The following is a 230,686-nucleotide window of genomic DNA, read 5'->3' as shown; positions in this document are numbered from 1 at the left end:
CTACCTCGTCCGCGCGGAAGAGCTCGGCTTCGAGGGCGCGTGGACGTCGGAGCAGACGGTGGGCGGCGCGGCGATGCTCGCACCGCTGGAGCTGCTGTCCTGGCCCGCCGCGTGCACGAGCCGGCTGCGCCTCGGGGTGGCGGTCATCGTCTCCTCGCTGCACGATCCGCTGCAGCTGGCGGCCGCGGCCACCGCGGTCGACCGGCTCAGCCACGGTCGCCTCGACCTCGGCGTGGGATCGGGCGGCGACTTCCGGCCGTTCGCCGCGTTCGGCGTCGCTCGCGAGACCTTCATCGCCTCGTACACCGAGGGCATCGAGCTCATGAAGGCCGCGTGGGCCGACGACCCGATCGTGACGTTCCACGGGCGGTTCCGCGACGCCGACGGGGTGTCGATCCCGCTGAAGCCCGTGCAGCGGCCGCACCCGCCGCTGTGGTTCGGTGGAGGCGCCCCGAAGGCGCTCGCCCGCGCCGTGCGCCTCGGCGACGGGTTCATGGGCGCGGGGTCGTCGACCACCGCGCACTTCCGGGGCGCGGTCGCCGCAGTCCGCGAGGAACTGGCGGGGCAGGGCCGGGACGACGCCGGGTTCCGGATCGGCAAGCGCGTGTACCTGGTCGTCGACGACGACGCCGACCGCGCGCGCCGCGCGGCGGACGAGGGACTGTTCCGGATCTACGGCGCGATGGCGGCCCGGTTCGGCGACGTCGCGGTGACGGGGACACCGGAACAGGTCGCCGACGGCCTGCGCGAGGTCGTCGACGCGGGCGCGCAGACCATCCTGCTCAACCCGATGGGATTCGACGTCGCCGCCGACCGCGAGCAGCTGGAACGGCTGCACGCCGAGGTCCTCCCCCTGCTCGGCTGAGGGCCCGCCCGATCAAGGACCGGTCGGTCGGGCCCGGCGGGTCACCCGAGCACCCGGCGGCTCGGCGCCGCGGCGTTGTCCGCTGCGGCACGGGTCCGCGAAGCCGGGGTCACGCACACCACGTCGCCGGAGTACGCCTCCCGCCACACGAAGCCCTGCCGGCAGGTGTTGGGCCCGTACGCCCCGCCGCCCGGCTGCCGGCGGGACGACGCGAGCCGGTTCTCCTCGACCGTCGCGGTCCGGGTCGACGGCGTCACGCAGACATGATCGGAGGAGCGGGCCTCACGCCAGACGAAGCCCTGCTTACAGGTGTCCGGGCCGTACGGCAGGCTCGAGCGGACCGTGATCGACGCCTCCTCCCAGGGCGAGCACGTCGAGCTGCTCAGGACGTGGGTCTCGCAGCCCTGGACCTTCACCGAGTAGGTGACGCCCGGGTGCACGTCGTTGATCCGGAAGCTCCCCGCCCGGCCCCCGGCCACGGCGTGCTGCGTCTCCGCCCGCCCCGGGCGACTCCACCGGACGTTGTACCCGTCCCACTCCTGATCGCCGCGCCACTCGACGACGATCGTGGTCCCCGTCTGATACAGGTTGTCGATGCACGGCTGCCCCACGGCGCACAGCACCTGACCGCCGGACGGCACCGCCGATGCGGGCGCCGCGACGGCGAGCACGCCGCACGCGACGGCGCCCCCGGCGACCACCGCCCGGCTGAACCGCGCGCCGCAGGAGCGACTGGTCCTGACTGTCCTCGTGCTCATGATGTCTCCTTCGGGGCCGCTGCTGATCCCGTGAGTCAACCGCCACCGCGACCGCGCCGGTAGCGTGCCGGACTACTCGACGTCGAGGACCCTCTACTCGATTCCCGCCGGCGGCCCCTCGGGGCGACGACCGCACGCCGAGTAGTGCAGGCCGGCGCGGAGCAGGTGACATCGCCGTAACAATCCGGCCCGACCCCGGAAACACCGCGCGGGCACCGTGGGCGGCATGGATGTGCAGACGGTGTGCGGGTACTGCGGGGTGGGCTGCGGCCTCACCCTGCAGGTGCGCGACGGTGCCGTCACGGGCTCCGTCGGCACGAAGAGTCACCCGGCCAACCGGGGCAGGCTGTGCACCAAGGGCACCACCACGGTCGACCTGCTCGCCGCGGACGGGCGGCAGGCCCGCGCCGAGCTTCGCACGGTCCGGGGCGCGCCGCGCGGCCCCGTCGACCTCGCTGACGCGATCGCGGAGACCGGTCGGCGGCTACGGGAGATCCGCGACGAGCACGGGCCGGACGCCATCGCCCTCTACGTGAGCGGGCAGATGACGCTGGAGGCGCAGTACCTCGCCACCAAGCTGGCGAAGGGCTTCGTCCGTACCAAGTGGATCGAATCCAACTCGCGGCTGTGCATGGCCAGCGCCGGCACCGGGTACAAGCAGTCCCTCGGCTCCGACGGCCCGCCCGGCAGCTACGACGACCTCGACCACGCCGACGTCTTCCTCGTCCTGGGCGCCAACATGGCCGACTGCCATCCCATCCTGTTCCTGCGGATGATGGACCGGGTCAAGGCCGGCGCGAAGCTCATCGTGGTCGACCCGCGGCGTACCGCCACCGCCGCGAAGGCGGACCTGCACCTCGCCGTCCGCCCCGGCACCGACCTCGCGCTGCTCAACGGCCTCCTCCGCCTGCTGACCGACCGGAACGACCTGGACGCGGATTTCATCGCCGCCCACACCGAGGGGTGGGAGGCCATGCCCGCCTTCCTCGAGGACTACCCGGTCGATCGCGTCGCCGAGATCACCGGGCTCGACGCCGCCGACATCGAGCGCATCGCCGAGCTCATCGGGGGCGCCGCGAACTGGACGAGCCTGTGGACCATGGGCCTGAACCAGTCGACGCACGGCACCTGGAACACGATCGCCCTCTGCAACCTGCACCTCGCCACCGGCGCGATCTGCCGGACCGGATCGGGTCCGTTCAGCCTCACCGGCCAGCCGAACGCGATGGGCGGCCGCGAGATGGGCTACATGGGGCCCGGCCTGCCCGGCCAGCGGTCCGTCCTCGACGACGACGACCGCGCCCGCGCCGAGGCCCTCTGGGGCCTGCCGGAGGGCACGATCCGCGCCGAGGCCGGCCAGGGCACCGTCGAGATGTATCGGGAGCTCGCCGCCGGAACCGTCAAGGCGGCATGGATCATCTGCAGCAACCCGGTGGCGTCGATGGCGAACCGCTCCACCGTGATCGACGCCCTGCGCTCCGCGGAGCTGGTGGTCGTACAGGACGCGTACACCGGCACCGAGACCGCGGAGTACGCGGACGTCGTGCTACCCGCCGCACTCTGGGCCGAGACCGACGGGGTGATGGTCAACTCGGAGCGCTCCCTCACCCGCACCGCGGCCGCCACCCCGCCGCCCGGCGACGCGCTGCCCGACTGGAAGCTGATCTGCCTCATCGCCGCCGAGCTCGGGCACGGCGCCGATTTCGACTACCCCGACGCGGCCGCGGTCTTCGAGGAGCTCAAGGCCTTCCACAATCCGCGGACCGGCTGGGACGTGCGCGGCGTCGACCATGCCCGCCTCGCGCAGGGCCCGGTGCAGTGGCCCGCGGCGCCCGGCGGGCCCGACCGGAACCCGATCCGCTACCTGGACCCCGACAACCCCGACCGGGGCCCGGTCTTCGCCACGCCGTCGGGCCGTGCCCGCTTCCTCCCCCGGCCCTACCTACCGCCCGCCGAACTGCCCGACGACGAGTACCCACTGATCCTCACCACCGGCCGCCTCGCGCACCAGTGGCACACCATGACCAAGACGGGCCGCGTCGCCAAGCTCAACCGCCTCAACCCCGCGCCCTTCCTCCAGCTCAATCCCGAGGACGCCGGCCGCCTCGGCGTCGCCGACGGCGCGCAGGTGCGGGTCTCCAGCAGACGCGGCGGCGCGACGTTGCCGGTCGCGGTGGACGACGCCGTCCGCCCCGGAGTCTGCTTCGCCCCCATGCACTTCGCCGACGCCTTCGGAGAGGATGTGGCCGTGAACGCGGTGACCAACGACGCCGTCGACCCCGAGTCCCTGCAGCCCGAGTTCAAGGTGAGCGCGGTCGCGCTGACCCCGGTGCCGGCGGAACCGCCCGCCCCGGCGGAGGCCCCGGCGTCCCCGCTCGCGGCGGCGCTCGCGCCGTACGCCTCCGGCCCGGGCGAGCTGACCGCCGAGGCATCGGGCTTCCTCGGCGGCCTGCTCACGGGCCTGAGCGTGGCGCCGCCGTCGGGCGTGCCGACGGTGCCCGGGGACGCCCCGCTCGCCCCGATCGCCCGGGCCTGGCTCGAGGGCGTCCTGGCGGGCGTCTTCGGCGGCGCGCCGCAGGAACCTGCGGCGACGGTGACCGTCGTCTGGGCGTCCCAGACGGGTACCGCGGAGACCTACGCGGCGGACTGTGCGGCGGCGCTGCGCGGCGCGGGCATGACGGCGACGGTCCTCGGCGCCGAACAGGTCTCGCCCGCCCAGCTGACGGGCACCGTGCTGTTCCTGGTCGCCACGACCGGCGACGGCGAGGCGCCCGACAACGGCGTCGCGCTGTGGGATGCCCTGGCCGCGGCGGAGCCGGGCGACCTGAGCGGTCTGCGGTTCTCCGTCCTGGGCTTCGGCGACCCCTCGTACGCCGACTTCTGCGGCTTCGCCCGCAAGCTGGACGCCCGCCTCGAACACCTCGGGGCCGCCCGGGTCGCGCCGCGCGCGTCCTGCGAGCCCGACTACGCCGAGACCGCCGCCACCTGGCTGGGCTCCGTGATGACCGCGCTGGATCCGGATGCCGCGCCGCCGCAGCCCGCCGCGACGGAGCCGACGGGTCACTCCCGGACCAACCCGCTGCGCACCCGGCTGCTCGAGTCCGAGTTGCTCTCCGGCGAGGGGTCGGCGAAGGACGTGCGCCGCTTCACCTTCGCCCTCCCGTCCGACGCGCTCGCCTACCGCGCCGGCGACGCGTTGGGGATCTGGCCGGTGAACTCGGGGGCCGTCATCGAGGAGTTCTGCGCCCGCACCGGCGTGCAGCGCGACGCCGCCGACCTGGACCGCAAGGACCTCACGCGCATCACCCCCGAACTGCTGCGGTTCGTCGCGGACCGCTGCGAGGTGAGCGACGAACTGCGCGCGATCCTCGACGAGCCCACGACGTTCGCCTCCTGGACCTGGGGCAGGCAGCTGCTCGACCTGCTCGCCGCGCACCCGGTCGAGGCCGAACCGGCGGAGTGGGAGGAGCTTCTGCGGCCGCTCACCCCGCGGCTGTACTCGATCTCGTCGAGCCCGCGCGAGGACCCCGACCGCGTCTCGATCACCGTCTCCGTCGTGGGCTTCGAGCACGACGGGCGGCGCCGCGGCGGCACCTGCTCGACGCACCTCGCGGGCCTCGACGCGGGCGGCGAGGTGGACGTCTTCGTGCAGCCGACCCGCGGTTTCCTCCCGCCGGAGGACGCCGACGCACCGGCGATCATGATCGGCCCGGGCACGGGCATCGCTCCCTTCCGCGGCTTCCTGCACGACCGGGCACGCAGCGGCGCGACGGGGCCGAACTGGCTGTTCTTCGGCGAGCAGCACGAGGCCACGGACTTCTACTACCGCGCGGAGCTGGACGCCCTCGCGGCCGACGGGGTGCTCACCCGGGTCGACACCGCCTTCTCCCGGGACACGCCCCGGAAGGTGTACGTGCAGGACCGGATGCGCGAGCACGCCGCCGAGTTGTGGGAGTGGATCCGGCGCGGCGCGCACGTCTACGTGTGCGGCGACGCGGCCCGCATGGCCCGCGACGTGGACGAGGCCCTGCGCGGTATCGTCGCCGAACACGGCCACATGGCCCCGCGGAGCGCGGACGCCTACCTGGCGGCGCTGTCCGCCGAACGGAGATACGTGCGTGACGTCTACTGACCCCGACCCGGCCGCGTCCTGCGACGCGGCCGTCGTCGTGGCCGGTGGCGGCGCCCGCCGCCTCGGGCGGGACAAGCCCGAGGTCGTGATCGGCGGACGGCGGCTCCTCGACGCCGCGGTCGCCGCGGCCGGCGGGGCCCCGACCGTCGTCGTGGGTCCGCCGCGGGCGGTGCCGGCGGGCGTCGCGGTGGTCCGGGAGGATCCGCCGGGCGGCGGGCCGCTCGCCGCGATCGCGGCCGGACTCGCCGCCGTTCCTCCGGGCGCGCGGACGATCGCGGTGCTGGCCGCGGACCTGCCCGACGTGGAAGCGTCGGACCTCGCCCGTCTCGCCGCGCTCCGCGCCGCGACCGATGCGCCGGTCGCCCTGGCCGAGGACCGGCACGGGCGCGCCCAGTACCTGCTCGCGGTGTGGGACGCCGCCGCGCTCCGCGCCGCCGTCGCCGGGATCGACAGCGCCGCGGGCGGCCCCGTCCGCGCGATCGTGCCGCCCGACGCACCGCGACTGCGCCTGCCGCTCGCGGACGTCGACACCCCGGGGGACCTGGCCCGGGCCGAGGCATCGCCCCTCGCGGTCCGCCGCCTCCTCCGGGCCACCCTTCCCGCGCTGCCGGCGGCGGGCGGGCCGCCGGTGCTCGGTTCGGTCCTCGCGGAGCCACTCGCAGCCGCCGCACCCTTCCCGCCGTTCGACCAGTCCGCGATGGACGGCTGGGCGGCGGCGGGCCCGCCGCCGTGGCGGGCGGTCGACGGCGCCACGCTCGCCGGCCACGCCGCGCCGCCGCTGGCGGTCGGCGCCGCGGTGCGCATCGCGACGGGCGCGCGCCTGCCCGCTGGGGCCGATCGCGTGATCCGGGACGAGGAGATCTCGCGGGACGGCCCCCTCCTGACCTGTATCGATCCGGGCCGCAACGACGTCCGCCCGGCGGGCTCGGCGTGGCCGGCCGGAGCGGTGCTCGCCCCCGCGGGCACCGCGGTCGACCCGGTGCTGATCTCCCTGGCGACCGCGGCCGGTGTCGACGCGGTCGCCGCCCGCGGGCCCGTGCGGATCCGCCTGCACTCCTCCGGCGACGAGGTCGGCGCGACGGGCGGCGCCGGCCTCCCGGAGACAGCGTGGGGCCCCGTCGCCGCGACGTTCGGCGCCGTCGGCTGCGAGGTCCTGCGCGGCCCGCACCTGCCGGACGCGCCCGCCTCCTTCCGCGCCGCGCTCCTGCCCGACGGGGCCGACGTCGTCGCGATCATCGGCGCCACCGGCCGCGGGGCCGCGGACCGGCTGCGCGGCGCGCTCTCCGAGACCGGCGCGACGCTGCTCGTCGACGGGGTGGACGTGCGCCCCGGCGGCTCCCTCCTCGTGGCGACGGTGCCGGACGGCCCGATCGTGCTGGGCCTGGGCGGCAACCCGATGGCGGCGATGCTGGGGGCCGCACTCCTGGCGCGGCCCGTGCGCGCCGCACTCCTTTGCGAGGCGCCGCGCGCGGCCGAACTGCTCCCCCTCGCCGACGCCAACCTCGACGACCGCTGGCGCATGCTGCCCGTGGAGCCCGACGGCGCGGGCCGCTGGCGCGTTCCGGCGACCGTCGCGACACCGCACCTGCGCGACGCCGTGGCCCGCCGCGCCGTCGCCCTCGTTCCCCCGCTCGCGCGCCCCGGGGACCTCGCCGAACGCCTGGCCTGACTCCTCACGCCCGCGCACGACTCCCCGTGAGGAAGGCGTGATCGACGGGCAACACGGCGGCACAGCCCCGCAACACCGCCTCCTTAGATTCGGTGCCAACGGTTTCCGACGAGAGGAGAGGTCCATGGTCACCCAGCGCACCGTCGTCGTGGTGGGTCACGGCATGGTCGGGCACAGGTTCGTGGAGGCGCTGCGCGCCCGCGACGAGGCGGGGGCCTGGCGGATCGTCGTCCTGGGCGAGGAGGCCGACGGAGCCTACGACCGGGTGGGGCTCTCGTCCTACATCGGCGCGTGGGACCGCTCCGAGCTGGCGCTCGCCGGCAACGACTACGCGGGCGATCCGCTGGTGGAGCTGCGGCTCGGCGCGAAGGTGACCGGCATCGACCGGACCGCGCGGACGGTGACCACGGCCGACGGCGCCGTCGCCTACGACGCCCTCGTGCTCGCCACCGGCTCGTACGCCTTCGTTCCGCCCGTCCCGGGCCACGACCTGCCGGGATGTCACGTCTACCGCACCCTCGACGACCTGGACGCGCTCCGTGCCGACGCGGACGACGCGCTGGCCCGCTCGGCCGAGCCCGTCGGCATGGTGGTCGGCGGCGGCCTGCTCGGCCTGGAGGCTGCCAACGCGCTCCGCACGCTGGGCCTCCGGCCGCACGTCGTGGAGGTCAACCCGCGGCTGATGCCGCAGCAGGTCGACACCGGCGGCGGCGAACACCTGGCCCGCATGATCGGCGACCTCGGCATCGACATCACCCTCTCGTCCGGCACCGTCGACATCGCCCCCGGCGAACACGGGCTCGCTGTGACGCTCAAGGACGAGAGCGTCGTGGACGCGGCCGTCGTCGTCTTCGCCGCGGGTGTCCGACCGCGCGACGAGCTCGCCCGCGAGGCCGGGCTGACCGTCGGCGAGCGCGGCGGCGTCATCACCGACCTCTCCTGCGCCACCTCGGATCCCGCGGTCTACGCCATCGGCGAGGTCGCGGCGATCGAGGGCCGCTGCTACGGCCTCGTCGGCCCCGGCTACGCGACGGCCGAGGTGGTCGCGGACCGCCTGCTCGGCGGCGACGCGCTGTTCCCGGGCGCGGACCTGTCGACCAAGCTCAAGCTGCTCGGCGTGGACGTGGCCTCCTTCGGCGACGCCCTGGGCACCACGCCCGGCGCCCTCGACGTGGTGGTCAGCGACCCGATCGGCGGCACCTACGCCAAGCTGGTGCTCTCCGACGACGCCTCGACGCTGCTCGGCGGCGTGCTCGTGGGCGACGCCTCGCAGTACGGCGTGCTGCGCCCGCTCGTCGGGTCGTCGCTGCCGGGCGACCCGGTCTCGCTGATCGCCCCCGCGGGCGACGGCTCCCCCGGGATCGGCGTCGGGGCACTCCCCGACGCGGCGCAGGTCTGCTCGTGCAACGACGTCTCGAAGGGCACGCTGTGTGCGGCGATCGCCGACGGCGCGTGCACGGTCGCCGAGCTCAAGGGCTGCACCAACGCGGGCACGTCCTGCGGCTCCTGCGTGCCGCTGCTCTCGCAGCTGCTCGAGGCCGAGGGCGTCACCGTCTCGAAGTCGCTGTGCGAGCACTTCACCCAGTCCCGGGCCGAGCTCTTCGAGCTCGTCCAGGCGAGCGGTATCCGCACCTTCTCCGGCCTCATCGACCGCTTCGGCTCGGGCACGGGCTGCGACCTCTGCAAGCCGACCGTGGCGTCGATCCTCGCGTCCACCAGCTCGGACCACATCCTGTCCGGCGAGCAGGCGTCGCTGCAGGACAGCAACGACCACTTCCTCGCGAACATCCAGCGCAACGGCACCTACTCGGTGGTGCCGCGGATGCCGGGCGGCGACGTCACGGCGGAGCAGCTCATCGTGATCGGCGAGATCGCCCGCGATTTCGGGCTGTACACCAAGATCACGGGCGGCCAGCGCATCGACATGTTCGGCGCGACCGTCGACCAGCTGCCGCTGATCTGGCGGCGCCTGGTGGACGCCGGCATGGAATCCGGCCAGGCCTACGGCAAGTCGCTGCGCACCGTGAAGAGCTGCGTGGGCAGCGACTGGTGCCGCTACGGCCAGCAGGACTCGGTGCAGATGGCCATCGACCTCGAGCTCCGCTACCGCGGCCTGCGGTCGCCGCACAAGATCAAGATGGGCGTCTCCGGCTGCGCCCGCGAGTGTGCGGAGGCCCGAGGCAAGGACGTCGGGGTGATCGCCACGGAGTCCGGCTGGAACCTGTACGTGGGCGGCAACGGCGGGATGACGCCGAAACACGCGCAGCTCCTCGCGGGTGACCTCGACCGGGAGACGCTGATCAAGTACGTCGACCGATTCCTCATGTACTACATCCGCACGGCCGACCGGCTGCAGCGGACGGCGCCGTGGGTCGAGGCCCTGGACGGCGGCATCGACCGGCTGCGGGAGGTCGTCATCGACGACGCGCTCGGCCTCAACGCCGACTTCGAGGCCACCGTCGAGCGGCACGTCGACGGCTACGGCTGCGAATGGAAGGGCGTCCTCGACGACCCGGACAAGCTCGCCCGGTTCGTCTCCTTCGTCAACGCCCCCGGCGCCCCCGATCCGACCGTCGACTTCGGCGAGAAGAACGGCCGCAAGGTGCCCATCCTGCTGGGCACCCCGACCCCGTCCATGCCCCCGAGGGAGGACCGCGCATGACCACCGCACCCTTCGACCTGCACCGCTGGACCCGCGACTGGACCGCCGCCTGCCCGGCGACCCGCCTCGAACCGCTCCGGGGCGTCGCGGTCCTACTCCCCGACGGCGCCCAGGTGGCGCTGTTCCGCCTGGCCGACGACAGCATCCGGGCGATCGGCAACATCGACCCCATCGGCAGAGCCGCGGTGATGTCGCGCGGCATCGTCGGCGACCGGGGCGGCTTCCCGGTGGTGCAGTCGCCGCTGAAGAAGCAGGCGTTCAGCCTGCTCGACGGCCGCTGCCTCGACGCGCCGGGCGTTTCGATCCCGGTGTACGACACCCGGATCTCGCTCGACGGGACCGTCTTCGTCGCGAACTCCCCCGACGTGCGCTTCGGCTTCCGTCCCCGCCCGCGCACGGTGTGATCGCAGCACCGCTACTCTGCTCCTGACAGCTGAAGGAGTGGACGATGGCCGGTCAGGGCGATTCTTCCGTGGGGCTGCAGGATCGGGGGCCGCTCGCGGCGGCCGACGTGCGGTTCCTGATGGGCGCGATCGCGCCCGGCGTCGACGCCCGCGTCGACGCCGGGACCCCGCACGGGCGGATCAGTCCCGCGGTGCTGCAGGTGGAGGCCGGCGGCGCCCACCTCGCCGACCCGGCCCCGTCCGACGACGCGGACGACGGCGAGGCGGAGACCTACGCGGCGCCCGAGGTCCGCGCGCGTGCGGCCCCGACCGCCCGGTCCGAGGTCTTCTCCCTGGCCAGCACCACGTACACCCTGCTCACCGGGCACCCTCCGAACCCGTACGGTTTCGCGACGGTGCGCCGGGACCGGCCCGACCTCGGTCCCGAGGTCGACGGTGTCCTGCTCCAGGCGACGGCCCGGACGCCGGAGCTCCGGTTCGCGACCGCGGTGGATTTCGCGGCAGCGCTCGCCGAGGCGCTCGACCAGCCCGTCCCCCCGTCGTCGATCCCGGTCCGCGCCCCCGCGCCCGTGACGACGATGCAGCTCGCGACGCCGCCCGCGGCGACACCGCCGCCGGCCGGTGCGGAGGGCCGGGGTCCCCGGTTCGAGATCCCCGAGGCCGCGCTGCCGATCGTCTTCCTGCTGCTGGTCGTCCTCGCCGCGGCCGGCTTCATGGCGCTGTTCCTCAGCGGCTCCTGACCGGAGGATCCGATGACCGACGGCGACGATCTCGCGACCCGCGTCCGCACCAGCGGGCGGCTCCCCGCGGACGAGGTCGCGCACGTCGTCTCGGCAGCGGCCGACGAGGTCGACCAGCGCGTCGCCGATGGCCGCCCGCACGGCCGGCTCAGTCCCGCCGCGATCCTTCAACTGCCGGACGGCCGCATCGCCCTCGCCGATCCAGCCACGCTGAGCCACGTCCCGGACACGGGCGCGCACGCCGCCCCGGAGATCTTCGCCGGGGCTCCGCCCGACGCGCGTTCCGAGGTCTTCTCCCTGGCCAGCACCGCGTACACGCTCCTCACCGGGGAGGCGCCGAACTCCTTCGGGATCGCCAACGCCCGGCGGGCGCGGCCCGATCTCGGCCCGGGGCTCGAGGCAGCGCTCACACGGGCGACCTCGCGCGACCCCGCCTTCCGGTTCCAGTCCGCGGCCGGCTTCGCCGCTGCTCTCGCCGAGGCACTCGCCCCTACCCCGGAAGCTCCGGCGGCCGCGCCACAGTCGCTCCCCACCCGACCGCCGCGGAGGATCCCGGCGCTGGCGCTGCTCGCCCTGGTCGCGGGGGTACTGGCCGTGCTGAGGGTCCTGCTGTGGGGCGGAATCTTCCTCGTGCAGAACCTTTCCTGATCCCTGCGGGCCGCCCCGGGACTCAGTGTCCGGCGACCGCTTCGACGCCGGCCGGGGCGACGATCCCGGCGTGCCTGCGGCGCAGGCACGCGAGGCGCACCACGGACGGGTGCAGGCCCAGCGGTGCGGCGACCACGTCGGCGCCGGCGTCGCGCAGGCGCTGCTGGAACAGGCCCTCGGCCAGGAGGTAGGACGCGACCGCGACGGACTGCGCACCGTCGGACCGGACGCGGGCGACGACCTCCGGCACCGACGGGTAGCCCTCGCTCTGCTGGCTGGGCGCGGCGAAGGCGATGGACACCCGGCTGCCCACCAGGGCGGAGAGCGCCGCGGCGGTCCGCCGCAGTTCGCCCTGGGCGTGCACGTCGCGGGTTCCGGCAGCCGCCATGACCACGGCGTCGCCGCGCTGCCACCCCGATTCCTGCAGGCGCCCGAGCATGGCGCGGGCGAGCTCCGGCGACGGACCGAGCGCGGGCGTCACCGTGGCGGCGCGGTGACCGGATTCGGCGACCTCGCGAGGCAGGTCGTGGCGCACGTGGAAGCCGCTGGACAGGAACGCGGGCACGACCACCGTGGGCTCGTGATCGAGCTCGGCGAGGACCTCGGCCGGCGTCGGGCCGAGGACGTCCACGAAGGCCACGCGGACGGTCTCGGACAGGCGCGCGGACATCGCGGCGGCGAGGTCGCCGACCATCGCGACGCCGTGCTCGCTGCGGGTGCCGTGCGCCACCAGGAGGGTTCCCATATCAGTGCTCCTCATCGATCGCGAGGCGGTAGCCCCGCTTGACCACGGTGGCGACGATCTCCTTGTGCCCCAGGCCCGAGCGCAGCCGCGCGACGGCGGCCTCGACGGCGTGCGGGTCGTCGCCACCGAGCGCGGCGAGGAGGTCCTCGCGGGAAACCACCGCGCCCGGTTCGCGGGAGAGCAGGCGCAGCAGGACGATCGACGTGGGCGTGAGCTCGCGTTCCTCACCGTCGACGACCGCGCCCCGCGCGCGGAGGCCCAGCCGGTGGCCGGCGACCGGAAGGTCGGGACGGCGGTCGGGCAGGTCCTGTTCCACGAGCCGCGCCAGGGCACCGAGGCGCATGCGCTCAGGGGTGACGGAGGCGACGCCGAGCCGGTCGAGCGGGGTCGCGGTGACCGGACCCACGCAGTACGGCACGACGGGCCCGCCCAGGGCGCCGCGGACGGCACCGTCCAGCCCGAGCTCGGCGGCGCGCTCGAGGACCGAGGCGGCGGCGGGCGCGGAGGTGAAGGTGACGGCATCGACGGACGAGGTGGCGATGGCCTCGACGATCCGGTCGAGGCCGGTGAGGTCGGCCGGCCGCTCCCAGCGGTAGACGGGGACCTCCACGATCTCCGCGCCGAGCGCGCGCAGCCCGTCGAGGAGACCGGGGTTCGGGTCCCACTTGTCGGTTGCCCCGTGCAGTTGGACCGCGACGCGGAGCCCGGTGAGGTCGGTGCCCGAGAGGTGGCTGAGCACCTCGGCCGAGGACTCGGACTCCGGCGACCACTCCTCGCGCAGGCCCGCGGCGCGGAGGGCGCCCGTGGCCTTGGGCCCACGGGAGATGACGCGGCCGGCACCGAGCGCCGCGAGCAGCGGCTCGGCGAGCCCCCAGCCCTCGGCCGCCTCGAGCCAGCCGCGGAAGCCGATGCCGGTGGTCGCGACCAACAGGTCGGGCGGGGTGGCGAGGAGTTCCTCGGTCGCGGCACGCAGCCGCTCGTCGTCGGAGAGCGGGACCATTGCGATCGCGGGCGCCGCGAGCACGGCGGCGCCGCGCCGTTCGAGCAGGGTGGCCAGCTCGTCGGCGCGGCGCGCGGCCGTGATGGCCACGGTGAATCCGAGGAGGGGGCGGGCGGGCGCCTCGGTCATCGGATCGGGCTCCTTCGGTGGGGCGGTCATCGAGTGTCGGCGACGGTGAGCGCATCGTCGCGCGACGTGTGCTCCAGCGTCCCATGCCCGTGCGGCGCCGGCGTACGCACGTACACCTTCCAGGTGACGAAAGCAGCGAGGACGTAGAAGGCGCCGAACACCCAGAACGCGATCGTCGCGGTACCGGAGGACTGGTACGAGGCCCTCAGCACGAGGTTGATCCCGACGCCGCCCAGGCCGCCGATCGCACCCGCGATACCGATCACGGCGCCGGACATCGCGCGGGAGTAATGCGTGCGCGTGGCCTCGTCGGCGTCGAGCGAGCGCGCCTTGGCCTCGAAGATCGACGGGATCATCTTGTACACCGACCCGTTGCCCAGGCCGCTGAGCAGGAACAGGGCGATGAAGCCGAGGACGTAGGCGCCGAGCACCGCGCCGGACGGGGCCCCGGAGCCCGCGGTGGTGGCCGCCGCGATGAGGACGCCGCCGGCGGCGATCATCCCGGCGAAGACGTACAGGGTCACCCGGCCGCCGCCGAGCCGGTCGGCGAGCTTGCCGCCGTACACCCGCGAGATCGAGCCCAGCAGCGGGCCGAGGAAGGCGATCTGCGCGGCGTGCAGCGAGGCCTGCGCGGCCGTCTCGCCGCCGGCCCGGAACGTCGCCTGCAGGACCTGGCCGAAGGCGAAGGAGAAGCCGATGAAGGAGCCGAAGGTGCCGATGTAGAGCAGGGAGACGATCCAGGTGTCGCGGTCCTTGGTCGCGGCGCGCATCGCGGCGGTATCGACCGTGGGGACCTGCAGGTTGTCCATGAACAGCGCGGCACCGATTCCGGCCACGGCCAGCAGCACGAGGTAGACGGCGCACACCCAGTAGGGCTCGCGGTTGCCGAAGGTCGCGATGACGAGGAGGCCGACGAGCTGGACCGCGGGGACGCCGATGTTGCCGCCGCCCGCATTGAGCCCCAGGGCCCAGCCCTTGAGCCGCTGCGGGAAGAAGGCGTTGATGTTGGTCATCGACGAGGCGAAGTTGCCTCCACCGAAGCCGGTGAGCGCGGCACAGGCGAGGTAGATCCACAGCGGCTGCCCCGGATTGGCGAGGATCACCATCGTGGCGATCACCGGGACCGCGAGGACGAAGGCACTGAAGATCGTCCAGTTGCGTCCGCCGAAACGGGCCGTGGCCAGCGTGTACGGGATCCGCAGGCAGGAACCGACCAGGGTGGCGGTGGCACCGATGAGGAACTTGTCGGCCGTGCTCAGGCCGTAGACGTCCTGCGGCATGAACAGGACCATGACGGACCACAGGGACCAGACGGAGAAGCCCACGTGCTCGGCGACGACGGACCAGAGCAGGTTCCGCTTGGCGATCTTCTCCCCGCCCGATTCCCACTGCTGCCGGTTCTCCGGATCCCAGTCCGTGATCGTGTGTGATCGGCTCATGTCCAGACCTCCCGATGGTCGACGATCTCTTTCGCGTCGAAGGTAGGCAGCCGATGTTGCGCCGCCGGTTCCCGCGGTGTCCGCCCCGTGAACTCGAACTCACGCCACCGCACCACGCGGTGTGAGGAACCGCGTACGGAATAATCGCGACGTGATTCCGGCGACCCTCATCGCAGCGGCGACCTTCCTGACCTGGTGCCTGCTGTCGGGGCGGATGGACCGGTGGGGCGTGTCCGCGCCGCTGGTCATGGTCCTGGCCGGCGGTGCTGTGGGGGTCGGCGCGCACGGCGCGATCGCGGAGGCGCTGAACACCGGCGCGGCGCAGCGCGCCGCCGAGATCATCCTCGCGGTGCTGCTGTTCGTGGACGCCACGCACGTGCGCGGATCGCTCCTCGGCCGACACCCGCGGCTCGTGCTCCGGTCGCTGCTCATCGGCCTCCCGGTGAGCCTGGCCCTGTCGCTGGTCGTGGGTTGGCTCCTGCTCCCCCATCTGGGGTGGGCGGTACTGCTGCTGGTCGCGTGCGTGATCACCCCGATCGACTTCGCGTCGGCGCCCTCGCTCCTCCGCGATCGCCACGTGCCGGCGCGGGTCCGCGACGTGCTCACCGTCGAATCCGGGTACACCGACGGCCTCGTGACCCCGGTGTTCCTGTTCGCGCTGTACTGGGCCGGCCCGGGCCACGGCGACGACGATCCCGCGCCCGCGCTCCTCGCCGCCGCCCCGCAGGCCGCCATCGCGCTGGCGGTGGGCGCAACGTTGGGCGCCGCGATCGCGGGCGGCGTGCGGTACACCGCAACGGCGGGCCTCGCCTCGGAGAGCGGCCGCCGGCTGGCGATCGCCGCCACCCCGCTCCTGACGTACGCCGCGGCGGTGGGGCTCGGCGGCAACGGCTTCGTCGCCGCGTTCGTCTGCGGCATCGTCTACCGCCTGCGGCGGGGCACCGACACCTCCGACGACGTGGGCCTGACCGACGACCTGGGCTTCCTCCTCACCGCCGCCATGTGGTTCGTCTTCGGATCCGTCGCGGTGGTCGGTCTGTTCGACGGGGTCGACTGGCGCACCGTCGCGTTCGTCGCCGCCGCGCTGACCGTGATCCGTGTGCTCCCGATCGGCGTCGCGATGGCCGGGAGCGGCCTGCCGCGGCGGGAGGTGCTCCAACTGGGGTGGCTCCGCCCGCGCGGCACGTCCACGATCGTCTTCGCGCTGATCGCCTTCAACACGCTGCCCGACGGCCCGGTCGCCGACCTGACGCTCACCCTCGCCGTTCTCGTCGTCCTGGGCAGCGTCGTGCTGCACACGGTCGGCGTACCGGTGGCGATCGCCGGCCACGATCGTCGCGCCCGCAACCGGGCCTGACTGCAGCACCTCGCAACCAGGGCGGGACGCGCAGATCGCGCCGCCGGCCTAGTAGTCCGGCGCGCCGCCCACCGCTGCCGGCTCGCGGCCGGCAGCGTCGCCGCCCTCCGCGAAACCCTGGACGACGACCAGCCCGTCGCGCCCGGGTTCGCCCTCGCCGTGAACGCCGCCGTCCCCGGTGGCGGGGGCGGTGTCCGGCCCGGCCGAGACCGTCTCGAGCGGCGGCGGAGTGACCTCGCGGTACCGCTCCCCCGTGCCGACGTACTGGCTCGCGCACATCCGCAGGTTGAGGCCGATCGCGTCGGCCTTGAGGTCGAGCGAGCTGTGGCGCTGCCCGTCGGCACCGTCGAAGGTCTCGTGCTTGAGCTCGCCGTGCACGATGACCGGCCGCCCCTTGGCGATCACGGCGCGCGCGTTGCGGGCCAGCGCGCCGAAGGCCTTGACGTTGAGCCAGACCGTGCTGGTCTGCTTCCACTCGCCGTTGTCGTCCAGGTAGCCGTTGTTGGCCGCCATCGTGAAGCTCAGGAAGTCGTGCCGCTGATCGCGGGCCGACTCCCGGTAGGTCAGATCATTCGTGACGTTCCCCGCTGCGAAAACAAGCACCCCGGGCATGGTCGCCTCCTCGTCGATTCGCGACGGTCGGCGGTTCCCGGCCGTCGTCGCCGAGTCTCGCGTGCAGGGCCCGCCCGGAACGGCGTCCCGGGCGGGCCCTGTGGAGAAAAGAAGTTACATACGCTTAGTTGTGGATGACTGGCCGTTCCGCGGCGCGCGTGTCACACCGCGGACGGCGGATTACGCGAGCCACCCCGTCGCCGCGAATCCGTCGAGGTACCGCTCGATCAGCGCGCGATCGAGGTGCGGGACGTCCCCCGGGCCCACGTTCTCCTCGCGCACCGCCTCCCGGAACCGGTCGGCGGTGAGCGCCGCGCCCGCACCGGTCTCGGCGGGCCGGGCGAAGGAGTGCAGCAGCGGGAGCACGGAGCGGTGGCGGTCCTCCGCGGGCAGTGCCCGCAGCGCCGCCTCGAATCGCGCGAGCCATTCGGCGTAGTCCGCGATGCGCTCGATCGGGCGGTCCTCGGCGATCCAGTCGACGAAGTCGTCGAGCCCCGCGCCGCCCTCGGCGACGTTGAGCACGTGGAACGTGCGGAAGCCCACGCGGCCCGCGGCGCCGAGTCGGGTGATCGCCTCCGCGGAGAAGTCGACCGGTAGGCCGTCGTAGTGCGCACGCGGCCCGGTCGGGTCGGCGGAGAACGAGGCGGGCGCGAGGCCCGTCTCGGCGATGCTCAGGAGCAGCCGGGTGAACTGGTCCACCGGGTTGTACTGCCCACGGAATCGACTGTGGGCCAGGATCATGTTCGACCGGAAGACCCGCACCGGGAGGTCCGCGAGATCGGCCGCCTCGCGGAGCAGGACCTCGCCCGCCCATTTGCTCACGGCGTAACCGTTGGCGTAGGCGTCGGCACCGATCCGCCGCTCGGCACCCGCGACGCGGACGTCGTCGTCCTCCGCCAGCAGGCGGCCGTCGTCCTGCGGCACCACCGCCACCGTCGACACGTAGTCGATCGACTTCCGCCGGACGGTGAGTGCGAGCCGCGCGATCTCGGCGGTCCCGACGACGTTGGGGCCGAACAGCTGGTCGTAGGGCAGCACGTGGTTGACCATCGCGCCGCAGTGCACGACGTGGTCCACGCGCTCCGCGAGCGCCTCCCAGGTCGCGGTGTCGAGCCCCAGCGACGGTGCGCCGAAGTCGCCGACGACGACCTCGAGATGACGCTCGGCGAGGGCGGTGAACTCCTCCGTCAGCGCGGGATCGGCGGTACCGATCGCGGCGAACACGCGGCGGCGCGCGTCGTCGGCGTCGGCGCCACGCACCAGCGCGACGACGGTGCCGCCGTGTGCGGCGACGCGCCGCATCCACTCGAGCAGGAGGAACCGACCGAGGTAGCCGGTGCCGCCCGTGAGCAGGACCGTCGACGGCTCGCCGTGCGGGGCGGGGAGCGACGGTGCCGCCGCCAGCAGCGCCGGGGCGATGAAGCGGTCGAGCCGCAGGTCGGAGGCGCGGGCCACCTCGGCGTCGGGGCCGTGGATCGACGCCGCGGTGGGTGCCTGCACGCCGCCCGCCCGGGCCTCCTCGATGTGCGCGATCACGCCGCGCAGCGTCGCGGTGGGGCCGACGATCGCCTGCACCGGGACGGGCAGGTCGTAGATCCCTTCGAGCGTGGTCGCGAGCGACAGGGCGGACAGCGAGTCGCCGCCGAGGTCGAGGAACCGGGTGTCCTCGTCGAGCTCCTCGGGCAGCACGCCGAGGGTCAGGGCGGCGGCGCGCACGACGGTCTCCGTCACGGAACCGTCGGCATCGAGGGCGCGCAGGCCGTCGCGGCGGCGCTCCTCGGCGGCGACGTACAGCGCCTCCAGCTCGGCGCCGTACCGGGCGGTCAGCGCCGGCCGGACGAGCTTGCCGATGCCCGAGCGCAGGCCGTTCTCCTGGGAGAAGGGTTCGCGCTCGATGATCACGTCGCGCGGCACCTCGTAGGAGGCGAGGTCGTTCTCGCGGGCGATCGCCGAAAGGCCGTCGAGCACGCGGACGCGGGCGGCGGCGTCGCTCTCCCCGTCGGGGCCGGGCGCGGGCACCACGACGCCGAGCAGGTAGGAGCGCTCGCTCGTGCCGTAGAGGAAGATCTGATGCACGTCGGGCCCCGCGGCGTAGGTCGCCTCCAGTTGCGCGATCGGGACGAACTCGCCCTGTGCCAGCTTGATCACGTTGCTGCGGCGGTCGACGTACTCGAGGCGGTCGGGCGCGAGCTCGGCCATGACGTCGCCGGTGTGGTAGAAGCCCTCCTCGTCGCGAATCCGCTTGTCGGAGTTGTAGTACCCGGGGATCAGCTGGGTCGACTTCACCAGGAGCTCGCCGCGCGGGTGCGGTGAGTCGGTCACGAAGTAGCCCAGTTCGGGGACGTCGACGAGCTTGTACTCGGTCACCGGCGGGCGGACGATCGCGCCGTCGCGGAGGACGCCGCCGGCCTCGGTCGAGCCGTAGCCGATCTGGATCTCGACGCCCAGCAGCCATTCCATGAAGGTCTGCAGCTCGGCGGACAGGGCGGCGCTGCCGCACATCGCGGCCTGGAGGCGGCCGCCGAGGACCCGGTCGCGCAGCTCGGCGCGCGCGGTCTCCGTGTCGGTCTCGGCCTCGGCGGCGAGGAACCGCTGGTGGATCAGCTCGCACACGCGGGGCACCAGCCCGAGCGCGGTGGGGCGCGCGGCGGCGAGATCGTCGAACAGCGTCGACATGTCGGACGCACCGGCGAAGTAGCCGGTGCCGCCCGAGGCGAGGCCGGCGATGAGCCAGTTCCGGCCGTACATGTGGCTCATGGGCAGGAAGTGCAGGAGCGACTCGGACGGCAGGTCGATGTCGACGATGCTGTCCACCTTGAGCCAGGCGTCGGAGACCAGCTGTTCGGTGTACATCGCGCCCTTCGGGGTGCCCGTGCTGCCCGAGGTGTAGATGAGCGTCACGAGCGGATCGTTCCCCGGCTCGGGTGCGTAGAACTCCGGCGCGGGCAGGACCCCGCCCGCGAGGACGTCGGCCTCGATGCCCTCGTAGCCCGCGTGTTCACCGTCGAAGACGACGACGCGGGGCGTCGCGGCGGATTCTGCGAGTGCCTGCTCGGCGAGTCCGACCTGGTCGGCGCTGACGGCGAAGACCTTGGGCCGGGTCTCATCGAGGATCGCGGCGATCCGCGCCGCGGGGGCTCCCGCCTGGAGCGGCACGTTCGGCGCGCCGAGCAGCGTGGTCGCGAGGTCGACGGTGACGAAGTCGGCGCTGGTGAATCCCAGGATCGCGACGAAGTCGCCCGGCTCGAGTTCGCTGCGCCACGCGGCCACCAGTGCGGTGACCCGGCGCCAGACCTCGCCGTAGGTCACGGTGGCGTACGGCGCGCGGGGTCCGCCGTCGCGGGTCGCGAAGGCCGGGCGGTCCGCGTAGCGGGCGAAGATCCGGGCGATCACCTGGGGAAGCCGCTCGGCCCGTCCATCGGCCGTACCGGCCGCGGCAGCGCCGGTGATCGCGGGGTCGTCGCCCCACACCGTTTCGATCGACATCTGACACCTCATTTCACTACGGAACTCTAACTAACTCTTTCTCTAGCTTAGCTACTGACCGGTAGGTCCGCACGTTCGACGCAGCGCGAGTCGAAACCTGGCCTCCGGGACCGCGCGGTGGTGAACTGGCGCTTCGTATCCACCGCTCCCCCAACGGAAGGCCGACGTGAGCTCGCGCACACCTCTCCACCTGCACTGGTTCCTGCCCACGTACGGCGATTCGCGGAACCTCATGGCGGGCGGGCACGGCAGTTCGATGAGCGGTGATCGCCCCGCGAACCTGCACTACCTCAAGCAGCTGGCCCTGGCCGCCGAGGCGAACGAGTTCGAGGCCGTCCTCATCCCGACCGGGCTGTGGTGCGAGGACGCCTGGCTCACCGCCGCACTGCTCACGGAGGCCACCGAGAAGCTGAAGTTCCTGGTCGCGCTGCGCCCGGGGCTGGTCAGCCCGCTGCTCTCGGCCCAGATGGCGAGCACGCTGCAGTGGCAGTCCGGCGGGCGCGTCCTGCTCAACGTGGTGACCGGCGGCGAGTCCTCCGAGCAGCGCGCCTTCGGCGACACCCTGACCAAGGACGAGCGGTACGCGCGTTGCGGCGAGTTCCTCGACATCACACGGCAGCTGTTCACCTCGACCCAGCCGGTGAACGTCACGGGCGAGTACGTCTCCGCCGAGAACGCCCTGCTCGCCCGTCGCCCCGACCCCGCGCCCCCGATCTTCTTCGGCGGCAGCTCCCCCGCCGCGGGCGACGTCGCCGCGAAGCACGCCGACACCTACCTCACCTGGGGCGAGCCGCCCGCGCAGGTGAAGAAGAAGCTGGACTGGATCCGGGGGCTGGCCGCGGCGCAGGGCCGCGAGCTCACCTACGGCATCCGACTGCACGTGATCTCCCGCGACACCAGCGAGGAGGCCTGGGCCGAGGCGAACCGACTGCTGGGCAACCTGGATCCCGCGGCGGTGCGCGCGGCGCAGGCCAACCTGGCCCGGAGCGAGTCCGAGGGGCAGCGACTCATGCGCGAACTGCACGGCGGCGGCGCCGCGTTCGACGAGGCGGCGGATGCCCGCTCGCTCCAGGTGTACCCGGGACTGTGGACCGGCGTCGGCCTCGTCCGGGGCGGCGCGGGCACGGCGCTCGTCGGCTCGCACGACGAGGTCGCCGACCTCATCGCCGAGTACGCCGAGCTGGGACTCGACCACTTCATCCTCTCGGGCTACCCGCACCTGGAGGAGGCCTACCACTTCGGCGAGGGCGTCCGCCCCCGCCTCGCGGCCCGCGGCCTCCTCAACGCGGCAGGCGCATCGTCGGAGCCCGTCCGCGGTGCCTTCCTGCCCGACCTCTCCCCCACCTCCTAGCCGCACAGAAGGACTGCACGGATGACGACCGAGAAGATCGCCGACCAGATCACGTTCGCCTACTGGGTGCCCAACGTCTCGGGCGGCCTGGTGACCAGCGACATCGAGCAGCGCACCAGCTGGGACTTCGAGTACAACAAGAAGCTGGCGCAGACGGCCGAGCGCGTGGGCTTCGAGTACGCGCTCTCGCAGGTGCGGTACATGGCCAGCTACGGTGCCGAGTACCAGCACGAGTCCACCTCGTTCAGCCTCGCGCTGCTCGGCGCGACGGAGAAGCTGAAGGTGATCGCGGCCGTGCACCCCGGCCTGTGGCACCCGGCGGTGCTCGCGAAGTTCGGCGCCACCGCCGACCACCTCTCGAACGGCCGGTTCGCGATCAACGTGGTCTCCGGCTGGTTCGCCGGCGAGTTCAAGGCGCTCGGCGAGCCGTGGCTCGAGCACGACGAGCGCTACCGCCGCAGCGCCGAGTTCCTCGAGGTGATCCGCAAGATCTGGACCGAGGACAACGTCGACTTCGGCGGGGACTTCTACCGCATCCGCGACTTCACGCTCAAGCCGAAGCCCCTCAACACCCCCGAGCGCCCCAACCCCGAGCTGTTCCAGGGCGGCAATTCCTCCGCCGCGCGCGTCAACGGCGGCAAGTACGCCGACTGGTACTTCTCCAACGGCAAGGATTTCGACGGCGTCACCGACCAGCTGGACGACCTGCGCCGAGTGGCCCGGGAGGCGCAGCGCGAGGTCAAGTTCGGCCTCAACGGCTTCATCATCGCCCGCGACACCGAGAAGGAGGCGCGCGACACCCTCCGCGAGATCGTCGAGAAGGCGAACAAGCCCGCGGTCGAGGGCTTCCGGGACGCGGTCCAGCAGGCCGGCAAGTCCACCTCGGACGGCCGCGGCATGTGGGCGGACTCGTCGTTCGAGGACCTCGTTCAGTACAACGACGGCTTCCGCACGCAGCTGATCGGCACGCCGGAACAGGTGGCCGAGCGGATCGTCGCGTACAAGGAGCTCGGCGTCGACCTGATCCTGGGCGGCTTCCTGCACTTCCAGGAGGAGATCGAGTACTTCGGCGAGAAGGTGCTGCCGTTGGTCCGCGAGATCGAGGCGAGCCGCTCCGGGGCACTGGTGTGACCCTCGCGTCCGCGATCGACTCCGCCGAGGCCGCCGTCGACGCGGCGCGGGAACTCGCGGCGCGGTTCGCCGACGGTGCCGCGGAGCGGGACCGGGAGCGGCGACTGCCGCACGCCGAGGTCGAATACCTCTCCGACGCCGGGCTGTTCGCGCTGACGGTGCCTGCCCGCTTCGGCGGGCCGGACCTGCCGCCGTCCGTCGTCGCCGAGGTCTTCCGCACCCTCGCGACCGCCGACGGCTCGCTCGCGCAGATCCCGCACAGCCACTACGTGTACCTCACCGCCCTGCGCCTGGCTGGGCCGGAAGGGCTGCAGCGCAGGGTCTTCGAGCAGGTTCTCGACGGGGCGCGGATCGCGAACGCGCAGTCCGAGAAGGGCGGCAGGACGGTCGCCGATGTGGCGACCACGCTGACGCGCACCCCCGAAGGCGCGCGCCTCGACGGCGAGAAGTTCTACTGCACGGGTTCGCCCTACGCACACCTCCTCGCCGTGCTCGCCCGCGACGCGGACTCCGACGAGCAGGTCGTCGCCTTCGTCCCCGCGGACACCCCCGGCATCGCCATCGCCGACGATTGGAACGGCCTGGGCCAACGCACGACCGGCAGCGGCACCGTCCGCTTCGACGACGTCGCAGTCCCGCGCGACGCGATCCTGCCCCGCACCCCCGCGGTCTCCGAGCCCACCGGTTACGGAGCCTTCGCGCAGCTGCTGCACGTCGCCATCGACGCCGGCGTGGCCCGCGGCGCGCTCGAGGCCGCGGCCGACTTCGTCCGCACCAGGTCCCGGCCCTGGTTCGAGGCCGGCGTCGACCGCGCGCAGGACGATCCGCTCGTGATCCAGCGCTTCGGCGAGCTGACGGTGACGGTGCGGGCCGCGGAGGCGGCACTGACCGTCGCGGCGCGAGCGGTGGACGCCGTGTTCGCGACGCCGGGACCGGACGCCGCGGCGGAGGCCTCCCTCGCCGTCGCCACCGCGAAAGTGCTCGCGGACCGCGCCGCCGTCGAGGTGCCGTCGGCGCTGTTCGAGGTGAGTGGCACGCGGAGCGCCGCGGGCGATGCGGGCCTGGATCGGTACTGGCGCGATGCGCGCACTCACACGCTGCACGATCCGGTGCGATACAAGCTCCACCACCTGGGCCGATTCACGCTCAACGAGGAGCGGCCGCCGCTGCACGGCGTCGTCTGAGCCACCGGAATAGATTCGGACCCTAGTCCGTTTATACCGGTACTATGACTGACATGAAGCTTCCCGAGTTCGGCGTGGACACGTTCGGCGGCGTCACCAAGGACGCACAGGGCGAGCCGCTGCCGCATCCCCAGGTGATCCGCGACCTCGTCGAGGAGGCCGTCGTGGCCGACCGCGCGGGCCTCGACTTCTTCGGTGTCGGCGAGCATCATCGCGCCGACTTCGCCGTATCGAGTCCGGAAATGGTGCTCGCCGCGATCGCGGCGCGCACCGACACCATCCGGCTCGGCTCGACCGTGACCGTGCTGAGTTCCGACGATCCCGTGCGCGTGTACGAGCGGTTCGCGACACTCGATGCCGTGTCGAACGGTCGCGCCGAGATCGTTGCGGGGCGTGGCTCGTTCACCGAGTCCTTCCCCCTGTTCGGCTACGACCTGCAGGACTACGAGGTGCTGTTCGAGGAGAAGCTCGAGCTGCTCGCCGCGCTGCTCACCGAGCAGCCGGTCACCTGGTCGGGGACCACCCGCGCGCCGCTGACCGACCAGCGGGTGTACCCGACCACGGCCGACGGCATTCGCGCGTGGGTGGGCGTGGGCGGCAGCCCCGAATCGGTCGTCCGCACCGCCCGGTACGGTTTCGGCCTCTTCCTCGCGATCATCGGCGGCCCGGCGGACCGGTTCGCGGCCTACACGGACTTGTTCGCCCGCGCGCTCGACGAGTTCGGACTGCCCCGCAAACCGATCGCGGTGCACTCCCCCGGGCTCGTCGCGGAGACCGACGAGCGGGCCCGCGAACTGGTCCACAACGGCTGGCTGCGGATGCGCCGCCGTATGGGGGCCGAGCGGGGCTGGCCGCCTCCCGCTCCGGGCGACTTCGAGCGTGAGGTCGAGACCGGTTCGCTCTACCTGGGCTCACCGGAGACGGTCGCGCGCCGGATCGCGGCGACGGTCCGCACGCTCGGCGTCGACCGGTTCGACCTCAAGTACGACCAGCCGGTGACCCACGCCGACCTGATGGAGTCGATCACCCTCTACGGCGAGAAGGTCGTCCCGATGGTCAAGGACATGCTCAGCGACGACTGACGCCGCGGGTCACCCGGTGACGCCGAGCCGCGCCACGGCCAGGGGCACGCCGGCACCGTCGAGCCCGGACAGACCGGCGGGCCTGCCGGACAGCACCAGCAGCAGGTCGGCGATCGGACCGCGCACGACGGGCCCGTCACCGGCGGACCAGTCGACGTCGGTGGCGGCGAACCGCATTCCCGCGAACCTCTTCCGCGCGCCGAACAGGTGGCCGACCCGCCAGATCCGCTCGGCGCCCTGCGCCGCAGCTGCGGTGTCCATCGGCAGCTCCAGCCGGAGCGGGCGGGCGATGTCTTGGGCGTGGATCTGCGTGTCGAACAGGATGTTCCGCCAGTTCGTCAGCCGTGGCAGCGCGGTGTTACCGGCTTCGTCGCGCAGCATCGCGGCGGACCGCGTGCCGTACTCGGCCGCGGCCTCGCGGGAGAGCAGGTCGATCATGCCGTGCAGCCGGCCGCGGGCTCGGAGGGCCGCCGAGACCATCGCCCCCGCGGGCGCCGGGCGGAGCACCGCCGCGAGATGGCCGGCGACGTCGGTCACCGTCCAGCCCGCGCACAGCGATGGCGCGGCCCACTGCTCCGCGGTCAGCCCGTCGAGGAGGTCCGCGATGGCGACCCGCTGCGCCGCGATCACCCGCCAGGCCTGCTGCTCGTCCATGACGACCTCCATCGGTCAGATTCTCTGACCAATATTAGTCAGCCTCTTGTACCATTGCAAGGGTGGAGATCGGAACCGGAGTGATGTTGTTCGTCGCGTACCGGGCCATGGAGACGCGCGCCATGACCGCGGCCAAAGACGCGGGCTACACGGACATCACGCTCGCGCAGGCGCGCATCGGGCAACGCATCGGACCCGCGGGCACCCGCCTCACCGACCTCGCCGAACAGGCGCAGGTCACCAAGCAGACCGCGGGCTTCCTGGTCGATCAGCTCGAGCGCGCGGGATACGTGGAGCGCGTCCCCGATCCCGCCGACGGCCGCGCCCGGCTCATCCGCCTGTCCGCTCGTGGCGCCGGGGTCGCCGCCGTCGCGAACGCCGAGGTGGCCCTCGTGGAGCGGGAATGGGAGGACCACCTCGGCGCCGCCGCCTATCGGGACCTGCGCACCGCGCTGCTGAAGCTGCGCGAGGTCACCGACCCGTATCGCTGAGGACGATCGTCGCGCCGGGCGGCGCCGCCTCGATCATCCGGATCCGGGCCAGCGCCGGCGAGCCGTCGAGCATGCGGCCGGCGTTGGCGAGGGCCCGCAGCGCCGCCGTCTCGGCGCGCGCCTCCTCCAGCCGGGCGGCGCCCCGCGCCTTGGCGGTGAGCAGGCCCACTGCGGCGCTCCGGATCTCGGCCGGCAGCACCACGTCCTTGACCACGACGGTGAGCACCTCGACGCCCACGGCCTCGGCGGTCGGGTCGACGCGCGAACGGATCGACTCTGCGTCGACGGCCGCCGTGCGGCGCGCCAGGTCATCGATGCCGATGCCGCCCAACGCCTCCCGCAGCGCGACCTGCGCGGCCAGGTAGACCACGGCGTCCGGATCTGCGGCGCGCTCGAGGTACGCGACCGGGTCGGTGACACGGACCCGCAGCGCCATCGACACCCGGACCGGGACGGACTCCGCGGTGACGACCTCCTGCGGCGCGACGGCGAGCAGCCGTTCGGCGACGACGACCGGGACGACGGTGTGCGCCCGGCGGACCCGATGAGGGCCGGGCCCGAGGACGCGGGCGACGGCGCCGTCCCGGTACTCGACGGCGCGGCGGCCCACCGGCACGACGATGCGTCGGCCGCGGACTGCGGTCATGATCGACACGGTGGATCTCCTCTCGTGGCGGCCCGGAGGCCTCGGTGGCGGCGGCACCGCCCCGCCGGGCGGGCAGCGACGGCGGGATGTCCCGGGTAATGGCCGGGGCATCGCAGGGCCGCCGCCGCCCGCGCTTCCGGCGGAACGGCGTTCAAGGGACTCGAACCCTCTGGGCCCCGTGGGGCCGTGCCACTGGTCGGTTCTGCCGGTTCGAACCCGCGGAACCGGTCGCGGTACCCCGCTCCGGCCGCTCCCCGTGCAGTGCCGGATCCCACTCTGACAGCCGCCGATGACCTATCGCAAAGCCTTTTTCGCCGTGAGCGGAATCCAGGCAGCGGCGAGCACCGACGAGCGCACATATCCTGGTCGAGTGCCCCCACCTCGCGCTCTGCGCGGCGCCGCAGCGCGCCCGCTCGTCACCGGTGCCGCGCTGGTCGCCGTCGCGATCCTCCTCGCCGCGTTCGCGGCCTGCGGCCTGGGCGGGAGGAGCGCCCCGTCGTTCCAGCGCACAGACCAGACGATCGGCGGGGCCGGGGTCGAACTGGACACCTCCTTCTTCCGGCCCGACGGTGCCGGCCCCGCCCCCGCGGTGCTCCTCGCGCACGGCTTCGGCGGCTCCAAGGAGGACGTGCGCGACGAAGCCGAACAGTTGGCCGGGCGGGGCTACGCGGTGCTCACGTACACGGCCCGCGGCTTCGGGAAGTCGACGGGCCTCGTCGGCCTCGATTCCCCCGACGCCGAGGTCGCGGACGCACGCAAGCTCCTCGACTGGCTCGCCGCGCGCCCCGACGTGCAGCAGGACCGGCCCGGCGATCCGCGCGTCGGTGTCGCCGGCGGCAGCTACGGCGGCGCGCTCGCTCTCCTCCTGGCGGGGCACGACAAGCGCGTCGACGCGATCGCCCCGCGGATCACCTACTGGGACCTCGAGCAGGCGCTCTTCCCCGGCGGCGTCTACAAGAAGCAGTGGGCGGGCATCCTGTTCACGATGGGCGGCGGCTGCGCGAGGTTCGAACCCGCCGTCTGCGAGATGTACACGCGGATCGCGCAGGGCGGCGCCCTCACCGACGCGGACCGCGCACTCCTGGCCGCCCGTAGCCCGGCGACGGTGGGCGCGGACATCCGCGTCCCCACCTACCTCGCGCAGGGCGAGCTCGACTCGCTGTTCCCGCTGGAGCACGCCGATGCGGCGGCACGGCGCATCGCCGCGAACGGCGCGCCCGTCGCGGTGGACTGGATCGCCGGCGGCCACGACGCCGGCAGCGCCGAGGACGCCCGCGTGAACGCCCGCACGGCGGAGTGGTTCGACCGTTACCTCAAGGGCGGCGATGCCCCCGCAGTGCCCGCGTTCCAGGTCTCCCGGTCCGGTGGTGTCGATCGCGAGACCGGCGAGCGCACCATCCGTGCGTCGAGCACCGACGCCTACCCCGGCCTCGCCGGGACCATCACGCGGACCGTCGACCTGCCGCGCACCCCGCAGCGGGCGGAGAACCCGGCGGGCGGTGCGCCACCGTCGATCTCGGGCGTCCCCGGCCTCGGCGGCCTGGCCTCCTCCGCAGCCGCCCTCGGTTCCTTCGGGCTCTCGCGCGACCTCCCGGCACAGGCCGCGGTGGTCGACTCCGAGCCGCTGAGCGAGCCCGTCACCGTCACCGGTGCCCCGACGGTGACGATCAGGCTCGACTCCGCCGCACCCGAGGCGGTGCTGTTCGCCAAGCTCTACGACGTTGGCCCCGAGGGCAGCCAGATCCTGCCGCAGCAGCTCGCCGCGCCGATCCGCATACCCGTGACGGGCGGTTCGGCGACCGCGACGATCCGGCTGCCCGTCATCGACCACGAGTTCGCGGCCGGGCACCGGATGCGGCTGGCGCTCGCGACCACCGACCTCGCCTACCTCTCGCCGAGCGCGCCTGCGACGCACACGGTCACGGTGACGAGCCCACTGACGGTTCCCGAGGTTCCGGCGTTGAAGACCGCCCCGGCGCCCCTGCCGACCTGGGTGTGGGTGCTGCCGCTCGTCGCCCTGGCCATCGCCGCGGCACTGCTGCTGGTGCGCCGACCACGGTCCGCCGAACCCGCCGACCCGGCACTCGCCGACGTCGCGCTGCAGGTGACCGGGCTGTCCAAGAAATACGCGGGCGGCGACGGATACAGCGTGCGCGACGTGACCTTCCGGGTGGACCGGGGCCAGGTCCTGGGCCTCCTGGGGCCCAACGGCGCCGGCAAGACGACGACGCTACGCATGCTGATGGGCCTCATCACGCCCGACGAGGGCGGGATCCGGGTCTTCGGGCACGCGATCCGTCCCGGCGCCCCGGTGCTCTCGCGCGTCGGCGCGTTCGTCGAGGGCGCGGGCTTCCTGCCGCACCTGTCGGGACGCGCGAACCTGGACCTGTACTGGCGCGCGACCGGCCGCCCCGCGGAGGACGCGTATCTGGAGGCGGCACTCGAGATCGCCGACCTCGGCTCCGCCCTGGAGCGCCCCGTGCGCACGTACTCGCAGGGCATGCGGCAGCGCCTCGCGATCGCGCAGGCCATGCTCGGCCTGCCCGACGTGCTGGTCCTCGACGAGCCGACGAACGGCCTCGATCCGTCGCAGATCCGCGAGATGCGGGACGCGATCGTGCGCTACGGGGCCACCGGCCGCACCGTGATCGTCTCCAGCCACCTGTTGGCCGAGGTCGAGCAGACCTGCACGCACGTCGTGGTGCTGCGCCGCGGCGAGCTGATCGCCGCCGGCACCGTCGACGAGATCGTGCAGGCGGGCGAGGGCGGCTCCCGCACCCTCGAAGACGCGTTCCTCCAGCTGACGGGAGACGGGGCATGACCACCACGAAGGACTCCGCGGCCGCGCGCGACGCGACGCACGGCGCGGCCCCGGGCTACGCGCCAGGGCACACGCTGACGGTGCGCGTGGAACTCGCCCGCCAACTGAAGCGCCGCCGCACCCTGGTGATGGCGGCCCTGCTCGCGGCGCTGCCGATCGTGCTCATCATCGCGCTCGCCGTGGGCACCGACGACGGGAGCGGCGGCAACGGACGGCCGTCGATGTTCGACGTCGCGACCGCGTCCGGGCTCAATCTGACCGCCACCGTGCTCATCGCGGGAACCGGCTTCCTGCTGGTGATCCCGGTGGCCCTGTACTTCGGCGACGCGGTGGCCTCGGAAGCCGACTGGTCGTCGCTGCGGTACCTGCTGGCCGCGCCCGTCCCGCGGACGCGGCTGCTGGTGACGAAGGCCATCGTCGCGCTGATCCTGTCGGTCGCCTCGGTGGCCCTGCTCACGGCGGTCGCGCTGATCGCGGGCACCCTCGCCTACGGCTGGGGGCCGCTGCAGACGCCCGCGAACACCGCGATTCCGGCGGCCGACGGCCTGTGGCGGCTGCTGCTCGCGGCGGGCTTCATCATCGTCTCCGAGCTGGCCACCGCCGGGCTCGCCCTGTGGCTCTCCACCCGCACCGACGCGCCGCTCGCGGCGGTCGGCGGGGCTGTGGGCCTCACGGTGATCGGCAGCGTCCTCGACCAGGTCACCGCGCTCGGGGGCCTGCGCGCAGCGCTACCCGCGCACTGGCAGTACGCCTGGACCGACCTGCTGCAGCCGAGCATCGAGTGGGCGGCGATGGCTCAGGGGGCGTCGCTGTCGGTGAGCATCGCCATCGTCCTCTTCGCCCTCGCCGTGCGCGGCTTCCGGACGAAGGACGTCGTCAGCTGACACCGGGACGGCACCGCATCATCCTTATTGTCAAAACCAGGGGAAAATTCCATTTAAGTAACAGCCACTCCGTGGCATACTCGACAAACAGTCCAGGCTTGCCACTTATCGGAGGGTGCATCGTGGCGTACCGCACGCTCAGATCGATATTTCACCAACGCGACACTTCCGGAGCGGATGCCGAGGAGGCATCGCGGAGGTCCTCACCCGCTGCGCTCTCGTGGGAGTTCCGCATCGGTGAACACGCGCTGTTCTGCTTGACGACGCCACGAATCACGGCTCTGGCCGAGCGGATCATGATGCTCGATGCGCGTGTGGCGGAGACCTGGACCGAACTCCTGCCGGTCGCCCGGAGCCACTACTTCTCCTCGATGATCATCGAGGAGATCCAGGCGACCAACGAGATCGAGAACGTCCACTCGACGCGCCGCGAGATCGCCGACGCCCTGGAGTCGCTGACGGATGAGCCGGCGGGCGATCGCCGGTTCCGGGAAATGGTCCGGCTCTACGCCGCGCTGGGCGACCGAAGCGTGTCGCCTCCCGATACCCTCGATGACGTCCGTCGCCTGTACGACGCGGTGACGCACGGCGAGATCGACCCGCGAGATGCGCCCGACGGTGCCCGGTTCCGAGCAGACATAGTCAGGATCACCTCGGGGCAGAAGGTGGTCCACACGGGTGTGGTGCCCGAGGCCGCGATCGACGCAGGTCTGACGGTCATGCTCGCCCAACGCCGCGACGACGAGGTCCCGCATCTCATCCGCGCGGCGATTGCGCACCTGATCTTCGAGGTCGTTCACCCCTTTTACGACGGCAACGGCAGAACCGGTCGATTCCTTCTGGCACTCGACCTCGCCGAGCGGCTCTCGCCGATCTCGTGGTTCGCGCTGTCCTCGACAATTTTCGATAACCGCGACCGGTACTACCAGGCGTTCGCCGATGTCGAACATCCGCTCAACCGCGCCGACGCGACGCCGTTCGTCGAGACCCTGTTGGAGATCGTCTCGGAGTCGCTGCACCGCGTCACGACCGACCTCGCCGACCGGAGGGCAGCGCTCGACGCACTGACCGACGCCGTGGGCGAGGCCGCGCCGGCCCACACGCCCGTCGACGACGACCACCGGGGAATCCTCTATGCGCTTGGGCAAGTGGCCTTGTTCGGGTACACCGGCGCCGTCACACTCGACGAGCTCACGGACGCCGGACCTCGTTCCAAACGCACCGTCAGGACGAAGACTCAGACCCTCGTTGATGCGGGGCTGGTCGAGATCGTCTCCCTGAGACCGCTGCGCTTCCGGCTCAGCACTGCAGGACGAAAGCTGTGCGCGATCGACGGCGAAACCGTGTAGTGCCGTGCTCGTAGGCCCGCCGTGGCCAGCGTGTTTCCGGCAGACCGGGCGCGAGCATTCAGGCCGATGGGGCGAACGAGCCCGCAGCGCCCTTGATCGCGACGGGCTGGGCGCATTCGAGCAGGCCCGCGCGCGCGAACTCGACGCCGTAACCCGACTGCTTGGCGCCGCCGAAGGGCACCCGCGGGTCGATGGCGCCGTGCTCGTTGATCCACACGGTGCCCGCGTCGAGCCGCAGGGCCACGTCGCGGGCGCGCGCAGGCGACGGGGTCCACACCGAGGCACCGAGACCGACGTTGAGGCCGTTCGCCCAGGCGATCGCCTCGTCGAGGCTCGAGTACCGGACGATCGGCAGTGCGGGCCCGAACTGCTCCTGAGCGACGAGCGGATTGTCGTTCGGCAGGTCCGCGACCAGCGTCGCCGGGTAGAAGTTGCCGGGCCCGTCGGCCGGGTCGCCGCCGATCAGTACCCGGCCGCCGCCCGCGCGCGCCTCGTCGACCAGACCCGCGACGATGTCGTACTGCTGGCGGTTCTGCAAGGGCCCCAGTACGTTCTGCTCGTCCAGCCCGACGCCCATCGGCATCTCGGCGGCGACCTTCGTCAGCTCGTCGCACACGGCGTCGTACAGCGAATCCGGCACGTACAGGCGCTTGAGCGCGGCGCACGTCTGGCCGGTGTTGATGAAGGCACCCCAGAACAGCCCCTCGGCGATCGCGGCGGGATCGGCGTCGTCGAGGACGATGCCGGCGTCGTTGCCGCCGAGCTCCACGGTGACCCGCTTCACGGAATCCGCCGAGGCGCGGATGATCGCCTTTCCCGTGACGGTGGAGCCGGTGAACATGAGCTTGTCGATACCTGGATGCGAGGACAGGGCCTCACCGACGCCGCGGCCGCCGGGGACCGCGACGAGCACGTCGGCGGGGAGCACGGTGTTCAGCACGTGCGCCAAGGCGAGCACGGAGAGCGGGGTGTACTCGCTGGGCTTGATCACGACGGTGTTCCCCATGCGCAGAGCGGGGGCGAGCTGCCAGATCGAGATCATCATCGGCCAGTTCCACGGGCCGATCGCACCGACGACGCCGAGCGGGCGGTGGTGGATCTCCGCGTAGGTCTCGCCGTCGTCGACCGCCACCTCGGGGTCGAGCGGCACGGCGAGCGTCGCACGGAGCCAGGTGGCGCAGGCCTCCAGCTCGAACCGGGCGTTGGGCCCGTTCAGCGGCTTCCCCTGTTCGCGCGACAACAGCACGGCGAGTTCCTCCGCGTGCGCCTCGACGGCGTCCGCGGCCGCGCTCAGCAGCGCCGCGCGCCCGGCGTCGCCCCGCGCGGCCCATCCCGGTTGGGCGGCACGGGCCGCAGCGACGGCGGCGTCGAGGTCGGCGACGCCGGGTTCCGCGACCCGGCCGACGGCCTCGCCGGTCGCCGGGTCGGTGATCGTACGTCCGCCGGTCGCGGGCTGGATGGCTTCGAGAATGGTCATGAGGGGCTCCGTTCGAGATGGTCGTCGGTGGGGTGTCACAGGCCGAGCAGGAGGTCGGTGGCCTTCTCGCCGACCATGATCGCGGGCGCGTTGGTGTTGCCGCGGGGCACGACGGGCATGATCGAGGCGTCGGCGATGCGGAGGCCGGCGACGCCGCGCACCCGCAGGGCGGGGTCGACGACGGAGTCGTCGGTGACGCCCATCGCGCAGGTACCGACCTGGTGGTGATAGGTGCCGGCGAGCCGCCGAACGAGCGCGCGCAGCGCGTCCCGGTCGGCCGGTTCGGACGACGGGACGTACTCGGTGGGCCGGAAGGCCGCGAAGGCGTCCTGTGCGCCGATCTCGCGGCACAGGATCACCGCATCGACGAGCGCCTCGACGTCGTAGTCGTCGGCGAGGATGTTGGGATCCACGAGCGGCGCGGCGGCGGGATCGGCGGATGCGATGCGCAGGGTGCCGCGCGATCGGGGCGCCACCAGACCCGGCGCGATCGTGTAGCCGTCGGCCGGGGCGTCGCCGCCGTCGGTCGGATACGGCAGGTGCAGGAAGAGCGGCTGCAGGTCGGGTGCCGCATCATCGGTCTGCTGCGAGTGCGCGAAGAGCTGGGCCTCGAGCAGGTTGTTCTGCCCGGGCACGAGCGCGTCCGCCGTCGCGTAGAGGTTCCCGACGAGGAGGTGATCGTGCAGGTTCTTGCCCACGCCGGGCAGGTCGACGAGCGTCTCGACACCGACCGCCGACAGGTCGGCGCGGTCGCCGATGCCCGAGAGCTGCAGGATCTTCGGCGATCCGATGGCGCCCGCGGAGAGGACGATCTCCGCGCTCGCCCGTGCGGTGCGCAGCTCACCGTCGGCGAGGTACTCGACCGCCACGGCGCGGCCGCCGTCGAGCACGATCCGGGTGACCAGAGCGCCGGTCGTGACCGTGAGCCGCGGGGAGTCGAGCACCGGCACTGCGAAGGCCTGCCACGCGCTGTGACGGCGACCGTCCTTGATCGTCGCGTGATTGAAGCCGACGCCCTCCATGAGTTCGCCGTTGAAGTCCTCCGTCGGCTTGTGGCCCACGGCGACCGCGGCGTCCACGAAGGCCTGCGCCGCGGGGTGCCGATCGCGGAGCACCGAGACGTGCAACGGGCCGCCCGCACCGTGCCAGGTGGACGCGCCGTCCTCGTGGTCCTCGCTGCGCTTGAACAACTCGAGGACGCTGCCCCAGCCCCAGCCCTCGTTCCCCGCGGCCTCCCAGGCGTCGTAGTCGTCGCGATGACCGCGGATGTAGATCATGCCGTTGAGCGAGCTCGACCCGCCCAGCACCTTGCCGCGCGGCCAGAACAGCGACCGCCCGGCGGCGTGCTCCTGCTCGGTGGTCATCACCGCCCAGTCGTTCGGGCCCTGCAGCAGCGCCGGCCACCCCTGCGGGCTGTGGATGTTCGGATCGGCGTCGACGGCCCCGGCCTCGATGACGTGCACCGAGTGCCCGGCGTCGACGAGACGCCGGGCCACGACGCTGCCGGCCGACCCGGCACCGATGACGATGTAATCGCTCTCCCCTGTGGGCATGTCCGCTCCTCGCTGTTGCATCCGGCCGACTCGGCCGACGGGTTCCAGCCTCGCGGCGCAGCGGGCGCCCGGCATTGGCGTGACCCGCACGCCGCTGTGCCCCACACGCGGAAACGTGATGCGCGTCACGCCCGAGGCCCGATCTGTGGTGACATGGAGGGACACGAAGGAGAAGGACGATGAGTTCAGGCGCGGTCGAGGTCTTCGACGCCGCCACCCTCGCGGCGCCGGACCGGTTCGACGCCTGGCAGGAAGCGGTGAACACGGCCTTCGTGCCGCTGCGCGCCGCGCCGCACCCCGACGGGACGTCCTCCCCCGTCCTCCCGTCGCCGCGCCGCGCCGCGCTCGACGGTGCCGGGTCCGCGTCCTCCTTCCGCGGGCTGGTGCGCAGCCAGGACCTCGGAGCGGCGGCGGCCACCGAGGTCGCGCGCGGCCCGGTGACGGTGTGGCGCGATCGCGGGACCATCGCCGATGCGGACCCGGGTGTGTACAAGCTGGGCGTGCAGTTGCAGGGGTACAGCGTGCTCACGCAGGACGGGCGCGAGGCGGCGCTGACGCCCGGCGATCTCGCGATCTACGACACCACCCGGGCCTACTCGCTCGACTTCGCCGACGATTTCAGCATGTTCGTGCTGCTCATCCCACGGGACCGGCTGGGGCTGACGCCGCGCCAGGTCGCCGGGCTGACGGCGCAGCGCATCTCCGGCCGGCACGGGCTGGGCGCGCTCGCCTCGTCGCTGCTCACCGGGCTCGGGCGGCAGCTGCGGACGGGCGGGGTGGATCCCGACCCGCGGGCGGTGCACGCGGTCCTGGAACTGGTGGACGCGACGCTGATGCGCCGCCTCGAGCCGGCGGAGGCGGTGCCGACGGCCGATGTGGTGTTCGCCGGCGCGACGGCGTACATCGACGCGCACCTGGGACTCCCCGGCCTCAGCGTGGAGGCCGTGGCCGCCGCGCAGCACGTCTCGGTGCGGTACCTGCAGCAACTGTTCGCGGAGCGCGGGTCGACGCCGAGTGCGTGGATCCGGCGCCGCCGGATGGACGCGGTGAGCGCGGCGCTGGCCGATCCCGCCCAAGCGGTGCGGCCCGTCGCGGCGATCGGCGCGCAGTGGGGCTTCCCCGACGCCTCGGGCTTCGCGCGGGCCTTCAAAGCGGCGACGGGGACGAGCCCGGGCGAGTACCGCGCCCGGCACCTCGGCCCCGCCGTCGGCTGATCGCCGTCAGGCGCCGGCCGGGATGGTGCGGCTGTCGCCGCGGAACTCGGCGATCACCTCGTCGCCGCGGCGCACGGTCACGTCGTACAGGCCGTTGCGCCCGAACCGCTCCCGCTCCACCGCGGTAGCGGTGAGCACGTCGCCGAGCCGGGTGGCGCGGAGGAACCGGACGTCCGCCCGCGCGGCGACGGCGGCGTCGCCCCGGGAGTTGCAGGCGAGGGCGAAGGTGGTGTCGGCGAGCAGAAAGACGTAGCCGCCGTGGGTGATCCCGTGGCCGTTGACCATCGTCTCGCCCACCGTCACCGTCGTGGTCGCGGTGCCGGGACGCAGGTCGACGATCTCGATGCCGAGAGCCCGGGAGGCGCTGTCGGCGGCGAACATCGACCGCGCCGGCTCACACTCCTCGATGCGCACCGACGCCGTCATCGCTCCTCGCCCCCGTCCCGCGTCTTGGCGACGAGGGTCAGTACGTCGTACGTGGCGACCGGCGCGCCGTCCTGGTTCGTGACCACGGCGTCCCAGCGCACCTCGCCGTAGTCGGCGCCGCTGCGCGGGGTGATCTGCTTGGCCGTGAGCGTCACGGTGAGGGCGTCGTCCGCGCGGACCGGGGTGAGGAAGCGGAGCGAGTCGACGCCGAAGTTCGCCAGGACCGGGCCCGGCGCGGGGTCGACGAACAGGCCGGCCGCCAGGGAGACCACGAGGTAGCCGTGCGCGACGATGCCGCCGAAGAGGGGGTTCGCCGCCGCCGCCTCGGGATCGGTGTGGGCGTAGAAGGTGTCGCCGGTGAAGTCCGCGAAGTGGCCGATGTCCGCGAGGGTGACGGTGCGCGGCCCGCCGACGATGGTATCGCCGAGCCGGAGTTCGGCCAGGGACTTGCGGAACGGGTGCTCGTCGCCCTCGGCGCGCGGTGCGCCGGCGACCCACTGGCCGGTCGCGGCCGCGAGCACCTCAGGAGTGCTCTGGATCGCGGTGCGCTGCATGTGATGCAGGACGCCGCGGATGCCGCCCAGCTCCTCGCCGCCGCCCGCGCGGCCGGGGCCGCCGTGCACCAGCACGGGCAGCGGGGAGCCGTGGCCGGTGGATTCGCGGGCGTCCTCGGCGTTGAGCACGAGCAGTCGGCCGTGGTACGGCGCGATCCCGAGCAGCACCTCCCGCGCGAGCCGCGGATCGGCCGTCACGAGGGAGGCGACGAGACTTCCCCCGCCGCGGGCGATCAGTTCGACGGCGTGGGCTGTGTCGCGGTAGCCGATGACGGTCGCCACCGGCCCGAAGGCCTCGATCCCGTGCACCTCGGGCGCCTCGGGGTCGGTGCTGCGCAGCAGCATCGGCGGTAGGTACGCGCCGGTCGCCGGGTCTCCGCCCACGACCGCGAGATCGTCGGGGTCGCCGACGACGAGTTCGGCTGCGCCGCGGAGCTTGTCGACGGCCGCGAGTACGTCGGTGCGCTGCGCCAGGGAGACAACGGGGCCCATGGTGACGCCCTCGGAGCCCGGAGCGCCGACGACCACGCGGTCCAGTCGCGCCCGCGCGGCCTCGATGACCGCCTCGACCATCGCCTCCGGCACGAGCGCGCGGCGGATGGCGGTGCATTTCTGCCCTGCCTTGACGGTCATCTCGGTCGTGAGCTGCTTGACGTAGAGCTCGAACTCGGGGGCGTCGGTCGTGACGTCCGCACCGAGGACGGAGGCGTTGAGCGAATCGGCCTCCGCGGTGAAGTGCACGCTGTTCGCCACGAGCGCGGGGTGTGCACGCAGCGTCGCCGCGGTGTGCGCGGAGCCGGTGAAGGCGACCGAGTCCTGTCCGCCCAGGGCGTCGAGGAGCGGCGCCGGATCGCCGCACAGCAGTTGCACGGATCCCTCGGGGAGCAGACCGGATTCGATGATCCGGCGGAAGACGAGCTCGGTGAGGTAGGCGGTCTGGGTCGCGGGCTTGACGATGGTCGGCACGCCGGCGATGAAGGCCGGGGCGAGCTTCTCGAGGAAGCCCCAGACGGGGAAGTTGTACGCGTTGATCTGCACGGCGACGCCGCGGCGCGACGTGTGGACGTGGCGCGCCAGGAAGGTGCCCTTCTTGCCGAGCTGCTCGACCGGCCCGTCGAGGTGGATCACGTCGTTGGGGAGCTCGCGCTTGGCCTTGCTCGCGTAGCTGAGCAGGGTCCCGAATCCGCCGTCGACGTCGACGCCCGAGTCGCGCTCGGTGGCGCCGGTGCGGGCCGACTCGGCGTAGAACTCCGCCTTACCCGCCATCAGGGTCAGGCCGAGTGCCTTGAGCGCTGCGGCCCGCTCGTGGAAGGTCAGCGCGGCGAGCGCGGGGCCGCCGGTCTCCCGGGCGTAGGCCGCCATCGCGGCGACGTCCAGCCCCGTCGACGAGACCCGCGCTACCTCGGCCCCGTCGACGGGGCTGATCACCGCCCGCCCCTCGTCGGTCGCCCGGTGCCACCGGCCGCACGCGTAGCTCTCCAGCATCCTGCTGTCCATGAAGCTGCTCCTTATTACCGTACATTCGGTCGGTAATAAGGTTCGCTCGGGACTGCCGCCCCTGTCAAGGGCGGTGGCCGATCGGGGTCAGTTCCGGCGCAGGCCGTCGAAGGCGATCGCCACGAGCGCGTCGGCGACCTCGCCGACGGGATGATCGGGCCGCGGGCGGTACCACTCGACCAGGGAGTTGACCATGCCGAACAGCAGCCTGCTCGTCACGGCCGGGTCGGCGTCCGCCCGGACGTCACCCTCCTCGACCGCGCCCGCCACCAGGTCCGCGATCACGGCGTCGAACTCACGACGCCGTGCCAGCGCCCGCCGCTCGACGTCCGAATTGCCGCGCACCCGCAGGAGAAGAGTCACGTACGGCAGCTCCGCGACCAGCACCTCGACGCTGCGGCGCAGCACGTACTCGAGGCGGTCCACCGACCTACCCGTGGTCGCGCCGGCCTCCGTCGTCACGGCGAACAATCCGCTCAGCGCACGGTTCAGCGCGAGGTCGAGCAGCTCCTCCTTGCCCGCGACGTGATGGTAGATCGAGGACTTCGTCAGCCCGAGGTTCTTCGCCAACACGTCCATGCTGGTCGCGTCGTATCCGCGCTCGTTGAACACGCGGACCGCGACCGCGAGCAGGGAGTCGAGGTCGTAACCGGGACGGCCGGGGGCACCGGTGCGCCGGCGGACGGGGGTGGCAGCCATTCCTGGATTGTCCCACCGTACGGGCGGGATCCCGCAACCCCTTGTTACCGACCGAACGATCGGTTAATATTTCGGCACCGACCGAAGAGGAATCGCCATGACCGACGCCCCTGCGGAATCCGCCCGCCACCTTCGTACCGTCAGCGTCCGCCGCGATGCGGACCGCTACGTGGTGACGCTCGATCGCCCCGCGGCGCGCAACGCCATCGACGCCGCGATGATCGCCGAGCTGCATACCGTCTGCGGCCTGATCGAGTCCGACCCCGCGCCCGTCCTGCTCACCGGCAAGGGCGAGCACTTCGCCGGCGGCGCCGACATCGGCGAGCTGCGGGATCGGCGCCGTGCCGAGGCGCTCGCCGGGATCAACCGGAACCTGTTCGACCGCATCGCCGCCCTCCCGCTGCCCACCGTGGCCGCGGTCAGCGGCTACGCCCTCGGGGGCGGCGCCGAACTGACCTACGCCTGCGACATCCGGATCGCGACCGAGACCGCCGTCTTCGGTAACCCCGAGCCCGGCCTCGGCATCCTCGCCGCCGCCGGTGCCACCTACCGCTTGCCCGCCCTGGTCGGGCAGTCGGTCGCCAAGCAAGTCCTCCTCGCCGGCCGCACGCTCGACGCCGCGACCGCGCTCCGGTGCGGCCTCGTCATGGACGTCGTCCCCGCCGGCGAGCACATCGACGCCGCGCACCGGGCCATCGACCGGATCACCGCCTCGTCCGCGCTCGCGCTGCGCCTGACCAAGTCGATCGTCGACGGCACCGGGCGCGTCGAGGACATCGCCCAGGCGGTGCTCTTCGAGACCGCCGACAAGCACGACCGCATGACCGCCTTCCTGGAGAAGAGGAGCCGCCGATGAGCACAGCACCGTCGACCGTGGGAGTCGTCGGCGGAGGCCGGATGGGCGCGGGCATCGCGCAGGTCTTCGCGACGCTCGGCGCCACCGTCGTCCTGGCCGAGAGCGGCGACCGGGAGGCCGCACGCGAGCGCGTGATCAACGGCCTGCAGCGCGCCGCCGAGCGCGACAAGCTCGGCGGACGCACGCCCGACGAGGTCGCCGCTCGGCTCACCGTGGTCGCCGACATCGAGGACCTGCCCGCCGCCGCGGACGTGGTGATCGAGGCCGTGCCCGAGGTCGTCGACCTCAAGCTCGACGTGCTGCACCGCGTCGAGGGCGCCGTCGGCCCGCAGTGCGTGATCGCGAGCAACACCAGCTCGCTGTCCATCGCCGTCCTCGCGGCCGCTCTGGACGCGCCGCGCCGCCTCGTGGGCATGCACTTCTTCAACCCCGTGCCGGCCTCGACGCTCGTCGAGATCATCCGCACCCCGGACACCGACGACGCCGTGGTGGACCGCGTGCGCGGTTGGGTGGAGCTGTTGGGCAAGCAGGAGGTGCTGGTCAACGACTCCCCCGGGTTCGCCACCAGCCGCCTCGGCGTGTGCCTCGGTCTCGAGGCGATCCGCATGCTCGAGGAGGGCGTGGCCGACGCCGAATCGATCGACCGCGCGATGGAGCTCGGCTACCGCCACCCCATGGGTCCGCTCCGGTCCACCGACCTCGTCGGCCTCGACGTCCGGCTCGCGATCGCCGAGCACCTCGCCTCGACGCTGGGTGAGCGGTTCGCGCCGCCGCAACTGTTGCGCGACAAGGTCGCGAACGGCGAGCTCGGCCGCAAGACCGGCCGCGGCTTCCACACCTGGTCCTGACCCGCCGACATCGATCCGAGGAGAACCCCATGGATTCCGCCACCCTCACCGTCGCCGACGGCCTCGCCGTCCTCACGCTGAACCGCCCCGAGGCCGCCAACGCACTCGACCTCGCGCTGAAGACCGCGCTGCTCGACGGCCTGCGCGCGATCGCCGCGGACGACACGGTCCGCGCCGTGCTGATCCGCGCCGAGGGCCGCAACTTCTGCGTGGGCCAGGATCTCGGTGAGCACGCGCACGCGCTGACCCGCTCGCCCGAGCGCGCCATGGACACCGTCGCCGAGCACTACAACCCCCTGATCTCCGGCATCGCCGCGCTCGAGGTCCCCGTGGTCGCCGCGGTCCAGGGCGCCTGTGTCGGTGCCGGACTCGGCCTCGCGCTCGCTGCCGACGTGGTCGTGGCCGCCGAGAGCGCGAGCTTCGCGACGGCCTTCACCGCCATCGGACTGGCCTCCGACTCCGGCCTCACCCGCACGCTCGTCGACGCCATCGGCGCGGTCCGCACGCGGGCGTTCCTCCTGCTCGGCACCAAGATCTCCGCCGCGCAGGCCCTCGACTGGGGCCTCATCGCGCAGGTCGCCGCCGACGACGAGGCCGCCGCCTCCGCCGAGGCCGTCGCGCGCAGGCTCGCCGCCGGACCCACCGCGGCGTTCGCAGCCGTGAAGTCACTCGTCGCCGCCTCGCTCCCGCCGCTCGACGAGGCGCTCGAGCGCGAGCGCGCCGGAGCGGTTCCCCTCGCCGCCACCGCCGATCACACGGGCGCGGTCGAAGCATTCCTCGCCAAGCGCCGGCCCGCGTTCACCGGTCGCTGACCACCAGCCGTACGGAAGGCACAGCCCATGACAGAGACCACCGCCGACCTCGAGACCGAGTTCGACCGCATCGTCCAGTCCGACCAACGCATCGAGCCGCGCGACTGGATGCCGGACGGGTACCGCAAGACCCTGATCCGGCAGATCGCCCAACACGCGCACTCCGAGATCATCGGCATGCAGCCGGAGGGCAACTGGCTCACCCGCGCGCCGTCGCTGCGCCGCAAGGCCATCCTCATGGCGAAGGTGCAGGACGAGGCCGGCCACGGGCTCTACCTGTACTCCGCGACGGAGACGCTCGGCGTCGACCGCGCGGAGCTCACGGAGAACCTCATCGAGGGCCGCCAGAAGTACTCGTCGATCTTCAACTACCCCACTCTCTCCTACGCGGACGTCGGCGTGATCGGGTGGCTGGTCGACGGTGCCGCCATCTGCAACCAGGTGCCGCTGTGCCGCAGCTCCTACGGCCCGTACGGGCGCGCGATGATCCGGGTGTGCAAGGAGGAGTCCTTCCACCAGCGCCAGGGTTTCGAGATGCTGATGACGATGATGTCCGGCACGCAGGCGCAGCGGGACATGGTGCAGGAGTCCGTGAACCGCTGGTGGTGGCCCGCGCTCATGATGTTCGGGCCGCCGGACGATCGCTCGCCGAACTCGGCGCAGTCGATGGCATGGCGGATCAAGCGGCACACCAACGACGAGCTGCGCCAGCGCTTCGTCGACATGTCGGTGCCGCAGGCGGAGGTCCTGGGGGTGACCTTCCCGGACCCCGACCTGGCGTGGAACGCCGATCGCGGCGCGTACGACTTCGGCGAGCCCGACTGGGACGAGTTCATGCAGGTGGTCAAGGGCAACGGCGCGACCAGCGTCGAGCGGATCGCGAACCGTCGCGCCGCGCACGAGAACGGCGCCTGGGTGCGGGCCGCCGCCGGCGCCTTCGCCGCCCGCACCGCAGCATCGGAGAAGGAGTGGACATGACCGAACAGACCCGCATCGAATGGCCCCTGTACGAGGTCTTCCTGCGCGGCAAGCGCGGACTCAACCACGTGCACGTCGGATCCCTGCACGCCGCGGACGCCGAGATGGCACTGCGCAACGCCCGCGACGTGTACACCCGCCGCAACGAGGGCGTGAGCATCTGGGTGGTGCGGTCGACGGACGTCGTCGCCTCCAGCCCGTCCGAGAAGGACCCGTTCTTCGCGCCGAGCGGCGACAAGGTCTACCGCCACCCGACCTTCTACGACATCCCCGAGTCCGTCCCGCACATGTGACCACCCCTCGCTCAGCCCGCGAACAGGAATGACAGCCATGATCGATCACGACAACGCCTACGAGGGCCTCGTCGACTCGGACTCCCACGGCCAGTGGGCCTTCGGCACCAGCTTCGACGAGCCCCTCGCCGGGGTGGACACGACGATGCCGGACGGCGCGGACCCGCACGCCCTCGCCGTCTACTGCCTGATGCTCGGCGACGACGCGCTGATCGCCGCCCAGCGCCTCGCGGAATGGAGCACCCGCGCACCCGAACTCGAGGAGGAGGTCGCGCTCGCCAACGTCGGCCTCGACCTCATCGGGCAGGCCCGGCTGCTGCTCGCCCGCGCGGCGGCCGCCGACCCCACCGTGGTGCCGCACGTCTCGGACACCTCGCCCGTGCCCGCCGAGGACGCCCTGGCCTTCTTCCGCGACGATGCGGCGTTCCGCAACGTCCGGCTCGTCGAGCTCGACAACGGCGACTTCGCCGTCTCGATGGTGCGGCTGCTGGTGTTCGCGACCGCCCGCCTGGCGCTGTTCGACCGCCTGCGGGAGTCCCGCGACCCGGTGCTCGCCGCGGTGGCGGCCAAGGGCGTCAAGGAGATCACCTACCACCGCGACTACGCCGCGCGCTGGGTGGTCACCCTCGCCCAGGGCACCGACGAGTCGCGGCGACGGACCGAGGCGGCGATCGCCCGCGTGTGGCCGTACGTCCCCGAGCTGTTCGAGCCGTCGACCGAGGAACTCGCGCTCGCCGCATCCGGCATCGGCGTGGACCCGAGCGGGCTGCGCCCGGAGTTCGACGCGGTCATGGACCTCACCTTCGGCGCCGCGGGCCTCCCGATCCCCGACGCGCCGGGCGTGGCCCGCGTCGGCGGGCGGGCCGGGCGCCAGGGGCTGCACACCGAGGAGCTCAGCCGCATCCTCGCCGAGATGCAGTCCGTCGCCCGCGCCCACCCCGAAGGGACGTGGTGACGTGCACGCCACCGCGACCCGCACCGCGCTCGCCGTCGTCGGCGCCGTCCTCGACCCCGAGATGCCGCAGGTCACCCTCGCGGACCTCGGCATCGTCCGCGACGTCTCCGAGGCCGCCGACGGCGCAGTGACCGTGACGATCACCCCCACCTACTCGGGCTGCCCGGCGATGGGCACGATCCGCGCCGACATCGAGAGCGCGCTCCGTGCAGCCGGTTTCGGCGAGATCACCATCGAGACCGCGCTGTCCCCCGCGTGGACCACCGACTGGATCACCGACGCGGGCCGCGCGAAGCTGCGCGCCGCCGGGTACTCGACGCCGGGTCCCGCGCCGCGGCGCGCCGACGGCCCGGTCCCGCTGACCCTGCAGCCCGCGCCCCGCCGGATCGCGTGCCCCGCGTGCCGCTCCACCGCTACCCGGCTCGACTCCGAGTTCAGCGCGACGCCGTGCAAGGCGCTCTACCGCTGCCTCGACTGCCGCGAGCCCTTCGACCACGTCAAGGAGATCTGATGACCGCCACCGCCACTCGCGGCCGCGCCTTTCACACGCTCACCGTCGCCGACGTCGAGTCGCTGTGCGACGACGCGGTCGCCGTCACCTTCGACGTCCCGCCCGCTCTCGCCGACGAGTTCGCCTTCGCCGCCGGGCAGTCGCTCACGCTGCGCCGCACCGTCGACGGCGTCGAGCACCGCCGCTCCTACTCGATCTGCGCACCGGTCGGAGAGCGTCCGCGGGTCGGCGTCCGCGAGGTCACCGACGGCCTGTTCTCCTCCTGGCTGGTCCACCGGGTCCGCCCGGGCGACACCATCGAGGTCCAGGGCCCCACGGGGACCTTCGCGGCCGACCCCGACGCGGGCGGCGTGCACGTGCTCATCGCGGCCGGTTCCGGCATCACCCCGATGCTGTCCATCGCCGGCACCGTGCTCGCCAATCCCGCTGCCCGCGTGATCCTCATCTACGGAAACCGGCGCACCCGCTCGGTGATGTTCGCCGACGAGATCGCCGACCTCAAGGACCGGTACCACGACCGGCTCGACGTGATCCACGTCCTCTCCCGCGAGCCGCGCGACGTCGAGCTGTTCACCGGCCGCGTCGATGCCGAACGCCTGCGGGAACTGCTGCGCACCGTCGTTCCCACCGCCGACGTCGACCACTTCTGGCTCTGCGGCCCGCACGGCATGGTGACCGATTCGGAGACGGTCCTCGCCGAACTCGGGGTCGCCCGCAGCGCGATCCACCGCGAGCTCTTCTACGTCGACGACGGCACCCCGCCGCCGCAGGAGCGGCACCGCGAGCCCGGCGTCACGGGGCCGAGCAGCGCGGTCACCGTCGTCCTCGACGGACGGAGCGCGACCGGCACCATCGCGCAGGACGACACCCTGCTCGACGGTGCCGAGAACTTCCGGCCCGACCTGCCCTTCGCGTGCAAGGGCGGCGTGTGCGGCACGTGCCGCGCGAAGGTGCTGTGCGGCACCGTCGACATGCGCCGCAACTACGCGCTCGAGGACGACGAGGTGGCCGCCGGCTTCGTCCTCACCTGCCAGACCTACCCGACCAGCGATGACGTCACCGTCGACTTCGACGCCTGACCCCGCCGCGACCAGCCGACCCAGCCCGAGGAAGCCAGCCATGACATCGACCGTCCCCACCGACGACATCGAGTTCGCGACCCGCGACCGGATCTCCGCCCTGCAGCTCGAGCGCATGCAGTGGTCGGTCGCCCATGCCTACGAGAACGTGCCGCACTACCGCCGCGCGTTCGATGACGCCGGCGTGCACCCGTCCGACCTCAAGGAGCTCGCCGACCTCGCCACGTTCCCCTTCACGACGAAGGCGGACCTACGCGAGAACTACCCGTTCGGGATGTTCGCCGTGCCGCGCGAACGCGTCTCCCGGATCCACGCCTCGTCCGGCACCACCGGCCGACCGACCGTGGTGGGCTACACCGCCGACGACATCAGCATGTGGGCCGACGTGGTCGCCCGGTCGCTGCGCGCCGCGGGGGTCCGCGCGGGCGACCGCGTGCACGTCTCGTACGGCTACGGACTGTTCACCGGCGGACTCGGCGCGCACTACGGCGCGGAGCGACTCGGCGCCACCGTGATCCCCATGTCCGGAGGGCAGACGGAGAAGCAGATCCAGCTGATCCAGGACTTCGAGCCCGACGCCATCATGGTGACCCCGTCCTACATGCTCACGATCCTCGACACGATGACCTCGATGGGCATCGACCCGAGGTCCACCTCCCTGCGGGTCGGCGTCTTCGGCGCCGAGCCGTGGACCGAGAAGATGCGCGCCGAGCTCGAACAGGACGCCGGCATCGACGCGGTGGACATCTACGGGCTCTCGGAGGTCATCGGCCCCGGCGTGGCGATGGAGTGCGCGGAGACCAAGGACGGCCTGCACATCTGGGAGGACCACTTCTACCCCGAGATCATCGATCCGATGACCGGAGAGGTGCTTCCGGACGGCGAGCACGGCGAGCTGGTGTTCACCTCCCTCACCAAGCAGGCCACGCCGATCATCCGATACCGCACCCGCGACCTCACCCGGCTGCTGCCCGGCACGGCCCGCACCATGCGCCGGATGGAGAAGATCACCGGCCGCACCGACGACATGATCATCCTGCGCGGCGTGAACCTCTTCCCCACCCAGATCGAGGAGCTGATCCTGGGGATCGACGAGCTGGCGCCGCAGTTCCAGTGCGTCCTGGACCGCCCGGACCGGATGGATCAGCTCACCGTCCGCGTCGAGCACCGCCCCGACGGGCGCGTGGACCCCGCAGCGGGCGAACAACTGCGCAAGCAGATCAAGGACACGATCGGCGTCAGCGTGACCGTGGACGTCGTCGAGCCCGGCGGGCTGGAGCGCTCGGTGGGGAAGGCCCGCCGCCTCATCGACAACCGGCCGAAGGACTGAGCGCCGGGCCCTCGGTCATGCCTGTTCCGTGCGCCCGCCGATGTGCTGGGCGAGGAACCGCTCGGTGGCCCGGAACATGTCGATCGTGTTCTCCGGGTTGACGAATCCGTGCCCCTCGTCGGCCTTGATCATGTACTCGACATCGACGCCGCGGGCGCGCAGCGCCTCCACCAGGTTGTCCGACTCTGCCTGCACCACCCGAGGGTCGTTCGCGCCCTGCACGACGAACAGCGGGGTACGGATCTCGTCGACCTTCGTGATCGGTGAGCGGGCCAGCATGTCCGCCAACTGCTCCGGGTCCGACGGGTCGCCGACGTAGCGGATCCAGTTGTTGGCCAGGTACGGCCGCGCGATCTCGGGCAGGGTCGCCATGAAGTTCGGCAGGCTCGAGATCCCGACGTAGTCGATGGCCGCGGCGAAGACGTCCGGGGTGAACGTGACGCCGACCAGCGCTGCGTAGCCGCCGTAGGAGCCGCCGAAGATCGCGAGCCGCGCCCTATCCGCGATGCCCTCCGCGACGGCCCATTCCACGGCGTCGATGAGATCGTCGTGCATCGCGCCGGCCAGCTCGCCGATGCCCGCCTGCATGTGGGCCTTGCCGTAGCCGGTGGAGCCGCGGAAGTTCACCTGGAGCACCGCGTACCCGCGGTTCGCCAGGAGCTGCACGTCGCCGTGGTAGCCCCAGGTGTCGCGGAACCACGGGCCGCCGTGCACGAGGAGCACGAGAGGCAGGTCGACGGGGGCCACTCCCTGCGGCAGGGTCAGGAACGAGGGCAGCGCGCGCCCGTCGCGGGCGGTGATGGTGACCGGTTCCATCGGCGCGAGCTGCGTCGGATCGAGGTGCGGAAGGGGCAGGAACAGCAGTCGCGATTCGCCGGTGCGGTGGTCGTAGAGGTACGTCGCGCCGGGGACGCGGTCGTGCACGAAGGACGCGATCCATCGGTTCCCGTCGAGGTCGGAGTTCAGGGCGCCGAGGTCACCGTCGGACAGGCCGCGCAGGGCGTCGAGTACCTCCTCGAACCGCGGGTCCAGTGCCCGGATGTCCTGGCGCTCGCCGAGATAGCGCACGCCAAGAAGGGCGCCGGTGCGCGGGTCGACGATGAGCGGCTGCGGCATCGTCGGGGCGACCAGCCCGGTCGTGTCGAGGTCGAGGGACGGGTGCGCGTCGATCTCGGTCTCCTCCCCCGTCGCGCCGTCGATGTGCACGACGCGCGTGCGATCGGTGCCGCGGTTGGAGCCGAGCCAGAGCCCGCCGTCGGGCGACGGCACGATCGGGAACACGCCCAGCGGATAGTCGAGCCCGTCGAACTCCGCGATCGGGCGCAGTTCGCGCGCCGCGGTGTCCCACCGGCAGATCGCGATCGCGCCGTCGGGATCCTGGGTGGAGGCGAACAGGGTGCCGTCGGCGCCGTACACCCACCCGGCGACGTTGCCGGGGTTGCGCTCGATCTCCGTGAGCGCGCCGGACGTGATGTCGAGCTCGAAGACGTCGAACTCGTCGACCTTCCGGGCGTTGGTGGAGATGATCGCGATACCCGGGCGGGCGATCGGCAGATCCATGAGGAAGGTCGTCGACCCGTCGAAGGGGGTGAGGTCCACGGCCGGAGCGTCCTGATCGTCCAGGTCGGCGCGCATCAGGTGCCAACGCTCATCGCCGCCGTTGTCCTGCAGGTAGATCAGCCAGCGCGGGTCGGTCGTCCAGTGGAACATCTGGACGCTCCGCGTCGCGTCGGCGGTGACGGGCCGGGCGGGCGCGTCGCCGTCGAGGTCCTCGACCCAGACGTTGAGCCGGTCGTTCGACGGTGCCAGGAAGGCGATCCGGCTGCCGTCGGGTGAGATCCTCGCGGCGGCGCGGACGGGCGAGGCGAAGAACTCCTCGACGGTGATCAGGTTCGGCAGTGGCATGGTGGTCACTCCTTTCGGCGGGGTGACTCCAGGAGAAACCATGCCGTCGCGGCATGGTCAAGCGTGCCGCGTCCGGAGACGACGGATCAGGCGAGGACGCGCGCGAGGAAGGGCGTCGAGTCCTTCATGGATTCGAGGACGGCGCCGCTGTGGTCGGCGTTCGGGTACTGGTGCAGTTCGACCGCGGTACCGCTCTTCTTCAGCGCCGCGGCGAGCGCGATGGACGACTGCACCGGGACGTCGGTGTCCTTGAGGCCGACGCCCAGGAACACCGGCCGGTCGTAGCCCGAGGTCGGCGTTCCCATGTACCGGTCGAGCGCCGCGCTCGCACCGGGAACCGTGCTGACCTTGGCGTTGACGAAGTCGGTCGGCTTCTGGCCGGCGAGGGTCGTGCTGAGCTGCGCGTAGCACTGGACCTCGGCCTGCGCGGCGGCCGCCTTGCCGCGCGGGGTGAGTACCTTCTCGAAGTCCACGTCCGGGTTCGCCTCGCGGACACCGGCCAGGATGTAGGCGGTGTACGACGTGGCGGCGGAGCTGAGGCCGCCGGGCAGGTCGGTCTCGGGCCCGACGTTCTTGACGACCTCCTCGATCTTGAACGGCGTCCCCGTGGCGACCACGCCGCGGTAGTCCAGGCCGCTCCCGGCGCTGAACTGCGTCGCCCACCGCGCACTGTTGACGGCCGCTCCGCCACCCTGCGACTGGCCGACTATCGCCCACTTCGTCGACAGGTTCAGCGATCGGTCCCGATGCGCGGCGACGACGGAGTCGACCACGTTGTGCGCGGTGGAGACGCTGTTCAGGTAGCTCATGAGGCCCGGCGTGCCGAGTCCCGCGTAGTCGGAGGCGACGATCGCGTAGCCCTGCGACAGCCAGTGCCCGAGGTACTCGCGATCGCGGGCGGAGCGGGGATTGGCCGAGGGGGCGCAGGTATCGCCGAGGCCGACGGTGCCGTGGGCCCACGCGATGACCGGCCAGCCACCGGCGGGCGCGGTCCCCTTCGGGAGGAAGATCGCCCCGGTGCTGGTGGCGGGCTTGCCGTGCTGGTCCGTCGTCGAATACAACACCCGCTTCGCCGTGCCCGCTCCCGGGAGCGACAGCGCCGGGTCGAGCGGCACGGACCGGATCTGCTCGCCGCCCTTCGCGGGAATCGGACCGGCGTAGTTCGCGGCGTCCAGGCCGGACCAGACGGGGGCCGCTCCGACGGGCGTGGCGACGAGGCCCGCCCCCAGCAGTGCGGTGATGCCGGCGAGCGCGAACCGAGTGATTCTCATGACTTCGGACTCTAGCGCCACTGGGGCGGCGGTACCCGGCGAGTCGGGCGATCCGCCGCCCTCCGTGGTGCGCGCCGAAGTGCGCTCAGCTCAGCGTGTACCGCTGCCGCGGCCTCCCGGTCGCGCCGTACTGCAACGCCATCGTCAGCGTGCCGTCGCGCACCAGTTCGGCGAGGTAACGCCGGGCGGTCGCCGGCGAGACCCCGACCTCCCCGGCGATGTCGTCCGCGAGCATCGGTCCGTCGGCGGTGCGCAACGCCTCGACGATCCTCCGCTCGGTGACCGAGCCTCCCTCGTCGCGCCGCGGGGCGGGACGCTCGCTGCGCAGGACCGAGGCGGCGGCGTCGACCTGGTCCTGGGTGACCTCCCCGGTCCCGAGGATCCGGCGGTAGGCCGTGTAGGCGCCGAGCCGGCGGGCGAGCTCCGTCGTCGCGAAGGGCTTGATGAGGTACTGCAGCGCCCCCGCGGCGAGACCCGCACGGACACTGGCGGCATCGTCGGCGGCGCCGAGGATGAAGGCGTCGCAGCGCATCTCGCGGACGAGGTCGATGCCGGAGCCGTCGGGGAGGTAGACGTCGACGAGCGCCAGGTCGACCCGGTCGCGCTCCAGGATCGCCCGGGCCTCGGAAAGGGTGCGCGCCGAGCCGGCCGTCGTGAGGCCGACCATGGCGTCGACGATCTTCGCGTGCATGGCGGCGACCCGGAAGTCGTCGTCGACCACGAGGATCCGCAGGTCGTCAGGCATCGTCGCGCACCCCCTCGGGCAGCGTGGCCATCACGGTGGTGGGCTCGCCGTCGCCGCCCCGCGCCACGACGACGACCTCTCCCCCGTGCCCGCGGGCGACCTGGCGGGCGATGACGAGGCCGAGCCCGCGGCCGCCGGGCACCGTCGGATCGGTTCGGGTGCTGACGCCCTCGACGAAGGGGTCGTCGACGGCGAAGCCGGGGCCGCTGTCGACGACGATGATCGCGAGGTCGTCGCCGTCACGGAGCACGTCGAGTTCCACCTCCCGCGGTTCGGGGCCGTCGCCGGCGGCGTCGATGGCGTTGTCGAGCAGGTTGCCGACGAGGGTGGTGGTGTCGACGGGGTGGGTCAGCACGCCGACGAGGGCCGTGTCGGCGCCGACCCGCAGGACGACGCCCCTCTCACGCGCCCGCGCCGCCTTGGCGGAGACGAAGGCGCGCAGGTGCGGCTCGTCGAGGCGGTCGAGGCCGGAGACCGGGAGGACGCCTGCGCGGCCGGCGATCTCGTCGAGGTAGGCGAGGGCCTCGTCGGTGCGGTCGTCGCGGAGCAGCCCGGCGACGACGTGGACTCGGTTGGCGGCCTCGTGGCGCTGTGCGCGCAGGGCGGCGCTCATCGCCTGGACCGAGTCGAGTTCGCGCGTGAGCGCCTCGACGTCGGTGCGGTCGACGGCCGTGAGGACGGTGCCGAGGTCCGTCTCGCCGCGGTGCACGCGGCGCGAGGCGACGAGCACGACCCGCTCGTTCACCGCCGCGGCGACCGGCACCTCCGTGGGGGTCGCGACGACGGCCGCGACCCGGTCCGTGAGGCCGAGATCCGTGAGCGGTGTGCCGGTCGCGGCGGTGACACCGAGCAGTTCCCTGGCGCGATCGTTGATGACCCGCACGACGCCCTTCGCGTCGATCGCGATGACGCCCTCGGAGCCGGAGTACAGGACGGCGTTCTGCTCGCGGATGAGCTCGGCCATCTCCTCGGGTTCCAGGCCCAGGGTGAGGCGCCGCCACCGTCGGGCGAGGAGCCCCGAGCCGAGGATCCCGACCGCGAGCGCGAGTGCGGCCAGGCCCGCCAGGAGTAGCAGGGCGCGGCGCGCGGCCTCGGCGACGGTCTCGGTGGAGATGCCCACGCTCACCAGGCCGACGACGGCGCCGTCGTTCCCGAGGACCGGGGCCTTCGCACGGACCGAATCCCCGAGGGTGCCGCGCTGCTGCGTTACCTCGACGTCGCCGGCGAGCGCGGCGGACGGGTCGGTACTCAGCGGCGCGCCGAGCTGGGACGGATCCGGATGGGCGATGCGGTAGCCCGCGTCGTCGGCGATCACCACGAACAGCACGCCCGTGCGCTCGGTGATGGCGACCGCCTGCCGCTGCAAGGGCGCAGCGGCGAGCTCCTGTTGCGTGGCCGGGTGTCCCGCGCGCCGCGCGGCCGACTGCGCGGCGGCGCCGGCGCGGACGTCGGTGTCGGAGGCGACCGTCTCCGCGATCGCCTCCGCCCGGTGGCCGTACTCGGAGCGGGTGTCGGTGTCCACGCGGTGCAGGACGATGCCGAAGCCGGCGGCGAGGCTGACGATGATGATCACCACCTGGAGCAGGAGGATCTGCGTGCGCAGCCGGATCCTGGGCATCGGCTCAGCCTAGCCATCCGATCCGCGCTCAGAAGGGGATCTGGCCAAGGAGGACACCGACCACGAGCATGACGATCGAGACGACGAACGCGCGCCAGAGCACCTTCTTGTGGTGATCGGCCAGTCCGACGCCCGCGAGGGCGACGAGCAGCAGGATGGCGGGCACCAGCGGGCTCTGCATGTGGAAGGGCTGCCCGGTGATCGACGCGCGGGCCATCTCCGCGGCAGTGATCCCGTAGTGGCTCGCCGTCTCGGAAAGCACGGGCAGGATGCCGAAGTAGAAGGCGTCGTTGGACATCAGGAAGGTGAAGGGGATGGACAGGATGCCGGTGATGACGGCCAGGTGCGGGCCCATCGACGACGGGATGATGCCGGTGACCCACGCGGCGACGGAATCCACCATGCCGGTGCCCTTGAAGACGCCCGTGAGAACCGCTGCGGCGAAGACCATTCCGACGACCGAGACGATCGACTTCGAGTGCCGGGTAATGGCCTCCTGCTGGTCGGCGACCTGCGGGAAGTTGACGGCCAGCGCGATCGCGGCGGCGATCATGAAGAGCACCGGGATCGGCAGCAGGTCGAGCGTGAGCACCGACAGCAGGGCGACGGTGAGACCGGCGTTGAACCACATCAGCTTCGGGTTGCCGTGCGCGCCGGTGACGGCCGTGAGGGCGCTGTCGCCGGTGCCGCCGGAGGGCGGAACGGGCGCGTCGGTGCCGCCACCGCCCCCGACCGTGCCGCCGGTGGCGCCGGCGCCCGCCCCGGCGAGGACGCGCTCGCGGATCACGATGCTGCCGAGGCGCTTGCGCTCCATGAGCCCGAGGTGCCAGGCGAAGGCGAGGACGACGACCATGCCCGCGATCAGCGACGGAATCATCGGGACGAAGACCTCGGACGGCGAGATCTTCAGCGCCGCCGCGGCCCGGGCCGTGGGGCCGCCCCACGGGAGGATGTTCATGGTCCCGTTGGCGAGGCCCGCGACCACGGTGAGCACGACGGGGCTGACGCCGAGCTTGAGATAGAGCGGTAGGAGCGCGGAGGTGGTGACGATGAACGTGGTGGAGCCGTCACCGTCGAGCGAGACCACTCCCGCCAGGACGGCGGTGCCGAGCACGAGCTTGGCGGGGTCCTCGCCGACGACGTGGACCACGGCCCGCACGACCGGGTCGAAGAGACCGACGTCGATCATCACGCCGAAGAAGATGATGGCGAAGAAGAGCATCGCGGCGGTGGGCGCGAGGTCCTCGATGCCGCCGGTGATCATTTTGCCGATGCCCGTGCCGGCGCCAGCCAGCAGGCCGAAGATCACCGGGACGGCGATCAGCGCGACGATGGGCGTCGCGCGGCGGGCCATGATGACGACCATGAACGCCGCGACCATGGTCAGTCCCAGGACTGTCAGCATGGGGTTTCTCCTCGTGGATGAGTGATCGGGGTAACACGAGGAGCATGCGGGTGATGTCGTTCACAGCGCGCTCTTGTGCGTGTTAGTCGCCCTTTTGCGCGTTTCGCGCGAGGCGGTCCTACGCCGGTGCGCCCCCAGAGGTTCCTCGTCGAGGTCGCCATCGACTCGGGCGCGCTCGGCACCGTCGAGGTCGGCGGCACCACGGATTTCGCAGAATGGGTTCCGCTCGAGCGGGCGCGGGAGCTGCAGCCCCGCGAGGAGATCGTCGACGTCGCCCTCGGGGTACTCAGGCGCGGGCGAGCCTCAGGCGCTCAGCCGAAGGTGAAGGAGTAGGCGGTCAGGCCGGGACTGAGGGCGATGGTGACGGTGCCCGGCCCGGAGGCCGGGCGGTCGACGACGGTGCGGATGTCGGGCGGACCGTCGACGGGGATGGTGCGGGTGGCGCCGCCCTCGGTGACGGTGAGCGTGCCGGTGCCGCCGACGTCGAGGTAGACCCGCTGCGCCGTGTAGGCGAGCGTGAGAACGGCCCGCTCCCCCGCGCGGATGTCCTCGGCGCCGACCGTCCAGGCCCCGTCGAGGGCGAAGGTGTTGGGCTGCACGGTCGCCGGGAGGGTGAACGCGCGGGTGCCGACCTCGTAGCCGCCGGGGCCGCCGAAGCCCTGCTGCTTCTCGGCGCCGAGGTAGAGCTCGGGGGTCCGGTCCTTGTTCAGTGGCGTGGCATCGGGGACGTCGGTTGCGGGCGGGAGGATCGCGCCGGGGTGCGCGGCGAGCAGGAGCGAGCGGATCGCGGTCTCGACCTTGTCGTAGTGGCCCTCGCCGAGGCTGACGAACCGAATGGTCCCGGTGGCGTCCACGAGGTAGCCCGCGGGCCAGGCCACATTGCGGTAGGCGCTCCACGTGGCGGTGCGGTTGTCGACGGCGAGCGGGAACGTCAGGCCCAGCTTGCGCGCGCCCGCGGTGACGTTGCCGACGTCGTGCTCGAAGGCGTACTCGGGCGTGTGGACGCCGATCACCTCGAAGCCGAGGTCGCGGTAGTTCTTCCACCAGGCCTCGGCGTGCGGGAGTTCGCGCTGGCAGTTGATGCATGAGTAGGCCCAGAAGTCGATGAGGACGACCTTGCCGCGCAGGCCCGCCATCGTGCGTGGGGCGCCGCCGAGCCATGGGTCGATGCCGGCGAACTCGGGCGCCCGCCCGCAGTCGGCGAGCTGCGCCGTCCCCGTGAACGCGGCCTGCTGGCACTGCTGCAGAGAGCCCGTGCCCGCGACCTGCGGTGCGATCGCCGCCGCGCCCAGCCGGTCGCCGACGGCCTGCGTGTAGTCGGGCACCCGGCGCTGGATGAGGTCGGTGATCCCCAGCGCGAGGGCGACCGCCAGGGCGATGACGAGGACGCCTCCTACCGCGCGGATCGCCCGCTGGCGCCGCTGCAGTGCGCGTACCCGGTCGGCCAGGCGGTGGCCCGTGAGGGCGATGGCGAGCAGCGGGATCGCGGTGCCGACCGCGAACGCCGCGGTGAGGATTAGCGTGCGCGGGCCGATCGTGTCGGTGGCGCCGGCCAGCGCGATCGCCGCGAGCACCGGTCCGGCGCACGGCACGTAGACCGCGCCGAGGGCGACGCCGAGCACGAAGCCGCCCGCGGCACCGTCGCCCTTGAGGCCCGGGACGCGCTGCGGCAGGCGCGCGAAGGGCCGTTCGAGCAGGCGCTCCAGCGGCGGGACCAGCATCGCCACGCCGAGCAGGAGCAGGGCACCGATCCCCACCCACCGGATCAGGCCCGCGGGCAGGTGCAGCAGCGAGAGGACGACGGTGCCGAACAGCGTGAACAGCGAGAAGCTCAGCACCAGGCCGGCGACGATCGCGGCCGGACGGGCGCGCGAGGTGGGGGCACCGTCGGCCCCGGTCCCGGCGCTGCCGAGCAGGACGACCGGCAGGACCGGGAGCACGCACGGGGAGACTCCCGCGAGGACGCCGCCGACGAGGCCGACGAGCGGGAGCGCGAGCTCGCTCACGTCACCAGGTGGTCCCGTTCATGCCGGGGATCACGCAGTGCCCCCACTTGTCGACGCGGCCGATGATCATCATGTCGTAGCCCGTGCACGAGGAGTTGATCTTCGCGCAGGTGCGGATCGTGGTGATCACCTTGTTCTCGCCGGGTTTGCCGCACGTCGACCCGACCGGGGGCGGCGCCGGCGTGGGATCGGCGGAGGCCGCGCCCGCCCCGCCTCCGCCGAACAGGGCGACCGCGCAGGCCGCCACCGCGAATGTTCGTACTGTCCGCTTCATCCGAGCACCTCCTGTGAGGCCCCCACGTCAGTCCCGATCGTAACGCCGCGCACCCGCGCGTGGACACCCCATTTCGCCCGGTATTGCAGGTCAGATCATGTACGCGTACGCGAGGTCCCACGCGGTTCTGTGCGCCCCCGGCAGGAATCGAACCTGCGACATTCGGATTAGAAGGCCGATGCTCTATCCAACTGAGCTACGGAGGCAGTGGTGCGGTGGTCATCTTATCGGCACCGCCGCTTTCCTCGGACTTGTGCATACAAGCGCAGTGCAACTTGTTGCATACTTGAGATCCTCGCGGTAGCGTCGCGGGCGTGGCCCTCGAACACGCACTGCTCGTCTCCCTGAGCGAGCGCTCGGGCACCGGGTACCAGCTCACCCGGCGCTTCGACCGCTCGATCGGGCACTGGTGGCGCGCCTCGCACCAGCAGATCTACAAGACGCTGGCGCGGATGACCGAGCACGGCCTCGTGACCTACGTCGAACAGGCGCAGGACGGCAAGCCGGACAAGAAGGTCTACTCGATCACCGACACCGGCCGGAAGACGCTCTCGGAGTGGATCCGCACGCCCGGCAAGGACGCCACGGACCGGCGCGAGCTGGCCACCAAGATCCGCGGGGCGGCACCGGCGGACCTGCCGGACCTGATGGTCGAGGTCCGGCGCGTGCGCGACCTGCACGCCGAGCGGGCGGACCTGTTCCGCACCCTCGAGGCCCGCGACTACCCCGCGCCCGCGGCACTCACCGGTACGGACCTGCAGCAGCATCTCGTGCTGCGCGGAGGCGTGTACTCCGAGCAGGGCACCGTCGACTGGCTCGACGAAGTGCTCGCCGCCCTCACCCCCTGAACCAGCCCTCATCAGCCCCCAGTCCCTGCAGCAGCGGAGAAGGATCAGCCCATGTCAGCCAAGTACCCCCACCTCTTCGAGCCCCTCGACCTCGGTCACACCACGCTCAAGAACCGCGTCGTGATGGGCTCCATGCACACCGGCCTCGAGGACCTGCCGTGGGACCTCGGCAAGCTCGCCGCGTACTTCGCGGCGCGCGCCAAGGGCGGCGTCGGCCTCATCATCACCGGCGGCTACTCCCCCAACATCACCGGCTGGCTGTTGCCCGCCGGCGCGAAGATGTCCAGCCCGCTCGACGCGATCCTGCACAAGAAGGTGACCGACGCGGTGCACAAGGAGGGCGGCAAGATCGCGATGCAGTTGCTGCACGCCGGCCGCTACTCGTACAACCCGCTCAGCGCCTCGGCCAGCGCGATCAAGGCGCCGATCAACCCGTTCAAGCCCCGCGCCATGTCGGACTTCGAGGTGCGCAAGACCATCCGCGACTTCGGCAACGCGGCGCGCACCGCGCAGAAGGCCGGCTATGACGGCGTCGAGGTGATGGGCGGCGAGGGCTACCTCATCAACCAGTTCCTCGCGGCACGCACCAACAAGCGCACCGACAAGTGGGGCGGCTCCGCCGAGAACCGGCAGCGGTTCCCCGTCGAGATCGTGCGGGAGATCCGCAAGCGCTGCGGCAAGAACTTCATCGTCGTGTTCCGCCTCTCGATGGCGGACTTCGTCGAGGAGGGCCAGACCCGCGACGAGATCCTGTCGCTGGCGCACAAGCTCGAGGCCGCCGGCGTCGACATCCTCAACACCGACATCGGCTGGCACGAGGCCCGCGTGCCCACGATCGTGACCTCGGTGCCGCGCGCCGCGTTCGCCGCGTTCACCGCCGACGTGACCCGCGCCGTGAACATTCCCGTCTGCGCCGCGAACCGCATCAACATGCCCGCCACGGCCGAGGAGCTCCTCGAGCGCGGCGACGCGCAACTCGTGCAGGTCGCACGCCCGCTCCTCGCCGACCCGGAGTGGGCCAACAAGGCGCGCGACGAGCGCGCCGAGGAGATCAACACCTGCATCGGCTGCAACCAGGCCTGCCTCGACCACGCCTTCGTGCACAAGAAGGTGTCCTGCCTCGTGAACCCGCGGGCGGGCCGCGAGACCGAGCTGGTGCTGGCGCCGACCCGTTCGGCCAAGCGGGTCGCCGTCGTCGGCGCCGGCCCGGCCGGGCTCTCCGCGGCCGTGAGCGCCGCCGAGTGCGGCCACAAGGTGGAGCTCTTCGAGGCGAGCGATCATATCGGCGGCCAGTTCGGCTACGCCGCGAAGATCCCCGGCAAGGAGGAGTTCAACGAGACCATCCGGTACTTCAGCACGATGCTCGACCGGAACCAGGTGACGGTGCACCTCAACACCGAGGCCACCGTCGACGACCTGGCCGGCAAGTTCGACGAGGTCATCATCGCGACCGGCGTCGTGCCGCGCGTCCCGTCCTTTCCGGGCGTCGATCACCCGAAGGTCATCACCTACGCCGAGGCGATCAGCGGCACCAAGGAGATCGGCGACACCGTGGCCATCATGGGCGCCGGCGGCATCGGCTTCGACGTGGCCGAGTTCGTCACCACCGACAAGTCCCCCACCCTGCACCTCGACGAGTGGAATGCCGAGTGGGGCGTCACCCGCCAGGGCGACGTGCCCGGCTTCATCACCAAGCCGGCCCCGGCACCGTCGACCCGGTCGAAGGTCTATATGCTGCAGCGCAAGAGCACGCCGCAGGGCATCGGCCTCGGCAAGACGACCGGCTGGGTGCACCGCGCGACGGTGAAGATGAAGGGCGTCGAGCAGCTGCGCGGTGTGAACTACGAGAAGGTCGACGATGCGGGCCTGCACATCACCTTCGGCGAGGAGCGCAAGGACGCCCGAGTGCTCGACGTGGAGACGGTGATCCTGTGCACCGGCCAGGAGTCGGTGCGGGACCTCGACGAGGCGCTCGCCGACCGCGGCGTGAAGGCGCACGTGATCGGCGGTGCCGCACTGGCCGCCGAGCTCGATGCGAAGAGGGCGATCCGCCAGGGCACCGAGCTCGCGGCCTCGCTCTAGCCCTGGAGCGCGTTGCCACTGAACCGGGTGGGGCGGATCGCGATCTTGACGCGATCCGCCGCATCCGGCGGCACGACCGAGCCCTGGCCGTAGCGCTCGGCCAAACGGGTGTAGAGGGAGCCGGTGGGGTCGGGCTCGATGCGGTCGAGCTCGCCCCGGATCTCCAGGTAGCCGTAGGGATTCCCCTCCGGCAGGATCGAGATCGCCACCCGCGGCTCATGCTGGAGGTTTCGGAACTTCTGCCGGAAGTCGGTGTGCGTGAACCAGATCAGCCCGTCCTCGAAGAGGAACCACATCGGGTTGACCTGCGGGCCGCCGTCCGGGCGGACCGTCGCCAGGTCGACGACGAGAGCCTGATCGAGGAGTGCACGGGCGGCTTCGGGGATGTCTGCGGTCATACCGCCGACTCTGCCGCATCCTTCTCGTCCGCGCGATCAGACGGGGCCTTTCCCTCAGCTTGATCCCCGGCCCGCAGGCGGCCGATCACGGCGTCGACGCTGACCGGCCCGGCGCCGGTGAACGCGAAGAGCAAGAGCACCCAGCAATAGAGGACCGAGAGCTCGCCGTCGTTCGCCAGCGGGGAGAGCCCATCGCCGGCGTGGAAGGCGAAATAGGCGTACGCCATCGAGCCCGACGCGATGACTGCCGCGGGCCGGGTCAGGGCGCCGGCGGCGATGAGGAGGCCGCCCACGAGCTGGATCGCGGCGCCCCACCAACTCGGCCAGGCGAAGACGTCGGGGCTCGACCGGCGACCGTCGAGGAAGCCCCAGAAGGTCGCGGCGCCGTGGAGCGCGAACAGCACGCCTGTCACGATCCGGAGTGCGGACAGGTAGTACGGGGCCCAGCGGTTCATGTCTTCCACCTTCAGCTCGTGACAATGGCGAGGCTAACCTAATAGCAGTGCGCCGTGGGCGCCACTCGAAACGCATCACCGCAGGTCCAGGGTGCGCGAAATCGGCCGAGGGCACTCCGCGATCGGGGCGGTCACAGTGCGATCTTCGCGATGTCGACCCGTGCGTGCCCTCCCGTACGATCTGACCCATGCCAGTACCCGCACCCCATCAGTCCGCCCGCGCCGTCGTCACCGGCGGCTCCTCCGGCATCGGTGTCGCCCTCGCCACGGAGCTCGCCCGCCGCGGCCACTCGGTCATCCTCGTCGCCCGCAGCACCGGCCCCATGGAGGAGCTGGCCGCGAAGCTGCGCGCCGAGTTCGGCGTCGAGGCCGAGGTCCGCGGCGTCGACCTCTCCGACCACGCCGCGCGCGCCGTGCTCTGCGAGGAGCTCGCCTCCCGAGAGATCTCCATCCTCTGCAACAACGCCGGCACCGCGACCTTCGGCCGCGTGATCGACCTGGACTTCGACTACGAGCGCGCGCAGCTGGAGCTCAACGCGAACGCCGTCCACGACCTCACCCTGGCGGTCCTGCCGCAGATGGTGAAGCGCGGCAACGGCGGCATCATGATCACCGGCTCGGCGGCGGGCAACATGCCGATCCCGAACAACGCCACGTACGCGGCCTCGAAGGCCTTCGCCAACACCTTCTCCGAGTCACTGCGCGGCGAGCTGAAGAAGACCGGCGTGCACGTCACCCTGCTCGCGCCCGGCCCGGTGCGCACCGAGCTCCCCGACCCCGAGGATCGCTCCACCGTCGAGAAGGTCGTGCCCGAGTTCCTCTGGGTCAACACCGAGTACACCGCCCGCGTGACCCTGGACGCGCTGGAGAAGAACAAGATGCGCGTCGTGCCGGGCCTGCTTTCCAAGGGCATGTCCATGGCGGGCCACTACACCCCGCGCGCCATCATGGCGCCCATCGTCGGCGAGATGTACAAGAAGCTCGCGGGCAACTGATCGCCCGGGCCGCATCGGCCCGAACACGGCTCGAACGACGAAGTCCGGTCATCGGATCCCACGATCGTGGGGACCGATGACCGGACTTTCGTCCGTCGTGCTCGCTCAGCGGCGACGCTTGGTGCCGAAGATGCTGCGCGACAGCTCACGACCGGCGCTGGAGGCCGCGGACCGGAGGAACGACTTCACGGCCGGGTTGCTCATCACGTCGGAGACCCAGCCGGACTCTTCCTCCTCCTTCTTGGGCGCGGGCGGGGGCGGCGGCGCCTGCTCGGCGGGCGCGTTCTCCTGCTGCGCCTGCTGCGCGTTCTGCGACAGCTTCTCGAAGGCCGAGAGGTTGTCGACGGTCTGCGCGTACTTGCCCCACAGCGGCGAGGCCTGCGCGGCCGAGCGGACGGCATCGTCGCCGATCGCGGACATCAGCGAGCGCGGGGCCCGCAGGCGCGTCCACGCGACGGGCGTCGGGGCGCCCTTGTCGGAGAGGACGGTGACGATCGCCTCGCCGATGCCGAGGCTGGTGAGGGCCTCGTCGAGCTTGTAGGCCGGCGAGGTCGGGTAGGTCTTGACCGTCTTGCTCAGCGCGGCCTGATCCTCCGGCGTGAAGGCGCGCAGCGCGTGCTGGATGCGCGCACCGAGCTGGCTGAGCACGGGATTCGGGATGTCGGTGGGCAGCTGCGAGCAGAAGAAGACGCCCACGCCCTTCGAGCGGATCAGCTTGACCGTCTGCTCGACCTGGTCCTTGAACGCCTTGCTGGCATCCGCGAACAGCAGGTGCGCCTCGTCGAAGATGAAGACGAGCTTCGGCTTGTCGAGGTCGCCCGCCTCGGGCAGGTACTGGAACAGGTCGGCGAGGACCCACATGAGGAAAGTGGAGAAGAGCGTGGGTCGCGCGGCCTGGTCGCCGAGCTCGAACAGGGTGACCACGCCCTGGCCGCCCGCGGTGCGCAGCAGGTCGCCCATGTCGATCTCGGGCTCGCCGAAGAAGGTGTCGCCGCCTTCGGCCTCGAGGTTGACGAGGGCGCGCAGGATCACGCCGGCGGTCTGCTTGCTGACACCGCCGATGCCCTCGAGATCGGCCTTGCCCTCGGCGGAGGTGAGGTACTGGATCACCGAGCGCAGGTCCTTGAGGTCCAGCAGCTCGAGCTGGTTCTGATCGGCCCAGTGGAAGATCAGCCCGAGCGTCGACTCCTGCGTCGCGTTGAGGCCGAGCACCTTGGACAGCAGGATCGGGCCGAACGAGGAGATGGTGGCGCGGATCGGGATCCCGACGCCTTCGGTGCCGAGGGAGACGAACTCCGTGGGCACGTTGGCGGGCTTCCAGTCGTCGCCGGTGTCGGTGGCGCGCGACGCGGTCTTGTCGTTCGCCTCGCCGGGCTTGGACAGACCGGCGAGGTCGCCCTTGATGTCGGCGAGCACGACGGGCACGCCGTTGGCCGACAGCTGCTCGACGATGAGCTGCAGGGTCTTCGTCTTGCCGGTGCCGGTGGCGCCGGCGACGAGGCCGTGGCGGTTCATCATGGCCAGCGGGATGCGCACCTTGGCCGACGGGTCGACGGTGCCGTCCACGAGGACGGTCCCGAGCTCCAGGGCGGGCCCCGAGAATTCGTAGCCGGCGGCGATCGTCTGCGCCGGGGAGTTCGCGTTGTCAGTCACGGTGCAAACCCTAGCGTGAGACCTGGGTCAATAGAGGTTCTGGCGGTAGTCGAGGTCGATACCGGCCCGCATGACGCGTTCGTTCGCGACGGCGCGCAGGACGCGCGCGCCGACGCCGCCCGTCGTGTTGCGCTTGACGTGGTCGGTCCACACCGCGGACGGGCGCGGGAGCGCCGCCGGTTGCACGTGCCTGCCGGTGTCCCACAGGGCGGCGGCGGCGATCCCCTCGCTCCGGGCGAGACGCGCACGCGAGACCTCGACGACGATGACGGCCTTCGGCGCCTTCCCCCGTTCGGCGAGTTGCTCCCGCAGCTCCGGATCGGTGCTGATCGTGGCGGTCCCGGTCAGTTCCAGGGTCCGACCGTCGCCGGGGACGAGGGCGAGCAGCGCGATGTCGGGGTGGCTCACGATGTTGTGCAGGGTGTCGGTGCGCTTGTTGCCCGGGCGGTCGGCGATCGCGACGGTGGTGGGCCCGAGCACGCGCAGGTCGCCGGCGGGGTCGCCACGGGGGCTGCTGTCGGCCCGTCCGTCCTCGTCGCGGGAGCTGATCACCGCGAACGGGGCGGCGGCGAGGAACGCAGCCGCGTCCGGTCCGACGGTGGCGGTGTCGGCCTCCGCGGCGGCCGCGCCGGGCGGTGCCGGCTGCCACAGCCCGGAGCGGATCACCGCCTTCCCGCAGTGCAGGTAGGCCTCGAGCACCCGGAAACCGGCATCGCCGACGGTGCCGTTGACGCGCAACGTCTCGCGCCAACCGGGGACGAGGACGAGGAGCGAGGCCCCGCCCGGCGCGGCGTCCTCCGGGACGTCCACGTCGAGTCCCGTCGGCGAGATCACCGACGCGAAGCCGGGCGCGCCGCCGAGGAGCGTGGTGCGCTGCACTCCGCCGCGGTCGACGTAGCCGAGCACGGCGGCCGTGGAGAGCGCGAGGATCGTCCGGCAGTGCTCGTCGAGGTGGTCGATCGTCTTGAGCATCATCGCCGAGACGGGCTTCCCGACAGCATTCTCGAGCTCCGGCACCGATCCGACTGGATTCATGAGGCCAGGCTACCCTCGCTCTTCACTCCGGTCCGGCACCTGACGCCGTTGGCTACGCTGATCGGCGTGGACGACAAACTCGTGTGGGTCGATTGTGAGATGACCGGCCTCGACCTGACCTCCGACCGACTCATCGAGATCGCCGCCCTGGTGACAGACGGCGACCTGAACATCCTCGGCGAAGGCGTGGACCTGGTGATCCACGCGGACGACGCCGCGCTCGCCGCCATGCCACCCGTCGTGCAGGAGATGCACGCCAGGTCGGGCCTGACGGAGGAGGTACGGGCGTCGACGGTGACCGTGCGCGAGGCCGAGGAGGCCGTGCTCGCCTACCTGCGCGAGCACATCGAGGCCGGCGCGGTGCCGTTGGCGGGCAACTCGATCGCCACCGATCGCCGGTTCATCGCCAAGGAGATGCCGGAGCTCGACGGCTTCCTGCACTACCGGATGGTGGACGTCAGCTCGATCAAGGAACTGTGCCGCCGCTGGTACCCGCGGATCTACTTCGGCCAGCCCGACAAGGGCCTCGCACATCGCGCACTCGCGGACATCCGCGAGTCGATCCGCGAGCTCAAGTACTACCGCAGCACCGCGTTCGTGCCGGCCCCCGGGCCGTCGACCGAGCAGATCACCGCGGCGGTCGAGGAGCTCGGTCCGGCCTGAATACGCAGGTCACCGCGCTCGACGGGGTGGAGACCATACCGATTGGATTCCGCCGGAACCGTCGGGTAAAGTTCTTCGAGCCTGGCGATCCCAGGCACCTGGTGGGTGTAGTTCAGTTGGTAGAGCACCAGATTGTGATTCTGGCTGTCGCGGGTTCGAGTCCCGTCATCCACCCCAACGGTGAAGGCCGGTTGATCAGCAGAAATGCCGATCGACCGGCCTTCGTCGTTCGTCAGGCCGGCCGAGAGAGCAGCCCGCCGACCCACCAGTCCTGAGGCTCGCCGTGGAGCATCGCCCGCTGCCGCAACGTCCCCTCGACGACGAAGCCGATCGACTCCGCCACCGACCGTGACCCGTCGTTGCCCACCACCGCCCACCAGTCGATGCGGTGAATGCCGAGCGTGTCGAAACCCCACTGGCACCGCCGATGTGACGCTTCCACGGTGTAGCCGCGGCGACGCTGCCCGGGCGCCGCCCAGAACCCCAGCTCGACGAGCCCGGTCCCCTTGCGGGTGAGCTGCGCCATGCCCGCGAGGGCGCCGCCCGCATGCACTGCGAAGGCGTACGACTCGTCCGACTCCCACTCCCGCGCCGCCGTCGCCACGAACTCGCGCGCATCAGCCTCCGTGTACGGCGACGGGACGGGCACGTACCGCTGGATCCACGGATCCGTGCACGCCGCCGCGATCGCCGGCACATCGGCGACCACGGGGCGACGGAGCGTGAGGCGATCGGTGAGCAGCTCGACGGGGTCCATCCCCGCAGTCTGCGGCGCGCGCCGTCCCGGGGCAATCGAGATTCCGGAGTGACCGACCCCACATAGCGGATCCATAAGGTTAGCCTTACCATTCTCACTTCAGGTACCGCGCCCCGAGTGAGAGTGATCCGTTGAACGAACCACGCACCGGTCTGTACGACCCCACCCGGGAGTCGAGCGCCTGCGGCGTCGGCTTCATCACCCGCAAGGACGGCACCCAGCATCACGACGTGATCGCCTACGGCGAGCACGCGCTGTGCGCCATCCCCCACCGCGGCGGCATGTCCGCGGAGGGCGTGGGCGACGGGGCCGGCGTCAACGTCGACCTGTCCGTGGAGTTCTTCCGCGCGATCACGGGTCGCGAGCTACAGCGCGGCCGGTTCGGTGTCGCCAACCTCTTCCTGCCCTCCGCCCCGGAGCAGGGGCCGACCGCGCGAGCCCTCGTCCGCGCGACCCTCGCCGACCACGGCTTCGAGGTGATCACCGAGCGCGACGTCCCCGTCGATCCCACCGCTGTCCGCCCCGCCGCGCTCCCCCACCAGCTCCCCATCACGCAGTGGGTGTTCACCGCGCCGCCGGGCATGCCGCGGATCGACGTGGACCGCGCCGCGAACGCGGCCCTCCTCGCGATCGAGCAGATCGCCTACGGCACCCCGGATCTCGCCGGTCTGTACCCGCTGTCGCTGAGCATCCGCACGCAGACGCTCAAAGGGCGACTCAACGCCGACGAGGTGATCCGCTACTTCACCGACCTCGCGGACCCACGACATTCCGTGTGCACCTTGTACTTCCACACGCGGTTCTCCACCAACACCGAGCCGCATCCCTCGATGGCTCAGCCGTTCCGACTGATGGCGCACAACGGCGAGCTCAACACGGACCGCAAGAACCGCCTGGCCGACGATGCCGTCGCCCGGGCCAAAGCGCGCACCATCGTCCGTCCGCCCGGCCAGTCGGACTCGAGCCGGCTCGACCAGTCGTTGCAGAGCAGGGTCGTCGACGACGGCCTGGGCCTGGTCGAGGCGGTCGTCTCGCTCATGCCGCCGGCGTGGGAGAACGACGGCGCAGTGCCGCAACCGGTCCGGGACATGCTCGAGTACTTCTCACTGAGCGAGGAGAAGAACGACGGGCCCGCCGCGCTCATCTTCTCCGACGGCGACGTGGTCGGCGCGCGCCTGGATCGGCTCGGCCTCCGCCCGCTGCGCACCGTCGAAACGGCGGAGTACGTCGTCGTCGCCTCGGAAGCGGGGCAGGTTCCCTTCCCCGCGGACACGGTGATCCACCGCGGCCGCATCGAGGCCGGCGGCATGCTCTACGTGGACCACCGGGCCGGCGACGGCCGGGTACGGCGTACCCGCGAGGCACTCGATCTGCTGGCCGCGCGCCGCGACTACGCCGAACTCCTCGGCGCCGCCCGGGTGAACCTCGCCGACATCGCGCCACCGCCCATCCGGCGCGACACCGGAACCCTGGGCTACCCCGGCGATCTCAGCCTGCACGGCCGCTACGTCGCCTACTCGCTCAACCAGGAGAGCTTCCGGTTCCTCCTCGACCCGATGCTCGCCGACGGCGCGGAGCGGATCTCCGCCATGGGCTACGGCAACGCGATCAACGCGCTCTCGGACCACGAGGGCGGCATGGCCAAGTACTTCTCGCAGCGCTTCGCGCAGGTGACGAATCCGCCGCTGGACTCCATCCGGGAGGCCGAAGCGATGACGATGCGGGTGGCGCTGGGCAATGCCGAGCACGGCCACGCCGATCCACAGATCGTCATCGACTCGCCGATCCTGAGTCACCTCGACATGGTGAAGCTGCGCGACCAGCAGGCGACACCGGTCCGGCACTTCGACCTGCTGTACCGCCCCGACACCGACGTTGCGGCGGCCAACGCCGACGCCGTCCTCGCGGCGGTCGAGCAGCTGTGCGACGAGGTCGAAGCCTTCGCCCGCGACGGCGGCGGCATCGCCGTGCTCACCGACCGCGGCGTCTCGACGACGTCCGCGCCGCTCCCCCTCCTGCTCGCCCTCGCCGCCGTGGACGTCCGGCTCACCGAGACCGGCCTGCGCCTGCGCCTCTCCCTCGTCGCCGAGAGCGGCCAGCTGCCGTCGTCGCACCACATCGCGTCGGCTCTCGGCTTCGGGGCGTCCGCGGTCTACTCGCTCTCCGCGCGCCTCCGGGCGGAGGAACGGTTCCCCGCGGACGCCGCCCCCGCCGGCGAACTCACCGATACCGACCGCGCCTTCGACCGCTTCCGCAAGGCCGCGGAGAAGTCGCTCGCCAAGACGATGGGCCGCGTGGGCCTGTGCACGGCGGAGTCGTACATCGGCGGCCAGTTCTTCGAGCCCAACTACCTCGACACCCGGGATCCGGTGCTCGCCCGCTACTTCCCGCACCTGGACGCGCCCGTCGGCGGCGTCGGCTTCGCGCGGATCGCAGAGGCGAACTCCGACTGGCACGAGCGGGCGGCCTCCGTGGTGGACGAGCGCGACGTGCCGCTGCTGGGCCTGTTCAAGGAGCGCTCCGACGGTGCCGGGCACTCGTACGGCATCAACGCCGTCCGCGGCTTCACCCGGATGGCCGAGGAGCCCCTGGCCCTGACCGGGCCCGACGGCATCGGCTCCACCTCGCTGCGCCTGCTCACGCTCTCCCGCCTCGACGACGCCTTCGGGCTCGACGACGCCGCGTACCGCAACAGCGGCTTCAAGGCGCTGCTGCCGCGCCAGATCGACGGATTCGAGATCACCGACGGCTACCGCGAATTCCTCGCCGCCACCCTGGTCGAGCGGGAGCGCCGCCCGTCCGCGCTGCGCGACGTGCTCGCGCTGCCCGCGGACGTCACGATGCTCACGACGGCGCAGGAGTTCCATCGCGAGCTGGCGCGATTCTCGTTGGAGGGCAACGCGAGCCTGCCCACCCGCGGCCTGACCGTCGACACCGCGCCGGACGGCCGGTTCATCGTCCGCCTGACCGACACCCCGGAGCACCAGGCGGACACCGCCTACGCCGGGTTCGCGCAGTTCCTCCGCGAGCTGTTCGCCGACGAGGTGGAGGTCGAGGCGGGTCCCACGACCGGCGCCCTGATCGCCGCCACCGGACGGGCGCACACCTACCTGACGCTGCTGTGCGCGGCGCCGCGCTCCCTGCCCGTCGACGATGTGCAGCCCGCACACGAGATCACCCGCACACTGGCCTCCGGCGCGATGAGCCACGGCGCCCTCGTCGCCACCGCGCACGAGGCCGTGGCCCACGGCACCAACATGGTCGGGGGCATGTCGAACTGCGGCGAGGGCGGCGAGCACCGCACGCGGTACGGCACGATCCGCGGCTCGCGGATCAAGCAGTTCGCGTCGGGCCGGTTCGGCATCTGGTCCGGGTACCTCGCGGATCCGATGCTCGAGGAGCTCGAGATCAAGATCGGCCAGGGCGCCAAGCCCGGCGAGGGCGGGCAGTTGCCGGGGCCGAAGGTCACCGTCGACATCGCGGCGGCCCGCGGCGGCACCCCCGGCATCGAACTGATCTCTCCCCCACCGCATCACGACACCTACTCGATCGAGGACCTGGCGCAGCTCATCCACGACTGCAAGGCGGCGCGCGTGCGGGTGATCGTCAAACTCGTCTCCTCCGAGGGGATCGGGACGATCGCGGTCGGCGTCGCGAAGGCCGGCGCCGACGTGATCAACGTGGCCGGCAACACCGGCGGGACCGGCGCGGCGGCGGTGACCAGCCTCAAGTACGCGGGACGCTCCGCGGAGATCGGCGTGGCGGAGGTGCATCAGGCGCTGGTCGCGAACGGCCTGCGCGACAAGGTGACCCTGCGGTGCTCCGGCGCACATCAGACTGGCGGCGACGTAGTGGTGTCCGCACTGCTCGGGGGCGACTCGTTCGAGTTCGGCACCACCGCGCTCATGATGCTCAAGTGCGTCATGGCCAAGAACTGCAACCTCAAGTGCCCGGCCGGACTCACCACGAACCCGGAGGTCTTCGACGGGGACCCGCGCGCACTCGCGCAGTACCTGCTGAACATCGCGCACGACGTCCGCACGCTCCTCGCGCGTCTCGGCCTCCGCTCGCTGCGCGAAGCGCGCGGGCGCACCGATCTCCTGCAGCTGCTGGAGCACCCCGCGGCGGTCGGGCACCTCGACGTGCGCGCGATGCTGCACGCGCCCGCGCCGCGGACCGTCGATGATCCCGTGTACCTCGAGAAGGACTACGCGGTGGACGACCGCCTCCTGACCGAGGTCCGCGACCGCCTGTTCGGCGGGAATGCCGAGTCGATCGTGATCGACGGCGTGGCGCTGGCGAATCCGAACAAGTCGGTGGGCGGCCAGCTCTCCATCGACCTGGAACGCCTTCTCAACCACCCCGCGGCGGACCAGCGCGGGGCCTTCACCGGCGTGCCGGTGCCCGAGGGGCACCCCGCGGTGCTCACCGACGAGCGCGGCCGCCGCTTCCTCGCCGACGGGGCCGTCGTCGTCCGGTCGCACGGTAGCGCCGGGCAGTCCTTCGGCGTCTTCTGCACCGACGGGATGGACTTGCAGCACACCGGAACCGCCAACGACGGCGTCGCGAAGAGCCAGTGCGGCGGCCGCGTCGTGGTCCGCTCCCCCGGTGGCGGCGGAGCCGATGCCGGAGCCAATGTCCTGATCGGCAACTTCGCACTCTTCGGCGCGACGGGCGGCCGCACCTTCGTGCAGGGCGAGGCGGGCGACCGCTTCGCCGTGCGGAACTCGGGCGCCACTGCCGTCGTCGAGGGGGTCGGCGAGTACTGCTGCGAGTACATGACCGGCGGCGCCGTACTCAACCTGGGCGGCTTCGGCAAGGGCCTGGGCAACGGCATGAGTGGCGGTTTCGTCTACCAGTACGACCCCGAGGGCCGGGCCGCCGACGCCGCGAGTTCCTCGCTGCACGTCGCACCGCTCGTGGGCCCGCACACCCCGCCCTTCCACGAGGTCGCGGTGCGCACGATGCTCGCGTGGCACGCGGACGCGACCGGATCCGCACTCGCAGCCCGCCTGCTCGCGGAGTGGGCGACCACCCGCGAACACATCGCGGTCGGCACTCCCCTCGCCCTCATGCACTACCAGGACGCCGATCACATCTGGGCCGCCCACGGTCGCAAGGAATTGCTCGACGAGCTCGCCGGATCGGTCGCGGCGGACCGTCTGCGGGAATTCAAGCGCTCGCTGCGGACGGGCACACCCGTCGGCGGCGGCACAGCGCCGAGGTTCGGCGACACCCGCTCCCCGCAGGCCTTCTCGCTGCTCTCGTCGTTCACGGTCCTGTCGCTGGCGCAGGAGGTGGCCGCCGAACGCGTTCCGGGCGCGACCGGGCACGACGACCCGCGCGTGTCCGCGCGCGCCCGGAACTTGGTGCTCACCGAGGACTTCGCGGTCCGCCAGCGACTCACCAAGTACCTGCGCGCCCGCCTCGACACCTTCGGGGACGCGGAACTCGCGGCACTGATCGCCACCAAGCGCCTCGGCGACTACACCACGTCGCTCGAGGAGCGGAACGTGCTGAGCATGGACGCCCCCGGCACGTACGGCTGGATCCTGCACCACCGTGCGCGCAACGCCGCCGCGCTCGACGGGGCCGCGGTCAACGCCATGCTGGTCGAGGGAGCGATGCCCGACCTGGTGCGATTCGCGAAGGAGACCCTGGCATGAGCGCCCCCACCTACGTCCTCCCGGAGGCGGATTCATCCGCTCTCATCGACGTCTTCACCGGCGACCAGCGTGCGTGGCTGTCGGGATTCCTCGCCGGCCTGGCCGCGTCGCAGGCGCAAGGGTCGGACGCTCCGGGCGTCGCCACACTGCACGCGACGGTCCTCTACGGGACGCAGACCGGCAACTGCGAGGAGCTCGCGGAGCGGTTGGTCGGGCTCCTGCGGGAGAGCGGGTTGGGCGCGGACCTCGCCGCGCTCGACGACGCCGCCCCGGACCGGCTGGCGGCCGCCTCGCACCTACTGGTGATCACGTCGACCTACGGCGAGGGCGAGATGCCCGACAACGCGGAACTGTTCTGGGAGGCGCTCTCCGCCGACACCGCCGCCCGACTGGAGCACCTCCAGTTCTCCGTTCTCGCGCTCGGCGACAGCGGTTACGAGGACTTCTGCCGCGCCGGCCAGGTCCTCGACACCCGGCTCGAGCAGCTCGGCGCCACGCGCCTCGCCCCGCGGGTGGACTGCGACGTGGACTTCGAGGAGCCCGCGTCGGCGTGGCTCGCCGAGGTGGTCGCCCGGCTGCGGGCGGTCGCCGATCACCTGGATCCCGCCGACGCCGCTGCGGTCCCCGCCGCAGCCGCACCGGCGGCACCGTCGAAGCCGAAGTCGCGATGGAACAAGAAGAACCCCTTCCCTTCCCGCCTCGTGGCGAACCGTCTGCTCTCCGGACCGGGGAGCGCCAAGGAGATCCGGCACGTCGAGTTCGACCTCGCCGACAGTGGGATCGAGTACGCGGCCGGCGACGCTCTGAACGTGATGCCCCGCAACGCGCCCGCCCTCGTCGACGCCGTACTCGGGGCACTCGGCGCCACCCCGGACACCGACGTCGACGGCGCGCCGCTCGCGGCGCGGATGACGACCGACTGGGAGATCTCCACGCCGTCGAAGGACCTGCTCAAGACGCTCGCCGAGCGCGCCCCCGAGTCCGAGCTGGCCGCGGTCCTGGCGCGCGGAGAGCGGGAGACGCTGGACGCGTGGCTCTGGGGGCGGGACGTGCTCGACCTGCTGCACGGGTGCGACGGTGCCCGCATCGATCCCGCGGAGCTCCCAGACCTGCTGCGCCCCCTACAACCTCGGGCGTATTCGATCTCGTCGAGCCCGCTGGCCAGCCCCGACCGCATCCACCTGACCGTGGCGGCGGTGCGGCACGGCGCGGAGACGGGACGCGAACACCAGGGCGTGTGCTCGACCTTCCTCGCCGACCGGTGCCTCGAGAAGGACTCCGCCGGGATCTCGCTGCAGCCCAACGCGGCCTTCCGCGTCCCGTCGGATCCCGACCGGCCGATGATCATGGTGGGGCCCGGCACGGGCATCGCGCCGTTCCGGGCGTTCCTGCACGAACGCGCGGCGTCCGCGGCGACCGGCACGAACTGGTTGCTGTTCGGCGACCAGCACCGGGCGAGCGACTACATCTACGCCGATGAGCTCGCCGAATTCACCGAACAGGGTGTGCTGCACCGCCTCGACCTGGCCTTCTCCCGGGACCAGGCGGAGAAGATCTACGTGCAGACCCGGATGCTCGAGGCGGCGCGGGAGCTGTACGCCTGGCTCGAGGACGGCGGCCACTTCTACGTGTGCGGCGACGCCTCGCGCATGGCCAAGGACGTGGACCGGGCGCTGCGCGAGGTGATCGCCTCGCAGCGCGGGCGCGGTTCCGAGGACGCCGACGAGTACGTCGCGACGCTCAAGCGGGAGAAGCGCTACGTGCGGGACGTCTACTGATGCGGCCCCGGCCCTGCCCCGGGTGCGGACGCGACCGGGGCCGATGCCCCCTGCAGCGCTCGCGCGGCTGCGTCACGGTCGACGGTGCCTCGGCGACGGAGATCGCAGGTGCCTTCCCGATGCTCGACTCGGCCGTGGCAGTGACGGAATCGATGGTGGCCGTGCTCGCGCACGAAGGCAGCTACACCCGACCGACCTGCTACGGCGAGGACTTCACCGTGACGGCGGGAAGGATCGTGCTCCGGATCGCGCCGGAGCGGGTGGTGGGCGCCGTCACCGACGACGACAGCCCCGGCGGGCCCGCGGACGCCAGCATGGTCGGACTCACCGACCGGCGGGGCGCAGCCCTGCACCGGGCCTTCGTGACCGCCGATCCGGACCGGATGATCGTGCGGGCGCTCGGTCACCTGGCACCGTCCGACCCGCATCGCGAGATGCTGTTCGGCGCAGTGACGGACACCGCAGGACCGAGCGGGGTCGGCACCGCGGCTCTGATCGACCCGATCCTCACCGGCGGCCGCGAGCGACTGCGGACGCTCTGTGCCGCGGGCCCGGATCGGTACCGCCAGATCGCCCCCGACTGGATCCCCCGCATCTTCGAGTACCTCTGCGACAGCGGCTTGCCGACCGACTTCGCCGTCGTCTCCGAGGGTGTCGCGCAGGCTTGCCGCGGCGAGATCCACGCGGCCCTGCGAGAAGGGCCGCGCCTCCTCACCGGATTCGCGGACGCGGCGGTGGACATCGACCTGGCCCGGGTGGACGGTTGCGCCGTGGTGCGCTCCACCGGCCCCGCGGGCGCCGTATCCGCCATCGAGCTGTACGACGCCGGCGGGGCGTGCTCAGCGATGCTCACCCAATTCGGGCACGTGGACAACGACGTCCGATTCGCGTGGGAGGCGATGGCGCAGTCCCTGTGCGAGACCGCCGCGTGAGCTACGCGGGCTGCTTCTCCGCGAGGCGAGCGGCCTCGTCGAACTCGGCGTCGACGGCACCGTCGGGCTTGTAGGTCGCGAGGCTGACACCGACCGCGACCACGAGGTTCGCGAGGAAGCCGGGGACGATCTCGTACAGCTCGAACGGCGGCCACTGGCCCCAGACGAAGGCTACGACCGCGCCCACGATGAGGCCCGCCAGGGCGCCCGGGGCGGTGAGCTTGCGCCAGAACAGCGCGAGGATGACGACGGGGCCGAAGGACGAGCCGAAGCCGGCCCAGGCGAAGCCGACGAGCTCGAGGATGCTGTCGGACGGATCGATCGCGAGCAGCACGGCGATCACCGCAACGATGAGCACGCCGAGCCGGCCGAGGCGCACGTACGTCTTGTCGCTGATCTCCGTGTCGCGGCCCGACTTCTCGGCGAAGATCTTGAACAGGTCCTCGACCAGCGCCGACGAGCACACGACGAGCTGCGAGGACACCGTCGACATGATCGCGGCGAGCACGGCCGCCAGGACGAGGCCCGCGACGAACGGGTGGAACAGGATCTGCGCGAGCACGAGGAAGACGGTCTCGGGGTCCTTCGGCGCCTTCTCGGGATGCAGCGCGAAGTACGCGATGCCGATGAACGCGGTGGAGATGGCGCCCAGCGCGGTCGCGACCATCCAGCTGATGCCGAAGCGGCGGGCGGTGGAGGCCTCCTGCGGCGAGCGCAGCGCCATGAACCGCACGATGATGTGGGGCTGGCCGAAGTAGCCGAGGCCCCACGCGGCTGCCGAGATGATGCCGAGGGCGGTGCCGCCCGCGAACAGGCTGAAGAAGGTCGGGTTCACGGAGTTCACGGTGTCGATGGTGACCGCCGGCCCGCCCACCTCGATGAGCGCGACGATGGGGACGGCGATCAGGGCGGCGAGCATGAGCAGGCCCTGAGCGACATCGGTGAGGGTGGCGCCGAGGAAGCCGCCGAACAGCGTGTAGACCATCGTCACCACGGCGACGATGAGCATGCCGTGGATGTACTGCACCCCGAAGGTGCTGTCGAAGAACTTGCCGGCGGCGACCATGCCGCTCGAGACGTAGAACGTGAAGAAGACCAGGATGATGAGGCCGCACACGATGCGCAGCGACCGCGAGCTGTCTCGCAGGCGGTGTTCGAGGAAGCTCGGGATCGTGATCGAGTTGCCCGCGACCTCGGTGTACGAGCGCAGGCGCGGCGCGACGAACTTCCAGTTCAGCCAGGCGCCGATCGTCAGGCCGATCGCGATCCACGACTCGACGAGCCCCTTGGCGTAGACGGCACCGGGCAGGCCCATCAGGAGCCACCCCGACATGTCCGACGCGCCCGCGCTGAGCGCGGCGACCCACGGTTTGAGGCCGCGTCCCGCCAGCATGTAGTCATCGAGGTTGTCACGCGTCTTCCGGTACGCACTCCAACCGATGTACAACATTGCGGCGAAGTACAGGGTTACCGCGATCGTCTGATAGGTCTGGTCAGACACTAGGGGGTCTCCTCAGGTGCAGGAACCGAAATTCGCTGTTCGTGCATGATCTATGTCGTCGGCGAAATCCTATTTCGGCAAACTGATCTCACTCGAGCCAGTCAAGCGGAATGGTAGGCTCGGCGACGATTTTCTGCGGCGCTTTCCGAGCGCTCCTCGATCACCACGACCCACACCCTAGGAGGGTTCGACCTTGACCGACGGGACGCGCATCGGTGCGGCACTGCGACGCGGAACGATCGGGGTGGTCACCTTGCTGGTGTCGGGAGCACTCCTGACCCCCGCGCTCGCGACGGGCGCGCCGACGACCCCGTCGCCGTCGCCGAAGCCCGGCGCTCCGAACACTCCGGCCAAGCCGACCGCGACGCCGAAGCCGGGCGCACCGTCAACCCCCGCGAAGCCGAGCGCGCCCACCCCGGCGCCCACGCAGACCCCCGCTCCGAAGTCGGTGGCACCGGGCGAGCGCATCGACATCCTGCAGCGTTCCCTGGGCGGCGGCCGGTTCGAGTCGCTGCAGTGCACCATGGGCTTCGCGGTGACCGCCCCGGACGGAGAGCGCCTCGGCGTGACCGCGGGGCACTGCGGCGCGCCGCAGCAGCCCGTGGGCGTCAAGAAGTGGATCGTCGGTGAGGTCGTGCAGTCGAAGGCCCCCGAGGTCAAGGAGGACCCGAACCGTCCGGGGCACTACTCCCCCGTCGACCCGTTCGGCCCCGACTGGGCGACGTTCCGGCTGACCGACCCGCAGGTGAAGCTCCTCGCATCGGCACCGGGGATGGCACCGCGATCCGTGGGCACCGCACGCGTGGGCGATCCCGTGTGCCAGCTGGGCTCCGTGAACGGGCGCCGCTGCGGCAAGGTGACGAAGGTTCTGGGCGACTGGGTCGTCGCCGACATCGTGACCACGCAGGGCGACAGCGGCGGGCCGCTGATCCGCACCACGGACAACGCCGCGATCGGCATCATCACCGACGCGGTCACCCTGACCGACCGCGACTCCGGCAAGGTCACGCAGCAGCTCACCCAGTACTACTCGCTGAACGCGGCGCTCCGTGCCGCGGGCGGCGTGCGGCTCGCGACCAACTGATCGGGGCCCGGCGGCGGGCGTCATTGCATACACTGCCGCCATGACCGTCGTCGACGACCTCAAGTCACGCTTCCTGCAGCTCGGGCGGCACCGTGCGGTGTCGCGGATGGTGCGGGCCACGGTGCCGCTCGACAAGGCCGTGACCCGGATCAGCCGCGGCTCCGTCCACCTCATCCCCGAGGCGCTGCTCCCCCAGCTCACGCTGACCACGGTCGGGCGGCGCAGCGGCGTCGCCCGCGCCGTCCCGCTGCTCTACGTGCGGGACGGCGAGGACTTCGTGGTGATCGCCTCCAACTTCGGCCAGAAGCACCACCCCGCGTGGTCGTACAACCTCGAGGCGACGCCGGACGCCGAGGTGCTCCTGGGCACCCGACGCATCCCGGTGCGAGCGCGCCGGGTCTCCGAATCGGACCGGAAACGCCTGTGGCCCAGCATCGTCGCCGTCTGGCCCGCCTACGACGACTACATCGAGTGGGCGGGCGGCCGCACGATCAAGCTGTTCCGGCTCACGCCTCGCTGACGAGGAAGCCCGTCACGATCTCGGGGTGGACGGTGCGCGCGACGTCCGCCGCGCGTTCGGGCGTGACATCGACGGCGCCGAAGGCCCCCGCGGCCGTCGCGACGGTGAGGGTCGCGACGCCGGCGCGACGCTGGAAGAAGGTCTCGCGAGTGCCGAAACCCGTCACCCCGTCGAACTCGAGGGCGGTGCGGGTGCGCGCGACGGTGCCCGCCCCGAGCACCACGGCGTCGCCGGTGATGACGGTGCCGAGGTTCGCGTAGCGCAGCCGGGCGAGGGCTGCGGACAGCGCCGCCACCAGGACCGCGCCCACAAGGGGCAGCACCTTCCACGCGCCGGGCGCGACGACGCCGAGCGCCACCAGGACGACCACCGGCACGAACGCGCCCAGCACCGCGCGGGTGTAGCGCCGGCGCAGGGCCACTGGGCCGTGGGCCGTCAGAGGCGTCTCAACCACCCCGGGACGTCCCAGGATCTCGTCGGCCACCTGGACCGCCTCGGCGCGCGGCGCGGGCGGCAGCAGGGTGGGATTGCGATCCGTGCCCGTCGCGATCGCGCGGAGCTTCGCGCCGCCGGGCAGGCGCATCAGGACGGGCTCGTGCAGCTGCACTCCCCGCACCCGCTTGCGCTCGATCGTCGCCGCCACCGTCGAGATGAGGCCCCGGCTGGTGTGCAGCGCACCGTCGGAGCGGCGGACCAGGCGGAAGCCCCAGAACGCGAGCACGTAGGCGAGCACCGAGACCAGGATCGAGACCACGATCACCAGCACCACGGCGGCCGGGATCACCACGGCCGCACCGAGGTCGAGGATCTTCACGAACCACGACTCGGCGATCTCGGAGCCGCGCTCGCGCAGGCCCGCCTCGTCGACGACGCGGAAACCGATGCCCGCGCCGGCGGCGACGACCGCGAACCCGGTCAGGGAGAACGGGGCGAACCGGATCCACTCCGGCCGCAGGCGGGCGAGCTCCTCCTCGGGCGCAGCGAGCGTGGGCACCGCCTCGGTACCGTCCTCACCGGGCGTCTCCGTGGCCGACGGTGCGGCGGTGCGGCGCAGGAGGTCCCGGCCGAGCTGCTCGGCGACGTCAGCGGGGATCGGGTCGAGCTCGAGCGCGGACTCCTTGCCGCCGACGCCGGTACCGACCACCACCTTGCGCAGCTTGAGCGCGCGCTCGATCGGCCCGGCCGTGACGTCGACGCTGCGGATCCGGTCACGCCGGGCGGTCGCGGAGACCTTGCGCACCAGTCCGTGCCGCAGCTCCAGCTGGTCTTCGGTGACGCGCCAGCGGGTGGTGAGCCACGGCAGCAGGCCCACCAGCACGCTGATCGCGACGCCGGCGATCACGAAGAACACCGGACCCGCGGCGCGGCCGAGGAAGAAGACGCCGATGAGGGCGGGAATGAGCGACGGGACGGCCTTGATGACGCGGGTGCCGATGCCCCACGGCGAGAGCCGGTTCCAGCCGTCGTCGGCGACCGGAGCCGCCTCCTGGTCAGGTCGCGTCATCGGTGTCCTCCGCGGCGCTGACGGTGAGGCCGGCGGCGATCGCCTGCGCGGTCTCCGTGGGCAGGCCCGAGATGCGCACCGTGCCGGCCGACGAGGCCGTGGTGACGGTGACCGTCGACAGCCCGAAGGAGCGCTCCAGTGGCCCGGCGACGGTGTCGATCACCTGCACGCGCGAGATCGGGATCAGGACGCGGGTGCGGGTCAGCCACCCCGCCTGCGAGTACACCGCGACCTGGTTGATCTCCCAGCGGTGGAAGGCGTAGCGGAAGCGCGGCATCACGATCAGGTGCGCCGCAGCTGCCGCGGCCAGGACGAAGAAGGCCGCGACGGCGGCGTACCAGGGCACGTCCGGGATCACCGCGAGCACCACCGTGACCAGCGGGATCACGATCGCCCAGCGGATCGCGGCACGCACGGTCCACCACGTCTTCGCGCGGGGCGAGACCTGATGAGCCGGCTGCCTCAGCACTTCTGCGGCGCCCGCGGGCGCGGGGGTTCCGGGAAGGGTCATGCGCCCAGCTAAGCACGACATTCCGCCCCGCTGCCACCACGCCCGGCTAGGGTGGCGCCGAGGAGGCACCATGACCACACATCCCGATGAGCTGGCGGGCCTGAGCGGCCTGTTCACCGACCAGGAACGCGCGATCGCCGATTCCGTTCGTGCGCTGACCGCCCGTGAGGTGGAGCCGTACGTCGCCGACTGGTTCGAGCGCGGCGAACTCGACGACCCCCGAGGATTGATGCGGAAGCTGGGCGCGCTCGGCCTGCTCGGCATGCACCTCGACGGATACGGTTGCGCCGGAACGACCGCCACCGAGTACGGGGTGGCCTGCCTCGAGCTGGAGGCCTGCGACTCGGGCCTGCGCTCCATGGTTTCGGTGCAGGGTTCGCTCGCGATGTACGCGATCTGGAAGTGGGCGAGCGAGGAGGAGAAGCAGCGCTGGCTGCCCGGCATGGCCGCCGGCGAGCTGATCGGCTGCTTCGGCCTGACCGAACCCGACCACGGCTCCGACCCCGCCAACATGCGCACCCGGGCGCGTCGCGACGGCGCGGACTGGATCCTCGACGGCCGGAAGATGTGGATCACCAACGGCTCCCTGGCCGACGTCGCCGTGATCTGGGCGCAGACCGACGAGGGCGTCCGCGGCTTCGCCGTCCCCACCGACACCGTGGGGTTCGCCGCGAACACCATCGAACACAAGATGTCGCTGCGGGCCTCCGTCACCGCCGAACTGGTGCTCGACGGTGTGCGCGTCCCCGACTCGTCTGCCTTCCCGGAGGTCCGCGGGCTGCGCGGCCCGCTGTCGTGCCTGAGCGAGGCGCGGTACGGCATCGTGTGGGGCGCCATGGGTGCCGCGCGGACGGCGCTCGAGTGCGCACAGCGCTACGCGGTGGAGCGCGAGCAGTTCGGCCGCCCGATCGGCGGCTTCCAGTTGACCCAGCAGAAGCTCGCCGACATGACCCTGGAGTACACCAAGGGCGTGCTGCTGGCGGTACACCTGGGCCGCCTCAAGGACGCCGGGGCACTGCGGCCCGAGCAGGTGTCCCTGGGCAAGCTGAACAACGTGCGCGAGGCGATCGACATCTGTCGCACCGCCCGCACGATCCTGGGCGCGAACGGCATCTCGCTGGAGTACCCCGTGATCCGGCACGCGAACAACCTGGAGAGCGTGCTGACGTACGAGGGCACCGTCGAGATGCACACCCTGATCCTGGGGCAGAAGCTCACCGGGCAGAGCGCCTTCCAGTGACGGCTCGTTAGCTCAGAAACCGACCCTGACCAGCCGATTTCACGTTTCGCTCCACGTCTTGCTAATGTATTCCAGCACGCAGCGAGCGAGCACGCGCCATTAGCTCAATTGGCAGAGCAGCTGACTCTTAATCAGCGGGTTCGGGGTTCGAGTCCCTGATGGCGCACAATACGAAAGCCCCCTCCACTTCGGAGGGGGCTTTCGTGGTTCCTGTCGACGGTCCGCTTGACGTCCTAGTTCCTATGTCCGTTCGACGGTCAGCGGAGGTGTGCCGCGCCCACAGGCCCCCACCATGCGCGCGAAGACCGGCGCGGACTTCCCTCTGGGCGCGTTGTCACGGCGCACCGACAACGTCGAACGGCACGGGACGACGTCGCCGAGTCGCGTCACGCCCGTGAAGTCGATCCAGTAGTCGATCCCCTCACCCTGGTACGGAACGTCGAGGACGGATCCAGCCGCGTTCTCGGACGGTCCAACGACGATCGCGGTCGCGCGTGCCACCGAGTATGGATGCACGGAGAGCACCTGGGCCACAACGTCGTCGACGTCTGCCTTCGCGTAGGTATCGCCGATGATCACGCCCGCGCCGCCGGCGACCACCGGGATGGCGATGCACAAGAATCCGACGAAGAAGAGCACCGACTTCGACCACCGCCACGCGACGCGCCACCGCTCCTTCCACACCATGATCGGCACGCTGAGCAGCAGCATGGCAGCGACGATGACCACCCATTTCCACGCGCTGATGTCGGGCCTGCTGACGCCGGCGAGTTCGGTCCACGGGCTGTCGAGAATCACGGCACCCTCGCCTTCGCCCCCGACCTCCGAAACTTCACATCAGCAAACACTACATTGATGGTCGGTCGAATCAGACACGGCGACGAGTGATCACGGTCGCAGAATTGAATCTTCTAAATTTACCTACGCTAAGTTAAGCTTCGATCGAGCCTGGGGAGCAACCACCTCACCTGCCGCCCGCAGCGTTCTCCCCAGGCTCTCACCCAGGTCGGGACGGCGGCGCCGGCGTCAGTCGGCGTCGTCATCCTTCCCGGCCCCGTAGCCGAAGGCCATGGCGAAGGCGATGCCCAGGGCCAGGCCGATCCCGATGCCCACGGCGGGATTCCCCAGCGCCGTCCCGATGCTCGCGCCGATGACCACGCCGATCGCGATACCCAGAGCCAGCTTGTTGTACCCCTTGTCACCCCACGGACCGACGGGGCGGTCACCGTCGTCCTGCAGTCCGGGATCGGGCCGGTCACCGTCGTCGCTCACACCCCGCACCGTACCGGTCGGGGCCCGCCCCGCGCCCGGTAGAATCGGGATCAATCGGTCCCGTGGACCGAATCCGACTGAGCCTTTCTGGAGCTGAGCCATGCGCAACCGTCCCGCCGTGTATCGACGTATCCCGACGGCGGTGACGGCACTGCTCGTCTCCGCCGCCCTGGTCGCCGGGTGCACGTCGTCGACGGGTGACGCGGCGCTGCCCGACGAGAGCCAGAAGATCACCGACTCGACGCCCTTCTTCGACCTGCTCCGCCCGCAGATCACCTCGAGCGTCCGCAACGGCGCGCTCGACGTGCAGCCCGGCGTCCCGGTGAAGGTCAGCGCGAGCGGCGGGACCCTGACCAGGGTCGTGATGACCAACGCGGACGGCAAGGAGGTCTCCGGCAAGCTCGCGGACGACGGCCGCTCGTGGAGCAACTCCGAGCCGCTCGGCTACAACAAGACCTACAAGCTGCGCGCGGAGGCCAACGGCATCGGCGGCGTGAACGTCGCCACCGAGACCTTCAGCACCCAGTCGCCGAACAACCTGGCGCAGGCGTACTTCACCACGGCCGACAACTCGACGGTGGGCGTCGGGCAGACCGTCGGCGTGAAGTTCGACGAGCGCATCGCCGACCGGATGGCCGCGCAGCGCGCGATCAAGATCGTCACCGATCCGCCGGTCGAGGGCGCCTTCTACTGGATCAGCCCGTCCGAGGTGCGCTGGCGGCCGGAGAGCTACTTCAAGCCGGGCACCAAGGTCAGCGTGGACGTGAAGATCTACGGCGTGGACCTGGGCGGCGGCACCTTCGGCCAGAAGGACGCCTCCACCCGGTTCACCGTGGGCGACGAGGTGATCACCACCGTCTCCGACAAGGACAAGATCGTCCGCGTCACCAAGAACGGCAAGCTCATCAAGACGATGCCCACGTCGATGGGCGGCCCGGGCAACGAGACCCCGAACGGCGTCTACCTCATCGGCGATCACCGCGAGAACATGATCATGGACTCGTCGACCTACGGCGTTCCGGTGAACTCCCCCAACGGATACCGCACGCTGGTCGACTACGCCGTGCAGATGTCCTACAGCGGCATCTACCTGCACAGCGCCCCGTGGTCGGTGAACCAGCAGGGTTCCACCAACGTGAGCCACGGCTGCCTCAACGTGAGCACCGAGAACGCGCTCTGGTTCCTGCAGAACACCAAGCGCGGCGACATCGTCAAGGTCACCGACACCTCGGGGCCCGTGCTGGAGGGCACCGACGGGCTAGGCGACTGGAACCTGCCGTGGTCCGTCTGGCGTGCCGGCAACGCCAAGTCCGCCGGGTAGCTCCTCCCCCGCCTCCGGGGCTCCGACGGTGACCGTCTGCGCACCGTCGGGCGGCGCGGCGGTGGCGAACCCGGGTCGGGCGCTGCCGACGAAGGCGCGCAACCAGTCCCGGAGCACGGCGACGCGGTTGCCCATGCCCGCCAGGTAGTACAGGTGCACGGCCAGCCAGCCTGCCCAGGCGACGATGCCGGTGAGGCCGGGCAGGCCGAGCGGCGGCTGGATCACGGCGTGCGGGGTGTCGATCATCGCCATGCTGCCCTTGTCCAGGTAGCGGAAGTGCGTGCCCGGGCCCTTCGTGCCGCGGATGACGTCGGCGGCGTGACGGCCCTGCTGCATCGCGACCGGGCTCTGCCCGGGCAGGCCGTTCAGGCTGGTCATGTCGCCGAGGGCGAAGACGTCGGCGCGGCCGCCGACCGTGAGGTCGCGGTTGATGAGGAGGCGGCCGTTGCGGTCGGTCTCGCACCCCGTCGCCTCGGCGATCACGCCGGCGAGCGGGGTGGCCTTGACGCCGGCCGACCAGACGACGGTGCCCGCGGCGATCTCACGCTCGGCGCCGGCCTTGTCCTTGACGGTGACCACGCCGTCCTCGATCGCGGTGACGAACGTGCCGGTGTGCACCGTGACGCCCGCCTTCTCCAGCGCGGCGAGGGTGTAGCCCGAGAGGGTGCCGCCGTAGAAGGGCAGCACGTCGTCGGCACCCTCGACCAGGTGGATGCGGATCTCGGCGTCGTCGTGGAAGCGGCGCGCGAGCTCGGCGACCTGGCCGGCCACCTCGACGCCGGTGGCGCCGGCGCCGACCACCACGACGGTGCGCGCGGGGCTCTCGGCGGGCGCGTCGAACGCGGCGCGCATCCGCGTCCGGAGATTCTCGGCGTCCTCGAGAGTCTTGAGGGCGAACGTGCGGTCGGCCCATTCGTCGTGGCCGAAGTACGCCTGCGCGGCGCCCGCGGCGACGATGAGGTAGGTGTAGGCGATCTGCTCGATGCCGTCGGCGGTGGCGTAGGTGACGACCTTGCGCTCCGCGTCGACCTCGGTGACGTAGCCGGTGACCACATCGACGGTGCGGCGGCGCCGCAGGACGTCGGCGATCGGGGGCGCGATGCGCTCGCCGGCGGTGACGCCGGTGGCCACCTGGTAGAGCAGGGGCTGGAAGAGGTGGGTGCCGTTCGCCGAGATGAGGGTGGTCTCGATGTTCGACTTGGCCAGCTGCTTCGCGGCGGCGAGGCCGCCGAATCCCGAGCCGATCACCACGACGTGGGTGCTGCGCATGATCTTCTCCCCCTTCAAGACGTCGTTGTCTACTACCAGATTGGTGCATGGATGAGTGCGCTTCAACCTGGTAGATCGCCATCCTGATGATGCGAACCATCGCTTCTGTTCATACAATGGTGGTATGGAATTCCGGCAACTCGAGTACCTCGTCGCGGTGGCCGATCACGGCGGCTTCTCCCGCGCGGCGAAGCAGTGCTTCGTCTCGCAGTCGGCGGTGAGCCACCAGATCGCGACGCTGGAGAAGGAGCTGGGCGCCGAGCTCTTCGAACGGGCCGGGCGACGGGTGCGCCTCACCGATGCCGGCGAATCCCTCCTCCCCCGGGCCCGCGAGCTGCTCCGGCAGCGCGACGAGGCGATCGACGCGGTGCGCCCGCGGCCCGACCGGATCCGCCTCGCGGCGAACATGTCGTTCGCCCGGTCCGCGCTGGCCGCGGCCTCCGACGTGCGCGAGCGGCACCCGGGCGCGGAGATCGACTTCCTCATCAAGCCCTTCGCGCAGCGCATCGCGGCGGTGAAGTCGGGCGAGGCGGATCTCGCGCTCATCCGCGGCCGCCTCGACGAGCCGGGCCTCTACCTGGAGCCGCTCTGGGTCGACAACCCGCTCATCGCCTTCTCCACGCGACACCCCCTGGCCGCGCTCGGCCGGGCACCGTCGACCACGGAACTGGCGCAGTACCCCCTGCTCCTACCGCCCCCGCACCAGCAGGTGCTGCTGCACCGGCTCGTCGACAAGGTCTTCACCGCCGACGGGCTGGAGGTGCGGTTCGGCCCCGAGATCCGCGACGACCACCCCGTCGCCTTCGAGCTGATCAACCACCCCGAGGGCTGGACGCTCCTCTACGAGGACCCGCGCCAGCCCGGCATCGCCAGCCGGCCGGCGCCCGGCTTCACACTGCCCGTCTCCGGGGTGCTGCGCACGGACGCGACGCCCAACCCGCTGGTCGCGGAGCTGCTGGTCGGGCTGTCGAACGGCTACCGCCGGGGCTGATCCGACGGTGCGCCGTCAGCTCGCGGTCAGGGCTTTCCGCGGAAGCGCCTGGTCACTTCGGTCGGCACCGCGAGCACCCGTTCGGCGACGGTGACCGCCGCCCCCGGCACGGAGAGCAGGGCATTGACCTTCTCCAGCGCCGCGTCGGTCTTCTCGAGGGTGGCGGAGAACCGGGCCGTGAGCTTCTCGAACTCGTCGAGGTTCCGGTTCACCCGAGCGACCGTCTCGTCGAACGTCGACATGGTGGTGCTCATGTTCTCCATGGTCACCGCCATGCCCTCGAGCATGGTCGTGGCCTGGTCGATCGTCATGTCCGCGTTGAGCGCCGCGCTCGCCAGGTTGCGGATGCGCGCCCGCCCGCGGCCACCCGCGCCGCCGGAGTACCCCGAGCCCTCGTCCTGTGCTGCCATGCCAGATACGGTAACCGGCATGACTACTTCTACGCGGCTGGAGCCGGGAGTTAATGCACCTTCTTTCACTTTGCCGGATCAGGACGGCAACCCCGTCTCGCTCTCCGACTACCGTGGCCAGCGAGTCGTCCTGTACTTCTACCCCGCCGCGATGACGCCGGGCTGCACCAAGCAGGCCTGCGACTTCCGCGACAATCTGGCCGATTTCGCGGACGCCGGGCTCGCCGTGCTGGGAATCTCCCCCGATAAGCCGGAGAAGCTCAAGAAGTTCCAGGAGCGCGACTCCATCACATTTCCGCTCCTCTCGGACCCGGATAAGCAGGTGCTTACCGAATACGGGGCCTTCGGTGAGAAGATGATGTACGGCAAGACCGTGACGGGCGTCATCAGGTCGACGTTCGTCATCGACGCGGACGGAAACATCGAGGTGGCGCAGTACAACGTGCGCGCGACCGGGCATGTCGCCAAGTTGCGCCGCGACCTGAAGCTCTAGAGAGGAACCCACCGACGTGGAACGCACCATCTACTCCGAGGACCACCAGCAGTTCGGCTCGGCGGTCCGGGACTACCTGCAAAAGCAGGTACTGCCGCACGCCGAGCAGTACATCGACGACAAGTTGATCTCCCGCGACGTCTGGCGCGGACTCGGCGAACAGGGCGTCCTCGGTCTGGAGATCCCGGAGTCCTACGGTGGCGGCGAGGCGGAGGACTACCGCTTCAACGCCATCGCGCAGGAGGAGCTGGCCGCGGTCTCGATGGCCTTCGCGAGCTCGGTGGGCATCGACTTCGACATCACCACGCCGTACATCGTGCGCCTGGGCACCGAGGAGGCGAAGCAGCAGTGGCTGCCCGCCATCGCCGCCGGCGAGGCCGTGGCCGCGATCGGCATGACCGAGCCGTCCGCGGGTTCCGACCTGGCCGGCATCAAGTCGACCGCGGTGCGCAGCGGCGACGACTGGATCCTCAACGGCTCCAAGACCTTCATCACCAACGGTTACACCTGCGACGTCGCCGTGATCGCCGCGAAGACGAACCCCGACGCCAAGGCCCGCGGCATCTCGCTGTTCGCCGTGGACTGCTCGCTGCCCGGCTTCGAGCGGGGCCGCAAGCTCGACAAGGTGGGCCAGCCCGAGGCCGACACCGCTGAGCTCTTCTACTCCGACCTGCGCGTGCCCGCCAGCGCGCTGATCGGCGAGGTCGACCGCGGTTTCTACCACATGATGGAGAAGCTCCCCCAGGAGCGCATCGGCTCCGCCGTGGGCAACGTGGCGCACGCCAAGCAGATCCTGGCCGAGACCATCGAATACGCCCGCGAGCGCAAGGCCTTCGGCGCGTCCATCGGCTCGTTCCAGCACAACAAGTTCCTGCTGGCCGACCTGATCACCAAGATCGAGATGGTGCAGGCCTACGTTGACCAGGCCGTGGTCGCGCACGCCGAGGGCACGCTGACCGCCGTCGACGCCGCGAAGGTCAAGTACATCTCCGCCGAGATCCAGAACCAGGTCCTGGACTCCTGCGTGCAGCTGCACGGCGGTTACGGCTACATGCGCGAGTACCGCGCCGCCCGCGCGTGGATGGACGCCCGCGTCACCCGCATCTGGGCCGGCTCGTCCGAGATCATGAAGGAGATCATCGGGCGCGACCTGGCGCTGTAAGTTCTTCGACGCGAACGGCCGGGTGCGCAGGGGCGCCCCGGCCGTTCGTCGTTTCTCCGGGGGTTCGACGGCTGGCATAGGGTTCCGGCCGCACGACTCTCGGATTCTGTCCGGGTCGGACACGACTCGCATAGCCGAGGCACCTCGGGTTCCCGCGGGGAGTCTTCACCGATCATCGGGTTGCAACCCACTGTCGAGGACGAAGTCCCCGCGGGAAGCCGCACGTCCGCTGGAACGACGAAGGGCACCGTCGGGACGTCCCGACGGTGCCCTTCGCGCGTGAGTCCTACTGCGCGGCCTCGATCACCGAGATGATCTTCGGGCGCAGGTCGGCGGCGGCGATGATCTCATCGACCGAGCCGACCTCGACGGCGCGACGGATGCTGTGCACCCCGTCGAACTCGGCGGCGACCTCGCCCAGCTTCTCGGCGCGGACGGAGCCCCGCACCTCGTCGAGCTCGGCGAGCAGCGCGGCGCGCTCGGTGCCGGTGGCCTCGGCCACCTGCGCCTCGAGGTCCTTGACCCGCGCGTCACCGGCGGTGCGCGCGTTGACCTCGCCCGAGAACACGACCGCGGCCGCGGGAGCACCGCCGAGCACCGAGGCGAACGAGCCCTCGATGGCCAGCACCGTCATGTTCGGGTTCAGCTGCTTGCTGAACACCACGAACGCGCCGCCGTGGTATCGCGAGATCACGCAGAACACGATGGGGCCCGAGAAGTTGACGATCGCGCGGCCGATCTCGGCGCCGTACTCCAGCTGGAGCTTGCGCAGCGACTCCGGCGAACCGTCGAAGCCCGAGAGGTTGGCGAGCACGACCAGCGGCCGGTTGTCGCTCGCCGCGTTGATCGCACGGGCGGCCTTCTTCGACGACTGCGGGAACAGCGTGCCGGCGGTGTACGTGTCGGGGCCGTCGGTCGCCGGGAAGCCCAGGCGCGGCACCGACTTCGACTCGATGCCGAGCAGGCAGACCGGGATGCCGCCGATGTGCACGTCCTGAACCACCGCGGTCTCGGCGTCGGCCATCCCGGCCCAGCGCTCGAGGACCTCGTGATCCTGGTCGGACAGCGCGCGCATCACGGTGCGGATGTCGAAGGGCTTCTTGCGGTCCGGGTTCTTCTCCGCGGAGAAGATGTCGCCGACCGTGGTGAAGTCGCTGTCGGCCAGGACGTGCGGGAAGGCCGTGATGTCGCGGTCGGACGGGTCCGTGGTCGCGGCGCGGCGCGGGGCCTGCTCGCCGGGGGCGATGTAGGTGTGCGCGTAGTGCCCCATCAGGATCTGGTGCGCGCCCATGAGATCCGCGGCCCAGTACTGCGCCTGGCCGTTCGGGCCCATGATGCGGTCGTAACCGCCGATGCCGAAGTTGTCCTCCGCCGAGACGCCACCGGAGAAGTCCAGCGACTGCTTGCCGGTGAGCACCATCGCCGACTCCGGCGTCATGATCAGCACGCCCTTGGTGTGCATGAGCATCGTGGCCTCGGCGTTCCAGTACGGCTGCGCGCCCACGTTGATGCCGGCGGAGACGATGTTGATCTCGCCGCCCTGCTGGGTGAACTCGACGATCTTCTTCAGCGCCGCCGCGACCCAGTCCATGTTCTCGGTGCCCGAGTCCATGGAGATGCGGGCACCCGCGGAGAGCGCGTACCACTCGACGGGCAGCTCCATGCGGTGCGCGAGGTCGATCGCCGCGCTGATCCGGCGGCACTCGGCCTCGGCGAGCGCGCCCAGCGACTTCGTCGGATCGCCCAGCAGCAGAACGCGCTTGACGCCCTCCGGGTACAGCTCCGTCGCCGTGGAGATGACACCGACCACGATGCCCGCGGTGTTGCGGCCCTTCGGCCGGTCGGTGGGCACCAGCACGTCGGCGATGTCACCCTCGGCCAGCTCGTACTCGACGAAGTCGCCCAGCGCCGAGGTCAGCTCGTACGGGTAGACGGTGTTGCGGCTCGCCGCGCGCAGCACCTTCTGCCGGTAGCCGTCGATCGGCTCGACGGTGTCCTCGATCGGCTCACCGATGTGCAGGTCGGCGCGACCGGTGGGGCTGAACGACACCCGCACCTCGGTCTTCACCAGCTCACCCGTCGCGGCGTCGCGACGACGGCCGATGAGCAGCACCTCCTCGAGGCCCGCGCCGACCGTGGTCGACCCGATGTGGCCCGCGAGCGCCTCGAGCTCCGCGTCGCTGAGGTCCACCGGCGGCCAGATGTACATGACGATCCGGTTGGTGGGCAGCCGCTTCGCGCTGGGGCGGGCGGCCTGCGCCCGGCGGATCGAGTCCACGCACGTGGCGAGGGCGATCTCGGCGGTCGGCAGGGCCAGCAGGCGGCCGTCGCCGTCGCGCACGGCGGCCAGGTCGCGGACCTGGGCGAAGGCGACCAGGCGGTCGTCAGCCGGGTTCTCCTTGGCGACGGCGCGGTACAGGTACACCTCCTCGTCGTCCGACGAGGTGAGGCGCGTCAGGTCGAACCGGCGCAGCCGCTCCAGCTGCATGCGCTGCGCGATGTACGGATGCAGGCCGCGGATCAGGCGGTCCTCGACCACGCCGTTGGTGGCGGCGCGGAAGGTGAAGTGGTGGTGCATGACCGCGCCGCCGCTGCCGGCGACGGTGATCGTCACGCGGCGGACCTGCGCGGGCAGCGGATGCGCCGACAGCACGCTGTCGAACGCCGCCACCATCTCGTCCTGGTCCTCCGGCTGCTGCTCCCAGCTGAGGTAGATGTCGGCGTCCACCGACGCCGCGCCGTCGGCGACCTGCGCCAGGCCGGCGACCGCGTCGCTGAGGCCGTCGTAGGCCACGGCGGCGGAGGCCAGCAGCGCACCGTCGCGCTCGGCGACGACCCACTCCGTGCCGGCGACGTCCTGCGTGCGGACCTCGGTGAGGCCCTTGTTGCCGTAGTAGCGGCGGGTGAGTACCTCGAGCATGACGGCGTTGTCGGTCGGGTGGTCCCCGGCCAGGCGCTCACCGAGGAGCAGGACCAGCGGCTCGGTGCTGCGCACCATCTCCGCGACCCGCTCGGAACGGTCGGCGGCCGTGGGGTTCTCGTCGAGGTGCGTCAGGTGCGCTCGGACCGCCGAGTACACGCCCTCGCGGTTGCCGCGCAGGAGCGGCTGGCCGAACCAGGCGAAGACCACGCCGCGGGCGAGGTCGGCGATCACCGGGTAGCGCGACTGGGTCGCGTCCATCAGGCGCTCGAGCACGGCGCGCGCGTCGCCGCCCTCCTCGGCCGAGGGTGCCGGCTCGCGCAGCCACTTGCGCAGCAGCGCCGTGATGACGCGGACGCCGACCTTGGGCCGCTGCTGCGCCAGGAAGACGCGGAAGACGGCCGACTCGAGGTCGGTCGTGCGGTCCAGTTCGGCGACGCCGTAGTGGCCGAGCGCCGCGGCGAGCTTGGCGCGGTAGGAGTCCGGCAGGCCGGCGCGGTCGGCGTCGAGGCTGCGGAGGTAGGTGTGGAAGTGCTCGCGGGGGCTGTGCACCTCGTCGTCACTCCCCACCGAGCGGCGCAGGCCCAGCTCGGCGAGGTCGGCGAAGACGCTCGCCAGCGCCAGCTCGGCGGCCGCGGGCGCGGCGCCCTCGAGCTCGGCGGCGACGCGGTCCACGAGGTACTCGTCGAGCAGGCGGCTCTCGTCGGCCGGGTCGACGTCGTAGCCCAGCAGCTGGCTGCGGAGGGCGTCGCGGCCGGCGGCCGCGCGCTGCACGGCGCCCACCTGCGCGGGTTCCGCGGGCAGGTCGATCGGGCCCGCGGCGGTGCCGGCGGCCTCGTCGTCGCCGTCGCCGAGGGGCTCGAGGCGCAGCAGCGGCGCACCGGCCTCGACCTGGCTGCCGACGGTGACCGCGCACTCCTTCAGGCGCGCGGAGAAGGGCGAGCGGAGCACCGTCTCCATCTTCATCGACTCGAGCACGAGGATCGGCGCGCCGGCCTCGACCTCGTCGCCGACGGCGAGCGGCACGGCGACCACGAGCGCCGGCGCGGGCGAGCGGACCACGCCGCCCTCGTCGCGGCTGACGCGGTGGGTGACACCGTCGACGTCGACCACGTGGACGGGGCCGTGCGTACCGGTGGTGAGCCGGTACCGGACGCCGTTGACCACGGCCTGGCCGGTGTGGTTGTCGAAGCGCTCCAGGTCGACGTCGGCGGTGCGGGTCTCCGCGCCGGTGTCGATGACGAGCCGGAAGCTGTGCGCGCCGGTGCGGGCGACGCGGACGCGGTAGCTCGCGCCGCGCAGCTTGAAGTCCAGCGGGGTGCCGCTCTCGTGCTGTACCTGCGGGCGGCCGCCCGACGCGGTGGTCAGCAGGCGGGTGAGCTCGGTGCGCTCCTCGTCCTCGTAGGCGTCGATGGCGGCGGAGGCCAGGGCGACCGAGGTGTGCCGGTCGGCGACCAGGCGGCCCTCGCCGCGGACCCGGTCGATCCACCCGGTGTCGGCGCTGCCGTCGATGACCTCGGGCTGGTTCAGCAGATCCAGCACGAAGCTCTTGTTGGTGGCGCCACCCTCGATGATGACGCGGGTCTCGTTCATGGCGCGGCGCAGGCGGCCGAGGGCCTCGTCGCGGTCGCGGCCGTACGCGATGACCTTGGCGATCATCGAGTCGAAGTCGGCGGGGATGGTGTCGCCCTGCGAGACGCCGGTGTCGATGCGGATGCCGGGGCCGGCGGGCAGGTCGAGCAGCGCGATGCGGCCGGGGGCCGGCGCGAAGTCGCGGTCCGGGTCCTCGGCGTTGAGGCGGGCCTCGATGGCGTGGCCGCGCTCGACCGGACGCTCGCCGTCGAGCTTGCCGCCGGAGGCGACGTGCAGCTGGGCGCGGACCAGGTCGAAGCTGTTGGTGACCTCGGTGATCGGGTGCTCCACCTGGAGGCGGGTGTTCACCTCGAGGAAGGCGAGCAGGTCGTCGCCCGGGTGGTAGAGGAACTCGACGGTCGCGGCGCCCTGGTAGCCGACCTTGATGGCGAGGCGCTCCGCGGACTCCTTGAGCCGCTGCACCTGCTCGGGGCCGAGCACCGGCGAGGCGGACTCCTCAATGACCTTCTGGTTGCGGCGCTGCACGGAGCAGTCGCGGACGCCGAGGGCCCAGGCGGTCTCGCCGTCGGAGATGACCTGCACCTCGACGTGGCGGGCACCGGTGACCAGGCGCTCGAGGAAGACGACGCCGCTGCCGAAGGCGCGCTCGGCCTCGTCGCGGGTGCGCAGGTAGGCGTCCTCGAGGTCGGCGTCGGAGGCGACCATGCGAATGCCGCGACCGCCGCCGCCGGCGGTGGCCTTGAGCATGAGGGGGTAGCCGATGTCCTTGGCCTTGGCCTTCGCGTCCTCAAGGGTCTCGACGGGGCCGCGGCTCCACGGCGCGACGGGGACGCCGACCTCCTCGGCGATGAGCTTCGCGCCGATCTTGTCGCCGAGCTGGCGCATGGCGTCGGGGCTCGGGCCGACGAAGACGACGCCGACCTCGGCGCACTTCTCGGCGAAGACCGGATCCTCGGCGACGAAGCCCCAGCCGACCCACGCCGCGTCGGCGCCGGTCTCCTGCAGGGCGGTGCCGAGCAGCTCGTAGTTGAGGTACGGGCGCGCAGCGGCGGGCCCCAGGTCGTACGCGATGTCGGCCTCGCGGACGAAGGTCGCAGTGCGGTCGACGTCGGTGTAGAGGGCGACGGTCTCGATCTGCTGCCCGGTCTCGGCGGCCAGGTCGCGGACCGCGTGGATGAGGCGCATCGCGGCCTCACCTCGGTTCACGATGGCGATTCGGCTGAACACTCGCTTGTTCCCTTTCGGCTCTATCCGGTGCGCTCTTGCAGTCCGTTCGGACCGTCGCGCTCTTCAGTTCTCTCGATCACCGCGAACGCCGCCGCGGTATCACCGTCGTGGGTGAGTGACACATGGATCGTCGCACCCGGCCCCAGGTCGGCCGCGATGCGGCCGTACACCCGCACCGCCGGCCGCCCCCAGGCGTCGGAGACGACCTCCACCTCCCGCGCGCCGACCTCCTTCTCGGCCGGCCGCTGGGCGTAGAACCCCGACGAGAACGCCTTGAAGACGGCCTCTTTGGCCGCCCAGCGGGCGGCCAGAGAGCGCACGTCGCCCGCGGCGTCCCGTCGTTCGGCGGGACTGAACGACGAGAGCATCGTGGTCCCGGGCTGCGCGAGTTGCTCCGCGAACCCGGGCACGTGCACCACGTCGATCCCGACTCCCACCACGGCCATGGCGGAAGCCTATCGGGCTACCGGCATCCGTCGGCGCAGTACGTGCCGTCGGGTCCGAGCCGCTGGGCCTCGTCGAGCAGCAGGGCCGCTTCGGTGCGGTCCGTCGCCTCCGACGTGGCGTCGGCGCCGAAGCGCCGGCCCGCCGGCGGCTTGCGGTAGAGACCCGACCGGCCGCACATGGCGGAGAGCACCGCGCGCGCGCCCGCGACCTCGCGCTCCCGCGCCGTCGCCAGGTACTCGGCGCGGGCCGCCGGCTCCAGCGAGGCGAGGAAGGCGTCGCGGTGCACGACCGCGATGAGGCCCGAGACGTGGCCGAAGCCGAGCGAAGTGAGCAGACCCGCCTTGGGGCGGAAGCTCTGGTCGAAGCGGTGGGTCTCGCGCAGCCACACCAGGTGCGGGTACTTGCGCATCTCGTCGTCCACGCAGTCGAGGCTGCGGTTCGGCGGGACCACCTGCGCGTTGAGCATCTGGCACATGCCGATCAGCTGGAAGGCGGCGGCGCCGCCCTTGGCGTGACCGGTCAGCGACTTCTGCGAGACCACGAACATCGGGGCGCCCTCGGAGCGACCGATCGACGCGGCGATCCGCTCGTGCAGGTTCGCCTCGTTCGGGTCGTTCGCGTTGGTCGACGTGTCGTGCTTGCTGATGATCGAGACGTCGTCCGCCGCGACACCGAGCTGCCGCAGGCTGCGGGCCATCGGGGCCTCCGGGCCGCCGGCGGCCACGGACAGCGCGCCCATGCCCGGCGCCGGGATGGAGGTGTGCACGCCGTCGCCGAAGCTCTGCGCCCAGGCGACCACGCCGAGCACCGGCAGGCCCATCTTCGCCGCGACGTCGCCGCGGGCCAGCAGCACGGTGCCGCCGCCGTTCGACTCGACGAAGCCGCCGCGACGGCGGTCGTTGGCGCGGGAGAAGCGGCGCGGGCTGATGCCCTTGGCCAGCATCTTCTCGCTGTCCGCGGTGGCCTGCATCATGCCGAAGCCGGTGATGCCCTCGATCGACAGGTCGTCGAAGCCGCCGGTCACCGCGAACAGGGCCTTGCCGACCTTGATCTTGTCGACGCCCTCCTCGACCGAGACCGCCGCCGTGGCGCAGGCCGCGACCGGGTGGATCATCGCGCCGTAGCTGCCCACGTAGCTCTGCACGACGTGCGCCGCGACGACGTTCGGCAGGGCCTCCTGCAGGATGTCGTTCTGGTTCGGCTCGCCCAGCAGGGTGTTGATGAACAGGTCGCGCATCGAGCTCATGCCGCCCATGCCGGTGCCCTGCGTGTTGGCGACGTGCGAGGGGTGCACGTACTCCATCAGCTCGGCCGGCTCGAAGCCCGCGGAGATGAAGGCGTCGACGGTGGCGACCAGGTTCCACAGCGCCAGGCGGTCGACGGACTCGATCATCTCGGGCGTGATGCCCCAGTGCGTGGGGTCGAAGCCGTCCGGGATCTGCCCGCCGACGCTGCGCAGCAGCTTGGTGCGGCGCGGCACGCGGATCTCGGTGCCCGCCTTGCGGGTGATCCGCCACTCGCCCGACTCCATCGGCACCGCGACGGTGTTCTCCGGATCGGCTTCGACGAAGGCGCGGGCCTCCGCCTCGTTCGCCACCACGAAGGACATGTCCTCGGGGAGGAAGACGGACACCAGCAGCGGTGCGGACTGGTCGACGATGTCGCCGTCGTCGCTGAACTCGCGGATGCCGCAGCGCTCCACGACCGCATCGTGGTACTTGTCCGCCAGCTCGGCCTCGGGCACCAGGTCGCCCGACTCGGCGTCGTACCAGCCCGGTTCCGGGTCGTTCTCCCAGGTGATCATGCCGGTCACCCAGGCGAGTTCGGCGACGCCCGCGGCGGAGAGCCGCTCGTCGACCTCCATCTCGAAGCGGGTGCGCGAGCTGCCGTACGGGCCGACCTCACCGGCGCCGACGATGACGACCATGTCCTCGGGGCGGGCCTCGACGGAGCCCCAGTCCGGCTCGCGCAAGCTGGCGACCGGAGCGCCGGGCAGCGCGTCGATGGTGCCCTCGTCCTCGGCCTCGGCGGCCTCCGCCAGGCGGGCCTCCATGGCCTGCTCGGCGAGTGCCTTCATGTCGAGGTTGACGCCGCCCAGGCCGCCGGTGAGGTCGTCGAACAGCGGCGCCGTCGCGGCGCGCTCCCGGGCCTCGGCGCTGGCGTTGGCGAGCAGCTTGTCGGCCATCTCGAAGGTCGACCAGGTGCGCACACCGGCCGCCTCGACGGCCTCGACCAGCGGGTCGTTGCCGCCCATGAGGCCCGTACCGCGGACCCAGCCGATGATGGCGTGGGCCAGGGTGACGCGCTCGGACCAGGACTTCTCGGCGTTCCAGCGGGTGACGAGGGCGTCCAGGGAGGCCTTCGACTCGCCGTAGGCGCCGTCGCCGCCGAACATGCCGCGGTTCGGCGAGCCCGGGAGCACGACGTGCAGCCGCGAGGCCAGGTCGGTGTCCTTGCCGATGGCGGCGAGGCCGGCGATGAGCCGCTCGACCGACCACAGCAGGATCTTCATCTCCAGCTCGGCGCGCGGACCGGCGTCCGACATGTCGCCCGAGACGCGGGGCGCCGCGAACGGGAACAGCATCGTCGGGACCAGGGCCTCCTTGTGGACCGTGGTGTACGGGCCCACGGTCTCGGCCTGCCGCTCGCCGATCCACTCGACGAGCCCGTCGACGTCGGCGTAGCTCGCCATGTTGGCGGGCACGACCCAGAGGGCGGCGTCGGTCCGGGCGCTGGTGCGGTACAGCTCCTTGAAGAAGTCGAGCCGCTTGTCGTCGAGCCGGCTGGTCGTCGCGATCACCGTCGCGCCGCCGGCGAGCAGGCGCGCGGCCACGGCTGCGGCGATCGACCCGGCGGACGCGCCGGTGACGACGGCGACCTCGCCGGCGTACACGCCCGGCTCCGGGCTGCTCTTGGCCAGGCCCGAGAGGAAGGCGTACGCCCGGGCGTGCTCGGTGCGGCCGGCCTCGGTGGCCTTCTTCTCCCACCACTGCGCCTGGTCCTGCAGCGCCTTACCGGCGCCCTTGGCGGTCTCCAGGATGTGCTTGCTGTAGGTCGGGAACGTCGACGGATCCATGTTCCACACGCGGAGCAGGTCCTCGCGGGCGCTGGCCCAGCGGTCGTCGATGAGGACGGCCTTGTTGGCGTCGAAGGCCGGCGCGACCGCGTTCGCCCAGTCGTCGCCCAGCTCGGTGGCGATCAGGGCGGCGAGCCGCTCCGACTCGTCGTCGAGCTCGGGCAGGCCGCTCTCGGCGCTCTCCAGGCCCAGCTTCTGCAGCAGCACGCGGGCCGACGACGCGAGCGCGCCGTCCTCCCCCGTGATGGCCGAGGTGAACTCGGCGAGCGCTGCGGCGTCGACCGTGGCACCGCCGCCACCGCCGCCGGCCGACGGCTTGCCGACGGGCACGCCCTGCGCGGCTCCGACCTCGGCGACCGCGCGGTCGATCAGCGCGTCGAGCGCGGCCGCGTTGGAGACCGGGCCGTCGAGCAGCGTCGCGAGGTCGCCGCCGCGGACCGAGGCGCCCTCGCGGGTGCCGGTGGCCAGCGCGAGCACGGCGTGCTGCGCCCACCCCGGGCCCAGCTCCCACGTGCCGGTGACGTACTCGGTGATGTAGTTCGGGCGCTTGCCGGTGGAGCCCAGCAGCTTGCGCAGCTGGTTGCCGACGGTCTCCGAGAGCACGGGGCCGAGCGGCTTGTAGGTGCGCGCCAGCTTGGTGACGGTGCCGGCCAGCGTGGGCAGGTCGGCCTCCGCGGCACCGTCGATGGCGCCGAGGTTGAGCTCGCTGCCCAGGTCGAGGAGCAGCTGGTTGCGGCGCGAGCTCACGCCGTCGCACAGCGTCTCGATGGTGTCGGTCTTCTCCAGCTGGTCCGGACGCATCTTGGTCCAGATCGCGATCATGGCACGGGTCGCATCCGCGGCGTCGAAGCCGAGGTCGGCCGGGCGGGGGCCGCCCGACGGTGCGCTCGCCACCGGCGCGGCGGCCGGGGCAGCGGCAGCGGGGGCCGCGGCGGCGGGAGCCGCCGCCTCGTCGGTCGCCTCGGCGGCGTCGTCCTCGGGCACGTCCTCGTCGGTGGCGAAGACCTTCGCGGCGTCGCGCTCGGCGTTGAGCACGGTCGCGGCGGCCCGCTGGTACGAGGCGAGGGCCAGCGTGCGGCTGGCCAGGTTCGCGAGCGTCGGGGCGGACGCGAGGCCCACCTCGATGAACCGCTCGACGCCCAGGCCGCCGTGATCGGTGTCGATGAGCAGCTGATCCTGCGTCTCGATCCACCGGACGGGGCTGGCGAACTGCCACGCGAGGAGCTCGATCAGCAGCGTGCGGGCCGTGGCCATCGGGTTCGCGGCGGCCGCGTCCCAGTCGGCGACGAGCGCGCGGACCGGCTCGCTGGGCACCACGTCGAGGATGGAGACCGCGAAGTCGGCGGTCAGCTCGAACGGGCGGGCCACCAGGTTCGGCAGGTACTTGCCGACGAGCTTGGTGTAGTCGAACTCGGCCGGGACCAGCTCCTGGAGGCGGGCCGCGAACTCCGGCACGCCGTCGCGCAGCACCGAGGAGTGGAACGGGATGTCGATGCCGGGCACCAGCTGGAAGGCCTTCGGGCTGCCGGTGCGCTCGGCGATCGCCTTCTCCAGCGCGTCGAGCCCGGCCTGGTTGCCGACGACGACGTACTGCGCGCCCCGCAGGTTCAGGTTGACGATCTCGGCGAACTCGTCGGCGCCCTCGAGGTTCCCCTCGACCCAGTCGGCGATGTCGGCGTCGTCGACGTCGAAGAGCTCGGGGCGGAGCGCGGCCATCGCGTAGGGGCTGCGGCCCTGCTCGTCGCGGGGCACCAGCTGCTGCATGATGCGGCCGCGGTGGAAGACCGTCTCGAGGATCGTGCCGAGCGGCAGCACACCGGCGGAGGCCAGCGCGTTGTACTCGCCCACGGAGTGGCCGGCGATGATCGGATCGTCGACGCGAGCGCCGATCTCGGTGAGCTCGGCGAGCTGGGCGCAGGCCACGGTCGCCATGGCGACCTGGGTGAACTCGGTCAGGTACAGCACACCGTCGGGGTGGGTGTAGAGGGTGCCGTTGGCACGGATCGACAGCGGGTTGTCGCGGACCACGGCGAGGATGGAGAAGCCCAGGTTCTCGCGCGTGTGCTCGTCGGCGGCGTCCCAGACCTCGCGCGCGGCCTTGCTGCGCGAGCGCTGGTTCAGGCCCATGCCCTTGCCCTGGATGCCCTGGCCGGGGAAGACGTACGCGGTGACGGCCGGGAAGGCCACGGCCGAGGCGGCCATCACGAGATCGTCGCCGACCCGCGCGGTGACCTCGAGCAGCTCGCCGCCGCGGTCGATGCCGACGCGCTCGACGGTGAACTGCACCTCGTCGCCCGGGAGGACCATGCCCAGGAATCGGGTGGTCCAGCCGCGGATCTTGCGGTGCATGACGTCGCCGTTGGACGCGGACGCCACCTGCTGCGCGGCGGCCGAGAGCCACATGCCGTGCACGATCGGGCCGGGCAGGCCGGCCAGGCTGGCCGCGACCTGCGAGGTGTGGATCGGGTTGTGGTCGCCGGAGACGGCGGCGAAGCCGCTCATGTCCTGCGGGGCGTTGACGACGGCCTGGCGGACCCGCTTGCGCGGGGTCTCGGTGGCGGTCTCACCGCGCGCGCCGCCCGCGGGCTGCGGGTCGGCCAGCTCGGCCTCGCCGGTGCGGCCGCGGATCGCGAAGCGCTCGGTCATGACCACGGCGGGGGCGTCGGCGCCGGGGGCGCGGACGTCGATGCCGACGGTGACGACGGTGCCGATGTCGGTGGCGGTCACGTCCTCCAGGCGCGCGGTGGCGCGGTACGCGCCCGGCGTCGGGTTGGCGGCCAGCTCGATCGCGTGATCGAGGTGCACCAGGTCGAGCATGCCCTCGACGACGGGGCGGCCCTCGGCGGTGGTGGCGGCGCCGACCACGGCGAAGGACGCGGGCCAGCACAGGCCGACGAAGGCGTCCGGCACGGCCAGCTGCTCGTCGCCGTACAGGGCCGACAGGCCCACGGGGAGGCTGTCCGCCGTGATCGCCGCGTGGTCGGCGGCGTCCTCGGCGCGGAACTCGAAATCGATGGTGGCGGCACCGTCGGAGACGGTGGGCAGGTCGCCCGCGGCGGCCAGTGCCACCAGCTTCGACATGGCCTCGCTGGCCGCGCCGAGCTCGATGACGGGCACGCCGCCGTCGGCGCAGCTGTCCGGGACCTCGATCGGGATGACGAGGTCGGTGCCCGAGACCGGGATCTCGAGGACGACCGCGTTCGCGCCCGTCACCCGCAGGCGGGCGCCGGTGGCGGGCTGGAGGGCGGAGTCGCCGTCGGCCTCGACGGTCCAGGTGCTGCCCGAGCCGAGGCGGGCGATGGGGCTGTGCACGAGGCGGCCGGCCCACAGCACGTTGGTGGCCGCGAGGGCCCGCGCGAGCGGCACGGACTCGACGCCCGGCACCACGCGGCGGCCGGCGACGGCCTCCGCGACGACGCCCTCGCCGAGGCGGCGGCGGACCAGCTCGGCCTCGAAGCGGTTGAGCAGGTCGCCGACGGGCTCGTCGACGCGGGTGATGCCGGCGACGGCCTCCGGGCCGGGGATGATGCACACCTCGTCGGCGGAGTAGCGCGGCGAGTGCGCCTGCCACAGCGAGTCGGAGCGCCACCAGCGGCGGACGTCCTTGTCGACGACGGGCACGAAGTTGACCGGCTTGCCGGGGGTGCGGCACAGCGAGACGAAGAAGGGCACGTCGGCGGGGTGCAGGCGGGTGTCCGCGGCCTCCGGGTAGCGCTGCAGCAGCTGCTCGAGCGCAGCGTAGGCGTCGTCGGTCGCGGTGACGTCGGCGAAGGCGGTCGCGATGGGGCCGCGGTCCTCGGTCGCGAGGCGGGCCTCGGCGCGGTGCAGCATCGACAGGAAGCGGTCCTGGTGCGTGATGTCGAGCCAGCCGTAGTCGCCGAAGCGGCTCGCGTTGGCGGCGGCGACCTGCTCGCGGGTACCGACCGAGAGCTCGAGGTAGCGCTCCAGCCACTGCGCGTAGGTCATCGCATCGGCGTCGCCGAAGTAGGGCTTCGCGGTGCCGGCCATCGCGGCGACGATCTCGTCACGACGCTCGGCGACGGCGTCGCCGTCACCCGCGACCTCGTCGAGCAGGCGGCCGCACGCGGAGGCGGTGTTGTCGATCTCGTGGATGTCGGCGCCCAGCTGGCTGCGGCCCGAGGCCATGCCGCCCCCGGCGTGGCCGGCGCCGATCCAGTCGGGGGTGCCGGGGATGTCGGCCAGGAGGCGCTTGACGTCGTCCGAGGTGGTGGCCTCAAGCGTGGCCATCGCGGCGGTGCCGACGAGGATGCCGTCCACGGGCATCGCGGGGGCGCCGTACTTGCGCGACCACTCGCCGGAGAGGTACTCGGCCGCCAGCTCGGGGGTGCCGATGCCGCCGCCGACCGCGAGCACGACGTTGTTGCGGTCACGCAGCTCGGCGTAGGTGACGAGCAGCAGCTCGTCGAGGTCCTCCCAGGAGTGGTGGCCGCCGGCCTTGCCGCCCTCGACGTGCACGATGACGGGGTACTGCGGGACCTCGGCGGCGATGCGCGCCACCTGGCGGATCTGCTCGACGGTGCCCGGCTTGAAGGCGACGTGCCGCATGCCGGCCTCGGTGAGCTCCTCGACGAGGGCCGTGGCCTCCTCCAGCTCGGGGATGCCGGCGGTGATGATGACGCCGTCGAGCGGGGCGCCCGCGGCGCGGGCCTTCTGCACGATGCGCTTGCCGCCGAGCTGCAGCTTCCACAGGTACGGGTCGAGGAAGAGCGAGTTGAACTGCGCGGCGCGACCCGGCTCCAGGAGCGCGGTCAGCTTCGCGACGTTGTCGGCGAAGATCGGCTCGGTGACCTGGCCGCCGCCGGCCAGCTCGGCCCAGTGGCCGGCGTTGGCGGCCGCGGCGACGATGCCGGGATCGACGGTGGTCGGCGTCATGCCGGCGAGCAGGATCGGGCTGCGGCCGGTGAGCTCGGTGAACCGGGTGGACAGCACGGTGCGGCCGTCGGGCAGCGTGACCAGGCGCGGCGCGAACTCCGACCAGGCCAGCGGGAGCTCCGGCACGCCACCAGGCGAGAAGAGGTTTCGGGCGCCGCGCAGCGTGGTCGCGGGCACGAGGCCCACGCCGCGGCCGCGGGCGGGGGCGGCGGAGAGCTTGGTGGCGATGTCCTCGGGGCCGAGGTCGATCAGCCAGCGCGCGCCCTTGCCGATGGCGCCCTCGACCTCGGCGACCCAGTCCACGGGCTCGACGAGGACCGCGGCGGCGAGCCGGGCGGCGGTGTCGGTGTCGAGGCCGCAGCGCTCGGCCCATTCGGTGACCAGGCCGACCCCGTCGGCGAGCGCGGGGTGGTGGAAGCCGATGTCGACCGCGACGTCCTCGAACTTGGGCGCGAAGGCGGCGCCGCCGGTGAGCTTCTCCTTGCGCTGCTCCTCCTCCGTCTCGGCCACGGACTCGCAGAACTCGCGGAAGCCGGCGAGCAGCTTCGGGGTGCCGGTGAGCACGAAGGAGTTGCGGTTGTTGCGCACGGCGAGGACGGGGCCGCAGGCGTCGAAGGCGACGGTGGCGGTGAAGTCGGCGAGCAGCTTCTCGAGCTTGTCCTGGCGGACGCCGGTGACGGCCATCATCGGGGTGGCGCCGCCGAGGGCGACGAGGCCCTTGCGGCGGGCGACGACGCGGCCCGCGGCGCCGATCAGGCGCGCGATGGCGAGCAGGTCACCCTCGTTGCCGCGCGAGGCGAACGCGGAGACGGCGAGCTGGCCCTGCGAGTGGCCGATGGCGGCGACCGGCGGCACGTCCCACGGGTCGAGGCCCTGCGCCTCGAGGCCGTAGAGCGCGACGAGCTGGCTGAACAGGACGCCGGGGACGGAGAAGACGGCACCGTCGACCTGGGGTGCGAGGAGGCGGCGCGACGAGCCGGTCGCGGCCTGCGCGGCGTCCTCGTCCTCGTCGTCGGTGGTCTCGGCCTCGGAGGCGGCGATGGAGGCGTCGCGCCAGCGCATCGGGTCGAAGGTCAGGGCCTGTGCGCGGAGCAGCTCGGCGCGGACGGGCTCGAGCACGCTGTCGGCGCGCGCCACGAAGCCGTCGAAGAGGTCGCGGTACTCGGGGTCGTCGGCGAGGCCGGTCTGCTCCAGGAGCGAGACGAGGCCGGGCAGCCAGGGGCCGCCCTGACCGCCGAAGGTGAGCGCGTACTGCTCCCCCGCTGCCAACCTGTCCACCAGTGCGTCGTTGCTCCGCGGTCCCTTCGCGGTGCGTGCGTTGGCGGTGACGAAGTCGTCGACAGTCATGAATCTCCTCGGATCAGCTCGCTGCGCGCCGCTATGACGGCACGTCCGCGGCAGGCCCGCGGAAAACCCGTATTCCATGAGACCACAGGATTCGCACTACCTCTGACGTGCAGATATGTAACCAGTGGGTATACCGGCGAGTAGCTTGGAGATATCGATTCACGGGTGTATCCGAATGCCGATACACGGGTGAATCCACGCAGGTCCACCACCGCGTGACGGCGATCACCGATGTTTCCCGCGAGTAGCAGTTGTTATCGAATCGTTACCTACCCCATGGCCCGGTCGACGGTGGGTAGTCTGAGCCGATGCAGCCCGGAATGCACCCTTCCGACCGCCCCGCCGCAGTCCCCGTTCCGGCCGCCGTCGCGGAGCTGGTGCGGTCCGCTGAGTCGATCGCGGTGCTCACGGGTGCCGGCATGAGCCGCGAGTCGGGCATCGCCACGTTCCGCGAGGCGCAGGTCGGACTGTGGGAGCAGTACGACCCGGAGGAGATCGCCTCCGTCGACGGCTGGAACCGGGACAACGCCCTGGTCTGGGGCTGGTACCAGTGGCGGGCGCACGTCGCGCGGCAGGCCGACCCCAACGACGGCCACATCGCCCTTGCGGAGCTGGCCTCGCACCGCACGGTCTCGATCGTCACGCAGAACGTCGACGATCTGCACGAGCGCGCGGGCTCACGCGTGATCTCGCACCTGCACGGCAGCCTCTTCTCCCCGCGCTGCGAGCACTGCGGCACGCCCTACCTGGGAACGGACGCCTTCCTCCCCGACGACGCCGACGTCTCGCCGCAGCTGCGGGCGACGCCGCCCACCTGCATGCACTGCCTGTCGCTGGTGCGGCCCGGCATCGTCTGGTTCGGTGAGGCGCTGCCGATGGACGCCTGGAGCCGGGCCGAGGCGGCGGTCGTCATGGCCGACGTGGTGCTGGTGATCGGCACGTCGGGCATCGTCTACCCGGCGGCGCGCCTGCCGGAGACGGCGCTCGCCGCGGGGATCCCGGTGATCGAGATCAACCCGGAGGCCACGCCACTGAGCGCGGCCGCGTCGTACCACTGGCAGGGCACCGCGGCGACGACGCTGCCCGCTCTCGTCGCGGCGATCAACGCGGGCGCGGCTCGCCCGTAGCCGGCGGCGCGGGCGGGCGCGGGGCGTCCGGCGGACCGTCGGACTTCCACTGGCCGATCACGCCCGGCCCGACGAGCGGCATGCCGCCCACCAGCTCCTCACCGTTCTTGCGGTCGATGAGGTACGCGGGCACGCGGTGCCGGCCGTCGCCCTGGCCGCGCTGCGCGCCCGCGCCGGCCGCCGGCATGCCGTACGGACCCGTCGAGGGCCGCGCGCCGGTGGTGGTCATGCCCGCGCCGACCTGCGGGGCCGCGGACCGCGCCACCGCGGTGTCCTGGCGCAGACCGAGCGGCGAGGCGGTGCGCGCGACATCGCCCCGGCCGCCGAGCCCGGAGAGGCCGGCGCCGGTCCGGGCCGCCGAGGTCAGCGGGACGGAAGCGGACGGCGTGAGGAGGGAGGACGGGGTCTCGGTGTCGTTGAGCGGGTCGACGGTCCCGTCGTCGAGCGCGGTGTCGGTGCCGGTCCCGAGTCCGGTGCCCGCGCCCTGGTCGCCCGATCCCGTCCCGGTACCGGTGCCCGCGCCGGTCCCGGTCCCGGTCCCGGTTCCGGTGTCGGTGCCGGTCGCGGCGGCGTCGGAGGCCCCGTCCGTCGCGGTGTCCGTTCCGGTCGTCGTGGTGTCGGCGGGATCCGTCCCCGTGTCCGTCGCGCCGGAGCCGGACCCCGTGCCCGTGTCCGTCGTCCCGGTTCCGGTACCGGAGCCGGACGTCGGCGCCACCGTGTCCGGCGCCGCCGGCGCGGCGGCGGCGCTGTCGTTCTTCCGCGCCGCCGGCCCGACGTGCCGGAAGTCGGTCCGCCCGCTCGACTCCCCCAGCGGCAGGGTAGACGCGGACGACTGGACCGGCGCCGTGTAGGTGTTCGACACCTGCTCCGCCACGGCGAGCCGCTCCATCGTGGCGCCGGAACCGAACTCGCCGTTCACCGGATCGGGGAGGTCGCTGAACCGCTCGTTCGTCGTGGTCGCCGTGTCGGACAGCTGCTCGACGTTCTCCACGAGGCGGCGCAGCGCGACGGCGTTCGTGTACGCGCGGGTGGTGTAGACCTCGATCTCGACGTACGACTGGTCCTTGGCCTCCCCGCGCCACCGGGGGCTCAGGGCGGCGGCGTCTCGCTGGAGTTCCGCGAGGCTGTCGGCGTGCGAGTTCCCCGCGCTGCCGATCGCGCGCGCGTCGGCCGCGACGCCCGACCCGGAGAGCCCGCGCGCGAAGTGGCGTATCTCGGACGCCGACCGCTGTTCCCACGGAGTGCGCCCGATGCTCTGGTAATCCGTCACATCAATTGGACGCACCAGGTGCGCCCGCGGTTCCCGATCCACCGGATTAGGGTGAGCGGGGTGAACGATTCGATCGCGATGCCCGACCGCGACACGGTGCTGTGCATGTCGCTGTCCGGCCGCCCCAGCAGCATCGGCACCCGGTTCCACAACTACCTCTACCGCGAGCTGGGCCTGAACTACCTGTACAAGGCCTTCACCACCACGGACCTGCCCGCGGCCATCGGCGGGGTGCGGGCGCTCGGCATCCGGGGCTGCGCGATCTCGATGCCGTTCAAGGAGGCGGTGATCGACCTGATCGACGTGATGGAGCCGTCGGCGAGCGCGATCGACTCGGTGAACACGATCGTCAACGAGGACGGCGTGCTCCACGCCTACAACACCGACTACGCGGCCGTCGCCTCCCTGCTGGGCTCGCACGGCGTCGATCCGGCACTGCCCGTCGCGGTCCGCGGCTCGGGCGGGATGGCGAAGGCCGTGGTCGCGGCCCTGCGCGATCACGGCTGCACGGACGTGACGGTGGTAGCCCGCAACGCCGCGGCCGGTTCCGCGCTCGCGGGCCTCTACGGCTTCCGGCACGCGACCGCGGCGCCCGACGGTGCGCGCGTCCTCGTCAACGCGACGCCCGTCGGCATGGCGGGCGGCCCCGCGGCCGAGGACCTCTCCTTCCCGGCGGGCCTCGTCGCCGCGGCGGACACGGTCTTCGACGTGGTGGCGATGCCGCCCGAGACGCCGCTGGTGCGGGCCGGTCGGGCGGCGGGCGCGACGGTGATCACCGGCGCCGAGGTCATCGCGCTGCAGGCGGCGGAGCAGTTCGTGCTGTACACCGGCGTCCGCCCCGACCCCGAGCTGGTCCGGGTGGCGTCGGAGTACTCGCGCTCCTAGCCGCGCGGGTCGCCGGCGGCTACTCCGTGTCGATGTCGAGCCCGACGGGCTCCCACAACTCCACGGAACCGTCGTCGGCGCGCTCGCCGACGGTGAGGGCGCGCTGCAGCGTCAGCGGGTGCACGCCGCGCCGGTCCAGCGCCTGCACCACGACGGCCATCGCGGCGTCGGCGTCGGTCGCGAAGACGGACTCGCGGACCCGGACGAACTCCCAGCCGCACCGTCGGAGCTCGCGCTCGCGCTCGATGTCGGACCGGGCTTGCTCGGGCGTCGACGCGAAATCGGCGCTGTCGCATTCGACCGCGAGGCGGCCCTGCTCGCCCGTCACCACGAGGTCGATGGAGCGGTTGTTCACCACGACCTTCGGGTTGACGTGGTAACCCATGTCGCGCAGTCGCACGAAGACCTGCTGCTCGAAGAGGTTGTCGAAGGGCTCGACGCGACGGTCCGTCGGGACGTCGGGCGGCATCGGCTGCGCCACCTCGACGTCCGCGCGGGTCACGTACCGCAGCAGGGAGGCGCGCAGGTCGTTGGCCTTGAGGTCCTGCTCGTCGACGGAGGTGAAGAGCCACAGCTGGTCGCGGGCTCGCGAGGCGGCCACGTTGAACCGGCGCTGGAAGTCGCGGCCCGTGAGCGCGCGGAAGCGGTAGTCGGGTGCGACGACCATCGACAGCAGCATCACGTCGCGCTCGTCGCCCTGGAAGTCGGGCGGCGTGCCCACGCGCAGGCGGCGGGCGTCCCACTCGTCGGGGTCGATGCTCTCGCGCAGCCGCCGGTACAGCTCGTCGACCTGCCCCTGGCCCTGCAGCGCGATGACGCCGAAGGTGCGCCCGGCGTACAGCGGGTCGGCGAAGCATCGGACCAGCTGGTCGACGACGGCCTGCGCCTCCGTCGGGTTACTGATCCGCGCGCCCTCGCCCACGACCTTCGCCTTCGGCACGTGCGTCACGCGCAGCGGGACGGGGCGGTCGGCGCCGTAGTGCCGCACCGGGATCAGCGGCGCATCGCTGTAGAACTGGCGTGAGGAGAAGTCGATGATCTCCGGCATGCACCGGAAGTGCTCGCGCAGCCGCACCGTGTGCCCGAAGCGCGTGCGCAGCAGCGTGAACAGGCTGGACCTCGGGGTCAGCGAGTCGCGCAGGTAGGGCGGGATGTCGGGGAGCCGAGCATCGAGCCGGGCGAAGACGTCGTCGAGGCTGACACCGGTGAACGACGAGGGCGCGCACTGGTTCTCGTCGCCGACGACGATGACGCGCGGCGCGAGCCAGAGCAGGAACGAACTGGTGATGTCGGCCTGGCTGGCCTCGTCGACGATGACGACGTCGAAGGCGTTGCGCTCCGGGGAGATCGAGGCGACGACCTGCGAGATCGGCATGATCCATGCGGGCACGGCGGACTGCGCCTGGCGCATCGCCTCGCGGGCCGCGACGCGGAAGCGCTCGGCGTGCCTGCCGGAGCCGCGCCCGATCGACGAGACGTGGTCGCGATACGCGTGCAGCGCCTGGATCTCGTCGAAGGTCATGCGACGCAAGCACTGCCGCCACGCGCTCGCGGTCGCGATGCGGGTGGTGTAGTGCGCGACGTCCTGTTCGGCGGCCTGCAGGTCGGCCTCGAGCTGCGCGTCGTCGCCGGGGTGCACGCGCCCGGCGGCCCAGGTGACGGCGCGGCGCCACGACCAGGCCGCGGCGAGCTCCGGCACGCGGACGTCCCAGACGGGGTCGTCGGCGGTGCGGGCGACGAGGTCGAACAGCGCGGGCGCCTTGGTCCGCAGGCGCAGCGCGAGCAGGTCCAGCGCCCCGCGGTCGTCGCGCTCGGCGCGGGCGGCGTCCCACGCGCGGCGGGCGTCGCGGATCGCGGCGTACTTGTACCCGCGCAGGGCGGCGACCATCGCGTCGCCCTCGGGCGACGGCCCGCGCTCCACCATCTCCTGCACCTGCACCCGGACGGCGTCGAGCCGGCTGTGCGCGTCGCGGGCTCCGGCGGCCGCGGAGATCGCGATCACCTGGCGCGCCGTGCGGTCCGTCTCGGCGAGGTCCTTGGGCCGCGGGGCGTGCTCGGAGAGCGCCTGCATGGCGTCCACGAGCCGGTCGCGCTCGGCGACGAGCCGGACGACGGTCCGCGCGCGCAGGAGCTGGTCGGCGGCCTGGCTGAGTCGCTCGCTGCGGCCGCGGGTGGCGGTGCGGCCCGACGGATCGGTCGCCGGGGCCTCGAGCCCCAGCGCGCGGAGCACATCGCCCACGCGGCCGATGACGTCCTCGACCTTGAGGTGCTGCGCGGCGGCCCGCAGGTGCGCCTTGTCCGCCCCGTCGACGCCGTCGACGATGATGCCGAGGCCGGTCTCCTCGAACTGCTTCTGCTCGGGCTTGCGGAACCTCTTGCGCGGCTCGTTGCCCAGCGCGAGGTGCCGCGCGTAGTCGTCGATCGCGGCGCGGTCGTTGGCGTCCGGGGTGTCGCTGAGCTCGACGACGACGCCCTCGAGCTCGCCGTCGGCGTTGCGCGCGGTGGCGATCTGCTCCTCCAGGCCGTTGAGCCGGGCGGCGAGGTGCGCGCGGTCGCCGATGAGCATGTCCTCGGCCAACAGCTGCGCCGACGGCGGGTAGCGGCGCACCCGGTCCACGAGCTCGTGGATCAGGTCGGCGCGCGCGCGGATCACGGCGAGCTTCTCGGCGTCCACGCCGCCGAGCACGTGCGTCAGGGCACCGCTGTCCGCGCCCGCGAGCGGGGAGTCGGCCAGGGTCGCGCACAGCGCCTCGAGCTCGTCGGCGTCGGGCACCTCGGAGAGGTCCGGCAGGTTGTGCGCGAGGCGCCGCGAGAAGACCTCGTCGTTGCGGCGCAGCAGGGCCACAAGACGGTCGAAGTCGCGGGTGTCGAGCGGGGGCACGGCGCCGTCGACGGGGCCCGGCAGCCAGGAGTACTTCTCGGCGTCCCGGCGGACCTGCGCGACGATCTCGGCCGGCTTGCCGGTGTACGCCGAGGCCAGCCAGTCGGAGTCCTCGCTCTCGGCGGTGCGCAGCGCCCACACCTCGCGGACCAGCTCCTCGCGCCGCTCGATCGCCCGGTCCCGCTTGGCGCGCAGGTCGCGGATCTCGGCGTCGGCGAGGGCCTCGGAGTAGGTGGACTTGCGCGTCGCGATCTCGGTGACCGACGCGGCGAGCGAGGCCGAGCCGTCCTTGGTGACGTCGGTGACGGAGACGACGAGCTGGCGCACCTCCGGCGGCAGCTTCTCCTCGAGGACGGCGAGCGCCTGCGCCTTCTCGGAGACGACCAGCACCCGCTGCCCCTTGGCCAGCAGCGCGGCCAGCAGGTTCGCGATGGTGTGGGTCTTGCCGGTGCCGGGCGGCCCCTCGACCACGACGCCGGAGTCGGCGCCCATGTGCGCCAGGATGTCGCGCTGCTCGACGTTGGACGGCAGCACGTAGTACGCCTCGTCCAACAGCTCGAGCGGGCTCATGGCCCCGTCGGCGGCGAGCTGCCGGATCCGCTCCTCCGAGCTGACGCCCTCCACGAGCTGCGCGAGTCCGATCGGCACGTCCCGCTCGGGGTCGGCGACGTCGGCCTTCATCGCGTCGTAGAAGCCCAGCAGCGGCGCGGAGCCGCGGGTGCGGAGCACGAGGGCGGGCGCGAACTCGACGTGCGCTCCCCCGTCCTTCGCCGCAGCACCGAGCCACCTGTCGGTGAACTCCTGGCACGCGGGGTCGAGCACGGTGCGGGCGTTCTCCCGCAGCTCGGTCTGCAGCTCGGCGGAGCCGGAGAGGTCGAACGACGGGAGCCCCGCGAGGAGCAGCGAGTCCTCGACGCGCGGCACGGAGTCGCGCGGGAGCACCACCGTCAGCCGCTTGCCGCGCCGGTCGCGCTCGAGCAGCACGGGCTGCGTGAGTAGATGCGCGCGAATGGCGGTGTCGCCGTCGCGGGCGGTGAGCAGGCCGGAGGCCAGCACCAGCTCGACGGACTCGGGGTGATCGGTCAGTTCGTCGAAGACGCGCAGCAGCCGCGAGTGCGGCGAATCCGGGGCGTCGTCGCGCGGCACCGTGAAGATCGTGGCGCCGGGCTTCGCGTCGGCGTCCCAGCTGTCGGTCAGCGCGCCGTCACCGGTGAGCGGCAGCACCGCCAGGTGATCGTCGAGGTCCCGCGTCACCACGGACCGCGAGCGGATCAGCTCGTCCAGGTACTGCAGCAGGCGGACGACGCGATCCCGACGGCCACCGGGGCCGTCGCCCTGGTCACCGGCGGCGGTCATGCGCTCCTCGAGTCTCTCGGGTCGGCGGCAGCCGACAGTCGGCGCGCCCGGTTCGAGCTACACCTTGACTAAAGGTTAATACATCTGTGAGCAAACGCCGACCGGGTCGTCAGCGCTTGCGGCCCGCCCGGAACCGCTGCTTGCCCGCGGCGGGCCGGCCCGACGGTGCGCCGGGGTCCCGCTCGAGGTTGATCAGCTGTCCCGAGATGCGGGTGCGCTCCAGCGCGTCGAAGACGTCGCGATCCAGATCGTCCGGGAGCTCGACGATGCTGTGGTCCGGCCGGATGCTGATGTGCCCGAAGTCGCTCCGGCGCAGCCCGCCCTCGTTGGCGATGGCGCCCACGATCTGCGACGGGGTGGCGTGCTGCCGCTTCCCCACCGCGATCCGGTACGGCACCATCGGGCGGCCCGTCTTGCGATGCGTCGACGGTTCGCGGTCGCGATCCCGGTCGCGCCCCCGCGCGGGGCGGCCGTCGCGGTCGCCGAAGTCGCGGTCCTTCCGGTCGCGGGCGTTGCGCTCGCGCTCGGGCGGATCGGGCTTGAGCAGGAACGAGGCACCGTCGCGCGACTGCAGCGCGAGCGCCGCGGCCACGTCGACCAGGGGCACGTCGTTGGCGCCCACGTAGTCCTCGATCAAGCGGCGGAACATCTGCAGGTGATCGTTGGTGAGGTTCTCGGTGATCGACTCGCCGAACTTCTCGACGCGGTGCGCGTTGACGTCCTCGACCGACGGCAGCCCGATCTCGGTGAGCGGCTGACGGGTGGCCTTCTCGATGGCGCGCAGCAGGTGCCGCTCGCGCGGGGTGACGAAGAGCAGCGCGTCGCCCTTGCGGCCGGCGCGGCCGGTGCGGCCGATGCGGTGCACGTAGGACTCGGTGTCGTGCGGGATGTCGTAGTTCACGACGTGGCTGATCCGCTCGACGTCGAGGCCGCGGGCGGCGACGTCCGTCGCGACGAGGATGTCGATCTTGCCCTCTTTGAGCTGGCCGATCGTGCGCTCGCGCTGGGCCTGCACGATGTCGCCGTTGATCGCGGCGGCGGCGTGGCCGCGGGCCCGCAGCTTCTCCGCGAGCTCCTCGGTGGCCGACTTGGTGCGGACGAAGATGATCATCCCGTCGAACTCCTCCACCTCGAGGAGGCGGGTGAGCGCGTCGAGCTTGCGCTGGTGCGCGACCTGCAGGTAGCGCTGCGTGATGTTCGACGCCGTCGCGGTCTTGGCCTTGACGGTGACCTCGACCGGGTCGTGCAGGTACTTCTTGGAGATCTTGCGGATCGCCGGCGGCATCGTCGCCGAGAACAGCGCGACCTGCTTGAACTCCGGGGTGTCGGCGAGGATCCGCTCGACGTCCTCCTGGAAGCCCATGGTCAGCATCTCGTCGGCCTCGTCGAGCACCAGGAACTCGAGGTTCGACAGGTCGAGCGTGCCCTTGGAGAGGTGGTCGATCACGCGGCCCGGGGTGCCGACGATGATCTGCGCGCCGCGGCGCAGGCCCGAGAGCTGCACGCCGTAGCTCTGGCCGCCGTAGATGGGCAGCACGGTGATGGTGGGCATGTGCACGGCGTACTTGCCGAAGGCCTCGGACACCTGCAGCGCGAGCTCGCGGGTCGGGGCCAGCACGAGCGCCTGGGGCTTGCGGCTCTCGCCGTCGATCTTCGACAGCACGGGCACGGCGAACGCGGCGGTCTTACCGGTGCCGGTCTGCGCGAGGCCCACGACGTCGCTGCCGGAGAGCAGCGGCGGGATGGTGGCGGCCTGGATCGGCGACGGATTCTCGTAGCCGACCTCGGCGAGGGCGCGCAGCACGCGCTCATCGATTCCGAGGTCGAGGAAGGTCACCGGTTCGGCTTCGTTCTCCGGAGCCTGCACGTCATCGACGACGGCGGCGGGGGCGGTGCGCTCAGCACCGAATTCATCAGACATTGTTTCCCCAGCATATGCGGTATCCGCCGCGCACGCGAAACACTATCGGAATCGGACATCCTCCGATAGGTTGTGCTCATTCCACTATCTGTATGAGGAGATGAAGTTGCGCATCGAGTCCACGGAACCGACCCGGACCCACGCACCATCGGACAATCTGACCACCCGGGTCCGCGATCTCGCCGCGTCCGCACCGTCGACGGAACTGTTCCTGCGCCCCTCGGGCGCCGGCTGGTCGCCGGTCACCGCTGCGCAGTTCAACGAGCAGATCACCGCGGTCGGCAAGGGCCTCATGGCCCGCGGCGTGGAGGCCGGAACGCGGATCGCGATCATGAGCCCGACGCGCTACGAGTGGGCGCTCCTCGACTACGCGAACTGGTCCGTCGGCGGCTCGACGGTGGCGGTGTACGAGTCCAACTCGGCCGCGCAGGTCGAGCACATCCTCACGGACTCCGCGTCGATCGCGCTCATCACCGACACCCGCGGCACCGCCGACCGGATCGCCGAGGGCGTGCCCGCGGCCGCGCAGGTGTGGGTCATCGACGAGGGCCTCGTCGACGCCCTGGTGGCCGACGGTGCCGGAATCTCGGACGAGGACTACCTCGCCCGCGCGACCGCCGTCGAGGCCGCCGCCGAGGCGACGCTGGTCTACACCTCCGGCACCACCGGCAAGCCGAAGGGCGTCGTGCTCACGCACGACAACCTGCTCAGCGAGTACGACGCGATCCACGAGGGCCTCGACAAGATGGCCGGGAAGAACGCCAGCACGGTGATGTTCCTGCCGCTGGCCCACATCTTCGCCCGCGCGATCTCGGTGGCCGCCGTGCAGCACTCGATCCGGGTGGCGCACACCGCCGACCTGTCGAACCTCACCGGCCTGTTCGGCGAGCTCAAGCCGACCTACATCCTCAGCGTGCCCCGGGTGTTCGAGAAGGTCTACAACACGATGAGCGCCAAGGCCGAGGAGGGCGGCAAGGGCAAGATCTTCAACGCCGCCGTCGAGACGGCGATCGAGTTCAGCAAGGCGCGGGACACCGGCGGCGCGGGGCTCGTGCTCAAGCTCAAGCACGCGCTGTTCGACAAGCTCGTCTACTCGAAGCTGCGCGAGGCGCTCGGCGGCGAGTGCGACTGCGCCGTCTCCGGCGGCGCGCCGCTGGGCGCGCGCCTGGGCCACTTCTTCCGCGGCGCCGGCGTCACCGTCTACGAGGGCTACGGCCTCTCCGAGACCAGCGCGGCCATCACCTGCAACACCCCGACCGAGCAGCGGGTCGGCACCGTCGGCCGCCCGGTCCCCGGCAACGAGGTCGCGATCGCCGAGGACGGCGAGATCCTGCTGCGCGGCCCGGTCGTCTTCGGCGGCTACTGGGGCCTGCCCGAGGCGAACGCCGAGGCGCTGCAGGACGGCTGGTTCCACACGGGCGACCTCGGCTCCCTCGACGCCGACGGCTACCTGTCGATCACCGGCCGCAAGAAGGAGATCCTGGTCACCGCGGCGGGCAAGAACGTCGCGCCCGCGCAGACCGAGGACGCGCTGCGCCAGCATCCGCTCGTCTCGCAGGCGATGCTCGTCGGCGACAAGCAGCCCTTCGTCGGCGCGCTCATCACCCTCGACCAGGAGGCGCTGCCGGGCTGGCTCTCGGCGCACGGCCTGCCCGCGGAGATGACGCTCGAGGAGGCCGCCGCGAACGAGACCCTGCTCGCCGAGATCGCCTCCGCCGTGGCGACCGCGAACGCGCTGGTCTCCAAGGCCGAGCAGGTGAAGAAGTGGAGCGTGCTCACCACCGACTTCACCATCGAGGGCGGCGAGCTCACCCCGACGCTCAAGGTCAAGCGCAACGTCGTGATGGACAAGTACGGCGACGAGGTCGACGCGATCTACGCCTGATCCCGTACGACGAACGCCGCCCGCTTCCCTTCCGGGGATCGGGCGGCGTTCGTCGTTGCGGCGGTCAGAGATCGAACTGCGCGCGGATCTCGTCCGAGTTCTTCTTCTCGAAGTAGAAGCCGAGCAGCGGGATGGTACCGGCGAGCAGCGTCAGCAGGAAGCGGGGCGCGGGCCAGCGCACCTTGACGCCCAGGTCCACCGTGAGGATGAGGTAGACGAAGTAGCCCCAGCCGTGGATGACCGCGATGACGCCGAGCCAGCCCGGGATCGGCCAATCGAAGGCCGGCGCCAGCAGGTACTTGTAGATCATCTCGGCGCAGAGGATGAGCAGGAAGTAGCCGGTGAAGTTCGCCATGAAGCGGTAGCGCTTGAGCGCGCCGCCCACCTGGTCGCGGCGCTTGGCCGCCAGCTTCTCCGCCGTCGGCGCGGGTGCGTCGGTCACTTCTTCTCCTCGGTCTGCTCGCTCCCCGCCAGTTCGGCGAGGAGCCTGTTGTACTCGTCGTGCGCCGGGTCGTCCGGCGCGGCGTCCGGGGCCGACGGTGCCGTGGCCCGGCTGGGCAGGAAGCCCTCGGGGATCGCGGTCAGGGCGGCGGCGGACGCGGCCGCGGGACGCGGCGCGGCGACGGTCCGCGCGACGGACGCCGGCGCCTCGGGCTCCGTGTCGGTCTCTCCCCCGGCGGCGAGCCTGTCCTGCAGCTCCGCCTCGTCCTCGAGTTGGACGAACCGGCGGTAGCCCCAGACGGCCGCGACGGCGAAGAGCGGCCACTGCAGGGCGTAGCCGAGGTTGCGCGCGGAGCCCGCGGTGGACTCGAAGCGCCCCCACTGCCACCAGCCGAGCGCCAGGAACGCCGCGGCGGCGACCACCACGAACGCGATCAGCGCGGGGCGATGGCGACGACGATTCACGACCTCGACGGTACCCGTCAACCCGCCGGTGTCCGAATGCCGGTATCGTGACCTGCACCGCAGCGGGATCCTCCGCTGCCGCATGCGCCCGTGGCGGAATTGGCAGACGCGCTGGATTTAGGTTCCAGTACCTCCGGGTGTGGGAGTTCAAGTCTCCCCGGGCGCACCCGTGCAATCAGTTCCCGGGCGACGGCGCACCGTCCGCGGGCGGCGCGGGCCGGCCCTGCGCCGGAGGCGCCGGAGCCTCCGCGGCCCGAGAAGCGTTCAGTAGCGCCGAGTCGCCGCCCGAGTCGGTCACCTGCCAGCCCTTGTCCTTGTCCAAGGTCACCGTCCACAGGTTCAACGACACGTACCCGCCGTCGGGGTGCTGAATGTTGGACACGTCCGTCTTGACGTAGGCATTCACCTTGTAGATCGGACCGGATTGCGAGGTCACGACGGTGTCCGAGACCGTCGCCGTCGACGCCCACTGGAGCGGCACGAGCAACTGCGTCATCGCACCGCCCGCGGCGTCCATCTTGGCCTTCAACTCCGGCGACACGCCTTTCACCAGGGATGCGCGCCAGGGGCCGAGGTCGCGGAAGTCCATGGCCGCGGCACCTGCGGCGTACTCCCCCGCGACCTTCTCCGCTTGCGACCGATCGGCCTGCGCGTTCGTCACCGACGACAATTCGTTGCGCGTGTCGAGGAACAGATAGCCGACGATCCCGATCGCGGCCACCACCGCGATCACGGCGACGGTCGCGACCACGGTGGTGACGGTCGAGCCCGCCGGCGACGCGAGACCGCGACGCCCGCTCGTGTCGGACCTCTCCCCCTCGATGTCATCGTCCTCGACGGCGGGCTTCGCGGCGGGCTCCTTCGCAGGCGGAGCCGCTTCTGCCTCCGTCGGTGCATCCTCGGGCCCTGCGTGCTCGACGACCGCATCCTCCGCTGCCGCATCGTCGGTCGTCGTGGCCTTCTCGTCCGGCGCGTGATCTGTCACGAGTGTCGTACACCAATCGGTCGTTCCTTCAGCCGCTGACGGCTGCGCTGACAGATCCCGACCATACAAGGTTGCTAGTTACCTCACCTACATTTCGGACACTTCGCTTCGCTTCGGCAAAGAATGAGCCAGGCGCTCGACCACCTCGACTTCTTCGCGCACGCGTCAGATCGCCACATAGGTAAGGTTTACCTATGTTTCTTACCCACGTCGCGGCCGTCGCGCTCCCCCTGCTGCTCGTCCCGACCATCGCGTTGTTCGCGTGCGCCGCGTTCGGTCAGGCCGCACTCGCGGACGACTACCCCGACGACGTACGTGCCCTCATGCCCGAGTTCACGCCTGCCGAGCGGCGACGGGGAACGGTGCTCGCCACCGTCTTCCTCGTCTCGCTCCTCGCGGCGACGTTCGTCGCCACCTTGACCTGGATCGCCGGCACACACGCCTCGGGCTTCGCCCAGGCCTACGGAATGGCCTTCGCCACGCTGGTCGCGTTCTGCCTGATCGACCTGGTGATCGTCGACTGGATCGTCCTGTGCTGGTGGCGGCCGTCCTGGATCGTCGTCCGCGGGACCGAGGAGGCCGGGGGTGGGGGCGACTACCTGTTCCACGTCCGCGAGCAACTGAGTCGGAAGGGGCTGGCCGCGATGTTCGGGCTCCCCCTCGTCATCGCCGGGGCCGCAACGGCCACCCACGCCCTGCTCTAGCTGCGCAAGGAGCGCAGTCGGTCAGCTCATGCTCCACATCAGCAGCACGGCGAGCAGCCCTCCGGCGATCCACGGCCATCTGCGTCTGCGTTTCGGCGCAGTTCCGTGCTCGTCCGTCATCTCCCCTGTCTACCAGGCATCGGCGCTCACCGCCGCGCCGCCGAGACGGGCCCACGCCTCACCGCCCGGCGCGGCACCTATCTCCGCCCGCGGATATCACACCTCCCGCCAATCACCGGCGGAGAAAGGACGACGGGGGATGCCGTTCCGAGCGATCCCCTCGCCGATTCTCATGAAGGAAACTCCAGGCGGCACCGGGTTTTCCCGCGGCGGGGGCTCCGTCGTCTGTGAATGCCTGTGAAATCTCTTCGCCGGAGCTCAGATTCGCGACGCTACGTTCGACGGAGTGGCTCGGACCGCCCACCGGCGGCCACCGAGCGACGACGAAGGGAGAACACCATGCTCACCAAGTGGAAGATCGCCGCGACCGCCGGCGCCGCCGGCGCCCTCGCCCTGGCACCCGCCGCCATGGCCCAAGCGGCACCGTCCGACCCCGTCCCCGGGACGAACTGCACCGTGGCCCAGGTCGAACGCGCGCTGGTCGCCGTCGCGCCCGAGGCGGCGACGATGGTGAACCAGGTCCCCGGCGGCCGCGCCGAGGCCGAACGGATCCTGACCCTGCCGCCCGCCGAGCGCACCGCCCGGATCCACGAGCTCGGCCGACAGAACCCGCAGCTCGCGGCCTACTACACCCAGAATCAGGGGAAGATCAACCAGACGATCGGCGTCGTGGCGTCGACCTGTTCGCAGTACTGATCGCCCCTCGCAGCACCGAAGGCGCCGACTCCCCCGGGTCGGCGCCTTCGCCGCGAGTGCGGGCATCAGGAGATCGGGATCTCCTTGATCTTCGAATCCGGCTTGCCGGCCGTCTTGCAGTAGACGACCGCCTGCTGCTGCAGGCCCGTGATCACCAGCGCGGAGGGCTCGTCGCCGTGCTTGTCCTTGTACAGCTTCGTGACCTGCTCGCGCTGGTCCGCGTCGGACATCTTCTGGTAGTTCTCGCAGGTGGTGTCGCCGCCCTGCTTCGTGCAGCCCGTCAGCGTGAGCGCGGCGACGGCGAGCACGGCCGCACCGAGGCGGATTCCGTTCGTGGGCTTCGACATGGGGCACCTTCCGGCTGGATGACGGGACTGGACGAACCCTACCCATGCGCCGGCCGGGTCAATCGACGCAGGGGATCTCGCCGCCGCGCAGCGTGGTACCGGCGTCCGGAACGGGCCCCGCGGCGGCGGTCGTCGGCACCGTCGTCGTGCCCGGCGCGCGGGGCGCGGTGAAGCCCACGGGTTTCGGCGCCGGCGTCGCGCCGGAGCCGTCCGCGCCGTCCGAGGACTCGTCGGCGTCGTCCGGTTCGGGAACGGACTGCCCGAACGCTTTCTGGACCTGCGCGCGAACGGCCTTCGGGTCCACCAGGTTCACGGCCTGCTGGTCGATCATGTCGTACCCGAGCACGGGCAGCGTGGTGAAGGTCAGATTGGTACCCGCGATCTGCCCGGCCTGCTGCGCGAACTCCTGCAGGTCCCAGCCGTCGGAGACGACGACGTCCTTCTGCGCCACCGCGATCAGCGACTGCAGCTTGCGGACGTCGCCGAAGACGCCCTGCTTCTGCAGCTGCACCATCACGCCGGCGATGAAGGCCTGCTGCCGGTGCGTGCGGTCGAGGTCGCCGTCGGCGAGACCGTGCCGCTGCCGGACGAAGGCCAGGGACTGCGCGGCGTTCAGCTTCTGCCGCCCGGCGGGGAACGCGGCGCCGGAGTAGCTGTCGCGCACGGGGTTGTTGAGGCACACCTCGACGCCGCCCAGGGTCTGCGCGAGGTCGTAGAAGCCGACGAGGCTGACCTCCGCGAAGTGGTCGATGGGGACGCCCACGAGCCGCCCGACGGTGGCGATGGTGGCCGCGCGCGCCGACTCGCGCGCCTTGCTCTCGAGTTCCTTCCGGTCGGAGACGCCCGTCGCGGCCAGCTGGTCCTCGACCTCGGCCTTCCGGGTGCCGTAGGCCTCCTTGATCTTCCCCTTCTTCTTCGACTCCACGCCGACGAAGGTCACGTAGTCGTCGCGCGGGATCGAGAAGGCGGTCACCTTCTTCCCGTCCGCGGGCACGTGCAGGAGGATCAGGGTGTTGGTGTTGTAGCCACCGTTGTCACTGGTACCGGCGTGCAGCTGCTCCAGCACGTCCGCCGGCAGCGGGTCGCCGTTCTGGTCCCGACGGGTGTCCAGGCCCATCAGCAGGATGTTCTTCGCGCCGCCCGTGGACTTCGCGACCTTCGCCTCGGCGAGCGCGCGGGAGACGTTGAAGCCCCCGATCACCAGATTGGTGCTCCACCAGACGGTTCCGGTGACGGCGAGCACGACGGCGGACAACAGCGCGATGGCCACGCGGCCACCCCGCGCTCCCGACGGTCTGCGCTTCACGCGGCGACATTACCGCGCGGACCGCCCCTATTCGGGGACGCGCGCCGCGAGCGCCCGCAACGGTTCCACCAGCTGGGCGAGCGCCCGCGCGCGGTGGCTGATCGCGTTCTTCTCCTCCGCCGTGAGCTCGGCGGCGGTGCGGTCCGAGCCCTCCGGCAGGAAGACGGGGTCGTAACCGAATCCGCCCTCCCCGCGGGCCTCCCGCAGGACGGTGCCCGGCCAGGTGCCGCGCACCGTCAGCTCGCCGCTGCCGTCCACGAGCGCGCAGGCCGAGACGAACTCCGCGCCGCGCCGCTCGTCCGGGGTGTCGGAGATCTGCGCGAGCAGGAGCGCGGTGTTCGCCGGATCGTCGCCGTGGCGGCCGGACCACCGCGCCGACAGCACTCCGGGCATGCCGTTCAGCGCGTCGACGCAGATCCCGGAATCGTCCGCGAGACACGGCAGTCCGGTCCGCTCGAAGCCCTGCCGCGCCTTGATCAGCGCGTTGCCCTCGAACGACGGTGCGTCCTCCGGCAACTCCTCGAAGTCCGCGACCTCGTCGAGCCCGACGACCTCCAGGCCGACGATGCCCGCGTCCGCGACGACCTGCCGCAGTTCGCGGAGCTTCTTCGCGTTCCGGGAGGCGAGGAGGAGCCGCACGGTCACTGCCCGAACTTCTTCTTCTGTTCGCCCTCGAACTCCGGCAGCACGCCGGGGTACGGCGCCGCGAGCGCCTCCTTCTGCACGGCGAAGAGCTTCTCGGTGCCGGCGATCGCGGAGTCGAGCATCCAGTCGAGCGTCGTCCGGGCGAAGGTGGCGCCCTCGCCGGTGCCCTGCACCTCGACGAGCGTGCCGGTGTCGGTGGCGACGACGTTCATGTCGACCTCGGCGCGGGAATCCTCCTCGTACGGCAGGTCGAGCCGGACCCGGCCGTCGACCACGCCCACCGAGACGGCGGCGATGGCGCACGAGATGGGCTGCGGGTCGGTCAGTTTGCCCGCGGCGCCGAGGTAGGTGACGGCGTCGCACAGCGCGACGTAGGCGCCGGTGATCGACGCCGTGCGGGTGCCGCCGTCGGCCTGCAGCACGTCGCAGTCGAGGGCGATGGTGTTCTCGCCCAGGGCCGCGAGGTCGATGCACGCGCGCAGCGACCGGCCGATGAGGCGGGAGATCTCGTGGGTGCGGCCGCCGACCTTGCCCTTGGTGGACTCGCGGCGGCTGCGCTCGTGCGTGGCGCCGGGCAGCATCGAGTACTCGGCGGTCAGCCAGCCCTGGCCGGAGCCGCGGCGCCACCCGGGCACCCCAAGCTCGACGCTCGCGGTGCACAGCACCTTGGTGTTGCCGAACTCCACCAGCACCGAGCCCGCGGGGTTCTGCGTGAATCCCCGGGTGATGGTCACGGGGCGGAGTTCGTCGTCGGCCCTGCCGTCTGCGCGTCTGCTCACGCGCCCAGCCTATCGCCTCCCGGTTGCGGCGGCGCTACAGCTCGAAGACGTCGCCGCCCGTGACCGCGTGGACCGGACCGTCGTAGACGGAGCGGGCCTCGGCGAGCACCGCCTCGCGGGAGGTCCACGGCGGGATGTGAGTGAGCAGCAGCCGCCCGACCCCCGCATCGGCGGCGGCCTGGCCGGCCTCGACGCCCGAGAGGTGTACGCCGAGCGGGCGGTTCGCGGGGTCGTGCGTCCAGCTGGCCTCGGCGAGCATCACGTCGGCGCCGCGGGCGAGCTCGACGAGGTTGTCGCACACGCCGGTGTCGCCGGTGTAGGCGAGCACCTTTCCGCTGGGTGCGGTGATCCGCAGGCCGTGCGACTCCGGCGGGTGGAACATGCGGAAGGGACGCACGGTGAACCCACCGACGGCGTGGTCCTCGCCCTCCTCCCACGCGGAGAAGTCGAACGTGTCGGAGATGTCGTCGAGCATCGCCGCCGTCTCGGCCGAGGCGCGCCCCAACCGCTCCGGAGTGTCCGCGGGCCCCATCAGGCGGGCCCGGCCGACCGCGGGCTCGGGGTGGTAGCGGCGCCAGACGAGCAGCGACGGCACGTCGAGGCAGTGGTCGGCGTGCAGGTGCGAGAGCATCACCGTGACGGTGTTGGGGTCCACTCGCTGTTGCAACTCCCCGAGCACCCCGGGACCGAAATCCATGACGACCGGATCGTGCCCGTCCACCTCCAAGAGGTATCCCGAGCAGGCCGCCCGAGGACCGCCGACGCTGCCGGAACACCCGAGGATGGTGAGACGCATGAAGCACATGCTGCCAGATCCGCGATCCTCACGAGGCAATCGCGCCGACCTCACGCGAATTGCCAGGTCCGGACTCGGTGCGGGCGCGGCGCCCCAGCAGCACCGCCGCGAGCACCCCGCCCACGGCGCCCCACAGGTGCGCCTGCCACGAGACGCCGGGCTGACCGGGCAGAACGCCCCACAGCATGCCGCCGTACAGCACCATCAGCGTCACGCCGACGATGATGTCGAGCGGCTTGCGGGTGAACAACCCGCGTAGTGCCAGGTATGTCATCCAGCCGAACAGAACTCCGGACAGCCCGATCACCACCGTGTTCGTGCCGCCGGTGAGCCAGACGCCGACGCCGGAGACCAGCCAGATGATCGCGGTCGCGAGCAGGAACCGCCCGGCGCCGGCGATCAGGCCGAGGAAGCCGAGGATCAGCGCGGGAACGCTGTTGGCCGCCAGGTGCTCCCAACCGCCGTGCAGCAGCGGGGCGGCGGCGATCCCGCGCACCGCGTCAGAACCCACGCGCGGGTGGATGCCCCACTGGTCCAGGGAGTTGCCGGCGACGGCGTCGACGACCTCGATCCCCCACAGCGCGGCGATGAAGACGGCGACGACGATCGCGGACCGTCCGGCCGTGCTCCCGGCGACCCGCCGCAGGGCCGAGCGCTCGTCCTTGATGGGAACCGTCATGGCGACCTCCTCGCGCGAGCGGAGGCGGTGCCGAACTCACGCCCAGAGCTGGCCGTCGAGGGCCTCCTCCGCATCTTCCAACGTACCGTCGTACGCGCCGGTCGACAGATACTTCCATCCCGCATCGGCGACGACGAAGGCCACGTCCGCCCGCTCCCCCGCGGCCAGTGCCTTGTTCGCGACCCCGAGCGCGGCGTGCAGCACCCCGCCGGTGGAGACGCCGGCGAAGATCCCCTCGTCGTCGATGAGCTGGCGCATCCGTCGCACCGCGTCGTACGAGCCCACCGAGAACCGGCGGGTGAGGACGGCCTCGTCGTAGAGCTCGGGGACGAAGCCCTCGTCGAGGTTGCGGAGTCCGTAGACCAGCTCGCCGTACCGCGGCTCCGCGGCGACGATCTGCACGCCCGGGACGTGTTCGCGCAGGTAGCGGCCGGTCCCCATGAGCGTGCCCGTGGTGCCCAGACCGGCGACGAAGTGCGTGATCTCGGGCAGGTCGGCCAGCAGCTCCGGGCCGGTGCCGGTGTAGTGCGCACGGGCGTTCGCCGGGTTGCCGTACTGGTAGAGCATCACCCAGTCGGGGTGCTCGGCGGCGAGCTTCTTCGCCTCGGCGACGGCGCGGTTGGAGCCGCCCGCGGCGGGGCTGGAGATGATCTCGGCGCCGTACATCGTGAGCAGCTGGCGCCGCTCGGCGGAGGTGTTCTCGGGCATGACGCACACCAGCCGGTAGCCCTTGAGCTTCGCGGCCATGGCGAGGCTGATGCCGGTGTTGCCGGACGTGGGCTCGAGGATGGTGTCCCCCGGCCGTAGCCGGCCGTCGGCCTCGGCCTCCGTGATCATCCGCAGGGCCGGGCGGTCCTTGATCGACCCCGTCGGGTTGCGGTCCTCGAGCTTGGCCCACAGGCGCACGGGCGGCGCACCGTCGGCCCCCTCCCAGCGGGGCGACAGGCGCGGCAACCCGACCAGCGGCGTCCCGCCGAGCGAGTCGAGCAGCGAGTCGAACCTGGCCACTGTGCGCCTATCCGCCGGCCACCGCCGGCAACACCGTCACGGTGCCGCCGTCGGCGACGGGGGTCTCGAGGCCACCCGTGAACCGCACGTCCTCGTCGTCGACGTAGACGTTGACGAACCGGTGCAGCGCCCCGTCGGCGATGAGCCGGTCCCGGATCCCCGCGTGGCGGGTCTCGAGGTCGTCGATGACGGCGCCGAGCGTCGCGCCCTCGGCGGGGACGCGCTTCTGATCGCCGGTCAGCGGGCGCAGGATCGTCGGGATGGAGACGGTGACGGACATCAATCCTCCAGGATGTGGACGGGCTCTTCGGTGATCACGCCATCGACGATGGCGAAGCTGCGGACCTCGGCGTCGGGGCCGAGCTCGTCGCGGGTGGAGATCAGGACGTAGTGCGCGTTCGGCTCGGAGGCGAACTTCACGTCGGTGCGCGACGGGTAGGCCTCGGTGGCCGTGTGCGAGTGGTAGATCACCACCGGCTCCTCGTCGGCGTCGTCCATGCCGCGCCAGACGCGGAGCTGCTCGGCGGAGTCGAAGCGGTAGAACGTGGGCGAGCGCTCGGCGTTGAGCATCTCGATGAAGCGCTCGGGACGATCCGAGCCCTCGGGCCCGGCGATGACGCCGCACGCCTCGTCGGGGTGGTCGCGGCGCGCGTGCGCGATCATCTGCTCGACCAGGTCACGCCTGATCGTCAACCCTCCCTCGGGGCCCGGCTCGGTCATGTGCCGTGCAACCGCGCCCGGGCGCGGCCTATTCCGGCTCGCGGTCGAGCATCACCGAGACCAGCACGTCCAGCATCGCCGACAGCCAGTGGTAGACGTCGACGTGCCCGGCCCTCGCCGGATCCTCCGACGACGGCCCGTCGGGCAGGTCGGCGGTGATGCCGAGCAGCGTGCCGAGCGCGAGCCGCAGGTCGTTGATGCAGGTCAGCCAGTCCTGAGCCTCGGACTCGGTGAGGGTGACGGTGCCGGCCCGCTCGGGCAGCGTGGCGAGCACGGTCTGCGCCGCATCGCGCTTGGCGTCGATCACCTCGGGTTCGTTGAGGGACCGGAGCGCGCCGTTGAGGTCGCGCGCGAGCTCGCCCGACGGTGCCTCGGTCGCGCCCGGGGCGTTCGCGTCGGGGCGGTAGAAGTCGGGCAACAGGCGCTGCAGCACGGTCTCCGGCGGCGGCTCGGCGTGGCCGGTGCGCAGGCCCGTGAGCTCGGCGAGGTCGTCGTGCGGGGCGGAGTCCTCCCGCTCGTCGAAGAGTTCGACCAGGGAGCCGACGAGGGACCGGACGAGGCCGACCTCCTCCGGATCCATCTTCGAGACGAAGCGGACATCGCCGCGCACGCCTCGTTTGACCTGCCAGTTACGCACTCAGTCGTCTCGCTGCATCGTCGCCCACAGGCCGGCCGCATGCAGCTTGCGGACATCGGCCTCCACCTTGTCGCGGTCGCCCGTGGAGACCACGGCCTTCCCCTCGGTGTGCACCTGCATCATCAGTTCCTTGGCTTTGGCCGTGCTGAAGCCGAACAGCTTCCGCAGCACGAAGGTCACGTACGACATGAGGTTCACCGGATCGTCCCAGACGACGGTGACCCAGGGCTTGTCGATCGCATCGTCGGTCTTGCGCTCGAGGACCGCGGACGTACCGGGCTGGGCAGCAGTGGAACCTCCGCCCGGACCCCCGGCACTTCCCGGGGCCGCTGCGCTGCTGTCGGTCATGGTTCTAGGGTACCCAGTGTGACGGTAGATGAAAACGGGGCCGACGCCTCCTGGCGCAGCTCCGCCCTGCTCACGGATCAGTACGAGCTGACCATGCTGGCCGCGGCGCTGAAGGACGGCACGGCGCACCGTCCGTGCGTCTTCGAGGTCTTCGCGCGACGCCTGCCCGCCGGCCGCCGGTACGGCGTGGTGGCGGGCACCTCGCGGGTGCTCGACGAGCTCCGCCGCTTCCGCTTCGGGCCCGCCGAACTCGCCGTCGTCGAGCGCTTCCTGGACCCCGAGACCGTGGCCTGGCTCAGGGACTACCGGTTCACGGGCGAGATCGACGGCTACCGCGAGGGCGAGCTGTACTTCCCGGGTTCCCCGCTGCTGACGGTGCGCGCGACCTTCGCCGAGGGCGTGATCCTGGAGACCCTGATCCTCTCGATCCTCAACCACGACAGCGCGATCGCCTCCGCCGCCGCGCGCATGGTCTCCGCCGCCGCGGGGCGCCCGCTCATCGAGATGGGGTCGCGGCGCACGCACGAGCGCGCCGCCGTCGCGTCGGCCCGCGCCGCCTACCTCGCCGGCTTCGCGACCACGTCGAACATGGAGGCCGCCCGGACGTACGGCGTCCCGTCGGGCGGCACCGCGGCGCACGCCTTCACCCTCCTGCACACCGGCCCGGACGGTCCCGACGAGGAGGCGGCCTTCGCGGCGCAGGTCGCGGCGCAGGGCCCCGGCACGACGTTGCTGGTGGACACCTACGACATCACCGAGGGCGTGAACCGCGCCGTCCGCGCCGCCGGCCCGGAGCTCGGCGGCGTGCGGATCGACTCGGGCGACCTCGGCATCATCACCCGCCAGGTCCGCACGCAGCTCGACGACCTGGGCGCGACGAGGACGAAGATCGTGGTCTCGGGCGACCTCGACGAGTACGCCATCGGCGCGCTGCGCGCGGAGCCGATCGACGTCTACGGCGTGGGCACCTCACTCGTCACCGGTTCGGGGGCGCCCACCGCCGGGATGGTCTACAAGCTCGTCGAGGTCGACGGGCTGCCGGTCGCGAAGCGCAGCTCGCACAAGGAGACCCAGGGCGGCGAGAAGCGCGCCGTGCGGCTCGCACGGAGCACCGGCACCATCGTCGAGGAGCTTCTGCACCGGCCCGGGGCGACCCCGACGGTGCCCGCGCACCTCACCGCGACGCCGTTGCAGATCCCGCTGGTGCGGGGCGGCGAGCAGGTCGAGGGCCTGCCGGGGCTCGAGGACGCGCGGGCGCACCTGCGCGACGCGCTGGTGACGCTGCCGTGGGAGGGTCTGGGCCTGTCGAACGGCGAGCCGGCGATCCCGACCCGGTTGGAGGAGAAGCGATGACCGCACTGATCGTCGTCGACGTGCAGAACGACTTCTGCGAGGGCGGATCGCTGGCGGTCACCGGCGGCGCCCAGGTGGCGCGCCGCATCCACGACGACCTGCTGGAGTCCTACCCCGTGATCGTCGCGACCCGCGACTGGCACATCGACCCCGGCGCGCATTTCTCGGCCACGCCCGACTTCGTCGACTCCTGGCCTGTGCACTGCCGGGCGCGCACCGGCGGCGCCGAGTTCCACCCGAACCTGCGGCTGCCGCTGCGGGTGCCGGTGTTCAGCAAGGGCGCCTACTCGGCGGCGTACTCGGGCTTCGAGGCGCACGACGCCGACGGCGCCGCGCTCGCGGAATGGCTCGCGGCGCACCACGTCTCGTCGGTCGACGTGGTGGGCATCGCCACCGACTACTGCGTGCGCGCCACGGCGCTCGACGCCCTCGCCGCGGGCCTGACGGTCCGCGTGCTCGCGGACTACACCGCCGGCGTCGCCGAGGAGTCGACGCGCGCCGCGCTGGCGGAGTTCGCCGCCGCCGGGGTCACGGTGGCCTGAGCCGCACGCTCAACCGGGTCGTCGCGCGATCAGCGCCGAGAGCTCGGCGAGCAGCTCGTCGGGGTGTTCCATCGGCAGCGAGTGCGTCCCGTCGGGCCAGACGCGGACCGTCGCGTTCGGGAGGGCGCGGGCCCGCTCCGCGGCGGCGGTGGTGTCCGTGACGGCGCTCCGGCCGCCGAGGCCGACGAAGACGGGCATGGTCAGCCGGGCGAGCGCGGCGTCGTCGGGCTGCGCGGGCGTCGGGAGCGCGGCGCGGTACCCCGCCGCCCCCGCGTCGATCATGGCGCCGATCGGGCTGTTCGCGGTATCGGCCTCGGCGGCGCCGCCGATGGACGCGAGCCCCTTGCGCCGCCACGACTCGGGCAGGAAGGGCAGCGCCGACGGCAGCGTCGCGACGTACATCTGCCACCGCAGCCCGGCGAGGACGAGGATCGGCTCCCACAGCGTCAGCGTCGCGACCCGGTCGGGGTGCCGCGTCGCGAGATTCGCCGCGCTCCACGCGCCGAAGGAGTGCCCGACGAGATGCACCCGCCCCAGCCCGAGCGCCGTCATCGCCTCCACCAGCCAGGCCGCCTGATCCTCGGCGCCGGCCAGCGGCCGGTCCTGCACACTCATCCCCGCGTCGCCGAGCGCATCGACGGCGTAGACCTCCCGATCCCCCAGGCGCGCCAGCACGTCCGCCCACATCGGCACGCCGGACGACCGGCCCGGCACCAGGAGGACCGGCGCCTCGCCCGGCCGGGGAGCGCCAAACCGGTAGGCCCGGACGACGCCGAATCCGGTCCGCACGTCGCGGGTCTCGGCCGGGGCCGGAAGGTCGCGGAAGGCGCGGTCGTACCGCTCCAGGTACGCGGCGCGCGCGGCGGCCGACCGCCAGTACCCGACGGGGCTCGGGTCGCGCACCAGGTACGCGCCGACACCGGCGAGCACCGCCGCCGCGGCGAGTCCGATCGCGGCGACGCGGCGCATCCGTCGTCCCATGGCACACCTCCTTCGCAATGCATTCGCATTGTATCAATGTTTCAATGCACCCGCATTGCTATTATCGACGGGTGCCGAAACAGGTGGATCACGAGGAACGTCGCGCGGAGATCGACCGCGTCGTGTGGGCGATCATCGCCGAGCAGGGCGTCGCCGCCGTGACGCTGCGCGCGATCGCGGCGCGCGGCGGCATCTCGATGGGCCGCGTCCAGCACTACTTCCCCACCCGCGACGCGATCGTCCGGCACGCGCTGACGTCCTACCTGGCGCTGGCGGAGCAGGCCCATCCCGTCCCGGAGGACCCCCACGAGGCCCTGCTGATGCTCCTCACGCACGCGATCCCGCGCGACGGGGCCCAGCGTCTCGGCGCGAAGGTCTGGTACGCGTACCTCGCCGAGGCCGTCACCGACCCCGGCCTCCGTGCGATCGTCGACGAGACGCTGCGCGGCTCCGAGGATCTCGCGACGGAGCTGCTCGACGGGGATCGCGCCCGCGCCCGCACCCTCCTCGCCGCCGCGGACGGGCTCGCCTACCGCGCGCTGGTCGGCGTCCTCACCGCCGACGAGGCCGAGGCCGAGGTGCGCGAGCTCGCCGGCGTCAGCCCCGGACCCGGTTGAGGTAGTTGTAGACCGTGAACCGGGTGACCCCGAGCGCCTCCGCGACCGCCTCGGCCGACTTGCGGTAGGTGAACGCCCCGCGTTCCTCCAGCAGGCGCACCGCACGCTGCTTCTCGGCGCGGCCGAGCTCGCTCAACGGCGCGCCCAGCTCGTCGGCGACACTCGCGAGCAGCGAATCCAGATCGCCCGCGGGCGCATCGGCGACGGGCAGGCGCACGCCCGCAACGGTCTCCCCGTCCCACTCCAGCGGCACGTCGCCGCGGCGCAGCGCGTCCGGCGTCACGATCTCCGCGTCCAGGCGGGCGACGAGCGCGCGAACCGCCTCGACCAGCGGATGGTCGAGGCCCGAACCCGGCGCCGACTCAGCCATCGGCGCGATCGATCTGCACCGTGACCCGGGTGGCGCCGCCGGCGAAGGCCCCGGCCAGCGCCGCGCGGAGGGCGTCGAGCACCGCCTCCGCCTCGCCGTCCACGGAGGTGCCCAGCGGCCCGAAGTCGTGGTCGAGCCCACGGGCGCGGAGCACCTCGACGGCGCGCTCGGCGTGCGAGGGCACCGCCCCCTCGCCCTCGAAGGGCTCGCTGGTGAATTCCGCGGTGAGACGCATGTCCGCATCGTAGCCCGGACGAATTTTCAACAAACTGTTGACGTGACTCAGATCACATGTCATTCTTCGATTAGTGGAAAACTTCTTCCGCAGACCGAAAGAAGGCAGGTCAGATGGACCTCGAAGACTTCAACTCGGCACCTGAGGCCGATATCCGGGCGACTCTACTCGCGTGCTGCGATGTGCGCTCGTGGAGCGATGCGGTGCTCGCCGGACGGCCGTACGCCGACGCCTCGGACGCCCTCCGCGCGGCCGGCACCGCGGCGCTGGCGTTCACCCCGGCCGACGTGAACCGCGCCCTCGCGGCGCATCCGCGGATCGGCGAGCGCGCCGCGGGCGCCTCCGCCGAGGCGGCCTGGTCCCGCAAGGAGCAGTCCGGCGTGGCGACGGACGCCGAGACGCAGGCGGCCCTCCTCGCCGGCAACGCCGCCTACGAGGAGCGCTTCGACCGCGTCTTCCTCATCAACGCCGCCGGCCTGGACGCGGCCACGGTCCTCGCCGAGCTGCACCGGCGGCTCGAGAACGCGCCGGACGCCGAGGCCGCCGAGGTGGCCCGCGAGCTCCGCGGCATCGCGCTGCGCCGCCTCGCCCGGGTACTGGAACTGGAAGACGAACTCGCAGAGAGGCAGTCATGAGCACCGTCACCACACACGTCCTCGACACCGCGCGCGGGGTCCCCGCCGCCGGGGTGCCGATCCGGATGGACCGGATCGGGCCGGACGGCACCGTCGAACCGGTGGGCAGCGGCGTCACCGACGACGACGGCCGGATCCGCGACCTCGGCCCCGACGACCTGGCCGCCGGTGTCTACCGCCTGACCTTCGACACTGCGAGCTATTCGACGGCCACCGGCCAGGAGAACTTCTTCCCCGAGGTCGCGATCACCGTCCGCCTGGTCGCGGTCGACGGCGCCGTTCCGCACCACCACGTCCCGCTCCTCCTCAGCCCGTTCCACTACTCCACCTACAAAGGAAGCTGACCACCATGGCAATCCACTTGGGCCCCAACCAGTACGGCAAGGCGGAGAACCGCGTGGTGCGGATCTACCGCGACACCGCCCGGCACACGATTCGCGACCTCAACGTGTCGTCGGCGCTCCGCGGCGACTTCACCGACGCGCACATCAGCGGCGATCAGGCCGCGGTGCTGCCCACCGACACCCAGAAGAACACCGCGTTCGCCTTCGCCAAGGAGAAGGGCATCGGCGCGATCGAGGACTACGCCCTCACGCTCGGCGGACACTTCATCGATTCGACCCCCAAGGCCGACGGCGCCCGCATCGAGGTGCACGAGTACCCCTGGGACCGCATCCAGGTCGACGGCGCCGGCCACGACCACGCCTTCGTCCGCTCCGGCGGCGGCGTGCGGTCGACCGTCGTCAACGTCGACGGCCGCGGTGCCGACCGCCGCGCCCACGTCGTCTCCGGCATCCACGACTTGACGCTGCTCAAGTCCACGGGCTCGGAGTTCCACGGCTTCCTCAAGGACAAGTACACGACGCTGCAGGAGACCGACGACCGGATCCTCGCGACGTCGCTCGTGGCCAAGTGGCGCTACGACCACACGGACGTGGACTGGGACAAGTCGTACGACTCGATCCGCGCGATCCTGCTCCAGCGCTTCGCCGAGATCCACAGCAAGGCGCTGCAGCAGACCCTGTACGGCATGGGCCAATCGGTGCTCGAGCAGCACCCCGAGGTCGCGGAGATCAAGTTCTCGGCCCCGAACAAGCATCACTTCCTGGTGGACCTCTCCCCCTTCGGCACCGAGAACCCCGGCGAGGTGTTCATCGCGGCGGACCGCCCGTACGGCCTGATCGAGGCGAGCGTGGTGCGCGACGACGCGTCCGACGCCGGCTCGGCGTGGCACGGCGTCCCCGGATTCTGCTAGGCGGGGCGCGGCCATGACCACAGCCACCGAGGTACGCCCCGAGGACGAACGCCTCCCCCTGGGCAAGACCTTCGTCTACGGCCTCCAGCACATCCTCACCATGTACGGCGGCGTCATCGCGCCCCCGCTCATCGTGGGCGGCGCCGCGGGCCTCTCCGCCACGGACATGAGCCTGCTCGTCACCGCGGGCCTGTTCGTCAGCGGCCTCGCCACGATCCTGCAGACGATCGGCATCGGCCCGCTCGGCGCGCGCCTGCCCATCGTGCAGGGCCTCTCGTTCGCCAGCGTCTCGACGATGACCGCCATCGCGCAGGACGGCGGCGTGCGGCCGATCTTCGGCGCGATCATCGTGGCCGGCCTGATCGGCCTCGTGCTGAGTTCGGTGTTCGCGAAGCTGGTGCGGTACTTCCCGCCGGTGGTGACGGGCACGATCATCACGGTGATCGGCCTCTCGCTCCTCCCCGTGACCTTCAACTGGGCGCAGGGCGGCAACGCCAAGGCCGCCGACTACGGCTCGATGGCCAACATCGGGCTGGCCGGCGCGACGGTGCTGATCATCCTGGTGATCAGCCGACTGTTCCAGGGTGCGATCTCCCGGCTGTCGATCCTCATCGGCATCGTCGTCGGCACCGTCATCGCGGCCTTCATGGGCAAGCTCGACTTCTCGAAGGTCGGCGACGGACCGATCTTCTCGCTGCCGCCGATCATGCACTTCGGCAGCCCGACGTTCCAGATCGGCGCCATCATCTCGATGACGATCGTGATCCTGGTGATCATGACGGAGACCACGGCCGACATCCTCGCCATCGGCGAGATCGTCGGAACCCCCGTCGACTCGAAGCGCGTCGCGAACGGCCTGCGGGCCGACATGCTCTCGACCGCGGTGGCCCCCGCGTTCAGCGCCTTCCCGTGCAGCGCCTTCGCGCAGAACGTGGGCCTGGTGGCGCTCACCGGGATCAAGAGTCGGTACGTGGTGGCGATGGGCGGCGGCATCCTCGCGTTCCTCGGCCTGCTGCCCGTCGTGGGCCGGGTGATCGCGGCGATCCCCTACCCCGTGCTCGGCGGCGCCGGCCTGGTGCTGTTCGGCTCCGTGGCGGCCAGCGGCATCAAGACGCTCTCCCGCGTGAACTTCGACGGCAATCTCAACATGGTGATCGTCGCCGTCTCGCTCGGCATGGGCATGATCCCCGTGGCCGCACCGGACTTCTGGCACGCCTTCCCGACCGCGGTCGGCACCGTGATGCACTCCGGGATCAGCGCCGCCGCGGTGGTGGCGGTCGTCCTGAACTTCCTGTTCAACGAGATCACGGCGGGCAACCGACCGGACGTCTCGGTGTTCGCCGCCGCACCCGACGAACGCGGCAATCCGGTCCCGAAGGACGACTGACGACCGACGGGCACCGTCCTCGCGCGCTCCCCGTCCCTCACCGCACGCCGAATCCCCCACCCGACAGTCGCTCCCCCACGGCGAGCCGCTCGTTCGGTGGGGGACCGGCCGTCCCCCGCGCGGCGCCGAATCCCCCAGCAGAAGCCGGCCGGTCCCCCACTGAACGCCGCGTCCCCTGGCAGAAGCCGGCCGGCCCGACACCACCCGGCGGGGTTGACGTGACCGTCATCACATGCCACAATTCCATTGTGCGGAAATGATCTTTCCGACAGGTGAAAGCTCGCAGGTCGTATCGGACCTCGCCAGACCCTGCACCGCCCGTACCTCCGCCCCGACGAAGGAGCCCCCATGAACGCCGACACCCCCGCCAAGTACACGGTCAACTGCTCGATCCTGCTGGCCGACACCCCGATCTTCGAGCGCCCCCGCGTGGTCCGCGACGCGGGCTTCGAGGCGGTCGAGTTCTGGTGGCCCTTCGCCACCGCGGTGCCGAGCGATCGCCAGGCCGACGCCTTCGCCACGGCGATCGAGGACGCGGGCGTGCAGCTCACGGGCCTCAACTTCTTCGCCGGCGACATGCCCGGCGGCGAGCGCGGCATCCTCTCCGACCCGGCCCGCATCTCCGAGTTCCGCGACAACATCGACGTCGTCGTCGGCATCGGCGAGCGCCTCGGCACCCCCGCCTTCAACGCGCTGTACGGCAACCGGATCGACGGTGTCGACCCGGCCGAGCAGGACGCCGTCGCCGCCGAGAACCTCGCCGCCGCCGGCCGCGCGGCAGCACGGATCGACGCCGTCGTCCTGATCGAGCCGGTCAGCGGCGCCCCGCGCTACCCGCTGCTCACCGCCGCCGACGCGGTGACCGTCATCGACCGGGTCCGGGACCAGTCCGGCGTCGACTCCCTGCGCCTGCTCGCCGACCTCTACCACCTGCACGTCAACGGCGACGACGTCGCCGCGGCGATCGACGCCCACGCGGACCGGATCGGCCACGTCCAGATCGCCGACGACCCCGGCCGCGGCGAGCCCGGCACCGGCGCGCTCGACCTCGACGGCCACCTGACCCACCTCGAGCGCGTGGGCTACCGCGGCCCGATCGGGCTGGAGTACAAGCAGACCCAGGACGACCCGTTCGCCTGGCTCCCCCGCGATCGGCGCGGCGCCCGCGTCGCCGCCTCCTGAGCCGGCCATCAGACCCGACCGACCACCCCGACAAGGAATCTCATGACGAACATCGCCTTCATCGGACTCGGCATCATGGGCAGCCCCATGGCCGTGCACCTCGCGAACGCCGGCCACACGGTCGCCGGCTTCAACCGCACCCCCGAGCGGGCCAAGCCCCTCGTCGACGCGGGCGGCCGGGCCGCCGCCTCGATCGCCGACGCGGTCGCCGACGCCGAGGTCATCGCCGTGATGGTGCCGGACTCCCCCGACGTGCAGGCCGTCCTCGCCGGCGAGGGCGGCGTCTTCGACCACGCCCCCGCGGGTGCGCTGATCATCGACTTCTCCAGCATCCGGCCCGACGTCACAACCGACCTCGCGCGGCAGGCCGCCGAGCGGGGCTTCCGTCTCGTCGACGCCCCCGTCTCGGGCGGCGAGGCCGGCGCGATAGGCGCCGCGCTGTCGATCATGGTGGGCGGCACCCCCGAGGACTTCGCGGCAGCGAAGCCGGTGCTGGACGTGGTCGGCAAGACCATCGTGCACGTGGGCCCCAACGGCTCCGGGCAGACCGTCAAGGCCGCCAACCAGCTCATCGTCGCCGGCAACATCCAGCTCCTGGCCGAGGCGATCGTCTTCCTCGAGGCCTACGGCGTGGACACCGCCGCCGCCGTCCAGGTTCTCGGCGGCGGGCTCGCGGGCTCGGCCGTCCTCAACCAGAAGGCGCAGAAGATGCTGGACCGCGAGTTCGAGCCCGGCTTCCGGATCGAGCTGCACCACAAGGACCTCGGCATCGTCACCGCCGCCGCCCGCGAGGCCGGCGTCGTCGCACCGCTCGGCGGCCTCGTCGCCCAGCTCATGGCCTCCGCCCGCGCCAACGGCGACGGCGCGCTCGACCACTCCGCGCTGCTGCGCGGCGTCGAGCGCCTGTCGGGCCGCACCTCCTAACCCGAAGACATTGGAGAACTGACATGGCTCGTATGCGTGCCGCCGAGGCAGCGGTCAAGATCATGGAACTCGAGGGCGCCACCCAGGCGTTCGGCGTGCCCGGCGCCGCCATCAACCCCTTCTACGCCGCGATGCGCGCGCACGGCGGGATCGGCCACGTGCTGGCCCGGCACGTCGAGGGCGCCTCGCACATGGCGGAGGGCTACACCCGCGCCGCGGCCGGCAACATCGGCGTCTGCATCGGCACGTCCGGCCCCGCCGGCACCGACATGGTGACCGGGTTGTACTCGGCCATGGCCGATTCCATCCCGATCCTCGCCATCACCGGCCAGGCGCCCGTCGCGCGCCTGCACAAGGAGGACTTCCAGGCGGTCGACATCGCGTCCATCGCGAAACCCGTCACCAAGATGGCCGTCACCGTGCTGGAGCCGGCGCAGGTGCCCGGCGTCTTCGCGCAGGCCTTCCACCTCATGCGTTCGGGTCGGCCCGGTCCCGTCCTCATCGATCTGCCCATCGACGTGCAGCTCGCCGAGATCGAGTTCGACCCGGACACCTACACCCCGCTGCCCGTGCACAAGCCCGCCGCGACCCGCGCGCAGGCCGAGAAGGCGCTGGACATGCTGGCCGCCGCGGAGCGCCCGCTCATCGTGGCGGGCGGCGGCATCATCAACGCCGACGCCTCCGCGCAGCTGGTCGAGCTGGCCGAGCTGCTGGACGTGCCGGTGATCCCGACCCTCATGGGCTGGGGCACGATCCCCGACGACCACCGCCTCGCCGCGGGCATGGTGGGCCTGCAGACCGCGCACCGCTACGGCAACGCGACGATGCTGGCCTCGGACTTCGTGCTGGGCATCGGCAACCGGTGGGCGAACCGCCACACCGGCGGACTGGACACCTACCGCGCGGGCCGGACGTTCGTCCACGTGGACATCGACCCCACCCAGATCGGCCGGGTCTTCCCGCCGGACTACAGCATCGTCTCCGACGCCGGGGCCGCGCTGGCGCAGTTGGTGGAGGTCGCGCGCGAGCGGCGCGCCGCCGGCGCCCTCGCCGACCGCTCGGCGTGGGTCGAGTCCTGCGCCGATCGCAAGCGGACCATGCAGCGCCGCACGCACTTCGACGACGTGCCGATCAAGCCGCAGCGCGTCTACGAGGAGATGAACAAGGCGTTCGGCCGCGACACCCGGTACGTGAGCACGATCGGGCTCTCGCAGATCGCGGGCGGGCAGTTCCTGCACGTCTTCCAGCCGCGGCACTGGATCAACTGCGGGCAGGCCGGCCCGCTCGGCTGGACGATCCCCGCGGCGCTCGGCGTGGTCAAGGCCGTGCCCGGAACCGATGTGGTGGCACTGTCGGGCGACTACGATTTCCAGTTCATGATCGAGGAACTGGCGGTCGCGGCGCAGTTCAACCTGCCCTACGTCCATGTGGTGGTGAACAACTCCTACCTGGGCCTGATCCGGCAGGCGCAGCGCGCCTTCGACATGGACTTCCAGGTCCAGCTGGGATTCGACAACATCAACGCCGATGTCGACGACGCCCACAGCACGAACGGCACGGACCCGATGCCCCTGGCCCCCAAGGGCTACGGCGTCGACCACGTCAAGGTCGCCGAGGGCCTGGGTTGCAAGGCGGTGCGCGTGACCGATCCTGCGGAGATCGCCGCGACGCTCACCCGGGCGCAGGAGATGGCCCGGGAGCACAAGGTGCCCGTGGTCGTCGAGATCTTCCTGGAGCGGGTCACCAACATCGCGATGGGCACCGAGCTCGACAACGTCGCCGAGTTCGAGGATCTCGCGACCGTCGGCACCGACGCGCCCACCGCCCTCCTGCTGCTCGACTAGGAGGGCGACGTGACGACGGTGCTGCTCTCGCCCGACAAGTTCAAGGGCTCGCTGTCCGCGGCGGGCGTCGCCGACGCGCTCGCCCGCGGCATAGCCGACGTCGCGCCGGACTGGGTGTGCGTGCGCGCCCCCATCGCGGACGGCGGGGACGGCACCGTCGACGCCGCCGTGGCCGCCGGGTGGGAACGCGTGGCGGTGGAGACGACCGGCCCGACCGGAGTCCCGCACATCACGTCGTACGCCCGCGGCGGCCCGACGGCCGTGGTCGAACTCGCCTCGGCCGTCGGCCTGGAACTCCTGCCCGGCGGTGAGCCGGACGCGCTCGGCGCCACCACGTTCGGGCTCGGCACGGTGATCCGGCACGCGCTCGTACACGGTGCGCAGGACATCGTGCTGGGCCTGGGCGGCAGCGCCTCGACGGACGGCGGCGCCGGCATGCTGCAGGCCCTCGGCGTGACGGTCACCGACCGCGCGGGCGAGCACGTCCGACCGGGCGGCACCGCACTGCTGCAGGCCGCGCGCGTCGACCTCTCGGGCCTCCTTCCCGAGGCCCGCGCCGCGCGCTTCACGCTCGCCTGCGACGTCGACAACCCACTGCTCGGTCCCGACGGCGCCGCCGCCGTCTACGGCCCGCAGAAGGGCGCCTCCCCCTCGCAGGTCACCCTGCTCGACGGTGCCCTGCGCACCTGGGCCGACGTGCTCGCGGAGGCGACGGGCACAGACCTGCGGGACGTTCCCGGCGCCGGCGCGGCCGGCGGCACGGGCTTCGGCGCGATGGCGGTGCTCGGCGCGGTGGCGCGGCCCGGCGTCGACATCGTGCTCGAGCTGGCCGATTTCGGCGGCAAGGTCGCGGCGGCGGACCTCGTGATCACGGGCGAGGGATCGCTCGATGAGCAGTCGTTGCACGGGAAGGCGCCGGTGGGCGTCGCGTCCGCCGCCCGCGCGGCCGGGGTGCCCGTCATCGCCGTAGCGGGGCGCAGTGTGCTCACCGCCGAGCAGATCCACGCCGCCGGCTTCCGGCGCGCACTGGCGCTGTCCGAGATCGAGCCCGACCCCGCCCGCTCCATGGCGAACGCGGCCGAGCTGTTGCGGCGGATCGGCCGGTCCATCGCCGGGGGCGCGGCCGGCCGGCTGGGCTGACCCGCGTCCGCGCCCCGTGCGGTCAGCTCGGGCTGTTGCGGCGCAACCAGGTCGCGATCTGCCGCTCGCCGCGGACCGTCGCCCAGCGCCGGGCGGCGGGCGACAGCCGGGCCGCCACCTGCGCCGGCAGGTGGTTCGCCCACGCGACGGGAACGGCCCAGGGCAGCGCCGCGGGCAGCCCCAGGTCGCGCAGCCCCTGCGGGCCCGCGAAGACGCCCTCCAGGCTGCCGAGATACCGCTGGTAGAAGCCCCGTCGCAGCCCCTGCGCGACCGGGTACCGGTGCCGGCCCCAGTTGCCGTAGAGCGCCCGCCCGAGCACGGCGGAATCCGCGTCGGGGCCGGGGGTGTACTGGCCGATCTGCACCATGCGGCGCCGCCCCTCCCCCTCGGTCGCCGGCAGGACGTGCTCGTCGATGCCGAGCAGCCAGCCGACGTACCGCCACAGCGCCATCACGTCGCGCCCCTCGGCCGCGGACACCGGCATGCCCAGCGCGCGGAGCCCGACCAGGAACGTCGTGGAGAACAGCCCGAGCGTGCCGAGCTGGTCGGACTGGTTGATCGGAACGCCCCACTCCGCGCGGTCCCAGTCCTCGCGCCGCAGCAGGGTCGTGTTGGCGAGACCGTGGATCACACGGACCTTCACGGCCGATCGCCAGGCGAGTCCGTGCGGGCGGACGTCACCACCGATGATCTCCGACCACCACTGCGTCGTCTCGTGGATCCGGGCGTCCACCCCGTCGACGAGGCGGCCGGTCGCGACGAGCTGGCGCGTGGTCGCGGAGGTCGTGTAGCCGGTCATGAGCGACGCCGTCGCGAGGACGTCGAGCCCCAGGGACCCGGACCTCCGGCATACCGCGGCACCGCGCTCGCAGGCCGCGACGTCCACCCAGGAGGGGGTCGCATCGCCACCGACCGCGGCGAGCAGCTCCCGCAGCAGTGGGTTCTCCGCAGTGCCGGATTCGAGGGCCGCATCCAGGTCGCGCATCGAAAAGGCGCGGTCGTCGATCATCGCGCGGCCGAGCCGGTTGCCGAGCTCGTCGCCGCGGTTCACCGCCTCGGCCGCCCAGGAGATCTCCGCGGGCGTGAACGGACGGCGGTCCTTCTGCAGGATCCGGAGGACGCGCACGCTCCCCGCGGCCCACTCGGGGTCGCGGTCGAAGCGTGCCGGGGTGTCGACGGTGCGCGGGGCTGCAAGGGTCATGGCCCGAGCGTAACCCAATCTGGCTACGGCGTGTAGCCACAATTGCGCCACGGCTCCCGCGCCCCGGCGCCCTACCCCTCCCGCAGCCGCCCGAGCACGCCGCGCAGGTCGCGGTTGCTGAGGATGCCGGCGACCATGATCTCCTCGACCAGCAGCGGCGACGCGTCGATGCGCCCGGCGCGGGCGGCGATCGCCAGGTGCATCCCGCCGACCGCGATGAGCCGCGCCGACAGCTGCGCGTCCACGGGGTCGGGCGGATCGTCGAGCAGCTCCGCCGCCTGGGCCGCCATGGCCGCGGCGAGCAGGTCGGTCAGCGCCTCCCTCCGGTCCCGCAGGCCGGGATGCACGTCGGCGCTCATGAGCAGCGCGGACCGGCGCGGATCGTCGTCCATCGCTGCAAGGGAGCCGTGCACACCCGCGCGCACCTTGCGCTCCACGGCGTCGGCGTCGTCCGCCGGCACGGCCGCGATGGACGCCGCCACCCGGTCCATGACCGCCGCCGCCATCGCGTCGAAGGCCTCGGTCAGCACCTGATCGGGAGAATCGAAGGCCTCGCGGAAGTACCGGGCGTGCAGGCCGGATTCCGCGCACAGGGAGCGGGCGCTCACGGCACCGACGCCGTCGCGGGCGACGACGGTGAGCGCGGCGTCGAGGAACCGCGCCCGGCGCTCGTCTCTCCGGGCGGCGGCGCTCGCGCCGCTGTAGCGGCGCCCCTCGGTCTGGGTCATCGGGCCAGCGTATCGCCCGTCGCGGCGGGGACTCAGGAGGTGGCGGCGAGGATCTCGCGCGGGTCGAAGGTGACGTTGACCTCGCTGATCAGGCCGTTCTCGACGCGGGTCCAGTTCGCGACCGCGGTCGCCGGCGCTCCGCCCATGCCCAGGTCGAACCAGGTGATGACGTCGCGGTCGTCGGCGAGGCGCGTGCGGACGACGAGCGAGTCGGTGGCCTGCGCCATGCCCGCGAGCCCGCGGAGGAAGTCGTCGGGGCCGTGCGCCGTGCCGAAGACGCCGGTGAAGGTGCAATCGGGGGCGAGGAACGGGCGCAGGGGCGCGAAGTCCTTCGCCTCCCAGCACCGGAAGTAGGTCTCAGCGATGCGGCGGGGCGTGGTGTTCTCGGTCATGACTCCACCCTGCTGCCGCGGATGGCAGAAGTCCAACAGCTGCATCCGATGGGTTCTATCATCAGCAGTGATGGAACTGCACCAGCTCCGCTACCTCGTCGCCGTGGCCGACCGCGGCTCCTTCACCGCGGCCGCCGAGGCGCTGCACGTCGCGCAGTCGGGCGTCTCCGCGCAGGTCGCCAAGCTCGAGCGCGAACTCGGCCACCGCCTGTTCGAGCGCGGCGCGCGCACCGTCGCCCTCACGCCCGAGGGCACGGAACTGCTCCCGCACGCCCGGGCCGCGCTCGCCGCCGTGGACGCCGTGCGCACCGTCGCCGACGAGCTCACGGGCGTCGTCCGCGGCCACGTCCGGCTCGGCACCGTCATCGGGTGCACGATCCCGGGCTACCTCGCGGGCTTCGCCGCCTTCCGGGCCGAGCATCCGGCGGTCACCGTCGACGTCGTCGAGGGCGATTCCGAGGACCTCGTCTCGGATCTCGTGGCCGGCGCCCTGGACGTCGCCCTGGTCGCGCACGCCCGCGCCCTGCCCGCAGCACTGGTCGCCCACCGACTGATCCGCGAACCGCTCACCGCCGTGGTCCCCGACGGCCACGCCTGGGCCGGGCGCTCGGCGGTCACGTGCGCCGACCTCGCCGGCACGACGGTGCTGTGCCTGCCGCGCGGCACGGGCGTGCGCGCCGCGCTCGAGATCACCTGCGCGGCCGAGCGGACCGTCGTCGAGCCCGCGGTGCAGGCGCACTCCCCCGAGGCACTGCTCGCGCTGGCCGGCCACGGGGCGGGCGTCGCGGTGCTCACCGCGTCGATGGCGGCCGCACGGCCGGGCGTGACGACGGTGCCGCTCGCCCGGTCCGCGCGCACCGAGCTCTCCCTCGCCACGCGGGCGGCACCGTCGGCGGCGGCGGGCGCGATGGCCCGTACCCTGCGCGCGCGCCTGGCCGCGGATCAGGCGGCAGCGGGACGCCAGCGCGCGAGCGCGGCGCCGAGCGCCACGACGGTGAGGGCCGCGACGCCGAGGCCCAGCGCGGGGTAGGTCCACGCCGAGACCACCATCCCCGAGGCGAGACCCCCGCCGGCGCCGGCGACGGCGATGAGCACGTCGACCTTGCCCTGGACCCGGGCGCGGTCGGCCAGATCGGTGCCGTCGACGACGAGGGCGGTGCCCGCGACCAGCCCGATGTTCCAGCCGACGCCGAGCAGCACCAGCGCGACGATGTTGACCGCGAGCGACTCCCCCGGCACGAGGGCGGAGACCAGTCCCGCGGCGGCGAGAACGACGCCCGAGGCCACCACCATCGGGACGCGCCCGATCCGGTCGACCAGCAGGCCGGTGATCGGCGAGGGCAGGTACATGCCCGCGATGTGGAGGCCGATCACCATCCCGACGGCCCCGAGACCGTGGGAGTTCGCGGCCATGTGGACGGGCGTCATCGTCATCACCGCGACCATCGCGATCTGCGTGACCACCATGACCGCGGCGCCGAGGAAGGCCGCGGGGCGCACGCCGCCTCGCGCGGCCCCGGCGGCCGCCTCCGGCACGTGGCCGAGCTCGCGGGCCAGCAGGAGCGGGTCCGGGCGGAGCAGGACGAGCAGCACGGCGCCGGCGGCGGCGAAGGCGACGCCCGCGAGCAGGAACGGGCCGGCCAGCGCGGGCAGCCCGAGCCCGCGCGCGAGCGAACCGAGGGGTGTCACGAGGTTCGGTCCGGCCACGGCGCCCAGCGTCGTCGACACCAACGCGAGACTCACCGCGGTCGCCCGCCGCGTGGGCTCCGCGAGATCGGTGCCCGCGTACCGCGCCTGGAGGTTCGTCGCGGTCCCGGCTCCGTACAGCAGGAACGAAGCGAACAGCAGCGGGACGCTCCCGATGCCCGCGGCCAGGACCACACCGGCCGCACCGACGGCGCCGGTGGCGAAGCCCGCCGCGAGGCCGAGGCGGCGTCCGGAGCGCTGGCTGATCCGTCCCACGAGGTAGGCCGCGCCCGCGGAGCCGAAGGTGAACACGGCGACGGGCAGCCCGGACAGCGCCTCGGAGCCGAGCATCTCCTGCGCGAGCAGGGCGCCGACGGTGACGCCCGCCGCGAGGCCGGCACCGCCGAGCACCTGGGCGAACATGACGACGGCGAGGGTGCGCCGCTGCACCTGCTGCACCCGTGTCCGCGACGATCCGGCCCCGGCCTCGATGTCCACGCTCATGACCCCGTCCTTCCAACTTGTATCCCAGTTGTATCCCACTGTGCCGGGTACTGTCCAGAGGTCCCGCGACATCTCTCAGCGAAGGAGCGTCATGCCCACAGCCGACGGCGCCCCCACCGCGGCCGAGCGCGCGCACGCCCACATCCGCGACGCCATCGTGGGCGGCGGCCTCGAACCGGGCGCGATGCTCAGCGAGAACGCGCTGGCCGGCGAGCTCGCGATGAGCCGCACCCCGGTGCGCGCGGCGTTGGCACGCCTGCAGGAGGAGGGCTGGGTGCGCATCTACGCCCAGCGCGGGGCGCAGGTGCAGGGGCTGACCCCGCGGGAGATCCGGGAATCCGCGCAACTACGCCTGGCGCTGGAATCCGCGGGCGTCTTCCACTCGAGCGAGGCGGCGCGCGAGGACCTCGCCGAACGCATGCGCCCGAACCTCGAGGAACAGGAGCGGGCGCTCCGCGCCGGCGACTTCCCCGCGTTCGCCGAGGCCGCGATGGCCTTCCACAACGCCTTCGTCGATCTCGCGGACAACGAGCTGATGTCGGCGACCTACGCCCGCCTGCGGGACCGGCAGCGGTTCTCCCTGACCCATCACGCGGGCCGGATCATCGGGGACGCCGACCAGACGATCGCCGACCACCGCGCGGTCCTCGCCGCCGCGGTCGCGGGCGACACCATCGAGTTCACGCGACTCCTCGACGCCCACCAGCGCGACAGTTACGGCACCGGCGGACCGCACCTGTAGCAGCGGCCCGGATCAACCATCGGCATTCCGCCTGCAATGCCGCAAAACAGCGGCATGACCACGGTCACGATCCGCAACGTACCCGAGGAGACCCGGAACATCCTCGCGGCCCGCGCTGCGCGGAAGGGTCAATCGCTCCAGGAGTTCATGCTGGGCGAGATCTCGCGCTGGGCCGAACAACCGACCATCGAACAGCTCATGAACGAGGTCGGATCCGCTACCCGCGCGCACGGCACGACGTTCACCACCGACGAGATCCTCGACGACCTACACGCCGATCGCCGCTGATGCAGGCCGTCGACACATCGGTCGTGTTCGCGGCGTTCCGCGACGGCTGAGAACCGGCTGGTCACCGTGGATCGGCGCCTGGCGAGCGCGCCGGGGCCGCGGTGCACCGTCGTGACCCCCGACTCCCGGTAAGCTCCTCGGGTGACCGAACCGCCGATCGTGCCGAAACTGCTGGACACCGCGGTCACCGCGCTCGGCGGCAGCAAGCGCGACGGCCAGGTCCGGATGGCCGCGGCCGTCGCCCACTCGCTCGACACCGGCGAGCACCTCGCGGTCCAGGCCGGCACCGGCACCGGCAAGTCGCTCGCGTACCTCGTGCCCGCGATCCGGCACGCGGTGACCTCCGGCAAGACCGTGGTCGTGAGCACGGCGACGATCGCCCTGCAGAGCCAGCTCGTCGACCGCGATCTCCCGCGCCTCGCGAAGGCCCTCAAGCCGGACCTGGGCCGCGAGCCCGAGTTCGCCATTCTCAAGGGCCGCGGGAACTACCTGTGCCTCAACAAGTTGCACAGCTCGGTGGCGTCCGAGCCGGACAGCGAGGAACTCTTCGACCCGTTCGCCGCCTCCCGGCTCGGCCGCGAGATGAAGCGGCTGCGCGAGTGGAGCAGTGACACCGAGACCGGCGACCGGGACGAGGTGACCCCGGCGGTCTCCGATCAGTCCTGGCGGCTGGTCAGCGTCGGCGCGCGCGAGTGCCTCGGCGCCACCAACTGCACCTACGGGCAGGACTGCTTCGCCGAGGCCGCGCGCAAGCGCACCGGGCAGGTGGACGTGGTCGTGACCAACCACGCGCTGCTCGCCATCGACGCCATGACCGAGGTCAAGGTGCTGCCCGACCACGACGCCGTCATCGTCGACGAAGCGCACGAGCTGGTGGACCGGGTCACCTCCGTCGCCACCGCCGAGCTGACGGGCTCGACGGTGGCGGCAGCGGCCCGCCGCGCGGGCAAGCTCGTCGAGGAGGAGATCGCCGACTCCCTCGTCGCGGCCTCGGAGGGCCTGACGCGCCTGCTCGACGATTCCGGCACGCGCCGCTGGCTCGGGCTTCCCGACGGTGCCGGCCCCGCCCTCGCCGCCGTCCGCGACGCGGCCTGGGCCACCCGCACCGCCGTCGGCCCCGCGCGCGGGGCCAACCTCGACTCCGACGCCGCTGCGGCCCGCAGCGCGGCGCTCACCGCGCTGGACGACGTGCACGACACCGCCGTGCGCGTGCTCACGGCCTTCGACGAGCCCGATGAATCCAAGCGCCGCGACGTGGTCTGGACCTCCGACGTCCCCCAGCGCGGCGGCGGCTTCCGCCGGACGCTGTACGTCGCGCCGCTGTCCGTGGGCGGCCTGCTGCGCACCCGCCTGTTCGGGGAGTCGACGGTGGTCCTCACCTCCGCGACGCTGGCCGTCGGTGGCGCCTTCGACACCGTCGCCGGCTCCTGGGGCCTGCCCCGCGCGGGCGGCGGCGCACCGTCGGACGTGCCGGACCGCGACCCCGCTCTCGCGACCGGGAAGAAGCCGGACGCGAACCTGGAGTGGAGCCACATCGACGTCGGCTCGCCCTTCGACTACGCCAGGTCCGGGATCCTCTACGTCGCGACGAAGCTGCCGCCGCCCGGACGCGACGGGACCGCGCCCGCGATCCTCGACGAGATCGAGACGCTGCTCACCGCCGCGGGCGGCCGCACCCTGGGCCTGTTCAGCTCCACGCGCGCCGCGAAGGCGGCGGCCGAGGCGCTGCGTGAGCGGGTGGACACCCCCATCCTGTGCCAGGGCGAGGGCAACACCGGCCAGCTGGTGCGGGATTTCGCCGCCGACCCCGCGACCTCGCTGTTCGGGACGCTGAGCCTGTGGCAGGGCGTCGACGTGCCGGGGCCGTCGCTCTCCCTCGTGCTCATCGACCGGATCCCCTTCCCCCGCCCCGACGATCCACTGCTGACCGCCCGGCAGCGCGCCGTCGAATCGCGCGGCGGCAACGGCTTCATGGCCGTCGCGGCCACCCACGCGGCCCTGCTGCTGGCCCAGGGCGTGGGCCGGCTGCTGCGCTCGACCGAGGACAAGGGCGTGGTCGCGGTGCTGGACTCCCGGCTCGCGACGGCGCGCTACGGAGGCTTCCTCCGGGCGTCGCTCCCGCCGTTCTGGGAGACCGCGAACCGGGACACCGCGGTGGCGGCGCTCCAGCGTCTCGCCGAGTCCTGACGCGATTTCCGGACCCGTCCGGGCACAACCGGAAAGGCCCGAAGACGAGGCCCGCCGGGGCCCGCACGAGCCGGGAGTACTCGCCCGTAAACCGGTCGCTTCGACTACCGTTGACCCGGTGACAGGGCGCATCGGCATCGACGACATCGAACCCGTGGTGTCGGGCGGGCAATACCCGGGCAAGGCGGTCGTCGGCGAGGTCGTGCCGGTGTCCGCGACCGTCTGGCGCGAGGGGCACGACGCCGTCGCGGCGTCGGTCGTCGTGACAGGGCCGGACGGTACGTCGACCTACATCCGCATGTCCCCCGCGGCGGAGCCGGACCGCTTCCACGCCGTCTTCCGCCCGGATCTCACGGGCTACTGGTCGCTGCGGATCGAGGGCTGGTCGGATCCCGCCACCACCTGGCGCAGCGCCGTGCAGAAGAAGCTCGCGGCCGGCCAGGGCCCCGCGGAGCTCGCGAACGACCTGGAGCTGGGCGCGCGCCTCCTCGAGCGCGCCGCCGCCGGCGTACCCGACGGCGACCGGGGCCCGGTCCTCGCCGCGGCCGCCGCACTCCGCGACGACGAGCGCAGCCTCGTCGAGCGGACCGGCGCCGCACTGCATCCCGACATCACCCGGCTCCTCCAGCAGTATCCGGTGCGGGAGCTGATCACGAAGTCCCGCACCTACCGGATCTGGGTGGACCGCACCCGCGCCCTGTTCGGATCCTGGTACGAGCTCTTCCCGCGTTCCACCGGCGGCTGGGACGCCGAGGGCAGGCCCGTGCACGGCACCTTCCACACCGCCGCCGAGGAGCTGCCCCGCATCGCGGAGATGGGCTTCGACATCGTCTACCTCCCGCCGGTCCACCCGATCGGGAAGGTGAACCGCAAGGGCCGCAACAACACCCTCACCCCCGAGGAGCACGACGTCGGTGTCCCCTGGGCCATCGGCTCCGACGAGGGCGGGCACGACGCGATCCATCCGGCACTCGGCACGCTCGACGACTTCGACCACTTCGTGCAGCGCACCCGCGACCTCGGCATGGAGGTCGCGCTCGACCTGGCGTTCCAGGCCGCGCCGGATCACCCGTGGGCGAGGGAGCACCCGGAGTGGTTCACCGTGCTGCCCGACGGCACCATCGCCTACGCGGAGAACCCGCCGAAGAAGTACCAGGACATCTACCCGATCAACTTCGACGAGGACCGGGTGGGCATCTACCGGGAGCTGTTGCGGGTCACCCTGTTCTGGGTGCAGCGCGGCATCGAGATCTTCCGGGTGGACAACCCGCACACCAAGCCGCCGGACTTCTGGTACTGGCTCATCGCCGAGGTCAAGAAGGTGAACCCGAACGTCCTCTTCCTGGCCGAGGCGTTCACCCGGCCGGCACGCATGTACGGGCTCGCCAAGGCCGGCTTCACGCAGAGCTACACGTACTTCACCTGGCGCACGGCCAAGTGGGAGCTCGAGGAGTTCGCGCGGGAGCACGCCGCGCAGGCCGACGTGTGTCGGCCCAACCTCTGGGTGAACACACCGGACATCCTGCACGAGAGCCTGCAGCACGGAGACCCGGGCATGTTCGCGATCCGGGCCGCGCTGGCGGGCACCCTCTCCCCCAGCTGGGGCATGTACTCGGGATACGAGCTCTACGAGCACGTCCCGGTCCGCGAGGGCAGCGAGGAGTACCTGGACTCGGAGAAGTACGAGCTTCGCCCGCGCGACTACAAGTCGGCGCAGAGCCGGGGCGAGTCGTTGGAGCCGTGGATCACCCGGCTCAACGAGATCCGCCGCCGCCACCCCGCGCTGCAGCAGCTGCGCAACCTGCACTTCCACGCCGTCGACAACGACGCCCTGATCGCCTACAGCAAGCACGACGCGACCACGGGCGACCTGGTGCTGGTGGTGGTGAACCTCAACCCGTTCGGGGCGGAGGCGGGCAACTGCTGGCTGGACCTGCCCGCGCTGGGCCGGGACTGGCACGAGCGCTTCCCCGTGCGCGACGAGGTCTCCGGCGAGGTGTACCACTGGGGGCAGGCGAACTTCGTGCGGCTGGAGCCCTGGCGCAACGTGGCCCACATCCTCGTACTCCCGCAACTCGACCCGCAGCAGCGACGGGAACTGTCCTACCGGGAGCCCTAGCGGCGCACCGGACCCGCATCTGCTGAGGAAGGCCCACGTAATGACCGAGAACCCCGCCGCGGCAGCGGCCGTCGACCCCGACACCGCCGCCCGCCTGCTCTCCGGCGCCTACCACGATCCGCACGCGATCCTGGGCGCGCACGCCACCCCGCGCGGCACCGTCCTGCGCACGCTGAAGCCCGGCGCCACCGCCGTCGCGGCCGTGATCGGCGGCGAGAGCTACCCGCTCGCGCAGCTGCAGGGCGCGCTGTGGGGCGCGGAGGTTCCGATCACCGAGCTCGCCGACTACCGGTACGAGGTGCTCTACCCCGCAGGTAGCACCGTCGTGGCCGACGGGTACCGCTTCCTGCCGACCATCGGCGAGCTGGACCAGCACCTGATCTCGGAGGGCCGGCACGAGCGGCTGTGGGACGTGCTCGGGGCGCACCTGCGCAGCTACACCACCCCGGACGGCGAGGTCACGGGCACCTCCTTCGCGGTGTGGGCCCCGAACGCGCGCGGCGTCACCGTGATCGGCGACTTCGAGTACTGGTCCGGCGAGTCCTACCCCATGCGCACGCTGGGCTCCTCCGGCGTCTGGGAAGTCTTCGTCCCCGGCGTCGGCGACGGCGCGGCCTACAAGTTCCGGATCTTCACCGAGGGCGGCGGCACCGTCGAGAAGGCCGACCCGATGGCGCGGCGCACCGAGGTGCCCCCGGCCACCGCGTCGATCGTCACGCACAGCACCCACGAATGGCGCGACGGGGCCTGGATCGCCGAGCGTGCCAAGCAGATCCCCACCGACCGTCCGATGAGCACCTACGAGGTGCACCTGGGCTCGTGGCGGCAGGGCCTGAGCTACCTCGATCTGGCGCACGAGCTGGCCGACTACGTCACCGAGACGGGCTTCACGCACATCGAGCTGTTGCCGGTGGCGGAACACCCGTTCGGCGGTTCCTGGGGCTACCAGGTGACCTCGTACTTCGCGCCCACCTCGCGGTTCGGCACCCCGGACGAGTTCCGCGAGTTCGTCGACGTCATGCACGCCCGCGGCATCGGCGTGATCATGGACTGGGTGCCCGCGCACTTCCCCAAGGACGCCTGGGCGCTGGCCCGGTTCGACGGCAAGCCCCTCTACGAGCACGGCGATCCGCAGCGCGGCGAGCAGCTGGACTGGGGGACCTACGTCTTCGACTTCGGCCGCCGCGAGGTGCGGAACTTCCTGGTGGCCAACGCCCTGTACTGGTTCGACGAGTTCCACGTCGACGGCCTCCGCGTGGACGCGGTGGCGTCGATGCTCTACCTCGACTACTCGCGCCCCGAGGGCGGCTGGACCCCGAACGTCTACGGCGGCCGCGAGAACCTCGAGGCGGTGGAGTTCCTGCAGGAGATGAACGCCACCGTGCACAAGACCTTCCCCGGCGTCGTCACCGTGGCCGAGGAGTCGACGAGCTGGCCGGGCGTGACCCGCCCGACGAACCTCGGCGGCCTCGGCTTCACGATGAAGTGGAACATGGGCTGGATGCACGACACTCTGGGTTACCTGGGGCGCGATCAGGTGCACCGCAACTTCCACCACCACGAGGTCACGTTCTCGCTCATGTACGCGTGGAGCGAGAACTTCGTGCTCCCGATCAGCCACGACGAGGTGGTGCACGGCAAGGGAACCCTGTGGACCCGGATGCCGGGCGACGCGCACACCAAGGCGTCGGGCGTGCGTGCGCTGCTGGCGTACATGTGGGGCCATCCCGGCAAGCAGCTCCTGTTCATGGGGCAGGAGTTCGGGCAGGTCCGGGAGTGGTCCGAGGAGCGTTCCCTCGACTGGGACAGCCTCGACGGCTGGGAGGGCGAGCTGCACGTCGGGATCCAGTCGCTGACGCGCGATCTCAACGCCGCGTACCGCTCGCACCCCGCGCTGTGGAGCCAGGACACCACCCCGTCGGGCTACGAATGGGTGGACGCCAACGACTCGCAGAACAACGTGCTCAGCTTCCTGCGCTGGGGCAGTGACGGTTCCGTGGTGCTGTGCCTGTACAACTTCTCCGGGCAGACGCACGAGCGCTACCGCGTGGGCGTGCCCTTCGCGGGCTCCTGGCGCGAGATCCTCAACACGGATTCCACGGACTACGAGGGCACCGGCGCGGGGAACATGGGCGGCGTCATCGCGGAGGCGCGGTCCTGGCACGGCCGGGAGGCCTCGGCGGAGGTCGTGCTCGGGCCCAACTCCGCCCTGTGGCTCACCTTCGACGGGCAGTGATGCGCGAGCTCGCGCCCGGCGTGTGGTTCGGCACCGGGACGCACGTCAACTTCCTCGCACTGGTCGACGGTGCCGACGTCACCCTCATCGATGCGGGCTGGGCCGGGGACGTCGACCGCGTCGAGGCGCAGCTGGCGTCGATCGGCCGCCGGCCTCAGGACGTACGCGCGATCCTGGTGACCCACGCGCACATCGACCACGTGGGCGGGATCGCGAAGCTGCACGAGCGGTACGGCACGCCGGTCCTCGCCCACCCCGACGAGCTGGCGCACGCGCGCGGGGAGACCCACGAGCAGGTCGCGCCCGTGGAGATGCTCCCGATCGCGTGGCGGCCCCGCACGTGGAAGTGGATGGCCGACGTCGCCCGGGTCGGCGTGCTCGGGCACGTGGCGATGCCGTACGCCGAGCCCTTCGCGGTGCCGGCGGAGGGCGGGCCGCTGGACATTCCCGGCGCGCCCGTGCCGGTGGCCTGCCCGGGTCACACGTCGGGGCACACCGCGTTCCTGCTGCCCGGCGGCGTCGTCGCGACGGGCGACGCACTGGTCACCGGTCACCCGCTCGCGGGCACGACGGGGCCGCAGCTGTTGCCGGGCTTCTTCAGCCACGACGTGCCCCGCACCCTCGCGACGCTGGACGCGATCGCCGGGCTGGACGCGGACCAGTTGGCCCCCGGCCACGGCGAGCCGTGGCGCGGGGACCCGGCCGAGGCCGTCGCGCGGGCCCGGGCTACTTACAGGTGACCACGATCTCGAAATCCTTCGAGACCATGCCCGCCATCGGATTCGACACGCTGGCACCGGTCGCCGTACCGCTGATGGTGTAGCGGTCGCCGTCGACCTTCACGGTGGCCTTGCCGACGCCCGGGCCGACCGCGAGGGCGGTACCGTCCACGGTGATGCCCACGGTCTCGACGGTGGGCGGGTCACCGGCCTTGAGCGTCGCGCCGACGCCGCCGGACGCGCCGCCCGCGCCGATGGCGAACCGGTCGCCCTGCCTGGTGCAGCCCACGTTGCTCAGGTCGACGCCCGTGAGGTCCTTGCCCTCCACCGTGACGACGGTCTTCGCGCCGGTGTTCGCCGACGCGGTGTCGGCGGGAGCGTCCGAGCCCTTGTCGGATCCTCCGCCGCAGGCGGAGAGTCCGATCGAGGCGAAGACCACCGCCGAGGCGATGACGAGGGAGCGATTCATAGCGGGCCTCCTTAGGCACGGAACCGAATTCGGGCGTTGCACCCGAGTGGAGGAAAGCACAACTCAGTGCGCAACGGGCTGGATCTCGGAGTTCGGTTGCGGTTCCACACGGGCGGTGACCCCCCACCGGGCGAGCAGGTCCTGCATGATCGGCACCGCAGTACTGGCGCCGGGCGACGCACCGAGCAGGCCCGCGATGGTGCCGTCCGCGCCCGTGACGAGCTCAGTGCCCTGCTGCAGCACGCCGACGCGGCGCGGGTCCGGCGTCACGAGCTGCGCCCGCTGACCGGCGGGGATGAGTTCCCACTGCGCCGGGTCGGCAGCCGGGTAGAACCGTTGCAGCTGCGCGAACTTCGCCCGCCTGCTCGCCGCGAGTTGGGCGATCAGGTACCGCACCAGGCCCAGGTTCTGCAGCGCGGCAGCGGCGACGACGTGCAGATTGCCGGGCCGGAGCGTGGTGAAGAAGTCGGTGAGCCGGCCGCGCTTGAGCAGCTTCGTGCTGAACGTGGCGTACGGGCCGAACAGGAGGTGGTCGGCACCGTCGACGTACCGGCGGTCCAGGTGCGGCACCGACATGGGCGGCGCGCCGATCTCCGCCTGCCCGTACACCTTCCCGTCGAGGCGGCGCGCGACCTCGGGGTCCGAGCACCGCAGGAACGCGGCCCCCACCGGGAGCACCGCGTAGCCGCGGACCTCCGGCAGGCGGGCGCTCTGCAGCAGCCGCAGGGCCTTGCCGCCGGCGCCCACGAACACGCGCCGCGTACGGATCGCGAAGCGGCCCTCGGGCCCCTTACCTCGCACCGTCCAGCCCGCGAGGGTCCGGCGCAGGCCCGTCACCTCGTGGCCGAAGCGCACCTCGCCGCCGGCCTCGGTGACGATCGCCGTGAGCCCACGTGTCAGCGCGCCGAAGTCGACGTCGGTGCCGCCGGGATGGCGCGTGGCCGCCATGCGGCCCCACATCGACTCCGAGCCGCGGCCCTCCATGACCAGCGGCGCCCACTGCCGGATCGTCTCGGGGTTCTCCGTGTACTCCATCGCCGCGAACTCCGGGTGTGCGCGCAGGGTCTCGTACCGCTGCCGGAGGTAGGCCATGTCGCGCTCGCCGAAGACCACGTCGAGGTGCGGGGTCGGGTGCAGGAATCCACCGTCGAGGCGACCGTCCGCCACGAGGCCGTCCCACCAGGCGCGGGTGCGCCCGAACTGCTCGACCATCGACAGGGGCTTGGCGGCGTCGGCCGGGTCGGGCATGTAGTTGAGCTCGCAGAAGCCGGTGTGCCCGGTGCCGGCGTTGTTCCACGGCCCGCTGCTCTCGGTGGCGAGCGCGTCGGCGCGCTCGAGGAGCAGGATCCGCCAGTCGGGCCGCTCCTGGGCGAGCATCGCGCCGAGCGTGGCGGACATGATGCCGCCGCCGATCAGGACGACGTCGGCGTCGAACGCCGGGGTGGAGTGCGTGACCATCGGATCCTCCTCGTGTGGGGTGTCGAGGTCCAGCATCGGCCGCCCACGACTCATCCGTCCAATGAGGAATCGCGGGGATATGATCCGAATATGGATCACTGGTTGAGCCTCCTCGCGCCGCAGCTCCACGCCCTCGCGGCCCTCGCGGCGCACGACGGGCACATGACCCGCGCCGCGGCCGCCCTCGGCATCCCGCAGTCGTCCATGAGCCGTCGGATCCACGCCCTCGAGGCCGATCTGAAGACGCCGCTGCTCGTACACGCCGGGCGCACCGTGCACCTGACCGTCGCGGGCGAGGAGCTGGCCCGCCGCATCCGGGAGCCCCTGCGCGAGCTGGGGCTCGCCGTCGACGCCGTGGTCGGCGAGGGCGACGGCGAGCACGGCACCGTCCGGTTCGGCTTCCCCCTCACCATGGGCTCCGGCCGGCTCCCGGATCTGCTCTCCGCGTTCCGCCACGCGCATCCCGGGATCACCGTGACCCTCAAGCAGGGACACGGTTCCGAGCTCGTCCGCGACCTCGAGACCGGCGTACTGGACCTCGCCGTCACCATCCCACCGCCGGAGCGGCTGCCGCACACCGTGATCGGCTCCCAGGAGATCCTCGCCGCCCTCCCCCGCACGCACCCGCTCGCAGCCGCCCCGCGGATCCGGCTGGCGCAGCTGCGGTCCGAGACCTTCATCGCCAACCCGCCCGACTACCACCTGCGCGGCAGCACCGAACGCTGGTGCGCCGCGGCCGGGTTCGCGCCGGCGATCGCGGTGGAGGTGACCGAGTTCGCGACGATCCGCGAACTCATCGCCCGCGGACTGGGCGTCGCCCTGCTCCCGCACGACGACCGCGCACCGTCGGGGGTGGTGGAGGTGCCGCTCGCGGGCGAACACCGCCGCGCCATCGCCCTCGCGCGGGCGACGGCCACCCTCGCCCCGGCCACCCGGCACCTGCACGACTTCCTCCTCGAAGCGGCCGGGACGCCGGGACCGTGAGCGGGCCCGCCTAGAGGAGCAGCTTCTTCTGCACCTTGCCCATCGGGTTGCGCGGGAGGTCGTCGACGAAGCGGATCTCGCGGGGGCGCTTGTGCTTCGACAGCGTCTCCCCCACGAACTCGACGATCGCGGCGGCGGCCGCATCGTCGCGCGGACCGTCGGAGACCAGGAAGGCGACCAGGCGCTGCCCGAGGTCGTCGTCGGGGAGGCCGACGACGGCGGCCTCGCGGACGTCGGCGTGGCCCAGCAGCGCGGCCTCGATCTCGCCGGCGCCGACGCGGAAGCCGCCCGTCTTGATGAGGTCGGTCGAGGCGCGGCCGACGATGCGGTGGAAGCCGCTCTCGTCGATGACCGCGACGTCGCCGGTGTCGAACCAGCCGTCGCCCACCCAGGATTCGGCGGTGGCGTCGGGCCGGTTCAGGTACTGCGTCCCGACCATCGGCCCGCGGATCTGCAGCGCGCCGATCGCTTCGCCGTCGTGCGGCGCCTCGTCGCCCGATTCCGCGATGATCCGCGACTCGACGCCGGTGATCGGGAGGCCCACCCAGCCGGGGCGGCGCTCCCCGTCGACGCGGGCGCTCACGGTGATGAGGGTCTCCGTCATGCCGTAGCGCTCGATGATCTCGTGGCCGGTGAGCTCGCGGATCCGCTCGAAGACGGGCGCGGGGAGCGGCGCGCTGCCGGAGATGAGGACCCGGGCGTCACGCAGTGCCGCAGCGGATTCCGGATCGCGCGCGATGCGGGACCAGACGGTGGGCACGCCGAAGTACATCGTGCCGCCCGCGGCCGCGTACGCCTCGGGGGTCGGCTTGCCGGTGTGCACCAGCGGGCTGCCGACGCGGAGCGGGCCGAGGACGCCGAGGATGAGGCCGTGGACGTGGAACAGCGGGAGGCCGTGCACGAGGGTATCGTTCGCGGTCCAGGCCCACGCGTCGGCGAGCCCGTCGATGCACGCGGCGATGGCCTCCCGGCGGATCGGGACGCCCTTCGGCGCACCGGTCGTGCCCGAGGTGTACATCAGGAGCGCGGTCGCGGCCGCGGGCGGTTCCGGCAGCGCGTGCCAGCCGCGGGCGTGCTCGCGGACCGGGACCGCGGGCAGGCCGTGCGGGTCCTGCGGGGTCGCGCCGAGCCACGCCTGGGCGCCCGAATCCGTGAGCACGTGGGCGATCTCGGCGGTCCCCGAGTCCGGCGGCACGGGCACGACGGGGACGCCCGCGCGGAGGCCGCCGACGATCGCGATGACGGTGGCGAGCGTCGGCTCGGCCCACACGGCGACGGGGCCGCGCACGCCGAGGCCGTTCAGCCGCTCGGCGACGGCCGTGGTGGCACCGATCAGCTCGGTCCGGGTCAGGGTGCGCCCGCCGACGGTGACGGCCGGCTCACCGTCGGAGCCGGGCGGGACGGGCGTGATCGTGTGCGGCAGCAGCATGGCCCCAGCCTAGGCGGGACGCCGCCGCCCGGCGTCGCCCCGGGTGATGCCGTGGTCAGGCGGCGCGGTACTGCAGGCGGGCGTCGAACGCCGCCTCGAGGAACAGCGTGGTGATCTGGACGGCCTGCGCGCTCTCGGGCGTCGCGCCGGCGAGCACGGGGAAGGCGTGCACGCCGCCCTGATACAGGTGCAGGTCGCAGGGCCTGCCCGCGCGGTCGAGGCGCTCGTGCAGGCGCTCGGCGTCGATGCGCAGCATCTCATCGGTACAGGCGATGACGAGCGCCGGCGGGAACGCCGAGGGCTCGATCTCGGTGGCGTCGTCGTGGCCGCGGAACGCGACCGGCCCACGGTCGAAGAAGTCCCGGAGCCCGGCGAGCTTGCCCGCGGTGAGGTAGGCGTCGTCGATGTCGTGCCGCGGGTCGTCGTCGGTGACGGTCGGCGTCAGCAGCGGCGAGAAGCCGAAGTACGCGGCCGGGGTGCGCACCGCATCGAGGTAGGCCAGCTCGACCACCTTGGCGGAGATGTAGCCGCCCGCGGAGTCGCCGCCCACGGCGACCTGCCGGTAGCGCCCGGAGTCCGTGACGGCCCGGTACACGCGGTAACCGTCGTCGACGGAGGTGCCGACGCCCACGGCGGGCGCTGGCGGTAGTCGACGTTGAAGACGGTGACGCCCAGGGTCCGCGCGAGGGCGGCGGCGACGCGGCGGTGCGTGCTCGGCCCACCGGCGAGGAAGGCGCCGCCGTGGTAGTAGCAGATCGCGACGTCGGGCCGGAGGTCGCCCGCGGTCGGCACGAGTCGCTCCACGGGCACGCCGGCGAGCTCGATCCGCTCCACCTCGACATCGGTCGGCATCCACCCGATGAGGTTCGCGAGGCCCTCGCCCAGGGCGAGCGGCGCGAACGACCACGTCCGCACCGGGTAGAGCGCGATCAGGGGCTTGAGCAGCAGGCGCGCGCCCGCGATGGCCAGCGCCGACTGAACGCTCACGCCGCGATGCTCGGTGACCGACATCATCGTCTCCTCTCGCCCGGTCCGCGGAGGACCGAACAGAACCGGTTCAGACTAGGCCGATGCACCCGATAGATCCAGCGAATCCGCCTATCAGCGCCCTCGGCGTGTCCCGGTCCGCGCGGCGCAGGCGGCCGTGACGCGCGTCACGGGCCGTTACCCGGAGATCCCGGTCCGTTCCACGCCCGCAGCGATCCATCGCTGCGCTACCAGGAAGAACGCCAGGAGCGGGGCGATCGATACCAGGGCGGCCGCGAACATGGCGGGTACGTTCACCGACTGCGCCGTGATGTAGCTCGACAGCACCAACTGCACCGTCCAGGACTGCGGGTCCTGCCCGATCACGAGCGGCCAGAGGAACGCGTTCCAGCTCCCGACGAAGGTGATGGTGGCGACGGCGGCCGTCACCGGCCCGGCCCCGGGCAGCGCGATGGCGCGGAAGATCCGGGCGGGCCCGGCCCCGTCGAGCACGGCGGCCTCCTCGAGCTCCCGGGGAAGGCCCAGGAAGTGCTGGCGGAAGAGGAAGACCGCCGTGGCCTGGAACAGGCCCGGCACGACCAGCCCCTGCAGGGACGACACCCAGCCGAGCGTGGACACCATGACGAAGGTCGGGACGAAGGTGACCGCCGCGGGGACGAGCAGGGTCACGAGCACGACCGCGAAGACCCGCCCCGCGTACGCCACCCGGATGCGGGCGAAGGCGTAGCCGGCGGGCAGGGCGACGGCGACGGTGCCGACCGTCTGCAGCACGGCCACCGCCGTCGAGTTGAGGAGCGCCCGGGCGAGCGGGCGCGCGTCGTCGGAGAACACCTGCCGGAAGGCGTCGCCGTCGGGGCGGCGCGGCAGCCAGTCCCCCGTCGCGACGTCCATGGACGTGCCGAGCGCGCCGCGGGCCAGCAGGTACAGCGGCAGCAGGAACAGCGCCGCGAGCCCGGCGAGCAGGACGTACCTCCCCACGCGGGCGGCGCCCGGCCCGCTCATCGCGCGTCCCGCGTGCGGAACAGCCCGGTGAACCGGCCCTGCGCGAGGGCGACGACCACGATCAGCGCCGTGAGCAGCACCCCACCCGCGCCGCCGTGCCCGAAGTCCTGGCCGTCGCCCACCGCGACGTAGTAGAGGTAGACCAGCGGCGGGCGGGCGTAGGGCGGATACCCCTGTGCCGTGGCCATCACGCCGTAGAACTCGTCGAAGGCCTGGAAGGCGTTGACCGTCGCCAACAGGAGCACCGCGACGGAGACGGCGCGCAGCTGCGGCAGGGTTATCCGCGCGAACGTCGTCCACGCGGAGGCGCCGTCGAGGGCGGCCGCCTCGTACAGGTGCCGCGGCACGCGCTGCAGGGCCGCGAGGAACAGGATCATGTAGAAGCCGAGCTGGAGCCACAGGCGCAGCGTGACCAGCACCAGCCAGTACCACGGCGGATCCACCACCGACAGCCACGCGACCGGCTCGACGCCCACCGCGCGCAGCGCCGTGTTCGCGACGCCGGTCGGCACGCCGGGGAAGATCGAGCCGCGCCAGATCAACGACGCGGCGACGTAGCTGCACGCCAGCGGCAGGAAGAACACCGACCGGAAGAACGCCTGGAACCGGCGCACGCCGTTGACCAGCACCGCCAGCGCGAGCGAGCCGGCGAAGGTCAGCGGCACGACGATCGCCGCGAAGACGACGAACGTGACCAGGCTCGAGCGGAAGGCGGGGTCCGCCAGCATGTCCCGGTAGTTCTCCAGCCCCACGAACTCGGTCGGCGTCACCGTGTTGTGCGCGTCGAACAGGCTCAGCCAGACGCTCCAGCCGATGGGGACGAGCACGAAGACCGCGAGGCCCGCGAGGAAGGGCCCCGTCATCAACCAGAACCTGAGGTGCGGCGAGTCGCGCCACGTCCCGCCGGCTTCGGGGGCGTCGCGGGCGGGGGCGTTGCGGACGGGCATCAGCGCGGGAACCGCTCGAGTTCCTTCTCGACGACCGATGCGACCGAGCGCAGTTCCGCCATCGGCTCGGCACCGCCCCGGATCACCCGGTCGAGCGCGTCGCGGTACGCGGTGGCGCTCCGCGGCGTCCACAGCAGCGGCGTCTGCGGCCGCCCGACGGTGTTCACCAGGTCGGCGGCCTCGTTGTACAGGCCCGTCGCCAGCTTCGTGGCCTGCGGGACGAGCGAGCGGCGGGCCGGGACGTGCAATCCGTAGGCCTGCGCCCAGTCGAGCTGCAGGTCGGTGCGCGTGACCCAGAGCCACTGCACGAACTTCTTCGCGCGCTCGACGTCGCCGCGGGCGTTGACGACGGTGCCGTACGCCCCGAAGGGCACGCTCGGGGCGCCGTTCGCCCCGATCGCCGGGAACGGCCGCACGCCGATGTCGTCGCCCAGGGCCGCCCGGATCGCGGGCAGCGCCCACAGGCCGGTCCACTGCATGGCCGTCTGCCCCGCGATGAGCGCGCCGGGATCGGCCCAGTCCTGCGGCGCGCCCAGCAGCAGGTCCCCTGAGGTGAACAGGCCGCGCATGGTCCGCAGGCCGGCCGCCACGTCCTCGTCGACGAAGCCCGGCTTGTGGTCCGGCGTGAGGTAGTCGCGGCCGGAGGACCAGAGCAGCACGCCGCCGAGCACGTCCGCGCCGCCGTTGTTGCCGAGGAAGAGCCCCTTGACGGTGCCGCGGTTCAGCGCCCGCGCAGCCGACACCAACTCGTCGAGCGTGCGCGGCGGCACCACGCCCGCCTGGTCGAGCATCGACTTCCGGTAGACCAGCAGCTGGGTGTCGGTGACCTGCGGGATGCCGTAGACCCGGCCGTCATGGGTCATCCGGTCGAGCAGGGCAGGGGTGAAGTCGGAGCGGGCGTCGCCGAGCAGGTCGGTGAGGTCGGCGACCTGCCCCGAGGTGATCATGTCGATCGTGGGCCCGTTGGCGAACTCGAAGACGTCGGGTCCGTCGCCGCTGACCAGCGCCGACGAGACCTTCTGGTCGTAGTCGCCCGGGAACGAACTGACCCGCACGCCGCCGTCCGGGTAGTCGCGGGCGTAGCGCGCGAGCGCCTCCGGCGCACCCTGCTCGCCGTACTGGTGGAACCAGGCGCGCAGATCGCCCCGGGATCCGCCGCGTCCGGTGTCGCCGCCGCACGCCGCGAGCGCGCCCGCGAGCGTCAGGCCGCCGAGGCCCGCCAGCACCGCGCGACGGGACACACCATAGTCAGACACGGGGTAAGTATCGCAAACCTACGGAACCTGTGCGGGGCCGGGAACCGGGCCGCGTCAGAACAGCGCGCCCGCGAGGTCGCGGCGCGCCGCCGACACCACGGGATCGGCGGGGTCGAAGAGCTCGAAGAGCTCGAGCAGGCGGGTGCGCAGCGCCGACCGGTCGTCGCCCGCCGTGACGCGGATCCCGGCGATGAGCCGGTCGAAGGCGCCCTTCGGCGAGCCGGTGAGGAGCTCCTCGTCGGCGGCGGCCAGTGCCAGCGCGACCTTCTCCTCGCCCGTCGCGCCCGTCGCCGCGTCGGCCCGGTCGATCGCCCCGGGCTCACCGCGAGTGGCGCGCGCGAAGAAGGCCATCTGCTTGACCGCAGCGGCCGCCTCGGCATCGCCCGGGTTCGCGTGCAGGATCGCCTCGTAGGCCGCGCGGGCGCCCTCGTAGTCGCCGTCGGCCGCGAGCTGCTCCGCGGCGTCGCGCCGCGGATCCGACGGGGCCTCCCCCGTCGCCGCGCCGCCACCGCCGCCGAACTCGGGCGGGAGCTGCGCGAGGACGTCGTCGAGCCACTGCCGCGCGGCCGGCTCCGGCTGCGCCCCGGCGAAGGCCGTGACCGCGCGCCCGGCTGCGACCGCGACCACCATCGGCACCGACTGCGCCCCGAAGGCCTGCGCGACGCCCGGCGCACCGTCGACGTCGACCCGGGCCAACGTCCAGCGACCCGCGTCGTCCGCCACGAGCTTCTCGAGCACCGCGGACATCGCCTGGGACTGCTCGCTGTACGACGCCGCCAGCAGCACCACGACCAGCTGGTTCGCGGAGCGGTCGATGACCTCGGCCGGGAAGCTCTGGTCGGTCACGTCGACCACGTCGGGCCCGGGGGCGCCGCCGGCCTCCCCCGCCTCGCCCGACGGTGCCGGGCGGGCCTGCTGCGCGGCCTTCGCCTCCGCCCGGGCCTTGAGGCCCGAGAGGTCGACCGCCCCCGCCATCGCGGCGGCGGTGCGCAGCGCCCGTTCCTGATCCTGCCTGGATGCGCCTCGAGGTGTAGTCACCCCTCCATCTTGGCACGCCCGTCCGGGCGGCCGCCCGCGGCGACCGTGCGGACCGGGAATCAGTGGTAGCGCTGCTGATCCGGGTCGAACCGCCACGAGGTGGGGCCCGGCTCGGGCATACCGGCCGCGGCCAGCGCGCCGCGGCGCGGGCGGTACCAGCTGGTGAGCGGCACCTCGTCGACGATGTGCACGGCGTCGGGGTACTGGCCGTGCCGGCCGGCGAAGGCGTCGCTGATCTCGTCGGCGCTCAGCTCGGCACCGCCGCGCACGGTGACGGCGGCGACGACGCGCGGCGCACCGTCGGCACCGTCGCCCGGCACCTGGTAGACGACGGCCTGCTCGACCTGCCCGAGCTGCTCCAGCACGTCGGTGATCGGGATGGAGTAGACGGGTCCGCGGTCGGTGACGGCGACGGTGCGGACGTCGTCGACCAGCCAGTAGTCGCCGTCCTCGTCGCGCCGGAAGAGGTGGCCCGTGGAGAACCAGGCGTCGCCCGGCCGGAAGACGCCCCGCAGCAGCACGTCCCGGTGCGTGACATCGGGGTCGGCGCGGCCGATGAGCACGCCCACCTCGCCGTCGCCGACCTCCTGCAGGAAGCCGTCGCCGTCCTCGACGAACCGGCCGGAGTCGAAGTAGTAGTCGACGAGCGCCACATCGGCGCTGCCGGGCAGGCGCCGCCCCTTCGCGCCCGGCTTACCGCCCCGCACCTTGGCGAGCACGATCTCGCCCTCGGTGGACGCGTAGAACTCGACCACCTGCGCGTCGAAGGTCTCACCGACGCGGCGCGAGAGCTCCGCCGACATGCCGGAGCCGATGAAGGCGCGCACCGGGTGGTAGCGCGGGATCTCCAGGCCGGGGGTGTCGAGCACCGCGCGCATGAGGTTCCAGGTGTAGCAGACGACGGTGACCCCGTACCGCTGCACCTCGACCATGAACCGGTCCGGGTCGAAGTCGCGGGTGAGCGCGATCCGGGAGCCGCCGGCGAGCGCGCCGCCGAGGCTGGTCATCAGGCCCGAGCTGTGGCTGAGCGGCGTGAGGCAGTAGACGGTGTCGCTCTGCGAGAGGCGCGCCGCCGAGGCGGTGCCGAAGGCGGAGAGAGCCCACCGGCCGTTCGTGACCCGCTTGGCCCGGAGGCGTCCGCCGACCTCGGAGAACATGACGAAGGCGAGGTCGCGGCCGAGGCCCGCGTCGGGCCGGTACCAGCGCGGGATGCGGACGTTGTCCGGGTCGACCTGCTCCAGGTCGACGAGTTCCGCCCCGAGGTCCTGCCGCGCGGCGCCCGGCCGGTCGCGGCGGTCACCGCCGCCGACCACGAGGACCCGCTCCGCGACGGCCGCGGCGTCCTCCGCGTGCTCGGGGTCGGTCAGCACCGAGGTCGCCTCGCCCAGCCGCAGCGCCGCGGCGTAGTCGGTGCCCGGCGGCAGCAGTACCGCGACCGCGCCGAGCCGCGACAGCGCGGCCATGGCGACCAGCGCCGACGGGCGGGTGTGCATGAGCACGCCCACGTGCTCGCCCTGGCGGACCCCGACCTGGATGAGGCCGCTGACGACGCGGTCGATCCGCTCGTTCACCGAATGCTTCGTGTGCACGCGGTCCTCGTAGAGGAAGAGCTCGCCGTGCGGGTCGGCCGCCGCCTGCTCGGCGAGCAGCTTGCCGAGCGAGACCTGGGTGTGCGCCTGCAGCTGCCCGAGCCGGGCCAGCTTCGGGAGGCCACGGGTCACCTCGCGGGCGACGGCGGAGGCGCCGGCGGCGGCGCCCGAGGCCGCGTCGAGCACGTCGCGCGCGGCCACGAAGCCGACGGTGGCGATGCCGCCCAGGCCCGCGACGAGCGGGTTGACGCCGACGTCGCGGCCGTCGTCGGGCTGCATCACGGCGACGTTCTCCGGTTGCGGGCCGCGGCCCTCCAGCCAGTTGATCCACTGCGTGACCGTCGGATAGGTGACCGCGCCCGCCGAACTGCCGACGACGAGCCCGAAGTGGCCGGCCGAGACCTGCGCCTCGTAGACCTTCGCCTTCGGCGCGGCCTGCAGGATGCCGCGGACGGCGCTGGGCCGGCCGATCTGGTCGGAGAGGCCGACGAAGGCGAGCACGGGGCTGGTGATGGACGCGAGGGAGACGGCGTCGCCGTCGATCGCGAAACCGCCCGTGAGCATGCGGTTGTGCACGACGAACTGCTTGAGCAGGTCGGCGACCGCGGGCCCGGCGTAGGCGACCCAGCCGTCGGCCTCGAGGAACCGGCGCTGGTCCTCGCGCGGGAGCAGGGCGTCACGGTCGTGCAGCTGGCGGACGAAATCGAGGCGCGAGCGGACGGCCTTCACCGGGTTGAGCATCTCGAAACCGCGCTGCACCATCCAGCTGGGCAGGTAGAAGCGGTTGAAGACGTGGTCGGCGACGAACTCTGCGCCCTTGTTGACCAGGGCGGGCGGGGCGCCCAGGGGCAGGCCCGCGGAGATGTCCACGGGGCTGCCGAAGGTCACCAGGCTCGCGATGGACCGTGACTGCCGGTAGGCGGCCACCTGGTAGCAGAACATGCCGCCCTGGGAGTAGCCGCCGATGTGGACGTCGCGGCCGCGGACCGCCGCGACCTGGTCGATGGCCTTCGAGATGGCGACGACGTGGTCGGCGAGGTTGCGCTCGAGGCCGCCCTCCTCGCGGTCGGGGGCGCCGAAGTCGATGACCCACGGATCGAGGCCGGCGCGGTGCAGGACCGAGACGGCGCCGTTGGTCTCGGTGACATCGAAGACGTTGGCGTCGACCATCATCGGCGGCACCAGCAGGATCACCGGCCGGTCGTCCACCGCGGGCGCCGGCGCGCGGTCCGCGAAGTAGCGGCGGAGCCGGTACATCGGCGAGCGCTCGACGACCGCGAACTGCGAGGGCTTCGCCCCGGTCTCCAGGCCGCCCTGCGTGAGCACCTCGAAGCCGTTGCGCGCCGTCGCCGTCAGGCGGTTCACCGACGCCTCGAGCGCCTTCGCGCCGGGCAGCCCGCCCAGGATGTCCACCATGTGCCCCACCTCTCCACAGCTTCCGTCAGCGAGTCAACGTACCGGCAGGCGGGGCGTCACGGCGTCCTAACCGCCGATCGCGTCGGCAGGTGCGGCCTTCCCGGCCGCCGCCGCGGCGGCGGGGGCGTCGAGCTTGCCGGCGCGCTGCGCCCACACCTCGAAGACGACGGAGCAGAAGGGCAGGACGGTGGCGAGCAGGCCGAGCGCCAGGGTCTTGACGTCCCACTTGCGGGCGTACGCGGCGGCCAGGGTCAGCACGACCAGCACCATGAAGACGATGCCGTGGGTCATGCCGGGCTTGGCGACGGCCTCTTCGTTGCCGCCGACCCACTTGCCGTACATGCCGATCAGCAGCCACACCCAGGTGAGCGCCTCGGCGAAGGCGACGACCTTGAAGGCCGTGATGATCTTGGACGCGAGGGATTCGTTCATCGGATTCGTGATCTCTACTTCCCGGGGACGGTGATGATGAGCGCGTCGCCCTGGCCGCCGGCGCCGCACAGGCCGGCGGCGCCGGTGCCGCCGCCGCGGCGGGCGAGCTCGAGCGCGAGGTGCAGGACGATGCGGGCGCCGGACGCACCGAGCGGGTGGCCGATGGCGATCGCGCCGCCGTCGACGTTCACCTTGTCGGCGTCGACGCCGAGGTCGGCGGTGGAGGCGAGGCCGACGGCCGCGAAGGCCTCGTTGATCTCGAGCAGGTCGAGGTCACCGGGCGTGATGCCCTGCTTCTCGCAGGCCTTCTTGATGGCGTTCGAGGGCTGGTGCTGCAGCGAGGAGTCCGGGCCGGCGACGACGCCGTGCGCCCCGATCTCGGCGAGGTAGTCCAGGCCCAGCTCCTGCGCCTTGCTCTTGCGCATCACGACGACGGCGACGGCACCGTCGGTGAGCTGCGAGGCGTTGCCGGCGGTGATGCTGCCGTCCTTGGCGAAGGCGGGGCGCAGCTTGGCGAGGGACTCGGCGGTGGTGTCGCCGCGGACGCCCTCGTCCTCGGTGACGCGGATCGGCTCGCCGCGGCGCTGCGGGATCTCGACGGGCACGACCTCGTCGGCGAACTTGCCGGCGGCCCACGCCTCGGCGGCCTTGCGGTGCGAGTCGGCGGCGAAGACGTCCTGCTCCTCGCGGGAGTAGGTGACGGTGTCCGTGGTGTTGAGCTGCTCGGTGAGGCCGCCCATCGGCTGGTCGGTGAAGACGTCGTGCAGCCCGTCGTAGGCGGTGTGGTCGAGCATCTCGACACTGCCGTACTTGTGGCCCTCGCGGCTGCCCGTGAGGATGTGCGGCGCCTGCGTCATCGACTCCTGGCCGCCGGCCACGACGACCTCGTACTCGCCGGCGCGGATCAGCTGGTCGGCCAGGGCGATGGCGTTGATGCCCGACAGGCACATCTTGTTGATGGTCAGCGTCGGCACGTCCCACGGCACACCGCCCGCGATCGCGGCCTGGCGGGCGGGCATCTGCCCGGCGCCGGCGGTGAGGACCTGGCCCATGATCACGTAGTCGATCGTCTGCGGGTCGACGCCGCTCTTCTCCAGCGCGCCGCGGATGGCGACGGCGCCGAGATCCGTGCCCGACTGCGACTTGAGCGCGCCGAGCAGCTTGCCGAAGGGCGTCCGAGCGCCGGCGACGATGACCGTGGGGTCCTGATGGGGTGCGGACGGGGCCACTTCGTTCCTCCTAGTGGGCAGGGGTCTTCCACCTCAAAGCTACATTCGAGGCATGACAGAGAGCCAATCGCGACAAACAGATCACACCGCCCACGGCGAGCACCCCGCCGCGCACGCCGTTCCCGCCGAATACCTGCTGGGCATCGACCACGTCGGCGTCGCGGTGTCCGATTTCGACGCGGCCCTCGAGTGGTACGCCCGCGTCCTGGGCATGGTGTGCACGCACGAGGAGATCAACGAGGCGCAGGGCGTCCGCGAGGGCATGCTCTCCCCCGCCTCGCTCCTGGCGGCCGACGGCGCACCGTCGAGCGCGGCCCAGCTGCAGGTCCTCGCCCCGCTGACCCCCGAGTCGACCATCGCGAAGTTCCTCGACCGCAACGGCCCGGGCATGCAGCAGCTGGCCTACCGCGTCTCGGACCTCGCGGCGGTCACCGCGCACCTGCAGGAACAGGGCGTGCGCCTCCTGTACGACGCCCCCCGCAACGGCACGGCCGGCTCGCGGATCAACTTCCTGCACCCGAAGGATGCCGGCGGCATCCTCGTGGAGCTGGTCGAACCTGCATCCTGACCGCGACCGGCCCATATTTCGGACCTTTTGCGACTGCTGACGCCGCGTGCCCGGGCCGTCCACGTACCATTCGGAGCATGGCGAATACGGACAACTCCCCGGGCGGCCCGGCGCCCGCACCGTTCGCGGTGGTCCTGCGTGGGTACGACCGGGACCAGGTCACCGAGCAGTTCCATCGGTACCAGGCCGAGCTGCGGGTTCTCGCCGCCGACCGCGACGCGGCGTCGGCGCACGCGCGCGAGCTGACGGACCTCCTCGACGAGGCGCAGGACGAGATCGACAACCTGCGCCGCGAGGTGGACCGCCTCAGCGTCCCCCCGACGAGCGCCGAGGGCATGAGCGACCGCATCGCCCGCATGATGCGCCTCGCCTCCGACGAGGCCTCGGAGATCCGGGCCGCGGCCGAGAACGAGTCCGCGGAGGTCCGCTCGCTGGCCCGCCAGGAGGCCGAGAGCACGCGTCGCGAAGCGGACCGGCTGCGCTCCGACATGACCGCGCGGCGCGAGGCCATGGAGGCCGAGCACGAGAAGACCATGAGGGACGCGCACGCCGAGGCGGAGCGCATCAAGGCCGAGGCGAAGGCCGAGTCGGAGAAGCTGGCGCAGTCCGCCGCGGAGAACCGCGAGCGCGTCCAGAACGACTTCGACATGGCGATGTCGATGCGTCGCGACAAGGCGATCCGCACGATCACCGAGCTCGAGGACGCCTCGAAGGACGAAGCGCGCGAGCGCATCGATTCGGCGAACGAGCGGGCCGAGCAGACGCTCAACACCGCGAACGCCACGGCGGAGCAGAAGCTCGAGGACACCAACACCCGGATCGCGACGCAGGTGGCGAACGCCCGCCGGATCACCGAGGACATGCAGTCGCTGCGCGCCTCCATCCTCGACCAGCTGGAGACGGTGCGTCGCCAGCTCTCCCTGGTGCCCGAGGCACTCGCGACCGGCGACGGCGAGCCGCAGATCGTCGAGAAGCGGATCGATCCCGCCCCGTTCAACGCCGCACCGGCGCCCAAGGCCGCGCACGTCACCGACGACGCCCCGACCGCTGCGCAGCGCGCGCAGCAGGTCCTGGGCGCCGATGACTTCGCCGCCGACGACGAGGCGGTCACGGAGCAGGTCGCGATCGAGAAGCGCTAGCGGGCCCGCCGGCCGGCCTCCCTGGACCAGCACCCGCGGTGCCAGTGGCGCCGGTCGGCGACGCCCCCGCTCTCGGCCGACGGCCACACCACCACGTGGGCGGTCCCCGTGGGGATCACCTGGTGACACCCGGGACACCGGTAGTCCTTGACGGCGCCCGACCCCGTAACGGTGCGGACCTGGTAGGCCTCGTCACCGACCTCGATGCGCGAACCGAAGCCGCCGGCACTCAGCGGACGATGACCGTCCCGCGCGGCGCTCCGCTTGCGGGAGACGGGCCGGCGGCCCATCAGAACAGCTTGTAGGACGTGTCCTCGGTGCCGCGCAGCACGTCGTAGTCGACGGTGACGCACCGGATGCCGCGGTCCTCCGCGAGCGTGCGGGCCTGGGGCTTGACCTGCTGGGCCGCCAGGATGCCCGTGACGGGCGCGATGAGCGGGTCCCGGTTGAGGAGTTCGAGGTACCGGGTCAGCTGCTCCACGCCGTCGATCTCCGCGCGCCGCTTGACCTCCACGGCGACGGTGCCGCCGTCGGCATCCCGGCACAGCAGGTCGACGGGCCCGATGGCCGTCATGTACTCGCGCCGGATCAGCGTGTAGCCGTCCCCGAAGGTATGGGTGTGCTCGGCGAGGAGTTCCTGCAGGTGCGCCTCGACGCCGTCCTTCACCAGACCCGGATCGACGCCCAGATCGTGGCTGCTGTCGTGCTCGACCTCGCCGATGAGGATGCGGAGCTGCTCCTCGGCCTTGTTCCGGACGATCCACAGCTGGTGTCCCTCGGGCAGGTCCTTGGCGTCCTCGTCCGACGGTGCCGTCTCGAGCCAGCACGGCGGGCTCATCCAGTTGAGGGGCTTGTAGGCGCGGTCGTCGGCGTGGATGCTGACGGAACCGTCGGCCTTCACCAGGATCAGGCGCCGGGCCATCGGGAGGTGGGCGGTGAGCCGGCCCACGTAGTCGACCTGGCATTCGGCAATCACGACACGCACGGGCTCCACCTTACGGCACGGGTTCGACGGTGCCGCGGTCCCCGGGCTCCCCCACCGGCCCCCCGGTCCGCGCCGTGCGCGGGACGCCCGAGACCCCCGTACCGTACCCGGACACGAAAAGGACCCCCGCGTCGGGAGCATTTCTGCTCACCGACCCGAGGGTCTTCTCCTGTATCTAATTTTAGTCCGGCGGTGTCCTACTCTCCCACACCCTCGCGAGTGCAGTACCATCGGCGCTGGAGGGCTTAGCTTCCGGGTTCGGAATGGAGCCGGGCGTTTCCCCTCCGCTATGGCCGCCGTAACACTGCGAAACAACACATGTGTGCTGTCTCAGACATTGCATAGTGGACGCGAACCAGACAGGATCTGGTTTCTGTTTGTTACACGCTTACATTCTGTGAGCTACGTGCTCGTTTTGGCGAATGTTATGTGTGTGGTAAGCCCTCGACCGATTAGTACCAGTCACCTACACGCATTACTGCGCTTCCAGTTCTGGCCTATCAACCCCATAGTCTGTAGGGGGTCTTACCCACTCAAGGTGGTGAGAAACCTAATCTTGGAACAGGCTTCCCGCTTAGATGCTTTCAGCGGTTATCCCTTCCGAACGTAGCCAACCAGCCGTGCTCCTGGTGGAACAACTGGCACACCAGAGGTTCGTCCGTCCCGGTCCTCTCGTACTAGGGACAGCCTTCCTCAAGTTTCTAACGCGCGCGGCGGATAGAGACCGAACTGTCTCACGACGTTCTAAACCCAGCTCGCGTGCCGCTTTAATGGGCGAACAGCCCAACCCTTGGGACCTACTCCAGCCCCAGGATGCGACGAGCCGACATCGAGGTGCCAAACCATCCCGTCGATATGGACTCTTGGGGAAGATCAGCCTGTTATCCCCGGGGTACCTTTTATCCGTTGAGCGACACCGCTTCCACTTGCCGGTGCCGGATCACTAGTCCCGACTTTCGTCCCTGCTCGACCTGTCAGTCTCACAGTCAAGCTCCCTTGTGCACTTGCACTCAACACCTGATTGCCAACCAGGCTGAGGGAACCTTTGGGCGCCTCCGTTACATTTTGGGAGGCAACCGCCCCAGTTAAACTACCCACCAGGCACTGTCCCTGAACCAGATCATGGTCCGAGGTTGAGGTATCCAATACGATCAGAGTGGTATTTCAACAACGACTCCACGAACACTGGCGTGCCCGCTTCACAGTCTCCCACCTATCCTACACAAACCGAACCGAACACCAATACCAAGCTATAGTGAAGGTCCCGGGGTCTTTTCGTCCTGCCGCGCGTAACGAGCATCTTTACTCGTACTGCAATTTCGCCGAGTCTGTGGTTGAGACAGCAGAGAAGTCGTTACGCCATTCGTGCAGGTCGGAACTTACCCGACAAGGAATTTCGCTACCTTAGGATGGTTATAGTTACCACCGCCGTTTACTGGGGCTTAAATTCTCAGCTTCGCCTTACGGCTAACCGGTCCTCTTAACCTTCCAGCACCGGGCAGGCGTCAGTCCATATACATCGTCTTACGACTTCGCATGGACCTGTGTTTTTAGTAAACAGTCGCTTCTCTCTGGTCTCTGCGACCCCACACAGCTCACGGAGTAAATCCGGTCACCATGCGAGGTCCCCCTTCTCCCGAAGTTACGGGGGCATTTTGCCGAGTTCCTTAACCACAGTTCTCTCGATCTCCTTGGTATTCTCTACCTGACCACCTGTGTTGGTTTGGGGTACGGGCCACATCAGATCTCGCTAGAGGCTTTTCTCGGCAGCATAGGATCATGGAATTCACCGCAACGGCTACGCATCACCTCTCAGGCTGGATGAGATCCGGATTTGCCTAGATCTCGCCCTACAGGCTTACACCAGTACAACCACTGACTGGCCCCACTACCTTCCTGCGTCACCCCATCGCTTGACTACTACCAGCCGAGGTCCCGTGCATCCACCAGCTCGTCACCCGAAGGTGATCTCGCGGCTTCAGGACGGTTAGTACAACTGATTCATCAGGGGCGATCTGACACGGGTACGGGAATATCAACCCGTTGTCCATCGACTACGCCTGTCGGCCTCGCCTTAGGTCCCGACTCACCCTGGGAGGATTAACCTAGCCCAGGAACCCTTGGTCATCCGGAGGACACGTTTCTCACGTGTCATTCGCTACTCATGCCTGCATTCTCACTCGCACAGCCTCCACAACTAGGTCACCCTGCTGCTTCTACGGCTGCACGACGCTCCCCTACCCACCCACAGTCAAAACTGTGAGTGCCGCGGCTTCGGCGGTGTACTTGAGCCCCGCTACATTGTCGGCGCCCAGCCACTAGACCAGTGAGCTATTACGCACTCTTTCAAGGGTGGCTGCTTCTAAGCCAACCTCCTGGTTGTCTTCGCGACCGGACATCCTTTTCCACTTAGTACACGCTTAGGGGCCTTAGCCGGCGATCTGGGCTGTTTCCCTCTCGACTACGAAGCTTATCCCCCGCAGTCTCACTGCCACGTTCTCACTTACCGGCATTCGGAGTTTGGCTGACGTCAGTAACCTGTGAGGGCCCATCGGCCATCCAGTAGCTCTACCTCCGGCAAGAAACACGTGACGCTGCACCTAAATGCATTTCGGGGAGAACCAGCTATCACGGAGTTTGATTGGCCTTTCACCCCTACCCACAGCTCATCCCCTCAGTTTTCAACCTAAGTGGGTTCGGGCCTCCACAACATCTTACTGCTGCTTCACCCTGGCCATGGGTAGATCACTCCGCTTCGGGTCCAGACCCGGCGACTCAAACGCCCTATTCGGACTCGCTTTCGCTACGGCTACCCCCAGACGGGTTAACCTCGCCACCGAGCACTGACTCGCAGGCTCATTCTTCAAAAGGCACGCCATCACCCCACAACGAGGGCTCTGACGGATTGTAAGCACACGGTTTCAGGTACTATTTCACTCCCCTCCCGGGGTACTTTTCACCTTTCCCTCACGGTACTTGTCCGCTATCGGTCGCAAGGTAGTATTCAGGCTTACCGGGTGGTCCCGGCAGATTCACAGCAAATTCCACGGGCTCGCTGCTACTCGGGTATTCATCACAACAGGCACCACGTTTTCAGTTACGGGACTCTCACCCTCTCCGGCGGACCATTCCAGGCCACTTCACCTAACATGACACTTTCTTACTGCTGTCCAGCCAGGTAGAGCTGGAAAGATGAACCCCACAACACCACACACACAACCCCTACCCGGTATCACATGTGCATGGTTTAGCCTCATCCGCTTTCGCTCGCCACTACTCACGGAATCACTATTGTTTTCTCTTCCTGAGGGTACTGAGATGTTTCACTTCCCCTCGTTCCCTCCACACCGTCTATATATTCAACGGCGGGTAACACCACATGACTGGTGCTGGGTTTCCCCATTCGGAAATCCTCGGATCACAGCTCGGTTGACAGCTCCCCGAGGCATATCGCAGCCTCCCACGTCCTTCATCGGCTCCTTGCGCCAAGGCATCCACCGTGCGCCCTTAGACACTTACAACACACAAAACACACACCAAACCCGAAACAACCGAAGCCATCACAAATCCGATGCGCCCTTCATGACATCAAGCGCCAAAAAAAACACAACAAAATGCTTACACAGAAACATGTAAAATTACAGAAACAAAAACCACTCCACCAGATACAAACGATCCGGCATCATGGTTGATGCTCGCGTCCACTATACAATTCTCAAACAACACACACCACCACACCGCCACCCACCCACACCCCGAAAGGCCATGGTACGTGAGCGCTGACGCGCAGCAGCAACAGAAAGGACGTGTCCTCTCAGACACCCAACAGTGTGCCGACGAAACCCCACCCACCGGACAAGCCGGCCAGCAGGCAATAAGAATTACCGTGTCAGTGTTCCACCCAATAATATGAGCGACCGCCAAACCACAGTCGGGTTTGAAACGGCACTAAATGCTCCTTAGAAAGGAGGTGATCCAGCCGCACCTTCCGGTACGGCTACCTTGTTACGACTTCGTCCCAATCGCCAATCCCACCTTCGACAGCTCCCTCCCACAAGGGGTTAGGCCACCGGCTTCGGGTGTTACCGACTTTCATGACGTGACGGGCGGTGTGTACAAGGCCCGGGAACGTATTCACCGCAGCGTTGCTGATCTGCGATTACTAGCGACTCCGACTTCATGGGGTCGAGTTGCAGACCCCAATCCGAACTGAGACGCGCTTTAAGGGATTCGCTCCACCTCACGGTATCGCAGCCCTCTGTACGCGCCATTGTAGCATGTGTGAAGCCCTGGACATAAGGGGCATGATGACTTGACGTCATCCCCACCTTCCTCCGAGTTGACCCCGGCAGTCTCTCACGAGTCCCCACCATTACGTGCTGGCAACATAAGACAAGGGTTGCGCTCGTTGCGGGACTTAACCCAACATCTCACGACACGAGCTGACGACAGCCATGCACCACCTGTATAGAAGGCACAAGGCAAACCGAATCTCTCCGGCGATCCTCTATATGTCAAACCCAGGTAAGGTTCTTCGCGTTGCATCGAATTAATCCACATGCTCCGCCGCTTGTGCGGGCCCCCGTCAATTCCTTTGAGTTTTAGCCTTGCGGCCGTACTCCCCAGGCGGGGTACTTAATGCGTTAGCTACGGCACGGATCCCGTGGAAGGAAACCCACACCTAGTACCCACCGTTTACGGCGTGGACTACCAGGGTATCTAATCCTGTTCGCTACCCACGCTTTCGCTCCTCAGCGTCAGTTACTGCCCAGAGACCCGCCTTCGCCACCGGTGTTCCTCCTGATATCTGCGCATTCCACCGCTACACCAGGAATTCCAGTCTCCCCTACAGTACTCAAGTCTGCCCGTATCGCCTGCAGGCCCGAGGTTAAGCCTCGGGTTTTCACAGACGACGTGACAAACCGCCTACGAGCTCTTTACGCCCAGTAAATCCGGACAACGCTCGCACCCTACGTATTACCGCGGCTGCTGGCACGTAGTTGGCCGGTGCTTCTTCTGTAGGTACCGTCACTTGCGCTTCGTCCCTACTGAAAGAGGTTTACAACCCGAAGGCCGTCATCCCTCACGCGGCGTCGCTGCATCAGGCTTTCGCCCATTGTGCAATATTCCCCACTGCTGCCTCCCGTAGGAGTCTGGGCCGTGTCTCAGTCCCAGTGTGGCCGGTCGCCCTCTCAGGCCGGCTACCCGTCGTCGCCTTGGTAGGCCATTACCCCACCAACAAGCTGATAGGCCGCGGGCCCATCCTGTACCGCAAAAACTTTCCACCAACCCCCATGCAGGAGAAGGTCATATCCGGTATTAGACCCAGTTTCCCAGGCTTATCCCGAAGTACAGGGCAGGTCACCCACGTGTTACTCACCCGTTCGCCACTCGTGTACCCCCGAAAGGGCCTTACCGTTCGACTTGCATGTGTTAAGCACGCCGCCAGCGTTCGTCCTGAGCCAGGATCAAACTCTCCATAAAAAACACTAGAAACCGAAGTTTCAGCATAATCAGGAAATCCTGAACAAAAAACGAAACCACTGACAAAAATCAATGATTCCAGAAATACATCTCGCAAAGAAATAAACGAGAAAAGCCACAACACAAACAACCAAATAACTTGATTGTCCATGCGTGCCAAAAAATTTGGCACTGACAATTTCATCGACACACTGTTGAGTTCTCAAAGAACACGCCAAACGCGGCCGCTCACACTTCTATATTTCTGTGTGAACCGCACCTTCGCAGGCAGTTCATGTTACTCTCTGGAGCTTCCCCGGTCAAATCGACCCGGTGTAACTCGCTCGGAGCAACCGTTCTAGCTTAGCAGACCGGATTTCCGTGTGCAACTCGCTCTCGCGGGCCGCATTCGGAGCACTTCGACCTGCTCAACCTCACGGCGAAGCACTCTCGATCGCGCTGGGCGCTCGAAAGTGACGTTCTTTCGTGGGGCTGGCTGCTCGGAGCAACCGTTCTAGCCTAGCAGGTCGGAATTTCGTTCGCAACTCGCTCTCGCGGGCCGCGTGTCGGGCATCCGAACCGCTCACCACATGGAGGAACCACACGATCCCGCGGAGCGGGGCCGAGGAGAAGGTTTCTCTTCCGTGGCGGTCAGCGCGATGATCCTTGCGGATCTTCCCGGTTTCCGAACTTCCGGCGGCACGTCGAGATCCAGATTCATTGGACTGCTGTGGGCCTTGCCGGGCGGCGCCTGGGCGCTGCTGACTCGATATAAGTTACACACGTCGAACTCGGAACACAAATCGGCAGGTCGTCCTGCGGATCCGGCGTTCCGGCCGGCCGCCGAACGGCGCCCGAACGCGGACCGTCAGGAAACCCGCTCGATCCGGCCGCCGAGCGCCGTCACATTCCCGACGAAGTTGGGATAGCCCCGATCGATGTGGAAGACGTCGTGCACCTCGGTCACCCCGTCCGCGCACAGGCCGGCGAGGACCAGCCCCACGCCGGCGCGGATGTCGGTCGACCACACCGGGGCGCTCGAGAGCTGCTCCACTCCCCTGATCACCGCGTGATGTCCGTCGGTCCGGGCGTCGGCGCCGAGGCGCACCATCTCCTCGACGAAGCGGAACCGCGCCTCGAAGACGTTCTCCGTGATCATCGACGTGCCGTCCGCGACGCAGGCCATGCCGATGGCCATCGGCTGCAGGTCGGTGGGGAATCCGGGGAAGGGCAGCGTCGCCACGTTGACGGCGTGCGGCCGCTCCGGCGAGGCGATGCGGAAGCCGTCCGCGCGCTCGGTCACCGTCGCCCCCGCGTCCTGGAGCTTCTGCAGCACGACCCCGAGGGTCTCGGGAGCCACGCCGTTGACCGTGATGTCGCCGCGCGTCATCACCGCGGCGAAGCCCCACGTGGCCGCGACGATGCGGTCACCGATCACCCGGTGCTCGGTGGGGTGCAGCTTCTCCACCCCGCGCACCATGAGGGTGTCGGTCCCGATCCCCTCGATGTCGGCACCCATCTGGACGAGCATCGCGCAGAGGTCGACGATCTCCGGCTCGCGCGCGACGTTGCTGATCACGGTCAGCCCCGTGGCCAGGACCGCCGCCATGAGGATGTTCTCCGTGGCCCCCACCGAGGGGAACTCCAGCGTGATCTCCGCGCCCTGGAGCGAATCCGCCTGCGCCACAACACAGCCGTGCTCGATGGAGCTGGTCGCTCCGAGCGCGCGGAGCCCCGACTGGTGCATGTCCAGCGGCCGCGAGCCGATCGCGTCACCGCCGGGCAGCGCCACCACGGCCCGATGCTCGCGCGCCATGAGCGGCCCGAGCACGCACACCGACGCGCGGAACTGCTTGACCGCGTCGAAATCCGCGCGGTGGTTCAGCACCGCCGGCGTCGTGATGCGCGCCGTGTCGCCCTCGAGCTCCACCTCCGCGCCGAGACCGCGCAGCACGTCCGCCATGAGCGGGACGTCGAGGATCTCGGGGCAGTTGGTGAGCACCGACGTGCCCTCGGCGAGCAACGTGGCCGCCATCAGCTTGAGCACACTGTTCTTCGCGCCGCCCACGGTGACCTCACCGGTCAGCCGGGCTCCGCCGTGCACCAGAAACTTCTCTCCCACGTCGCTCAGCCTATGGCACGGGGCTCGACCCTGTGACAGCCTGTGACCATGGCTGTCCACCTCACCCGTATCTACACCCGCACCGGCGACGACGGCACCACCGGCCTGGGCGACTTCTCCCGGGTCACGAAGTCGGACGCCCGGCTCCGGGCGTACGCGGACTGCGACGAGGCGAACGCGGCGCTGGGCCTGGCGGTCACCGTCGGCGATCCCGGACCCGAGCTGCGCGCCGTACTCCTGCGGATACAGAACGAGCTCTTCGACGTCGGCGCCGATCTCTCGAACCCGATCGTCGCGGATCCCGAGTACCCGCCGCTGCGCGTCACTCCGGACTACATCGAGCGGCTCGAGGCCTGGTGCGACCAGTACAACGAGGACCTGCCGAAGCTCGACTCGTTCGTCCTACCCGGCGGCACTCCCCTGGCGGCGTACCTGCACCTCGCGCGCACCGTCGTGCGGCGAGCGGAGCGGGCGGCGTGGGACGCGGTCCGCGAACACGGGGAGACGGTCTCGGTGCTGCCTGCGAAGTACCTCAACCGGCTCTCGGATCTGCTGTTCATCCTGTCCCGGGTCGCGAACCCCGGGGGCGACGTGCTGTGGAAGCCCGGCGGCGACCGCTGATCCGGCCGCGGGCTACGGGCGCTGGCGGCGCGGACTGGGCCGCGACTCGAGCCAGGACTGGAAGGCCGTCAGCCCGTCCCGGGCGAACGCGAGCTCGGTCTCCCCACCCGGGGTGACCGCGTGCACGATCACCATGTCCGGATCGATCACGTCGAGCTCGGTGCCCTGGGGCGCGCGGCGGCCGACGATCTCGGTCCCGCTGCGCGGCAGCGTCCAGCTGGGGCCGAGCCGCACGCTCGAGAGCCGGTAGTACTTGAGTTCGTGGTCGTCGTAGCGGAGCGTGCCGTGGCGCCAGCCCTGCTCCCCCTGCGCCGGCAGGTAGCGCAGGATGATCGGCACGCCGGCGACGCGGAGGCTGTAGAGGCGCAGGACCACCACCGCGCCGATGACGAGCAGCAGGAGGACCGCGACCACCGCGACGAAGACCACCCCGCCCATCACGCGCTCCTCACTGCTCCGTGCCCGGATAGCAGGAAAGCCGGTGGCCCGTCTTGACCGGGCCACCGGCTTTCACGCTGCTACCTCTATGTTACTTGCCCGCGAGGAACTCGATCGCGCGCAGTTGTCCCTGCGCGGTCGCCTGCTCGTCGGACCCGTCCGCCGCCGCCTCCAGGGCGCGCCGGACCTCGGCCTCCTCCAGCGTCGAGGCCCACTCGGCCCCGTCCGCCAGCACGGTGACCTTCTCGCCGGTCACCGAGAGGAAGCCGCCGCGGATCGCCGCGGCCAGCCGCTCGCCGCCCACCGTGTCGATGGCGACGGCGCCACCGGTGGTGAGCTGGCCGAACAGCGGCTCGTGATGAGCCAGGACACCCAGCTCACCCTCCGTGGTCTGGGCGATGACGAAAGTCGCCTCGCCCGACCACAGCCGCTCCTCGACGGAGACGACCTCTACCTGAAACGCAGTGTCAGCCACTGGAAACTACTTCCCGGCGATCTTCTTCGCGGCCGCCTCGACGTCATCGAGACCACCACAGCTGTTGAACGCCTGCTCGGGCAGGTGATCGAACTCACCCTTGCACACGCGGTCGAAGGCCTCGATGGTGTCCGCCAGCGGGACGACCGAGCCCTTCTCACCCGTGAACTTCTCGGCGACGATGAAGTTCTGGCCGAGGAACTTCTGGAGACGGCGAGCGCGCTGCACCGTGACCTTGTCCTCTTCCGAGAGCTCGTCCATGCCGAGGATGGCGATGATGTCCTGCAGCTCCTTGTACTTCTGCAGGATGCGCTTGACCTCGTTGGCGACGCGGAAGTGATCGTCGCCCACGATCGAGGCCTCGAGGATGCGCGAGGTCGAGGTCAGCGGGTCCACGGCGGGGTAGATACCCAGCTGCGAGATCGGACGCGAGAGCTCGGTGGTCGCATCGAGGTGCGCGAAGGTCGTCGCCGGCGCCGGGTCGGTGTAGTCGTCGGCGGGCACGTAGATGGCCTGCAGCGAGGTGATCGACCGGCCCTTGGTCGAGGTGATGCGCTCCTGGAGCTCACCCATCTCGTCCGCCAGGGTGGGCTGGTAGCCCACGGCCGAGGGCATACGACCCAGCAGGGTCGAGACCTCGGAGCCCGCCTGCGTGAAGCGGAAGATGTTGTCGATGAACAGCAGCACGTCCTGGTGCTGCACATCGCGGAAGTACTCGGCCATGGTCAGGGCCGAGAGGGCGACGCGCATACGCGTCCCCGGCGGCTCGTCCATCTGGCCGAACACCAACGCGGTGTCCTGGAGCACGCCCATCTCCTCCATCTCGAGGTGGAGGTCGGTGCCCTCACGGGTACGCTCGCCGACGCCCGCGAACACCGAGGTGCCCGAGAACTCGCGCGCGATACGGGTGATCATCTCCTGGATCAGAACGGTCTTGCCGACGCCGGCACCACCGAACAGACCGATCTTGCCGCCCTTGACGTACGGGGTCAGGAGGTCGATGACCTTGATGCCCGTCTCCAGGATCTCGGTCTTGCCCTCGAGCTGATCGAAGGCCGGGGGCTTGCGGTGGATGCCCCACTGCTCGCCGTCGCGGCCGAGTCCGGGGGTGTCCAGGCAGTCGCCCAGGGCGTTGAAGACGTGGCCCTTGACGACGTCGCCGACGGGCACGCGGATCGGGAAGCCCGAGTCGGTGACGTCGGTGCCGCGGACGAGGCCGTCGGTGGGCTGCATCGAGATGGCGCGCACCAGGTTGTCGCCGAGGTGCTGCGCGACCTCGAGGGTCAGCGTCTTGGCCACGGACGGGAGGGTGATCTCCGCGTGCAGGGCGTTGAACAGGTCGGGGACGGCGCCGCGCGGGAACTCGATGTCGACGACCGGGCCGATGACCCGCGTCACGCGACCGGTGGCCGCAGCGGTGCCCGCCGACGCGGGCTGGGTTGCTGTAGTCATGTGTCTGCTTTCCGGTTTCTAGTTCGCGAGGGCGCCGGCGCCACCGACGATTTCGCTGATTTCCTGGGTGATCTGCGCCTGGCGGAGCTGGTTGGCCTCGCGGGAGAGCGAGACGGCCAGATCGTTGGCGTTGTCGGTGGCCGCCTTCATGGCCGTACGACGCGCGGCGTTCTCCGACGCCGCCGAGTCGAGCAGGGCCGCGAAGACGCGGGTCGCGACGTACTTCGGCAGCAGCGACGACAGCAGGCTGTCCGCGCTGGGCTCGAAGGTGAAGTTCCGGGCCGCAGCCTCGTCGTCGCCCGACGTGCCGTCGCTCTCCTCGACCACGAGCGGGGCCATGCGGCGCACCTCGGGGTTCTGCGAGAGCATCGACACGAAGCGCGTGTAGACGATGTGCAGCTCGTCGACGCCGTGCGTCTCGACACCGTCGATCGTCACGTACTCCTCGGAGCCGGTCTCGAAGAGCTTCACCAGCGTCTCGGTCGCCGCCGTGGCGTCCGCGTGCTGGGGCTGCTGCGAGAAGCCGGTCCAGGCGCCCGCCACGTCCTGGCCGCGGAACCGGAAGTAGTCCAGCCCCTTCTGGCCCATGACGTAGAGGACGGGCTCCTTGCCCTCGTCCTTGAGCAGCTGGATCAGCTCACGCGTCTCCCGCAGCACGTTGGAGTTGTAGCCGCCGCACATGCCGCGGTCGGAGGAGACCACGAGGATCGCGGCGCGCTTCGGGTTCGCCCGCTCGGTGAGGAGCGGGTGATCCAGCGAGCCGGACTTGCTGGCCAGCTCCGAGAGCACCGAGGTCATCTCCTCGGAGTAGGGCTTGGCGGCCGCGACACGGGCCTGCGCCTTGGTGATCCGCGAGGTCGCGATCAGTTCCTGCGCCTTGGTGATCTTCTTGGTCGAGTTGACCGAACGGATCCGCGAGCGCAGCTCTCGGATACTAGCCATTGCGCTTGACCTTGATCGTCTCGTGCTCGACGTCCTCGGCGGGCAGCGCGCCGGCCTCGGCCTCGTTCACGACGCGCGAGCCGTCCGAGGCGAGGAAGCTCTGCTTGAAGCGGTTGGTCTCGGCGACGAGGATCTCCGCCTGGTCCTTTTCGAGGACCTTGCCGCCCGCGATGGACTCGTAGACGCCGGCCGCGGCGTGGTGCAGGTGGCTCAGCAGCTCACCGTCGAAGCGGCGCACGTCCTCGACGGGCACCGAGTCGTAGTGGCCCTCGCCGCAGAGGTAGATCGAGACGATCTCGTCCTCGACCGACGACGGGCTGTACTGGTCCTGCTTGAGCAGCTCGACCCAGCGGGCGCCGCGCGCCAGCTGCGCCTTCGAGGCGTCGTCGAGGTCCGAGGCGAAGGCCGAGAAGGCCTCCAGCTCGCGGAACTGGGCGAGCTCCAGACGCAGCGAGCCCGAGACCTTCTTGAGGCCCTTGGTCTGCGCGGCACCACCGACGCGGGACACCGAGGTGCCGACGTTGATCGCGGGGCGGACGCCCTTGTTGAACAGGTCGGACTCGAGGAAGACCTGGCCGTCGGTGATCGAGATGACGTTGGTCGGGATGAACGCCGAGACGTCGTTGGCCTTGGTCTCGATGATCGGCAGCGCGGTCATCGAGCCACCGCCGAGGGCGTCGGACAGCTTCGCCGAACGCTCCAGCAGGCGGGAGTGGAGGTAGAAGACGTCGCCGGGGTACGCCTCGCGGCCCGGCGGGCGGCGCAGCAGCAGCGAGATCGCGCGGTAGGCCTCGGCCTGCTTGGACAGGTCGTCGAACACGATGAGGACGTGCTTGCCCTGGTACATCCAGTGCTGGCCGATGGCCGAGCCGGTGTACGGGGCGAGCCACTTGAAGCCGGCCGAGTCGGAGGCGGGGGCCGCGACGATGGTCGTGTACTCCATGGCGCCGGCCTCGTCGAGGGCGGCCTTCACACCCGCGATCGTCGAGCCCTTCTGGCCGATGGCGACGTAGATGCAGCGGACCTGCTTGGTCGGGTCGCCCGACTCCCAGTTCGCCTTCTGGTTGAGGATGGTGTCGACGCAGACCGCGGTCTTGCCGGTCTTGCGGTCACCGATGACCAGCTGGCGCTGGCCGCGGCCGATGGCGGTCATGGCGTCGATGGCCTTGATGCCGGTCGCGAGCGACTCCTCGACGGGCTGGCGCTCGAGCACGGACGCGGCCTGCAGCTCGAGGACGCGCTGCTCCTCGGCCTCGATGTCGCCCAGGCCGTCGATCGGCTGGCCGAGCGGGTTGACCACGCGGCCCAGGAACTTGTCGCCCACGGGCACGGACAGCACGTCGCCGGTGCGGCGGACCTGCTGGCCCTCCTCGAGCTCCTCGTAGTTACCGAGGATGACGGCGCCGATCTCGTCCTCGTCGAGGTTCAGGGCCACGCCGAGCACCCCGCCGGGGAACTCGAGCAGCTCATTCGCCATCGCGCCGGGGAGCCCGGTCACGTGGGCGATGCCGTCGGCGGTGTCGGAGACGGTGCCGATCTCCTCGCGGGAGGCGTCGGCCTCGAACGTCGAGACGTACTGCTCGATCGCGCCCTTGACGTCGTCGGTTGAGATCGTCAACTCAGCCATGAGTACTCGTTTCCCTCTTTTGTGTTCTGGGTGGAAGTTTGTGTGTGTTAGCGGGGCAGCTGTTCGGCGGCCTTGTCGAGACGCGACGCGATGTCGGCCTCGATGACCTCGTTGCCCACCGTGATGCGCAGGCCGCCCAGGAGCTCGGCGACGACCTCGGTCTGCACCGCGATCTTGCGCTGGTAGATGCGGGCCAGCAGATCCGCGGTGCGGCTCCGCTGGGCGTCGGTCAGGGCGACCGCCGACTCGACAACGGCGACGGATTCACCGCGACGGGCCGCTGCCAGCTCGGCGATCGAGGCGACGGCGGCGTCCACGCGGCCGACGCGCACGAGGCGCACCGTCTGGCGGAGCAGCGCCGCCGTGAAGTCGTTCACCTTGCCGCCGAACACCTTGTCCAGCAGCGCGACGCGGCTCGCGGCCGGCGCCCGGGTGTCGGACAGCGCCGCGGTGAGCTGCGGCTCACCCTCGAGGATGCGTCCCGCGCGGAACAGCTCGTCCTCGGTCTCGTCGAGCGTGCCGGCGCGCTCGGCGCCGAGCAGCACGGCCACGCGGGCCTGTCGCTCGACGGCCGTCGCGAAGTCGGCCGGAGCCGACCACTTGGCCGCCGCGGCGTCCTGCAGGAACGCGTTCGCCTCGGGGCTGATCTTGCCGCCGAAGAGGTTGTCGACGAGGGTGCGCTTGGCCTCGGGGGCCTCTGCGGACTCGGCGAGGTGCTTGCGCAGCACGGGCTGCTCGTTGAGCACGTTGACCACGTCGGCCAGGTCGTCGGCCACGCGGGCCAGGGCGGCCTGATCGAGGCCCGCGGTGCGCTGGTCGAAGCCCGCCGCCAGCTGGCGGACGGCGTCGCGGCTCGCGGCGCGCAGCGAACGGGTGCCGATGCGGTCGGACTCGGTGACGCGCACCTCGTCGGCGCCCTGCGTCATCGACTCGAGCTCGGCGAGCGAACGGTCGACCGATGCGGACTGGTTGGCCGGGTCGCTGAGGTGGTCGCGGACGAGGCGTCCCGCCACGTCGACGGCCTCGGCGCCGAGCCCGGCGCGGTAGCCCCGCACCAGGTTGCTGCGGTTGAGAGCGATCTGGCCCTGGCCGTGCTCGCCGATGCGGGCGACCTCACGGTCGGTCTGGTTGCGCAGCTCTTCGCGGATCGCGTCCGCGTCGCCACGGGCCTCGTCGCGGATCTGGCTGCCCTCGCGGGCGGCGTCGGAGCGCGCGCGCTCCCCCGCCTGGCCCGCCTGCGCCAGCTTCTCCTGCGCGATGCGCGACTCCTCGAGCTGCGCCCGGACGGTGTCCTGGCGCTCCTTCATGAGTCGCTTCACCGGCGGAACGACGAACTTCCACAGGACGAAGAGGATGACCGCGAAGGCGATCAGGTTGCCGATAAAGACACCCATTTAGTTCTTCACCACCTTGTCGCTCGAGAATGCATCCAGCTTCGCCTTGAGGGCCGGGTCCTGCGTGACGTCGAAGCCGAGCACGCGGCTCGCCAACGACGCCGAGAGCGGAGCGAGATCGGCGCGCGCCGCCGCGGCCGCGGACTCACCCGCGGTGCGCAGCTGCTCGGTCTTCTCCCGCGTGATCGCGTCCGCCTCGGCCGTAGCCCGCTGCTTCTGCTCCTCCATCGAGACGCGGCCGCCGGCACGCGCCTCGTCGCGGATGCTGCCGGCCTCACCACGGGCGGAAGCGATTCCGGCGCGGTACTCCGACTCGGCGTCCTCGAACCCCTTGGCCGCGGCGCGGCCGTCGGTGGCGGTCTGGTGGATCATCTTGTCGCGATCGTCCAGAACCTTCTGGATGGAAGGCGCCACGAAGAACCAGATCACCGCGAGCACGATCAAGAAGATGATCAGGCACGAGATGAAGGTCCCCGCGGTGGGGAGGAGGAAGTTTCCTTCAGCGAGCTGCATGACGTCAGGTCCCGTTTCTTACGAGCGAATTAGGAGATCGGGGTCGCGAACACGAACAGGGCCATGAAGGCCAGGTTGATGAAGTACGCGGCCTCGACCAGACCAACGGTGATGAAGAACGGGGTCATCAGGCGGCCCTGGGCCTCCGGCTGCCGCGCGATGCCGGCGACGAGCTGGGAACCGGCGAGACCGTTACCGATACCGGCGCCGATGGCGCCGCCACCCATGATCAGGCCGCCGCCGATGAGGGCACCCTGCGCGATGTTCGGATCCATTTATCTTTTCCCTTTCGGTTTCTGGTAGTCGGCCTACCAGGGTCTACTCGTCCGTGGCCCGGTGTGGGCCGCGAACAGGTCAGTGGTGCGTCTTCTCCATAGCGGTGGAGAAGTACAGGATGGTCAGGAGCGAGAAGATGAACGCCTGGATGAGGCCGACGAAGAGCTCGAAGGACTTCCACAGGGAGTTCGGGAACCAGAGGATGTAGGCCGGCAGCAGCGCGATGACCGCGACCATGACCGTGCCCGCGAAGACGTTGCCGAAGAGTCGCAGTGCGAGCGACAGCGGCTTCGAGATGAGCTCCTCGATCACGTTGATCGGCGCCAGGCCGACCGCGTGGCCCTTCACGACCTTCGCCGGGTAGCCGAAGATGCCGTGGGTGCGGAAACCGGCGAAGTGGTAGCCCAGGTACACGACCAGGACCAACGCGTAGACGAAGCTGACGTCGGCGGCCGGCGGCATGAAGATCTCGGTGGGGGCGCCGCCCTCACCCGTGTACTGCTGCGGCAGCACCGCGAGCCAGTTCGCGAACAGGATCAGGGAGAACAGCGCGATCGCGAGCGGCAGCAGGAACGGCGCCACCTTCATGCCGATCGCGGACTCGACCTGGCTGCGGAGCTGGATGGTGATGGCCTCCCAGAACAGCTGCACACCGCTCGGGACACCGGTCGAGGTGACCTTCGCCTTCAGGATGAACGCCAGGATGAGCACGATCGCGGCCGCGATCGCCGTGGCCAGGATCGTGTCCCAGTGAAAGGTCATTCCGAACAGCTCGAACGACTTGTAGTGGGCGACCTTGATCGAGCCCTCGGCGTACAGGTTGGTGTTCATGACTGCTGGCGAAGCCCTTTCAGAACGGGGATGACGGTGTTCAGGACGAGGACGATCTGACCGACGGCGAGGCCGAAGATCACGCCCAGCCCATCGGGCCGGAAGAAGTAGGCGATCACGATCGCGATGACGGAGACGACGCCGAGGCGGACCATCGAATTGACGGCGACCGGAGCCTTGCGGGGCTCGTTCTCCGCGGTGACCGTGGCCACCTTGAGGACCGCCAGCTTGGCGTTCAGCACGGAGAGCAGCCCGCCGAGGAGGAACCACGCGGCGAACCACGGGTGACCGAAGGCGGTGCCGACGCCGGCGGCGATCACGGAGAGGCCGATCACGATCACGATCGGGTTCACGAAGGTCACGACGCTACGACCGACCTGGCCGTCGACGGAGGGGGCGGGCGTCGTCATGTCCCCTCCTTCGGGGTCAGGGTCGCTCCAGCGAAGGTCTCGCGGCGACCGGGGGCGGCGTCTGCCGAATCCGTAGCGTGGGTCACATCACGGATTCTTTGTGATTGGCTGAGACTCTACCAAGAAGTAGGGGCACTCCCCACATCGGGTCCGTGCCGTGATCCAACCGATCAACTACACACGATAGTACAACAGGACGACCGTCCTGCGTTACCGGGTTCCCGACTTGGTCGATGTATCTGACCTCGCGGTTTCGGAATAGCGCTCCCGCAGGCGCGGCACGATCCGCGGCACCACGGTGAAGACGAGGGCGCACAGCAGGCCCGCCCCGAAGAGGGGTGCGATGAGGGTCGGCGGGAGCATCGTGGACGCCGCGGCACTCAGGCCCAACACACCCACCCACAGGTAGATGACCACCACGACGCGGCGCTGGCTGTGCCCGATCTGCAGCAGCCGATGATGCAGGTGCATCTTGTCCGCCGTGAACGGGTGCACACCCGCGCGGGTGCGGCGCACGACCGCTAGTAGGAGGTCCAGCATCGGCACGAACATCACCGCGACGGCGAGCAGGAGCGGCAGCAGCAGCGCGAAGATGTCGGTCGTGCCGTACGCGTTCTGGGAGATCCGCCCGGACGCGGAGGTCGACGCCGCCGCGAGGGTGAGGCCGAGCAGCATGGAGCCGGAGTCGCCCATGAAGATCCGGGCGGGCTGGAAGTTGTGCGGAAGGAAGCCCATGCACGCGCCGAAGAGCGCGGCGGTGATGAGGGCCGGGGGGTACGACGGTGCGTCGCCGCCGGAGTCGAACATCAGGCCCACGGAGAAGATGAGGATCGCGAGCGCCGCCAGAGCGGCCACGCCGGCCAACAGGCCGTCGAGCCCGTCGATGAAGTTCATGGCGTTGACGGTGGCGACCGCGACGATCACCGTCAGCAGGCCGGCCTGCAGCTGGTCGAGCACCACCGTCGTATTGATGCCCGGGACGTAGACCACGTTCCAGGCCACGCCCATCACGACGAGCAGCGACGCGGCGAAGATCTGGCCGACCAGTTTCGTCAGGGCGTCGACGCCCCAACGGTCGTCGATGATGCCGACGACCACGATCACGGCGCCGGCGACGAGAACCGCGACGGCATCCTTGGAATAGGCGAAGCCCCGCGTGAGAGCCGGCAGCTGCGCGGCTAAGAAGATGCCGGCGACCATCCCGATGTAGATGCCCACTCCCCCGAGGCGCGGTGTGGGTACCACGTGGACGTCGCGCGCCCGCGGAACCGCGACCGCACCGAACCGCGTGGCGACGACGCGGACCAGCGACGTCGCGAAGAATGTGACAACTGCAGCAGTCAGTCCCACTACCAGCAATTCTCGCATCGGGACCCCGGCAGCGCCGGCCCCGACGACCACCCCGCCCAGCATCTCGATGTGCACGCGTGCGAATCTACTCGCACCCCCGAGTCAGCCGGTTCCGGCGGGCCGAGGCTTTGCGATCATACTTCGGCGCACCCCGCCTGACCTTAGCGGATGGACACGATCCACCCGACTGCCTGAATGTTACTGACGAGTCGCTCACATAGCCTCGGCGAAGCAGGCCAATGACGCACATCACTCGTCGGACCGTTATAGTGTCCTCGGTCATACACCTGAGAACGCAGCATGTGGGTCACAGTGTGGCCACAGTCGAGAGGAGACGTTCGCGGTGACGCAATCCGTTGCGCAGGGCGCGGCACCTGCCAAGCGACCTTCCTACTGGTCGATCATCAGCAAGAACTTCTCCACCACAGTCGTGGACTCCATCCGCACGATCGGCCGGAGCGTCCGGATGCTGATCATGTCCCTGGTCGCGCTCGTGACCGACACGATCCGCGGCCGGCTCCAGTGGAAGGAAGCGCTGAACCAGGTCTGGTACATGATCGGCGTCACCAGCTTCCCCGGCATCCTCATCGCCATCCCGTTCGGCATCGTCATCTCGATCCAGGTGGGCAACATCATCGCCCAGCTCGGCGCCGATTCGCTGCAGGGCGCGGCCGGCGGCCTCGCCGTCATCACGCAGGGCGCCCCGATCGCCACCGGCCTCCTCCTCGCGGGCGCCGGCGCCTCGGCCATCGCGGCCGACCTGGGCGCGCGCACCATCCGCGAGGAGACGGACGCGATGCGGGTCATGGGCATCAACCCGCTCAACCGCCTCGTCGTCCCCCGCCTGCTGGCGGCGTGGATCGTGGCTCCGCTCCTCAACATCCTCGTGATCGCGATCGGCACGCTCGCCGGCTACCTCGTCGCCGTCGGCAGCCAGGGCGTGACGCCCGGCGCCTACTGGCTCTCGTTCGGTTCCTTCGCGCACCCGGTCGACGTCTACATCTCGCTCATCAAGTCCTTCCTCTTCGGCACGGTGATCGCGATCATCGGCTGCCAGCGCGGCCTCGAGGCCCGCGGCGGCTCGCGCGGCGTCGCCGACGCGGTGAACGCCACCGTCGTCCTCTCGTTCGTCGTCATCTTCGCCATGAACCTGCTCATCACGCAGGTCACGACGATGTTCTTCCCGATGCAGGTCGGCTGACCCATGACCGACCGCATCGCCGAATCGACCGTCTTCGTCCCTGAACAGGTGAGCTGATACATGGCAACCGTCTACCGCCCTCGGGGCACACGCTGGTTCTTCAACCTGTTCGGAGCCTCCGGATCGGCGTGGAGCCTCTTCGACACCATCGGCCACGTCGTCTCGTTCATCGCCGAGGTCATCCGCACCGTTCCGCACGCGATCAAGCACTACCGGTCGCAGATCATGTACATCCTCACCGACATCACGTGGGGCCGTGGCGCTCTCGTCGTCGGCGGCGGTACCGCACCGGTGCTCGCCGTGCTCGGCATCACGGTCGGCGGCATCGTCGCCGTGCAGGGCTTCGCGATCCTCAACATGCTCGGCATGGGTCCGCTCACCGCAGTGGTCGCCTCGTTCGCGAACACCCGTGAGTTCGCCCCGATGCTCGCGGGCGTCGGCTTCGCCGCCCAGGCCGGCTGCCGCATGACCGCCGAGATCGGCGCCATGCGCATCAACGAGGAGATCGACGCGCTCGAGTCCCTCGGCCTGCGGTCGGTGTCCTTCGTCGTGACGACCCGCGTGCTCGCGGGCCTGATCGCCGTGGTCCCCGTCTACCTGATCACGCTGATCCTGTCCTGGCTCTCCTGCGCCTGGGTGGTGAAATCGGTGTACTCGATGCCGTCCGGCACGTACGACCACTATTTCAGTCAGTTCGTCAGCGGGTCGGACATCTTCTTCTCAGTGATCAAGGTGGCGGTCTTCCTGACCGCGGTCATCATCATCCACTGCTACCAGGGCTTCTTCGCGTCCGGCGGCCCGGAGGGCGTGGGTACCGCCTCCGGCCGGGCCATCCGCGCCAGTCTCGTGGCCGTCGTCGTCCTCAACCTCGTCATGACCGTCGCGCTGTGGGGCTTCACCTCCCCGGTCTACTTCAAGGGGTAACCAATGGGAGTCGTTTCCGTACCAGGAATGTCGATCGAGCGGTCGGTGCTGCGGCGCCGCGGGCTCATCGCGGTCGCCGTGATCCTCGTGATCGTTCTCGTCGGGTGGTTGATCAAGGCCCTGTGGCCGAAGGACGAGTTCTCGTTCACGCTCCGCTCCCCCGCGGTCGCGGCCGGCATCGTCGACGGTGCCCCGGTCCGCATCCAGGGCATCAAGGTCGGTGAGGTCACCGGCATCGCCGCCCTCGGCAACGGCCAGCAGGGCGTCACGGTGACGATGAAGTCCGCCGACGGCGAGTCCCTGACGAACAACCTCGAGGCCGCGTACTCCGCGGGCAACCTGTTCGGCGTCTCCGAGGTCATCCTGACCCCGCACGACGGTGGCGGCACGCTGCAGGACGGCGCCCAGATCGCGCCGACCAAGCCGATCACCGACAACACGGTCTCGAACATGATCGCCACCATCGGCGACGTGAACAGCGACGCCCTGCGCCCGCACATGAGCCAGATCCTGCTGAACTTCGACGCCTCGTCGAAGGCCATGCTCCCGCTCTTCACCGCACTCGGCGGGGTCGCGCAGGCCGTGCAGGACACCCAGCGGCTCTCGACGGCGCAGACCTTCCCGATCATCACGCAGGCCATCGAGAACGCCGACGCCACGACCACGGCCCTCATCCCGGCCGTGAAGACGCTGTTCGAGTACCAGCCGGTGCACGACAAGGCCTGGGTGAACCGCGGCAAGGCGACGCTGGACGCGCTCACCAACGAGAAGGACAGCCTCACCGCGGCGCTGCAGAAGATCCTCGACCCGAAGGCCCTGGCCGGGCTCCAGACGGCCACGCCCATGCTGGTGGCCCTCATGCAGCCGCTGCTCAACGCCTTCCCCAACGGGAGCGCGACGGGCGTCGGCATCCAGATCGGGCAGTTGATCGACAACGTCCGCAAGGCGATGCCGAACACCCCGAACGGGCCTGTGCTGAACCTGCGACTGTCGGTCGACTACCCTGCCATCGGCGCGATGCTGCCTCCGGCACCGACGTTCACGTACATCCCGCCGAAGCCGGGCGAGAAGCCCGCCGAGGCGAAGCCCGGCGAGACCAAGCCGGCCACGCCGTCGCAGGGCGCACCGTCGTCCGCGAAGCCGAGCACCCCGACGTCCACGAAGCCTGGGAGCTGAGCCAACCATGAAGTCAATGAAGGCGACCTCGATCAAGATCGCGGTCTTCGCCGCGGTGATGATCCTGCTGCTCGTACTGGTGCTGCAGGCGCTGACCCGGCCGCCGCAGGGCGACCTGGACACCTTCCACGCGGAGTTCAAGGACGTCTCGGGACTCAAGGTCGGCGACGACGTGCGCATGCTCGGCGTCCAGGTCGGCAAGGTCAAGGACATCGCGGTCAAGCAGTCCTCGGACCACCGGATCTCCAACGCGGCCGTGAGCTTCACGCTGCAGCGGGACCGGAAGTTCCGCGCCGACGACACGCTGGCGATCCGCTACCAGAACCTCACCGGTTCGCGGTTCCTCGAGGTGCGCCCCACCCCGAAGAGCACGGCCGCCGAGGTCAAGCCCGGCAGCACGATCGACGAGAAGTTCACGCAGTCCTCGTTCGACATCACGACGGTCTTCGTGGGCCTCAAGCCGGTGCTGTCGACGCTGAACGCCGATGACATCAACCACCTGTCGCAGTCGGTCCTCGCGGTGATCCAGGGCAACGGCGAGGGTCTCGGCCCGCTGCTGAGCTCGCTCGACAAGCTGATGGCCGTGAGCAACGACCGCCAGCGCGTCCTCACCCAGCTCATCACCAACCTGGGCTCGGTGTCGGAGTCCATCGGCGGCGCCTCCCCCGGTCTGACCAAGGTGCTGCAGCAGCTCGACGTCTTCGCCCGCACCCTGGCGAGCAACGTCGACTCGATGCGCGAGTGGTCGGACAAGACCTCGGGCGTGGTCAGCCGCACCAACGCCCTGCTCGCCGCGCTGGGGCTCACCCCCAATGAGAACCCCCCGCTCGACGCGATCGTCAGCAACGCGATGCCCATGGCGGAGCAGCTGGTCAACGCCCTCGCGACCCTCCCCGGCATCGTCCAGCTCCTGAACGAGGGCACGAAGCCGCAGGCCGGTCCCGCGGTCTCGACGACCTGCAGCAAGGGCCAGGCCAAGCTCCCCGGCATGATGAATCTCTTCGTCGCAGGTCAGAAGGTGACGGTATGCAATCCAAAGTGAACCTCTTCAACCGTCCGCTGCCGACCGCGGCGCAGGACCGCCGGCACCAGCTGAACTGGGGCATCGTCGGTGCGCTGATCGCGGTCATCATCCTCGCGATCTGCGGCTACCTCTTCGTCTTCCAGCCGGGCACCAAGGAGTACTCGGCGGACTTCAAGGAAGCGCAGGCCGTGCGCTCGGGCGTCGACGTCCGCGTCGCCGGCATCAGCGTCGGCTCGGTCTCCGGCGTCGAGTTGCTCGACGACCGGGTGCGCGTGAAGTTCCGCGTCGACAAGGAGATCTTCCTCGGTGACGCCACCACCGCCTCGATGAAGATGCTGACCACGGTCGGCGGCTACTACATGGCGCTCACCCCGATGGGCACCACGAACCTCGGCGACAAGCCGATCCCGCCGGAGCGCGTGTCGATGCCGTACAGCCTCCTGGAGACCTTCCAGCAGGCGACGCCGAAGGTCGAGAAGATCAAGGCGACGCCGATCCGCGAGTCCATGTCGCAGCTGAACCAGGCGCTCGAGGACCAGCCGGAGTCGATCCGCAACACGGTCGGCACGTTCAACCGGATGTTCGAGAACATCCTGCGCCAGCAGGACCAGGCCGGCGACTTCGTCAAGGTGATGGGCGAGTACTCGACGACCATCAACCAGAACGGCGACCTGCTGCTCTCGCTGATGCGGAACATGAGCACGTTCTTCTCGGCCGCCGAGGTGAACCTGGCCGGCTTCAAGAGCTACCTGACGAACACCACGCAGCTCGTGCAGCGCCTGACTCCCCTGCTCAACGTCTACCTCAACAACGTCGACCCGCTGGCCAGCCGCTTCGACGCGCTGGTGGCCAAGGCCCGCGAGGTCGTCCAGCAGGCCGAGCCGGCGATCGCCAACGCCAAGGAGATGCTGGCCGGACTCCAGAAGACGATCGCGCCCGACGGCACGATCCAGCTCAACGAGTCCGAGAAGACCTTCCTCGCGACCAACGTCTGCATTCCGAGCCCGGGGGTGACCTGCTGATGCGTAAGTTCCTCGCTTCCCGCGGCGCGATGTCCGCGTTCGTGGTCATCGTCGCCGCCGCGCTGGTGCTGGGCGGTGTGGCCTTCAAGGGCCTCACCCAGAAGACCACCGCGTACTGCGCCGAGCTCGACAGCTCGGTGGGCCTGTTCACCGGCAGCAAGGTGGCGCAGTTCGGCTACCCGATCGGCGAGATCACCAAGATCACGCCCAACGGCAAGACGACCCGCATCGACTTCGATCTGCCGGCCGACCGCAAGCTGCCGACCAACGTCGGCGTCGTGGCGGTCGCCGACTCGCTCGTCGCGCAGCGCCGCCTCGAGCTCCTCGAGACCTACAAGGGCGGGCCCACGTGGCAGCCCGGCAACTGCATCACCAACACCAAGACGCCGCTCTCGATCACCGAGTCGCTGCAGGCCGTGTCGCAGGTCGTCGACGACCTGACCGTCGGTGGCGGCGACGAGGAGTTCCGCAAGGCGATGGCCTCCATCCCCGCGCTGAACAAGGCCACGCAGGGCACGGGCCCGGAGATCTCGGCGCTCACCAACAAGCTCGGTGAGCTGATGCGCAACCCCGGCCCCGGCATGGGCGACGTGGCGGCGATCCTCGACGCCTTCGCGCCGGCCTCCGACGGCCTCGTCCAGAACTGGGACGAGATGCGCGCCTTCCTCACGAAGTACGCCTTCCGCATCAAGAACGTCGGCGAGCCGCTGATGGACGTCGGTATCGGCGCCTTCCCCCAGCTCGCCACGCTGGTGAAGACGCTGGCCACCGTCTTCGACAAGTACGGCGCCTTCATCGCTCCCCTGCTGGAGGTCACGGTCCCGACCACGACCCTCCTGGCGGCGACGACCAAGCAGTTCGGCGACATGCTCAACATCCTGCCGCCGCTGATCCGCGCCTTCCAGGTGAGCGTGGACCAGAAGACCCTGGCCACGAAGATCACGTACCGGCCGCCGTCAGCGCTGGTGCCGTCGAAGAACCCGGCCCAGACCTGCAACAACCTGAACCGGTTCGCGCCGGGCCAGTGCAAGGTCGTCGATGCGGGCCACGTCAACGTGGAGCTCATCTCCACGGTCCTGCGCGCGACGGGAGCGGCGTACTGATGCGTAATCCACTGAACAGGCGGTCCCTCGCGGTGGGCGTGGCGACCGTCGCCACCGGGGCGGTGCTGGCGGGCTGCGGCTCGGTGCCCTTCAACCCCTCGGCGATCCCGGCCCCCGGCCAGGCCGGCGGCGGCGACGGCTACGTCGTGCACCTCGACTTCACGAACGTCCTCAACCTGCCCGACCGCGCGCGCGTCGTGTTCGACGGCGTGATCTCCGGCCGCCTGCAGAAGGTCACCCTCGAGGAGGGCAAGGCCGTCGTCGACGTCAAGATCAACGACGGCGTCAAGGTGCCCAACACGATCACGGCGACGCTGCAGCAGGACACGATCCTCGGCGACACCTACGTGGCCCTCAAGTCCACGCCCGGTAAGCCCGGCACGCCGCTGAAGGCGGGCGACACGCTGCCCACCACCCAGACCAAGCCGCCGACCCAGATCGAGGACATCCTCGCCGACCTGGCGAACTTCCTCGGCAGCGGCAGCCTGATGCAGCTGCAGGACACGTTCAGCCGGATCAACAGCAACCTGCCCGCCGACCCGCAGAAGCTCTCCGGGCTGGTCAAGACCGTCTCGCAGACGGTGGTCGACCTCGGCAAGCAGAACGACAACGTGAGCCAGGCGATCACCTCGGTCGGCGGCCTCGTCACGACGATCAACGACAACGACGCGATCCTCGTCGCGCTGCTCAAGCCGACCGACGACTGGTTCGGGGACACGCTCGACCTGACCACCGGCGCGATCAAGGTGCTCAGCCGCCTCTCGGACGCGCTCGCGCCGCTGTCGTTCACGGCTCCCCTGCTCGACGCCTCGACGGCGACCGTGGCGGGCGTGATCAAGCCGCTCATGTTCCCCGGCTGGCCGAACATGAACGGCCGGCAGGCGAACCTGGCGAACCTCGAGGACCTGCTGAAGAACAAGATCCTGCCGTTCCTCTCCAGCGGGGCCAAGGTCAACGTCAAGGAGCTGGGCACCAACGGGAACGTGCCCACTTCCGATGCCGCCCGCCAGGCGGTCAACAACCTTCGGATGGTGGGAGCAGTTCCGTGAAAAAGAGCACCTTCTTCAGCCTCCTGACCTTCGCGTTGGTCATGGTGTTGGGCACGGCCTACATCGCCTTCTCGGTGCTGCACTGGCGGCCGCTGGCCGACTACCGGTCCGTCACCATGAAGCTCGACAACGCGAACCAGCTGCTGCCCGACTCGTCGGTGCTGCTGCGCGGTGTCAAGGTCGGCAACGTCGAGACCATCGACCGCGAGAACGGCAAGGTCGTCGTGAAGTTCCGGTACGACGGGAAGTACAAGATCCCGTCGCAGACGGGCCTGCGCATCGAGCAGCTGTCGGCGGTCGGCGAGCCGTACATCGAGTTCCGCCCGGACTCCCTCCTGGGCCCCTACCTGGCGGACGGCTCGACGATCGACACCGCGAAGATCAAGGAGCCGCTGTCGCTGCCCGAGACCTTCAAGCTGATCTCCGGCCTCACCAGCAACATCAACTCGACGGACCTGGGCGGCATCACCGAGACCCTGGCGGACGCGACCAGCAACACGCAGGGCTCGCTGCCGAACATCTCGCAGGCCGGCGACCTGCTGGCCCGCACCCTCACCGCGCGGATGCCCAACATCCGCCGGATGATGGAGAACACGCAGAACTACCAGGCCGACATGGACTGGCTGCCGGGCGCGATCGCCGAGTTCGGCCCGTCCACCCGGACCTTCGTGGTCAAGGACGTCGAGGTGCTCAAGGCGCTCGACAGCCTCATGAAGGGCATGAACGGACCCGAGATGCTCACCAAGTCGGTCAACCCGTTCCTGCTCAAGATCGCCCCGAACACCAGCAAGCTGTTGTCGAACCTCGGTCCGATGACGGAGCCGCTGGTGCCCGTGGTGCAGGCCCTGACGGACACGCTGCCGCAGATCGACATGGCCGCGCTACTCTCGCAGGCGTTGAACACGGTCGGCTCCGACGGTGCCGCGAACCTCACGGTGGTCATCCCGCCGAAGAAGTAGCGCTCCACCGGACCGACGAACCCCGACACGATTGGCTACCCGACAAGTGACTGATTCCACCCCGGACGACAAGAACCTCGCTGACGAGGCCGCGGCGACCGAGGAGACCGTGCAGGACACCGTCGACGAGGCGGCCGAGGAGACCGCCGGCGCGACCGACGAGGTCGTCGAGGACGAGGCCCCGACCGAGAAGGTCTCGACCACGAAGAAGGCCCCCGCGAAGAAGGCCGCCGCGAAGCGCCCCGCTCCCCCGGTCGAGGAGGACGAGGACTTCGAGGAGGCGGACGAGCCGGCGCCGGTGCGTCGCCCCAAGGCGTCCGCCCGCGCGGCGGCGTCGCGGGCCCAGGCCGCGGGCGCGACGGCGGGCGCGACCGTCACCACCGTGGTCATCACCGTGGTGATCCTGGCGCTGCTCGCGGCGTCGATCACCTTCGGGGTGCTGTGGGGCCTGCAGAAGTCGGAGAACAGCGACATGAAGGCGGCCGCCGCCGAGAAGGCGCAGGCCGAGAAGGTGGCCGCGGAGTACGCCGCAGGCGCCTCGACCTTCGACTTCAAGGACCTCGGTCCGTGGCGCACGGCGATCGTCAAGGGCGTCTCCCCCGAGCTGAAGACGAAGATGGACGCCACCGCGGGCGCGATGAACCAGCTGCTGCAGCCGTTGCAGTGGGTGTCGAAGGGCACCGTGATGGACGCCGTGGTGAACTCGCAGTCGGGTCCGATCTACAAGGTCAGCGCCTACGTCAAGGTGGAGGCCACCAACGTCCAGGCCGCCAGCGGCCGCGACGTGCTCACCGTCTACAACGTGACGCTGGACAAGGACAAGGACTGGCAGATCACCGACGTCGGCGGCTCGCTCGCCGATCCGTCCGCCCAGGCCACCCAGCCGGCACCGGCCGCCCCGACCGAGGGCGCTCAGGCCCCGGCGGCCACGCCGGCGCCCGGCAACTGACACCCCGGCACCGACGAAGCGCCCGGATCCCGCGAGGGTCCGGGCGCTTCGTTGTTCTCGTGAACGTGCGATCATGACATCGTGAATCAGCCGCAGTACCCGCCACCCGGCTACGCGCCCCCGGCGTACACGCCCGCCTACGGCGCCCCCACTCCCCCGCCGCGTCGATCCGGTGGCCTCGTGGCGGGACTGGTGGTGGCCTCCGTCCTGGCCCTCGCCCTCCTGGCGTCGACGGTGACGTTCGGCGTGCTCTGGGCGGGTGCGAACGGCCGCGCCGACGACGCGCGCACCGAGCTGGCCGCGACCCGGCAGGCCGCGGCGGACGACGCCCGGGCCGAGGACATCGCCGCGACGTACGCGGCGGGCGCGTCGAGCTTCGACTACCGCGACCTGGGACCGTGGCGCACCGCCCTCGTCAAGGGCGTCTCGCCCGAGCTGAAGACCAAGCTCGAGTCGACCGCGGGCGCGATGAACCAGCTGCTCCAGCCGCTGCGGTGGGTGTCGACCGGCACAGTGCTCGACGCGGTGGTGACGTCGCGGTCCGGGCCGGTGTCCAAGGTCAACACCTACGTGAAGGTCGTCTCGACGAACTCGCAGTCGGCCGGGACCCGTGAGGTCCTCACGCTCTACACGGTCACGGTCGACAAGAGCCGCGACTGGCTGATCACCGACGTCGGCGGCGTCAACCCCGGGAAGTGACCGCTCAGGCCAGCGATTCGACGGTGACGCCGAGGACCTCGGCGATCCGTGCGGTGCTCACGGCGCCCTCGCGCAGCACGCGCGGCTGCGGCCCGGACAGGTCGACGATGCTCGACGGCGCCGCGTGCTCGGACGGTCCGCCGTCGAGGTAGACGTCGACCGAGTCGCCCAGCTGATCGCGGGCCTCGAGCATCGTGGCGGCGGGCGGCCGGCCGGAGACGTTGGCGCTGGACACGGCCATCGGCCCGACCTCGCGCAGCAGCTCGATCGCGACGGGGTGCAGCGGCATCCGCAGCATCACGGTGCCGCGGGTGTCCCCGAGGTCCCACGCGAGGCTGGGCGCCTGCTCCACGACGAGGGACACCGCGCCGGGCCAGAACGCGCGGGTCAGCTCGCGGGCGGCGTCGCTGACGCGGCTGACGAGCCCGTCGATGGTGTTCCAGGAACCCACGAGCACGCCGACCGGCATATCGGGGCCGCGGTTCTTCGCAGCGAGCAGCGATGCGACGGCGCGGCCGTCGAAGGCGTCGCAGCCGATGCCGTAGACGGTGTCGGTCGGCATCACCACGAGGTGGCCGCCCTTCAGCGCGGACCGGGCGGCGCTGAGGCCCGCGGCACGGGATTCCGGGTCGGTGCAGTCGAAGGCGCGGCTGGCGATGCTCACGGGTCCATCCTGCCAGTCACGTACCGGGGCCTGCCCGCGAGGTCCCGGTGCTCGGCGACGCCGCCGAACCCCGCGGCGCGCAGCAGCTCCGCGGTGCCCGCGCCGTTGCTGTCGTCGTGCTCCACCGCCACCGCTCCCCCGGCCGCGAGCAGCCGCGCCGCGAGCGGCGCGAGTTCGCGGATCAGGTCCAGCCCGTCGGCGCCGGAGAACAGGGCGGCGGCGGGATCGGCGGCCGCCTCGCGATCGAGATCCGCGCCCTCGGGCACGTAGGGCGGGTTGGTGACCACCAGGTCGACGGTGCCGAGCAGCTCCGCCACGCGATCCGGCAGCTCCGGGTCGCGCACGTCGGCGTCGAGCACCGTCGCCGTGCCCGCGAGCGCGGCCGCGGCGGCGTTACGGCGCAGGTAGTCCAGGGCCGCGGGATCGCGCTCGACGAGCACGACGCGGGAGCCGGGCACCGTCGCCGCGAGGTACAGGCCCAGCGCGCCGGAGCCGGCGCAGAGGTCGACGATCGCGGCGCCGCGGCCCACCTGGCGCGCGGCCCAGACGGCGAGCAGCTCGGTCTCGGGCCGCGGGACGAAGACGCCGGGGCCCACGGCCAGCGTGAGCGGCCCGAAGTACGTGCGGCCCAGGATGTGCTGCAGCGGCTCCCGGGCCGCCCTCCTGGCCAGCAGGGCCTCGTACGCGGCCGCCTGCTCCGGCGTCGCGTCGTCGGCGATCGGGATGCGCCCGCGGTCGATGCCGAGGGCCTCGGCGAGCAGGGCCTCCGCGTCGAACCGCGCCGACGGGACGCCGGCCTCCGCCAGCCGGGCCGTCGCGGCGGCGGCCAGCATCGTGGGTCGGGTCACGGCGGGTTACTCGGCCTCGAGCCGGGCCTGGCGGTCCGCCGCCTGCAGCGCGTCGAGCAGGGCGTCCAGCTCGCCGTCGAGGACCTGGTCGAGGTTGTGCGACTTGAAGCCGATGCGGTGGTCGGCGATGCGGTTCTCGGGGAAGTTGTAGGTGCGGATCCGCTCGGAGCGGTCGACGGTGCGGATCTGCGCGGCCCGGGAGTCCGACGCGGCGGCCTCCGCCTCCTCCTCCTTGAGGGCCTGCAGCCGCGCGGCGAGCACCTGCATGGCGCGGGCCTTGTTCTGCAGCTGGGACCGCTCGTTCTGGCAGGTCACGACGATGTTCGTGGGGAGGTGCGTGATGCGCACGGCGGAGTCGGTGGTGTTGACGCCCTGGCCGCCCTTGCCGGAGGACCGGTAGACGTCGATGCGCAGGTCGGACTCGTCGATCTGCACCTCCTCGACCTCGTCGGGCTCGGGGTAGACGAGCACGCCGGCGGCGGACGTGTGGATGCGGCCCTGGCTCTCGGTGGCGGGGACTCGCTGCACGCGGTGCACGCCGCCCTCGAACTTCATCCGGGCCCACACGCCGTCGATCGACCCGTCGGCGCCGGGGCCGCGGGACTTGATCGCGAACGTGGCGTCCTTGAAGCCGCCGAGGTCGGAGTAGGTGGCGCCGAGGGTCTCGACCTTCCAGCCGCGGCGCTCGGCGTACCGCAGGTACATGCGGGCGAGGTCGCCGGCGAACAGGGCCGACTCCTCGCCGCCCTCGCCCGACTTGACCTCGAGCACGACGTCGTCGGAGTCGTGCGGGTCGCGCGGCGCGAGCAGGTCGGTGAGCTGCTGCTCGAGCGCCTCGATCTGCTCGGTCAGCGCGGTCACCTCGTCGGCGAAGGACGCGTCGGCGGCGGCCAGCTCCTGGGCGGCGGCGCGGTCCTCGCGGGCGGCCTCCAGCTTGCGGTGCGTCGCCATGATCGGCGCCAGCTCGGCGAAGCGCTTGCCCACCTTGCGCGCCGCGCCCGCGTCGTTGTGCAGCGCGGGGTCGGACATCTGCTGCTCGAGACCGGAGTACTCGGCGAGGATGTCGTCGATCGCGGAGGGGGACGAGGCGCTCATGGCGGCGGGCCTTTCTCGGACGGGGCGTCAAGACGGTGCGGGGACGGGTGCCCGTGAAACGCGCCGACGCCCGGCCTGCGGGGCAGGACGGGCGTCGGCGGGACAGCTACTCGGAGGCCGAGGCCTTGCTCGGGCGCTTGCCGTAGCGCTTCTCGAAGCGAGCGACGCGGCCGCCGGTGTCGAGGATCTTCTGCTTGCCCGTGTAGAACGGGTGGCACTGCGAGCAGACCTCGACGTTGATGCGGCCGTCGGCCTTGGTGCTGTGCGTCTCGAACGTGTTACCGCAACCGCAGACAACGGTGGTGGCCACGTAATCGGGGTGGATCCCCTGCTTCATGATTGCCGTCCTTCTCGTTCTTGGTCGCCGGGTCGCCCCTGGCGTGCGCCAGGACCGTGAACCGGAACCCATACCGACGTTCCAGTATGCCAGAACGCACGGGGCTTCGAGAAATTCCCGGGTCCCGGTGACCGCGGCCGCCGTGGTCACGATGCGGCCGACGTTTGGCGGTTGACTGGCGCGCCGTAAGCCGGCCGGTGTTAGCTACGAGCTGTCACCAGACCGGCGCCGGGAGCGAAGCGAGCGGGCCGAGTTCTCGAGTAATCCGGGAGTGAAGACGTGAACGAGTCAGCCAATGGACCTGCGGTGGAGCCCGCCGGGACCGTGATCGGCGGGTACGTCGTGGAGCGCCTGCTGGGCGCGGGCGGCATGGGCGCGGTCTACGCGGCGCGGCACCCGCGGCTGCCGCGCGTGGACGCCCTGAAGGTGCTCCCCACCGCCTTCTCCCACGACCCCACGTACCGGGCTCGGTTCGAGCGCGAGGCCGACATGGCCGCGCGGCTCGACCACCCGAACATCGTCCCGGTGTACGACCGCGGCAACGACGACGGCCGGCTGTGGATGTCGATGAAGCTGGTCCCGGGCCGGGACGCCGCGGCGCTGCTCGCGAGCAACCCGAGCGGCCTGCCCGTCGACCAGGTGCTGACCATCGTCGACGCGGTGGCCGCGGCGCTGGACTACGCGCACACCCAGGGCCTGCTGCACCGCGACGTCAAGCCGGGCAACATCATGATCGACACCACCGGGTCGTCGCCGCGCGTCATGCTCGGCGACTTCGGCATCGCGCGCCAGCAGCAGGAGCACAGCGATCTCACCTCCGTCGGCATGGTGGTCGGCACCCTCGACTACGCCTCGCCGGAGCAGCTCAGCGGCGACCCCGTCGACGGCCGCAGCGACCAGTACAGCCTCGCCGGCACGACGGTGCAGCTGCTCACCGGCGCGAAGCCCTACGGCGCGAGCAGCGGGACCGCCGTGATCCGCGACCACCTGATGGCGCCGCCGCCGGCGCCGTCGCGGCAGCGCCCGGGCCTGTCGCCCGCGATCGACGCGGTGATCGCGCGGGCGATGGCGAAGTCGCCGCAGCAGCGGTACGCGACCTGCCACGACTTCGCGCAGGCCCTGCACGCCGCGGCGGCGGGCGCCTATCCGCAGCAGGGGCAGGCACCGTCGAACCCGACGGCGCGGGTCGCGACGCCGCCGCCCGGCGCGGGCTTCCGCCCGGCGACTCCCCCGCCGTTCCAGGGCGCGCCTTCGCAGCCGTTCGCCCGGCCGTCGGGCCCGATCTCCAACTCGACCGGCCAGGTCCCGGGCCCGCAGGGCACGTGGCAGGGCGGGCCGGTGGGCCTGGCCGGGCCGGCGCCGCAGCAGGGCGGCACGAGGAAGGGCGTCGTGGTCGGCGCGATCGCCGCGGTCGCGGTCGTGGCGGTGGCCGCGATCTCGATCCTGGTGTTCAGCACGAGCTCCGACGAGGCCGTCGCCTCGCCGACGAGTAGGAGCAGCGCACCCGTCACGACCAGCACCACGACGCCCGCGAACAACCTGTCGACGGTGCGGGACGGCTACATCGACCCGTGCCTGCTGCCGGTGTCCGCGATCACGGCCCTGGGGATCAGCCCGCTCGCGGACGACCCTGGCCAGCGGTCGACGGAGGCCGGCGCGAAATACGCGTGCAAGGGCTCCGATTCGAAGGCCAGCAACGCGGACGTGAAGTTCGCGACCTTCGTCACGTCGAACTCGTGGGAGACGGGGACGCCCGTCTCCGTCTCCGGATCGACGAAGTGGCGCTCCTTCACGGTGCCGAGCACCAACACCTCGACGCCGGACTACTGCATCACCGCGTACAAGTCGCTGTCGAACGGCGTGCTCTACATCGGCTTGCAGAAGGTCGGCAACCGCGACTGCAACCGCGGCGCCGAGATCGCCGCGGCCATCACGCAGTACCTGCCGCAGTAGTCCCCGCACAGGCGAACGGCGCCCCACTCCCGAGGGAGTGGGGCGCCGTCGTCGGCCTCGCCGGCGTCAGTCGTTGTCGCCGAAACCGCTGTTCTTCTGCACGGTCATGAGGAACTCGATGTTGTTCTGCGTCTTCTTGAGCTGGCTGATCAGCAGGTCGATGGCCTGCTGGCTGTCCAGCGCGGCCAGCAGGCGGCGCAGCTTGTTCACCACGGCCGCCTCGTCGGGGGCCATGATGAGCTCGTCCTTACGGGTGTTCGACGCCGCGACGTCGACCGCCGGGAAGACGCGCCGCTCGGAGATCTTGCGGTCCAGCTTGAGCTCGGCGTTGCCCGTGCCCTTGAACTCCTCGAAGATCACGGTGTCACCGGTGGAGCCGGTCTCGACCAGCGCCGTGGCGATGATCGTCAGCGAGCCGCCGTTCTCGATGTTGCGCGCCGCGCCGAGGAACCGCTTCGGCGGGTACAGGGCCGTCGAATCGATACCGCCGGAGAGGATGCGGCCCGACGCTGGGCTCGAGTTGTTGTAGGCGCGGCCCAGGCGGGTGATCGAGTCGAGCAGCACCACGACGTCCTTGCCGCCCTCGACGAGGCGCTTGGCCCGCTCGATGGCCAGCTCGGCGACGGACGTGTGGTCTGACGGGGGCCGGTCGAAGGTGGAGCTGATGACCTCACCGCGCACGCTGCGCTGCATGTCGGTGACCTCTTCGGGCCGCTCGTCCACCAGCACGACCATGAGGTAGCACTCGGGGTTGTTGGTGGCGATCGCGTTGGCGATGTCCTGCAGCACCGTGGTCTTACCGGCCTTCGGCGGGGCGGAGATCAGCGCGCGCTGCCCCTTGCCGATGGGCATGATCAGGTCGATCACGCGGGTGGTGAGGATGTTCTGCGCGGTCTCGAGGCGCAGCCGCTGGTTCGGGTAGAGCGGCGTGAGCTTGTTGAACTCGGGCCGGTTCTTCGCCGAATCGACGTCCTGGCCGTTGACCGAGTCCAACCGCACCAGCGGGTTGAACTTCTGCCGGTTGTTCTGGTTGCCGCGGCCGCCCCCGCCGCCCTGGTTGCCGCCGCCGTCGTTGTTGCCCTCGCCGTCGCGGGGCATCTTCACGGCGCCGGTGATCGCGTCGCCGCGGCGCAGGCCGTTGCGGCGGATCATGTTCATCGACACGTAGACGTCGTTCGGCCCGGCGATGTAGCCCGACGTGCGCACGAAGGCGTAGTTGTCGAGCACGTCGAGGATGCCGGCCACGGGCTGCAGGACGTCGTCCTCGCTGACCTGCGGCTCGCTGTCGTTCTGGCCCCGGTCGCGGCCGCGGCGGCGCTCGCGGAAGCGGCGCCCGCGGCGCCCCGTGCCCTCACCGTCGTCGTCCGGGCCGTTGTTCTGGTTCCGGTTGCCCTGGCCCTGGCCGCCCTGGTTGTTGCCCTGATTCCGCTGGCGGTCGCCCTGCTGGCGATCGCCCTGCTGGCGGTTCTCGCCGTCCTGGTTCTGGTTGCGGCGCTGGTTGCGCTCGCGGCGCTGGCCCTGCTGCTGGCCCTGGTCGCCCTCGGTCTTCGGGGCGTCGCCCTGGGGCGCGTCGGCCTGGGCGCTCGCGTCGCCGTTGTCCGACGGTGCGCGGTCCGCCTTGGCGGCCCTCTCACCCCGAGGCGCGCGGGCCTGGCGGCCCTCGGTCTTGGGCGCTTCGGCCTCGGCCGCGGGGGCGCCGGCCTTGGGGGCGTCGGCCTTGGGCGCGTCGCTCGTGGGGGCGTCGCCCTTGGGCGCCTCGCTCTTCGGAGCGTCGCCCTTGGGCGCCTCGGCCTTCGGAGCGTCGCCCTTGGGAGCGTCGGCCTTCGGGGCCTCGCTCTTCGGCGCGTCGGCCTTGGCCGCCTTGGGCGCGGCCTTGGCGCCGGCGCCGCCGTGGTCGTTGATCGCGGCGATGAGATCGCCCTTGCGGAGGCCGGAGACGCCCTTGATCCCCAGCTCGCTCGCGATTCCTCGCAGCTCGGCCAGCACCATGCCGTTGAGGCCCGAGCGACGCCGCTCGTCGGCCCGCGTGGTGCTGACCGTGGCGGTGGCCGTCTCCGGGCTGGTGGTCACGTCCGTTTCGGTCACGGAGTTCCTTTCAATTCCCTCCTCGCGCAGCGCGAGAGCAGGGGCCTACCGTGCTCGCCGGGCTGTCCTGCGGTGATACACAGGTGCTTTCGCGGGCGACGCACGAATGACGAAGGTGCTTGTATGCGCTTCGGCTGCCGGGCCCGCGTTTCCGGCGGGGGCATGGATGTCTCGGCCTGATGTGGAGACCGGCGCGCCACCACGTCCGAAGCTGGTTGCTGATGGGCGTGGAAATGGCTAAGTGCCGAAGTAGCGTCCGCTCATTCGTCGGACACTATTGCCATGATAGCGCGGGTCCCGGCGCCCGGCAATCACCGCCCCCGGGTTTCCCCATCCGCGCACACATCCCGCACGCGCCGCGTGCGGATCAGCTGCGGACGACCCCGTCGGCCACGGGCAGTTCCCGCACGGTGAAGCCGGCCTCGGTGGCGGCGTCGGCGAGGCGCGTGGGCAGCGCCTGCGGGGTCAGGGCCAGGACGGTCGGCCCGGCGCCGGAGATCGCGGCGGCCACACCGGCGGCGCGCAACCGCTCGACCAGCGCGGACGACTCCTTCATCGACGCGGCCCGGTACCGCTGGTGCAGCCGGTCCTCGGTGGCGTCGAGCAGCAGGTCCGGGTGCGCGGTGAGCGCGAGCACCATGAGCGCGGCGCGCGAGGCGTTGAACGCGGCGTCGGCGTGGGGCACTAGCCGAGGCAGCATGCCGCGGGTCACCGAGGTGGAGGACTGCACATCGGGGACGAAGGCGTAGGCCCGGATGTCGGGGTGCACGTCCACGCGGCGCGCCCCGTAGTGCAGGGGCGCCGACGGTGCCGCGCTCGCCGCGGCGTGGTCGCGGTAGCCGGCCACGTCGGGGACGGGCACCGCGGGCACGGTCCAGGACACGACCGCGCCGCCGAGCACGCTCGCGGAGGCGTTGTCCGGGTGCCCCTCGAACTCGGAGGCCAGCTGGACCATCTCGTCGGTGGTGAGCCCGCGGGGCGCGTCGGCGTCGGCGGCCAGGGCGGCGGCGGCCGCGATCCCGGCGACGGCCGCGGCGGCCGAGGAGCCGAGCCCGCGCGAGTGCGGGATGCGGTTGACGCAGGTCAGGCGCAGCCCGGGCGCGGTGACGCCGAGGTGGGTGAGGGTCCGGCGCAGCGCGACGACCACGAGGTGACGGTCGTCCGTCGGCACTTCGTCGGCGCCCTCCCCCGTGATCGCGACGGTCAGGTCACCGTCGGTTTCGGGGTCCACGGTCTCGACGGTGACGTCGTCGTAGAGCCCCAGCGCGAGGCCGAGGGTGTCGAAGCCGGGGCCGAGGTTGGCGCTGGACGCCGGGACGGTCACGGTGGCCTTCAGGCCGACGGGCAGGACGAGCGGGGCGTTCGAGGCGGGTGACACGGCCGCGGCTACTCCGTCAGGCCCATGGCGGAGGCGACGGCGACGGGGTCGATGCCGACGCGCGCGATCTCGGGCAGGCTGCTCAGCGCCGTGTCGGGGTCCTTGAGGCCGTTGCCGGTCACGGTGCAGACCACGGTGGAGCCCTTCTCGATCCAGCCGTCCGCGGTGGCGGCGAGCAGGCCGGCGACGGACGCGGCCGACGCGGGCTCGACGAAGACGCCCTCGGTCTTGGCGATGAGGCGGTAGGCCTCGAGCAGCTTCTCGTCGGTCGCGGCGCGGAACTGGCCGTTCGACTCGTCCTTGGCGGCGACGGCCTGGTTCCAGGAGGCGGGGCTGCCGATGCGGATGGCGGTGGCGATGGTCTCGGGGTCCTTGACCGGGGCGCCGTTGACCAACGGCGCGGCGCCGGCGGCCTGCACGCCGAGCATCCGCGGGCGCGATCCGCTGATCCCGTCGGCGAAGTACTCGCTGTAGCCGCGCCAGTAGGCGGTGATGTTGCCGGCGTTGCCGACGGGGAGCGCGTGCACGTCGGGCGCCTTGCCGAGCGCGTCGACGATCTCGAAGGCCGCGGTCTTCTGGCCCTCGATGCGCACCGGGTTCACCGAGTTGACCAGGGCGATCGTGTCGAACGTGGCGGTGGTCTTGCGGGCCAGCTCGAGGCAGTCGTCGAAGTTGCCGTCGACCTCGATGATCGTGGCGCCGTACATGACGGCCTGGGCCAGCTTGCCCATGGCGATCTTCCCCGCGGGCACCAGCACGGCGCACTCGATGCCGGCGATGGCGGCGTAGGCCGCGGCGGAGGCGGACGTGTTGCCGGTGGACGCGCAGAGCACGCCCTTCTTGCCGGTGGCCTTGGCCTCGGTGACGGCCATGGTCATGCCCCGGTCTTTGAAGGAACCGGTGGGGTTGAGGCCCTCGACCTTGAGGTGCACGTCGCAGCCGGTGAGCTCGGAGAGCGCCGTGGCGGGCAGCAGCGGGGTCGCGCCCTCGCGGAGGGTCACGGGCGCCCAGCCGGGCTCCCACGTGTCGCACACGGGCAGACGGTGCCGGTAGGCCTCGATCAGCCCGGGCCAGGGCTGGTGCACGGCGTCAGTCATTGGTTCCCTCCAGACGGAGCACGGAGGACACGGCGGTCACCACGTCCAGGTTCTTCAGGGCCTCGACGGTGGCCGAGAGGGCCGCGTCCGGTGCCTTGTGGGTGAGGATCACGAGCCGCGCGCCCTGGTCCGGGGTGTCGGCCTGCTGGCGGACCGTGCTGATGGACACGCTCCGCGCCGAGAACTCGTTCGCGACGGCGCTGAGCACGCCGGGACGGTCCGCCACCTCCATCGCCACGTAGTAGCGGGTGAGCACCTCGCCGATCGGCGCGATGGGCAGCTTGGCGTACGCCGAGTCGCGCGGTCCGCGGCCGGAGACGACCTTGTTGCGGGCCGCGGCGACGAGGTCGCCCATGACGGCGGACGCGGTGGGGGCGCCGCCCGCGCCGGCGCCGTAGAACATGAGGCGGCCGGCGTTCTCGGCCTCCACGAAGACGGCGTTGTAGGCGCCGTCGACGCTGGCGAGGGGATGCTTGACGGGCACCAGCGCCGGGTAGACGCGCGCCGAGACCCGCTGTGCACCTTCGGCATCGGTGAACTTCTCGCAGATCGCGAGCAGCTTGATGGTGCAGTCGAAGGCCTTGGCGGCCTCGATGTCGGCGGCGGTGACGCCGGTGATGCCCTCGCGGTGGACGTCGTCGGCCTTGACGCGCGTGTGGAACGCGATCGACGCGAGGATCGCGGCCTTCGACGCGGCGTCGTAGCCCTCGACGTCGGCGGTCGGGTCCGCCTCGGCGTAGCCCAGGCGGCCCGCCTCGGCGAGCACGGTCTCGTAGGCCTCGCCCTTCTCCGCCATGTTGGAGAGGATGAAGTTGGTGGTGCCGTTGACGATGCCCGCCACCAGCTCCACGCTGTCACCCGCGAGGGACTGCTGCAGCGGGCGGATCACGGGGATCGCGCCGGCCACGGCCGCCTCGAAGTACAGGTCGGCGCGGGCCTTGTTGGCGGCGTCGGCGAGCTGGCCGGTGTACTCGGCGAGCAGCGCCTTGTTCGCGGTGACCACCGACTTGCCGGCCTTGAAGGCGCTGAGCATGAGCGAGCGGGTGGGCTCGATGCCGCCCATCACCTCGACCACGATGTCGACGTCGTCGCGGCCGACGAGCGCCTCCGCGTCGTCGGTGAGCAGGCTCTTCTTCAGGCCGAGGGCCTTCAGGCCGCGGTCCTTGCCGGTGTCGCGCACGGCGATCCCGCGGATGACGAGGTTCGCGCCGACGCGCGCCGCGAGGTCGTCGGCGTTCTCCACGAGAATGCGCGCCACCTCGGTGCCCACGGTGCCCATGCCGAGGAGGGCGACGCCCAGTTCCCTCTGCTGTGCGGATTCGGTCATCAGAGCACCTCCAGGCTCACCAGGTCGTCCACGGTCTCCCGGCGCAGGATGAGCCGCGCCGCGCCGTCCTTGACCGCCACCACCGCGGGTCGCGGCTGCATGTTGTAGCGGCTGGACATCGAATAGCAGTAGGCCCCCGTGGCGGCGACGGCCAGGAGGTCGCCCTCCGCCAGGTCGCCGGGGGTGACGGTGTCGCGCACCACGATGTCGCCGGTCTCGCAGTGCTTCCCGACGATGCGGGACAGCACGGGCGCGCCCTGCGGGTCGCGGCTCGCCACGACGGCGGTGTACTCCGCGCCGTACAGGGCCGTGCGGATGTTGTCGCTCATGCCGCCGTCGACGGAGACGTAGCGCCGGAACCCCTGCGCCGCGGCCCCGTCCGACGCGGAGGCGGCGTCGACCGCGACGTCCTTGATGGTGCCCACTTCGTACAGCGTGATCCCGGGCGGCCCGGCGATGGCGCGGCCCGGCTCGACGGCCAGATGCGGCGTCGCCAACCCCAGCGCGGCGGACTCGGTCTCGACGATGTGCCGCAGCTTGGCCGCGAGATCCGCGACGGGCGGCGGGTCGTCGTGCGAGGTGTAGGAGATGCCCAGCCCGCCACCGAGGTCGATGGTGCCCAGCTGCGCGGTCTTCTCCGCGCCGAAGCGGGCGACCACGTCGCGCAGCAGCTCCAGCACGCGGCGGGCGGCGATCTCGAAGCCGTTGACGTCGAAGATCTGCGAGCCGATGTGGCTGTGCAGGCCCACCAGGCGCAGGTTGTCGGCGGCGAACACGGCGGCGACCGCCTTCATCGCCGGGGAATCGGACCCGTTCGAGGCCAAGGAGAAGCCGAACTTCTGGTCCTCGTGCGCGGTGGAGATGAACTCGTGGGTGTGCGCCTCGACGCCGGGCGTGAGGCGGATCAGCACCTCCTGCACCGCGTTCCGCTCCCCCGCGACGGCGTCGAGCCGCGCGATCTCGGAGAGCGAGTCCACCACGACGTGGCCGATGCCGGACTCGACGGCGTAGTCGAGCTCGGCGACCGACTTGTTGTTGCCGTGCAGCGCGATCCGCTCCGCGGGGAAGCCGGCGCGCAGCGCCACGGCGAGCTCGCCGCCGCTGCACACGTCGAGGTTCAGCCCCTCGTCGCGCACCCAACGGGCGATCTCCATGGACAGGAACGCCTTCGAGGCGTAGTGCACCGCGGCGTCCTCGCCGAAGGCCTCCCGCATGCCGCGGCAGCGGGCGCGGAAGTCGTCCTCGTCGATCACGAGCAGCGGCGTGCCGAACTCGGCCGCGAGCGCGCTGACGGGCACCCCGGCGACGGAGACGGCACCGTCGGCCTCCCGGCGCGCGTGGGCGGGCCAGACGGCCCGGTCCAGTTCACTCACGAGTGGTGGCCTCTCACATCCGGTCGGGTGCCGAAACACCCACGAGCGCCAGGCCGTTCGCGAGCACCTGGCGGGTGGCGGCGCACAGCGCCACGCGGGCGCGGTGCAGATCGGTCGGCTCCTCGTCGCCCAGCGGCAGCACGCGGCACTCGCCGTAGAAGCGGTGGTACGCGCCGGCCAGCTCCTCGAGGTAGCGCGCGATGCGGTGCGGCTCGCGAAGATTCGCGGCACCCGCGGCCACCGCGGGGAACTCCCCGAGGGTGCGCACGAGGTCGCCCTCGCGGGCGTGGTCCAGCAGGCCGAGGTGCTCCGTCGACGCCTCGATGCCGAGCTCGGCGGCCGAGCGGGCGATCGCCGAGAGCCGGGCGTGCGCGTACTGCACGTAGTACACGGGGTTCTCGTTGCTGGCCTGGGCCAGGAGGTCGAGGTCGAGGTCGATGGAGGTGTCCACCGAGCTCCGCACCAGCGAGTAGCGCGCAGCGTCGACGCCGACGGCCTCGACCAGGTCGTCGAGGGTGATGACGGTGCCGGCGCGCTTGCTCATCCGGACGGGCTTGCCGTCCTTGACCAGGTTCACCAGCTGGCCGATGAGCACCTCGATCCGCGCGGGGTCGTAGCCGAGCGCGGCGGCGGCGGCCTTGAGCCGGCCGATGTAGCCGTGGTGGTCGGCGCCGAGCATGTAGATCGCGAGGGAGAAGCCGCGATCGAACTTGTGCTTGATGTAGGCGATGTCGCCCGCGATGTAGGCGGCGTTGCCGTCCGACTTGATGACCACACGGTCCTTGTCGTCGCCGTAGTCGGTGGCCTTGAGCCACCACGCGCCGTCCTGCTCGTACAGGTTGCCGTTGTCCTTGAGCTGCTGGACGCTGCTCTCGACGAGGCCCGAGCTGAACATCTCGTCCTCGTGCGTGAACACGGCGAAGTCGGTGCCGAACTCGTGCAGGGTGCGCTTGATGTGCGCGAACATGAGCTCGACGCCGTCGGCGCGGAAGGCCTCGATCCGGTCGGCCTCGGGGAGGTCGAGGATCCCGGGGCGCCCCGCGACGACGGTGGCCGCGATCTCGCCGATGTAGTCGCCGGCGTAGCCGTCCTCGGGCGTCGGCTCGTTCCGCGCGGCGGCGTCGAGCGAGCGGGCGAAGCGATCGATCTGCGCGCCGTGGTCGTTGAAGTAGTACTCGCGGGTGACCTCGGCACCCTGCGCCTCGAGCACGCGGCCCAGGCTGTCGCCGACCGCGGCCCAGCGGGCGCCGCCCAGGTGCACGGGTCCGGTCGGGTTGGCGGAGACGAACTCGAGGTTGATGAGCGCACCGTCGAGCGCGGTCCCGTGCCCGAACGCGCCGGCCTGCTCAAGGATGCTCGCGACGAGCTGGTTCTGCGCGTCCGCGGCGAGGCGGATGTTGAGGAAGCCGGGGCCGGCGACGGTGGCCTCGTCGACGCCGTCGGCGTTGCCGAGCGCCGCGGCGAGCCAGGTCGCGAGATCGCGCGGGTTGACGCCGGCCTTCTTGGCCACCTGCATCGCGACGTTGGTCGAGTAGTCGCCGTGCTCGGGGTTGCGCGGCCGCTCGACGATGACGCGTTCGGGCAGCACGGAAGCGTCGAGGCCGCGCTCGGTGAGCACGGTGGTCGCGGTGGCGTGCAGGAGTTCCGAAAGGTCAGCGGGAGTCACCGGTCCATCCTAGGGTGCGCCTGACCGCCCGGTTTCCGCCGGGCCTGCCCTATGCGCTAACCTTGCTACGCCCTGCGCCCCCGTAGCTCAGGGGATAGAGCGTTCGCCTCCGGAGCGAAAGGCCGCAGGTTCGAATCCTGCCGGGGGCACTTTCATCTGCGCCGCTGAGGCACTGCCTCGCGGGCCTCTCCCACATTTCGTAGAGCGCACGCGCGTGCGCGCAGTATCGCAGGCGGCGAATTCGATACGCTGAAGATCCTGTCCACGATGGACCGAGTCGCCCCGACGTCTGGAGCCGACGTGCTGAACCGACGGATCTTCGCCGACCCGCCGCGGCCGCTCTCCGAGCGCGAGCTGTGGAACGCGCTCTACGAGGCGCGCCGCGCCGCACGGCAGTCGCGCAACACGCTCCGCACCGCACGCGGGCAGTACCGGCGCTACCGCGGGCGCCTCGGCGGCGGCCCCTATCTGGATTGGCCGCGCTGGAAGGCCGAGTACGACAAGACCTACCGCACCACCGGGCTGCCGATCCCGCGCGGCGACGACAGCGTGCCGCCGCCTGTGTCCTGAGCCCCGCGCCGGCGATGCCGGCGGGACGGCACAGTGATCCAATGGATAGGTGACCGAACCACTCCCCGATCCCCCGCCCCGCGTCGCGCGGGTCCGCTCGCTCGTCTTCGCCGACGGTGCGCCGGTCTGGCGGTGGCGCGCCGGCCTGCGGGCGGCGGCCGCGGTCGGAATACCCGGGGCGTTGCTCGTCGCGGCAGGACACGGCGGGTCCGCGCTGTTCACGACGTTCGGCGCCTTCGCCGTGTTGTACGGCGAGGGCCGCGCCTACCGGGTCCGCGCGCAGGTGGTCGCGGCTGCGGGGCTCGCGCTGCTGGCGTCGGTGGCCCTCGGGGCGACGATCGGGTGGGCGATGCCCGCGGGCGGCGTCGTGCTCAAGACCTGCGCCGTGCTGATGACGGTGCTACCCGCGGTCGCCGCCGTCTTCGTGGTCGACGGCCTGCGCCTCGGCCCGCCGGGCGCGCTGTTCTTCGCCCTCGTGGGGTCGGGCGCGTTGATCGCGGTGGAGTCCGGCGCCGATCCCGCGATGCTGGTCGCCGGCGCCGCGCTGGGTGCGGTCTCGTCGGTGCTCGTCTCGATGTCCGGAGCGCTCGTCGACCCGTCGGCGCCGCAGCGGGAGGCCGCGGGGCGCGCGATCGGTGCGGTGAACGCCTACCTCGCCTCCGACGCTCCGCCGTCCGCGGAGCGCCGGCACGCCGCCGGGTCCGCCCTGGTCGCGGCGTGGTCGACGATGGACGACGCGCGGGCCGCCGATCGCCCCGCCGACGCACCGGTGCTGGCCGACCTCCGGGATGCCAACCGGCGCTTCGCCGCCGCGTCCTCCGACGACGCGGACACGGAGGCCGATCCGACGCGCGCGGTCACGACGTCCCGGCTGCGGCCCACGATCGCCTATCGGCTCCGCCGCTCGCTGAGCCCGTCCTCGCACGCGGCGATCACCGCGGGCCGGGTCGGCGTCGCGTGCATCGTGGCGGGCGGAGTGAGCCTCGCCCTCGGATTCGAGCGGCCGCACTGGGCCGCGATCAGCGCCCTCGTGGTGCTGCAGACCGGCGTCGACCGGGTCCATGGAACCGTGCGGGCGCTGCACCGGTTCCTGGGCACCGCGGTGGGCCTCGTCCTGTTCGCGGCGCTGCATGCGGCCGCACCGCAGGGCTACGCCCTCATCGCGGTGGTCGCGGTGCTGCAGTTCTCCATCGAGATCCTCATCGTCCGCAACTACGCCGCGGCGGTCGTGGTGATCACGCCGGTCGCCCTGCTGGCGAGCGGGGCCGGCATGACCGGCGGCGCGGCGGGCCCGGTGATCCGCGACCGCTTGCTGGAGACGCTGGTCGGCGTGGTGATCGCGCTGCTCGCGATGTACCTGCTGGACCCGGGCGCGCACCGTCGGACCTTCGCTTGGACCGACCGCCGGATCCGCAGCGCGGCCGTCGAACTCGCCGACGTCGCCGCGCCGGCGAGCGCCCCGCCCGCCCGGGAGGCGGCTCGCCACCTGCACTTCGAGTTGGAGGGCGGCGTGCGCGCGGGCATCGATTCGATGCACAACGAGCCCGCGTGGACGGCGGAGCGATGGCCGGCACGCGCCGCGCTGGTGCACGACGGCTACGACCTCGCCTCCGCGTTCTGGACGGCCGCGCCGGACGCACCGCTCCCCGACGGGGCCGCCTGGCGGGGCCGGTTCTGACTTCTCAGGCCGCGCGGACATCGTCGTTCGACGGTGCGCACCAGGCGGTGTCGGCATCGTGGTCGGCGAGCAGGCGCTCGAGGAGCGGCGGGCCGTGTGGACCGTCGAGGATCCTCGCGATCGCCTCGTGGTCGGCGGAGGAGTCTTCGGATTGGCGACGAAGATCCTGCTCGGCCCACGCGTCCCGGAACTGCGCGCACCGGGTACGCCAGCGCGCGAGCGCCTCGCGGTGGAGCTCCCGGGCGTGGTGCCGGTGGTTGACGCGGTGGACGCCGGCGGGGTCGGCGCCGCGGCGCCAGCCGGTCCGCCCCGCGTACGGCTCGCCCTGCGGGATCGTGATCGTCTCCCACCCGCGCGGGTTCTCCGTGAGGTCGGGGACGACCTTGCCGTGGTGGGCGTCGCAGGCGAGGGTGAGCGCCGTGATGTCGGTGGCGCCCCCGTCGGCCCATTCGGTGATGTGGTGGACCTGGCACCGGGTCGCGGGTGCGTCGCATCCGGGTGCGGTGCAGCCCTTCTCGGCGCCGTACAGAGCGATTCGCTGATCCGCGGAGGCGAGACGCTTCTCGCGGCCGAGGAACAGCGGGCGCGAGGCGAGGTCGAGCAGCAGGACGTACTTGGGGTTGGCTCCCATCATCCGCAGCGCGTCCTCGACGGGGAGCCTGCCGCCCGTCGCGGTGGTCGCGATCCCCGTCTCGGATTCCAGTTGATCGATCCCCAGGGTGATGATCGGGATGCAGGGCAGACCCCGATGGCTGCCGAGCTCGCCCGAGCCGATCGCCACGCCCAGCGCGTGCGCCAGCGCATCGTGGTTGCGTTGCGCGGCGGTGCGCTTGTCCCGCGCGGCGGCGTCGCGGATCGCGTCCGCGTCGCCCAGGTCGACGGGAGCCGCAGCATCGTCGGGATTCACGACACCCGGGCGAGCGAACTTCTCCAGCACTGCGTCGAGCAGGGCGCGACACTCGGGCGAGAGGGCACCGCCGATGTCGGACATGAGGTCGTCGCCCTGGGCGCTCACGGTCAGCTCGCGCGAGCGGCGGATGCGGTCCTGGTCGGGTTCCGCCCCGTCGGGATCGAGGAGAGCGACCGCGTGCTTGCCGATCACCACGATGTCCTCCGGCGGAACGCTTTCCGCCGCCGTCACGAGGATCTCCTCGAGATCGTCCAGATCGCTGCCGTTCAGCCGGTAGCAGGTATCGAGGATGCGCCCCATCGCGGTCGCGTGCCGCTCGGAGATCCGGCCCTCGCGCTGCGCCTCCGCGATGAGTTCGTACCTGGGTTCCGGCGCGAAGCCGCGGGCGTGGCGCGGCACGCGGTTGTGCGCGCCGTGCATCCGATCGCGCGCCTCTGCCCCGGCGAGCCGCAACTGGTCGACGAGGAGTTCCTTCAGGCCGGTATAGCCGAGCTCCGCGGGCAACCCCTGCTCGAAGGCGACCCCGGCCAGGAGGTTCTGGCTGTATGGAACCGTGCGTGCGGCCGTCTCCAGCCGGCGAAGGCTGTCGAGCACCTGCTGTGAGGACAGCATCACGGGATCGGCAGCGGCGAGTCGGTCCGTCACCTGTTCGAACATCGCGAGTGCGTCGAGATACTCTTCTGCCGTAATGACACTCATCGCGATCACCCCCTGAACCGATACCTCGATCCTACGGCGACGTTCGACCTATTACCACACACTCGAATGTTCATTCTGCACGCAGCCGGCGCAGTGTCGAGAGCGACACGGAGAACTGGCCGTTGGACTGCACCGGCCGTTCGGCGACCCGGGCGATCGGCCCGTAGTACACGAGTTCGGGCGCACCGCGCAGGTCCAACCTCAACACGAGGAGGTCGTCGGCCTCCTGGTGCGACGAGGCGCGCAGCGCCACGCTCGTCCCGTAGGTCGCCTTGATCTCGACCTTCCGACCGTCGCGGTCGACGGCGTCGTACCCCTTGGTGGACGGCGGCGCCAGCGTGAGCCCGTACTTCGACGCCGCCAGCACCTCCCCCAACGTGCCGACGAGGTGCCCGTCCGGCGTGAACCGGCGACCGTGGATCTCGCCGAGTTCGGCGGTGATGGCATGCAACTGTGCGACGAGCTCGGTGGTGCGGTCCATGCGCCCAGCCAAGCAGAGGGTCAGCGCTTGCGGGAGATCTCCATCCCGCCGTTGCCGGGCACCGTCACCGAGGTGAACGGACCGTCAGGATCGCGGACGAACCCGAGGTAGTCACGGTACTCGGAGGCGGCACCGACGACGTTGTCGCACACCACGAGCGCCCCTGGCCGAAGGTGCGGCGTCACCAGGCGCAGCGCCGGGAGCGCCATCGGCGTCCAGATGTCCACGAGCATGAAGTCGATGGGGCCGGCCAGGTCGACGAGGGTCTCCCGCAGGTCGCCCTCGCGGATCTCGACGTACTCCGCGACGCCGGCCTCCCGCAGGTTCCGCAGCGCACGCTGCACCTTCCCGGGTTCGTGCTCGGTGCCGATGACCACGCCCTCCCCGCCCTCGGCGAGGTTGTCCCGCACCGCCGCCGCGAGGTAGATCGTCGAGACCCCGAACGACGTGCCGGCCTCCACGATCCGCGTCGCGCCGATCGACCGGCACAGCATGTGGATCAGTGCCGCCTTCGCCGGCGCGATCGCGACCAGCTTGTCGGCCACGAACTCCTTGCCCGCCTCGCCCTGCGTGAAGTCGATGGTCCGCTCGCGCAGCAGGGACACCGCCATGCGCCGCGCGAGCCCCGGCACGTTGGCGATGATCTGCTTCTTACTCTGTGCGTGCAACCGGTTCGCGACGCCTGCGGCGAGTGGATCCAGCGGCGACGGTGCGAGCTTCTCCATGCACCGAGGGTATCGAAATCAGGTTTCACCCAAAAAGATTTCGCCTCTCCCCAGCGGCTGCATCGGCGAGCCACTCGGGTCCACGCGGGACCACCTCGTCCCCGACGAGCACGGCGTCCACTGGTGGGGAACGCCGCTCCCGGGCCGGGGCTAGCCCCGGGGCTGCGGTCTCAGGCCCGACGGTGCGCGACTGCGCGGAACAGCGAGGGTGCCACCCGGCGGAAGACCTCCACCATCACGATCGCCAGCGCGCCGAAGGCGAACCCGATGCCCACCGTCTCGGGATCGCTGATGTCGAGGAAGAACTTCTCCTGCGCCAGCGGGATCGAGAACAGCACCACGTAGAAGGCGACCGAGCCGCCGACCAGCAGGATCTTCCACCAGGTGTACGGCCGCGCCACGATGCCGAGCACCCACAGCGAGCCCACGAGCAGCGTGATCAGCGCGGCGGTCGACGCCTGGATCTGCTCGACGCTCAGCGTCGCCGCCTTCCCGCCCAGCGCCGCCCCGGAGCCGCCCGGGTTCACCACGAGGTAGCACAGGAAGGTCGCCAGGCCGATCCCCACGCCCGACGGCGCCGCGAGCCGCAGCACGCGCCCGACGAACCCGGTCTTGGCGCGCTCGTTGTTGGGCGCCAAGGACATCACGAACGCGGGGATGCCGATGGTGAACCAGGCCGCGATCGTCACGTGGATCGGCTGGAACGGATACGAGATCGGCGCGAAGCCGAAGATCTTGGCGCCCAGGCCGGCCAGGCCGACGAGCCACGCCAGCAGCACGGCGTACACGGTCTTGGTGAGGAAGAGGTTCGCGACGCGCTCGATGTTGCCGATCACCCGCCGGCCCTCGCCCACCACGTAGGGCAGGGTGGCGAACTTGTTGTCCAGCAGCACGATCTGCGCGACCGATCGCGCGGCCGAGCTGCCGGACCCCATCGCCACGCCGATGTCGGAGTCCTTGAGCGCCAGCACGTCGTTCACGCCGTCGCCGGTCATGGCGACGGTGTCGCCGCGCGACTGCAGCGCCTTGACCATCGCCCGCTTCTGGTCGGGGCGCACGCGCCCGAAGGTCACGTTGTCGGTGACGACCTCGCCCAGTTCGTCGTTGTCCGACGGCAGCTTCCGCGCATCCACGGACGAATCGGGTGAGCCCAGGCCCAGCGAGTGCGCGACCGCGCCGACGGAGACGGCGTTGTCGCCCGAGATCACCTTCACGGCGACGCCCTGCGAGTCGAAGAAGTCGAGGGTGTCGCGGGCGTCGACGCGCACCCGCTGTTCCAGCGCGATCAGCGCGCGCGGCACCAGGTTCCCGGGCGCCTCGAGCCCGTCGACCTCGGTGTCCACCGGCACGTCGGTGGAGGCCACCAGCAGCACGCGCAGCCCGGTCGAGCCCAACTCGGTGGCGCGCCGCGCACCGTCGGACTCGGGATCGAGGAGGACGTCGGCGGCGCCGAGGATCCAGTTCCCCTGCGGCGCGGCGCCGTCGGCGAGCGAGATCCCGGACCACTTCTTGGCGGAGCTGAAGGGCGCGACCGCGGCGGCGCGCCAGGCCGGGGCGTCCGGGTACGCCTCGGCGATCGCCTGCACGCTCGCGTTGGGGCGCGGGTCGAGCGCGGCGACCGCGGCGAGCGCGGCCTCGATGCCGGCGCGGTCCCCATCGAGGACGTCGAGCTCCGCGAGGCGCATGCCGTTCTCGGTGAGCGTGCCGGTCTTGTCGGCGCACACCACGTTCACGCGGGCCAGGCCCTCGATCGCGGGCAGCTCCTGCACGAGGCACTTGCGCTGCCCGAGCCGCACGACGCCGACCGCGAAGGCGATCGAGGTCATGAGCACGAGCCCCTCGGGCACCATCGGGACCAGCGCCGCGACCATGCCCAGGATCGCCTGGTTGAGTTCCTGTTTCGAGATCACCAGCTGGTTGAAGACGGTGAGGACGCCGGCCGGGACCAGCAGCCACGTGATGACCTGCAGGATCTTGTCGATACCCGAGCGCAGCTCGGAGTTGACGAGCGTGAACTTGCTGGCCTCGTCCGCGAGCTTCGCGGCGTAGGCGTCGGCGCCGACCTTCGTGGCGCGGTAGGCACCCGAGCCGGAGACCACGAAACTGCCGGAGAAGATCTCGTCGCCCAGCTGCTTGTCGACGGGATCGGCCTCGCCCGTCAGCAGAGACTCGTCGACCTCGAGCGCCTCGAACTCGATCGTCTCGCCGTCGACCACGATCTGATCGCCTGGCCCGATCTCGATGACGTCGTCGAGCACGACCTCCGACTGCCCGACCTCGGTGGCGGCACCGTCGCGCCGGACGACGGGGCGGGCCTGCCCGACGATGGCCAGGGAGTCCAGCGTCTTCTTCGCGCGCAGCTCCTGGATGATGCCGATGCCCGAGTTGAAGACGATCAGCAGGCCGAACAGGCCGTTGATGAGTGAGCCGGTGAAAAGCACCAGCAGGAAGAGCACCCCGAGCATCGCGTTGATGCGGGTGAAGACGTTGGCGCGGACGATGTCCCACGTGCTCCGGCCCGACCGGTTGGGCAGCGTGTTGACCCGGCCGTCGCGTACCCGCTCCGCGACCTGCGCCGCGGTGAGGCCGGACGCGGGGACGCCGGAGGTCGTGTCGGGAGCAGCAGTCATGACCGCGAGTCTAATGACGCCCGGGCGTCCACGACCCTGTGGTGATGCCCGCGACACCCCCGTGTTGTTAGGTTCCCCTCGTGACCGCGACGACGCAGAGCCGCGCCCTGTATCCCCTCTACGCCGCCGGCTTCACCACCGCCTTCGGCGCCCACAGCATCGCCGCGAGCCTCGGCGGGCTCACCGGCTCGGTCGGTGCGCAACTCCTGACCCTCGGGCTGCTGCTCGCCCTCTACGACGGTGCCGAGGTCCTGCTCAAGCCCGTCTTCGGCACCCTCGCCGACCGGATCGGGCCCCGCCCCGTGCTACTCGGCGGCCTCGTGGCCTTCGCGCTCGCGTCGGCGGCGTTCGTCGTCGCGGGCGACGCGGCCTGGCTCGCGCTGGCCCGGTTCGCGCAGGGCGCGGCGGCCGCGGCCTTCTCCCCCGCCGCGAGCGCCATGGTCTCGCGGCTCACGCCGGACACCGCGCAGGGCCGCGCCTTCGGCAGCTACGGCGCGTGGAAGGGCCTCGGCTACACCCTGGGCCCGGTACTCGGCGGCGCGCTGATCTGGGCCGGCGGGTACACCTTGTTGTTCGGCGTGCTCGGCGGCGTCGCGGCCCTGGTGGCGGCGTGGGCCGTCGCGGCGGTCCCGGTGCTCGATCCCCTGCCCCGCCGGCGGCAGACGGTCCTCGACCTGGCGCGCCGGCTCGGCTCACGCTCGTTCCTCCTCCCCACCGCGGCACTCGCGGGTTCCACCGGCGTGCTCGCGGTCGGCGTGGGCTTCCTCCCCGTCGCCGGCTCGGAGCACGGCCTGGGCCCGCTGTTCACGGGCGCGGTGGTGTCGGTGCTCGCGCTGACCGCCTCGCTCGTGCAGCCGCGGGCCGGGCGGGCGCGCGACGCCGGTCGGCTGTCCGACGGTGCCGGTATCGCCTCAGGCCTGGCCCTCGCCGCGCTCGGCCTGCTCGCCGTCGCGATCCCGGGCCCTGCCGGGATCGTGGTGTCCGCCGTCGCGATCGGCGCCGGCGTGGGCCTGGTGACGCCCCTCGGCTTCGCACACCTCGCGCAGGGCTCCCCCAAGGAGCACCTGGGCCAGACCATGGGCTCCGCGGAGATCGGCCGCGAACTCGGCGACGCGGGCGGCCCGCTGCTGGTCGGGGCCATCGCCGCTGCCGCGGGGCTCACCGCGGGCCTCGCCGGACTGACCGTGGTGCTCGTCGTGATCGCGCTCGCCGCGCTCCGCCTGCGTTAGCGTCGTATTCTTCCGCTCATGACCGCGTTCACCGTCACCCGATCCACCGAGATCGCCGCGCCCGCCACCACCGTCTACGGGCTCATCGCCGACCTCCACGAGTGGCGGCTGTGGTCGCCCTGGGAGGGGCTCGACCCGCACCTGCACCGGGAGTACGGCGGACCGTCGAGCGGTCCCGGCGCGACCTACGCGTGGAAGGGCAACCGCAAGGCCGGGGCCGGCCGGATGACGATCTCCGCCGTGGAGCCGGACGCCTCCGTGGACGTGGACCTCGAGTTCCTCAAGCCCTTCCCGGCGCACAACCACGTGCGCTTCGACATCGCCCCGGCGGGCGCGGGCGTGCGGGTCACGTGGACCATGACCGGCGAGACCAGCGGGCTGGCCTCGCTGTTCGGCAAGATCGTGCCGATGGACCGGCTCGTCGGTAAGGACTTCGAGAAGGGCCTCGCGGCCCTCAAGCAGCGCAGCGAGAACACCGGCGCCGGCGACGCCTGAGAACCGGGCGGGCGCGGCACCGTCGGGCCGGGGGAATCCGGCGAATCACCCCCAGCGAGGCGCCCCGCCGGACAGAATGCACGCAATCGTCCGCGCCGCTGCCTGCAAGGAGGCACCATGCCCGCTCGCCCCGCCGTCGACCTCGGATCCTGGATCGCGCGCCGCGCGGCCGTGAGCGGGGACCGCCCCGCCGTCACCTACGGCGACACGACGTGGACCTACCGCGAGCTCGCCGACCGCGTCGACCGGCTCGCGGCCGAGCTGGTGGCGGGCGGCATCGGGACCGGTGACCGCGTGGGGTACGTGGGCTTCAACCACCCCGACTTCCTCACCACGATGTTCGCCGCGTCCCGCGCCGGAGCCGTCTTCGTGCCGCTGAACTTCCGCCTCACCTCGGCGGAGCTGGAGTACATCCTCAGCGATGCGGGCGTGCACACCCTCGTCGCCGACGCCGACCGTGCCGCCGTCGTGGAGCCGGTGCGGGCCTCGTCGGGCATCACGCGCGCCATCGCGCTCGAGCCGGTCGACGGCTGGGAGCAGCTCGGGCCCCTCCTCGCGGCGCGCGCGCCCATCGCCGAGCCGCAGTCGCCGGCGGAGGACGACCTCGCGCTCATCATGTACACGTCGGGCACCACCGGACGCCCCAAGGGTGCGATGCTCACCCACGGGAACATGTTCTGGAACAACATGAACGCACTCCTGAGCCTCGACACGATGTCGACGGACATCAGCCTCGTCGCGGCCCCCATGTTCCACATCGGGGGCCTCAACGTCACCACCCTGATCACCCTGCAGAAGGGCGGGCAGCTGGTGATCCTGCCGGCGTTCGACCCCACCGCCGCGCTGCAGCTCATCGAGCAGCACCGCGTGACGACGATGTTCGGCGTGCCCGCGATGTTCCTGTTCATGAGCCAGGTGCCGGCCTTCGAGACCACCGACCTCTCCAGCGTCCGCCAGTTCACCTGCGGCGGCGCGCCCGTCCCCGAGCCGCTCATCGCGCTCTACAACGGCCGCAGCATCCCCTTCTGCCAGGGCTACGGCCTCACCGAGACCGCGCCGCTCGCCCTCGTCATGGACGTGTACGACACCGCGCGCAAGATCGGCGCCGCCGGCCACCACGTCCTTCCGCTCTCCGAGGTCGCGCTGCTCGGGCCCGACGGTGCCCAGGTCCCCGCCGGGGAGCGCGGCGAGGTCTGCGTGCGCGGCCCGCAGGTCACTCCCGGCTACTGGCAGAACCCCGACGCCACCGGTGCGGCGATCGACGCCGACGGGTGGTTCCACACCGGCGACGTCGGCCAGCAGGACGAGGACGGCTACGTCACCGTCGTCGACCGCGTGAAGGACATGGTGATCTCCGGCGGCGAGAACGTCTACCCTGCCGAGGTCGAGTCCGTGCTGTACCGCCACCCGTCGATCGCGGAGGTCGCGATCATCGGGACGCCGCACGAGAAGTGGGGCGAGGCGGTCACCGCCATCGTCGCCCTCAAGCCGGAGGCGTCGCTCACGCTGGAGGAGGTGCGCGAGTTCGCGAAGGACTCCCTCGCGCCGTACAAGCTGCCGCTGGCCCTGCACCTCGTCGACGCCCTGCCCCGCAACCCCGCGGGCAAGGTCCTCAAGTTCAAACTGCGCGAGCAGGTCTGAGCCACGAGCTCTCGCTCCGCGGCGGACCTACGGTCCGTCGTGGGGCGGCCGCTGCTGATACGGCGCCGGACCGGGCAGCCCCGGCCCCTGCTGCCCGTACGGTCCCGGCGAATACGGCGGCGGCGACGCCACCTGCTTCGACTTCCGCACCGATCTGACGATCAGGACGACGACAGCGGCGATCGCCGCCACCAGGACGGCGACGATGAGCAGGACGACGAACGGCATGAGGTTCAATCCCATGAGATCAGCCTCGCACGGGGCGGGGCCCGCGGCCTGCGCAATCGCACATATCCTGCTGCGGCACCTCTGATGGAGCCAACCGAGGTCGCACTAGCCGAGCGCGACCTCGGTGACGCCGTCACGGCCGCGGAGGGCGTCGAACCGGCCGGGGACGCAGCTGAAAACGATCACTTGCGCGGAGCGGCCCGCCTCGACCAGGGCGTCCGCCATCGCGCCGAGGCGGGTGGGGTCGCTGTGGCCGAGGGCGTCGTCGAAGATGACGGGCGCGCCGTCGGCACCGTCGACCAGGCGGGCGCACGCGAGCCGGCTGAGCACGCCCAGCTGCTCCTGCGCACCCCCGGACAGGGAGTCGAAGGGCACGGTGACCCCCTCGACCGTGCGCGAGGCGATGGTCAGGTCGTCGCCGACGGTGATGGTGAGCGGGTCGCCGAAGACGGTGCGCCCCAGCTCCTCCAGCGCCCGCTGGTACGGCGCCTGCACGCGGGCGCGGCGGGCGTCGCGGTGGGCGGTCAGGGTGTCGTGCAGCAGCGCCGCGGCGCGCGCCCGCTCCTCCACCGACGTGAGGCTCCGCTCGGCGTGCACGTGCTCCGCCTCGGCCGCGTCCAGCCGGTCGCGGCGGCCGTCGGCCTGGAACAGGTGCAGCTGTCCGCCCAGTCCGGCGAGTTCCTCCCGCGCCGAGGCCTCCGCGGCGCGGGCCCGCTCGTCCTGCGCGCGGGCGGCGGCGAGCCGGGCGGCGAAGCCCGCGACGTCGGCATCCTGGGCCGCGGCCTCGTGCTCGGCGACCCGGGCCGCGGCGGCCTCGCGGGCGGCGACGGCGGCGTCGGCGGCCTCGCCCAGCGCCTCGTCGGCGGACTCGGCGCGGGCGCGCTCCAGCTCGGCGGTCAGCTCGGCCGCCTGGTGGTCGAAGTCCTGCAGCCGGTTGGCCGCCGTGCGGGCCGTGACGTCCGCGGTGTGCAGCTCCTTCTGCTTCTGCCCGAGCTGCTCGCGGGTCCGCCGCTCCTCACCGCGCGAGGCGACCTCGGCCTGCGTGGCGTCCATGAGATTCGCCTTCGCCCGCTCCGGGTCGACGGCCAGCAGCTCGGGCTCGACCGCGGCCTCGAGCGCGACGATCCGCTCCGCCGCCTCCTCCGCGAGCTGCCGCAGCTCGGCGAGGGTGTTGTCGCCCAGGGCGTGCGCCAGGGCGATCCGCGCCTCCTGCAGCTCGATCTCCACGGCCTCGCGCTGCTCGTGCAGCTCGCGGGCCTCGGCGACGTCCGCGGCGCCGGCATCGCGGCACGCGGTGAGCAGGGCGGTGTGCGCGGCCCTCACCTCGGCGGCCGCGTCGGCGCTCTCGCCCCGCTGCATCACCTCGATCCGGACCGCGCCGGGCACCTCGATCACGGTGCCGTTCCCGGCGACGACGTCGACGGGCTCCTCGCCGATGTTGCGCCCGTCGACGAGCACGTCGGAGAAGCCCAGCCGCTCGAGCTTGAGGGTGGCGGCGAGCGCGGAGAACCGGGCCTGCGCCTTTTCGTACCGCTGCTCGGCGACCGCGATGGTCTGCAGGGCGCGACGGTCGAGCGGATTGGCGGCCAGCCGGTTCCGCGCGTCCTCGACGTCCTTGCCGAGGAGCTGCGCCTGCTCGATCCGCTTGACGATGCGCTGGTAGCCGACCGACTCGCGGGCGTAGTCGACGGCGTACTGCGCCTGCGACTTCCGCTCGCGACGGTCGGCGGAGACTGCCGACAGCTCGTGCACCGTGGTCTCCAGCCACGACGCCTCCGCGGCGAGCACCTCGCGGTCGGCGAGTGCGCGGTCGCGCTGCACGCGGACCTGTGCCGTGCGCTCGACGGCCAGCACCTGCTTGTCGACGAGCCGGCGCCGGCGGTTCGCGGCGTCACCGGCGTGCTGTTCGCGCAGCAGCGCCGACTCGTGGGCGGCGCGGGCCTGCGCCAGGGTCGACTGGAGCGCGCCGATCCGCTCCTGGTCGGCGGCCAGGGCCTCCAGGTCCGCGGCGGCCGCGGACCGTCGTTCCACCAGGGCCCCGAGGCGCGCGGAGGCGAGGGCGTGCTCCTCGACGACCCGGTCGACCTCGCGCAGCGCGGCCTCGGCCTCGTCCAGCGCGGTGCGGGCGGCGGCCTCGCGGGCGCGGGCGGCGGACAGCTCGCCCGTCGGGCGGCCCGTCGGGGTGAAGTAGCGGGCGCGCTCCGCGGCGACGGCCTCGGCCAGCCGCTCGGCGCCCGGCTCGTCCTCCCCCGCGCCGCCCGACGCCGAGTCCAGCGCCTTCGCGAAGGCCGCGCTGTCGCGCAGCGACGGCTGGCCCGGCCCGGGGCCCTGCAGCACGGTGAGCGCGGCGAGCAGGTCGCCGTCGACGTGCGCGGCCATCTGCTCCGCCACCCACGACTCCGCGGTGCCGCCGGTGAGCTGCAGCGGCGCGGGCTCCAGCACCGTCAGCGTCGTGCCGGGGCGGCGGTGGTACTGCTTGGCGTAGACGAAGCGGTACGGGCCGACGGTCAGCTCGGCCTCGACGAACGGGCCGGCGTCGCGGTGCGCGGGGCACACGGCCTCCACCCGCTGGGACTTCGACGTGGCCTTGACCTCCAGCAGCAGCTGCAGCGCCTCGACCATCGATGACTTGCCGGCCTCGTTGGGGCCGTGCAGCAGGGTGACACCGGTGTCGGCGAAGGCGATCTCCCGCTCGTCGACGCCGCGGAAGTCCTTGACCGCCAGGCGGTGCAGCCTCATGCGCCCACCTCCTGGCGGGTGAGGCGGTAGAGCAGCGCGAGCGCCCCGGAGGCGTCCGCCGCCCGCTCCCCGCCGCTGCGCGCGACGCCGAGGAGCTCCTGCGCCGCGTCGGCGGCCGGGCCGGTGAGGTCGAGCGCGTCCAGCTCCTCCGCGCCGGGGAGCACCGCGAGATCGGTCTTGCGCTCCCACAGCTCGACCGCCGCGAACCGCGCCCGCAGGGCCTCGATCTCGGCGTCCAGCCGGGCCTTCGCCGCGAGTCCGACGGTGCCGGTGAAGCCGACCTTGACCACGGTGCGGTCCTTGTCCGGGAGCGCCGCGAGCGCGCCGACGGCGGCGTCCACGTCGCGCTCGGCCGTGAGGGGGAACTCGCGGGAGGCGAACCGCCACGTCCCGACACGCGCCCGCTCGACGCGGGCCGGGCCGGCGTCGGGGACGTCGACGACGAGGACGGAACCGGAGGCCGTCTCCTTGTGGTCGAAGTTGGTGACCTCGGGGGCGCCGGAGTACCAGATGCCGGGCGCGACCTCGGTGACCGAATGCCGGTCGCCCAGTGCGACGTAGCGCAGCTCGCCGGCGGCGATCCGCGCCGACAGCGCGTCAACGTCGATCAGGCGCTGGTCCCGGGCGCCGACGGGCAGGGTGCCGCCGTGCCCGACGGCGATGCGGATCACCCCGGCGGCCGGCGCGGCGGCTGCGGCGACGGCCTCGGTGAGCGGGTCCCCGGCGGGGTGCTTGGAGAACCACGGCGCGGCCAGCAGCTCGACGCCGGGGCGCACCTCGTGCACGCCGGGACTCTCCAGCACGATCACGTTCGCGGGGCGGTGCCGCCGGAACACCTCGGAGGTGTAGATCGAGGCGGCGTCCAGCGGATCGTGATTGCCGGGCAGCAGGTAGACGGGGCGGTCGATCGCGGCGATCCGGTCGAGGCTGCGGGCGACGACGGCCGGTGCGAGCCGGTTGTCCTCGAAGACGTCACCGCAGACCACGACGAACTCCGCCTCCCGCTCGGCCGCCACGGCGCCGAGCCGGGAGATCGCGTCCAGCCGGGCGTCGGTGAACCGGGCCTGCGCGTCCGCATCGAGGAAGTGCCGGGTCATCCCCAGCTGCCAGTCCGCCGTGTGCAGAAATCGCATGCCCATCACCCCCTCGTCGGTCGCCCCTCAGGGTAGTGACCCCCACCGACAAGTCCCGGCACCGACGCGGGCCGACGATCAGTTCGCCGTCGGTCCGACGACGCGTCGCGCCTGCACAGCAGGGAGAAGACGCTCGGCGAGTTCGAAGTCGGCGTCGTCGTGGAGGATGACGAGACCGCGGGCCGCGGCGGTCGCGCAGACGAGCAGGTCGACCACGGACAACGCGCGCGCCGCGCCGACCTTCGCGAGACGGAACTGCGCAGCGTCGACCCAGCTCCAGACCGTCGTCGGCACCGGAACATCCGGATAGAGGTCGATGAACATGGCGCTCATCGAGTCGAATTCGTCGACATTGCGAGCAGACCGGCGATACTCGGCTCGTTGCGGGTCGCACGAACCGATCGCACCGCTGAGCTGGGCTTCCAGCCACTGTCCCGTCAGCTCGGGGTCCCGCTGCAGGCGCCACACCGCCGAGGAATCCGCGAGGAACTGAATCAACGCACCGCCTTCTCGTCGGCACGTGCTGCGATCCACCCGTCGTAGTCCCACGTTTTCGCCTGCTCACGCGAGCGCGCAAGCGCTTCGACGCGGCGAAACCGGTCGACGTAGTCGCTCAGCGCGAGGTTCACCGCCTCCTTCTTGGTGCGGACACCCGCCAGTCGCATGACCTCGGCCAGCGCCTCGTCATCGAGGTCGATCTGCGTGACTGACATGCGCAACCTCCTTGTTGGCTTTGTATGCAGACTACCAACATCATCCACATTCAGCAGCTCAGCGCGGGTCGCGGAGGCGGTCGTAGAGCTCCGCGAGCTCGTCCTGCGCCTCGGCGACGTCGGCGGGCTTCGTCCCGGTGCGGCGCAGCGCCATGCGCAGCAGCGCGGGGTCGAGCAGGGTCATCGCGTCGATCGGGGACGGCTCCGGCAGCGGCGGCAGGTCGTAGCCCTCCCCGTAGAAGGCCGCGGCCCCGGCGTCCCAGGCGTCGGGATCCCAGCCCTCGCGGGCACCGTCGGCCTCCGGGGTCGACGGTGCGGAGCCCTCCCGCTCGGACGTGCTGACGCGCGCCAGCAGCCCCGCGAGCGGGACGCCGGCGAAGTCGAGGATCAGCGACGGGTCGGCGTCGGCGGCGGCGCAGAACTCGTAGGTGACAGCGAGGGCGTGCACGCACGCGCCGGAGTCGTCGGGGCACGCGCAGTCGACGATCACGTCGGACGCGGTCTCGGGCAGCACCAGCTCGCCCAGCGTGCGTCCCAGCTCGCCGCGCGTGACACCGAGCAGTTCCGCGGCCGCGCCCTGCGCCACCAGCAGGGAGACCACCGCGGCCGCGTCGCCGGGCACCCGCGACAGCGCGACGCCGAACGGGTCGAGCTGGCTGCCCTGGACCGTCGCGGTGATCGACGCGGGCACCACGGCGAGCGAGTACACCTGATGTTCCTGGTAGAGCCGCCGCGCGTACTGGACCTTGCGCCGCTCGGTGACCTCCTCGCGCTGCTGGATCAGGCGTCGGCCGAACCACGTCGCGCCCATCGGCCGCGCGGTGTCACGCGCCTTTCGCGCCATCTAGACCACCGCCTCGTCCCGGAGGGCGACCAGCTCGTACAGCTCGTCGTTGTTCAGCTCCGTCAGCCAGGCCTCACCCGTCCGCACGGTCATCGACGAGAGTTCCCTCTTCGCCGCGATCACCCCGTCGATGCGCTCCTCGAGCGTGCCCGCGCAGACGAACTTGCGGACCTGCACCGCGCGGGTCTGGCCGATGCGGAAGGCGCGGTCGGTGGCCTGGTTCTCGACGGCCGGGTTCCACCAGCGGTCCACGTGGATCACGTGATTCGCGGCGGTGAGGTTCAGGCCCGTGCCGCCGGACTGCACCGTCGCCACCAGGACGGGAGCGCCCCCGCCGGATTGGAACCGCGCCACCAGCGCATCGCGTTCGGCGCGCGGCACGGCACCGTCGAGCACGGGCACCTCCGCGCCGAGCAGCCCGGTGAGCCAGGGCTGGAGCATCCGCGCGAACTCGGCGTACTGGGTGAAGACGAGCGCACGCTCGCCCTCGTCGGCGACGGTGGTGAGGATGTCGGCGAGCAGCTCGACCTTGCCCGAGCGGTGCTGCCCGCGGCGCAGCAGCGGCGAACCGTCGCCGAGGTAGTGCGCGGGGTGGTTGCAGATCTGCTTGAGCCGGGTCAGCGAGGCCAGCACGAGCCCGCGGCGGCCCATGCCCTGCGACTCCCGCAATTCCTCCACCAGCCGGTTCAGGGTGGCCTGGTAGAGCCCCGCCTGCTCGGGCGTGAGCGAGGCGCGCACCGTGAACTCGGCCTTCTCCGGCAGCTCCGGGGCGATGGCCGGGTCGGTCTTCTCCCGCCGCAGGATGAACGGCGAGGTCAGGGTGTTGAGCCGGCGCACGGCAGCCTGGTCCTGTTCGCGCTCGATGGGCAGCGCGAACCGGTTGCGGAACGTGCGGGCCGAGCCGAGCAGGCCGGGATTGACCAGATCGATGACGGCGCGCAGGTCCTCGAGCCGGTTCTCCACCGGCGTGCCGGTGAGGGCGACCCGATGCGCGGCCGGGATGGACCGCAGCGCCTTCGCGGCGGCGGTGTTGACGTTCTTGACGTGCTGCGCCTCGTCGACCACGACGCGGCCCCAGTGGTGACCGGCGAGCAGCTCCCGGTCGCGGGCGGCGAGCGCGAAGGTGGTGAGCACGACGTCCGAGGCCGCCGCGACCCGACCGAACTCCTCACCGGTCGGCCGATCGGTGCCGTGGTGCACGTGTACCCGCAGGCCCGGGGCGAAGCGCTGCGCCTCCGCGACCCAGTTGCCGACCACCGACATCGGGCAGACCAGCAGCGTCGGCCGCACCGCCTCGTCCGCGCGCTCGCGCTCGTGGCAGAGCAGCGCGAGCACTTGGATCGTCTTGCCCAGCCCCATGTCGTCGGCGAGGACGGCACCGATGCCGCTGTGCCACAGCGTGACCAGCCACTCGAGCCCACGCAGTTGGTAGTCGCGCAGCTGGGCCTTCAGCGTCGACGGTGCCGCCACCTCCACCGGGGCGATGGTGCCGCCGCGGTAGACCGAGTCGAGCCAACCGAGGCCGTCGACGGCGGCGAGCGGGGCCGGCAGGGCCGCGGGATCGGCGATCATGCCGAGCAGGTCGCTCAGGTCCGTGCCGGACTCGGCGGCGGAACGCTGCTCGGCGACGAACCGCGCGGCCTGCGCCAGCGTCCGGCGATCCGCGCGCACCCACTTCCCGCGGACCTCGACCAGCCCCGACGCCGCGTTCGCCAGGGTGGCCAACTCGCTCCCGGTGAGAACGGTGTCGCCGACCGCGAGCTGCCACGCGAAGTCCTTGATCTCGGCGAGGCCGGCCTGCACCGTGAGCGCTGTGCGGCCGGGCTGCTCCCGCCCGACGAGCCGCAGCGCGGGGCGCACCGTCGCGATCGACGCGGGCAGCAGCACCTCGTAGCCGGCCTTCGTCAGCCCGGGGGCGCCCTCGAGGAACAGCGCCTCCGCCTCCTCGGTGGTGAGCAGGAAGTCCAGCGACGAATCGTCCTGGGCGACCCGCTTGAGCGGCGGGTACACCGCGAGGGCCCGGGCCAGCTCGCCCGCCAGGTCGTCGAGGTCGACGGGGCTCATCCGGCCCGGGTCGGCGCGCACGGGCGCCGCGCCGGGGACGCGGCGGCACACCTCGAGCCGCCACGGCGTCCCGCCCGGCGTGCTCCGCGGCGCCAGGGGGTTCTCGCCCGGGCCACGGCCGTCCGGCTCCACGAGCCGCAGCACCAGCAGGGTCTCGGCGGAGCGGACGCTGCCCGCCCATTCGGTCCACGCGGCGGCGGCCCCGGCGTCGGCGACGGCGCGGGCCGGAAGGGGCTCGCCGTCGACGAGGGCGCGCAGCGAGGGCGCCGCCACCCAGGACCACGGCCCGTCGCCGAGCCGCCGCCGGGCGTACCCGTCCGTGAGCTCCGCGGCCATGTCGAGGATCGCGGCGAGGTCCCCCGTCCGGCGCAGCACCGGCGGCATCGCGGCCGCGGCCGTCTGTCCCCAGGTGCGCCACTGCACCGACTCGACGGGCGCCCAGCGCACGATCCACTCGCCGTCGTCGCCGCGCAGCGCCGGGCTCACGGCCCCGGCGGCGACGAACCGCTCGACGGACTTCGCGACCCAGCGCAGGTACCGCAGGTCGCCGGCACCGTCGGACGGGGCGAGGGCGTCGAGCAGGGCGGCGGCGCGCTCCGGCCCCAACGTGAGGGCGGGCGCGACGAGGCGGCCCTGCGGCCCGGCGAACGTGACCGAGCGGCGGGGGCGGCGGTCGCCGAGGACCTCGGCGACGGGCGCGGGCAGGGCTGCGAGATCGGGCTCGGCGGTGGGCTCGCCGAGATCGTCGGTGAACCACAGCGCGAGTCCGAGGCCCGGGCGCCACAGCCCGTGCGCGGCGGCCTGGGGACGGGGCACGACTACTCCGGGACGGAGCGGTAGGCCTCGTGCCGGTGGCGCAGACGGTGCCGCAGGTGCGCGTCCACCGTCGGCCACTCGTGCCGGAGGATCGAGAAGAGCACCGCGTCCTGCAGGGCCCCGTTGCGGTACCGCTTGTAACTGCGCAGGACCCCGTCCTGCTTCGCGCCGAGCCGGGCGATGGCCTCGCGCGACTGCGTGTTGACCCACTGCGTGCGCAGCCCGATGCACTCGCAGCCGAGCACGTCGAAGGCGTGCCGGAGCAGCAGCAGCTTGGACTCGGCGTTGGTGCCGGTGCCGTGCGCGGAGGCACGGTTCCAGGTGTAGCCGATCTCCATCCGCGGGACCGTCGCGTCGATGTCGTAGTAGGTGGTCATGCCGAGCACGCGGCCCGCGACATCGATCGCGGTGAAGGGGATCATCTCGCCCTTCTCCTGCAGCTCCAGGCGGCGGTCGATCTCGGCGCGCAGGCCCGAGGGCGCGGGCACCGACGTGTACCAGCGGTCCCACAGCTGCCCGTCCTCGAGCGCTTCGAGCAGGCCGTCGTGCTGGTCGTGCGCCAGCGGCACGAGCGTGACCAGGTGGCCCGTCAGGGTGACGGGCTCCAGCGGGGTGAGGAACGCCATGGCTCGCAGGCTACTGCGGGGCACCGACGAGCAGGCGCTCCAGCGCGGCGCGGATCCCGTCGGGGACGCCCGCGGGGCGCCGCGTCTCCCGGTCGACGAAGACGTGGACGAACCAGCCCTCGGCCGCGGGGGCACCGGCACCGTCGAACAGGGTGACGGCGTAGGTGACGCTGGACCGGCCCAGCTTCGTGACCGCCAGCCCGGCGGTGACGGGCTCGGGGAAGGCCAGCGGGGCGTCGTAGCGGCAGTGAGATTCCACACACAGGCCGATCACGGGGCCGCCGTGGATGTCGAGGCCGCCCTCGCGGATGAGGAAGGTGTTGATCACCGTGTCGAAGAAGCTGTAGTAGACGACGTTGTTGACGTGCCCGTACACGTCGTTGTCCTTCCAGCGCGTCGGAATGACCAGGGTGTACGGCTGCTCGTCGATGCTCGGCACGGTCTCCGACGGTACGCGGGCGGGGTGCGGCCCGGTGCGCCGGTCGGGAACTTTCCGGGGGTCGTCGGGGGTTAGATGGGGTGAAAGGTCACCAGGATCGCTTCCGACGGAGGACACCATGGCGAACAAGCCCGCGCGCATCCAGCCCGATCAGCCCGACCTCCCCGCCGTCCAGCACGGCGGGGGCGGCGTCCTGGGCTCCGTCATCGACCGCGCCGCCCGCCTGCAGGCGCCCGCCGTCGCGAAGTACGTCGCGAGCCTGCGCGCCGACCACCCCGACGAGACGCCGTCGCAGATCATCGAGCGGCTCGAGAAGCGCTACCTGCTGACCGTGACCGGTACGGGCGGCGCGGCCGGCGCCACCGCCGCCGTCCCGGGCGTCGGCACCCTGGCCGCGATCGGCACCATCGGCGCCGAGACCGTGGTCTTCATGGAGGCCTCGGCGTTGTACGCCCTGGCCGTCGCCGAGGTGTACGGGATCTCCCCCGAGGACCGGGAACTGCGCAAGGCGCTGGTGCTCACCGCCGTCCTCGGCGAGGCGGGCCTCGGCGCGCTGCGTGCGACCGTCGGCGCCAAGAACGCCTCGCTGATGAACCTCAAGAAGAACCCGACGCAGCTCCCCGGGCTGGGCAACCTGAACAAGCAGCTGATGAAGATGTTCAGCCGACGGTTCCTGGCGAAGAAGTCGCCGCTGATCCTCGGCAAGCTGCTCCCCGCGGGGATCGGCGCGGTGGTGGGCGCCGGCGGCAACCGCGTCCTGGGCAAGGGCGTGATCAAGAACTCCCGGGCGGCCTTCGGCCCCGTCCCCACCACCTGGCCCACCGCCCACCTGCGGGTGGTCGAGGGCTCCGCGACCGACGGTTCCGCGCGCGGTCTGCCGGGTCCCGGCACCGAGTGATCCGGGGCCGGGGAACGGGAGTAACCGACACAGGTTTTCCGTGGTGGACTACCCTGGACCGCGCGGACCTGCGCCCTCTGCGATCCAGTGCGGCGCGCGCTTGATACGACGATGATGAATCGAGGCGAGGACCTGCCGTGAGCAGCAGTTCTGTATCGGATTTCGGCCAAAACGAGTGGCTGGTCGAGGAGATGTACGAGCGGTTCAAGGCCGACCCTAATTCGGTCGACCCGAGCTGGCACGAATTCCTCTCGAAGTACACCCCGGGAGCTGCGGAGGGCAGCAGCGCGGCGAGTAACGGCGCGGCCCCCGCGGCCGCCCCCGCCGCAGCGGCCCCCGCCGCGCAGGCACCGGCGCAGCCCGCCGCGCCCGCGGCCACCCCCGCTGCGAAGGCCCCGAAGACGGCCGACACCACGCTGACCCCCGCGCCGTCCACCCCGGTGACCCCGGCACCGTCGTCGCCCGCGAAGCCCGCGCCGGCCCCCAAGGCCCCGGCCCCCG

191 protein-coding genes, 5 tRNA genes, 3 rRNA genes and 2 pseudogenes (2 of these 201 only partly in view) are annotated in these 230,686 nt (G+C 71.4%); 90 read left to right on the top strand and 111 right to left on the bottom strand.

The features are described 5' to 3' along the window. On the top strand, window positions 1-865 hold the 3' portion of the coding sequence (locus tag BLW32_RS08895) for an LLM class flavin-dependent oxidoreductase (RefSeq protein ID WP_068742590.1). It extends 74 nt beyond the left edge of the window; 865 of the gene's 939 nt are visible here — the last part of the coding sequence; the start codon falls outside the window, past its left edge; its stop codon occupies window positions 863-865. Between the two features lie 41 nt (window positions 866-906). Here the strand turns inward: BLW32_RS08895 and BLW32_RS08890 are convergent, their stop codons facing one another. Next, window positions 907-1,623 (bottom strand): fibronectin type III domain-containing protein, encoded by a 717-nt coding sequence (locus BLW32_RS08890; RefSeq protein WP_082791527.1) that lies wholly within the window; start codon window positions 1,621-1,623, stop codon window positions 907-909. 226 nt (window positions 1,624-1,849) lie between these two features. Between BLW32_RS08890 and BLW32_RS08885 the strand changes: the two genes are divergently transcribed. The 6 genes from BLW32_RS08885 (at window position 1,850) to BLW32_RS08860 (ending at window position 11,878) form a co-directional block, all read left to right on the top strand. Further along, window positions 1,850-5,755, top strand: coding sequence for a bifunctional nitrate reductase/sulfite reductase flavoprotein subunit alpha (locus BLW32_RS08885; protein WP_068742592.1), 3,906 nt, complete (start codon window positions 1,850-1,852; stop codon window positions 5,753-5,755). Further along, window positions 5,742-7,424, top strand: a complete 1,683-nt coding sequence (locus BLW32_RS08880; RefSeq protein WP_068742593.1) for an NTP transferase domain-containing protein — start codon at window positions 5,742-5,744, stop codon at window positions 7,422-7,424. The genes BLW32_RS08885 and BLW32_RS08880 overlap by 14 nt, the downstream gene beginning before the upstream one ends. A 124-nt stretch (window positions 7,425-7,548) precedes the next feature. Beyond that, a complete protein-coding gene (gene nirB / locus BLW32_RS08875) occupies window positions 7,549-10,086 on the top strand; it encodes a nitrite reductase large subunit NirB (protein ID WP_068526436.1) in 2,538 nt (845 codons plus the stop codon). Then, the gene (gene nirD, locus BLW32_RS08870) at window positions 10,083-10,490 is read left to right on the top strand and encodes a nitrite reductase small subunit NirD (RefSeq protein WP_068526435.1); all 408 of its coding nucleotides are present in this window, start codon (window positions 10,083-10,085) and stop codon (window positions 10,488-10,490) included. The genes nirB and nirD overlap by 4 nt, the downstream gene beginning before the upstream one ends. A gap of 44 nt (window positions 10,491-10,534) precedes the next feature. Further along, window positions 10,535-11,230 (top strand): serine/threonine-protein kinase, encoded by a 696-nt coding sequence (locus tag BLW32_RS08865; protein WP_139286112.1) that lies wholly within the window; start codon window positions 10,535-10,537, stop codon window positions 11,228-11,230. A 12-nt stretch (window positions 11,231-11,242) separates the two neighbouring features. Continuing rightward, on the top strand, window positions 11,243-11,878 hold the full coding sequence (locus BLW32_RS08860; protein WP_068742595.1) for a protein kinase family protein: 636 nt from the start codon (window positions 11,243-11,245) through the stop codon (window positions 11,876-11,878). Window positions 11,879-11,900: 22 nt separating this feature from the next. On the opposite strand, the gene BLW32_RS08855 is transcribed toward BLW32_RS08860, so the two are convergent. The 3 genes from BLW32_RS08855 to BLW32_RS08845 are packed head-to-tail and all read right to left on the bottom strand — an operon-like array spanning window position 11,901 to window position 15,191. Continuing rightward, window positions 11,901-12,623, bottom strand: a complete 723-nt coding sequence (locus tag BLW32_RS08855; RefSeq protein ID WP_068526432.1) for a sirohydrochlorin chelatase — start codon at window positions 12,621-12,623, stop codon at window positions 11,901-11,903. A 1-nt stretch (window position 12,624) separates the two neighbouring features. Next, complete coding sequence (locus BLW32_RS08850; RefSeq protein WP_068742689.1) at window positions 12,625-13,752, bottom strand: uroporphyrinogen-III synthase; 1,128 nt, start codon at window positions 13,750-13,752, stop codon at window positions 12,625-12,627. Between the two features lie 26 nt (window positions 13,753-13,778). Beyond that, complete coding sequence (locus BLW32_RS08845; protein ID WP_068526431.1) at window positions 13,779-15,191, bottom strand: nitrate/nitrite transporter; 1,413 nt, start codon at window positions 15,189-15,191, stop codon at window positions 13,779-13,781. 151 nt (window positions 15,192-15,342) lie between these two features. Here BLW32_RS08845 and BLW32_RS08840 point away from each other — a divergent pair, with 151 nt between their 5' ends. Continuing rightward, on the top strand, window positions 15,343-16,548 hold the full coding sequence (locus tag BLW32_RS08840) for a cation:proton antiporter domain-containing protein (protein WP_074850461.1): 1,206 nt from the start codon (window positions 15,343-15,345) through the stop codon (window positions 16,546-16,548). A gap of 48 nt (window positions 16,549-16,596) precedes the next feature. Here the strand turns inward: BLW32_RS08840 and BLW32_RS08835 are convergent, their stop codons facing one another. Next, window positions 16,597-17,160, bottom strand: a complete 564-nt coding sequence (locus tag BLW32_RS08835) for a single-stranded DNA-binding protein (RefSeq protein WP_068742596.1) — start codon at window positions 17,158-17,160, stop codon at window positions 16,597-16,599. Window positions 17,161-17,340: 180 nt separating this feature from the next. Then, a complete protein-coding gene (gene car / locus BLW32_RS08830; protein WP_068742597.1) occupies window positions 17,341-20,646 on the bottom strand; it encodes a carboxylic acid reductase in 3,306 nt (1,101 codons plus the stop codon). Window positions 20,647-20,878: 232 nt separating this feature from the next. On the opposite strand from car, the gene BLW32_RS08825 reads away from it, so the two are divergent. Genes BLW32_RS08825 through BLW32_RS08810 form a run of 4 tightly spaced genes read left to right on the top strand, consistent with a single transcriptional unit; the run spans window position 20,879 to window position 25,394 of the window. Then, window positions 20,879-21,997, top strand: a complete 1,119-nt coding sequence (locus tag BLW32_RS08825; RefSeq protein ID WP_068526502.1) for an LLM class flavin-dependent oxidoreductase — start codon at window positions 20,879-20,881, stop codon at window positions 21,995-21,997. A gap of 21 nt (window positions 21,998-22,018) precedes the next feature. Further along, window positions 22,019-23,128, top strand: a complete 1,110-nt coding sequence (gene sfnG, locus BLW32_RS08820; protein WP_068526428.1) for a dimethylsulfone monooxygenase SfnG — start codon at window positions 22,019-22,021, stop codon at window positions 23,126-23,128. Then, window positions 23,125-24,312, top strand: a complete 1,188-nt coding sequence (locus tag BLW32_RS08815; protein WP_068742598.1) for an SfnB family sulfur acquisition oxidoreductase — start codon at window positions 23,125-23,127, stop codon at window positions 24,310-24,312. The genes sfnG and BLW32_RS08815 overlap by 4 nt, the downstream gene beginning before the upstream one ends. A 44-nt stretch (window positions 24,313-24,356) precedes the next feature. After that, the gene (locus tag BLW32_RS08810) at window positions 24,357-25,394 is read left to right on the top strand and encodes an Atu2307/SP_0267 family LLM class monooxygenase (RefSeq protein WP_068742599.1); all 1,038 of its coding nucleotides are present in this window, start codon (window positions 24,357-24,359) and stop codon (window positions 25,392-25,394) included. A 9-nt stretch (window positions 25,395-25,403) separates the two neighbouring features. On the opposite strand, the gene BLW32_RS08805 is transcribed toward BLW32_RS08810, so the two are convergent. Beyond that, on the bottom strand, window positions 25,404-26,060 hold the full coding sequence (locus tag BLW32_RS08805; RefSeq protein ID WP_068742600.1) for a maleylpyruvate isomerase family mycothiol-dependent enzyme: 657 nt from the start codon (window positions 26,058-26,060) through the stop codon (window positions 25,404-25,406). 71 nt (window positions 26,061-26,131) lie between these two features. Between BLW32_RS08805 and BLW32_RS08800 the strand changes: the two genes are divergently transcribed. Further along, window positions 26,132-26,539 (top strand): MarR family winged helix-turn-helix transcriptional regulator, encoded by a 408-nt coding sequence (locus tag BLW32_RS08800; protein ID WP_068742691.1) that lies wholly within the window; start codon window positions 26,132-26,134, stop codon window positions 26,537-26,539. On the opposite strand, the gene BLW32_RS08795 is transcribed toward BLW32_RS08800, so the two are convergent. Further along, the gene (locus BLW32_RS08795) at window positions 26,520-27,185 is read right to left on the bottom strand and encodes an SPFH domain-containing protein (RefSeq protein ID WP_074850959.1); all 666 of its coding nucleotides are present in this window, start codon (window positions 27,183-27,185) and stop codon (window positions 26,520-26,522) included. The genes BLW32_RS08800 and BLW32_RS08795 overlap by 20 nt on opposite strands. 370 nt (window positions 27,186-27,555) lie before the next feature. On the opposite strand from BLW32_RS08795, the gene BLW32_RS08790 reads away from it, so the two are divergent. The 3 genes from BLW32_RS08790 (at window position 27,556) to BLW32_RS08780 (ending at window position 32,239) form a co-directional block, all read left to right on the top strand. Beyond that, entirely contained in the window at window positions 27,556-30,006 is a 2,451-nt protein-coding gene (locus BLW32_RS08790; protein ID WP_231857430.1) for an alpha/beta fold hydrolase, read from the top strand. After that, window positions 30,003-30,890 carry an ABC transporter permease gene (locus BLW32_RS08785; protein ID WP_068742601.1) on the top strand — a complete coding sequence of 296 codons (888 nt, stop codon included), beginning with the start codon at window positions 30,003-30,005 and terminating at the stop codon, window positions 30,888-30,890. Before BLW32_RS08790 ends, BLW32_RS08785 begins: the two co-directional genes overlap by 4 nt. 122 nt (window positions 30,891-31,012) lie before the next feature. Then, entirely contained in the window at window positions 31,013-32,239 is a 1,227-nt protein-coding gene (locus tag BLW32_RS08780; protein ID WP_068526422.1) for a Fic family protein, read from the top strand. A 58-nt stretch (window positions 32,240-32,297) separates the two neighbouring features. On the opposite strand, the gene BLW32_RS08775 is transcribed toward BLW32_RS08780, so the two are convergent. Together BLW32_RS08775 and BLW32_RS08770 are read right to left on the bottom strand one after the other, a co-directional pair. Beyond that, complete coding sequence (locus BLW32_RS08775) at window positions 32,298-33,716, bottom strand: aldehyde dehydrogenase family protein (RefSeq protein WP_068742602.1); 1,419 nt, start codon at window positions 33,714-33,716, stop codon at window positions 32,298-32,300. 35 nt (window positions 33,717-33,751) lie between these two features. Continuing rightward, window positions 33,752-35,269 (bottom strand): GMC family oxidoreductase, encoded by a 1,518-nt coding sequence (locus tag BLW32_RS08770; protein ID WP_068742603.1) that lies wholly within the window; start codon window positions 35,267-35,269, stop codon window positions 33,752-33,754. A 179-nt stretch (window positions 35,270-35,448) separates the two neighbouring features. Between BLW32_RS08770 and BLW32_RS08765 the strand changes: the two genes are divergently transcribed. Then, window positions 35,449-36,483, top strand: coding sequence for an AraC-like ligand-binding domain-containing protein (locus BLW32_RS08765; RefSeq protein WP_068742604.1), 1,035 nt, complete (start codon window positions 35,449-35,451; stop codon window positions 36,481-36,483). Between the two features lie 6 nt (window positions 36,484-36,489). Here BLW32_RS08765 and paaI read toward each other — a convergent pair whose 3' ends face one another. The 3 genes from paaI to BLW32_RS08750 all read right to left on the bottom strand — a co-directional run bounded on the left by paaI (window position 36,490) and on the right by BLW32_RS08750 (window position 39,659). Next, entirely contained in the window at window positions 36,490-36,909 is a 420-nt protein-coding gene (gene paaI, locus BLW32_RS08760; protein ID WP_068742605.1) for a hydroxyphenylacetyl-CoA thioesterase PaaI, read from the bottom strand. Then, window positions 36,906-38,960, bottom strand: coding sequence for a phenylacetic acid degradation bifunctional protein PaaZ (gene paaZ / locus BLW32_RS08755; RefSeq protein ID WP_068742606.1), 2,055 nt, complete (start codon window positions 38,958-38,960; stop codon window positions 36,906-36,908). Before paaZ ends, paaI begins: the two co-directional genes overlap by 4 nt. Before the next feature lie 87 nt (window positions 38,961-39,047). Next, entirely contained in the window at window positions 39,048-39,659 is a 612-nt protein-coding gene (locus tag BLW32_RS08750; RefSeq protein WP_068526416.1) for a TetR/AcrR family transcriptional regulator, read from the bottom strand. A gap of 97 nt (window positions 39,660-39,756) precedes the next feature. Between BLW32_RS08750 and BLW32_RS08745 the strand changes: the two genes are divergently transcribed. From BLW32_RS08745 to paaK, 9 genes are all read left to right on the top strand, one after another. Then, on the top strand, window positions 39,757-40,515 hold the full coding sequence (locus BLW32_RS08745) for an enoyl-CoA hydratase/isomerase family protein (protein ID WP_068742607.1): 759 nt from the start codon (window positions 39,757-39,759) through the stop codon (window positions 40,513-40,515). Further along, on the top strand, window positions 40,512-41,363 hold the full coding sequence (locus BLW32_RS08740; RefSeq protein ID WP_068742608.1) for a 3-hydroxyacyl-CoA dehydrogenase family protein: 852 nt from the start codon (window positions 40,512-40,514) through the stop codon (window positions 41,361-41,363). The genes BLW32_RS08745 and BLW32_RS08740 overlap by 4 nt, the downstream gene beginning before the upstream one ends. Window positions 41,364-41,392: 29 nt before the next feature. Then, window positions 41,393-42,175, top strand: a complete 783-nt coding sequence (locus BLW32_RS08735; RefSeq protein ID WP_068742609.1) for an enoyl-CoA hydratase-related protein — start codon at window positions 41,393-41,395, stop codon at window positions 42,173-42,175. A gap of 27 nt (window positions 42,176-42,202) precedes the next feature. After that, window positions 42,203-43,153, top strand: coding sequence for a 1,2-phenylacetyl-CoA epoxidase subunit PaaA (gene paaA, locus BLW32_RS08730; protein ID WP_068526412.1), 951 nt, complete (start codon window positions 42,203-42,205; stop codon window positions 43,151-43,153). After that, window positions 43,150-43,446 (top strand): 1,2-phenylacetyl-CoA epoxidase subunit PaaB, encoded by a 297-nt coding sequence (paaB, locus tag BLW32_RS08725; RefSeq protein WP_068526411.1) that lies wholly within the window; start codon window positions 43,150-43,152, stop codon window positions 43,444-43,446. The genes paaA and paaB overlap by 4 nt, the downstream gene beginning before the upstream one ends. 37 nt (window positions 43,447-43,483) lie before the next feature. Continuing rightward, window positions 43,484-44,401: a 1,2-phenylacetyl-CoA epoxidase subunit PaaC gene (gene paaC / locus BLW32_RS08720; RefSeq protein ID WP_068526410.1), complete on the top strand. Its 918-nt coding sequence runs from the start codon at window positions 43,484-43,486 to the stop codon at window positions 44,399-44,401. A 61-nt stretch (window positions 44,402-44,462) separates the two neighbouring features. Continuing rightward, window positions 44,463-44,912: a 1,2-phenylacetyl-CoA epoxidase subunit PaaD gene (gene paaD / locus BLW32_RS08715; RefSeq protein ID WP_068742693.1), complete on the top strand. Its 450-nt coding sequence runs from the start codon at window positions 44,463-44,465 to the stop codon at window positions 44,910-44,912. Further along, window positions 44,912-45,991, top strand: coding sequence for a 1,2-phenylacetyl-CoA epoxidase subunit PaaE (gene paaE / locus BLW32_RS08710; RefSeq protein WP_068526409.1), 1,080 nt, complete (start codon window positions 44,912-44,914; stop codon window positions 45,989-45,991). Before paaD ends, paaE begins: the two co-directional genes overlap by 1 nt. Before the next feature lie 40 nt (window positions 45,992-46,031). After that, the gene (paaK, locus tag BLW32_RS08705; protein ID WP_068742610.1) at window positions 46,032-47,321 is read left to right on the top strand and encodes a phenylacetate--CoA ligase PaaK; all 1,290 of its coding nucleotides are present in this window, start codon (window positions 46,032-46,034) and stop codon (window positions 47,319-47,321) included. A 15-nt stretch (window positions 47,322-47,336) separates the two neighbouring features. Here paaK and BLW32_RS08700 read toward each other — a convergent pair whose 3' ends face one another. The 5 genes from BLW32_RS08700 to BLW32_RS08680 all read right to left on the bottom strand — a co-directional run bounded on the left by BLW32_RS08700 (window position 47,337) and on the right by BLW32_RS08680 (window position 54,265). Next, window positions 47,337-49,226, bottom strand: coding sequence for an alpha/beta hydrolase family protein (locus BLW32_RS08700; RefSeq protein WP_068742694.1), 1,890 nt, complete (start codon window positions 49,224-49,226; stop codon window positions 47,337-47,339). A gap of 86 nt (window positions 49,227-49,312) precedes the next feature. Beyond that, window positions 49,313-50,497, bottom strand: coding sequence for an alpha/beta hydrolase family protein (locus BLW32_RS08695; protein ID WP_068742611.1), 1,185 nt, complete (start codon window positions 50,495-50,497; stop codon window positions 49,313-49,315). An 85-nt stretch (window positions 50,498-50,582) separates the two neighbouring features. Then, on the bottom strand, window positions 50,583-51,242 hold the full coding sequence (locus BLW32_RS08690; RefSeq protein ID WP_068742612.1) for a response regulator: 660 nt from the start codon (window positions 51,240-51,242) through the stop codon (window positions 50,583-50,585). After that, window positions 51,235-52,860 (bottom strand): sensor histidine kinase, encoded by a 1,626-nt coding sequence (locus BLW32_RS08685; protein WP_068742613.1) that lies wholly within the window; start codon window positions 52,858-52,860, stop codon window positions 51,235-51,237. Before BLW32_RS08685 ends, BLW32_RS08690 begins: the two co-directional genes overlap by 8 nt. Before the next feature lie 28 nt (window positions 52,861-52,888). Further along, entirely contained in the window at window positions 52,889-54,265 is a 1,377-nt protein-coding gene (locus tag BLW32_RS08680; RefSeq protein ID WP_068742614.1) for a CitMHS family transporter, read from the bottom strand. A 126-nt stretch (window positions 54,266-54,391) separates the two neighbouring features. On the opposite strand from BLW32_RS08680, the gene BLW32_RS08675 reads away from it, so the two are divergent. Beyond that, window positions 54,392-54,598: a hypothetical protein gene (locus BLW32_RS08675; protein ID WP_068742615.1), complete on the top strand. Its 207-nt coding sequence runs from the start codon at window positions 54,392-54,394 to the stop codon at window positions 54,596-54,598. On the opposite strand, the gene BLW32_RS08670 is transcribed toward BLW32_RS08675, so the two are convergent. From BLW32_RS08670 to BLW32_RS08660, 3 genes are all read right to left on the bottom strand, one after another. Next, window positions 54,577-56,271, bottom strand: coding sequence for a redoxin domain-containing protein (locus BLW32_RS08670; protein WP_068742616.1), 1,695 nt, complete (start codon window positions 56,269-56,271; stop codon window positions 54,577-54,579). The two genes, BLW32_RS08675 and BLW32_RS08670, sit on opposite strands and share 22 nt — an antisense overlap. Before the next feature lies 1 nt (window position 56,272). Continuing rightward, the gene (locus tag BLW32_RS08665; RefSeq protein WP_068742617.1) at window positions 56,273-56,545 is read right to left on the bottom strand and encodes a hypothetical protein; all 273 of its coding nucleotides are present in this window, start codon (window positions 56,543-56,545) and stop codon (window positions 56,273-56,275) included. Window positions 56,546-56,677: 132 nt separating this feature from the next. Next, window positions 56,678-56,751, bottom strand: a tRNA-Arg gene (locus BLW32_RS08660). 108 nt (window positions 56,752-56,859) lie between these two features. Here BLW32_RS08660 and BLW32_RS08655 point away from each other — a divergent pair. Both BLW32_RS08655 and BLW32_RS08650 read left to right on the top strand, forming a co-directional pair. Continuing rightward, entirely contained in the window at window positions 56,860-57,393 is a 534-nt protein-coding gene (locus tag BLW32_RS08655; RefSeq protein WP_068742618.1) for a PadR family transcriptional regulator, read from the top strand. A 51-nt stretch (window positions 57,394-57,444) separates the two neighbouring features. Further along, entirely contained in the window at window positions 57,445-59,475 is a 2,031-nt protein-coding gene (locus BLW32_RS08650) for an NADPH-dependent 2,4-dienoyl-CoA reductase (protein ID WP_068742619.1), read from the top strand. Here BLW32_RS08650 and BLW32_RS08645 read toward each other — a convergent pair. Together BLW32_RS08645 and BLW32_RS08640 are read right to left on the bottom strand one after the other, a co-directional pair. Beyond that, complete coding sequence (locus BLW32_RS08645; protein ID WP_068526399.1) at window positions 59,472-59,873, bottom strand: PPOX class F420-dependent oxidoreductase; 402 nt, start codon at window positions 59,871-59,873, stop codon at window positions 59,472-59,474. The two genes, BLW32_RS08650 and BLW32_RS08645, sit on opposite strands and share 4 nt — an antisense overlap. After that, the gene (locus BLW32_RS08640) at window positions 59,870-60,328 is read right to left on the bottom strand and encodes a DoxX family protein (protein ID WP_068526398.1); all 459 of its coding nucleotides are present in this window, start codon (window positions 60,326-60,328) and stop codon (window positions 59,870-59,872) included. The genes BLW32_RS08645 and BLW32_RS08640 overlap by 4 nt, the downstream gene beginning before the upstream one ends. 188 nt (window positions 60,329-60,516) lie before the next feature. On the opposite strand from BLW32_RS08640, the gene cmrA reads away from it, so the two are divergent. Then, window positions 60,517-61,323 carry a mycolate reductase gene (gene cmrA, locus BLW32_RS08635; protein WP_068742620.1) on the top strand — a complete coding sequence of 269 codons (807 nt, stop codon included), beginning with the start codon at window positions 60,517-60,519 and terminating at the stop codon, window positions 61,321-61,323. Window positions 61,324-61,428: 105 nt separating this feature from the next. Here the strand turns inward: cmrA and BLW32_RS08630 are convergent, their stop codons facing one another. Together BLW32_RS08630 and BLW32_RS08625 are read right to left on the bottom strand one after the other, a co-directional pair. Next, on the bottom strand, window positions 61,429-62,976 hold the full coding sequence (locus BLW32_RS08630; RefSeq protein ID WP_068742621.1) for a helicase HerA-like domain-containing protein: 1,548 nt from the start codon (window positions 62,974-62,976) through the stop codon (window positions 61,429-61,431). A 27-nt stretch (window positions 62,977-63,003) separates the two neighbouring features. Beyond that, complete coding sequence (locus BLW32_RS08625) at window positions 63,004-64,011, bottom strand: pyridoxamine 5'-phosphate oxidase family protein (protein ID WP_074850454.1); 1,008 nt, start codon at window positions 64,009-64,011, stop codon at window positions 63,004-63,006. A 66-nt stretch (window positions 64,012-64,077) separates the two neighbouring features. Here BLW32_RS08625 and orn point away from each other — a divergent pair, with 66 nt between their 5' ends. Further along, the gene (gene orn, locus BLW32_RS08620; RefSeq protein WP_068526394.1) at window positions 64,078-64,674 is read left to right on the top strand and encodes an oligoribonuclease; all 597 of its coding nucleotides are present in this window, start codon (window positions 64,078-64,080) and stop codon (window positions 64,672-64,674) included. Between the two features lie 101 nt (window positions 64,675-64,775). Further along, a tRNA-His gene (locus BLW32_RS08615) sits at window positions 64,776-64,851 on the top strand. Window positions 64,852-64,906: 55 nt separating this feature from the next. Here the strand turns inward: BLW32_RS08615 and BLW32_RS08610 are convergent. Next, window positions 64,907-65,431 (bottom strand): GNAT family N-acetyltransferase, encoded by a 525-nt coding sequence (locus BLW32_RS08610; protein WP_068742623.1) that lies wholly within the window; start codon window positions 65,429-65,431, stop codon window positions 64,907-64,909. A gap of 131 nt (window positions 65,432-65,562) precedes the next feature. Here BLW32_RS08610 and BLW32_RS08605 point away from each other — a divergent pair, with 131 nt between their 5' ends. The 3 genes from BLW32_RS08605 (at window position 65,563) to BLW32_RS08595 (ending at window position 73,807) form a co-directional block, all read left to right on the top strand. Next, entirely contained in the window at window positions 65,563-71,097 is a 5,535-nt protein-coding gene (locus BLW32_RS08605) for a glutamate synthase-related protein (protein WP_068742624.1), read from the top strand. Further along, on the top strand, window positions 71,094-72,875 hold the full coding sequence (locus tag BLW32_RS08600) for a sulfite reductase subunit alpha (protein ID WP_068742625.1): 1,782 nt from the start codon (window positions 71,094-71,096) through the stop codon (window positions 72,873-72,875). Before BLW32_RS08605 ends, BLW32_RS08600 begins: the two co-directional genes overlap by 4 nt. Before the next feature lie 119 nt (window positions 72,876-72,994). Then, window positions 72,995-73,807 carry a hypothetical protein gene (locus tag BLW32_RS08595; protein WP_139286110.1) on the top strand — a complete coding sequence of 271 codons (813 nt, stop codon included), beginning with the start codon at window positions 72,995-72,997 and terminating at the stop codon, window positions 73,805-73,807. Window position 73,808: 1 nt separating this feature from the next. Here BLW32_RS08595 and putP read toward each other — a convergent pair whose 3' ends face one another. After that, complete coding sequence (gene putP, locus BLW32_RS08590) at window positions 73,809-75,308, bottom strand: sodium/proline symporter PutP (RefSeq protein WP_068526389.1); 1,500 nt, start codon at window positions 75,306-75,308, stop codon at window positions 73,809-73,811. Window positions 75,309-75,501: 193 nt separating this feature from the next. On the opposite strand from putP, the gene BLW32_RS28325 reads away from it, so the two are divergent. After that, the gene (locus BLW32_RS28325; RefSeq protein ID WP_139286109.1) at window positions 75,502-76,392 is read left to right on the top strand and encodes a peptidase S1; all 891 of its coding nucleotides are present in this window, start codon (window positions 75,502-75,504) and stop codon (window positions 76,390-76,392) included. 40 nt (window positions 76,393-76,432) lie between these two features. Then, the gene (locus BLW32_RS08575; protein ID WP_068526386.1) at window positions 76,433-76,912 is read left to right on the top strand and encodes a nitroreductase family deazaflavin-dependent oxidoreductase; all 480 of its coding nucleotides are present in this window, start codon (window positions 76,433-76,435) and stop codon (window positions 76,910-76,912) included. Here BLW32_RS08575 and BLW32_RS08570 read toward each other — a convergent pair. Both BLW32_RS08570 and BLW32_RS08565 read right to left on the bottom strand, forming a co-directional pair. Beyond that, the gene (locus BLW32_RS08570; RefSeq protein ID WP_068742629.1) at window positions 76,899-78,416 is read right to left on the bottom strand and encodes a PH domain-containing protein; all 1,518 of its coding nucleotides are present in this window, start codon (window positions 78,414-78,416) and stop codon (window positions 76,899-76,901) included. The two genes, BLW32_RS08575 and BLW32_RS08570, sit on opposite strands and share 14 nt — an antisense overlap. Then, window positions 78,403-78,927: a PH domain-containing protein gene (locus tag BLW32_RS08565; protein WP_068742630.1), complete on the bottom strand. Its 525-nt coding sequence runs from the start codon at window positions 78,925-78,927 to the stop codon at window positions 78,403-78,405. The genes BLW32_RS08570 and BLW32_RS08565 overlap by 14 nt, the downstream gene beginning before the upstream one ends. Before the next feature lie 70 nt (window positions 78,928-78,997). Between BLW32_RS08565 and BLW32_RS08560 the strand changes: the two genes are divergently transcribed. After that, complete coding sequence (locus BLW32_RS08560) at window positions 78,998-80,167, top strand: acyl-CoA dehydrogenase family protein (RefSeq protein ID WP_068742631.1); 1,170 nt, start codon at window positions 78,998-79,000, stop codon at window positions 80,165-80,167. Window positions 80,168-80,260: 93 nt separating this feature from the next. Beyond that, a tRNA-Lys gene (locus BLW32_RS08555) sits at window positions 80,261-80,333 on the top strand. A 74-nt stretch (window positions 80,334-80,407) separates the two neighbouring features. On the opposite strand, the gene BLW32_RS08550 is transcribed toward BLW32_RS08555, so the two are convergent. Continuing rightward, entirely contained in the window at window positions 80,408-80,965 is a 558-nt protein-coding gene (locus tag BLW32_RS08550; protein WP_068742632.1) for a hypothetical protein, read from the bottom strand. 228 nt (window positions 80,966-81,193) lie between these two features. Beyond that, entirely contained in the window at window positions 81,194-81,439 is a 246-nt protein-coding gene (locus BLW32_RS08545) for a glycine zipper domain-containing protein (RefSeq protein WP_102101454.1), read from the bottom strand. A gap of 100 nt (window positions 81,440-81,539) precedes the next feature. On the opposite strand from BLW32_RS08545, the gene BLW32_RS08540 reads away from it, so the two are divergent. Beyond that, a complete protein-coding gene (locus BLW32_RS08540; RefSeq protein ID WP_068526377.1) occupies window positions 81,540-82,760 on the top strand; it encodes a L,D-transpeptidase in 1,221 nt (406 codons plus the stop codon). Here the strand turns inward: BLW32_RS08540 and BLW32_RS08535 are convergent. Then, window positions 82,698-84,029: an NAD(P)/FAD-dependent oxidoreductase gene (locus BLW32_RS08535; RefSeq protein WP_068742696.1), complete on the bottom strand. Its 1,332-nt coding sequence runs from the start codon at window positions 84,027-84,029 to the stop codon at window positions 82,698-82,700. The genes BLW32_RS08540 and BLW32_RS08535 overlap by 63 nt on opposite strands. A gap of 124 nt (window positions 84,030-84,153) precedes the next feature. On the opposite strand from BLW32_RS08535, the gene BLW32_RS08530 reads away from it, so the two are divergent. After that, a complete protein-coding gene (locus BLW32_RS08530) occupies window positions 84,154-85,020 on the top strand; it encodes a LysR family transcriptional regulator (protein WP_068742633.1) in 867 nt (288 codons plus the stop codon). A gap of 26 nt (window positions 85,021-85,046) precedes the next feature. Here the strand turns inward: BLW32_RS08530 and BLW32_RS08525 are convergent, their stop codons facing one another. Next, window positions 85,047-85,430: a hypothetical protein gene (locus BLW32_RS08525; RefSeq protein ID WP_068742634.1), complete on the bottom strand. Its 384-nt coding sequence runs from the start codon at window positions 85,428-85,430 to the stop codon at window positions 85,047-85,049. A 19-nt stretch (window positions 85,431-85,449) separates the two neighbouring features. Here BLW32_RS08525 and bcp point away from each other — a divergent pair, with 19 nt between their 5' ends. After that, window positions 85,450-85,923, top strand: coding sequence for a thioredoxin-dependent thiol peroxidase (gene bcp, locus BLW32_RS08520; protein WP_068742635.1), 474 nt, complete (start codon window positions 85,450-85,452; stop codon window positions 85,921-85,923). A gap of 16 nt (window positions 85,924-85,939) precedes the next feature. Then, complete coding sequence (locus BLW32_RS08515; RefSeq protein WP_068526373.1) at window positions 85,940-87,085, top strand: acyl-CoA dehydrogenase family protein; 1,146 nt, start codon at window positions 85,940-85,942, stop codon at window positions 87,083-87,085. Window positions 87,086-87,371: 286 nt separating this feature from the next. On the opposite strand, the gene BLW32_RS08510 is transcribed toward BLW32_RS08515, so the two are convergent. Genes BLW32_RS08510 through BLW32_RS08500 form a run of 3 tightly spaced genes read right to left on the bottom strand, consistent with a single transcriptional unit; the run spans window position 87,372 to window position 102,588 of the window. Beyond that, entirely contained in the window at window positions 87,372-92,825 is a 5,454-nt protein-coding gene (locus BLW32_RS08510; protein ID WP_068742636.1) for an ATP-binding protein, read from the bottom strand. 20 nt (window positions 92,826-92,845) lie between these two features. Next, the gene (acpS, locus tag BLW32_RS08505; RefSeq protein ID WP_068526371.1) at window positions 92,846-93,271 is read right to left on the bottom strand and encodes a holo-ACP synthase AcpS; all 426 of its coding nucleotides are present in this window, start codon (window positions 93,269-93,271) and stop codon (window positions 92,846-92,848) included. Window positions 93,272-93,288: 17 nt separating this feature from the next. Continuing rightward, entirely contained in the window at window positions 93,289-102,588 is a 9,300-nt protein-coding gene (locus BLW32_RS08500; protein ID WP_068742637.1) for a type I polyketide synthase, read from the bottom strand. A gap of 308 nt (window positions 102,589-102,896) precedes the next feature. Between BLW32_RS08500 and BLW32_RS08495 the strand changes: the two genes are divergently transcribed. Continuing rightward, window positions 102,897-103,715, top strand: a complete 819-nt coding sequence (locus BLW32_RS08495; RefSeq protein WP_082791531.1) for an SIR2 family NAD-dependent protein deacylase — start codon at window positions 102,897-102,899, stop codon at window positions 103,713-103,715. Here the strand turns inward: BLW32_RS08495 and BLW32_RS08490 are convergent. Then, window positions 103,690-105,027, bottom strand: a complete 1,338-nt coding sequence (locus BLW32_RS08490; RefSeq protein ID WP_139286108.1) for a hypothetical protein — start codon at window positions 105,025-105,027, stop codon at window positions 103,690-103,692. The two genes, BLW32_RS08495 and BLW32_RS08490, sit on opposite strands and share 26 nt — an antisense overlap. Window positions 105,028-105,063: 36 nt before the next feature. Here BLW32_RS08490 and BLW32_RS08485 point away from each other — a divergent pair, with 36 nt between their 5' ends. Next, window positions 105,064-105,870 carry a shikimate 5-dehydrogenase gene (locus BLW32_RS08485; protein WP_068742697.1) on the top strand — a complete coding sequence of 269 codons (807 nt, stop codon included), beginning with the start codon at window positions 105,064-105,066 and terminating at the stop codon, window positions 105,868-105,870. Window positions 105,871-105,889: 19 nt separating this feature from the next. Here the strand turns inward: BLW32_RS08485 and BLW32_RS08480 are convergent, their stop codons facing one another. Together BLW32_RS08480 and BLW32_RS08475 are read right to left on the bottom strand one after the other, a co-directional pair. Further along, window positions 105,890-110,107, bottom strand: coding sequence for a PDDEXK-like endonuclease domain-containing protein (locus BLW32_RS08480; protein WP_068742640.1), 4,218 nt, complete (start codon window positions 110,105-110,107; stop codon window positions 105,890-105,892). A gap of 109 nt (window positions 110,108-110,216) precedes the next feature. Beyond that, window positions 110,217-112,028: a DEAD/DEAH box helicase gene (locus BLW32_RS08475; protein WP_068742641.1), complete on the bottom strand. Its 1,812-nt coding sequence runs from the start codon at window positions 112,026-112,028 to the stop codon at window positions 110,217-110,219. Window positions 112,029-112,134: 106 nt separating this feature from the next. Here BLW32_RS08475 and BLW32_RS08470 point away from each other — a divergent pair, with 106 nt between their 5' ends. Beyond that, the gene (locus tag BLW32_RS08470) at window positions 112,135-113,913 is read left to right on the top strand and encodes an AMP-dependent synthetase/ligase (RefSeq protein ID WP_082791542.1); all 1,779 of its coding nucleotides are present in this window, start codon (window positions 112,135-112,137) and stop codon (window positions 113,911-113,913) included. A gap of 64 nt (window positions 113,914-113,977) precedes the next feature. On the opposite strand, the gene BLW32_RS08465 is transcribed toward BLW32_RS08470, so the two are convergent. Beyond that, the gene (locus BLW32_RS08465; RefSeq protein ID WP_068526365.1) at window positions 113,978-114,355 is read right to left on the bottom strand and encodes a DUF3817 domain-containing protein; all 378 of its coding nucleotides are present in this window, start codon (window positions 114,353-114,355) and stop codon (window positions 113,978-113,980) included. Then, complete coding sequence (locus BLW32_RS08460) at window positions 114,352-114,819, bottom strand: hypothetical protein (protein ID WP_068742698.1); 468 nt, start codon at window positions 114,817-114,819, stop codon at window positions 114,352-114,354. Before BLW32_RS08460 ends, BLW32_RS08465 begins: the two co-directional genes overlap by 4 nt. Before the next feature lie 84 nt (window positions 114,820-114,903). On the opposite strand from BLW32_RS08460, the gene BLW32_RS08455 reads away from it, so the two are divergent. Next, a tRNA-Leu gene (locus BLW32_RS08455) sits at window positions 114,904-114,985 on the top strand. Window positions 114,986-114,994: 9 nt separating this feature from the next. On the opposite strand, the gene BLW32_RS08450 is transcribed toward BLW32_RS08455, so the two are convergent. Next, complete coding sequence (locus BLW32_RS08450) at window positions 114,995-115,804, bottom strand: hypothetical protein (RefSeq protein ID WP_068742642.1); 810 nt, start codon at window positions 115,802-115,804, stop codon at window positions 114,995-114,997. 194 nt (window positions 115,805-115,998) lie between these two features. On the opposite strand from BLW32_RS08450, the gene BLW32_RS08445 reads away from it, so the two are divergent. Together BLW32_RS08445 and BLW32_RS08440 are read left to right on the top strand one after the other, a co-directional pair. Further along, window positions 115,999-116,508, top strand: a complete 510-nt coding sequence (locus tag BLW32_RS08445; RefSeq protein ID WP_068742643.1) for a hypothetical protein — start codon at window positions 115,999-116,001, stop codon at window positions 116,506-116,508. Window positions 116,509-116,967: 459 nt separating this feature from the next. Next, window positions 116,968-117,324 carry a hemophore-related protein gene (locus BLW32_RS08440; protein ID WP_068742644.1) on the top strand — a complete coding sequence of 119 codons (357 nt, stop codon included), beginning with the start codon at window positions 116,968-116,970 and terminating at the stop codon, window positions 117,322-117,324. Between the two features lie 65 nt (window positions 117,325-117,389). Here BLW32_RS08440 and trbK read toward each other — a convergent pair whose 3' ends face one another. Genes trbK through clpS form a run of 11 tightly spaced genes read right to left on the bottom strand, consistent with a single transcriptional unit; the run spans window position 117,390 to window position 124,589 of the window. Next, complete coding sequence (gene trbK, locus BLW32_RS08435) at window positions 117,390-117,671, bottom strand: entry exclusion lipoprotein TrbK (protein ID WP_068742645.1); 282 nt, start codon at window positions 117,669-117,671, stop codon at window positions 117,390-117,392. Window positions 117,672-117,729: 58 nt separating this feature from the next. Further along, window positions 117,730-118,977 (bottom strand): LCP family protein, encoded by a 1,248-nt coding sequence (locus BLW32_RS08430; protein ID WP_068742646.1) that lies wholly within the window; start codon window positions 118,975-118,977, stop codon window positions 117,730-117,732. 27 nt (window positions 118,978-119,004) lie between these two features. After that, window positions 119,005-119,622: an RdgB/HAM1 family non-canonical purine NTP pyrophosphatase gene (rdgB, locus tag BLW32_RS08425; RefSeq protein ID WP_068742647.1), complete on the bottom strand. Its 618-nt coding sequence runs from the start codon at window positions 119,620-119,622 to the stop codon at window positions 119,005-119,007. Next, entirely contained in the window at window positions 119,619-120,401 is a 783-nt protein-coding gene (gene rph, locus BLW32_RS08420) for a ribonuclease PH (RefSeq protein ID WP_068526358.1), read from the bottom strand. Before rph ends, rdgB begins: the two co-directional genes overlap by 4 nt. A gap of 34 nt (window positions 120,402-120,435) precedes the next feature. After that, the gene (locus tag BLW32_RS08415) at window positions 120,436-121,197 is read right to left on the bottom strand and encodes a cyclic nucleotide-degrading phosphodiesterase (RefSeq protein ID WP_068526492.1); all 762 of its coding nucleotides are present in this window, start codon (window positions 121,195-121,197) and stop codon (window positions 120,436-120,438) included. Window positions 121,198-121,225: 28 nt separating this feature from the next. Further along, window positions 121,226-121,876, bottom strand: a complete 651-nt coding sequence (locus BLW32_RS08410) for a rhomboid family intramembrane serine protease (RefSeq protein WP_068742648.1) — start codon at window positions 121,874-121,876, stop codon at window positions 121,226-121,228. A gap of 36 nt (window positions 121,877-121,912) precedes the next feature. After that, window positions 121,913-122,884, bottom strand: coding sequence for a PLP-dependent cysteine synthase family protein (locus BLW32_RS08405; protein ID WP_068742649.1), 972 nt, complete (start codon window positions 122,882-122,884; stop codon window positions 121,913-121,915). Window positions 122,885-122,891: 7 nt separating this feature from the next. Then, window positions 122,892-123,164: a MoaD/ThiS family protein gene (locus BLW32_RS08400; protein WP_068742650.1), complete on the bottom strand. Its 273-nt coding sequence runs from the start codon at window positions 123,162-123,164 to the stop codon at window positions 122,892-122,894. Then, window positions 123,164-123,604, bottom strand: a complete 441-nt coding sequence (locus BLW32_RS08395; protein WP_068526354.1) for a M67 family metallopeptidase — start codon at window positions 123,602-123,604, stop codon at window positions 123,164-123,166. The genes BLW32_RS08400 and BLW32_RS08395 overlap by 1 nt, the downstream gene beginning before the upstream one ends. Before the next feature lie 28 nt (window positions 123,605-123,632). Beyond that, window positions 123,633-124,241, bottom strand: a complete 609-nt coding sequence (locus BLW32_RS08390; RefSeq protein ID WP_068526353.1) for a DUF2017 domain-containing protein — start codon at window positions 124,239-124,241, stop codon at window positions 123,633-123,635. Further along, window positions 124,242-124,589, bottom strand: coding sequence for an ATP-dependent Clp protease adapter ClpS (clpS, locus tag BLW32_RS08385; RefSeq protein WP_068742651.1), 348 nt, complete (start codon window positions 124,587-124,589; stop codon window positions 124,242-124,244). 18 nt (window positions 124,590-124,607) lie between these two features. Here clpS and BLW32_RS08380 point away from each other — a divergent pair, with 18 nt between their 5' ends. Both BLW32_RS08380 and BLW32_RS08375 read left to right on the top strand, forming a co-directional pair. Continuing rightward, window positions 124,608-125,942, top strand: a complete 1,335-nt coding sequence (locus tag BLW32_RS08380; protein ID WP_074850450.1) for a nicotinate phosphoribosyltransferase — start codon at window positions 124,608-124,610, stop codon at window positions 125,940-125,942. Further along, entirely contained in the window at window positions 125,939-126,484 is a 546-nt protein-coding gene (locus BLW32_RS08375; RefSeq protein WP_068742652.1) for an isochorismatase family protein, read from the top strand. The genes BLW32_RS08380 and BLW32_RS08375 overlap by 4 nt, the downstream gene beginning before the upstream one ends. 9 nt (window positions 126,485-126,493) lie before the next feature. Here BLW32_RS08375 and BLW32_RS08370 read toward each other — a convergent pair whose 3' ends face one another. Further along, window positions 126,494-127,465 (bottom strand): alpha/beta fold hydrolase, encoded by a 972-nt coding sequence (locus BLW32_RS08370; RefSeq protein WP_074850448.1) that lies wholly within the window; start codon window positions 127,463-127,465, stop codon window positions 126,494-126,496. A 71-nt stretch (window positions 127,466-127,536) separates the two neighbouring features. Between BLW32_RS08370 and BLW32_RS08365 the strand changes: the two genes are divergently transcribed. Next, window positions 127,537-128,082 carry a TetR/AcrR family transcriptional regulator gene (locus BLW32_RS08365; protein ID WP_074850446.1) on the top strand — a complete coding sequence of 182 codons (546 nt, stop codon included), beginning with the start codon at window positions 127,537-127,539 and terminating at the stop codon, window positions 128,080-128,082. Here the strand turns inward: BLW32_RS08365 and BLW32_RS08360 are convergent. Then, window positions 128,063-128,452, bottom strand: coding sequence for a helix-turn-helix domain-containing protein (locus tag BLW32_RS08360; protein WP_068742655.1), 390 nt, complete (start codon window positions 128,450-128,452; stop codon window positions 128,063-128,065). The two genes, BLW32_RS08365 and BLW32_RS08360, sit on opposite strands and share 20 nt — an antisense overlap. Continuing rightward, window positions 128,445-128,687 carry a thiamine-binding protein gene (locus BLW32_RS08355; RefSeq protein ID WP_068742656.1) on the bottom strand — a complete coding sequence of 81 codons (243 nt, stop codon included), beginning with the start codon at window positions 128,685-128,687 and terminating at the stop codon, window positions 128,445-128,447. Before BLW32_RS08355 ends, BLW32_RS08360 begins: the two co-directional genes overlap by 8 nt. Before the next feature lie 113 nt (window positions 128,688-128,800). Between BLW32_RS08355 and uraD the strand changes: the two genes are divergently transcribed. From uraD to BLW32_RS08315, 8 genes are all read left to right on the top strand, one after another. Continuing rightward, on the top strand, window positions 128,801-129,322 hold the full coding sequence (uraD, locus tag BLW32_RS08350) for a 2-oxo-4-hydroxy-4-carboxy-5-ureidoimidazoline decarboxylase (RefSeq protein WP_068742657.1): 522 nt from the start codon (window positions 128,801-128,803) through the stop codon (window positions 129,320-129,322). Then, window positions 129,319-129,666 (top strand): hydroxyisourate hydrolase, encoded by a 348-nt coding sequence (gene uraH, locus BLW32_RS08345; protein WP_068742658.1) that lies wholly within the window; start codon window positions 129,319-129,321, stop codon window positions 129,664-129,666. Before uraD ends, uraH begins: the two co-directional genes overlap by 4 nt. A 5-nt stretch (window positions 129,667-129,671) precedes the next feature. Then, window positions 129,672-130,577 (top strand): factor-independent urate hydroxylase, encoded by a 906-nt coding sequence (pucL, locus tag BLW32_RS08340; protein ID WP_068526345.1) that lies wholly within the window; start codon window positions 129,672-129,674, stop codon window positions 130,575-130,577. 13 nt (window positions 130,578-130,590) lie between these two features. Then, a complete protein-coding gene (locus tag BLW32_RS08335) occupies window positions 130,591-131,964 on the top strand; it encodes a nucleobase:cation symporter-2 family protein (protein ID WP_068742659.1) in 1,374 nt (457 codons plus the stop codon). A gap of 348 nt (window positions 131,965-132,312) precedes the next feature. Next, the gene (locus tag BLW32_RS08330; RefSeq protein WP_068742660.1) at window positions 132,313-133,146 is read left to right on the top strand and encodes a hydroxypyruvate isomerase family protein; all 834 of its coding nucleotides are present in this window, start codon (window positions 132,313-132,315) and stop codon (window positions 133,144-133,146) included. 42 nt (window positions 133,147-133,188) lie between these two features. After that, window positions 133,189-134,070, top strand: a complete 882-nt coding sequence (locus tag BLW32_RS08325; protein ID WP_068742661.1) for a 2-hydroxy-3-oxopropionate reductase — start codon at window positions 133,189-133,191, stop codon at window positions 134,068-134,070. 23 nt (window positions 134,071-134,093) lie between these two features. Further along, on the top strand, window positions 134,094-135,914 hold the full coding sequence (gcl, locus tag BLW32_RS08320) for a glyoxylate carboligase (RefSeq protein ID WP_068526341.1): 1,821 nt from the start codon (window positions 134,094-134,096) through the stop codon (window positions 135,912-135,914). 9 nt (window positions 135,915-135,923) lie between these two features. Beyond that, window positions 135,924-137,054: a glycerate kinase gene (locus tag BLW32_RS08315; protein ID WP_068742662.1), complete on the top strand. Its 1,131-nt coding sequence runs from the start codon at window positions 135,924-135,926 to the stop codon at window positions 137,052-137,054. A 22-nt stretch (window positions 137,055-137,076) separates the two neighbouring features. Here the strand turns inward: BLW32_RS08315 and BLW32_RS08310 are convergent, their stop codons facing one another. From BLW32_RS08310 to BLW32_RS08300, 3 genes are all read right to left on the bottom strand, one after another. Next, entirely contained in the window at window positions 137,077-138,255 is a 1,179-nt protein-coding gene (locus tag BLW32_RS08310) for an oxygenase MpaB family protein (protein ID WP_068526339.1), read from the bottom strand. A gap of 71 nt (window positions 138,256-138,326) precedes the next feature. Continuing rightward, entirely contained in the window at window positions 138,327-138,983 is a 657-nt protein-coding gene (locus BLW32_RS08305; RefSeq protein ID WP_068742663.1) for a TetR/AcrR family transcriptional regulator, read from the bottom strand. A gap of 32 nt (window positions 138,984-139,015) precedes the next feature. Then, the gene (locus tag BLW32_RS08300; protein ID WP_068526489.1) at window positions 139,016-139,375 is read right to left on the bottom strand and encodes a nuclear transport factor 2 family protein; all 360 of its coding nucleotides are present in this window, start codon (window positions 139,373-139,375) and stop codon (window positions 139,016-139,018) included. A gap of 70 nt (window positions 139,376-139,445) precedes the next feature. On the opposite strand from BLW32_RS08300, the gene BLW32_RS08295 reads away from it, so the two are divergent. After that, window positions 139,446-140,405, top strand: a complete 960-nt coding sequence (locus BLW32_RS08295) for a LysR family transcriptional regulator (RefSeq protein ID WP_082791534.1) — start codon at window positions 139,446-139,448, stop codon at window positions 140,403-140,405. Here BLW32_RS08295 and BLW32_RS08290 read toward each other — a convergent pair. Further along, window positions 140,318-141,565 (bottom strand): MFS transporter, encoded by a 1,248-nt coding sequence (locus BLW32_RS08290; RefSeq protein WP_068742664.1) that lies wholly within the window; start codon window positions 141,563-141,565, stop codon window positions 140,318-140,320. The two genes, BLW32_RS08295 and BLW32_RS08290, sit on opposite strands and share 88 nt — an antisense overlap. Before the next feature lie 91 nt (window positions 141,566-141,656). Here BLW32_RS08290 and BLW32_RS08285 point away from each other — a divergent pair, with 91 nt between their 5' ends. The 6 genes from BLW32_RS08285 to BLW32_RS08260 all read left to right on the top strand — a co-directional run bounded on the left by BLW32_RS08285 (window position 141,657) and on the right by BLW32_RS08260 (window position 149,877). After that, on the top strand, window positions 141,657-142,307 hold the full coding sequence (locus BLW32_RS08285; RefSeq protein WP_068742665.1) for a GntR family transcriptional regulator: 651 nt from the start codon (window positions 141,657-141,659) through the stop codon (window positions 142,305-142,307). A gap of 54 nt (window positions 142,308-142,361) precedes the next feature. After that, window positions 142,362-142,595 carry a FitA-like ribbon-helix-helix domain-containing protein gene (locus BLW32_RS08280; protein WP_068742699.1) on the top strand — a complete coding sequence of 78 codons (234 nt, stop codon included), beginning with the start codon at window positions 142,362-142,364 and terminating at the stop codon, window positions 142,593-142,595. A gap of 141 nt (window positions 142,596-142,736) precedes the next feature. Next, window positions 142,737-144,782 carry an ATP-dependent DNA helicase gene (locus BLW32_RS08275; protein WP_068742666.1) on the top strand — a complete coding sequence of 682 codons (2,046 nt, stop codon included), beginning with the start codon at window positions 142,737-142,739 and terminating at the stop codon, window positions 144,780-144,782. A 118-nt stretch (window positions 144,783-144,900) separates the two neighbouring features. Beyond that, window positions 144,901-146,901 (top strand): alpha-1,4-glucan--maltose-1-phosphate maltosyltransferase, encoded by a 2,001-nt coding sequence (locus tag BLW32_RS08270; protein WP_068742667.1) that lies wholly within the window; start codon window positions 144,901-144,903, stop codon window positions 146,899-146,901. Between the two features lie 40 nt (window positions 146,902-146,941). Further along, entirely contained in the window at window positions 146,942-149,137 is a 2,196-nt protein-coding gene (gene glgB, locus BLW32_RS08265) for a 1,4-alpha-glucan branching protein GlgB (RefSeq protein ID WP_068742668.1), read from the top strand. After that, entirely contained in the window at window positions 149,137-149,877 is a 741-nt protein-coding gene (locus BLW32_RS08260; RefSeq protein ID WP_068742669.1) for an MBL fold metallo-hydrolase, read from the top strand. Before glgB ends, BLW32_RS08260 begins: the two co-directional genes overlap by 1 nt. On the opposite strand, the gene BLW32_RS08255 is transcribed toward BLW32_RS08260, so the two are convergent. Both BLW32_RS08255 and BLW32_RS08250 read right to left on the bottom strand, forming a co-directional pair. Beyond that, a complete protein-coding gene (locus BLW32_RS08255) occupies window positions 149,864-150,325 on the bottom strand; it encodes a lipoprotein LpqH (RefSeq protein WP_068742670.1) in 462 nt (153 codons plus the stop codon). The two genes, BLW32_RS08260 and BLW32_RS08255, sit on opposite strands and share 14 nt — an antisense overlap. 63 nt (window positions 150,326-150,388) lie before the next feature. Next, window positions 150,389-151,783 carry a malate:quinone oxidoreductase gene (locus BLW32_RS08250; RefSeq protein ID WP_231857431.1) on the bottom strand — a complete coding sequence of 465 codons (1,395 nt, stop codon included), beginning with the start codon at window positions 151,781-151,783 and terminating at the stop codon, window positions 150,389-150,391. A 90-nt stretch (window positions 151,784-151,873) separates the two neighbouring features. Between BLW32_RS08250 and BLW32_RS08245 the strand changes: the two genes are divergently transcribed. Continuing rightward, window positions 151,874-152,767: a LysR family transcriptional regulator gene (locus BLW32_RS08245; protein ID WP_068742672.1), complete on the top strand. Its 894-nt coding sequence runs from the start codon at window positions 151,874-151,876 to the stop codon at window positions 152,765-152,767. Between the two features lie 10 nt (window positions 152,768-152,777). On the opposite strand, the gene BLW32_RS08240 is transcribed toward BLW32_RS08245, so the two are convergent. The 9 genes and pseudogenes from BLW32_RS08240 to BLW32_RS08200 all read right to left on the bottom strand — a co-directional run bounded on the left by BLW32_RS08240 (window position 152,778) and on the right by BLW32_RS08200 (window position 164,092). After that, a complete protein-coding gene (locus BLW32_RS08240) occupies window positions 152,778-154,196 on the bottom strand; it encodes an acyl-CoA synthetase (RefSeq protein ID WP_139286106.1) in 1,419 nt (472 codons plus the stop codon). A gap of 55 nt (window positions 154,197-154,251) precedes the next feature. Next, a pseudogene (locus BLW32_RS28120) lies at window positions 154,252-155,048 on the bottom strand (alpha/beta hydrolase). Between the two features lie 312 nt (window positions 155,049-155,360). Continuing rightward, a complete protein-coding gene (locus BLW32_RS08230) occupies window positions 155,361-156,185 on the bottom strand; it encodes a carbohydrate ABC transporter permease (RefSeq protein ID WP_068526327.1) in 825 nt (274 codons plus the stop codon). Further along, window positions 156,182-157,132: a carbohydrate ABC transporter permease gene (locus BLW32_RS08225; protein ID WP_068742674.1), complete on the bottom strand. Its 951-nt coding sequence runs from the start codon at window positions 157,130-157,132 to the stop codon at window positions 156,182-156,184. Before BLW32_RS08225 ends, BLW32_RS08230 begins: the two co-directional genes overlap by 4 nt. Further along, a complete protein-coding gene (locus BLW32_RS08220; protein WP_068742675.1) occupies window positions 157,132-158,388 on the bottom strand; it encodes an ABC transporter substrate-binding protein in 1,257 nt (418 codons plus the stop codon). The genes BLW32_RS08225 and BLW32_RS08220 overlap by 1 nt, the downstream gene beginning before the upstream one ends. A gap of 54 nt (window positions 158,389-158,442) precedes the next feature. Then, window positions 158,443-159,426 (bottom strand): tetratricopeptide repeat protein, encoded by a 984-nt coding sequence (locus BLW32_RS08215; RefSeq protein ID WP_308044361.1) that lies wholly within the window; start codon window positions 159,424-159,426, stop codon window positions 158,443-158,445. A gap of 59 nt (window positions 159,427-159,485) precedes the next feature. Further along, window positions 159,486-162,431: an AMP-binding protein gene (locus tag BLW32_RS08210; RefSeq protein ID WP_068526323.1), complete on the bottom strand. Its 2,946-nt coding sequence runs from the start codon at window positions 162,429-162,431 to the stop codon at window positions 159,486-159,488. Between the two features lie 66 nt (window positions 162,432-162,497). Further along, complete coding sequence (locus tag BLW32_RS08205; protein ID WP_068526322.1) at window positions 162,498-162,863, bottom strand: DUF3817 domain-containing protein; 366 nt, start codon at window positions 162,861-162,863, stop codon at window positions 162,498-162,500. A gap of 14 nt (window positions 162,864-162,877) precedes the next feature. Continuing rightward, window positions 162,878-164,092: an acetyl-CoA C-acetyltransferase gene (locus BLW32_RS08200; protein ID WP_068742676.1), complete on the bottom strand. Its 1,215-nt coding sequence runs from the start codon at window positions 164,090-164,092 to the stop codon at window positions 162,878-162,880. A 52-nt stretch (window positions 164,093-164,144) separates the two neighbouring features. On the opposite strand from BLW32_RS08200, the gene mce reads away from it, so the two are divergent. Then, entirely contained in the window at window positions 164,145-164,660 is a 516-nt protein-coding gene (gene mce / locus BLW32_RS08195) for a methylmalonyl-CoA epimerase (protein WP_082791537.1), read from the top strand. Window positions 164,661-164,737: 77 nt separating this feature from the next. Further along, window positions 164,738-165,799 carry a coiled-coil domain-containing protein gene (locus BLW32_RS08190; RefSeq protein WP_068526320.1) on the top strand — a complete coding sequence of 354 codons (1,062 nt, stop codon included), beginning with the start codon at window positions 164,738-164,740 and terminating at the stop codon, window positions 165,797-165,799. On the opposite strand, the gene BLW32_RS08185 is transcribed toward BLW32_RS08190, so the two are convergent. The 6 genes from BLW32_RS08185 to murA form a co-directional block, all read right to left on the bottom strand. Then, window positions 165,796-166,089: an Rv1322 family protein gene (locus BLW32_RS08185; protein WP_068742677.1), complete on the bottom strand. Its 294-nt coding sequence runs from the start codon at window positions 166,087-166,089 to the stop codon at window positions 165,796-165,798. The two genes, BLW32_RS08190 and BLW32_RS08185, sit on opposite strands and share 4 nt — an antisense overlap. Next, complete coding sequence (gene nucS, locus BLW32_RS08180; protein WP_173677323.1) at window positions 166,089-166,784, bottom strand: endonuclease NucS; 696 nt, start codon at window positions 166,782-166,784, stop codon at window positions 166,089-166,091. The genes BLW32_RS08185 and nucS overlap by 1 nt, the downstream gene beginning before the upstream one ends. 184 nt (window positions 166,785-166,968) lie before the next feature. Next, a 5S ribosomal RNA gene (gene rrf, locus BLW32_RS08175) occupies window positions 166,969-167,085 on the bottom strand. A gap of 131 nt (window positions 167,086-167,216) precedes the next feature. Continuing rightward, a 23S ribosomal RNA gene (locus tag BLW32_RS08170) occupies window positions 167,217-170,305 on the bottom strand. A gap of 442 nt (window positions 170,306-170,747) precedes the next feature. Then, window positions 170,748-172,268: ribosomal RNA gene (locus BLW32_RS08165) — 16S ribosomal RNA — on the bottom strand. Together the 16S, 23S and 5S rRNA genes form the textbook arrangement of a ribosomal RNA operon. Before the next feature lie 847 nt (window positions 172,269-173,115). Further along, window positions 173,116-174,369 (bottom strand): UDP-N-acetylglucosamine 1-carboxyvinyltransferase, encoded by a 1,254-nt coding sequence (gene murA, locus BLW32_RS08160; RefSeq protein WP_068524664.1) that lies wholly within the window; start codon window positions 174,367-174,369, stop codon window positions 173,116-173,118. A gap of 48 nt (window positions 174,370-174,417) precedes the next feature. On the opposite strand from murA, the gene BLW32_RS08155 reads away from it, so the two are divergent. Continuing rightward, complete coding sequence (locus tag BLW32_RS08155) at window positions 174,418-174,990, top strand: cob(I)yrinic acid a,c-diamide adenosyltransferase (protein ID WP_068741189.1); 573 nt, start codon at window positions 174,418-174,420, stop codon at window positions 174,988-174,990. 12 nt (window positions 174,991-175,002) lie between these two features. On the opposite strand, the gene BLW32_RS08150 is transcribed toward BLW32_RS08155, so the two are convergent. The 11 genes from BLW32_RS08150 to BLW32_RS08100 all read right to left on the bottom strand — a co-directional run bounded on the left by BLW32_RS08150 (window position 175,003) and on the right by BLW32_RS08100 (window position 184,761). Next, window positions 175,003-175,428: a DUF2550 domain-containing protein gene (locus tag BLW32_RS08150; protein ID WP_068524662.1), complete on the bottom strand. Its 426-nt coding sequence runs from the start codon at window positions 175,426-175,428 to the stop codon at window positions 175,003-175,005. Between the two features lie 91 nt (window positions 175,429-175,519). Further along, complete coding sequence (locus BLW32_RS08145; RefSeq protein WP_068524661.1) at window positions 175,520-175,903, bottom strand: F0F1 ATP synthase subunit epsilon; 384 nt, start codon at window positions 175,901-175,903, stop codon at window positions 175,520-175,522. A gap of 6 nt (window positions 175,904-175,909) precedes the next feature. After that, window positions 175,910-177,355, bottom strand: a complete 1,446-nt coding sequence (atpD, locus tag BLW32_RS08140) for a F0F1 ATP synthase subunit beta (RefSeq protein WP_068524660.1) — start codon at window positions 177,353-177,355, stop codon at window positions 175,910-175,912. Window positions 177,356-177,373: 18 nt separating this feature from the next. Continuing rightward, complete coding sequence (locus tag BLW32_RS08135; RefSeq protein WP_068524659.1) at window positions 177,374-178,297, bottom strand: F0F1 ATP synthase subunit gamma; 924 nt, start codon at window positions 178,295-178,297, stop codon at window positions 177,374-177,376. Beyond that, window positions 178,290-179,924 (bottom strand): F0F1 ATP synthase subunit alpha, encoded by a 1,635-nt coding sequence (gene atpA, locus BLW32_RS08130; protein WP_068524658.1) that lies wholly within the window; start codon window positions 179,922-179,924, stop codon window positions 178,290-178,292. The genes BLW32_RS08135 and atpA overlap by 8 nt, the downstream gene beginning before the upstream one ends. A 47-nt stretch (window positions 179,925-179,971) precedes the next feature. After that, entirely contained in the window at window positions 179,972-181,318 is a 1,347-nt protein-coding gene (locus BLW32_RS08125) for a F0F1 ATP synthase subunit B/delta (protein WP_068741188.1), read from the bottom strand. After that, window positions 181,319-181,831: a F0F1 ATP synthase subunit B gene (locus BLW32_RS08120; protein WP_068524656.1), complete on the bottom strand. Its 513-nt coding sequence runs from the start codon at window positions 181,829-181,831 to the stop codon at window positions 181,319-181,321. Window positions 181,832-181,860: 29 nt separating this feature from the next. After that, entirely contained in the window at window positions 181,861-182,106 is a 246-nt protein-coding gene (locus BLW32_RS08115) for a F0F1 ATP synthase subunit C (protein WP_013125919.1), read from the bottom strand. Between the two features lie 79 nt (window positions 182,107-182,185). Further along, the gene (gene atpB / locus BLW32_RS08110) at window positions 182,186-182,938 is read right to left on the bottom strand and encodes a F0F1 ATP synthase subunit A (RefSeq protein WP_068524655.1); all 753 of its coding nucleotides are present in this window, start codon (window positions 182,936-182,938) and stop codon (window positions 182,186-182,188) included. Then, a complete protein-coding gene (locus tag BLW32_RS08105; RefSeq protein ID WP_068524654.1) occupies window positions 182,935-183,348 on the bottom strand; it encodes an ATP synthase subunit I in 414 nt (137 codons plus the stop codon). The genes atpB and BLW32_RS08105 overlap by 4 nt, the downstream gene beginning before the upstream one ends. A gap of 210 nt (window positions 183,349-183,558) precedes the next feature. Beyond that, window positions 183,559-184,761, bottom strand: a complete 1,203-nt coding sequence (locus tag BLW32_RS08100) for a glycosyltransferase family 4 protein (protein WP_068524778.1) — start codon at window positions 184,759-184,761, stop codon at window positions 183,559-183,561. Between the two features lie 280 nt (window positions 184,762-185,041). Between BLW32_RS08100 and BLW32_RS08095 the strand changes: the two genes are divergently transcribed. The 10 genes from BLW32_RS08095 (at window position 185,042) to BLW32_RS08050 (ending at window position 194,804) form a co-directional block, all read left to right on the top strand. Then, window positions 185,042-185,899, top strand: coding sequence for an MlaE family ABC transporter permease (locus tag BLW32_RS08095; RefSeq protein WP_068741187.1), 858 nt, complete (start codon window positions 185,042-185,044; stop codon window positions 185,897-185,899). Window positions 185,900-185,959: 60 nt separating this feature from the next. Beyond that, window positions 185,960-186,823: an ABC transporter permease gene (locus tag BLW32_RS08090; RefSeq protein WP_068524652.1), complete on the top strand. Its 864-nt coding sequence runs from the start codon at window positions 185,960-185,962 to the stop codon at window positions 186,821-186,823. A 27-nt stretch (window positions 186,824-186,850) separates the two neighbouring features. Then, window positions 186,851-187,999 (top strand): MlaD family protein, encoded by a 1,149-nt coding sequence (locus BLW32_RS08085; protein ID WP_068741186.1) that lies wholly within the window; start codon window positions 186,851-186,853, stop codon window positions 187,997-187,999. 16 nt (window positions 188,000-188,015) lie between these two features. Next, window positions 188,016-189,041, top strand: coding sequence for an MCE family protein (locus BLW32_RS08080; RefSeq protein WP_068524650.1), 1,026 nt, complete (start codon window positions 188,016-188,018; stop codon window positions 189,039-189,041). Continuing rightward, window positions 189,026-190,045 (top strand): MlaD family protein, encoded by a 1,020-nt coding sequence (locus BLW32_RS08075; protein ID WP_082791320.1) that lies wholly within the window; start codon window positions 189,026-189,028, stop codon window positions 190,043-190,045. Before BLW32_RS08080 ends, BLW32_RS08075 begins: the two co-directional genes overlap by 16 nt. Beyond that, window positions 190,045-191,148, top strand: a complete 1,104-nt coding sequence (locus BLW32_RS08070) for an MlaD family protein (protein ID WP_068524648.1) — start codon at window positions 190,045-190,047, stop codon at window positions 191,146-191,148. Before BLW32_RS08075 ends, BLW32_RS08070 begins: the two co-directional genes overlap by 1 nt. Beyond that, the gene (locus BLW32_RS08065; protein WP_082791319.1) at window positions 191,148-192,197 is read left to right on the top strand and encodes an MlaD family protein; all 1,050 of its coding nucleotides are present in this window, start codon (window positions 191,148-191,150) and stop codon (window positions 192,195-192,197) included. Before BLW32_RS08070 ends, BLW32_RS08065 begins: the two co-directional genes overlap by 1 nt. Beyond that, window positions 192,194-193,156 carry an MlaD family protein gene (locus BLW32_RS08060; RefSeq protein ID WP_068741185.1) on the top strand — a complete coding sequence of 321 codons (963 nt, stop codon included), beginning with the start codon at window positions 192,194-192,196 and terminating at the stop codon, window positions 193,154-193,156. The genes BLW32_RS08065 and BLW32_RS08060 overlap by 4 nt, the downstream gene beginning before the upstream one ends. A gap of 46 nt (window positions 193,157-193,202) precedes the next feature. Then, window positions 193,203-194,105, top strand: coding sequence for a hypothetical protein (locus BLW32_RS08055; RefSeq protein ID WP_068524645.1), 903 nt, complete (start codon window positions 193,203-193,205; stop codon window positions 194,103-194,105). Window positions 194,106-194,186: 81 nt separating this feature from the next. Beyond that, window positions 194,187-194,804, top strand: a complete 618-nt coding sequence (locus BLW32_RS08050) for a hypothetical protein (RefSeq protein ID WP_139286105.1) — start codon at window positions 194,187-194,189, stop codon at window positions 194,802-194,804. Window positions 194,805-194,808: 4 nt separating this feature from the next. Here the strand turns inward: BLW32_RS08050 and BLW32_RS08045 are convergent, their stop codons facing one another. From BLW32_RS08045 to rpmE, 4 genes are all read right to left on the bottom strand, one after another. After that, window positions 194,809-195,468, bottom strand: a complete 660-nt coding sequence (locus BLW32_RS08045) for an L-threonylcarbamoyladenylate synthase (protein WP_225535951.1) — start codon at window positions 195,466-195,468, stop codon at window positions 194,809-194,811. Next, a complete protein-coding gene (prmC, locus tag BLW32_RS08040) occupies window positions 195,465-196,316 on the bottom strand; it encodes a peptide chain release factor N(5)-glutamine methyltransferase (RefSeq protein WP_414929954.1) in 852 nt (283 codons plus the stop codon). The genes BLW32_RS08045 and prmC overlap by 4 nt, the downstream gene beginning before the upstream one ends. A 6-nt stretch (window positions 196,317-196,322) precedes the next feature. Continuing rightward, complete coding sequence (gene prfA / locus BLW32_RS08035) at window positions 196,323-197,411, bottom strand: peptide chain release factor 1 (protein ID WP_068741182.1); 1,089 nt, start codon at window positions 197,409-197,411, stop codon at window positions 196,323-196,325. A gap of 106 nt (window positions 197,412-197,517) precedes the next feature. Next, window positions 197,518-197,748, bottom strand: coding sequence for a 50S ribosomal protein L31 (gene rpmE / locus BLW32_RS08030; RefSeq protein WP_013125904.1), 231 nt, complete (start codon window positions 197,746-197,748; stop codon window positions 197,518-197,520). A 279-nt stretch (window positions 197,749-198,027) separates the two neighbouring features. Between rpmE and BLW32_RS08025 the strand changes: the two genes are divergently transcribed. Next, window positions 198,028-199,701 carry a serine/threonine-protein kinase gene (locus BLW32_RS08025; protein ID WP_139286104.1) on the top strand — a complete coding sequence of 558 codons (1,674 nt, stop codon included), beginning with the start codon at window positions 198,028-198,030 and terminating at the stop codon, window positions 199,699-199,701. 66 nt (window positions 199,702-199,767) lie between these two features. Here BLW32_RS08025 and rho read toward each other — a convergent pair whose 3' ends face one another. The 6 genes from rho to argS form a co-directional block, all read right to left on the bottom strand. Continuing rightward, window positions 199,768-201,786 carry a transcription termination factor Rho gene (gene rho, locus BLW32_RS08020; protein ID WP_068741180.1) on the bottom strand — a complete coding sequence of 673 codons (2,019 nt, stop codon included), beginning with the start codon at window positions 201,784-201,786 and terminating at the stop codon, window positions 199,768-199,770. Between the two features lie 367 nt (window positions 201,787-202,153). Then, window positions 202,154-203,164, bottom strand: coding sequence for a homoserine kinase (gene thrB / locus BLW32_RS08015; protein WP_068524639.1), 1,011 nt, complete (start codon window positions 203,162-203,164; stop codon window positions 202,154-202,156). Window positions 203,165-203,172: 8 nt separating this feature from the next. Beyond that, window positions 203,173-204,261, bottom strand: a complete 1,089-nt coding sequence (thrC, locus tag BLW32_RS08010) for a threonine synthase (RefSeq protein WP_068741179.1) — start codon at window positions 204,259-204,261, stop codon at window positions 203,173-203,175. Then, window positions 204,254-205,588: a homoserine dehydrogenase gene (locus tag BLW32_RS08005; RefSeq protein ID WP_068524637.1), complete on the bottom strand. Its 1,335-nt coding sequence runs from the start codon at window positions 205,586-205,588 to the stop codon at window positions 204,254-204,256. Before BLW32_RS08005 ends, thrC begins: the two co-directional genes overlap by 8 nt. After that, window positions 205,588-207,000: a diaminopimelate decarboxylase gene (gene lysA, locus BLW32_RS08000; RefSeq protein WP_068741178.1), complete on the bottom strand. Its 1,413-nt coding sequence runs from the start codon at window positions 206,998-207,000 to the stop codon at window positions 205,588-205,590. Before lysA ends, BLW32_RS08005 begins: the two co-directional genes overlap by 1 nt. Further along, window positions 206,975-208,627 (bottom strand): arginine--tRNA ligase, encoded by a 1,653-nt coding sequence (gene argS / locus BLW32_RS07995; protein ID WP_068741177.1) that lies wholly within the window; start codon window positions 208,625-208,627, stop codon window positions 206,975-206,977. The genes lysA and argS overlap by 26 nt, the downstream gene beginning before the upstream one ends. 76 nt (window positions 208,628-208,703) lie before the next feature. Here argS and BLW32_RS07990 point away from each other — a divergent pair. The 3 genes from BLW32_RS07990 to BLW32_RS07980 all read left to right on the top strand — a co-directional run bounded on the left by BLW32_RS07990 (window position 208,704) and on the right by BLW32_RS07980 (window position 210,875). Continuing rightward, window positions 208,704-208,776: transfer RNA gene (locus BLW32_RS07990), tRNA-Arg, on the top strand. 118 nt (window positions 208,777-208,894) lie between these two features. Further along, entirely contained in the window at window positions 208,895-209,197 is a 303-nt protein-coding gene (locus BLW32_RS07985; RefSeq protein WP_139286102.1) for a hypothetical protein, read from the top strand. Window positions 209,198-209,246: 49 nt separating this feature from the next. Then, the gene (locus BLW32_RS07980; protein ID WP_068741175.1) at window positions 209,247-210,875 is read left to right on the top strand and encodes an FUSC family protein; all 1,629 of its coding nucleotides are present in this window, start codon (window positions 209,247-209,249) and stop codon (window positions 210,873-210,875) included. 4 nt (window positions 210,876-210,879) lie between these two features. Here the strand turns inward: BLW32_RS07980 and BLW32_RS07975 are convergent, their stop codons facing one another. The 4 genes from BLW32_RS07975 to BLW32_RS07960 form a co-directional block, all read right to left on the bottom strand. Next, window positions 210,880-212,430, bottom strand: coding sequence for an HNH endonuclease signature motif containing protein (locus BLW32_RS07975; protein WP_231857343.1), 1,551 nt, complete (start codon window positions 212,428-212,430; stop codon window positions 210,880-210,882). 124 nt (window positions 212,431-212,554) lie between these two features. After that, window positions 212,555-212,965 carry a DUF6998 domain-containing protein gene (locus BLW32_RS07970; protein ID WP_068524631.1) on the bottom strand — a complete coding sequence of 137 codons (411 nt, stop codon included), beginning with the start codon at window positions 212,963-212,965 and terminating at the stop codon, window positions 212,555-212,557. Window positions 212,966-212,985: 20 nt separating this feature from the next. Further along, window positions 212,986-213,690: an O-methyltransferase gene (locus BLW32_RS07965; protein WP_068741173.1), complete on the bottom strand. Its 705-nt coding sequence runs from the start codon at window positions 213,688-213,690 to the stop codon at window positions 212,986-212,988. 170 nt (window positions 213,691-213,860) lie between these two features. After that, the gene (locus tag BLW32_RS07960) at window positions 213,861-216,320 is read right to left on the bottom strand and encodes an HAD-IC family P-type ATPase (protein WP_068741172.1); all 2,460 of its coding nucleotides are present in this window, start codon (window positions 216,318-216,320) and stop codon (window positions 213,861-213,863) included. An 80-nt stretch (window positions 216,321-216,400) separates the two neighbouring features. On the opposite strand from BLW32_RS07960, the gene BLW32_RS07955 reads away from it, so the two are divergent. The 3 genes from BLW32_RS07955 (at window position 216,401) to BLW32_RS07945 (ending at window position 219,685) form a co-directional block, all read left to right on the top strand. Continuing rightward, window positions 216,401-217,549 carry an MFS transporter gene (locus tag BLW32_RS07955; RefSeq protein ID WP_068741171.1) on the top strand — a complete coding sequence of 383 codons (1,149 nt, stop codon included), beginning with the start codon at window positions 216,401-216,403 and terminating at the stop codon, window positions 217,547-217,549. 18 nt (window positions 217,550-217,567) lie between these two features. Then, complete coding sequence (locus BLW32_RS07950) at window positions 217,568-218,044, top strand: SRPBCC family protein (protein ID WP_068741170.1); 477 nt, start codon at window positions 217,568-217,570, stop codon at window positions 218,042-218,044. Between the two features lie 117 nt (window positions 218,045-218,161). Further along, entirely contained in the window at window positions 218,162-219,685 is a 1,524-nt protein-coding gene (locus BLW32_RS07945; RefSeq protein WP_068741169.1) for an acyl-CoA synthetase, read from the top strand. Window positions 219,686-219,712: 27 nt separating this feature from the next. Here BLW32_RS07945 and BLW32_RS07940 read toward each other — a convergent pair whose 3' ends face one another. From BLW32_RS07940 to BLW32_RS07900, 9 genes and pseudogenes are all read right to left on the bottom strand, one after another. Beyond that, complete coding sequence (locus BLW32_RS07940; RefSeq protein WP_074850442.1) at window positions 219,713-219,928, bottom strand: hypothetical protein; 216 nt, start codon at window positions 219,926-219,928, stop codon at window positions 219,713-219,715. 90 nt (window positions 219,929-220,018) lie between these two features. Continuing rightward, window positions 220,019-222,652: an AAA family ATPase gene (locus BLW32_RS07935; protein WP_068741168.1), complete on the bottom strand. Its 2,634-nt coding sequence runs from the start codon at window positions 222,650-222,652 to the stop codon at window positions 220,019-220,021. Then, a complete protein-coding gene (locus BLW32_RS07930; RefSeq protein WP_068741253.1) occupies window positions 222,649-223,785 on the bottom strand; it encodes a metallophosphoesterase family protein in 1,137 nt (378 codons plus the stop codon). Before BLW32_RS07930 ends, BLW32_RS07935 begins: the two co-directional genes overlap by 4 nt. Before the next feature lie 78 nt (window positions 223,786-223,863). Beyond that, window positions 223,864-224,244 (bottom strand): PIN domain-containing protein, encoded by a 381-nt coding sequence (locus BLW32_RS07925; protein ID WP_139286335.1) that lies wholly within the window; start codon window positions 224,242-224,244, stop codon window positions 223,864-223,866. 101 nt (window positions 224,245-224,345) lie between these two features. Further along, window positions 224,346-224,498: pseudogene (locus BLW32_RS07920) on the bottom strand (type II toxin-antitoxin system VapB family antitoxin); the annotation flags it as partial. 58 nt (window positions 224,499-224,556) lie between these two features. Continuing rightward, complete coding sequence (locus tag BLW32_RS07915; RefSeq protein WP_068524619.1) at window positions 224,557-225,342, bottom strand: hypothetical protein; 786 nt, start codon at window positions 225,340-225,342, stop codon at window positions 224,557-224,559. Continuing rightward, window positions 225,343-228,222, bottom strand: a complete 2,880-nt coding sequence (locus BLW32_RS07910; RefSeq protein WP_068741166.1) for a DEAD/DEAH box helicase — start codon at window positions 228,220-228,222, stop codon at window positions 225,343-225,345. Window positions 228,223-228,224: 2 nt separating this feature from the next. Further along, window positions 228,225-228,848: a GNAT family N-acetyltransferase gene (locus tag BLW32_RS07905; protein ID WP_068524617.1), complete on the bottom strand. Its 624-nt coding sequence runs from the start codon at window positions 228,846-228,848 to the stop codon at window positions 228,225-228,227. Between the two features lie 10 nt (window positions 228,849-228,858). Beyond that, complete coding sequence (locus BLW32_RS07900; protein WP_074850440.1) at window positions 228,859-229,287, bottom strand: acyl-CoA thioesterase; 429 nt, start codon at window positions 229,285-229,287, stop codon at window positions 228,859-228,861. A 118-nt stretch (window positions 229,288-229,405) separates the two neighbouring features. Between BLW32_RS07900 and BLW32_RS07895 the strand changes: the two genes are divergently transcribed. Next, window positions 229,406-230,185: a hypothetical protein gene (locus BLW32_RS07895; RefSeq protein WP_068741165.1), complete on the top strand. Its 780-nt coding sequence runs from the start codon at window positions 229,406-229,408 to the stop codon at window positions 230,183-230,185. 137 nt (window positions 230,186-230,322) lie between these two features. Further along, window positions 230,323-230,686: the beginning of a multifunctional oxoglutarate decarboxylase/oxoglutarate dehydrogenase thiamine pyrophosphate-binding subunit/dihydrolipoyllysine-residue succinyltransferase subunit gene (locus tag BLW32_RS07890; RefSeq protein ID WP_074850438.1), read on the top strand. 3,386 nt of this gene lie beyond the right edge of the window; 364 of the gene's 3,750 nt are visible here — the first part of the coding sequence; the start codon lies at window positions 230,323-230,325; its stop codon lies off the right edge, out of view.

The organism is Tsukamurella tyrosinosolvens (assembly GCF_900104775.1).
Classification (GTDB): domain Bacteria; phylum Actinomycetota; class Actinomycetes; order Mycobacteriales; family Mycobacteriaceae; genus Tsukamurella; species Tsukamurella tyrosinosolvens.
The sequence above is the reverse complement of the archived record's forward strand: the minus strand, read 5'-3'. Positions and strand labels throughout refer to the sequence as shown.

Bases quoted from the DNA above. Each gene is read 5' to 3' on its own strand.
- BLW32_RS08785 (WP_068742601.1), top strand. From the start codon at position 30,003: ATGACCACCACGAAGGACTCCGCGGCCGCGCGCGACGCGACGCACGGC.
- BLW32_RS08775 (WP_068742602.1), bottom strand. From the start codon at position 33,716: ATGACCATTCTCGAAGCCATCCAGCCCGCGACCGGCGGACGTACGATC.
- BLW32_RS08745 (WP_068742607.1), top strand. From the start codon at position 39,757: ATGACCGACGCCCCTGCGGAATCCGCCCGCCACCTTCGTACCGTCAGC.
- BLW32_RS08560 (WP_068742631.1), top strand. From the start codon at position 78,998: ATGACCACACATCCCGATGAGCTGGCGGGCCTGAGCGGCCTGTTCACC.
- paaA (WP_068526412.1), top strand. From the start codon at position 42,203: ATGACAGAGACCACCGCCGACCTCGAGACCGAGTTCGACCGCATCGTC.
- BLW32_RS08005 (WP_068524637.1), bottom strand. From the start codon at position 205,588: ATGACCGAATCCGCACAGCAGAGGGAACTGGGCGTCGCCCTCCTCGGC.
- mce (WP_082791537.1), top strand. From the start codon at position 164,145: ATGACAGAGAGCCAATCGCGACAAACAGATCACACCGCCCACGGCGAG.
- BLW32_RS08610 (WP_068742623.1), bottom strand. From the start codon at position 65,431: ATGGACCCCGTCGAGCTGCTCACCGATCGCCTCACGCTCCGTCGCCCC.
- BLW32_RS08525 (WP_068742634.1), bottom strand. From the start codon at position 85,430: ATGGCAGCACAGGACGAGGGCTCGGGGTACTCCGGCGGCGCGGGTGGC.
- BLW32_RS08150 (WP_068524662.1), bottom strand. From the start codon at position 175,428: ATGGGCGGGGTGGTCTTCGTCGCGGTGGTCGCGGTCCTCCTGCTGCTC.
- BLW32_RS08305 (WP_068742663.1), bottom strand. From the start codon at position 138,983: ATGACCCAGACCGAGGGGCGCCGCTACAGCGGCGCGAGCGCCGCCGCC.
- BLW32_RS08595 (WP_139286110.1), top strand. From the start codon at position 72,995: ATGCTCGACTCGGCCGTGGCAGTGACGGAATCGATGGTGGCCGTGCTC.
- BLW32_RS08355 (WP_068742656.1), bottom strand. From the start codon at position 128,687: ATGCGTCTCACCGCGGAATTCACCAGCGAGCCCTTCGAGGGCGAGGGG.
- BLW32_RS08325 (WP_068742661.1), top strand. From the start codon at position 133,189: ATGACGAACATCGCCTTCATCGGACTCGGCATCATGGGCAGCCCCATG.
- BLW32_RS08735 (WP_068742609.1), top strand. From the start codon at position 41,393: ATGGATTCCGCCACCCTCACCGTCGCCGACGGCCTCGCCGTCCTCACG.
- BLW32_RS07970 (WP_068524631.1), bottom strand. From the start codon at position 212,965: ATGGACCGCACCACCGAGCTCGTCGCACAGTTGCATGCCATCACCGCC.
- BLW32_RS08245 (WP_068742672.1), top strand. From the start codon at position 151,874: ATGGATCACTGGTTGAGCCTCCTCGCGCCGCAGCTCCACGCCCTCGCG.
- paaI (WP_068742605.1), bottom strand. From the start codon at position 36,909: ATGACGGCGTCGGTGCGCATCGAGGAGTGTGAGCCGGCGCGGTCGATG.
- atpD (WP_068524660.1), bottom strand. From the start codon at position 177,355: ATGACTACAGCAACCCAGCCCGCGTCGGCGGGCACCGCTGCGGCCACC.
- BLW32_RS07930 (WP_068741253.1), bottom strand. From the start codon at position 223,785: ATGCGATTTCTGCACACGGCGGACTGGCAGCTGGGGATGACCCGGCAC.
- BLW32_RS08260 (WP_068742669.1), top strand. From the start codon at position 149,137: ATGCGCGAGCTCGCGCCCGGCGTGTGGTTCGGCACCGGGACGCACGTC.
- thrC (WP_068741179.1), bottom strand. From the start codon at position 204,261: ATGACTGACGCCGTGCACCAGCCCTGGCCCGGGCTGATCGAGGCCTAC.
- BLW32_RS08255 (WP_068742670.1), bottom strand. From the start codon at position 150,325: ATGAATCGCTCCCTCGTCATCGCCTCGGCGGTGGTCTTCGCCTCGATC.
- BLW32_RS08685 (WP_068742613.1), bottom strand. From the start codon at position 52,860: ATGCCCAGGATCCGGCTGCGCACGCAGATCCTCCTGCTCCAGGTGGTG.
- BLW32_RS08600 (WP_068742625.1), top strand. From the start codon at position 71,094: ATGAGCGCCCCCACCTACGTCCTCCCGGAGGCGGATTCATCCGCTCTC.
- BLW32_RS08250 (WP_231857431.1), bottom strand. From the start codon at position 151,783: ATGGTCACGCACTCCACCCCGGCGTTCGACGCCGACGTCGTCCTGATC.
- BLW32_RS08070 (WP_068524648.1), top strand. From the start codon at position 190,045: ATGCGTAAGTTCCTCGCTTCCCGCGGCGCGATGTCCGCGTTCGTGGTC.
- rpmE (WP_013125904.1), bottom strand. From the start codon at position 197,748: ATGAAGCAGGGGATCCACCCCGATTACGTGGCCACCACCGTTGTCTGC.
- paaB (WP_068526411.1), top strand. From the start codon at position 43,150: ATGACCGAACAGACCCGCATCGAATGGCCCCTGTACGAGGTCTTCCTG.
- BLW32_RS08065 (WP_082791319.1), top strand. From the start codon at position 191,148: ATGCGTAATCCACTGAACAGGCGGTCCCTCGCGGTGGGCGTGGCGACC.
- BLW32_RS08565 (WP_068742630.1), bottom strand. From the start codon at position 78,927: ATGACCCTTCCCGGAACCCCCGCGCCCGCGGGCGCCGCAGAAGTGCTG.
- BLW32_RS08640 (WP_068526398.1), bottom strand. From the start codon at position 60,328: ATGAACCGCTGGGCCCCGTACTACCTGTCCGCACTCCGGATCGTGACA.
- BLW32_RS08690 (WP_068742612.1), bottom strand. From the start codon at position 51,242: ATGCCTGACGACCTGCGGATCCTCGTGGTCGACGACGACTTCCGGGTC.
- BLW32_RS08400 (WP_068742650.1), bottom strand. From the start codon at position 123,164: ATGTCCGTCACCGTCTCCATCCCGACGATCCTGCGCCCGCTGACCGGC.
- atpA (WP_068524658.1), bottom strand. From the start codon at position 179,924: ATGGCTGAGTTGACGATCTCAACCGACGACGTCAAGGGCGCGATCGAG.
- BLW32_RS08185 (WP_068742677.1), bottom strand. From the start codon at position 166,089: ATGGGCCGCCGGCCCGTCTCCCGCAAGCGGAGCGCCGCGCGGGACGGT.
- BLW32_RS08650 (WP_068742619.1), top strand. From the start codon at position 57,445: ATGTCAGCCAAGTACCCCCACCTCTTCGAGCCCCTCGACCTCGGTCAC.
- BLW32_RS08835 (WP_068742596.1), bottom strand. From the start codon at position 17,160: ATGCCCGGGGTGCTTGTTTTCGCAGCGGGGAACGTCACGAATGATCTG.
- BLW32_RS08855 (WP_068526432.1), bottom strand. From the start codon at position 12,623: ATGGGAACCCTCCTGGTGGCGCACGGCACCCGCAGCGAGCACGGCGTC.
- BLW32_RS08375 (WP_068742652.1), top strand. From the start codon at position 125,939: ATGACCGCACTGATCGTCGTCGACGTGCAGAACGACTTCTGCGAGGGC.
- BLW32_RS08330 (WP_068742660.1), top strand. From the start codon at position 132,313: ATGAACGCCGACACCCCCGCCAAGTACACGGTCAACTGCTCGATCCTG.
- BLW32_RS07945 (WP_068741169.1), top strand. From the start codon at position 218,162: ATGCCCGCTCGCCCCGCCGTCGACCTCGGATCCTGGATCGCGCGCCGC.
- BLW32_RS08445 (WP_068742643.1), top strand. From the start codon at position 115,999: ATGTTTCTTACCCACGTCGCGGCCGTCGCGCTCCCCCTGCTGCTCGTC.
- BLW32_RS08765 (WP_068742604.1), top strand. From the start codon at position 35,449: ATGAGTTCAGGCGCGGTCGAGGTCTTCGACGCCGCCACCCTCGCGGCG.
- BLW32_RS08860 (WP_068742595.1), top strand. From the start codon at position 11,243: ATGACCGACGGCGACGATCTCGCGACCCGCGTCCGCACCAGCGGGCGG.
- BLW32_RS08800 (WP_068742691.1), top strand. From the start codon at position 26,132: ATGTTGTTCGTCGCGTACCGGGCCATGGAGACGCGCGCCATGACCGCG.
- pucL (WP_068526345.1), top strand. From the start codon at position 129,672: ATGGCAATCCACTTGGGCCCCAACCAGTACGGCAAGGCGGAGAACCGC.
- BLW32_RS08535 (WP_068742696.1), bottom strand. From the start codon at position 84,029: ATGCGCAGCACCCACGTCGTGGTGATCGGCTCGGGATTCGGCGGCCTC.
- gcl (WP_068526341.1), top strand. From the start codon at position 134,094: ATGGCTCGTATGCGTGCCGCCGAGGCAGCGGTCAAGATCATGGAACTC.
- BLW32_RS08530 (WP_068742633.1), top strand. From the start codon at position 84,154: ATGGAATTCCGGCAACTCGAGTACCTCGTCGCGGTGGCCGATCACGGC.
- BLW32_RS08500 (WP_068742637.1), bottom strand. From the start codon at position 102,588: ATGACTGTCGACGACTTCGTCACCGCCAACGCACGCACCGCGAAGGGA.
- BLW32_RS07965 (WP_068741173.1), bottom strand. From the start codon at position 213,690: ATGGAGAAGCTCGCACCGTCGCCGCTGGATCCACTCGCCGCAGGCGTC.
- paaD (WP_068742693.1), top strand. From the start codon at position 44,463: ATGCCGCAGGTCACCCTCGCGGACCTCGGCATCGTCCGCGACGTCTCC.
- prfA (WP_068741182.1), bottom strand. From the start codon at position 197,411: ATGAGCGCCTCGTCCCCCTCCGCGATCGACGACATCCTCGCCGAGTAC.
- BLW32_RS07960 (WP_068741172.1), bottom strand. From the start codon at position 216,320: ATGACTGCTGCTCCCGACACGACCTCCGGCGTCCCCGCGTCCGGCCTC.
- BLW32_RS08075 (WP_082791320.1), top strand. From the start codon at position 189,026: ATGCAATCCAAAGTGAACCTCTTCAACCGTCCGCTGCCGACCGCGGCG.
- BLW32_RS07935 (WP_068741168.1), bottom strand. From the start codon at position 222,652: ATGAGGCTGCACCGCCTGGCGGTCAAGGACTTCCGCGGCGTCGACGAG.
- atpB (WP_068524655.1), bottom strand. From the start codon at position 182,938: ATGAACACCAACCTGTACGCCGAGGGCTCGATCAAGGTCGCCCACTAC.
- BLW32_RS08370 (WP_074850448.1), bottom strand. From the start codon at position 127,465: ATGGGACGACGGATGCGCCGCGTCGCCGCGATCGGACTCGCCGCGGCG.
- paaE (WP_068526409.1), top strand. From the start codon at position 44,912: ATGACCGCCACCGCCACTCGCGGCCGCGCCTTTCACACGCTCACCGTC.
- BLW32_RS08290 (WP_068742664.1), bottom strand. From the start codon at position 141,565: ATGAGCGTGGACATCGAGGCCGGGGCCGGATCGTCGCGGACACGGGTG.
- BLW32_RS08865 (WP_139286112.1), top strand. From the start codon at position 10,535: ATGGCCGGTCAGGGCGATTCTTCCGTGGGGCTGCAGGATCGGGGGCCG.
- BLW32_RS08080 (WP_068524650.1), top strand. From the start codon at position 188,016: ATGAAGGCGACCTCGATCAAGATCGCGGTCTTCGCCGCGGTGATGATC.
- BLW32_RS08155 (WP_068741189.1), top strand. From the start codon at position 174,418: ATGGCTGTCCACCTCACCCGTATCTACACCCGCACCGGCGACGACGGC.
- cmrA (WP_068742620.1), top strand. From the start codon at position 60,517: ATGCCAGTACCCGCACCCCATCAGTCCGCCCGCGCCGTCGTCACCGGC.
- uraH (WP_068742658.1), top strand. From the start codon at position 129,319: ATGAGCACCGTCACCACACACGTCCTCGACACCGCGCGCGGGGTCCCC.
- BLW32_RS08570 (WP_068742629.1), bottom strand. From the start codon at position 78,416: ATGACGCGACCTGACCAGGAGGCGGCTCCGGTCGCCGACGACGGCTGG.
- BLW32_RS08225 (WP_068742674.1), bottom strand. From the start codon at position 157,132: ATGCCCGTCCGCAACGCCCCCGCCCGCGACGCCCCCGAAGCCGGCGGG.
- BLW32_RS07985 (WP_139286102.1), top strand. From the start codon at position 208,895: ATGGACCGAGTCGCCCCGACGTCTGGAGCCGACGTGCTGAACCGACGG.
- BLW32_RS08890 (WP_082791527.1), bottom strand. From the start codon at position 1,623: ATGAGCACGAGGACAGTCAGGACCAGTCGCTCCTGCGGCGCGCGGTTC.
- BLW32_RS08280 (WP_068742699.1), top strand. From the start codon at position 142,362: ATGACCACGGTCACGATCCGCAACGTACCCGAGGAGACCCGGAACATC.
- BLW32_RS08440 (WP_068742644.1), top strand. From the start codon at position 116,968: ATGCTCACCAAGTGGAAGATCGCCGCGACCGCCGGCGCCGCCGGCGCC.
- BLW32_RS07895 (WP_068741165.1), top strand. From the start codon at position 229,406: ATGGCGAACAAGCCCGCGCGCATCCAGCCCGATCAGCCCGACCTCCCC.
- uraD (WP_068742657.1), top strand. From the start codon at position 128,801: ATGGACCTCGAAGACTTCAACTCGGCACCTGAGGCCGATATCCGGGCG.
- BLW32_RS08540 (WP_068526377.1), top strand. From the start codon at position 81,540: ATGCGCAACCGTCCCGCCGTGTATCGACGTATCCCGACGGCGGTGACG.
- nirB (WP_068526436.1), top strand. From the start codon at position 7,549: ATGGTCACCCAGCGCACCGTCGTCGTGGTGGGTCACGGCATGGTCGGG.
- BLW32_RS07950 (WP_068741170.1), top strand. From the start codon at position 217,568: ATGACCGCGTTCACCGTCACCCGATCCACCGAGATCGCCGCGCCCGCC.
- bcp (WP_068742635.1), top strand. From the start codon at position 85,450: ATGACTACTTCTACGCGGCTGGAGCCGGGAGTTAATGCACCTTCTTTC.
- BLW32_RS08415 (WP_068526492.1), bottom strand. From the start codon at position 121,197: ATGCGTCTCACCATCCTCGGGTGTTCCGGCAGCGTCGGCGGTCCTCGG.
- car (WP_068742597.1), bottom strand. From the start codon at position 20,646: ATGTCGATCGAAACGGTGTGGGGCGACGACCCCGCGATCACCGGCGCT.
- BLW32_RS08100 (WP_068524778.1), bottom strand. From the start codon at position 184,761: ATGCTGGGCGGGGTGGTCGTCGGGGCCGGCGCTGCCGGGGTCCCGATG.
- BLW32_RS08700 (WP_068742694.1), bottom strand. From the start codon at position 49,226: ATGCCACTGCCGAACCTGATCACCGTCGAGGAGTTCTTCGCCTCGCCC.
- BLW32_RS08360 (WP_068742655.1), bottom strand. From the start codon at position 128,452: ATGGCTGAGTCGGCGCCGGGTTCGGGCCTCGACCATCCGCTGGTCGAG.
- BLW32_RS08105 (WP_068524654.1), bottom strand. From the start codon at position 183,348: ATGACGACGCCCGCCCCCTCCGTCGACGGCCAGGTCGGTCGTAGCGTC.
- BLW32_RS08850 (WP_068742689.1), bottom strand. From the start codon at position 13,752: ATGACCGAGGCGCCCGCCCGCCCCCTCCTCGGATTCACCGTGGCCATC.
- BLW32_RS08285 (WP_068742665.1), top strand. From the start codon at position 141,657: ATGCCCACAGCCGACGGCGCCCCCACCGCGGCCGAGCGCGCGCACGCC.
- BLW32_RS08115 (WP_013125919.1), bottom strand. From the start codon at position 182,106: ATGGATCCGAACATCGCGCAGGGTGCCCTCATCGGCGGCGGCCTGATC.
- BLW32_RS07915 (WP_068524619.1), bottom strand. From the start codon at position 225,342: ATGGCGCGAAAGGCGCGTGACACCGCGCGGCCGATGGGCGCGACGTGG.
- glgB (WP_068742668.1), top strand. From the start codon at position 146,942: ATGACCGAGAACCCCGCCGCGGCAGCGGCCGTCGACCCCGACACCGCC.
- BLW32_RS08885 (WP_068742592.1), top strand. From the start codon at position 1,850: ATGGATGTGCAGACGGTGTGCGGGTACTGCGGGGTGGGCTGCGGCCTC.
- BLW32_RS08750 (WP_068526416.1), bottom strand. From the start codon at position 39,659: ATGGCTGCCACCCCCGTCCGCCGGCGCACCGGTGCCCCCGGCCGTCCC.
- BLW32_RS07940 (WP_074850442.1), bottom strand. From the start codon at position 219,928: ATGGGATTGAACCTCATGCCGTTCGTCGTCCTGCTCATCGTCGCCGTC.
- BLW32_RS07905 (WP_068524617.1), bottom strand. From the start codon at position 228,848: ATGGCGTTCCTCACCCCGCTGGAGCCCGTCACCCTGACGGGCCACCTG.
- BLW32_RS08395 (WP_068526354.1), bottom strand. From the start codon at position 123,604: ATGACCGAGCCGGGCCCCGAGGGAGGGTTGACGATCAGGCGTGACCTG.
- BLW32_RS08645 (WP_068526399.1), bottom strand. From the start codon at position 59,873: ATGACCGCAGACATCCCCGAAGCCGCCCGTGCACTCCTCGATCAGGCT.
- BLW32_RS08740 (WP_068742608.1), top strand. From the start codon at position 40,512: ATGAGCACAGCACCGTCGACCGTGGGAGTCGTCGGCGGAGGCCGGATG.
- BLW32_RS08335 (WP_068742659.1), top strand. From the start codon at position 130,591: ATGACCACAGCCACCGAGGTACGCCCCGAGGACGAACGCCTCCCCCTG.
- BLW32_RS08485 (WP_068742697.1), top strand. From the start codon at position 105,064: ATGCCCGACCGCGACACGGTGCTGTGCATGTCGCTGTCCGGCCGCCCC.
- BLW32_RS08575 (WP_068526386.1), top strand. From the start codon at position 76,433: ATGACCGTCGTCGACGACCTCAAGTCACGCTTCCTGCAGCTCGGGCGG.
- BLW32_RS08310 (WP_068526339.1), bottom strand. From the start codon at position 138,255: ATGACCCTTGCAGCCCCGCGCACCGTCGACACCCCGGCACGCTTCGAC.
- BLW32_RS08300 (WP_068526489.1), bottom strand. From the start codon at position 139,375: ATGACCGAGAACACCACGCCCCGCCGCATCGCTGAGACCTACTTCCGG.
- BLW32_RS08135 (WP_068524659.1), bottom strand. From the start codon at position 178,297: ATGGCTAGTATCCGAGAGCTGCGCTCGCGGATCCGTTCGGTCAACTCG.
- clpS (WP_068742651.1), bottom strand. From the start codon at position 124,589: ATGACCGACAGCAGCGCAGCGGCCCCGGGAAGTGCCGGGGGTCCGGGC.
- paaZ (WP_068742606.1), bottom strand. From the start codon at position 38,960: ATGGACAGCAGGATGCTGGAGAGCTACGCGTGCGGCCGGTGGCACCGG.
- BLW32_RS08120 (WP_068524656.1), bottom strand. From the start codon at position 181,831: ATGCAGCTCGCTGAAGGAAACTTCCTCCTCCCCACCGCGGGGACCTTC.
- BLW32_RS08770 (WP_068742603.1), bottom strand. From the start codon at position 35,269: ATGCCCACAGGGGAGAGCGATTACATCGTCATCGGTGCCGGGTCGGCC.
- BLW32_RS08680 (WP_068742614.1), bottom strand. From the start codon at position 54,265: ATGCTGACAGTCCTGGGACTGACCATGGTCGCGGCGTTCATGGTCGTC.
- BLW32_RS08085 (WP_068741186.1), top strand. From the start codon at position 186,851: ATGTCGATCGAGCGGTCGGTGCTGCGGCGCCGCGGGCTCATCGCGGTC.
- BLW32_RS08205 (WP_068526322.1), bottom strand. From the start codon at position 162,863: ATGAACGAATCCCTCGCGTCCAAGATCATCACGGCCTTCAAGGTCGTC.
- BLW32_RS08845 (WP_068526431.1), bottom strand. From the start codon at position 15,191: ATGAGCCGATCACACACGATCACGGACTGGGATCCGGAGAACCGGCAG.
- paaK (WP_068742610.1), top strand. From the start codon at position 46,032: ATGACATCGACCGTCCCCACCGACGACATCGAGTTCGCGACCCGCGAC.
- BLW32_RS08295 (WP_082791534.1), top strand. From the start codon at position 139,446: ATGGAACTGCACCAGCTCCGCTACCTCGTCGCCGTGGCCGACCGCGGC.
- BLW32_RS08475 (WP_068742641.1), bottom strand. From the start codon at position 112,028: ATGTCTGATGAATTCGGTGCTGAGCGCACCGCCCCCGCCGCCGTCGTC.
- BLW32_RS08090 (WP_068524652.1), top strand. From the start codon at position 185,960: ATGGCAACCGTCTACCGCCCTCGGGGCACACGCTGGTTCTTCAACCTG.
- BLW32_RS08480 (WP_068742640.1), bottom strand. From the start codon at position 110,107: ATGACCGCCGCCGGTGACCAGGGCGACGGCCCCGGTGGCCGTCGGGAT.
- BLW32_RS08190 (WP_068526320.1), top strand. From the start codon at position 164,738: ATGGCGAATACGGACAACTCCCCGGGCGGCCCGGCGCCCGCACCGTTC.
- BLW32_RS08665 (WP_068742617.1), bottom strand. From the start codon at position 56,545: ATGAAGCGGACAGTACGAACATTCGCGGTGGCGGCCTGCGCGGTCGCC.
- BLW32_RS08795 (WP_074850959.1), bottom strand. From the start codon at position 27,185: ATGACCGCAGTCCGCGGCCGACGCATCGTCGTGCCGGTGGGCCGCCGC.
- BLW32_RS08805 (WP_068742600.1), bottom strand. From the start codon at position 26,060: ATGGAGGTCGTCATGGACGAGCAGCAGGCCTGGCGGGTGATCGCGGCG.
- acpS (WP_068526371.1), bottom strand. From the start codon at position 93,271: ATGGCCGTGGTGGGAGTCGGGATCGACGTGGTGCACGTGCCCGGGTTC.
- BLW32_RS08210 (WP_068526323.1), bottom strand. From the start codon at position 162,431: ATGGTGGACATCCTGGGCGGGCTGCCCGGCGCGAAGGCGCTCGAGGCG.
- BLW32_RS08230 (WP_068526327.1), bottom strand. From the start codon at position 156,185: ATGAGCGGGCCGGGCGCCGCCCGCGTGGGGAGGTACGTCCTGCTCGCC.
- BLW32_RS08495 (WP_082791531.1), top strand. From the start codon at position 102,897: ATGCAGCCCGGAATGCACCCTTCCGACCGCCCCGCCGCAGTCCCCGTT.
- sfnG (WP_068526428.1), top strand. From the start codon at position 22,019: ATGACGACCGAGAAGATCGCCGACCAGATCACGTTCGCCTACTGGGTG.
- trbK (WP_068742645.1), bottom strand. From the start codon at position 117,671: ATGTCGAAGCCCACGAACGGAATCCGCCTCGGTGCGGCCGTGCTCGCC.
- BLW32_RS08625 (WP_074850454.1), bottom strand. From the start codon at position 64,011: ATGAATCCAGTCGGATCGGTGCCGGAGCTCGAGAATGCTGTCGGGAAG.
- BLW32_RS08810 (WP_068742599.1), top strand. From the start codon at position 24,357: ATGACTGACATGAAGCTTCCCGAGTTCGGCGTGGACACGTTCGGCGGC.
- nirD (WP_068526435.1), top strand. From the start codon at position 10,083: ATGACCACCGCACCCTTCGACCTGCACCGCTGGACCCGCGACTGGACC.
- BLW32_RS08240 (WP_139286106.1), bottom strand. From the start codon at position 154,196: ATGCTGCTGCCGCACACGATCACGCCCGTCCCGCCCGGCTCCGACGGT.
- BLW32_RS08125 (WP_068741188.1), bottom strand. From the start codon at position 181,318: ATGGGTGTCTTTATCGGCAACCTGATCGCCTTCGCGGTCATCCTCTTC.
- BLW32_RS08410 (WP_068742648.1), bottom strand. From the start codon at position 121,876: ATGACGGTTCCCATCAAGGACGAGCGCTCGGCCCTGCGGCGGGTCGCC.
- paaC (WP_068526410.1), top strand. From the start codon at position 43,484: ATGATCGATCACGACAACGCCTACGAGGGCCTCGTCGACTCGGACTCC.
- BLW32_RS08695 (WP_068742611.1), bottom strand. From the start codon at position 50,497: ATGAGAATCACTCGGTTCGCGCTCGCCGGCATCACCGCACTGCTGGGG.
- BLW32_RS08825 (WP_068526502.1), top strand. From the start codon at position 20,879: ATGGCGGGCGGGCACGGCAGTTCGATGAGCGGTGATCGCCCCGCGAAC.